Source organism: Paenibacillus polysaccharolyticus, from assembly GCF_023714295.1.
Classification (GTDB): domain Bacteria; phylum Bacillota; class Bacilli; order Paenibacillales; family Paenibacillaceae; genus Paenibacillus; species Paenibacillus polysaccharolyticus_A.
Window position 1 is genome coordinate 1,672,472 of the sequence record NZ_JAMAUN010000001.1, and the last position, 230,686, is coordinate 1,903,157.

200 protein-coding genes, 2 pseudogenes and 1 riboswitch (1 of these 203 only partly in view) are annotated in these 230,686 nt (G+C 44.6%); of the genes and pseudogenes, 131 read left to right on the forward strand and 71 right to left on the reverse strand.

Annotated elements, in window-relative coordinates; genetic code table 11:
- Together M3629_RS07700 and M3629_RS07705 are read left to right on the forward strand one after the other, a co-directional pair.
- Nucleotides 1-428: the end of an NCS2 family permease gene (locus M3629_RS07700; protein WP_251503785.1), read on the forward strand. It extends 871 nt beyond the left edge of the window; only the last 428 of its 1,299 coding nucleotides appear in the window; the start codon falls outside the window, past its left edge; its stop codon occupies nt 426-428.
- A 375-nt stretch (nt 429-803) separates the two neighbouring features.
- Complete coding sequence (locus tag M3629_RS07705; protein ID WP_251503788.1) at nt 804-1,787, forward strand: alpha/beta fold hydrolase; 984 nt, start codon at nt 804-806, stop codon at nt 1,785-1,787.
- Nucleotides 1,788-1,892: 105 nt separating this feature from the next.
- Here the strand turns inward: M3629_RS07705 and M3629_RS07710 are convergent, their stop codons facing one another.
- Complete coding sequence (locus M3629_RS07710) at nt 1,893-2,264, reverse strand: winged helix-turn-helix transcriptional regulator (protein ID WP_251503791.1); 372 nt, start codon at nt 2,262-2,264, stop codon at nt 1,893-1,895.
- 158 nt (nt 2,265-2,422) lie between these two features.
- On the opposite strand from M3629_RS07710, the gene M3629_RS07715 reads away from it, so the two are divergent.
- The 9 genes from M3629_RS07715 (at nt 2,423) to M3629_RS07755 (ending at nt 16,127) form a co-directional block, all read left to right on the forward strand.
- A complete protein-coding gene (locus M3629_RS07715; protein ID WP_251503793.1) occupies nt 2,423-3,382 on the forward strand; it encodes an NAD(P)H-dependent flavin oxidoreductase in 960 nt (319 codons plus the stop codon).
- Nucleotides 3,383-3,713: 331 nt separating this feature from the next.
- Nucleotides 3,714-6,092, forward strand: coding sequence for a glycoside hydrolase family 95 protein (locus M3629_RS07720; RefSeq protein ID WP_251503795.1), 2,379 nt, complete (start codon nt 3,714-3,716; stop codon nt 6,090-6,092).
- A 217-nt stretch (nt 6,093-6,309) separates the two neighbouring features.
- Nucleotides 6,310-7,335 (forward strand): LacI family DNA-binding transcriptional regulator, encoded by a 1,026-nt coding sequence (locus M3629_RS07725; RefSeq protein ID WP_154888906.1) that lies wholly within the window; start codon nt 6,310-6,312, stop codon nt 7,333-7,335.
- A 133-nt stretch (nt 7,336-7,468) separates the two neighbouring features.
- Complete coding sequence (locus M3629_RS07730) at nt 7,469-8,458, forward strand: ABC transporter permease (protein ID WP_423246125.1); 990 nt, start codon at nt 7,469-7,471, stop codon at nt 8,456-8,458.
- A 14-nt stretch (nt 8,459-8,472) separates the two neighbouring features.
- Complete coding sequence (locus tag M3629_RS07735; RefSeq protein WP_154888904.1) at nt 8,473-9,360, forward strand: carbohydrate ABC transporter permease; 888 nt, start codon at nt 8,473-8,475, stop codon at nt 9,358-9,360.
- Nucleotides 9,361-9,411: 51 nt separating this feature from the next.
- Complete coding sequence (locus tag M3629_RS07740) at nt 9,412-11,055, forward strand: extracellular solute-binding protein (protein ID WP_251503797.1); 1,644 nt, start codon at nt 9,412-9,414, stop codon at nt 11,053-11,055.
- A gap of 15 nt (nt 11,056-11,070) precedes the next feature.
- Nucleotides 11,071-12,429 carry a glycoside hydrolase family 30 protein gene (locus tag M3629_RS07745; protein WP_251503799.1) on the forward strand — a complete coding sequence of 453 codons (1,359 nt, stop codon included), beginning with the start codon at nt 11,071-11,073 and terminating at the stop codon, nt 12,427-12,429.
- A gap of 303 nt (nt 12,430-12,732) precedes the next feature.
- Nucleotides 12,733-14,361 (forward strand): response regulator, encoded by a 1,629-nt coding sequence (locus M3629_RS07750; protein WP_251503801.1) that lies wholly within the window; start codon nt 12,733-12,735, stop codon nt 14,359-14,361.
- Nucleotides 14,362-14,372: 11 nt separating this feature from the next.
- On the forward strand, nt 14,373-16,127 hold the full coding sequence (locus tag M3629_RS07755; protein WP_251503803.1) for a cache domain-containing sensor histidine kinase: 1,755 nt from the start codon (nt 14,373-14,375) through the stop codon (nt 16,125-16,127).
- 46 nt (nt 16,128-16,173) lie between these two features.
- Here the strand turns inward: M3629_RS07755 and M3629_RS07760 are convergent, their stop codons facing one another.
- From M3629_RS07760 to M3629_RS07770, 3 genes are all read right to left on the reverse strand, one after another.
- A complete protein-coding gene (locus tag M3629_RS07760; RefSeq protein ID WP_090916140.1) occupies nt 16,174-17,064 on the reverse strand; it encodes a carbohydrate ABC transporter permease in 891 nt (296 codons plus the stop codon).
- 15 nt (nt 17,065-17,079) lie between these two features.
- A complete protein-coding gene (locus tag M3629_RS07765; RefSeq protein WP_251503805.1) occupies nt 17,080-17,970 on the reverse strand; it encodes an ABC transporter permease in 891 nt (296 codons plus the stop codon).
- Between the two features lie 77 nt (nt 17,971-18,047).
- Nucleotides 18,048-19,643, reverse strand: coding sequence for a hypothetical protein (locus M3629_RS07770; RefSeq protein ID WP_251503808.1), 1,596 nt, complete (start codon nt 19,641-19,643; stop codon nt 18,048-18,050).
- A gap of 417 nt (nt 19,644-20,060) precedes the next feature.
- Between M3629_RS07770 and M3629_RS07775 the strand changes: the two genes are divergently transcribed.
- Nucleotides 20,061-21,071 carry an alpha/beta fold hydrolase gene (locus tag M3629_RS07775; protein ID WP_318283465.1) on the forward strand — a complete coding sequence of 337 codons (1,011 nt, stop codon included), beginning with the start codon at nt 20,061-20,063 and terminating at the stop codon, nt 21,069-21,071.
- A 119-nt stretch (nt 21,072-21,190) separates the two neighbouring features.
- Nucleotides 21,191-21,811: an NAD(P)-dependent oxidoreductase gene (locus M3629_RS07780; protein ID WP_251503815.1), complete on the forward strand. Its 621-nt coding sequence runs from the start codon at nt 21,191-21,193 to the stop codon at nt 21,809-21,811.
- A 121-nt stretch (nt 21,812-21,932) separates the two neighbouring features.
- Here M3629_RS07780 and M3629_RS07785 read toward each other — a convergent pair whose 3' ends face one another.
- Entirely contained in the window at nt 21,933-22,355 is a 423-nt protein-coding gene (locus M3629_RS07785) for a VOC family protein (protein ID WP_251503820.1), read from the reverse strand.
- Between the two features lie 191 nt (nt 22,356-22,546).
- On the opposite strand from M3629_RS07785, the gene M3629_RS07790 reads away from it, so the two are divergent.
- The 3 genes from M3629_RS07790 to M3629_RS07800 all read left to right on the forward strand — a co-directional run bounded on the left by M3629_RS07790 (nt 22,547) and on the right by M3629_RS07800 (nt 27,292).
- Nucleotides 22,547-24,361 carry a family 43 glycosylhydrolase gene (locus tag M3629_RS07790; RefSeq protein ID WP_251503823.1) on the forward strand — a complete coding sequence of 605 codons (1,815 nt, stop codon included), beginning with the start codon at nt 22,547-22,549 and terminating at the stop codon, nt 24,359-24,361.
- 365 nt (nt 24,362-24,726) lie between these two features.
- A complete protein-coding gene (locus M3629_RS07795; protein ID WP_251503826.1) occupies nt 24,727-26,079 on the forward strand; it encodes a glucoamylase family protein in 1,353 nt (450 codons plus the stop codon).
- 193 nt (nt 26,080-26,272) lie between these two features.
- Nucleotides 26,273-27,292 (forward strand): phosphotransferase enzyme family protein, encoded by a 1,020-nt coding sequence (locus M3629_RS07800; protein ID WP_251503829.1) that lies wholly within the window; start codon nt 26,273-26,275, stop codon nt 27,290-27,292.
- An 87-nt stretch (nt 27,293-27,379) separates the two neighbouring features.
- Here the strand turns inward: M3629_RS07800 and M3629_RS07805 are convergent, their stop codons facing one another.
- Both M3629_RS07805 and M3629_RS07810 read right to left on the reverse strand, forming a co-directional pair.
- Nucleotides 27,380-28,078 carry a transglutaminase-like domain-containing protein gene (locus M3629_RS07805; RefSeq protein ID WP_251503832.1) on the reverse strand — a complete coding sequence of 233 codons (699 nt, stop codon included), beginning with the start codon at nt 28,076-28,078 and terminating at the stop codon, nt 27,380-27,382.
- Between the two features lie 29 nt (nt 28,079-28,107).
- A complete protein-coding gene (locus M3629_RS07810) occupies nt 28,108-28,869 on the reverse strand; it encodes an AraC family transcriptional regulator (protein ID WP_251503835.1) in 762 nt (253 codons plus the stop codon).
- Between the two features lie 396 nt (nt 28,870-29,265).
- Between M3629_RS07810 and M3629_RS07815 the strand changes: the two genes are divergently transcribed.
- Nucleotides 29,266-30,021, forward strand: a complete 756-nt coding sequence (locus tag M3629_RS07815; RefSeq protein ID WP_251503838.1) for an SDR family oxidoreductase — start codon at nt 29,266-29,268, stop codon at nt 30,019-30,021.
- Between the two features lie 115 nt (nt 30,022-30,136).
- Here the strand turns inward: M3629_RS07815 and ureC are convergent, their stop codons facing one another.
- From ureC to M3629_RS07830, 3 genes are all read right to left on the reverse strand, one after another.
- On the reverse strand, nt 30,137-31,849 hold the full coding sequence (gene ureC, locus M3629_RS07820; protein ID WP_251504636.1) for an urease subunit alpha: 1,713 nt from the start codon (nt 31,847-31,849) through the stop codon (nt 30,137-30,139).
- On the reverse strand, nt 31,849-32,472 hold the full coding sequence (gene ureA / locus M3629_RS07825; protein WP_251503842.1) for an urease subunit gamma: 624 nt from the start codon (nt 32,470-32,472) through the stop codon (nt 31,849-31,851). The genes ureC and ureA overlap by 1 nt, the downstream gene beginning before the upstream one ends.
- Before the next feature lie 289 nt (nt 32,473-32,761).
- Complete coding sequence (locus M3629_RS07830) at nt 32,762-33,778, reverse strand: patatin-like phospholipase family protein (protein WP_251503845.1); 1,017 nt, start codon at nt 33,776-33,778, stop codon at nt 32,762-32,764.
- Between the two features lie 506 nt (nt 33,779-34,284).
- Here M3629_RS07830 and M3629_RS07835 point away from each other — a divergent pair.
- Nucleotides 34,285-35,265, forward strand: a complete 981-nt coding sequence (locus tag M3629_RS07835) for an ROK family protein (RefSeq protein ID WP_251503848.1) — start codon at nt 34,285-34,287, stop codon at nt 35,263-35,265.
- 73 nt (nt 35,266-35,338) lie between these two features.
- Here M3629_RS07835 and M3629_RS07840 read toward each other — a convergent pair whose 3' ends face one another.
- On the reverse strand, nt 35,339-36,583 hold the full coding sequence (locus M3629_RS07840; protein ID WP_251503850.1) for an AraC family transcriptional regulator: 1,245 nt from the start codon (nt 36,581-36,583) through the stop codon (nt 35,339-35,341).
- A gap of 268 nt (nt 36,584-36,851) precedes the next feature.
- On the opposite strand from M3629_RS07840, the gene M3629_RS07845 reads away from it, so the two are divergent.
- A complete protein-coding gene (locus M3629_RS07845; protein ID WP_251503853.1) occupies nt 36,852-38,204 on the forward strand; it encodes an MFS transporter in 1,353 nt (450 codons plus the stop codon).
- Between the two features lie 81 nt (nt 38,205-38,285).
- Nucleotides 38,286-40,073, forward strand: coding sequence for a beta-glucuronidase (gene uidA, locus M3629_RS07850; protein WP_251503856.1), 1,788 nt, complete (start codon nt 38,286-38,288; stop codon nt 40,071-40,073).
- Between the two features lie 194 nt (nt 40,074-40,267).
- Here the strand turns inward: uidA and M3629_RS07855 are convergent, their stop codons facing one another.
- From M3629_RS07855 to M3629_RS07865, 3 genes are all read right to left on the reverse strand, one after another.
- Nucleotides 40,268-41,035, reverse strand: a complete 768-nt coding sequence (locus tag M3629_RS07855) for an AAA family ATPase (protein WP_251503859.1) — start codon at nt 41,033-41,035, stop codon at nt 40,268-40,270.
- A gap of 2 nt (nt 41,036-41,037) precedes the next feature.
- The gene (locus M3629_RS07860; protein ID WP_251503862.1) at nt 41,038-41,571 is read right to left on the reverse strand and encodes a DinB family protein; all 534 of its coding nucleotides are present in this window, start codon (nt 41,569-41,571) and stop codon (nt 41,038-41,040) included.
- Nucleotides 41,572-41,810: 239 nt separating this feature from the next.
- The gene (locus M3629_RS07865) at nt 41,811-42,569 is read right to left on the reverse strand and encodes an AraC family transcriptional regulator (RefSeq protein WP_251503865.1); all 759 of its coding nucleotides are present in this window, start codon (nt 42,567-42,569) and stop codon (nt 41,811-41,813) included.
- A 138-nt stretch (nt 42,570-42,707) separates the two neighbouring features.
- On the opposite strand from M3629_RS07865, the gene M3629_RS07870 reads away from it, so the two are divergent.
- Nucleotides 42,708-44,129 (forward strand): family 43 glycosylhydrolase, encoded by a 1,422-nt coding sequence (locus M3629_RS07870; protein WP_251503867.1) that lies wholly within the window; start codon nt 42,708-42,710, stop codon nt 44,127-44,129.
- Between the two features lie 126 nt (nt 44,130-44,255).
- On the opposite strand, the gene M3629_RS07875 is transcribed toward M3629_RS07870, so the two are convergent.
- Nucleotides 44,256-45,170: an AraC family transcriptional regulator gene (locus M3629_RS07875; protein ID WP_090916191.1), complete on the reverse strand. Its 915-nt coding sequence runs from the start codon at nt 45,168-45,170 to the stop codon at nt 44,256-44,258.
- A 208-nt stretch (nt 45,171-45,378) separates the two neighbouring features.
- Between M3629_RS07875 and M3629_RS07880 the strand changes: the two genes are divergently transcribed.
- The 4 genes from M3629_RS07880 (at nt 45,379) to M3629_RS07895 (ending at nt 51,462) form a co-directional block, all read left to right on the forward strand.
- The gene (locus tag M3629_RS07880) at nt 45,379-46,257 is read left to right on the forward strand and encodes a fumarylacetoacetate hydrolase family protein (protein WP_251503870.1); all 879 of its coding nucleotides are present in this window, start codon (nt 45,379-45,381) and stop codon (nt 46,255-46,257) included.
- Nucleotides 46,258-46,305: 48 nt separating this feature from the next.
- Nucleotides 46,306-47,772, forward strand: a complete 1,467-nt coding sequence (gene gucD, locus M3629_RS07885) for an alpha-ketoglutaric semialdehyde dehydrogenase GucD (protein ID WP_251503873.1) — start codon at nt 46,306-46,308, stop codon at nt 47,770-47,772.
- Between the two features lie 18 nt (nt 47,773-47,790).
- Nucleotides 47,791-49,788 (forward strand): YjhG/YagF family D-xylonate dehydratase, encoded by a 1,998-nt coding sequence (locus M3629_RS07890; RefSeq protein ID WP_285888290.1) that lies wholly within the window; start codon nt 47,791-47,793, stop codon nt 49,786-49,788.
- An 81-nt stretch (nt 49,789-49,869) separates the two neighbouring features.
- Nucleotides 49,870-51,462, forward strand: coding sequence for a glycoside hydrolase family 43 protein (locus M3629_RS07895; RefSeq protein ID WP_251503875.1), 1,593 nt, complete (start codon nt 49,870-49,872; stop codon nt 51,460-51,462).
- Between the two features lie 85 nt (nt 51,463-51,547).
- Here M3629_RS07895 and M3629_RS07900 read toward each other — a convergent pair whose 3' ends face one another.
- Complete coding sequence (locus M3629_RS07900; RefSeq protein WP_251503877.1) at nt 51,548-53,116, reverse strand: FAD-dependent monooxygenase; 1,569 nt, start codon at nt 53,114-53,116, stop codon at nt 51,548-51,550.
- Between the two features lie 121 nt (nt 53,117-53,237).
- On the opposite strand from M3629_RS07900, the gene M3629_RS07905 reads away from it, so the two are divergent.
- Together M3629_RS07905 and M3629_RS07910 are read left to right on the forward strand one after the other, a co-directional pair.
- Nucleotides 53,238-53,897: a TetR/AcrR family transcriptional regulator gene (locus M3629_RS07905; protein ID WP_251503880.1), complete on the forward strand. Its 660-nt coding sequence runs from the start codon at nt 53,238-53,240 to the stop codon at nt 53,895-53,897.
- Nucleotides 53,898-53,943: 46 nt separating this feature from the next.
- Nucleotides 53,944-54,297 carry an SH3 domain-containing protein gene (locus M3629_RS07910; protein WP_251503883.1) on the forward strand — a complete coding sequence of 118 codons (354 nt, stop codon included), beginning with the start codon at nt 53,944-53,946 and terminating at the stop codon, nt 54,295-54,297.
- A 36-nt stretch (nt 54,298-54,333) separates the two neighbouring features.
- Here M3629_RS07910 and M3629_RS07915 read toward each other — a convergent pair whose 3' ends face one another.
- Nucleotides 54,334-54,897 (reverse strand): GNAT family N-acetyltransferase, encoded by a 564-nt coding sequence (locus tag M3629_RS07915; protein ID WP_251503887.1) that lies wholly within the window; start codon nt 54,895-54,897, stop codon nt 54,334-54,336.
- A 42-nt stretch (nt 54,898-54,939) separates the two neighbouring features.
- A complete protein-coding gene (locus tag M3629_RS07920) occupies nt 54,940-55,830 on the reverse strand; it encodes a LysR family transcriptional regulator (RefSeq protein WP_251503890.1) in 891 nt (296 codons plus the stop codon).
- A gap of 123 nt (nt 55,831-55,953) precedes the next feature.
- Here M3629_RS07920 and M3629_RS07925 point away from each other — a divergent pair, with 123 nt between their 5' ends.
- Nucleotides 55,954-57,132: an MFS transporter gene (locus M3629_RS07925; RefSeq protein ID WP_251503893.1), complete on the forward strand. Its 1,179-nt coding sequence runs from the start codon at nt 55,954-55,956 to the stop codon at nt 57,130-57,132.
- A 131-nt stretch (nt 57,133-57,263) separates the two neighbouring features.
- Here M3629_RS07925 and M3629_RS07930 read toward each other — a convergent pair whose 3' ends face one another.
- From M3629_RS07930 to lpdA, 3 genes are read right to left on the reverse strand one after another with little or no spacing between them, the layout of a single operon-like run.
- The gene (locus M3629_RS07930; protein ID WP_251503895.1) at nt 57,264-58,412 is read right to left on the reverse strand and encodes an ABC transporter permease; all 1,149 of its coding nucleotides are present in this window, start codon (nt 58,410-58,412) and stop codon (nt 57,264-57,266) included.
- A complete protein-coding gene (locus tag M3629_RS07935; protein ID WP_251503897.1) occupies nt 58,393-58,815 on the reverse strand; it encodes a hypothetical protein in 423 nt (140 codons plus the stop codon). The genes M3629_RS07930 and M3629_RS07935 overlap by 20 nt, the downstream gene beginning before the upstream one ends.
- Nucleotides 58,805-60,217: a dihydrolipoyl dehydrogenase gene (lpdA, locus tag M3629_RS07940; RefSeq protein ID WP_251503900.1), complete on the reverse strand. Its 1,413-nt coding sequence runs from the start codon at nt 60,215-60,217 to the stop codon at nt 58,805-58,807. Before lpdA ends, M3629_RS07935 begins: the two co-directional genes overlap by 11 nt.
- 200 nt (nt 60,218-60,417) lie before the next feature.
- Between lpdA and M3629_RS07945 the strand changes: the two genes are divergently transcribed.
- From M3629_RS07945 to M3629_RS07960, 4 genes are all read left to right on the forward strand, one after another.
- Nucleotides 60,418-60,999 (forward strand): TetR/AcrR family transcriptional regulator, encoded by a 582-nt coding sequence (locus M3629_RS07945; RefSeq protein ID WP_251503903.1) that lies wholly within the window; start codon nt 60,418-60,420, stop codon nt 60,997-60,999.
- 44 nt (nt 61,000-61,043) lie between these two features.
- Entirely contained in the window at nt 61,044-61,463 is a 420-nt protein-coding gene (locus M3629_RS07950) for a GNAT family N-acetyltransferase (RefSeq protein ID WP_251503906.1), read from the forward strand.
- 66 nt (nt 61,464-61,529) lie between these two features.
- Nucleotides 61,530-61,904, forward strand: a complete 375-nt coding sequence (locus M3629_RS07955) for a DUF4180 domain-containing protein (protein WP_251503908.1) — start codon at nt 61,530-61,532, stop codon at nt 61,902-61,904.
- A 753-nt stretch (nt 61,905-62,657) separates the two neighbouring features.
- A complete protein-coding gene (locus tag M3629_RS07960; protein ID WP_353056736.1) occupies nt 62,658-62,894 on the forward strand; it encodes an erythromycin esterase family protein in 237 nt (78 codons plus the stop codon).
- Nucleotides 62,895-63,092: 198 nt separating this feature from the next.
- Here the strand turns inward: M3629_RS07960 and M3629_RS07965 are convergent.
- Nucleotides 63,093-63,986 (reverse strand): annotated as a pseudogene (locus M3629_RS07965) (alpha/beta hydrolase); the annotation flags it as partial.
- Between the two features lie 90 nt (nt 63,987-64,076).
- Between M3629_RS07965 and M3629_RS07970 the strand changes: the two are divergent.
- From M3629_RS07970 to M3629_RS07980, 3 genes are all read left to right on the forward strand, one after another.
- Nucleotides 64,077-64,991: a LysR family transcriptional regulator gene (locus M3629_RS07970; protein WP_251503914.1), complete on the forward strand. Its 915-nt coding sequence runs from the start codon at nt 64,077-64,079 to the stop codon at nt 64,989-64,991.
- A 170-nt stretch (nt 64,992-65,161) separates the two neighbouring features.
- Nucleotides 65,162-65,698 (forward strand): GNAT family N-acetyltransferase, encoded by a 537-nt coding sequence (locus M3629_RS07975; protein ID WP_251503917.1) that lies wholly within the window; start codon nt 65,162-65,164, stop codon nt 65,696-65,698.
- A 176-nt stretch (nt 65,699-65,874) separates the two neighbouring features.
- Nucleotides 65,875-66,510 (forward strand): hypothetical protein, encoded by a 636-nt coding sequence (locus M3629_RS07980; protein WP_251503920.1) that lies wholly within the window; start codon nt 65,875-65,877, stop codon nt 66,508-66,510.
- A gap of 126 nt (nt 66,511-66,636) precedes the next feature.
- On the opposite strand, the gene M3629_RS07985 is transcribed toward M3629_RS07980, so the two are convergent.
- The 4 genes from M3629_RS07985 to M3629_RS08000 form a co-directional block, all read right to left on the reverse strand.
- Nucleotides 66,637-67,149, reverse strand: a complete 513-nt coding sequence (locus M3629_RS07985) for a DUF3231 family protein (protein ID WP_251503923.1) — start codon at nt 67,147-67,149, stop codon at nt 66,637-66,639.
- A gap of 270 nt (nt 67,150-67,419) precedes the next feature.
- Nucleotides 67,420-68,928, reverse strand: a complete 1,509-nt coding sequence (locus M3629_RS07990; RefSeq protein WP_251503926.1) for an amidase — start codon at nt 68,926-68,928, stop codon at nt 67,420-67,422.
- Nucleotides 68,929-69,142: 214 nt separating this feature from the next.
- Complete coding sequence (locus M3629_RS07995; protein WP_090916606.1) at nt 69,143-70,123, reverse strand: DMT family transporter; 981 nt, start codon at nt 70,121-70,123, stop codon at nt 69,143-69,145.
- Between the two features lie 146 nt (nt 70,124-70,269).
- Nucleotides 70,270-70,420: riboswitch (FMN riboswitch) on the reverse strand.
- Nucleotides 70,421-70,503: 83 nt separating this feature from the next.
- Entirely contained in the window at nt 70,504-71,007 is a 504-nt protein-coding gene (locus M3629_RS08000) for a DinB family protein (RefSeq protein ID WP_251503929.1), read from the reverse strand.
- 162 nt (nt 71,008-71,169) lie between these two features.
- On the opposite strand from M3629_RS08000, the gene M3629_RS08005 reads away from it, so the two are divergent.
- From M3629_RS08005 to M3629_RS08045, 9 genes are all read left to right on the forward strand, one after another.
- The gene (locus M3629_RS08005) at nt 71,170-71,742 is read left to right on the forward strand and encodes a CGNR zinc finger domain-containing protein (protein WP_251503932.1); all 573 of its coding nucleotides are present in this window, start codon (nt 71,170-71,172) and stop codon (nt 71,740-71,742) included.
- A 204-nt stretch (nt 71,743-71,946) separates the two neighbouring features.
- Nucleotides 71,947-73,320: an amidohydrolase family protein gene (locus tag M3629_RS08010; protein WP_251503935.1), complete on the forward strand. Its 1,374-nt coding sequence runs from the start codon at nt 71,947-71,949 to the stop codon at nt 73,318-73,320.
- A 321-nt stretch (nt 73,321-73,641) separates the two neighbouring features.
- Complete coding sequence (gene licT, locus M3629_RS08015; protein WP_251503938.1) at nt 73,642-74,481, forward strand: BglG family transcription antiterminator LicT; 840 nt, start codon at nt 73,642-73,644, stop codon at nt 74,479-74,481.
- A 146-nt stretch (nt 74,482-74,627) separates the two neighbouring features.
- Nucleotides 74,628-76,493, forward strand: coding sequence for a beta-glucoside-specific PTS transporter subunit IIABC (locus M3629_RS08020; protein WP_251503941.1), 1,866 nt, complete (start codon nt 74,628-74,630; stop codon nt 76,491-76,493).
- A gap of 24 nt (nt 76,494-76,517) precedes the next feature.
- A complete protein-coding gene (locus M3629_RS08025) occupies nt 76,518-77,972 on the forward strand; it encodes a glycoside hydrolase family 1 protein (protein WP_251503944.1) in 1,455 nt (484 codons plus the stop codon).
- Between the two features lie 524 nt (nt 77,973-78,496).
- Nucleotides 78,497-79,906 (forward strand): amino acid permease, encoded by a 1,410-nt coding sequence (locus tag M3629_RS08030; protein ID WP_435368185.1) that lies wholly within the window; start codon nt 78,497-78,499, stop codon nt 79,904-79,906.
- Nucleotides 79,907-80,181: 275 nt separating this feature from the next.
- The gene (locus M3629_RS08035) at nt 80,182-81,270 is read left to right on the forward strand and encodes a hypothetical protein (RefSeq protein WP_251503947.1); all 1,089 of its coding nucleotides are present in this window, start codon (nt 80,182-80,184) and stop codon (nt 81,268-81,270) included.
- A 116-nt stretch (nt 81,271-81,386) separates the two neighbouring features.
- On the forward strand, nt 81,387-82,322 hold the full coding sequence (locus tag M3629_RS08040) for a tyrosine-type recombinase/integrase (RefSeq protein ID WP_435368186.1): 936 nt from the start codon (nt 81,387-81,389) through the stop codon (nt 82,320-82,322).
- Nucleotides 82,323-82,404: 82 nt separating this feature from the next.
- Nucleotides 82,405-83,622 carry a chromate transporter gene (locus M3629_RS08045; protein ID WP_251503949.1) on the forward strand — a complete coding sequence of 406 codons (1,218 nt, stop codon included), beginning with the start codon at nt 82,405-82,407 and terminating at the stop codon, nt 83,620-83,622.
- A 119-nt stretch (nt 83,623-83,741) separates the two neighbouring features.
- Here M3629_RS08045 and M3629_RS08050 read toward each other — a convergent pair whose 3' ends face one another.
- Nucleotides 83,742-84,671 (reverse strand): L-lactate dehydrogenase, encoded by a 930-nt coding sequence (locus tag M3629_RS08050; protein WP_123065664.1) that lies wholly within the window; start codon nt 84,669-84,671, stop codon nt 83,742-83,744.
- 348 nt (nt 84,672-85,019) lie between these two features.
- On the opposite strand from M3629_RS08050, the gene M3629_RS08055 reads away from it, so the two are divergent.
- The 20 genes from M3629_RS08055 to M3629_RS08150 all read left to right on the forward strand — a co-directional run bounded on the left by M3629_RS08055 (nt 85,020) and on the right by M3629_RS08150 (nt 104,455).
- Nucleotides 85,020-86,297, forward strand: a complete 1,278-nt coding sequence (locus M3629_RS08055) for a WD40/YVTN/BNR-like repeat-containing protein (RefSeq protein WP_251503952.1) — start codon at nt 85,020-85,022, stop codon at nt 86,295-86,297.
- 216 nt (nt 86,298-86,513) lie between these two features.
- Nucleotides 86,514-86,723, forward strand: a complete 210-nt coding sequence (locus M3629_RS08060) for a hypothetical protein (protein WP_090916580.1) — start codon at nt 86,514-86,516, stop codon at nt 86,721-86,723.
- Between the two features lie 292 nt (nt 86,724-87,015).
- Complete coding sequence (locus M3629_RS08065; RefSeq protein ID WP_251503955.1) at nt 87,016-87,360, forward strand: hypothetical protein; 345 nt, start codon at nt 87,016-87,018, stop codon at nt 87,358-87,360.
- Nucleotides 87,361-87,665: 305 nt separating this feature from the next.
- On the forward strand, nt 87,666-88,238 hold the full coding sequence (locus M3629_RS08070; RefSeq protein WP_251503958.1) for a histidine phosphatase family protein: 573 nt from the start codon (nt 87,666-87,668) through the stop codon (nt 88,236-88,238).
- A gap of 17 nt (nt 88,239-88,255) precedes the next feature.
- On the forward strand, nt 88,256-89,035 hold the full coding sequence (locus M3629_RS08075; protein WP_251503961.1) for a phosphotransferase: 780 nt from the start codon (nt 88,256-88,258) through the stop codon (nt 89,033-89,035).
- A gap of 32 nt (nt 89,036-89,067) precedes the next feature.
- Complete coding sequence (locus tag M3629_RS08080; RefSeq protein ID WP_251503963.1) at nt 89,068-89,847, forward strand: HAD family hydrolase; 780 nt, start codon at nt 89,068-89,070, stop codon at nt 89,845-89,847.
- 31 nt (nt 89,848-89,878) lie between these two features.
- A complete protein-coding gene (locus tag M3629_RS08085; RefSeq protein ID WP_251503966.1) occupies nt 89,879-90,295 on the forward strand; it encodes a GNAT family N-acetyltransferase in 417 nt (138 codons plus the stop codon).
- Between the two features lie 127 nt (nt 90,296-90,422).
- Nucleotides 90,423-91,532, forward strand: coding sequence for a CHAP domain-containing protein (locus tag M3629_RS08090; protein WP_251503968.1), 1,110 nt, complete (start codon nt 90,423-90,425; stop codon nt 91,530-91,532).
- Nucleotides 91,533-91,595: 63 nt separating this feature from the next.
- On the forward strand, nt 91,596-92,162 hold the full coding sequence (locus tag M3629_RS08095; RefSeq protein ID WP_251503970.1) for a GNAT family N-acetyltransferase: 567 nt from the start codon (nt 91,596-91,598) through the stop codon (nt 92,160-92,162).
- A 33-nt stretch (nt 92,163-92,195) separates the two neighbouring features.
- Nucleotides 92,196-92,681 (forward strand): AAA family ATPase, encoded by a 486-nt coding sequence (locus M3629_RS08100; protein ID WP_251503972.1) that lies wholly within the window; start codon nt 92,196-92,198, stop codon nt 92,679-92,681.
- Between the two features lie 193 nt (nt 92,682-92,874).
- Nucleotides 92,875-93,486: a C39 family peptidase gene (locus M3629_RS08105; protein WP_251503975.1), complete on the forward strand. Its 612-nt coding sequence runs from the start codon at nt 92,875-92,877 to the stop codon at nt 93,484-93,486.
- A gap of 182 nt (nt 93,487-93,668) precedes the next feature.
- Entirely contained in the window at nt 93,669-94,067 is a 399-nt protein-coding gene (locus M3629_RS08110; protein WP_251503978.1) for a DUF2500 domain-containing protein, read from the forward strand.
- Between the two features lie 208 nt (nt 94,068-94,275).
- Complete coding sequence (locus M3629_RS08115; RefSeq protein ID WP_251503980.1) at nt 94,276-95,025, forward strand: SDR family NAD(P)-dependent oxidoreductase; 750 nt, start codon at nt 94,276-94,278, stop codon at nt 95,023-95,025.
- A gap of 145 nt (nt 95,026-95,170) precedes the next feature.
- The gene (locus tag M3629_RS08120) at nt 95,171-96,931 is read left to right on the forward strand and encodes a hypothetical protein (RefSeq protein WP_251503983.1); all 1,761 of its coding nucleotides are present in this window, start codon (nt 95,171-95,173) and stop codon (nt 96,929-96,931) included.
- 178 nt (nt 96,932-97,109) lie between these two features.
- Nucleotides 97,110-97,532, forward strand: coding sequence for a cell wall hydrolase (locus M3629_RS08125; RefSeq protein WP_251503986.1), 423 nt, complete (start codon nt 97,110-97,112; stop codon nt 97,530-97,532).
- Between the two features lie 174 nt (nt 97,533-97,706).
- Nucleotides 97,707-98,123 carry a spore coat protein GerQ gene (gene gerQ / locus M3629_RS08130; RefSeq protein ID WP_429350506.1) on the forward strand — a complete coding sequence of 139 codons (417 nt, stop codon included), beginning with the start codon at nt 97,707-97,709 and terminating at the stop codon, nt 98,121-98,123.
- Nucleotides 98,124-98,329: 206 nt separating this feature from the next.
- Nucleotides 98,330-99,898 (forward strand): sigma-70 family RNA polymerase sigma factor, encoded by a 1,569-nt coding sequence (locus tag M3629_RS08135; RefSeq protein WP_251503989.1) that lies wholly within the window; start codon nt 98,330-98,332, stop codon nt 99,896-99,898.
- A 490-nt stretch (nt 99,899-100,388) separates the two neighbouring features.
- Nucleotides 100,389-101,681 carry a hemolysin family protein gene (locus M3629_RS08140; protein WP_090916546.1) on the forward strand — a complete coding sequence of 431 codons (1,293 nt, stop codon included), beginning with the start codon at nt 100,389-100,391 and terminating at the stop codon, nt 101,679-101,681.
- Between the two features lie 545 nt (nt 101,682-102,226).
- Nucleotides 102,227-103,690 (forward strand): Msr family ABC-F type ribosomal protection protein, encoded by a 1,464-nt coding sequence (locus tag M3629_RS08145; protein ID WP_251503992.1) that lies wholly within the window; start codon nt 102,227-102,229, stop codon nt 103,688-103,690.
- A 237-nt stretch (nt 103,691-103,927) separates the two neighbouring features.
- Entirely contained in the window at nt 103,928-104,455 is a 528-nt protein-coding gene (locus M3629_RS08150) for a hypothetical protein (RefSeq protein WP_251503994.1), read from the forward strand.
- Between the two features lies 1 nt (nt 104,456).
- On the opposite strand, the gene M3629_RS08155 is transcribed toward M3629_RS08150, so the two are convergent.
- From M3629_RS08155 to M3629_RS08170, 4 genes are all read right to left on the reverse strand, one after another.
- Nucleotides 104,457-105,398, reverse strand: a complete 942-nt coding sequence (locus M3629_RS08155; RefSeq protein WP_251503997.1) for a hypothetical protein — start codon at nt 105,396-105,398, stop codon at nt 104,457-104,459.
- Nucleotides 105,376-105,966 carry an RNA polymerase sigma factor gene (locus M3629_RS08160; protein WP_251504000.1) on the reverse strand — a complete coding sequence of 197 codons (591 nt, stop codon included), beginning with the start codon at nt 105,964-105,966 and terminating at the stop codon, nt 105,376-105,378. The genes M3629_RS08155 and M3629_RS08160 overlap by 23 nt, the downstream gene beginning before the upstream one ends.
- A 253-nt stretch (nt 105,967-106,219) precedes the next feature.
- The gene (locus M3629_RS08165; RefSeq protein WP_251504003.1) at nt 106,220-107,452 is read right to left on the reverse strand and encodes an aminopeptidase; all 1,233 of its coding nucleotides are present in this window, start codon (nt 107,450-107,452) and stop codon (nt 106,220-106,222) included.
- 87 nt (nt 107,453-107,539) lie between these two features.
- Entirely contained in the window at nt 107,540-108,772 is a 1,233-nt protein-coding gene (locus M3629_RS08170) for an aminopeptidase (protein ID WP_221789463.1), read from the reverse strand.
- Between the two features lie 265 nt (nt 108,773-109,037).
- Between M3629_RS08170 and M3629_RS08175 the strand changes: the two genes are divergently transcribed.
- From M3629_RS08175 to M3629_RS08275, 21 genes are all read left to right on the forward strand, one after another.
- Entirely contained in the window at nt 109,038-109,304 is a 267-nt protein-coding gene (locus tag M3629_RS08175; protein WP_244159485.1) for a hypothetical protein, read from the forward strand.
- A 184-nt stretch (nt 109,305-109,488) separates the two neighbouring features.
- Nucleotides 109,489-110,298, forward strand: a complete 810-nt coding sequence (locus M3629_RS08180; RefSeq protein ID WP_154983466.1) for an MBL fold metallo-hydrolase — start codon at nt 109,489-109,491, stop codon at nt 110,296-110,298.
- Between the two features lie 205 nt (nt 110,299-110,503).
- The gene (locus M3629_RS08185) at nt 110,504-111,514 is read left to right on the forward strand and encodes an aldose 1-epimerase (protein ID WP_251504006.1); all 1,011 of its coding nucleotides are present in this window, start codon (nt 110,504-110,506) and stop codon (nt 111,512-111,514) included.
- A 157-nt stretch (nt 111,515-111,671) separates the two neighbouring features.
- Nucleotides 111,672-113,060: a class II fumarate hydratase gene (fumC, locus tag M3629_RS08190; protein WP_251504008.1), complete on the forward strand. Its 1,389-nt coding sequence runs from the start codon at nt 111,672-111,674 to the stop codon at nt 113,058-113,060.
- A gap of 197 nt (nt 113,061-113,257) precedes the next feature.
- A complete protein-coding gene (locus tag M3629_RS08195) occupies nt 113,258-116,026 on the forward strand; it encodes a CHASE3 domain-containing protein (RefSeq protein WP_251504011.1) in 2,769 nt (922 codons plus the stop codon).
- Between the two features lie 276 nt (nt 116,027-116,302).
- Nucleotides 116,303-117,919: a PucR family transcriptional regulator gene (locus tag M3629_RS08200; RefSeq protein WP_251504014.1), complete on the forward strand. Its 1,617-nt coding sequence runs from the start codon at nt 116,303-116,305 to the stop codon at nt 117,917-117,919.
- A gap of 310 nt (nt 117,920-118,229) precedes the next feature.
- Nucleotides 118,230-118,739, forward strand: a complete 510-nt coding sequence (gene uraD, locus M3629_RS08205; protein ID WP_251504017.1) for a 2-oxo-4-hydroxy-4-carboxy-5-ureidoimidazoline decarboxylase — start codon at nt 118,230-118,232, stop codon at nt 118,737-118,739.
- Nucleotides 118,740-118,781: 42 nt separating this feature from the next.
- The gene (gene uraH, locus M3629_RS08210) at nt 118,782-119,159 is read left to right on the forward strand and encodes a hydroxyisourate hydrolase (protein ID WP_251504020.1); all 378 of its coding nucleotides are present in this window, start codon (nt 118,782-118,784) and stop codon (nt 119,157-119,159) included.
- Between the two features lie 32 nt (nt 119,160-119,191).
- Nucleotides 119,192-120,517 carry a 5'-deoxyadenosine deaminase gene (locus M3629_RS08215; protein ID WP_251504022.1) on the forward strand — a complete coding sequence of 442 codons (1,326 nt, stop codon included), beginning with the start codon at nt 119,192-119,194 and terminating at the stop codon, nt 120,515-120,517.
- Nucleotides 120,518-120,558: 41 nt separating this feature from the next.
- Complete coding sequence (locus M3629_RS08220; protein WP_251504025.1) at nt 120,559-121,689, forward strand: XdhC family protein; 1,131 nt, start codon at nt 120,559-120,561, stop codon at nt 121,687-121,689.
- The gene (locus M3629_RS08225) at nt 121,631-122,281 is read left to right on the forward strand and encodes a nucleotidyltransferase family protein (RefSeq protein WP_251504027.1); all 651 of its coding nucleotides are present in this window, start codon (nt 121,631-121,633) and stop codon (nt 122,279-122,281) included. The genes M3629_RS08220 and M3629_RS08225 overlap by 59 nt, the downstream gene beginning before the upstream one ends.
- 77 nt (nt 122,282-122,358) lie before the next feature.
- The gene (locus tag M3629_RS08230) at nt 122,359-123,309 is read left to right on the forward strand and encodes an FAD binding domain-containing protein (protein WP_251504030.1); all 951 of its coding nucleotides are present in this window, start codon (nt 122,359-122,361) and stop codon (nt 123,307-123,309) included.
- A gap of 65 nt (nt 123,310-123,374) precedes the next feature.
- On the forward strand, nt 123,375-125,690 hold the full coding sequence (gene pucD / locus M3629_RS08235; protein ID WP_251504032.1) for a xanthine dehydrogenase subunit D: 2,316 nt from the start codon (nt 123,375-123,377) through the stop codon (nt 125,688-125,690).
- Nucleotides 125,687-126,259: a (2Fe-2S)-binding protein gene (locus M3629_RS08240; protein WP_251504035.1), complete on the forward strand. Its 573-nt coding sequence runs from the start codon at nt 125,687-125,689 to the stop codon at nt 126,257-126,259. The genes pucD and M3629_RS08240 overlap by 4 nt, the downstream gene beginning before the upstream one ends.
- 132 nt (nt 126,260-126,391) lie before the next feature.
- The gene (locus M3629_RS08245) at nt 126,392-126,787 is read left to right on the forward strand and encodes a hypothetical protein (RefSeq protein WP_251504039.1); all 396 of its coding nucleotides are present in this window, start codon (nt 126,392-126,394) and stop codon (nt 126,785-126,787) included.
- 285 nt (nt 126,788-127,072) lie between these two features.
- Nucleotides 127,073-129,415: a glycosyl hydrolase gene (locus M3629_RS08250; RefSeq protein WP_251504060.1), complete on the forward strand. Its 2,343-nt coding sequence runs from the start codon at nt 127,073-127,075 to the stop codon at nt 129,413-129,415.
- A gap of 756 nt (nt 129,416-130,171) precedes the next feature.
- The gene (gene glpX / locus M3629_RS08255) at nt 130,172-131,257 is read left to right on the forward strand and encodes a class II fructose-bisphosphatase (RefSeq protein WP_251504063.1); all 1,086 of its coding nucleotides are present in this window, start codon (nt 130,172-130,174) and stop codon (nt 131,255-131,257) included.
- 250 nt (nt 131,258-131,507) lie between these two features.
- Nucleotides 131,508-132,575 (forward strand): LacI family DNA-binding transcriptional regulator, encoded by a 1,068-nt coding sequence (locus M3629_RS08260; protein ID WP_251504067.1) that lies wholly within the window; start codon nt 131,508-131,510, stop codon nt 132,573-132,575.
- A 74-nt stretch (nt 132,576-132,649) separates the two neighbouring features.
- Entirely contained in the window at nt 132,650-133,822 is a 1,173-nt protein-coding gene (locus M3629_RS08265) for a Gfo/Idh/MocA family protein (RefSeq protein WP_251504070.1), read from the forward strand.
- A gap of 86 nt (nt 133,823-133,908) precedes the next feature.
- On the forward strand, nt 133,909-134,637 hold the full coding sequence (locus M3629_RS08270) for a ThuA domain-containing protein (protein ID WP_154983454.1): 729 nt from the start codon (nt 133,909-133,911) through the stop codon (nt 134,635-134,637).
- A gap of 120 nt (nt 134,638-134,757) precedes the next feature.
- On the forward strand, nt 134,758-135,864 hold the full coding sequence (locus M3629_RS08275; protein ID WP_154983453.1) for a Gfo/Idh/MocA family protein: 1,107 nt from the start codon (nt 134,758-134,760) through the stop codon (nt 135,862-135,864).
- Nucleotides 135,865-136,021: 157 nt separating this feature from the next.
- Here the strand turns inward: M3629_RS08275 and M3629_RS08280 are convergent, their stop codons facing one another.
- From M3629_RS08280 to M3629_RS08295, 4 genes are all read right to left on the reverse strand, one after another.
- Nucleotides 136,022-136,840, reverse strand: a complete 819-nt coding sequence (locus tag M3629_RS08280; RefSeq protein ID WP_251504072.1) for an SPL family radical SAM protein — start codon at nt 136,838-136,840, stop codon at nt 136,022-136,024.
- Nucleotides 136,837-137,421 carry a bifunctional transcriptional activator/DNA repair enzyme AdaA gene (locus M3629_RS08285; protein WP_251504653.1) on the reverse strand — a complete coding sequence of 195 codons (585 nt, stop codon included), beginning with the start codon at nt 137,419-137,421 and terminating at the stop codon, nt 136,837-136,839. The genes M3629_RS08280 and M3629_RS08285 overlap by 4 nt, the downstream gene beginning before the upstream one ends.
- A gap of 144 nt (nt 137,422-137,565) precedes the next feature.
- Complete coding sequence (locus tag M3629_RS08290) at nt 137,566-137,925, reverse strand: DUF3221 domain-containing protein (RefSeq protein WP_251504076.1); 360 nt, start codon at nt 137,923-137,925, stop codon at nt 137,566-137,568.
- A gap of 55 nt (nt 137,926-137,980) precedes the next feature.
- Nucleotides 137,981-138,169, reverse strand: coding sequence for a DUF5316 family protein (locus tag M3629_RS08295; protein ID WP_251504079.1), 189 nt, complete (start codon nt 138,167-138,169; stop codon nt 137,981-137,983).
- Between the two features lie 289 nt (nt 138,170-138,458).
- Here M3629_RS08295 and M3629_RS08300 point away from each other — a divergent pair, with 289 nt between their 5' ends.
- From M3629_RS08300 to M3629_RS08310, 3 genes are read left to right on the forward strand one after another with little or no spacing between them, the layout of a single operon-like run.
- Nucleotides 138,459-139,439: a Gfo/Idh/MocA family protein gene (locus tag M3629_RS08300; protein ID WP_251504082.1), complete on the forward strand. Its 981-nt coding sequence runs from the start codon at nt 138,459-138,461 to the stop codon at nt 139,437-139,439.
- A 33-nt stretch (nt 139,440-139,472) separates the two neighbouring features.
- The gene (locus tag M3629_RS08305; protein ID WP_353056726.1) at nt 139,473-140,279 is read left to right on the forward strand and encodes an SAM-dependent methyltransferase; all 807 of its coding nucleotides are present in this window, start codon (nt 139,473-139,475) and stop codon (nt 140,277-140,279) included.
- 26 nt (nt 140,280-140,305) lie between these two features.
- Nucleotides 140,306-141,199: an NAD-dependent epimerase/dehydratase family protein gene (locus M3629_RS08310; RefSeq protein ID WP_251504085.1), complete on the forward strand. Its 894-nt coding sequence runs from the start codon at nt 140,306-140,308 to the stop codon at nt 141,197-141,199.
- A 249-nt stretch (nt 141,200-141,448) separates the two neighbouring features.
- Here the strand turns inward: M3629_RS08310 and M3629_RS08315 are convergent, their stop codons facing one another.
- Nucleotides 141,449-142,462 (reverse strand): LacI family DNA-binding transcriptional regulator, encoded by a 1,014-nt coding sequence (locus M3629_RS08315; RefSeq protein WP_251504089.1) that lies wholly within the window; start codon nt 142,460-142,462, stop codon nt 141,449-141,451.
- Between the two features lie 464 nt (nt 142,463-142,926).
- Here M3629_RS08315 and M3629_RS08320 point away from each other — a divergent pair, with 464 nt between their 5' ends.
- The 4 genes from M3629_RS08320 to M3629_RS08335 all read left to right on the forward strand — a co-directional run bounded on the left by M3629_RS08320 (nt 142,927) and on the right by M3629_RS08335 (nt 147,483).
- The gene (locus M3629_RS08320; protein ID WP_251504091.1) at nt 142,927-144,717 is read left to right on the forward strand and encodes an L-fucose isomerase; all 1,791 of its coding nucleotides are present in this window, start codon (nt 142,927-142,929) and stop codon (nt 144,715-144,717) included.
- 25 nt (nt 144,718-144,742) lie between these two features.
- Complete coding sequence (locus M3629_RS08325) at nt 144,743-146,263, forward strand: rhamnulokinase (RefSeq protein ID WP_251504093.1); 1,521 nt, start codon at nt 144,743-144,745, stop codon at nt 146,261-146,263.
- Between the two features lie 15 nt (nt 146,264-146,278).
- Nucleotides 146,279-146,941 (forward strand): class II aldolase/adducin family protein, encoded by a 663-nt coding sequence (locus M3629_RS08330; RefSeq protein ID WP_090924843.1) that lies wholly within the window; start codon nt 146,279-146,281, stop codon nt 146,939-146,941.
- 185 nt (nt 146,942-147,126) lie between these two features.
- The gene (locus M3629_RS08335; protein ID WP_090924844.1) at nt 147,127-147,483 is read left to right on the forward strand and encodes a hypothetical protein; all 357 of its coding nucleotides are present in this window, start codon (nt 147,127-147,129) and stop codon (nt 147,481-147,483) included.
- Between the two features lie 161 nt (nt 147,484-147,644).
- On the opposite strand, the gene M3629_RS08340 is transcribed toward M3629_RS08335, so the two are convergent.
- Nucleotides 147,645-148,271, reverse strand: a complete 627-nt coding sequence (locus M3629_RS08340; protein ID WP_154890361.1) for an FMN-dependent NADH-azoreductase — start codon at nt 148,269-148,271, stop codon at nt 147,645-147,647.
- A 348-nt stretch (nt 148,272-148,619) separates the two neighbouring features.
- On the opposite strand from M3629_RS08340, the gene M3629_RS08345 reads away from it, so the two are divergent.
- The 6 genes from M3629_RS08345 (at nt 148,620) to M3629_RS08370 (ending at nt 155,837) form a co-directional block, all read left to right on the forward strand.
- Nucleotides 148,620-149,558, forward strand: coding sequence for a sugar-binding transcriptional regulator (locus tag M3629_RS08345; RefSeq protein ID WP_090924853.1), 939 nt, complete (start codon nt 148,620-148,622; stop codon nt 149,556-149,558).
- 313 nt (nt 149,559-149,871) lie between these two features.
- Complete coding sequence (deoC, locus tag M3629_RS08350; RefSeq protein WP_154958012.1) at nt 149,872-150,519, forward strand: deoxyribose-phosphate aldolase; 648 nt, start codon at nt 149,872-149,874, stop codon at nt 150,517-150,519.
- 209 nt (nt 150,520-150,728) lie between these two features.
- Nucleotides 150,729-151,919, forward strand: a complete 1,191-nt coding sequence (locus tag M3629_RS08355; protein WP_090924846.1) for a NupC/NupG family nucleoside CNT transporter — start codon at nt 150,729-150,731, stop codon at nt 151,917-151,919.
- 36 nt (nt 151,920-151,955) lie between these two features.
- Complete coding sequence (deoB, locus tag M3629_RS08360; RefSeq protein WP_154890359.1) at nt 151,956-153,134, forward strand: phosphopentomutase; 1,179 nt, start codon at nt 151,956-151,958, stop codon at nt 153,132-153,134.
- Nucleotides 153,135-153,416: 282 nt separating this feature from the next.
- The gene (gene deoD / locus M3629_RS08365; protein ID WP_056691414.1) at nt 153,417-154,124 is read left to right on the forward strand and encodes a purine-nucleoside phosphorylase; all 708 of its coding nucleotides are present in this window, start codon (nt 153,417-153,419) and stop codon (nt 154,122-154,124) included.
- Between the two features lie 411 nt (nt 154,125-154,535).
- The gene (locus M3629_RS08370) at nt 154,536-155,837 is read left to right on the forward strand and encodes a pyrimidine-nucleoside phosphorylase (RefSeq protein ID WP_251504096.1); all 1,302 of its coding nucleotides are present in this window, start codon (nt 154,536-154,538) and stop codon (nt 155,835-155,837) included.
- A 781-nt stretch (nt 155,838-156,618) separates the two neighbouring features.
- Here the strand turns inward: M3629_RS08370 and M3629_RS08375 are convergent.
- The gene (locus M3629_RS08375; RefSeq protein WP_251504099.1) at nt 156,619-157,623 is read right to left on the reverse strand and encodes a TIGR03943 family putative permease subunit; all 1,005 of its coding nucleotides are present in this window, start codon (nt 157,621-157,623) and stop codon (nt 156,619-156,621) included.
- Nucleotides 157,624-157,769: 146 nt separating this feature from the next.
- Nucleotides 157,770-158,855 (reverse strand): permease, encoded by a 1,086-nt coding sequence (locus M3629_RS08380; RefSeq protein ID WP_251504102.1) that lies wholly within the window; start codon nt 158,853-158,855, stop codon nt 157,770-157,772.
- Nucleotides 158,856-159,148: 293 nt separating this feature from the next.
- Here M3629_RS08380 and M3629_RS08385 point away from each other — a divergent pair, with 293 nt between their 5' ends.
- From M3629_RS08385 to M3629_RS08415, 7 genes are all read left to right on the forward strand, one after another.
- Nucleotides 159,149-160,360: a GTP-binding protein gene (locus M3629_RS08385; RefSeq protein ID WP_251504105.1), complete on the forward strand. Its 1,212-nt coding sequence runs from the start codon at nt 159,149-159,151 to the stop codon at nt 160,358-160,360.
- A gap of 82 nt (nt 160,361-160,442) precedes the next feature.
- Complete coding sequence (gene rpmG, locus M3629_RS08390) at nt 160,443-160,592, forward strand: 50S ribosomal protein L33 (RefSeq protein ID WP_036613813.1); 150 nt, start codon at nt 160,443-160,445, stop codon at nt 160,590-160,592.
- A 56-nt stretch (nt 160,593-160,648) separates the two neighbouring features.
- The gene (locus M3629_RS08395; RefSeq protein ID WP_154959282.1) at nt 160,649-161,356 is read left to right on the forward strand and encodes a metal ABC transporter ATP-binding protein; all 708 of its coding nucleotides are present in this window, start codon (nt 160,649-160,651) and stop codon (nt 161,354-161,356) included.
- A complete protein-coding gene (locus tag M3629_RS08400) occupies nt 161,302-162,177 on the forward strand; it encodes a metal ABC transporter permease (RefSeq protein ID WP_251504108.1) in 876 nt (291 codons plus the stop codon). Before M3629_RS08395 ends, M3629_RS08400 begins: the two co-directional genes overlap by 55 nt.
- A gap of 23 nt (nt 162,178-162,200) precedes the next feature.
- Nucleotides 162,201-163,271, forward strand: coding sequence for a metal ABC transporter substrate-binding protein (locus tag M3629_RS08405; RefSeq protein WP_251504111.1), 1,071 nt, complete (start codon nt 162,201-162,203; stop codon nt 163,269-163,271).
- Between the two features lie 153 nt (nt 163,272-163,424).
- Entirely contained in the window at nt 163,425-163,919 is a 495-nt protein-coding gene (locus M3629_RS08410; RefSeq protein ID WP_353056727.1) for a hypothetical protein, read from the forward strand.
- Between the two features lie 41 nt (nt 163,920-163,960).
- Complete coding sequence (locus M3629_RS08415) at nt 163,961-164,668, forward strand: M50 family metallopeptidase (protein WP_090916441.1); 708 nt, start codon at nt 163,961-163,963, stop codon at nt 164,666-164,668.
- A gap of 151 nt (nt 164,669-164,819) precedes the next feature.
- Here M3629_RS08415 and M3629_RS08420 read toward each other — a convergent pair whose 3' ends face one another.
- From M3629_RS08420 to M3629_RS08440, 5 genes are all read right to left on the reverse strand, one after another.
- Nucleotides 164,820-165,191 (reverse strand): DUF4363 family protein, encoded by a 372-nt coding sequence (locus tag M3629_RS08420; protein WP_251504114.1) that lies wholly within the window; start codon nt 165,189-165,191, stop codon nt 164,820-164,822.
- Nucleotides 165,192-165,260: 69 nt separating this feature from the next.
- Complete coding sequence (locus M3629_RS08425) at nt 165,261-165,989, reverse strand: DUF421 domain-containing protein (RefSeq protein WP_251504117.1); 729 nt, start codon at nt 165,987-165,989, stop codon at nt 165,261-165,263.
- Between the two features lie 171 nt (nt 165,990-166,160).
- Nucleotides 166,161-167,036 carry an SDR family oxidoreductase gene (locus M3629_RS08430; RefSeq protein ID WP_090916437.1) on the reverse strand — a complete coding sequence of 292 codons (876 nt, stop codon included), beginning with the start codon at nt 167,034-167,036 and terminating at the stop codon, nt 166,161-166,163.
- On the reverse strand, nt 167,033-168,100 hold the full coding sequence (gene uxuA, locus M3629_RS08435; protein ID WP_154891829.1) for a mannonate dehydratase: 1,068 nt from the start codon (nt 168,098-168,100) through the stop codon (nt 167,033-167,035). The genes M3629_RS08430 and uxuA overlap by 4 nt, the downstream gene beginning before the upstream one ends.
- Before the next feature lie 69 nt (nt 168,101-168,169).
- The gene (locus tag M3629_RS08440; protein WP_435368202.1) at nt 168,170-168,856 is read right to left on the reverse strand and encodes a GntR family transcriptional regulator; all 687 of its coding nucleotides are present in this window, start codon (nt 168,854-168,856) and stop codon (nt 168,170-168,172) included.
- Nucleotides 168,857-169,125: 269 nt separating this feature from the next.
- On the opposite strand from M3629_RS08440, the gene M3629_RS08445 reads away from it, so the two are divergent.
- Both M3629_RS08445 and M3629_RS08450 read left to right on the forward strand, forming a co-directional pair.
- Nucleotides 169,126-169,428, forward strand: coding sequence for an ArsR/SmtB family transcription factor (locus M3629_RS08445; protein ID WP_251504120.1), 303 nt, complete (start codon nt 169,126-169,128; stop codon nt 169,426-169,428).
- Nucleotides 169,429-169,575: 147 nt separating this feature from the next.
- Nucleotides 169,576-170,976: an aldehyde dehydrogenase gene (locus M3629_RS08450; RefSeq protein WP_251504123.1), complete on the forward strand. Its 1,401-nt coding sequence runs from the start codon at nt 169,576-169,578 to the stop codon at nt 170,974-170,976.
- A 45-nt stretch (nt 170,977-171,021) separates the two neighbouring features.
- Here M3629_RS08450 and M3629_RS08455 read toward each other — a convergent pair whose 3' ends face one another.
- Nucleotides 171,022-171,933, reverse strand: a complete 912-nt coding sequence (locus tag M3629_RS08455; protein WP_251504126.1) for a helix-turn-helix domain-containing protein — start codon at nt 171,931-171,933, stop codon at nt 171,022-171,024.
- Between the two features lie 222 nt (nt 171,934-172,155).
- Between M3629_RS08455 and M3629_RS08460 the strand changes: the two genes are divergently transcribed.
- From M3629_RS08460 to M3629_RS08500, 9 genes are all read left to right on the forward strand, one after another.
- Nucleotides 172,156-174,336 (forward strand): glycoside hydrolase family 52 protein, encoded by a 2,181-nt coding sequence (locus M3629_RS08460; protein WP_251504129.1) that lies wholly within the window; start codon nt 172,156-172,158, stop codon nt 174,334-174,336.
- Entirely contained in the window at nt 174,333-176,486 is a 2,154-nt protein-coding gene (locus M3629_RS08465) for an alpha-glucuronidase family glycosyl hydrolase (RefSeq protein WP_251504132.1), read from the forward strand. The genes M3629_RS08460 and M3629_RS08465 overlap by 4 nt, the downstream gene beginning before the upstream one ends.
- Before the next feature lie 85 nt (nt 176,487-176,571).
- The gene (locus M3629_RS08470) at nt 176,572-177,645 is read left to right on the forward strand and encodes an NAD(P)-dependent alcohol dehydrogenase (protein ID WP_251504134.1); all 1,074 of its coding nucleotides are present in this window, start codon (nt 176,572-176,574) and stop codon (nt 177,643-177,645) included.
- 219 nt (nt 177,646-177,864) lie between these two features.
- Nucleotides 177,865-178,131, forward strand: a complete 267-nt coding sequence (locus M3629_RS08475; protein WP_251504137.1) for an HPr family phosphocarrier protein — start codon at nt 177,865-177,867, stop codon at nt 178,129-178,131.
- A 144-nt stretch (nt 178,132-178,275) separates the two neighbouring features.
- The gene (locus M3629_RS08480; RefSeq protein ID WP_090916418.1) at nt 178,276-178,527 is read left to right on the forward strand and encodes a type B 50S ribosomal protein L31; all 252 of its coding nucleotides are present in this window, start codon (nt 178,276-178,278) and stop codon (nt 178,525-178,527) included.
- A 194-nt stretch (nt 178,528-178,721) separates the two neighbouring features.
- Nucleotides 178,722-179,030: a Dabb family protein gene (locus tag M3629_RS08485; protein WP_251504140.1), complete on the forward strand. Its 309-nt coding sequence runs from the start codon at nt 178,722-178,724 to the stop codon at nt 179,028-179,030.
- Nucleotides 179,031-179,179: 149 nt separating this feature from the next.
- Complete coding sequence (locus tag M3629_RS08490; RefSeq protein WP_251504143.1) at nt 179,180-179,941, forward strand: SDR family NAD(P)-dependent oxidoreductase; 762 nt, start codon at nt 179,180-179,182, stop codon at nt 179,939-179,941.
- A 232-nt stretch (nt 179,942-180,173) separates the two neighbouring features.
- Nucleotides 180,174-181,901, forward strand: a complete 1,728-nt coding sequence (poxB, locus tag M3629_RS08495) for a ubiquinone-dependent pyruvate dehydrogenase (protein ID WP_251504146.1) — start codon at nt 180,174-180,176, stop codon at nt 181,899-181,901.
- A gap of 169 nt (nt 181,902-182,070) precedes the next feature.
- Nucleotides 182,071-182,826 (forward strand): SDR family NAD(P)-dependent oxidoreductase, encoded by a 756-nt coding sequence (locus M3629_RS08500; protein WP_251504149.1) that lies wholly within the window; start codon nt 182,071-182,073, stop codon nt 182,824-182,826.
- A 184-nt stretch (nt 182,827-183,010) separates the two neighbouring features.
- Here the strand turns inward: M3629_RS08500 and M3629_RS08505 are convergent, their stop codons facing one another.
- Together M3629_RS08505 and M3629_RS08510 are read right to left on the reverse strand one after the other, a co-directional pair.
- Nucleotides 183,011-183,382 (reverse strand): ribosomal protein L7/L12, encoded by a 372-nt coding sequence (locus M3629_RS08505; protein ID WP_251504152.1) that lies wholly within the window; start codon nt 183,380-183,382, stop codon nt 183,011-183,013.
- Nucleotides 183,379-184,596 carry a cytochrome P450 family protein gene (locus M3629_RS08510; protein WP_251504155.1) on the reverse strand — a complete coding sequence of 406 codons (1,218 nt, stop codon included), beginning with the start codon at nt 184,594-184,596 and terminating at the stop codon, nt 183,379-183,381. The genes M3629_RS08505 and M3629_RS08510 overlap by 4 nt, the downstream gene beginning before the upstream one ends.
- Nucleotides 184,597-184,786: 190 nt before the next feature.
- Here M3629_RS08510 and M3629_RS08515 point away from each other — a divergent pair, with 190 nt between their 5' ends.
- The 10 genes from M3629_RS08515 (at nt 184,787) to M3629_RS08560 (ending at nt 200,431) form a co-directional block, all read left to right on the forward strand.
- Nucleotides 184,787-185,764: an aldo/keto reductase gene (locus M3629_RS08515; RefSeq protein WP_251504158.1), complete on the forward strand. Its 978-nt coding sequence runs from the start codon at nt 184,787-184,789 to the stop codon at nt 185,762-185,764.
- Between the two features lie 493 nt (nt 185,765-186,257).
- On the forward strand, nt 186,258-187,358 hold the full coding sequence (locus M3629_RS08520; RefSeq protein ID WP_208606751.1) for an ATP-binding protein: 1,101 nt from the start codon (nt 186,258-186,260) through the stop codon (nt 187,356-187,358).
- Entirely contained in the window at nt 187,346-189,787 is a 2,442-nt protein-coding gene (locus M3629_RS08525) for a DUF5682 family protein (protein WP_251504161.1), read from the forward strand. The genes M3629_RS08520 and M3629_RS08525 overlap by 13 nt, the downstream gene beginning before the upstream one ends.
- Before the next feature lie 26 nt (nt 189,788-189,813).
- Nucleotides 189,814-190,974: a VWA domain-containing protein gene (locus tag M3629_RS08530; RefSeq protein ID WP_251504665.1), complete on the forward strand. Its 1,161-nt coding sequence runs from the start codon at nt 189,814-189,816 to the stop codon at nt 190,972-190,974.
- A gap of 25 nt (nt 190,975-190,999) precedes the next feature.
- Nucleotides 191,000-194,560, forward strand: a complete 3,561-nt coding sequence (locus tag M3629_RS08535) for a DUF4132 domain-containing protein (protein ID WP_251504164.1) — start codon at nt 191,000-191,002, stop codon at nt 194,558-194,560.
- Nucleotide 194,561: 1 nt separating this feature from the next.
- On the forward strand, nt 194,562-196,469 hold the full coding sequence (locus M3629_RS08540; protein ID WP_251504167.1) for a hypothetical protein: 1,908 nt from the start codon (nt 194,562-194,564) through the stop codon (nt 196,467-196,469).
- Nucleotides 196,456-196,734 carry a hypothetical protein gene (locus M3629_RS08545; RefSeq protein ID WP_251504170.1) on the forward strand — a complete coding sequence of 93 codons (279 nt, stop codon included), beginning with the start codon at nt 196,456-196,458 and terminating at the stop codon, nt 196,732-196,734. Before M3629_RS08540 ends, M3629_RS08545 begins: the two co-directional genes overlap by 14 nt.
- Before the next feature lie 164 nt (nt 196,735-196,898).
- On the forward strand, nt 196,899-197,153 hold the full coding sequence (locus M3629_RS08550; RefSeq protein ID WP_251504173.1) for a hypothetical protein: 255 nt from the start codon (nt 196,899-196,901) through the stop codon (nt 197,151-197,153).
- A 97-nt stretch (nt 197,154-197,250) separates the two neighbouring features.
- The gene (locus M3629_RS08555) at nt 197,251-199,761 is read left to right on the forward strand and encodes a WG repeat-containing protein (RefSeq protein ID WP_251504176.1); all 2,511 of its coding nucleotides are present in this window, start codon (nt 197,251-197,253) and stop codon (nt 199,759-199,761) included.
- A 265-nt stretch (nt 199,762-200,026) separates the two neighbouring features.
- Nucleotides 200,027-200,431: an RDD family protein gene (locus tag M3629_RS08560; RefSeq protein ID WP_251504179.1), complete on the forward strand. Its 405-nt coding sequence runs from the start codon at nt 200,027-200,029 to the stop codon at nt 200,429-200,431.
- 399 nt (nt 200,432-200,830) lie between these two features.
- Here M3629_RS08560 and M3629_RS08565 read toward each other — a convergent pair whose 3' ends face one another.
- Both M3629_RS08565 and M3629_RS08570 read right to left on the reverse strand, forming a co-directional pair.
- Nucleotides 200,831-201,430 (reverse strand): sugar O-acetyltransferase, encoded by a 600-nt coding sequence (locus M3629_RS08565; RefSeq protein ID WP_285888320.1) that lies wholly within the window; start codon nt 201,428-201,430, stop codon nt 200,831-200,833.
- A complete protein-coding gene (locus M3629_RS08570) occupies nt 201,417-202,403 on the reverse strand; it encodes an ROK family transcriptional regulator (protein ID WP_251504182.1) in 987 nt (328 codons plus the stop codon). Before M3629_RS08570 ends, M3629_RS08565 begins: the two co-directional genes overlap by 14 nt.
- Before the next feature lie 119 nt (nt 202,404-202,522).
- On the opposite strand from M3629_RS08570, the gene M3629_RS08575 reads away from it, so the two are divergent.
- On the forward strand, nt 202,523-203,146 hold the full coding sequence (locus M3629_RS08575; protein ID WP_251504185.1) for a DUF1349 domain-containing protein: 624 nt from the start codon (nt 202,523-202,525) through the stop codon (nt 203,144-203,146).
- Nucleotides 203,147-203,406: 260 nt separating this feature from the next.
- Here M3629_RS08575 and M3629_RS08580 read toward each other — a convergent pair whose 3' ends face one another.
- On the reverse strand, nt 203,407-204,294 hold the full coding sequence (locus M3629_RS08580) for a LysR family transcriptional regulator (protein WP_251504187.1): 888 nt from the start codon (nt 204,292-204,294) through the stop codon (nt 203,407-203,409).
- A 116-nt stretch (nt 204,295-204,410) separates the two neighbouring features.
- Here M3629_RS08580 and M3629_RS08585 point away from each other — a divergent pair, with 116 nt between their 5' ends.
- Nucleotides 204,411-205,799 carry an MFS transporter gene (locus M3629_RS08585; protein ID WP_251504190.1) on the forward strand — a complete coding sequence of 463 codons (1,389 nt, stop codon included), beginning with the start codon at nt 204,411-204,413 and terminating at the stop codon, nt 205,797-205,799.
- 569 nt (nt 205,800-206,368) lie between these two features.
- Here M3629_RS08585 and M3629_RS08590 read toward each other — a convergent pair.
- The 8 genes from M3629_RS08590 to M3629_RS08620 form a co-directional block, all read right to left on the reverse strand.
- Complete coding sequence (locus tag M3629_RS08590; protein WP_353056728.1) at nt 206,369-206,665, reverse strand: hypothetical protein; 297 nt, start codon at nt 206,663-206,665, stop codon at nt 206,369-206,371.
- Between the two features lie 104 nt (nt 206,666-206,769).
- Nucleotides 206,770-207,573: a carbohydrate ABC transporter permease gene (locus M3629_RS08595; protein WP_251504672.1), complete on the reverse strand. Its 804-nt coding sequence runs from the start codon at nt 207,571-207,573 to the stop codon at nt 206,770-206,772.
- A 46-nt stretch (nt 207,574-207,619) separates the two neighbouring features.
- Nucleotides 207,620-208,516, reverse strand: coding sequence for a carbohydrate ABC transporter permease (locus tag M3629_RS08600; RefSeq protein WP_090916375.1), 897 nt, complete (start codon nt 208,514-208,516; stop codon nt 207,620-207,622).
- A gap of 84 nt (nt 208,517-208,600) precedes the next feature.
- Nucleotides 208,601-209,938 (reverse strand): ABC transporter substrate-binding protein, encoded by a 1,338-nt coding sequence (locus M3629_RS08605; protein ID WP_251504193.1) that lies wholly within the window; start codon nt 209,936-209,938, stop codon nt 208,601-208,603.
- Between the two features lie 387 nt (nt 209,939-210,325).
- Nucleotides 210,326-210,490, reverse strand: a complete 165-nt coding sequence (locus tag M3629_RS28390) for a uroporphyrinogen-III synthase (protein WP_353056729.1) — start codon at nt 210,488-210,490, stop codon at nt 210,326-210,328.
- 42 nt (nt 210,491-210,532) lie between these two features.
- Nucleotides 210,533-210,898, reverse strand: a complete 366-nt coding sequence (locus M3629_RS08610; RefSeq protein WP_251504675.1) for a nitrite reductase (NAD(P)H) small subunit — start codon at nt 210,896-210,898, stop codon at nt 210,533-210,535.
- A gap of 20 nt (nt 210,899-210,918) precedes the next feature.
- On the reverse strand, nt 210,919-213,360 hold the full coding sequence (nirB, locus tag M3629_RS08615) for a nitrite reductase large subunit NirB (RefSeq protein WP_251504196.1): 2,442 nt from the start codon (nt 213,358-213,360) through the stop codon (nt 210,919-210,921).
- A 273-nt stretch (nt 213,361-213,633) separates the two neighbouring features.
- Entirely contained in the window at nt 213,634-215,610 is a 1,977-nt protein-coding gene (locus M3629_RS08620; RefSeq protein WP_251504199.1) for a sigma-70 family RNA polymerase sigma factor, read from the reverse strand.
- A 484-nt stretch (nt 215,611-216,094) separates the two neighbouring features.
- Here M3629_RS08620 and M3629_RS08625 point away from each other — a divergent pair, with 484 nt between their 5' ends.
- Nucleotides 216,095-216,724, forward strand: coding sequence for a hypothetical protein (locus M3629_RS08625; RefSeq protein ID WP_251504201.1), 630 nt, complete (start codon nt 216,095-216,097; stop codon nt 216,722-216,724).
- A gap of 425 nt (nt 216,725-217,149) precedes the next feature.
- On the opposite strand, the gene M3629_RS08630 is transcribed toward M3629_RS08625, so the two are convergent.
- The 8 genes and pseudogenes from M3629_RS08630 to M3629_RS08665 all read right to left on the reverse strand — a co-directional run bounded on the left by M3629_RS08630 (nt 217,150) and on the right by M3629_RS08665 (nt 223,252).
- Nucleotides 217,150-217,977, reverse strand: coding sequence for a class I SAM-dependent methyltransferase (locus M3629_RS08630; RefSeq protein WP_251504204.1), 828 nt, complete (start codon nt 217,975-217,977; stop codon nt 217,150-217,152).
- Nucleotides 217,978-218,274: 297 nt separating this feature from the next.
- Nucleotides 218,275-218,409 carry a paeninodin family lasso peptide gene (locus tag M3629_RS08635; protein WP_145414279.1) on the reverse strand — a complete coding sequence of 45 codons (135 nt, stop codon included), beginning with the start codon at nt 218,407-218,409 and terminating at the stop codon, nt 218,275-218,277.
- A gap of 389 nt (nt 218,410-218,798) precedes the next feature.
- Nucleotides 218,799-219,455: a YkyA family protein gene (locus M3629_RS08640; protein WP_251504207.1), complete on the reverse strand. Its 657-nt coding sequence runs from the start codon at nt 219,453-219,455 to the stop codon at nt 218,799-218,801.
- 39 nt (nt 219,456-219,494) lie between these two features.
- On the reverse strand, nt 219,495-220,388 hold the full coding sequence (locus tag M3629_RS08645) for a polysaccharide deacetylase family protein (RefSeq protein ID WP_251504210.1): 894 nt from the start codon (nt 220,386-220,388) through the stop codon (nt 219,495-219,497).
- A 306-nt stretch (nt 220,389-220,694) separates the two neighbouring features.
- Nucleotides 220,695-220,928 (reverse strand): annotated as a pseudogene (locus tag M3629_RS08650) (stalk domain-containing protein); the annotation flags it as partial.
- A 12-nt stretch (nt 220,929-220,940) separates the two neighbouring features.
- Nucleotides 220,941-221,810, reverse strand: a complete 870-nt coding sequence (locus M3629_RS08655) for a DUF3298 and DUF4163 domain-containing protein (protein ID WP_251504213.1) — start codon at nt 221,808-221,810, stop codon at nt 220,941-220,943.
- Between the two features lie 45 nt (nt 221,811-221,855).
- A complete protein-coding gene (locus tag M3629_RS08660) occupies nt 221,856-222,740 on the reverse strand; it encodes a DUF3298 domain-containing protein (RefSeq protein WP_251504232.1) in 885 nt (294 codons plus the stop codon).
- The gene (locus M3629_RS08665) at nt 222,740-223,252 is read right to left on the reverse strand and encodes an RNA polymerase sigma factor (RefSeq protein ID WP_251504235.1); all 513 of its coding nucleotides are present in this window, start codon (nt 223,250-223,252) and stop codon (nt 222,740-222,742) included. The genes M3629_RS08660 and M3629_RS08665 overlap by 1 nt, the downstream gene beginning before the upstream one ends.
- Before the next feature lie 1,139 nt (nt 223,253-224,391).
- Here M3629_RS08665 and M3629_RS08670 point away from each other — a divergent pair.
- Entirely contained in the window at nt 224,392-224,832 is a 441-nt protein-coding gene (locus tag M3629_RS08670; protein ID WP_251504239.1) for a GNAT family N-acetyltransferase, read from the forward strand.
- Nucleotides 224,829-225,488 (forward strand): YczE/YyaS/YitT family protein, encoded by a 660-nt coding sequence (locus M3629_RS08675; protein ID WP_251504241.1) that lies wholly within the window; start codon nt 224,829-224,831, stop codon nt 225,486-225,488. The genes M3629_RS08670 and M3629_RS08675 overlap by 4 nt, the downstream gene beginning before the upstream one ends.
- A 392-nt stretch (nt 225,489-225,880) precedes the next feature.
- Here M3629_RS08675 and ilvD read toward each other — a convergent pair whose 3' ends face one another.
- The 5 genes from ilvD to M3629_RS08700 all read right to left on the reverse strand — a co-directional run bounded on the left by ilvD (nt 225,881) and on the right by M3629_RS08700 (nt 230,577).
- A complete protein-coding gene (ilvD, locus tag M3629_RS08680; protein WP_251504243.1) occupies nt 225,881-227,572 on the reverse strand; it encodes a dihydroxy-acid dehydratase in 1,692 nt (563 codons plus the stop codon).
- A 15-nt stretch (nt 227,573-227,587) separates the two neighbouring features.
- Entirely contained in the window at nt 227,588-228,253 is a 666-nt protein-coding gene (locus M3629_RS08685; protein WP_251504245.1) for a GntR family transcriptional regulator, read from the reverse strand.
- A 284-nt stretch (nt 228,254-228,537) separates the two neighbouring features.
- Entirely contained in the window at nt 228,538-229,182 is a 645-nt protein-coding gene (locus M3629_RS08690) for a DsbA family oxidoreductase (RefSeq protein WP_251504247.1), read from the reverse strand.
- A gap of 51 nt (nt 229,183-229,233) precedes the next feature.
- On the reverse strand, nt 229,234-229,878 hold the full coding sequence (locus tag M3629_RS08695; RefSeq protein WP_251504250.1) for an NAD(P)-dependent oxidoreductase: 645 nt from the start codon (nt 229,876-229,878) through the stop codon (nt 229,234-229,236).
- 39 nt (nt 229,879-229,917) lie between these two features.
- Entirely contained in the window at nt 229,918-230,577 is a 660-nt protein-coding gene (locus M3629_RS08700) for an SDR family NAD(P)-dependent oxidoreductase (RefSeq protein ID WP_251504253.1), read from the reverse strand.
- Nucleotides 230,578-230,686 lie beyond the last annotated feature (109 nt).

Below are 230,686 nucleotides of genomic sequence, written 5' to 3' on the forward strand. Positions count from 1 at the left end.
GTGCTATGCTTGGAACAAGCCCAACCTCGGCTTATATTGAGTCCAGTACGGGTGTAGCCGCAGGAGGGAGAACGGGACTGACTGCGGTGACGGTAAGTATCTTGCTCGCCGTAACTTTATTCTTTAGTCCAATTGTAAGTGTCATCTCGAGCATCCCGGCAATTACATCCCCGGCACTCATTATTGTTGGTTTCTTTATGATCAGTGTGATTAGTAAAATGAACTGGATTGATCTGGAAGAGGCCTTCCCGGCGTTCCTGATCATTATTCTGATGCCGCTGACGCACAGTATTGCAACAGGTATCGGAATTGGTTTCATTTTCTATCCTGTGCTCAAGCTACTTCGTGGCAAAGGTAAAGATGTTCATCCTATTTTTTATATTTTTGCGATTCTATTCTTCATTCAACTTGTATTCCTCGACCACTAAGAAACGGTCTTGAACATGGCAAAGAGAGCTGCGTTTATATAAGCAGTTCTTTTTTTATATACTTGAATTGCTTCACACAAGCACTCCGATGACAGACTAACCTGGAGAGTAGCGGTTATCCCCAGATTTTCTTGATTCCCTTTTCGAAAGGGAAAAATCCGGTGATAAAGGCGAGCGCTCCGCTTTTCCAGGTTTTTTCTGTCCTCTTCGTTTATGTGTAAATAATCATTCATTTTATATCGTTTTATTGGTAACTTATATATGCCAGTTCATATTCCGTTCATATTGGCGTCACGCTGGCAACATCTTGTCTCACTATACTGTAAATAAGTCACCAAGACAGTTACACAGACTAAGGGACAGGAGAAGATGAGAATGGAAGAAATCGTAGAAATAAAGCAGACAGAGAAGAAACGTGGCAAGAAACGCAAGTTGTTCTTAAAAATATTCGGGGGAATCTTCGCAGCGCTTGTATTATTCATGGGCATCGTCTTTGTGATCCATGTGATTAGCAATGGAATGGAAAAGAAAAAGATAGAATCGTATGGGCAGTATGTGCAAGTGGATGGTAAAAACATGAATGTTTCCATTCAAGGTCACGGAGAACAGACCATCGTGCTGCTTCCGGGACAAGGAACCCCATCTCCGGTGTTGGATTTCAAACTATTAATTGACCAATTAACGCCAGATTATAAAGTGGTAGCGATTGAACCTTTCGGTTATGGATTAAGTGATCGCACAGACAAAGAACGTACCACTGAGAATATCGTTAGCGAAATACATGAAGCTGTTGAGCAGCTTGGTCTTGAGCGTTATATCCTCATGGGGCACTCTATTACGGGACTGTACAGCGCATCTTATGTAAAAGATTATCCGGGTGAAGTGATCGCATTTATCGGTATAGACAGCAGTGTTCCTAATCAGCCTGGCATGGATGTTAAACTACCTCTGAAATCGATGCAGTTCCTTCAAACCTCAGGGCTGATGCGATTCCTCAAAAATGTGAGTGCAGATCCTTACAAATCCATGGACTATGATGAGCACACTATAGAGCAGATGAACCTGATCTCGAACCAGGTGTCGAGCAATTCGACCTTAATGAATGAGTTGAAGAATCTAGGTTCTAACTTCAAAAATGCAGAGAATCTGACCTATCCTCGACATTTGCCGATGTTGCTCTTCGTTCAATCCAATAACACGGCGAATCCAAATTGGATACCGCTGCATGAGGAGCAGATCAAACAATCCGATCAGGGCAAAATGATCCCGATGGAAGGCTCGCACTATTTGCATCATACAAAGTACAAAGAGATTGCAGCAGAATTCAAAGCTTATATGAAGAGTGTTCAATTAAAATAAAGTAAAGTTGTAAAGGGGAAAAACATCTCCCCATAGGAGTCGCTATATTAGCGGCTTTTTTTGTTTTATCGGTAGAAGCTTCTACTAGATTAATTAATATCATTCTCAAGCTTCCTTTATCTGAGTAATCTCCCCGTGCTTCAATCCGAATTTTTCCATCATATCTAAAATCGGTAGGAGATCGCGTCCTTTGTCTGACAGAGAGTATTCTACTCGCGGTGGAACTTCAGGAAATACGTGTCTGGATATGAGTCTGTTTTCCTCTAATTCCCTCAATTGTTTAGTCAATGAACCTTGCGGTATGTCATTCAGAAATGACTTGATTTCATGAAATCGTCGCGCTTGATTCTTCAAAAACCATATAATGAGAAATTTCCAACGCCCTGATAACACGTGTTGAGTGTAAGCCATGCCAAAAATGATAGGATACTTTTCCCTAAACTCTTCGTGAAATCCGTCTTTGCATATCCGAGTCATATACCTCCTCCTCTCAATGATTATCCAATAGTATTAAAAAAGTGACTATGTTCATTATTTTTGCCTACTTCTAACTTATAGAGGTCTCAGTTAGTATAGAAGACATTGAGAAAATCTTCAATCTAGGCTTGAAATATACGTATAAAGGAGTTCGTCAGATGAATAAGATTACCGAATTACTGAATATAGAATATCCCATCATTTCTGCAGCTATGAATTGGGTAACTTCAGCAGAGTTTGTAGCTGCTGTTTGTAATGCAGGGGGGATGGGGGTACTCGGACCAAATGCTGGACAAAAACTACATCCTACAAATTTGAAAGAATATGCTGATAACCTGCGAAACGAGATCCGTAAAGTAAAGCAGTTAACGAATAAAAACTTCGCTGTGAATTATATATTCCCTCTAGATGACAGTGGCACTCTACCATTTGGCTCATTGCTTTTTGATATCATAGTTGAAGAAGAAGTCAAATATGTCGTAGCCATTGGGAACCAAATGGTCGCAAGCGAAATGATAAAATTAAAAGAGCAAGGCATAACCGTTATCTATAGGCCGCTTAACCCTACGGTTCATAACATTCTGGAAGCGGAGAAACATGGAGCTGATGCAGTTATCGTTACTGGTAGTGAGGCTGGGGGACATTTTAGTCAGTATAATCTTAGTCTATTTACGCTGTTACCCCAAATAACTGCAGTTGTTAATTTGCCTGTGATTGCGGCTGGTGGAATTATCGATGGACGTGGTGCTAAAGCAGCCTTTGCGATGGGGGCACAAGGCGTTTACATGGGAACTAGATTCATAGCAACCGTAGAAAATCCTGCGAGTCCTGCCGCCAAGCAAGCCATTATTGATGTCAAAAGTGAAGAAATACTCGAACTGGATGGGGTTTATGAGCGAACAATCCCGACTCCAGGAGGAAAAAAAGCTTATCAACTCATTAATGAAGGGAAGTCACTAGATGCCGTTCCGTACCACAAAAATGGATACAAAGAAACGCTCTTACTAGGGAATTTAGATCAAGGAACAATTAGCGTTTCTCCATCAGCAGGAGGGATTCAGGAAATATTGACATGTCAGGAAGTTATAGATGAGATTATAAACCATATAAGTTATTAATTAGCAAGATTATGCTTTCCAAAAATGGATTCATCACCACGATGATAACTAAAATCTATACGCAGCAAAAAGTGGTACCAGAGCAGGTGCCGCTTTTTGCTTATCACCAATTTTATATACAAGTACTTCACAATAGATACCGTGTTGAGATCATCGAAAATCTCCTCGTAGCAAATGGAATTTTAAGGTTTATTTGTAACTGGTTTAAGCTTTTCCACATCATTTTTATTAAATATATATCTTCCCTTTGCATTGAAAGTTATAATGATTCCTGAGCAAGTAAAAATAGAGTTTGTCCAAAAATCAAGTGCATTCGGAGGTAACGATCAGCATGAATATTCAGTTTGGCACTCCAGCCACCTATTGGGTTGAAGCACTGCCTATAGGTAACGGCAAGTTGGGCGGAATGGTCTTTGGCGGTATCGAAAAAGAACGCATTGCATTGAACGAAGACACGTTGTGGTCAGGTTATGCGCAGGATTGGAATAACCCGGAGGCTCGTGAAGTATTGCCTCAAATCAGGGATTTAATTGCCCGTAAACAGTACGTAGAAGCGGATCAACTTAGCAAAAAAATGATGGGGCCTTTTACACAATCGTACCTGCCATTTGGTGATCTGGAACTTGTGATGGAACACGGACAATTATGTGAACGAAAAACTTATCAGCGCAAGCTGGATTTATCTACAGGTGTTGTAAGCGTTTCCTATGAAATTGGTGGAGTACGATATGACAGGGAGGTATTTGCTTCCCATCCCGATCAGGGTATCGTCATTCGTTTAACCGCAAGCAAAGAAGGAAGACTTAACTTTCATACTAGGCTGAGCAGTCCGCTGAGACACGAAACTTCTGCTGCGAATGCTCAATATGAACTGTCCGGAACTGCTCCGGAGTATGTGTCACCGAACTATCACGATGTTGAAGTGCCTGTCCGTTACGGAGATGTAGCAACTAGTCGTGCGATGACTTTCCATGGCAGACTTGCGGTATCTCAAACTGGAGGTACACTGCATTCAAGCGGTGGCGGACTGCAAATCGTGGGTGCAACGGAAGCGGTCATTTACTTTGCAGGGGCTACAAGTTATGTATCGTCTAGTCAAAAAGGGGACAGCGTAACCTCCCCGAAAGAGAAGACTGCGGACGTTATTAAGCAGATTATGACTCGTGATTATACAGAATTGCGTCAACGTCATGTACAGGATCATCAAGCGCTGTTTAATCGTGTGCAATTACACTTAGGTGAAAGTGTTGCTCCGCAGGACATGCCTACAGATGAGCGCATCGAGAAATACGGTAGCAGTGATCCAGGGTTAGTCGAGTTGTTGTTCAACTATGGCCGTTATTTGATGATCGCCAGCTCCAGACCAGGAACGTTGCCAGCGAACTTGCAAGGAATTTGGAATCAGGAAACACGTGCGCCTTGGAGTAGCAATTATACACTGAATATTAATGCAGAGATGAACTATTGGCCTGCGGAGACGTGTAACATGGCTGAACTGCATGAACCATTACTTGATTTTATTGGAAAACTGGCGGAAAACGGACGGAAAACAGCTGAAGTAAATTATGGTGCTCGAGGCTGGGTAGCCCATCACAATGCGGATATCTGGGGACAAACAGCCCCTGTAGGAGATTATGGTGCCGGTGACCCGTCATGGGCTTTGTGGATGATGGGCGGCGTATGGCTGACGCAGCATCTGTGGGAACATTATGCGTTCTCAGAGGATAAAGAGTTTTTGCAGGAGACCGGTTATCCACTGATGAAGGATGCCGCCTTGTTCTGTCTCGACTGGCTCATTGAGAATAAAGAAGGACATTTGATCACATCACCATCAACGTCACCAGAGATGAAATTTATCATTAACGGAGAACATACAGCTGTCAGTGAGGCAACTACAATGGACATTTCCCTCATTGCCGAGCTGTTCGAAAACTGTATTCAAGCAGCTGAAGTGTTGCAAACAGATGCGGAATTCGTGGAACTCCTGCGAGCGAAGAGAGAACAACTGCTGCCTTTGCAGATCGACGCAAAAGGGCGCCTTCAGGAATGGAGCGAGGATTTCACAGAAGAAGATCCGCAGCACCGCCACGTATCCCACTTGGTTGGTGTGTTCCCGGGAAGACTGATTACAAAGAAAAAATCTCCTGAACTGATGCAGGCTGCACGCACTTCACTTGAAATTCGTGGTGACGGTGGTACAGGCTGGAGTCTTGGCTGGAAAATCGGTTTATGGGCTCGCTTTGGAGAAGGGAATCGCGCTGAACAGCTTATCTCCAATTTGTTAACACTCGTTAAAGCCTACGAGCCAAGCAAACATGAGCAGGGCGGCGTGTACGCGAACTTGTTTGATGCTCATCCGCCATTTCAGATCGATGGAAACTTTGCGGCAACCGCAGGTATTGCCGAGATGCTGCTGCAATCTCATCAAGGGTATCTGGATTTCCTGCCAGCATTGCCTGAACGCTGGTCTACAGGTTCGGTTAAAGGTTTGAGAGCAAGAGGCGGGTTTGAGGTTAGCCTAAGTTGGGAGAACGGTAAGCTGCTTGAAGCAGAAATCCTCTCGCATACAGGCAACACATGTTATTTGCAGGTTGAGCCTGGCTTGAAAGTATATCAAGGGGATACGGTTGTACAAACCGTTCAGGAGAAAGACGATCAAGTTAGTCTGCCAACGCAAAAAGGACAAATATATACCGTTTCATTTAAATAAAATGAACTTGAATCCTAATGTCGTTCGAGTGAATAACTTATATTCAATAAATCAATTCACCCTCGGAGCAGTATAAGATCAAGAGATGAAGCCGCTGATCAATGAAGATCAGCGGTTTTCTTTTATACAAACTTGAAAAGTTAAGTGTTGTATTGAAAACGGTTTTATGCTATTTTGAATGTATAAAAACGTTTTAATAGCAAAGGAACCTGAATGTATGGGAAAAATCACAATTAAAGATGTTGCACGGGAAGCCGGTGTCTCGATCTCTACGGTTTCAAATGCCTTAAATGGTGTGGATGTACTGAATCCGGAAACGAAGTCCCATGTGCTCAAAGTGGCGGAACGTTTAAACTACATTCCCAATCTGAATGGGAAACTGTTGAAGTCAGGTCAGACAAAGATGCTTGGTTTCTTCACGACAAGTGTGTCGGGTCCGTATTTTTACAAGTTAGTCGAGGCCATGTCGCGTGAGTGTGACCGTCTCGGTTACGGACTCAATGTGTTTGTAACCAAAGATAAACATGTGATTATGAGCAATATTCTCGGTAGACGGGTAGATGGGGTAATTATCTACGAAGAGCTTCGAATTGATGAACAGGATATTTTGTCGATGGAAAAAGACAAGATTAAAGCTGTTTTCCTGGATCGTGTGTATGAGAGCGAACGAATGGGAAGTGTCATCTTTGACTCTTACGTAGCCAGTTATGAAGCAACCAAATATCTGATCGGGCTTGGTCATCAGAAAATTGCCTATATCTCCGGTGTAGATGAGATGTTTGACAGTGTACAGCGCCGGGAGGGATATCTGGCGGCCCTTCGAGAATATGAACTTCCAGTCGATGAGGATTACATTATTCAAGGGTACTTTGAAGAAGAGGCCACTTACAGTGCCATCAAATCCTTCATTCATAAGCATCCAGGCAAGTTGCCTGATGCCTTTCTCGCCGGCAATGACCTGAGTGCGATCGGATGCATACAGGCATTAAAATCTCATGGTTATGAGGTTCCGAGTGACATCAGTGTAGTCGGATTCGATGATATCGATATCGCTCCGTATTATTCTCCACCCTTAACAACCGTTCGGAACCAAATTGCAAGACAAGGCATTCTAGCTGTCACGCAATTGGTCAATATGATCAAGGGACAGGAACAAGGAATAGCGCAAAAGTTATCTGGGGAACTTATTGTACGCGGTTCAAGTCATGTGAAAATGAACAACCGGAGGGATGGCCGTAAATAACGGGTGAGAGGCCCATCGGGTCCATTTTTCATTTTATATTACAGAGAAGGGAGTTTTTTTGGATAAAATAAAAACGTTTTTATAAATCGGAATACATGCATCTATCGACACATACAGAGGGGAGCAACGAAGGATGAGTCACTTGACGACTACAGCAGACAGGCAGCAGCAACCTCTTAAACCCGGTGGCAAAAAACATTTCAAGCAACGGTTCAATACGTTCTGGGTCGATTTCGCCAGACAATGGGAGATCCAGTCCATGGTTCTACCTGGCATTCTATTCATGATTGTTTTCTGTTACATACCGATCTACGGATTAACGATTGCGTTCAAAAATTACACCGTCATTGATACACTGTCCAGTGCCCCATGGGTGGGGCTGGATAACTTCAGAATCATCATGTCAGACAAATACTTCTGGGATGCTGTTGTGAATACGCTGGGCATCAGCTTTTTGAAGCTAGGGATCGGGTTTGTCATTCCGATTATTCTGGCCATTATGATTTACGAGCTGAACAGCGGACGATTCAAGAAATTCGTGCAAACGGTTTCATATCTACCTCACTTTCTCTCATGGATCGTGCTGGGCGGTATGCTTATCACCTGGTTCTCCACAACCGGCTTGTTCAATGAACTACTGCTCGGTCTTGGCATCATATCACAGCCGCAAAACATATTGCTGGACGCGGGCAAGTACTGGTGGATCGCCACGTTATCCGATATCTGGAAGGAGGCTGGCTGGGGCACCATTTTGTATCTCGCCATCATGTCCAAGATCGATCCTACGTACTATGAGGCCGCCAAAATCGACGGAGCCAGCCGGATGCGTCAGATATGGAATATCACCTTGCCTAATATGAAATCCATTATCAGCCTGAATCTGATTTTGACGGTCAGCGGATTGCTGGGTTCGAATCTGGACCAAACGCTGGTGCTTATGAACTCACAGAACCGTGAGAAGGCAGAAGTCATTAATTCCTATGTCTATCGTATGGGGATGTCGCAAGGCGATTTCTCGTATGCTACCGCCGTAGGTTTGGGTGTTTCCATCATTTCTGTAATTCTGCTCGTCACTGCAAACAAAATAACTAGCAAGCTAAACGACAACCAGTCTGTGCTGTAGAAGGAGGTTCCCTCATGAACGGAAAAGCGGCAAAAGAAGATCTGGACAGCCGGATTTTTGATACGCTCAATATCATTTTTTTAATAATCTGTACCATCGTCATTATTATTCCGCTATGGAATGTTATCATCTCGTCCTTTAGTTCAGGCAAAGCACTGGCAGAAGGCGGATTCATCTTCTGGTCACCTGAGTTCTCGCTAGAAAATTACCGAGCGGTGTTTAATGATTCAAACATCTGGCAGGCGTTCTTCATCTCTGTGTCCAAAACCATGATCGGTGTCGTAACACACGTATTCTTCTGTGCCATGGTCGGATATGGACTGAGCAAGAAGTACCTGAGAGGACGCAAATTGTATGTTGCCATGGGTGTAATTACCATGTTTTTCTCCGGCGGCATGATTCCAACCTTTTTGCTCATCAAGGCACTAGGTCTCCTGAACAGCTTCTGGGTGTATATTATTCCGGCTTTGTTCAGTTTCTTCGATGTCGTCATCCTGATGAATTTCTTCCGTAATGTACCGGATTCACTCGAAGAATCGGCGAAGATGGATGGGGCCGGAGACTGGCATATCTTTCTCAAAATCTTTATCCCGCTATCCATGCCGGCAATGGCAACGATTGCCCTGTTTAACGGGGTAGGGCAGTGGAACGATTTTATGACGACCAAACTGTATATCACAGACCAATCGCTGTACCCATTACAGATGATGTTATATGAAATTATTGTGCAATCCCAGACACAGTCCATGCAGAACGTGGGCGGGTCTGTCGTGATTGAAACAACAACCAAAGGGGTGCAGCTTGCCACCATCGTCATTACCACATTGCCAATTGTGCTGATCTATCCTTTGTTGCAACGATATTTCATTTCAGGCATGATGCTTGGGGCAGTTAAGGAGTAAAACGATAGATTCACATCAACGATTTATATTCGACTACGAGGGGGAAAACACATGTTTACTATTCACCGGGTACTGGGCAAAAGAGGGGTTAAAGGATGTGCAGCTTTACTGACAGCTGTATTAATGATTACGGGATGCAGCGGTGGTTCCGATGGATCGAGTGAAGCAAACTGGGTATCCATCGAAAATCGCTATACGGTTGATCCGGAGAAACCAGCATGGCAGCTCGATAAAAAGGAAGAAGTGACCGATCTGACCTGGTACGTTAATGCCGACTGGTGGAATACCGATTTTGGCAAAGATATCGTCACCAAAAAGATTAAGGAAGACTTGAACATTAACATTAAATTTATTACAGGCGATGATACCAAATTAAATACCTTTTTTGCCGGCGGAGATATGCCTGACCTGCTGACGGTGTTTGATTCCAATTCGCAAGTCGTGAGCAAAGCATCAACCTGGGCCATACCTCTGAATGATTTGGCTGAGAAATACGATCCGTATTTTAACAAGGTTGCGGCTGCGGACACGATGAAGTGGTTCCAGCAAACAGATGGAAAGACTTATGGTTATCCGAATTATTCCAACACACAAGCGGATTATGATAGCGGTAACATTCCAGCCAAGACCGCCTTTATCATCCGCAAGGATGTATATGAAGCGTTAGGCAGTCCAGTCATGGGAACACCGGAGCAATTCCAGAGTGTGATGAAACAGATCAAGGAAAAGTTCCCGTCGCTCATTCCGTTTGGCTTTAACGCCATCGGTGGAGGCACCGGTTCGCTTGGCGATGCGTTACAGGATTTTATCGGCGTACCCCTGGAGACGGAAAACGGAGAGTTCTATGACCGCAATCTGGACGAAGATTATCTGACTTGGCTGAAAACCTTAAACGCTGTATACAGAGACGGCAATATTAGTGATGACAGTTTTGCGGATGACGGTACAGCCTTTGAAGAAAAGGTGAAATCCGGCAAATATGCGGCGATGCTGCTCGACGGTACACCTCAACAGGGCGGAAACCTTCAGATCTACATGAGTGACAACGAAGGCAAAGAGTACATCGCCATTGATGGGCCGCAAAGTACCAAGGGCAATGTACCAACACTGAATCAGTCCGGTATTACAGGCTGGATGATTAATTTCGTCTCCAAGGATGCCAAAGACCCGGCTAAAGCGATGCAAATTTTCACGTATTTGCTGAGTGAAGAAGGCCAAATTCTGATGAACTATGGAATTGAAGGAGAGACGTTTAAGAAAAAAGATGACGGTACAGTTGAATTACTTCCGGCCGTGAAGGACATGCAATTGCATAATGCGGACCAATTCAAGAAGGAATATCGCCTGGGTGAATTTATGTTTTTCGGTCATGACCGTCATAAGGCGCTGAGTGCCGATGCCTTCCCGGAGGCGATTAAACAAATGCAAGCATGGGGTAAAGGCAAGTTGACCCCTCATTTTATTCTGGAAAATATCAATCCAAACCTGGGAACACCGGAAGCTCGCGCATTGTCCGCCATTAACACCAAATGGAACTCAACACTGGTAAGCATGTTGCGTTCAAAGGATGATGCCTCGTTTGACAATGCCCTCGCGGCATATCAATCGTTCTTGGAGGAAAATCGCTGGCCTGACATTGTGAAGATCCGTAGCGAGAAGATGAAGCAGAATAAAGAGAAATTAGGCATGCAATAATGAGGAGGCTTTGCGATGACAACATTTAAAATGTTCAAAACTACGGGGGAAAATGACCTGTTTCGTCTTGTTCCTCCCGAGGAATACAATCCGATCAAGTCCATGGACGCTGATTCGATGGCCGTAACCGTTCAACTGGATGATCGCCAAACGTATCAGGAGACGGACGGGTTTGGAGCGTCGTTTACAGATGCTGCGGCATATCTGATGAATCAAAAGATAACGGACGAACAACGGACGGAAGTGATGACACGGCTGTTCCATCCGACAGAAGGGATCGGATTGTCGGTGATCCGCAACCCGATGGGCGCTTCGGATTATGCCCGCACGGTATACAGTTATAACGATCTGCCTGACCATCAGACAGACCCGGAATTAGCCGGATTTAGCATTTTGCATGATGAAGAGGACATTATTCCGTTAACCCGGCAGGCGCTTTCACTGAATCCCGAGCTGAAACTGTTCTCTTCGCCGTGGAGCGCACCCGGCTGGATGAAAACAAGCGGCTCCATGATTACAGGCCAGCTCAAGCCTGAGTGGTATTCGGCATATGCGGAGTACTTTGTAAAATATATTCAGTCCTATGCAGCTCATGGTCTGCCGATCTATGCAATCACCCCGCAAAATGAGGCTTTATATGAGCCGGGACATTATCCGGGCATGCTGATGCCCGCTGAGGCGCAAGCCGAGTTCATTGTCGATCATCTCAAGCCAGCTTTTGTACGCAACAACCTTGACACCAAAATTCTGTGTTATGATCACAATTGGGATCGTCCGGATTATCCGCTGACCGTTCTGGAGCAGGCAGGAGAAGCTGTGGATGGAGTGGCATGGCATTGGTACGGGGGAGATGCGTCAGCCCAATCCAAAGTACACGAAGCTTTTGCGGGAAAAGAAGTTCATTTCACCGAAGGCTCTGGCGGGGAATGGATTCCGCCATTTGAACAGGCGTTCTCCAATGTGATCCGAACGGGCATTCAGATTTTGCGAAACTATAGCAAGTCACTCGTGCTATGGAATATGGCACTGGATGAACACAATGGCCCTACGGTGCCGGGTTTTGGACAGAGCACGTGCCGTGGAATTGTGCAGATTAATCAGCAGACGGGAGAACTTGTCTACACGCTGGATTATTACGCGCTGGCTCATTTCAGTGCTTTGATTCGCCCTAAAGCGGTTCAAATCCAATCGGTATCCAGCGACGATTCCATATACACGGTAGCTTTTCGCAATACTGACGGAAGCACAGCATTGGTACTGTTTAACGATGGGCAAGAAGGCAAACAGGTTAAGATTGAAATGCAAGATCAAGAAAGCCTTGTTGTATACATGGAATCCAAAAGTGCTATATCCATATTAATATCGAACGATTAAAGGGCAGTAGCCCGGCTATGACCTAATGGTTGTAGAAATGAGAACACCTGCCTCAGCAAGTATTCATGTATTCTCGACATTCCTAGAGAGCAATAATGCGAACCATGCAGACCGCCAACTTTGGCGGTCTTTTATCTGTTTTCTAATCTGTTGTGTATTTTTTATCGTTTTTCTGATCATTTTTCTAACCGTTTAAGGGGATTTCATGCATACAGTCCGAATAAAGTACAAGATAGAATGCACCTGCCCCTCAATCTTTTGGGTGATGGCTCGTGTATAAATAACCAACTTTGGAGGACTTCCATGTATAAACTGATGATTGTGGAGGACGAATTGCTAATGCGCGTGGGCATTCGTTCCATGCTGAACTGGGAAGAATACGGTTTTTGTATAACAGGTGAGGCTAGTAATGGAAAAGAAGCACTGGAGCTTGCGCTTGAAAAGGTACCTGACTTGATCATTACAGACATCCGAATGCCCGTAATGGACGGATTAGCGTTAATCAAAGCATTATCCCCATCGTTAAAAAGCTGTAAATTCGTCATTCTGAGCAATTTCGATGAATTAGATTACGTGAAAAATGCTTTAAAGTTCGGTGCCACCGATTACTTAATTAAAAGCGAAATTAACGAGCAATCGCTTATCGAGCTTTTGACAAATATACGGGAGAAGCTGCAAAGTGAACGCCATCCATTTAACGCCTTACCCTATGTATCCTCCGATTATTCCAAGAGTATCCGATATTTGAAGGATAGCTTTTTCCAAGATATTGTGAGCGGATTCATCCATGAAAAAGAGATGTTTTCCAAAGCGGAGGAACTCCATTTTCGTATCCAGTCAGACCAGTTAGTGGTCATCAAATTCATCGTTAATCATTATGAGAAGGTCAAACGCAAGTATATTGAAAAAGGGGAAAAGCTGCTCCGTTTCTCGATACTCAACATTATGGAAGAGGTTATTCCATCTCGGTGGGCAAAGGAGATTTTTGTGGAAAGCTCGTCCGAATACTGGGTAGTGGTTAATGTTCGATCTGACCGGGATGCACATGCTGACCTGAACAAGCTGATTCGTAAAGTACTCACTTCCCTTAAGGATTTTATGAACCTGTCACTTACAGCGGGAGTAAGTTCGATTAGTTTCGGCTTTGTGTCGCTGCGGAAGGCTTGTCAGGAGGCAGAATTTGCGCTTAAGGAACGTTTTTTTACGGGTGAAAGCCAGATCCTGTATGTTGAGGATATACGTGAAACCCCCAGTAGGGAAGACGTTGAACATCTGCTGAGTCCTCAGCAGGAGCAACAATTCATGAAAATTTGTATGAGCAAAAATAAGGAGAAAGCCCGGCAATTTCTTGAAGAAATCTACATTGACCTGAAGACCGTAAGGGCAGGCGAGAACAGTATCCGCAAGCAATACCTTACGTTGCTCGAAACAATGCACGCCCATTTGCTGAACAGCACATCACGAAGCAAGCTTTCCATGACGGAGAAATCCCCCTATGAGATTGTCCTGAACGGGGAGCATTGGGAGGATATCCATGAGAATGTGCTGACGTATATCACCGAGACATTTAGCACCAGCTCCCAGGTCACGCACGAGCTCAAATACACAGACCTCGCAATAGACATCATCAACCGTTATTATGCAGAGGATCTTTCATTGCAAAGTGTAGCTAGCCAGATTAACGTGAATCCGTCCTATTTAAGCCGTTTGTTCAAGCAGGAGAAGAAGGAAAATTTCATCTCGTATCTGACCCGGGTTCGGATTGATCATGCGAAGGCTTTTCTCCTCAGCAAAGAGCTGAAAATATATGAAATTGCCGATAAAGTCGGGTATCACAACTACACGTATTTCAGTAAGATTTTCAAAAAGAACACAGGGCTTACGCCAGAGGAATATCGGGAACAGCAGCATGTGCATGCCATTCGGAAATAGAGGTGTGATCGATGAAATATAAGCGGCCTTTTCAGATTAAATACAAGATTATGGTGATCTGTATGATCGTCATCATCTTTCCTGTCGTTGTGATGACTATTAATTCGTACTACTCTTCCGAAAGGTTATTATCACAGAATTACAATACATTACTCAGCGACTTGACCAAACAGACGAACATTCGCATCGACGAGTTTTTGAAAGAAATCGAAAAGATCACGTTGCTCGCCAGTAATGGACTCAGCGACAGTTTATCTGCTACCCATGAAGGCAGCTTTCCGATCCAGGATTTTCTGCGTGTAAGTAATGAAGAAAACGAAATCTCGGCATATAACATATTAATGAATTACATCATGATGAAGGATCGTGTATTTTCCATTTATCTCTACAATATGAACGGAGGAGAAGATCTGTTTGTAAGTCCACATCAACCGATTGACAAGGCCTTCAATGTGAGAAATGAGCTGTGGTTCAAGAAGTTTATGCATGAGGACGAGCGTACGATCACGTTAACAACCCGGGTTGACAAGCAACTGGAAAATAAAGTACTCGCCGTGTCCCATGCACGAAAAATTCATGATGTCACGAATGGCAAATTGCTTGGCGTGATGGTGGTTAGCATCGATATTAAATTTATCGAAATCGTCAATCGTAACTTGCAGGAAGGACTCCGATCCAGATTCATGATCATCGATGAAGACGAAAAAATCGTTTACAACGTCAACGACCAGTTAATTGGCACCTTGTTTCGGGATAACGTTCGTCCATCCGAAGCAACCAACGTCGTGGTAAAGAGTCCGCTTAGTCAGCAGAAATGGACTACATATGTCTATATGCCGCTGGAAGAGCTAACTGCCGATGGTAGAATACTAGGTAAAAACCTCGTAACGCTAGCGATCGTCATGTCACTTTTCGCTGCGGTGATCTCCATTTTCCTGTCTCACGTCATTACACGTCCCATCAAAAAACTGTTAAACAATATACGTCTTGTCGAAAAGGGGCAATTTGAGCAGGTGCAGGATATTCGCTCTCGTGATGAGATTGGCCATTTATCCACCAGATTCAACCGAATGTCCCATGAATTGAAACGAATGGTGGAACGCATGCAGCAGGAAGAGATCGAGAAAGCCGCTGCCGAGATGCGGGCACTGCATGATCAGATTAACCCGCACTTTCTGTATAATACATTAGGCTCCGTGAAATGGATCGCTTCCATGCAACAGGCCGACAAAATTGTAGATATGACCGATGCACTGATCTCTATGCTCCGATATGCCACCAAGTCTGATGGAAGCCTCGTGATGATTCGTGAAGAATTAACTCACATTGCACATTACGTGACTATCCAAAATGTTCGATATTATGGCAGTATTCAGATGAAATATGAGATCGATGAGAACCTGCTACAATATGCAATGCCTAAAATGATCCTGCAGCCCATCGTCGAGAACGCGTTCTTTCACGGTCTGGCCGAGATCGAAGAGGATGGCGTAATTACGATTCGAATAGGATCTCAGGAGGAAGACATCTGCATTGAAGTTTGTGATAATGGAGCCGGCATGGATCAGAGCATGGTACGAAGCTTGATGGAGGAAAAGCATGAAACAGGAAATGGAGGCCGGGGGATAGGCCTCTATAATGTACAACGGCGTATTCAACTTCACTTCGGTGAGCCGTATGGGATACAGGTAAAAAGTGAGGTCGGCAAAGGAACAACGTTTGCAATTCTGCTTCCAGCGATCTCCTGTTTACCAGATAACAAGTGAATGTGGATTAGACAGTCGGATGTGAAGTGGCCCTTGATGTCACACTTTAACCTTTAACACTGCCGAGTACCAGTCCTTTGGTAAAATACTTTTGCAAGAACGGATAGATCAGGAGAATCGGTATCGCACCGAGGAACATCTGCGCGGCTCTCCCTGTCCGGGCATTCATCATAGATAACAGTTGCGTGTAATCCGATCCGGATTTCAGCATCATCTGCTCAAAGCTTTGAAGCAGCGTCTGCAAATAGCTCTGTAACGGATAGTTGGCTGGATTATTCATATAGATAATGCCGTCAAACCAGGAGTTCCAGTGACCCACAATGCTGAACAATCCAACCGTCGCGAGCGCAGGTTTGAGAAGCGGCAGCATAATGCGGATCAACACTTGCAGAGGGCCTGCGCCGTCAATGATAGCCGATTCTTCGATCTCTTCAGGAAGTCCACGAATAAAGTTCATCAGAATAATCATGCTGAACACGGGGAGCGCTCCTGGCAGAATCAGAGACCAGATGGAATCAATCAGTCCCATTTTCACCACAACCAGATACGTCGGGATTAAACCGCCGCTAAACAGCATCGTTACGATAAAAAATCCCATGTAGACGTTGCGCCCCATCACCTTCTGTTTGGTTTTGGATAGAGGGTAGGCTGTTAGCACAATTAACACCAGATTCACAAGCGTGCCCAGAACCGTTCGCTGGATGGCAACCCATAGCGAGGAATAAAACGCGCCACCAGAAAGGGCAAACTCATAAGCTTTGGTTGTGAACTCGACAGGCCAGAAGGTAACACTACCAGCCGATACCGCTGAACTGCTACTGAAGGACACAGCGAGTAAATTCACAAATGGCAACACACAGAGTAGCGAGATGGTCAGCAGGATGGTGTAATTTATAATAAGAAACACGCGTCTGCTTATACTTTTATCATAGATCATGCGAATATGCCCTCCTTAGAAGATACGGTAACCCGCCACGCGGTAAGCTAGAATGTAAGAGACAGCGACTAGAATGCAGGAGATCACGGATTTGAATAATCCAACGGCGGTCGCAATGGAATATTGGGCCTGCTGTATCCCCAGACGATAGACATAAGTATCGATAATATCACCGGTCTGATAAACGACAGGAGAGTAGAGATTGTAAATCTGGTCGAAACCGGCATTCAACACGTTTCCAAGGGAAAGCACAGACATCAGAACAATCGTTGGCATGAGTAGGGGCAGGGTGATATAGAGTGTTTGCTTCCAACGCTTGGCTCCATCGATCACTGCGGCTTCATATAGTCCGGGGTCAATGCTGGTTAAAGCCGCCAGATAAACGACCGTTCCAAAACCGAAACCCTTCCATATGTCACTCACGATCATTGTCCATGGGAAGATGGAAGGAGTACCGAGAAAAGAGATCGGCTTGACGCCGAACAAACTCAGAAACGTATTCACGGTGCCATTCGCACTTAGAACATCCAGCATGATACCCGCCATAATGACCCAAGACAAGAAATTCGGTATATATACGAGGGTCTGAAAGGTGCGTTTGATCCCGTTGTGCAGGACTTCGTTCAGCAATAGTGCAAAAACAACCGGCACCACAATGCCGCCAAGCATTTTAAATATGGACATGTAGAGGGTGTTCCAGATCGTTCTCACAAAGTTAGGCTGATTGAATACATGCGTGAAATTATCCCATCCGACCCACGGCGAGTTAAAGCCGAGACCGGGGTTATATTTTTGAAACGCAATAATGAGTCCATAGAACGGGATGTAGCTAAAAATAAACACCAGCACAACGCTGGGGATCAACATGAGGTGGTAAGGACTTTGCTGCTTCCATTTTTTCAGCATGGCTTTTCCTCCGTTCAGTTATCAAAAAGAGGGGATGAGAACGGGCTCACCCCCTCCGGCTTCACACCGCAAATGCTTTATTTCCCGTAGGCTTCGTTGACTGCTTCAATGGCATTATCTCCACCAGCTGCTCGCCAGTTCTGTACGACCACGTCAAAATAATCGATGCTTTCACTGCCCATAATGATTTTGGTAAATCCTTCGGTCAGAATGTCATCCAGCGTTGTGCCGTAACTGGAGAGAGCTTCGGGCGTAACACCCCATAGCGCGGTTTTGATATAGTTGTTGCTATCAAGCACTTTTTTGGCCAGACCATATGCATTTTTCGGAGCACCCTGTTGCAAATAATCGCCAGTTGCTCCCGGTGTCGCATTTTTAATAAACTCCACGCTATTATTGTATTTCTGCCACATCCCTGAAGTCGTAAGTCCGCTCGTATCCTTCGTTTCAAGAGCTTTGGACACAGCCTCAAACTGCTCATAGTCCGAATTCGGATTAAGTACACGGAACGCACCAACCACGTGGGCAATATCATTGTCGAGCAGGGCAGACAGTGTCTCCGGTGTTTCCTTGCCGTTACCTTCATCTACGATGTAGGCATAATCATTCAAGATTTCAATCACCGCTTGCGGATTGGCGGCATCTTTTTTCATAACAATGTAGTTGTTGTTGGCAAAAAAGATCGACTGTTTTGCTTCCTTACCGTCCACAGTTGGAATGAGATACGGATAAAAGATCGAATCTTTGCCCAGATTGGCAATCGTATCTACGCCCGGATTATACCCCCACCACTGATAGTAAGGCTGGATGCCTACTTTACCAGCAACGATATCGGCATTCATCGCATTGAAGTCTTTAATTGCAAATTCGGGATCAATAATGCCTAATTTATACCACTCCGCCCACTCGGCAAGCGCGTTTTTCATCTCAGGTTGAATGGAGCCATAGGTGAGTTTTCCCGAATTATCTTCAATCCACATGTCGGGATGTGCGTTCCAAGCAATCGCTAGCAGGTTGAGGTAGTCCAGGGATTGATCCACAGCGATGCCGTATCCGCCGTGTTTTTCCATAAAATTAAGCGCCATATTTTTGATATCTTCAACGGATTTCGGATCTTGCAGTTTAAGTTCCTCTTTCCAGTCGTTCCGGATCCAGATAAAGTCGGGCTGTTCAATTAACCCCCAGTGCATCTGCGGTATACCGTAAAGCTTGCCGTCTTTTTTTCCTGATTCGTAGCTGTCTGCATCCGCTTTCATATAACCTTTCAGACGTTCCGAGGCATGCTGTTCAAAGGCTTCTGTCAAATCCATGACCATATCGGCTTCAACCAATTGGCGTAACTGAGAAGGATTCACCCGGAAAACGTCAGGTAGTTCGTTGGAAGAGATGGCGAGATTGAGTTTTGTTTCATATTCATCACTGACCCAGTCCGTCTTGACGTTAATGTTTAACTTCTCTTTATACCGGCGAGTCCAGACATTATTGGTGATATCATCGCCCTTTGGATACTTCGCTGAACTATACTCCGATGTGACCGTATGAATGGTGACTGCACCTGTGCCGTCATCGTCCGCATCGGTCTGTGTTTTACCTTTTCCCGTGTCACTACAAGCTGTGATCAGCAGAGCAGACATACTCACTGACATGATTAGAAGCTTCATCTTTTGGTTCATTCACGTTCCCCCTCAAGTTCAAGTCATATTTAGGAAAGTTGTACTTGAAGATATTGTAATGGAGAATAAGAGGAGGGGATATAAACGTTATTGACCAGAATCTGTATGATTTTTTACTTAAGAGGAAGATTGAGAGAGCGAATGGGATGAAAAGTGTGTACGAATCTTGCACTTATTTGAACTGTGTTGCACTTTTTTGACCTGATTCACCTGTTTGCGATGTGGCTGATATTAATTCGCTGGCCCCCAAATGGATTAGTAGAAGGAAGAATGAAGAAGGTTTGAAAGAAAGTTTATAGCGTTCGTTCATGTTCCGTTCATATTGCATTCATTCTAGGGACATCGAAGTTGAGTACACTTGACTTGGAGTAAAACAAGACCCACCCGAGAAGGAAACATGACATAAAGGAGCTGAAGGTGTTGATTGAACCAAGTCATTCAGATTCAAAAAAAACAAAAGCAAGCCAGGATTCCAAAGTCAAGCGAGTGCTTAAACTTTTACTAAAAGTCATAGCCTCTATACTTATCGTCATCCTGCTTTTCATCGCGACCGTGTTCACGGTGAACCAAGTCAGCAGTCATTCTGAACAAAAGCGACTGGAGCACTACGGGCAACAGGTATCTGTCGATGGAAAACGAATGAACGTATTCATGCAGGGGGAAGGGAAAGAAACGATAGTCATTTTACCCGGATTCGGGACAGCTTCGCCTGCACTTGATTTTAAACCACTCATCTCCGAACTGAGTCCTCATTATAAGGTCGTAGTTGTTGAACCTTTTGGTTACGGACTAAGTGAGCAGACTGACAAGGAACGTAGTTCGGCTAATATCACGCATGAGATCCATAGTGCCTTGCAAAGCCTCGGTATCAAACGTTATACGCTCATGGCGCATTCCATCTCAGGTCTCTATAGCCTGGACTATGTGAACCGATATGCAGATGAGGTACAAGCATTCATTGGGCTAGATCACAGTGTCCCGTCTCTTAGCGAGCAAAAAGTTGAAGCTTCCGACATCGAGCCAATAAAATGGTTCCGTAACCTTGGTTTTGCCCGTGTGCAGTTAAAACTGACTGATGACCCGTATGAAGGGCTCTCCTATGATGACGATACCAGAGAGCAATTAAACATTTTAATCCGTAAAAATATGTACAACAACACACAATTAAACGAGGCCGTAAGCATGTATTCTAATTTCCAAGCAGCGAAACAGCTTACCTGGCCAAGTGATTTACCAGTTCTTTTCTTTGTACAAAAGAACCACCCGGTCGTGAAAGAGTGGGTTGCAGAACATGAGAAACAGATGACGAACGCTAAACAGGGAGAAATGGTTTTATTGGAGGCCGGACATTACTTATATCGCTCCCATCCCAAGGAAATCGCAGAGAAGATCAGGGAGTTCAGCAAGAAGATCACTCCTACAGATTGAGGCAACGGCGTTATATGGCGTACTTAAAGTACCCGTGTAACGCTTTTTTTGTTATTCTATTGTTTTACGGGTAACATGCCGGGATATCACATCATGAACATAAAACAGGAGGTTTCTAAATGCATATTTTAGTACTAGGAGCTACTGGACGTGTCGGGAGCCATATCGTTACACATGCGCTTCAGGACGGTCATCAGGTAACTGCATTGGTCCGTACTCCAGAGAAAATAAACATGCAACACGATCGCTTGACCATTATCGAAGGTAACGTATTTGAACTCCATGATCTTGTCCATGCCATGCTCGGCGTTGATGCGGTAATCAGCGCGTTGAACACGGATGGAACAACCACACTGTCCAAAAGCATGCCGTTACTCATCAATGCCATGGGGCAGGAGGGCATAAAGCGTATCATTACTGTAGGAACAGCCGGTATTCTTCAAAGCAGAACCGAGCCGGAGAAACTTCGATATCAGTCGAGTGAATCCAGACGTAAGTCAACTAGGGCTGCCGAGGAACATGAAGAAGTGTACACGTTGCTTAAAGGCTCCACCTTGGAGTGGACCATTGTATGCCCTACGTATTTGCCAGATGGGGAGGTTCGCGGCAACTACCGGGTAGAGCGTGACGTTTTACCTGAAGGAGGCACAGAAATTACCGTTGGCGATACGGCTGAATTCACTTATCGTCAACTTAGCGACCGCCGCTTTATAAATGCACGCGTAGGGATATGTTACTGATAACCTTGCATGAAGGCAGCCTGACTTTAATTATTCGAAGTCAGGTTTTTTCCAGTCTCTATAGCATACTGACATGCTAGAACAGTACACTCTATCCAAGTTCTGCAGACTATTTGTTCTACTACTTCATACGTCTGGAGATAGGGTGATCCTCATTCATTTGCAGCAAATCCCACAGGTTCCCATAAAGGTCTTTAAATACAGCAACGATGCCATAGTCTTGTTCCTTTGGTTCTCTCACAAATTCAATGCCTTTGGAAACCATGTCCTTATAATCTCTCCAGAAGTCATCGGTATTCAGGAACAGGAAAACACGCCCACCAGCCTGGTTACCGATAAAAGGCTGTTGCTCCGGTTTGGAAGCTCTCGCGAGTAAAATGGTTGTGCCTATAGATCCCGGAGGGGCAATCACCACCCATCTTTTGTCCTGCTCAGGTTGATAGGTGTCTTCAAGCAAGGTGAAGTTCAATTTTTGAGTATAAAATTCGATCGCTTCATCATAATCGTTAACGACCAAAGCGATATGTATAATCGACTGAATCATAAGGGGGCCTCCATTTCATCTTTTGGTCAACGATACAGTTATACCATTGGAATTGGAGAGACTACAACGGTAAATAAGGAAAAGCAGGAAGTTTCCCTACTCCTAAACCCTGATTTGAAGTATGATATATACTATGTTAAGCGCTTTCTTTTAGATCAAATTCAATATACATACTTAGGAGGCTACTAAACTTGTTGAATACAAACACCAATTACGCAGGATATCTTTTTGTGCATTTTATCGGTGAACAGCCCGATGGAGAGCAGGTTTATTTTTCATATAGCGAGGATGGTCTTCATTGGAAGGACTTAAACGGGGGTAAGCCCGTATTGCGCTCCAATCTGGGGGAACAGGGTGTACGCGACCCGTTTCTCATTCGCTCCGCTAAGGAGAATAAGTTTTATCTGATTGCAACCGATCTGCGAATCGCAAACGGCAAAGGCTGGGGTGTTGCTGTAAACGAAGGCAGTCGTGATATTGTCGTATGGGAGTCCAGTAATCTCGTGGATTGGTCTTCTCCTTGGACAATTACACTTGGCATCCCGGGTGCAGGTTGTGTGTGGGCACCTGAAGCCGTTTATGATGAAGCAACTGATGAGTTTCTTGTATTCTGGGCCTCAGCCACACAAGATGCAGATGAATCTGAACGTAAACAGAAGATTTACAGCGCACGCACCAAAGACTTCCGTACATTCACTCCATCGGTAAAGTATATCGAGCGTGAAAACCACATCATTGATACGACCATTCTGGCTTCTTCGGGTTCTTACTACCGATACTCCAAAGATGAAACAACCAAAAATATTCGTGTTGAAAAGGGGAACTCTTTGGACAAGGATGCCTTCACTACGATCCATGCGCCTGTGTTGGAAGCTCTGATGGGTGTAGAAGGGCCACAGATATTTAAATTCAATGACCGGGATGAGTGGTGCCTGATTGTGGATCGGTTTGCAGAGGGAAAAGGTTATCTACCGCTGTTGACGACCGATCTCGATAGCGGTGACTTCCGAATAGCTTCAGACGACGAGTTTGATATGGGAAAAACCAAAAAGCGACATGGTGGCATTCTGCCAATCACCGCGGAAGAAGGTAATTGTCTGCTGGCCGCTTATGGAGACGGTCACCAGGTACTGGCTGGTCAATACGCTGACCCTGATGTGGCGAAGTTTGGCGACCGCTATTATATGTATCCTACTACGGATGGCTTCGACGGGTGGTCAGGTACGCAGTTTAAGGTGTTTTCCTCCAGCGATCTGCAATATTGGCAGGATGAAGGGATTATTCTTGATCTGGCAACGGATGATGTGCCTTGGGCCATCGGGAATGCATGGGCACCAGCGATTGCCAGTAGCAACAACAAATATTACTATTACTTCTGCGGCAAAATGCCTAACCAGGAAAGTGCTATTGGTGTCGCTGTTGCCGATTCCCCAACAGGTCCATTCCGAGCGGAGCCTCAGCCTTTGATTACTATGGATCAATTAAGACGTCTTGGGATTACGATGGGGCAAGCTATTGATCCTTCAATCTATGCGGAGCAGGATGGCAAGATGTATCTGTTGTTTGGCAACGGTGATGCTGCAATTGTGGAGCTTGGTGACGATATGATCACTGTGCGTGAAGAAACGATGCGTAACATTGCAGGATTGCATGATTTCAGAGAGGCAGTAACCGTGTTAAAGAGGGATGGGCTTTACCACTTCACATGGTCTTGTGATGATACGGGAAGTGAGGATTATCACGTCAATTACGGTACGTCGGAAAGCCTCTACGGCCCGGTCACCTATCACTACCCTGTCTTAAGCAAAAATGTAGAAAAAGACATGCTTGGAACAGGACATCACTGTATTTTCCATGATTCTGAAACGCATCAGTATTACATGGCTTACCATCGTTTTGTCACTCCGTTATCGCGGTTCTCCGAGGGGAAAGGGTACCACCGGGAAGTATGTATTGACCCGATTCAGTTTGAAGCAGATGGTCGTATGAAGCCTATTGTTTTGTGAAATGATGGGATGGTTGAACAGTATTGAAGCGAACAATCACGATACAAAACCGAAGCAATTCGAATAGAGTATCGTAATGGAGATTCATCATTTGTACGTCTCATGGAAGCCGCTAAACCATAGCGGCTTTTTTAGATTTTGCTTATATACGTACATGGGCCGAATCATCGCTGTTACACAAGAAAGAGTGACTGCTTGCAGAAGAATTCCTGTTATCGATGAAACGTTTCGAGTTAAAAGTCAAAAGATAAACCTAAATAAAACTTTTAAAGTAAGGGTTTTCATTTTGTTATTTACCAAATATGTACATTCGTGATATCATAAATGCGAAACGTTTCGAATTCATTTTTGAAGGGAGAAAAGAGATGAACATTGTAAAAAGGTTAGGACTTATTTTAACTTTTTGTCTGTTTGCCAGCACAGCTTTCGCTCCTGTCATATCTGCACATGATTCAGGCAAGCCGCCAGGCTTCAAACCAGAATTGAAAGCGGTTGCCAAAAAAACGTACAAATACTTCAAAGATTTTACCGATCCCATAACCGGGTTGACGTATGATGAAGTACGAATGAAGGAAACAGGGAAGGAAGAAGCCAAGCGTACCTCGCCAACAAACATCGCAATGTACATGATGAGTACCGTTTCTGCGGAACAAATGGGCCTGCTTTCGAAGAAAGAAGCCGTATCCCGCTTGAAAACAACGTTAAACACACTGGAGAAGATGGATAAGTGGAATGGTCTCTTTTATAACTGGTACAACACGGACGATGGTTCCGTCAAAAAAGATTGGGGGCAATTTATATCACAAGTAGATAATGGCTGGTTATCCGCAGGATTAATCGTCGTTGGACAAGCGTATAACGAGTTAAATGCACAAACCAGCACTCTTGTTAAACAGATGAACTATACCACGTTATACGATCCGGAAGTCGGCCAATTCCGTGGTGGCTATGATGTCGCAAAAGGCGCACTGACAGAGCATCATTATGGGTCCTTTTATACGGAACCTCGTGTAGCGAGTTATATTGCCATTGGTAAAGGAGACGTACCGAAAGAGCATTGGTGGAAGATGTATCGAACCATGCCTCTTGAATGGGATTGGCAGTCTCAGATTCCTCAGGGTCAAACGGTGAATTATGATGGCGTCGATGTCTTCGAAGGAAGTTATGAGTATAAAGGTAAAAAGTTTGTTCCTAGCTGGGGAGGCAGTATGTTTGAAGGACTGATGCCAGGAATGGTAATCAAGGAAAAAGACTTGGGTATTCAGGCACTAGGTCTAAACAATAAACGTCATGTCGATCTTCAGATCGAATATGCCAAAGAAAAAGGGTATGCAGCATGGGGATTCTCCCCATCAGCAACACCTACCGGATATAGTGAGTTTGCAGCGACACCGCTTGGCATCTCAGGTTATAAAGACGGAGCAACGGTAACTCCGCATGCAACATTCCTTGCCTTGGACTATGCGCCTGAAGAGGCACGTAAAAACATCAAAACACTGAAAAAGTTAAACATGATTGGCGAATATGGCTTATACGACTCCATCAATCTGGAGACCAAAGAAATCGCCAAAGCTTATCTGGCATTGGACCAAGGCATGATTATGGTATCTATTGCGAACTATCTGGAGGATGGAGTTATCCGTGATTATTTCCACAGCGATCCTATTGGTCAGAAACCTGAAGAACTGTTGAAAAAAGAAGTATTCTCCATTCAGTAGACCCGATTCAGAAGGAACGAGGTATCACTTGATGACGCCTCGTTCCTTTTTTGTTGATTAGACTTATGGCTTTTTTTGTGTATAACATAGTTTAAATTGTTTATTACATATTTTTAAGCTTTTGCGATCGTTACAATAACGTATAAGAGAAGTAGGTGATTTTTACTACATGAAAATTGCAGGAGGATAACCAATGAAAGATTTTTTAAAATTTGATACGAATGAAGAACGGCAAGCGTTGTTAATCAGAGCAAGGAAGGTTGCTTTATCAGCAATCCAACAGTATGACTTAGAATGGGATAAAATCGAGTTTATTCAACTATCTGAATCGATCACGTATAAAATTGAAACCAGTACAGCTAACCATTATTTGCTTCGCATTCATTCGGACCGATTGAGCAGAGAGGAAATTCGTTCGGAGCTCCTACTGTTACAAGCACTGAAAAAATCGAAAGAACTAAATGTATCCGAAGGGATACCAAGTTGTGATGGTATTTATGTTTTGGAGATTGAAACAGAAATGGGATATAGACGGCCTTATGTAACAATGATGCGGTGGATCGAGGGTGAAAAAACAACAGGGGAATTTACGGATAGTCATGCGTATAATATGGGAGTAATGATAAGCAGGCTCCATGCAGCAGCAAAGGATTTCAATCCACCTTCTGATTTTGTAAGGTCTGCTTGGGGAGTAGAAAGCTTTAAACGTGAACTGGCTAAGTTGGAACGTTACCATCAACGTTTTTTATCCGAAAAGGCATGGAAGCTGTATCAAGATGCAGCGGAGAAGGTTGTATCCCAACTTACCACTATGCGTCCAACTGAACATAACTACGGACTAATTCATGCTGATTTACATACCGGTAATATGGTTTTTAACGATAATCAACCTTCACCGATTGATTTTGAAAGATGTGGGTACGGATATTTTCTCTACGATATGGCAGGCACCATGCTGGAGCTTTGGCCTAAACATCGATGGCAGCTTATCCAAGGTTATGAGAGTATTAAGAAGCTGGAAGCCGACTATACTCGAGATCTGGAATGTTTTTTCATCATGTTCATGATCGAGAACTTCTGCCATCACGCCTCCGATCCAAGAGAAACCGCCAGTTTAATCGATGAACAAAAATATGCCCAAGCATATATAAGAGAATATTTGGACGGTAATCCATTTTTATTCGAAGTGGTCGAGCCTGTAAAAATGGATTAATACTAGCTTTCAGACGGAACGAAACGGAGAACCTACCCCGAATCTTTCCGTCTTTTTCTTGGTGTTTTGCTTCAAAAGAATAAACGATCACCCCCGCCTAATACGTCTCACATTCCTATTCATTAGACGACGAACCACATGGCTGAATATCATTCTCTTGATTGGATTTAACTTTTGGGGATGGAGAGAAAAGAATTGATCCGGATTGTCGAACGTACCGAAATCCTGGACGATGCCTTCTTTCTGCACATAGGTGTCATTTTCATTCCAAAAAATAGCGGGGTTCTGAAAATCATCCGTAGCCACGCCATACCCGCAAAATGAACCTGTACATTGCTCGAACTTTTGTTGAAGCTTGGTCAGATAAGAGAGATCCAGGATAAATCCCTCAATATTTAACCACCTATCGTTATATAACACTTCAATCCAGCTGTGGATAATCTCTTTCGGAGAAAGGTGATAATACCATCCTTTCATGGCTCCCTTTTGCAATTGTTTATGAATCGTAAAACCGTGAATACGGCAAGGGATACCTAGCGCTCTGAGTAGTGCCATGAATAAAATGCCTTTCGTATTACACTGTCCATAACCGTCGTGGAGCACTTCTGAAGCCTGAATATTATCGCTACGATTATAACCAAATTCAATCTCGTCACGAACGTAGTTATATACGTGAAGGATTTGCTCCTTTACAGGGAGTGAAGCCCAGTTACGGCTGCGAATGAGGCTCTGAATGGTCGAATGATTGTAATCTAACAATTGCGTTTGCTCGAGATTGTTGTTCATGATGAGCACCTCCTGCAAACATTGTATCGTCAGTGCAGGGAGGAAACTTGCAAAAACACGCTATCCTTACGAATATCTTTGGCGGTCATTCCGAGCAATCGCTTGCTGGTATTGGCAAAATGGGAGGGCGTATCAAAACCAGCCGCCATGGCTGCGTCCGTGATACTGGTTCCTTGGAAAATCAGATAACATGCCTTCTGTAGCTTATGTAACAACATATAACCGCTAAGCGATATGCCTGTATTTTCTTTAAACAGATGTGACAGCCTGCTGTTCGATAGATCGAACTGTTCAGCGTACATACGAATAGAGTGCTCCGAATCCGTGCAATCCTTCATACGTCGGATCAGTTCCTTGATTCGTGAATCCGTAATCGCAGGTGGAGTGTAATCCAGTTGAAAAAGAGTCATGAGTTCTTGTAAAAATAAACCGTATCGCTCTGCATCATGAATTTGCGGTAACGATGCTTTTATGAATTCGGCGACTTCTTTACAATTCACTGGAGGAAGATTGGCGTATGCCTGTTTGCCCATATATTGTTTAAAGGCGGCAGCTACGCTTGAAGTGCTGTCTATTAAAAGCAAGACTAGAGACTGCCCCGATCCCTGCAAACGATGAGATACATTGGAGTTAAGCATGATTCCAGCTGTACGTAAAACTTCTCCCTGAACTTCAATCTCAAAATCACTTTCTAACGCAATCGTGACTTGAATAAACGTATGTTGATGTACCTCAGCATCGATGGCATTGGAATGCACAAGAATGTGATGCTGCGCGCCGTATAAATTCATCAAACGGATATCACCTCATTGATAAAATAAATTAACGATCACTGTATATTACAATAAAACTGAAGCAAGATTGAAGAGGGTAATGCAACAGGACATACGTAACGATTATTTTATAATAGACTAAAATGGGTTACACATGTGATTAACTTGTTATGGACGATTTATCTTGGATTACTTGGAACAGCATCGCTTGGTTATTTGCTAAAAGGGAAATACAAAAAAACACTTGGCAAAATTGATTTGTTGTATCTGTTATCATTTGGATTGGATTGTTAGGGTATGTAAAACAAATGGGCTGTTCAGATATTCGTTTGGCTAGAAGTGTTTCATAAGTCACCTCTATTCACTATAATTGATGAAAAGATACACATCTTTTATGTAAGTGGAGGTAGAAGGATGACTCAAAATCAGAGAAAAATCGCGATTATCACCGGTGCCAGCGATCCAAGAGATATGGGAAGTGCTTTTTGCCGCAAATTAGCTTCCAGAGGAATTGATATTTTCTTCACACAATATAAGGCTGATCCGGAATGGACACTTGCGTTTCACAAAGAGATTGAAAACATGGGGGTTCGCTGTGCCTCCATCGAGATCGATCTAACCGAGCGTAACGCAGCACAACGAGTATATGAAAGTGCAGTCCAGCAACTGGGACAACCCTCAATACTGATTAACAATGCGGCTTATGGTGTCAACACCGATTACAAGTCCTTTGACGCCGAACTCTTGGATAACCACTATGCTGTTAATATGCGAACGACATTTTTACTGTGTACGATATTTGCTCGTGAATTCGAAAAGTCCAATCTAACCTCAGGCAGAATTATCAATATGACGTCGGGACAGGATATATCGCCGATGCCAGGTGAGTTAGCGTATGTTGCAACCAAGGGGGCGATCTCTGCCTTTACCACGTCCTTATCCCGTGAACTTGCACCATTGAAGATTACAGTAAATGCCGTAAATCCGGGGCCAACTGATACAACGTGGATGGATGATTCCATTCGTGATTATCTGATGCCAAAGTTCCCGCTGGGACGAATTGGAGCACCTGAGGATGCAGCGAACATTATTGATTTTCTCGTGAGTGAAGCAGGAGCTTGGATTACGGGACAAGTTATTCATTCGGAAGGTGGATTCATTCGAGAATAATCGAACGTTGCTGGAAAGAAAATGATTAGAATCATAAAAAGCCCGGCTAGGTTAGCTGGGCTTTTTTCTAGATTTAAACGGAGCCATTCAATGAAGGCAACAACGATTTCACATATTAACTCAAGAAGTATCTCTGAGCCATGGGTAATTCGTCAACCGGAAGACAACGTAGCGTTTCACCATTCACGGATACGGTATAATTTTTCGGATTAACCATAATCGTTGGCGTTTCTCCATTTAAAATCATATCTTTTTTGCTAGCTGCACGACAGCCCGTCACTGGCTTTAAAGATTTACTGAGCCCCAGAGGGGAAAGGGTACCAGCATCAATAGAGGCCTGGGACACAAAGGTTGCACAAATGGCAGAACGTGCTTTGCCATAGCTCCCAAACATCGGTCTGTACATATAGGGCTGTGGTGTCGAGATCGTGGAGTTCGGATCTCCCATTACACTATGCATAATCATGCCGCCCTTAATAACAAGTTCGGGTTTAACTCCGAAAAAAGCGGGTTTCCATAACACAAGATCCGCCATTTTACCGACTTCAATCGATCCTACATATGTTGAAATGCCATGAGTAATTGCAGGGTTAATCGTATATTTGGCAATATATCGTTTCACACGATTGTTATCCGCCTGGGTATCTCCGGTAAGCGAACCGCGTTGTTTTTTCATTTTATCCGCCGTTTGCCAGGTTCGGATTGCCACCTCACCTACACGGCCCATCGCCTGTGAATCTGAACTAGTCATACTGATTGCACCGATATCATGTAATATATCTTCCGCACCAATTGTTGTCTCCCGAATCCGCGAAGCGGCAAAGGCGACATCCTCCGGAATTTTGGGATCAAGATGATGGCAGATCATTAGCATATCCAGATGCTCATCGACGGTATTTCGGGTATAAGGCATGGTTGGACTGGTGGAAGAAGGCAGGACATTCGGCATGGAAGCAACACGTAACAAGTCCGGCGCGTGACCACCGCCCGCACCTTCGGTATGGTAGGTATGAATGGCGCGACCATTGAACGAACGCAAACTGTCCTCCACATATCCAGCTTCATTCAGCGTATCGGTATGGATATTGACCTGAATATCATACTGTTCTGCCACGCTTAAACATTTGTCGATAACATATGGTGTGCTTCCCCAGTCTTCGTGAATTTTCAGTCCGCCAACACCAGCAAGTACTTGTTCCATCAACGCTTCAGGTCTGGAACTGTTGCCTCGGCCAAGCATCACAAAATTCATTGGCAATGAATCGAGCGCTTGTAACATGCGTTCAATATGCCACACCCCTGAGGTACAGTTAGTAGCGAGTGTGCCCGTGGCCGGGCCGGAGCCTCCACCAACCATCGTGGTAATCCCACTTTGCAACGCAATTTCAATTTGCTGCGGAGAGATGAAATGCACATGGCTGTCTACACCGCCAGCGGTTACAATCAAATTTTCACCAGAGATCACTTCTGTACCTACCCCAATAACCATGTCAGGATCGACACCATCCATCACAAATGGATTTCCCGCTTTTCCAATGCCTCGGATCAATCCGTCCTTAATACCAATATCGGCTTTGACAATTCCCCATGTATCTACAATAACAACGTTGGTAATGACCGTATCCAGAACGCCTTCGCTACGCGTTGCCAGAGGATGCTGCCCCATGCCATCCCTGACCGTTTTACCTCCGCCAAAAACACACTCATCTCCATACACGGTAAAGTCTTTTTCGATCTCAATTTTTAACGAGGTGTCCGCGAGCCGAATACGATCTCCGGTCGTGGGGCCATACATGCTTGCATATGTCGCACGATCAATGGTGTTCATCATTCAACCCTCCCATTGGTTAACCCGGCGAATCCATGGATTTCCTTCGTTCCACCGATTTCAACCAGCGTAATGTCATAAACGTCTCCCGGTTCGAAGCGGACGGAAAGACCTGAAGCGATATCTAGCCGATATCCTTTAGTACCTTCGCGGTCAAATGATAGAGCGGGGTTCGTTTCAAAAAAATGAAAGTGTGATCCGACCTGAATGGGGCGACTGCCTGTATTGGTCACAGAACGGTTAATTCGTTTGCGGTTAGGCAACAGGGCAATAGGATCATCCGCAAATTCATATTCACCGGGGATAATCGCACCATCGATCCGAGTAACAGGCTCATGTACAGTCACCAGCTTCGTTCCATCCGGGAACGTGGCTTCAATCTGAACTTCACTCAGCAACTCGGCTACGCCATCCATTACCTGGTTTGCTGATAAAAGGTGACGAGCTTCTTCCATCAGTTGTTTTACGGTTTTCCCATCCCGTGCACCCTCTACGACAAAACCTGAGATATAGGCAGCGGCTTCCGGATAATTCAACTGAACGCCACGTTTCAGCCGCTTTTCAGCCATATCCGCAGCGAGGTACATCAGTAATTTTTCACGTTCCTGTACAGTTAAATGCATAGTCAGCAACTCCTTCGCTGAGTTAAAATGAGAAGAAATAACAGGCTTGGTTCCATGTAATCTTTTTCCAATCATTGCTTATGTTTGAAAATGTAACATGGTTGTGGAGGGGAGTCAAACAAGAATGTCAAACAACATAACATCAGAAGATTGATTTGTGCAAGATCACAAAAGGTTTTAAAAAGAGTGGAGAATTAAGAATTCAGATTTAACAACAAAGAATATAGACCCACACTCATAAGGAGGTTGGGCCTAAAGGAGGGGTTCCGGAAAGCTTAAGTGAATGATTCTAACCGGGGCGGTTACTCATCTCAATTTCAGGATTATCAAAACTTTTGAAATAAGTTTCTGTAGAAACAAATCCTGAGTCAATTAATACATTTTTCTCCATTTCAGTAATATTGAAATTTACTGCTGAAGTTTTATTTGTGTTTAATACATAGACAGTTCGGTCTGAATCAAGATCTTGCAAGCTAACATTCTGTTGAAAGTCTAAAATGGAACCGATTAAATTCTTTGTGAATTCATACACATTGTTTACTTCTCTTCTCTTGGGTTTCAATCCCATTAAGATATCTCGCTGGGTCAAGTTTTCGATTCTGAATCCCAGCGTCTCGGTATTCGTAATAAATGGATCGGATACACTTTCTAATTGATACTCCGAATATGATTCAGTGTTGATCCCATTCTCAACATTGTTTAGGTAGCTCTTTCTATCAAATAATTTAATTGGATAGTTAAGTAACACGCCCCCATCCACATAAATATCTTCCTTGAATTCAACCGCTTCAAAAAATAAAGGGATAGACATTGAAATACGAACAGCATCTGCTATTCTCATATCACTGTACTTCTCATGAGAGAAAATAGTAGAGAAGTGTGTATTTATATTTGTCCCGATAATGTAAAGATCTTTGAATGACTTTTCCGCTTTTTGTTTCTGGAGGTCACCAAACGTACTGTCTGGGCTTCCTGTTTTGTAATTAACTTTTTCTTCTAGCCAATTCAACATAGCTTTTCCCTTATGCCAACCATATTTATTAAACAGTCTGCTGGAATCTCGTATGATTCCCCAATCGTCATCAGCAAACTTTTTCAAATCAAGCTCCTTGAGTTCTTTCATTATCTCTGTACTTGAATAATTGAGACTAATAAGTAGAGCCACTATGGCTCCAGCAGATGTTCCACCTACTCTTGAAATGTTAGCAAAGACATTTCTCTTATGTAAAACCTCTACTACCCCTACATAAGCACAACCTAGTACTCCTCCACCCTCAAAGACCAGATTCTTAAAATGATATGTCACAAAAAACAACCCCCATTTTAGCGTGTCTTACTTTTACATTTTTCCCAATCCAAATACTTTCATTCAAAACAAGCTAATTATGGATGGCACAAACAGAAGGTCTAGCACGGTTGCAAACGGCAGCGGGGATTTTCGAGGGACGCGCTGCTGCGTTCATTGTCATTTTTGTGACCATACTTATTACTGATGGCGTACAAGGCGAGAACGTCCGAAAATGAGGGGAACGTAAAAGTCGATACAACTCAAACTATATCGCAGAGCTACATTTCTATTTTTTGCTGGTATGTTATTGTTATTACCGGTTGAGTGCGTATATCCTAAATTACTATACAGACTTCGTGTATGGGGCTACCATTGTATTCTCTGTCTACTGAAAAAACATCATCATCACGGACCGTTGGTGCGGCGAAGGGAATAATAAATTATATGACTTTATATTTAGCGTTTCCTTTAATTTCGTGGTTTAATAGTGATGTGTAAAAACCATTAAAAGTCAGGATGTTAATATGAACCAATATATAATTGGAATAGATCTGGGCGGAACCAATATTAAATCCGCTATATTTAATACAGCATTTCAGAAAGTTCACGAACGAAGTGATGCCACGGAAGCCGATAAAGGCCCGATTCATGTGTTAAATAGAATGGCAAACATTACGAAAGAAATGATGTTGGCTGAAGGAATCCATCCAGATGAGGTAAATTGCATGGGTATAGGTGTGCCAGGCTTATTAGACCCACAAACGGGCTTATCTATATTTTCGCCTAATTTCCCCGGATGGGATAATATCCATGTAGTGAATCACATGAACAACCATTTCGATTTCCCCATTTTTATCGACAATGATGTACGCGTTAATCTATATGGTGAATGGCTGTTTGGTGCTGGTGTCGGTTGTCGCAACTTAGTATTAATCACCTTAGGAACCGGTCTGGGCTCTGGAATCGTTAATGACGGAAAGGTGATCTACGGAGCAACCTCAAGCGCAGGAGAAATTGGACACATGAATATGTATCGGGAAGGCCGTGCTTGTCGTTGCGGTAGTTCAGGCTGCCTGGGCAGATATGTATCTGCCATTGGGATGGTTCGAACATTGACGGAAAGGCTGGAGGCAGGCCAATCCAGTATGATTACGGAGTGGGTAGAGGGAGACTCGTCCAGAATTACAGCCCATATGATCTCGAATGCGTATGATCTTGGCGATGCACTTGCTGTTGAAGTCATGCACGAAACAGGAGAGATATTAGGTTTCGGCCTTTCCAATGTCATAAATATGTTGAATCCAGAAATGATTATCGTTGGAGGCGGCATGTCCGCAGCTGGTGATCGTCTCCTTAATTCCGTACGTAATACCGTTAGAAATCACTCATTAAAGCTCTCTTCAGGAGCTTGTACCATCGTGCAAGCTAAATTGGGTGGACAAGCGGGTGTAATCGGTGCAGCAGCATACGCAAATCACAGGTTATTTTCAAACACCGGAATGTAACTTGGAAGTTACTAAATACACCTTTAAAGGCCGCTTTTACAGCGGTTTTTTTGTTGTTTCTGATCCAATTAATTTAACCGTTTGTTCTTTGATCTTTAAATTGTTTGGGTGTACATCCCGTATACGTTTTGAACACTTTCGCAAAGTAACTCTGATCGTAAAAGTTCAAAAGAGTAGAAATCTCCGCTAACGTATAGTGAGAATGCGTCAACAGATTTTGCGCCTCTTCAATTTTCGTTTTCAAAATAAACTGCGAAATGGAGATACCCACTTCTTTTTTGAACAGATTGGACAAATAATTCGGATTCAACGAAGTGATTTCAGCCAGTTGTGAGATCGTAATCCGTTCATTTAAATGGTTAAAGATATAGTTTTGACATATGTTAATCGGTTTCGAGTATTTGTGTTTTTTACTACGCTTCACACGTTCCGCAAAATCAAGCAGAGCAACCTCCATTAAATCCTCAACCGCTTGGCTGTCGGTTAAGTCCTCAATTTTAAGGATATAAAAATCACTAAGATTATAAGCAATCTCTTGAAAAACACCACCTTCTACCGCTGATCTTGTCGCAAGCGTGATCAGGGAGATCGCCAGATTCTTTTGACTACGCAAATAACTCGTCTTGGACAACACACTCTTTTTGCCTTGTTTGTGAATCGTATGAAAGGATTCCAGCACCTTATCGGTTCTGCCCAAACGAATGAAATCAAATACTTTTTTCTCTTTATCGATTTCCGTGTGAATGAGATTATTTTGACGGTCGTCTATGATTTGCTTATACGGTTGCTCGATTTCCAGCGTTTTTCTCCAATGGTCATCCTCGTTTTTCAACAAGATTTCGTCCAGCGTTAGCTTTTCCTGATAGAGCATGAAATACATCGCCATACTAAGATTAATTAATTTAAACGTACTCATCACAGGCACTCCGTCGTAATATTTCTTCATTTCATGATGATCCGCTTTGGCTAACAAATCACTTAGAGTCACACGAATAATTTCCTCTGTCATTTTAAAATTAATGATCGGGCCTACAATGATGATTCCTTTCCACTGATGATCCGCATGAATACGTATGGCGAAAAATTTCTCCAAATACATTGTTTCACGAAGGACAGGGAGTTGCTCGATTGGCATGCTGGAAAACAGGTCTGTCATGATCTTGTAGTCAGAGGGGAATAAGGGGTTACACCGGAAATCCACAGGGGTGACCTGATAGACTAGCGTGTATTCATTATCAAAATAGTAGACGGGTACATTGTATAAATGATGTGTCATATTACATATATATTCAAGGTTTTCATCACAAAAGTTAGGCATCACCAAGCCTCCGTTTCAATCTAAGAACTGAAAAACACATGTGAATATTCCTATTTACATGTGAAACTTACCATATGAAACCCCACAAGACCGATTATAATTTGTCATGAAATCGATTTCAAGCATGGATTTAAGGGGGCTCAGCAACTCAGCCAATATAATAAACGACCTACACCCTGAATTGAGAGCGTTATCAAATGATCAGATTCATCTTGTAATAAAATTCGACAATAGGTATTCCAAATTTTGAATAAAGAGGTGGATTTTTATGCGTCCTTTCGGATATAAGGATAAATTCGGCTATTTGTTTGGCGATTTTGGAAACGATTTCTTTTTTGCATTAGTTGGCTCATTTTTGATGGTCTATTACACGGATGTATTTCATATTAATCCGGCAGCGGTCGGAGGATTATTCTTGTTAGCTCGTTTGTGGGATGCCATAGCCGATGTCTCGTGGGGACGTTTTGTTGATACGCGTAAAGCAAGCAAACACGGTAAATTCAAACCATGGATTTATCGCATGTCATTTCCGCTTGTGATCTCCGGGGTACTCATGTTTGTTTACATTCCCGGAATGTCCGATGGATTTTATCTCGCTTACGCTTATGTTACTTATATTCTGTGGGGAACGCTTTACAGCACCGTTAACATTCCTTACGGTTCCATGGCTTCAGTCATTACTGCTGACCCTGTAGAACGAACCGTGTTGTCTACATGGAGATCGCTGGGGGCAACATTGGCACAATTATTTGTAGGCGTGGTGGGCCCGTTGCTGTTGTTTGTTAATAACGAAGCGAATGCAAGCCGTTTTTTACTGGGAGCTGTTATTTTTGGAATATTGTCCATTGCTTCTTATATGGCGTGTTATAAATTATCGATCGAACGTGTTATCCCGGATATGAACGAGAAGCCAAATACCAATTTGAGAAAAACATTATATGGACTTTTGAAAAATAAACCACTTATCGTCTTCCTGATCGGATCGCTCATTTTCTTAATAAATTTAATGTTGCTGGGCACCGTTAATACGTATTTGTTCAAGGACTATTTCGGTAACGCGCAATTACTTAGTGTGTTCAGTCTGGTGCAAGCTGCGCCTATATTTATCGGAATGCCGTTAATCAAACCGCTCGTAGCAAAGTTCGGTAAAAAAGAAGTTGCCGCTGCAGGCTTTTTACTTTCAACAATCGTTTACTTGCTACTCTATTTGATTCCAAATCTTTCCGCTGTTCAATATATGGCGATTCTGTTCATTGGGTTGTTAGGATACGCTCTGTTCAATCTGATCAGCTGGGCGTTTATCACAGATTTGGTTGACTATCATGAACATGTTACAGGACTGCGAGAGGATGCGACGATATACTCTATCTATTCCTTTTCGCGTAAAGTCGGGCAGGCCGTTGCAGGTGGTATTGGCGGGGTAGCTATGGCGGCTGTTGGGTATAATGCTACACTGCATGTGCAAACACCCCGTACACTTGAAGGCATTTATTTCTTGGCAACACTTGTTCCAGCTATAGGTCTGTTTCTCGTATTTATCTGCATTGCTTTCCTGTATCCATTAAACAAAAAACGTACAGCACAACTTGTAAGCGATATCAAGGCTAAGCGAACGAACTGATACCCGTAACCCGTTTCATAACATTACCTGACAGGAGGTAGAGGAAGAGCCTATTTTATAAAGAATGAAGGAGATGTTCATATGTTATACCCTATTTTGACCGAGACACGTAATCTAATCGATCTGAATGGAATCTGGAATTTCAAATTGGATGCCGGAGAGGGATTTCAGGAAAATTGGCAAAAGGCAAAACTCCAAGATCCGATGCGCATGGCTGTCCCAGCTTCATATAACGACATCGGAGTAAGCGCCAAAATTCGGGACCATGTAGGCTGGGTCTGGTATGAGCGGGAGATCAATTTGCCGAGTGTAATGAGTGAAGAGAGAATTGTACTACGCTTTGGCTCCGTTACTCATATGGCCAAAGTGTATGTGAACGGGGAATTTGTTACCCAGAACAAAGGCGGCTTTTTACCTTTTGAAGCTGAAATAAACCGTTACCTGCACACAGGGAAGAACCGTCTGACCGTCGCTGTAAATAATATTGTGGATGAAACAACACTACCCGTTGGCTCCATTGTTGAGAAACAACATTCAGATGGGCAAACAACGGTGCACAATCTGCCGAATTTTGATTTTTTCAACTATGCCGGGCTGCATCGCCCTGTAAAAATATATACAACACCAACGACCTATGTTAAGGACGTCACGATCGTAACCCAATTGGACGGACAGGTTCATTATTCCATTGATGTGGTTGGCTCTGCGTCGGTTAAAGCTGAAATTATCGATGAATCCGGCTCTTTGGTTGCGGCATCCGAAGGCGAATCAGGCACAATTATCCTATCTGATGTTAGACTCTGGGAGCCACTGAATGCCTACTTATACACGTTGCGCGTAGAACTGCAAACCGAAGGGGAAACCATAGATGTATATGAACAGCCATTCGGGGTGAGAAGTGTAGAAGTGAAAGAAGGCAAGTTCCTGATTAATGATAAACCCTTTTACTTCAAAGGGTATGGCAAACATGAGGATACGACTATTCATGGCAGGGGATTTAATGAGGCCGCCAATGTGCTTGATTTTAATCTCATGAAATGGTCGGGAGCCAACTCCTTCCGAACTGCACACTATCCATATTCGGAAGAAGTGATGCGACTGGCTGATCGGGAAGGATTTGTTGTGATTGATGAGGTGGCCGCAGTTGGCATGCATCTGAACATGCTGGTTGTGCATCGCGGGGGCGTGCTGAAGAACACATGGGATGAACTTGATACGTTCGAACATCATCAGGATGTCATTCGGGAACTCATTGAGCGGGACAAAAATCACCCCTGTGTGGTCATGTGGAATATCGCTAACGAGCCTGCCTCTGAAGAAAAGGGAGCCTATGAATATTTTAAACCGTTGATTGATCTAACGAGACAATTAGATCCACAGAAACGTCCGGTGACTATTGTTACTCAAATGGAATCGTCGCCTGAAAAAGATCAGATTGCTGAGCTGTTGGATATACTCACTTTCAACCGATATTATGGCTGGTATGTGGATGGTGGGGATTTGCATGCTGCCAAGGAAAAGCTTCGCGCCGAATTCAATGGCTGGCTAAAGCGATGCCCGAACAAACCTTTCATGATGACCGAATACGGGGCAGACACGGTTGCCGGATTGCATGATGTTGAACCTGTGATGTTTACGGAGGAATACCAAGTGGAATTTTACAAAGCCAACCACGAGGTATTCGATGAATTTGAGCACTTTGTCGGTGAACAAGTATGGAACTTTGCTGATTTTGCGACCAGTCAGGGAATTATCCGAGTGCAAGGCAATAAAAAAGGCATTTTCACACGGGATCGCAAACCGAAAGCTATCGCACATGAACTGAAAAGACGCTGGACGAGTATACCTGATTTTCATTATAAGGGCTAAGAACGAAGCAGGAATATGTACGTGAAGCAATCTTAGTGATCAAGAAGTAATTGTAGCGATCAAGTCATTCTAGTGATCAATAGGTAAGCCAGCTAATCAATATGGTTAGCTGGCTCTTTTTTATTTAGTAGCAGTGATAACACAGGTTGTTGGAGCAGGTCAGGAGGCGGCATCAGAATCGGTAGTTGGTGTCCTTAATCCTCTGTATCCGCTCCTTCAAACAACTGCTGAATCATCTTATCTTTGTTATTCAAAAATTCCTTCATGATCAAGAAATGATCGGTTTCCTCCAAGATCTGTACCTCGATGCCTTCCGGTGTCAGGTTATAGATCTGCGCATCAGGATACGCCATCAGAATAGGAGAGTGGGTAGCAATAATGAATTGTGAATTTTGCCGTACCAACTCATGAATTCGGGCAAGCATGGCCATCTGGCGAATCGGCGATAATGCCGCCTCAGGCTCGTCCAGAATATAAAGACCATGACCGCCAAATCGATGAACAAACGTGGAAAAAAACGACTCTCCATGGGATTGCTCATGCAACGATTTCCCTCCATATGAATCCTTGATGGGAGCACCATAGGAAGGCTCACGATCCAACTCATCAATGGTTGTAGCCAGATTATAATAACTCTCGGCCCTGAAAAAGAAACCGTCCTTGGGACGCCGTGTGCCTTTGACTAATTGAACATACTCATACAAGTCCGAATGCGTGGCTCGGGTAGAAAACGTAAAGTTCATCGTGCCACCTTCGGGATTGAATCCCCATGACACGGCAATCGACTCCATTAACGTAGACTTGCCCATCCCGTTCTCACCAACAATGTACGTAACTTTGGGATGAAAATCCATCGTATGCAGGTTACGAATAACGGGCAAGTCAAACGGATACTCATCATAAGTAGCAATTTGATTCCGTTTAAGCTGTATTTGCTTCAAATAGGCTGAAGATCCTTTCAATTTCACTTCACCTCATATATCTGTACATCATAACGATCGCGAAGGACTGACAAATGATGTAGCTCGTGTCCAGTAATCACATAAGCAATGGAACGAGTAGATGCCGTGTTATCATTGACCTGCCCCATACGCATCCAAGCTTCCGGACTCAGGCGGCGGAGCAGTACAATGGTGGAATACCGTACCGCTGCATATTCTTCAGCCAGATCAACCACGCTATATGCTTCAAAAGGGTGACCTTCCATAAGGGTGTCCTGATCATACCCTGGAAGAGAGGTCTTGTCTCCTCTAGCGATGCGTAACAAACGACCGCTCATAATTCGCTCATTATCGATAAGGTGACCAAAAACCTCTTTAACGCTCCATTTTCCTTGATCATAGCGGTAGTTGGCTTGTTCGTCTGATAATGCGCGAATTGCGCTCTCCACATGTTCCGCCTGCTTTTGTAATAACTCAATGACATTTCCTTCAGGAACAAGGTGGATGTATCCTTCGTAGAAAGCAGCGTATTCTTCTTGACTCGGTCTTTCGTTCATATTAACTCTCCTTTAGTGGGCATCATTTTTTGTTTATTTTACCATTAATCCAAGGTAGAACCGAAGAAAATTACCAACAACTGATCTCATATGAGGATTGATCAATAATCGGTCAGGATAAGTCATTGTATGCATGTGTTAAAAACCTTATCTTAAATCATAAGATAACGCTACCAATTCACAAAGAAACGTGGAGAAACAAACAAGTCTGTTTCAGAAGTGCAGATGCTCATTAAGACTCACTGATGTTTGAATCGCTTAGGCGATACACCTGTTATTTGTTTGAATTGCCGACAAAAATGTTCGACATTACGGTACCCGCATCTGTCCGCAATCTCTGCAACCGTATAGGGATGGTGTCTAAGGTACTCTTTAGCCAAGCGAATTCGGCTATGGATGACATCATCTATGCAGGATAAACCGAATGATTTCTTATAAATGAGTTGCAGGTATCCCGGGCTGATATTCATGGTTTTGGCCATTGTAGCCACAGTCCATGGATGACTTGGATGGTTGTGAATAGCTGTCCGAAGTTTCATCAGAGGATAATGCTGCGGGCCAATATTTTTTTGCACATAAGATTCAAGCAGTTTGTTAAACAATGTGCGAAGCAAATAATCGATGGATGATTCCTTGTAGCCTTTCTGGAGAGAATGCTCTGCGACAAGTAATTGAAACAGCTTATGACAATATTCAGGATCATCCAATGCAAAAGGCTCGCCCAGAGGGAGAGAGGTTTCGGTTACATAGAGCTCGTCACTTGCAAAACGTATCCAATCGTTCACATATTGGTCTGAGCAAGCGCGATAGTATATTTTCGAATAGGGCGGATACAGAACAGCACAATAGGGCGGGAATTCTTGCAGTTGACCTTTAACCCAGAACAGTGCCGGAGTCTGCGTAATGACCAACAGCCAGCAATCATGGCCTTCAGGTATATCAAACACAAATGGACTGTGATGCTCAGCATCATATTCAACGTAATAAATCGTATTCATCGTATTTCACCTTTACCATGCGTATTGTAAATCTCGTCTACGTGTACATCGAAACGCCATTGAAACATGAACATGCTCGGTGTCTCCTAATTATACGAAAGTTATCTTGACAAATCTAAACAAGGGGTGCATTTTCCAATGAAAAAACAAGGTTTAAACCCTTATCTCCCATCATGGGAGTACGTGCCTGACGGCGAGCCTTATGTGTTTAACGACAGAGTATACGTCTACGGGTCACATGATCGGTTTCACGGACATGCGTTTTGTCTGAACGATTATGTATGCTGGTCTGCTCCTGTAGATGACCTTGGTAACTGGCGCAATGAGGGAGTTATTTATCAAAAAACAGATGATCCGCTGAATCCGGATGGTCATATGTGTCTTTATGCCCCCGATGTAACAATCGGACCGGATGGTCGCTATTATCTATATTATGTACTTGATAAAGTACCCGTTGTTTCTGTAGCGGTATGTGATTCGCCTGCGGGTAAATATGAATTCTATGGATATGTAAAATATACAGACGGCACCAGGCTCGGCGAACGAGAAGGGGATGAGCCGCAATTCGATCCTGGCGTAATGACCGAAGGAGAAATTACTTATCTGTATACCGGTTTCTGTGCACCGGGCGACCGCTCCAGACATGGTGCAATGGCAACAGTGCTTGGCCCAGACATGCTCACTATTGTAGAGGAACCCGTATTTGTGGCACCAAGTCAACCGTATAGCGCTGGCAGCGGATATGAAGGACATGAATTTTTTGAAGCTCCTTCAATTCGCAAAAGAGGAGACCTCTACTATCTGGTGTATTCCTCGGCCGTAATGCATGAACTCTGTTATGCAACCAGTACGTCTCCAACTCAAGGCTTTGAATATCAAGGTGTAATTGTGAGCAACTGTGATCTTCACATCGATACATACAAGCCGGCTGGAAAGCCCATGTATTATGGAGGGAACAATCATGGAAGTATCGTAGAGATCGGCGCAGAATGGTACATTTTTTACCACAGACATACGAATGGAGATGCATTTAACCGGCAGGGATGTATTGAAAAGCTTACGTTTGAAAAGGATGGCTTCATCCCTCAAGTTGAAATGACCTCTTGTGGTTCGAATGGGGAACCTTTGGAAGGTAGAGGCGAGTACCCCGCCTATCTTGCGTGCAACCTTTTTACCCAGGAAGATCAATTGTATACGGGTGGATTTGGTGCTGGTGCTTGGCTCGACAGTCGCTTCCCGAAAATTACCCAAGATGGCCGAGATGGTGACGAAGAAACCGGATATATTGCCAATATGACGGAATCTGCGACAGCTGGTTTTAAATACTTCGATTGTAAAGACATTCAACAAGTCACGATTAAGGTGCGTGGATACTGTAATGGTAGCTTTGAGGTAAAAACCGCTTGGGACGGACCCGTTCTGGGAACCATCCCGGTACACTTCACCAACGTATGGAAGCCGTATTCAGCCGCGATTCACATTCCGGACGGTAAACAGGCCTTGTATTTTACATACCAGGGGATGGGCAGCGCGAGCCTGGCTTCATTTGAACTGAATTAACTTCATTTGTCTTCAAAAGTTCCAAGCAGCCAGTGGTGAGGGCACTCATCCTTGAGCTGCTTCTTTCTTTTTCACATGGAATCGCGTTTTATTTTTAAACAGTACGTTTTTCTCCATCTTTGCGCATTATTTGTCTTGCGTAAGACTCATCACATCCTGCTGGGCATGCACGCGAAATTCACTTGGCGCAATGCCTGTCCACCGTTTGAACTGGCGGCTAAAATGTGCATTCGTTTTGTATCCGAGCATCATGGCAATATGATCAATATTCAGATCCGTTTGTTTTAATAGCCGCTGTGCTTCGTTCAGTAACGTTTCGGATAAATACTTGCGCGGCGCCTGACCGTACACTTCTCGGAAAATTCGATTGACCTGTGACGTGCTCAAGTTGAGCGATTTTGCAATATCCTGAATCCAGGTTCTATCCGTTTCTTGAATCTCACTATGTAGATGGATATATCTTACCGAGTCCTCGATATACTCAGCGATCTGGTGGGCAATCGCCTCTTTTCTGGATACAGTAACGGATGCGTTCTGCGATAACTGTCCGACTAGCGAGCCAAGAAGCTCAAATACAGCGGCATGCACCTTCATTTGTTTCGAGGAGGATAAAGATTCAGACAAATGCTCTGTGGACAGATCATACAACGTAGAGAGGATCGGGGACATCGCCATGGCCAGATTCGATGTTGCTGGATAGTAGGTATCTTTGCTGCGGTTGAGTTCCCGGCAAAAAGAAGTATCGTGCACACTGAAATGAACTGAAAAATAGGTAAATCCTTCTGGCCCTGCCCCTGTACAAGCGTGGGTGATTCCCGGACGAATGAACAAAAGATCTCCTTTGGACTGCTGATGCAGTTTTCCATTGATCACCATGCTCATCTGACCCTCCATCATCCAGTGAATTTCATACATCGAATGTTCATGGGATGGATATGTCCAGTTCGAATCTGCCTTTCTGGCATGCAACCCCATTAATTGGAACGACAAACGAACATCAGGCAAACGGCCTAAATACATCGCTTCTGAATGCTTCGCCACTGCAAGTCCCCCTCGTCCTGTACAATTTTTATTCTGTCATCGGAGTGTCAGTGTAAATCAACTCGTTGTAAAACTTATAAACTTATCTTAACAGAAATACGATGCGTGAAAAGGGTAAATAGTCGGAGTGATTAGAACATCGTCATGAGACATGGTGAATGCTAATCTAGAATTATCAACCCAACAGGGGCACAGGAGGCACGTTTATATGCGAATTATTCGATTTCTGGATGGAGAACAGAAGTGGCTGGCAGCCGTGACGGATGATGAACAAGCCTATCGTTTGCCACAGACCGATTTCATGACCTTAATCTACCAAGCGAGAGAACAGGGCATTTCAACAGTCCAACTTATTGAAAGCGCTTTTAAACCTGTAAACAAACTGACCGATGATTGGACAACCCTGCATATTGTTAACCCCATTGAAGCACCCGAAGTATGGGCAGCAGGTGTAACGTATCAGCGAAGCAGGGAAGCTCGTAATTATGAAGCAACGGATGGCAAGCTGGATGCGACTACCTTTTACGATAAAGTTTATGATGCAGAACGTCCGGAAATTTTTTTCAAATCCACAGCTGCTCGTACCATTGGGCCTAATCAAGCGGTCACGCTACGCAGTGATTCCACATGGCAGATTCCAGAGCCCGAGCTTGGGCTTGTGCTTGCCGCTGATGGCAGCATTGTAGGATACATCGCAGGCAATGACATGAGCTGCCGGGATATCGAAGGGGAGAACCCGCTGTATCTGCCGCAGGCCAAAATATGGCGCAATTCTTGCTCAATCGGGCCAGCGATCCGGCTAGCGGAAACGGTGCAGAACCCCTATGACCTGAGCATTATTTGCGAGATCTATCGCAATGGAGAAGTCATTGTAAAAAGTGATGCTAGCACGAGTGAATTAAACCGTAAGCTGGATGAACTGGTTTCGTTTTTGGCAAGAGACAACGACTTGTTCGACGGTACAGTACTTCTGACCGGTACTAATATTGTACCGCCAAATGATTTTACACTTGAGCCAGGAGACCGTATCGAGATTTCAATCAGCAGCATCGGAACGCTAATTAATCCCGTTATTTCGAACTCGTGACAATTCTAAATACTAAATTCTAATGACTGATTAGAGAGGATGAAAACAATGAGCACTTTTCAGTTAGAGCAGACCTATAGCAATTTTATTAATGGAGAATGGGTGAAAGCTGCCAGTGGAAAAACAGACGCTAGCATCAACCCGGCGAATCGAAATGAAGTGGTGGGGCATGTACCTGCCTCTGGCGTGGAAGACCTGAATCAAGCGGTGGCAGCAGCAAAAGCAGCGGCAAAGTCTTGGCGGAAGTTAACTGGCGCTGAACGAGGTAATTTTCTTTTTCAAGCTGCAAACGTACTGGAACGCAGAGCGAATGAAGTCGCAGAAGCGATGACGAGAGAAATGGGGAAAACGTTCCCTGAAGCCAAAGGAGAAACAATGCGCGGCGTCGCGATCTTGAGATATTACGCAGGTGAAGGCATGCGTAAAACGGGTGATGTCATTCCGTCCACGGACAGCGAAGCTTTGATGTTTACAACGCGTGTACCGCTTGGTGTTGTTGGTGTAATTGCACCGTGGAACTTCCCGGTAGCTATCCCGATCTGGAAAGCTGCACCTGCGTTGATCTACGGCAATACGGTTGTTTTGAAACCTGCACAGGAGACAGCGGTTACGGCAGCCAAAGTGTTGGAATGTTTTGAAGAAGCAGGCCTTCCGGCTGGCGTTCTCAACCTGGTGTGTGGTAAAGGCTCGGTAATCGGTTCTGCAATGGCTGAACATCCAGATGTGAACGGGATTACGTTTACAGGCTCCAATGAAGTGGGTAAACGGGTCGGTGCTGCTGTACTTTCTCGGGGAGCCAAATATCAGCTTGAAATGGGTGGCAAAAACCCGGTCATCATTGCAGCTGATGCAGACCTGGATTTGGCTGTGGAAGGAACGATTAGCGGTGGCCTGAAATCAACGGGTCAGAAATGTACGGCGACCAGCCGCGTAATCATTGAACGAACAGTCTATGATGCTTTCAAGGAAAAGCTTCTGGCAAAAGTTGAGGAAATTCGTATGGGCGATGGTATGTCTGGCGAGAGCTGGATGGGTCCATGCGCAAGTGAAGGACAGCTTAATACAGTCCTGAGTTACATTCAAAAAGGACAGGATGAGGGTGCAATACTATTAGCCGGTGGGAACAGACCGGACAGTCCTGAGCTTGCAGAAGGATTCTATGTACAGCCGACAGTATTTGAAGGTGTCGAATCCCATATGTCGATCGCTAGAGAAGAAATATTCGGCCCAGTGCTGGCCTTAATGCCTGTAGATTCCATTGAAGAAGCTATAGAGCTAGCCAATGATAGCGACTATGGATTAAGTGCTTCAATCTATACACAAAACGTTGGATCGATGCTTTCGTTTATTCGTGATATGGACGCTGGACTTGTAAGAATTAATGCGGAAACAGCGGGTGTCGAGCTACAGGCTCCATTTGGCGGGATGAAGATGTCCAGTTCCCATTCCAGAGAGCAAGGTCAGGCCGCTATTGAATTTTTCACCGCAATCAAAACCGTCTTCGTGAAATCTTAAACCGCGGGGAGGGATATCATGTACGAACAGATTCGATCCATTATGGGTGAAAATTCGCCTGATCTGAGTAACAATCAATCTGACCTCTTCACGATTCAAGCCCATGCTCCCGGGGTGGAAGGGCGTCTGCCACTAACCGATGATTTACTGCGAAACGCGCCAAGTGGCGACTTGTTCGGTATGTCTCAGAATGTGGGTATGGGTTGGAAGCCTGGAGAGTTAAATGGAAAACAGTATCTGATCTTAAGTACGCAAGGTGGTATACGCAATGAGGACGGCAGTCCCACGGCACTCGGTTATCATACGGGCCACTGGGAAGTTGGACTACTGATGAAAGCGGCGGCAGATGAATTGTCCAGCCGCGGCGGAATTCCGTTTGCCGGTTATGTCAGCGACCCCTGCGACGGCAGATCGCAAGGAACAACCGGTATGTTCGACTCACTGCCATACCGAAATGATGCTGCGATGGTGTTTCGCCGATTGATTCGATCATTGCCCACACGCAAAGGTGTGTTAGGCGTGGCGACATGTGACAAAGGACTGCCCGCGATGATGCTTGCTCTGGCGGGTATGCCGCAGCTGCCAGGTGTTATTGTTCCTGGCGGTGTAACTCTTCCGCCTACGGATGGAGAAGACGCCGGGAAAATTCAGACGATCGGTGCAAGGTACTCAAGCGGAGAGCTTTCACTGGAGATGGCATCAGAGTTAGGTTGCCGGGCTTGTGCTACCCCGGGCGGAGGTTGTCAGTTTTTAGGAACAGCAGCCACAGCTCAGGTTGTAGCTGAGGCAATGGGAATGACTGTGCCTCATGCTGCTCTAGCCCCTTCAGGGCAACCGATCTGGCTTGAGATGGCTCGGCAATCCTCACGTGCACTGATCCAGATGGAGACTCAAGGGTTGAGAATGGCGGACATTATCACCGATGCATCGATTCGTAATGCCATGGTCGTGCATGCAGCCTTCGGCGGATCCACCAATCTGCTTCTTCACATTCCTGCCATTGCACATGCGGCCAGTTTAACCCTGCCCAATGTACAAGACTGGATTCAGGTCAATAAACATGTTCCGAGACTCGTGAGTGCATTGCCAAATGGCCCGATCTTTTACCCAACCATTCGGGTTTTTCAGGCAGGTGGTGTACCGGAAGCTATGCTTCACCTTAGACGTCTTGGTTTGTTGGATGAAAGTGTGAAGACGGTAACAGGAACATCTCTTAGCCACGTCATGGATTGGTGGGAGTCGTCTGAGCGTCGTCATGTTATGCGAAAACAATTGCAAGATGTCGATGGCATCGATCCGGACAGTGTCATTATGAGTGCGGAACACTCCCAGCGGCTGGGCATTTCCTCTACTGTGACATTTCCAACGGGCAATATTGCTCCTGAAGGCTCTGTTATCAAATCTACGTCCATTGACCCGGATGTACTCGATGAACAAGGAGTATATCGTCACAGGGGGTTGGCCAAGGTATTTACCACTGAACGTGAAGCCATCCGTGCAATTAAAACAGGTGGAATAGTCGCGGGTGATATTATAGTCCTGCTTGGACGTGGGCCATCTGGAACAGGGATGGAGGAAACGTATCAACTTACTTCTGCACTTAAACATCTTTCCTTTGGAAAACATGTTTCGCTCATTACCGATGCCCGCTTCTCCGGTGTATCTACCGGTGCATGCATTGGTCATGTTGGACCGGAAGCGCTTGCCGGCGGTCCCATCGGAAAGTTGCGAAACGGTGATTTAATTGACATTGTCGTAGATCGGAACACGCTGGATGGAAGTGTTAATTTTGTCGGAGCGGAAGGGATCGAAGTTTCTCCCGAAGAAGGAGCATTGATCCTGGCACAGCGGCCTTTTCATCCGGATATGCGACCAGACCAAGCACTGCCTGACGATACACGCTTGTGGGCAGCGCTGCAATCGGTCAGTGGAGGCACCTGGAGAGGAAATATATACGATGTAGACCGCATCATAACTGCACTTGAGGCTGGCAAAAAGGCTCTCGGTTGGAACTGAGACCCTGCAATAAACGCATTCTTTTACGATGTGCTAGCCATCAATGTTTCATAGCTATTACTTTTACCGGAGGTTGCTTTCATGAATACAACCACAACCATGATTACCAATCCGATCCTCACCGGCTTTCATCCCGATCCTTCCATATGCCGGGCAGGAGAAGATTATTATATTGCCACATCCACCTTCGAGTGGTTCCCAGGTGTCCGCATTCATCACTCCAAGGATTTAGTTCACTGGCGTGCGTTACCTTCACCATTGACGCGAAAATCCCAGTTAAACATGGAGGGGAATATCAACTCTGGAGGCGTATGGGCACCTTGTCTCAGCTATGATCACGGTATGTTTTATCTGATATATACGGATGTGAAGAGCAGAATAGGTGCTTTTAAAGATACTCACAACTACCTCGTGACCGCAACAAATATCGAAGGGCCATGGTCCGAACCAATCTATCTGAACAGCAGTGGCTTTGATCCTTCTCTGTTTCATGATGAAGATGGACGTAAGTGGCTGGTAAACATGATTTGGGATCACCGTAAGGGCAAAAACCGCTTTGCAGGTATTGTACTTCAGGAGTATTCGGTTCAGGAGCAGAAGCTGGTCGGAAGTGCCATCAACATTTTTAAAGGAACAGAACTGGGACTGACAGAGGCACCACATCTGTATAAACACAATGGTTATTATTATTTAGTAACCGCTGAAGGCGGAACAGGTTATGAGCATGCTGTGACGGTTGCCCGTTCACGTACATTACAAGGCCCGTATGAAGTTGATCCGAACAATCCGATCCTTACATCACACGGAAGAACGGATTTACCACTGCAAAAGGCAGGTCACGGATGTCTCGTCGAGACGCACACGGGCGAATGGTACATGGCACATCTGGTAGGCAGACCTGTTCAGGAGAAACACTGTATCCTTGGACGTGAAACGGCTCTGCAGCGCTGTATGTGGAGCGAGGATGGGTGGTTAAGACTTGCAAGCGGAGATCGATATCCAGAACTTCAAGTATCCGCACCGAATATCCAATCTCACCCGTTTGAACCAACTGCGGAGATGGACCACTTTGATCAAGCAGAGCTTTGTAACGACTGGAATACTCTTCGCATCCCGCCGGACGCCACTTGGCTGACACTGAAGGAACGTCCTGGCTATTTACGTTTGTATGGGATGGAATCGATGAGTTCAACCCATAGACAAAGCATGCTTGCTCGCAGACTCGAGGCTTTCGAGTGTGAAGCTGAAACGTGTCTGGAATTCACGCCTGATCATCCACAGCAGATGGCTGGACTGATCCTCTATTACGATACGCAGGATTACCTTTACCTTAGGGTTACGCATCAAGAAGAGAAGGGACTGTGCATTGGCATCCTTCAGTCTAAATATGGGGTGTATGATGAGCTTTTGGAGGAAGATATTCCGCTACAGACAGATAATCCAATTCGTTTAAAAGTAGTCGTCCATCATGATCGTGCCTGCTTTTACTATGCGTTAGGAGATCGTGAAGCGTCATGGAAACAGATCGGTGAGTGGACGGATATTACCCATCTATGCGATGAATCCCCGGAATACATCCGGTTCACAGGAACCTATATTGGTCTTTGTGTGCAAGATCTGGGTGGAACCCGCAAACATGCTGATTTTGATTATTTTCGTTATTCTACATCATAAAAAATGATGAAGATGGCTCCTGTTTTCACGGGGGCCATCTTTTAGGTTTAGAGACATAATTTTATAAAAGGTAGCCTGACTTTAACTAGTTCGCGTGATACATAGAGTTCAGGTATTGTAGAATCTGTGCGCTGTCCTCAATGGAAGTGCGTAATGCGATGTAGCCATCAGGACGAATCAATAAAAGTGTCTCGCTTGTAACATCGTACATTTTATAGGCATTACCTGCTGTGTCAATAATGCATTCTTCCCCTTCGACATGTGATGGTACAATGCAGTGCGTATGGAGTTCATCAAAAGTGAAGTCCATTAGAGAAAGGTGGTCTGTACGGTATACAAAAGCGAAAAGAGTCCAGTGTGGGCCGCGCAACAGGTCAAAGACATCTCCTGTGAACTCAGCACTTTGCAGACCCTTGGCATTAGGAGCACGATCTCCAGGCATTGAACGGGTAACATTGGCTTGATGAGAGGGGAGGGTAAGAGAACTTGAACGATAAGAAATAAGAAGTCCGCTCGTTAGATCATCGGATACGGTACTTAAGGATTGGGATAATGCTCCACGTTCAGTCACTGTCCCTAAAATCGCTCCCATTTTTTTTGTGCTATCCTCAAGCACCGCTTGAGCTACGGGACGACGTTCCTCATCATAGGTGTCAAGCAGGGTGGTGTTTGCTCCACGTATGACGGATTCCAGTTTCCATCCTAGGTTGTAGGCGTCCTGCATCCCGGTATTCATGCCTTGCCCTCCGGCTGGCGAGTGAACATGCGCAGCGTCTCCGGCAAGAAAATCCCGACCGTTGCGGTAAGATTCAACCATTCGCACATTGATCCGGTAGATAGATATCCAGGATGCATCCGTAAGCCGAACATGCCCAGCACCTGCTCGTCGGTTAAACATATCCTGATACACTGCTAACGACGGATTTTCCGGTTCCTTAATCTCTGAAGAAATGGTAGCTTGGAGTTGCCAAATGTCGGATTTCGGTAATGGCGTTACTCCAATCATCCCTTCCGGAGAAGTCCAGATATGGATATGATCACGATCTAGTCCTTCCAAACGCACATCGCCAAGATACCAGCGTTCATGATCGTGTGTATTCCCAACCAATGGATGATGGATAAATTTGCGAGCACTACTTTTCCCACCATCAGCGCCAACCACATAACGGGCATGAATTTGCTCTTTTCCTTCTGGAGTATTCACCGTTACCAGTACACCCTCCAAGTCTTGAACAAGTCCTACGGCTTCCATATCCAACTCCACTTTACCGCCAAACATCTCATATCGGTCACGTAATGCCTTTTCCACATCAAATTGAGCAATCCAGACCGGATCTGGATAGGGTGATCCCAGTTCAGCGCTGGCCGCAACGGTAATAGAGGGCTTAACTATACTTCTGCCATCCTCGTTGTAATAGCGCAAAGGTAAATCCACGACACCTGTGTTCATAATGTAACGAACGGCTTCCAAATCATCAACGACTTCAAGCGAACGGGGCTGAATTCCTTTGGCACGGGACGCTACGTTATACGAAGTGCTTCGTTCAATAATCCGATGGTCTACGTTTCGACGGGCAAGGTCGCAGGCAAGTGTCAGCCCTGTTGGCCCAGCCCCGACAATAAGAACATCAACAAAAGACTGTGGCATGTTCATAAATAAATTCCTCCTTGATCATGGATTGGGATAGGTCACATAAACTAAACTACACCGTGCAGTGTAGTTTGTAAAGAGGAACTCATTTTTGATAGTATAGTTAAAGGGGGGAAGCTTAAGGATGAATACTACGGAAAACAAAAAAGTCCGCAAAGGCTCTTCTGACAAAAGAGCGAAAATTATTGCGGCAGCAAGAGAATTGTTTCTCTCAGATGGATTTGATCGTTCCAGCGTCGATGCGGTCGCAGCTAAAGCAGGAGTTTCGAAAAGAACAGTTTATGATTATTACGGTGACAAACAAAACTTGTTGCTTGCTGTTGTGGAAGAAACGAGTTGGGCGGTTTTGGACATGATCAAACAAGGAATAACAGACTATCTCTCGGAATTCGAGGATTTGGAGCAGGCTCTTATATCCTTCTGTGAACAATTCGTAGCTTCTGCGAACGGTTCTTCTGATTACAGTGCTTTGATCCGTCTGGTGACGATGGAAGAAGCCAACCTACCCATCTCTTTTTTAGAAAAGTTAGACAACGCAACGGAAGAAGGGATGATCAAGAAGTTTGGCGAGTTTGCAGAAAGGGGATTGCTTCATGTGTCCGATCCCGAACTGGCTACTAAACATTTCGCGGCGTTAACGTTTTTAATGGTATTTAACCAACGCAAAAAAATCGAAATTTTTCAAGATGAACAAACCAAACGAATCATCACAGAAGGGGTACGTGTTTTCCTTCGCGCCTATGGACAACGTAGCATTTATTACAAAAACGAAGAATTGTCCTGATCGTTGGTTTCACTTTTTAAAGAATTACATTCTGGAGGGAATACATATGAAACAATACAAAGTGATTCATCCCCATCATTCCAATTATCCAGACCCTATTGTGCTGGCTAAGGGAGATATCGTTCATTATGGAGAAGAAGATACTGAATTTCCGAACTGGATTTTTTGTGAAGCAATGCATTCCAAAAAGCGTGGCTGGGTACCCAAGCAAATACTGAGCACACCGAATGAAAAACAACAATCCGAAGTACAGGAAGACTACTCTGCGCTCGAATTAAACGTGATACCTGGTACTATTGTGCAGAAAGAGAGTGAGTTAAACGAATGGAGCTTTGTGCACACGACTGAAGGGGAGAAGGGCTGGGTGCCCAACAAAGTCATCACTCCATTAGAACAATGACCCGTTGGGCTGGAACAACCCATTTCTTCGCACAGATTACTGACGCTTGTTCAACCACTCCGATTGTAGAAGCGAATATTGATACTCATCGATCCAATGACCCTTGGACATGTAATTTTCGAGTAAATGTCCTTCGCGTCTCATGCCTAAACGTTCCAGAACGCGAATAGACTTTGTGTTTCTCACATCGGAAAAAGCGATCAATTTATGTTTATTCAGTGTACCGAAAACATAGTCAAGCAGTGTACAAAGTGCTTCGTGCATATATCCTTTCCCATGATGCTCAGGCGCAAGAGTAAATCCAAGCTCGACAATTCTGGGTTCGGCTCCAATCGTATGAATCGCACAATCTCCGATAATCTGATCAGACGCAGTCAAAGCAACCGCATATTGAAACCACTTACCCGGCTGATCAGGGGAAGATTCTAATTGACGGCCGACAAATGATTCTGCATCTTCAATCGTATAATTTTCCCACGATTGAAAGCGAGCAATATCGGGATTAGAGCGGTACTGATAGAAGGACTGAACGTCTTGCATGCCGAACTTTCGAATCACTAAACGCTCCGAAACGGCAAATACGTCTTTCGATTTCTCCATTTTATAAAACCTCATTTATTCTCTTCGAATTTTTGCTTTTCACTAGTTCGTTTTCGATTTAAAAAATTCAATCAACCACTCCGCTAGTTGGTGTTGCGCTTTGCTAATGAATCGATCCGCATAGTAGGTCAACTCCATGTGTCGAACAGGTGCAGGCCCAACAATGGGAATCGTTACGATATCTTCCCAGCCGGAATGCTGCTTTAACAGTTCTCTTGGCTGGATCGTTGCACCAATACCTGCAGCTACCAGTTGCAATAGGGATGAAGCAGAACCTGCTTCCATAACCGTCGTTAACTCCAAGCCTTGCTCCCGGAAAACCTCATCCACCAAATCTCTGCCAATATACCCTTTGGGATACATGACCAGCGCGAGCCGGGTCAATTCTTCCAGGGTTATTTCATGTTTTTTTGCAAGATCACTGGATGCATGAACAAACAGTTCATAAGGCTCACTTCCCAGTGGAATCTGTACAAGGCGCTTGTCCTTGGGACCACGAAGACCAATGCCAAGATCTACTTTATGGGTTAGTACTTCGTCTCGAACGAAAATGGTTGAAAAAGCCTGTAGCTTCGTATGAGGGTACCGAGTCTTGAATTCAACAAACAGCGGAACAAGTTGAAAATCAAGATCAGAGGGTAACACAGCAAGCCGGACCGTTCCACGCTTCTCCGATACAAGTTCTTGAATCGCACTTTTTGCATCCATTTCAGCCTGAATCATTTTTATTCCGTATTGATGGAGCAGCCTTCCAGCCTCGGTTGCCACAACTTTTTTGCCAATCCGATCGAAAAGGGGCATACCGACTTCAGCCTCAAGCAGACGGATCTGCTGACTCAACGTAGGCTGTGAAATTCCGAGAATCTCTGCGGCCTTTGTGAAGTGAAGATGCTCAAAGACGGCCATAAAATAAGCTATATTTCGAGTGTCCATTTTTTTCTCCTTGATTAATAATAGTATTTTACTATCATAATAATACGAATTATTGGATTGATCAATGGATGGGGCGGACGTATACTCAAAGTGACTTCAAGAAGAATCAGGAGGAAGAGAACCATGAAAAAGAAATTATATATATTCGCACTATTTATTGCGGCATTGAACCTGCGCCCCATCATTACTTCCGTAGCATCCATGATGAGCATGATTCAAACCGAGCTAGGTATAAGCGCGTTAACAGCAAGCCTTCTGACTACACTGCCTGTCCTGTGTATGGGATTATTTGCTCCCGTCGCCTCAACGTTAAGTCAGCGGCTCGGTTTGGAGAGAACTATTTTTATCTCGCTTCTTCTCATCACACTCGCCACTGCACTACGCAGTGTAGATCAATCTGTTACCGTACTACTTGCTACCGCTTTAGTCGGAGGGATTGGCATTAGCTTCGCGGGACCGCTACTATCAAGTTTTATTAAAAAGTATTTCCCAGCAAGCCCAGGCATAGTGAGTATTTACTCCGTCTCGATGACGATTGGAGCAGCACTGGCATCTGCGTTAACCATTCCGATTTATAACCAAAATCAACACAATATTTCACTAGCCTTGTCCTGCTGGGTCGCTTTTGGCTTCATTGCTGTGATCTTCTGGACCTTACTCATTCGAAAAAATAAACCCTCCAGCAGCAGATCACAGCGCGTTAAACTGCCCCTGGGTAATAAAAAAGCGGTTCAATTCACCTTGTTTTTTGGCCTCATGGCCAGTATGTTCTATAGTTTGACAGCTTGGATTTCGCCAATCGCTCTTAGCTTTGGATACAGTGCACCAAACGCGGCGTTGCTTCTGACCGTGTTCACATTAATTCAAGTTCCTGTCGCATTACTGATTCCGAATCTTGTAAACCGCTCAGGCAAGATCAAACTATGGCTTGTCTTGTGTAGTGTCTCAGAACTCATCGGTTTAGTGTTACTTTTGTTGCCTGTTCCCATGCTACCAGCCGTTATTTTTCTAGGTATCGGGGCTGGTGGATTGTTTCCACTAGCGCTGATGCTACCCATTATGGCAACAAATACGGCCGAGGAAGCAGGGTCGTGGTCAGCAATGTCACAGATGGGAGGTTATATCATGGGTGCCTTCGGTCCACTTGTTATTGGATGGATTTTTGATCTCAGCGGACGGTTTAACGTATCCATTATCGCCATGCTGGTCATTGTAATGCTAATGATTAGTGTACAGTTATCCATTAACATGGAGAGAAAAGCTGTTGAAGCTCCTAAGGGTAATGAAGCGCAAAAAAGCTGATAAGCAAAGTGACCAAAATCAGGTTTTGATCATTGAATTAGAGCGCTTAAGCTGTTACAGTTCCTACACAAATTCATAGTACAAATCGCCGCAGCCTATTCGTTTGAACAGGCTTGCGGCGATTAATCATTCTAAGCAGCTTCTACTTCAAGGTTCGACATTGACCTACGCGACTCTCGCCGCAGGACGAATCCGAGGCCTAATGAAGCTATACCTATGATCAAAATACATGCTCCCAGCTCCACGCTGTAAAAACCCAATTCACCGTTCCGAAAAGCCATACCCCGGATCAACCGATTAAGCCAGTTCATAGGCAGTGCCCAGGCCGTAATTTGAAAAAAGGCGGGAAACGCAAGCGGTGTTAATTGAATTCCTGTTACCAAGAAAGAAGGGTACAAGATAAGGCTCATTCGTGAGCCAACTTTGGATATGTTTTGAACGGAATATCCGAGCAACATCGCTAGTAAACATAACGCCATTGAATATAGTAGTAAAGGCACGATGAATACATACGGTGCCACTTCGAAACGCATCTGTCCCACCTGTTTTAACATCGCGTAACTGAGCAGGGATGAGCAGGTGCTTAAAATGGCATAAGGTAAAACGCGAATCCAAAGCTGGAAGGGAGAGCTTCCCGCAAACAAAAGCTTGCCTTCTTGCCGGAGACGTGGGGCTATCGCACCAGCGGCTCCAGTTGTAAGCATTAAAATCATAATATTTACAAATCCAATTACCATCGTGCCTATATAACTGGAGGTTGGATTATATAACATGCGCTGCACAAGAGATAGCGGGGATACCAAATCTTTGGCCGATTCTACATTCATGGTTTGAGTAAGACGAGTTACAGCAGTGGTCGTATTTTCGGTTGTCACAATCTCCTGAATCGCAGAACGAATACCACTTAGGCTGGAGGGCATCGTATTATCCATCCAGATCCCGATGCTTGAGGACAGTCCTGCATCTTGCCTTTGCTGTAATCCATGCGGGATCACAATGACGGCCACAGCCTGTTCATTAGCCAGCAGTATATCTGGAGAGAGTCGATTTGGAAAGACGTTTGTAACTTCCATTAATGGTGAGGCATTGATTAATTCAATAAGCTGTCTCGAATAGGAAGAATGATCCTCATCCACAACAGCAACAGGCGTTTCGCTCAATTGATTCCGGGAAAACATCAGTCCGAAGAATAGAGCAGCCACTAGAGGGGCAACAAAAATAAGAATGATCCATTTACTCCCGCGTAGGTGATTCCATTCATCAGTCAGTGATTTGATCAAGTTGTACCTCCGCAGTCATGCCCGGAAGCAGTTCCTTGCTTGTTGGAACCGATATACGGATCAGATACATGCTCAGATCGGCTTGCCCTCTCTCCCGCGTCATGCGCAAATTAGCAAATTGAGGTGAGGGAGCCACAGAAGTTACCACCCCTTCTTTTATAAGAGGCTGCTGCAAATAAGGAAAGTGAACGTTTATTTTCTGATCTGCATGAAACTGCTCAATCTGCGATTCGGGAATATATAAGTCAACGTAAAACGCTGCTGTATCTTGCGATGTATTCAATATTCCCTGTTTGTTATTCTCAGCCTGACTTACAGCATCTGTACCTTTTGCGATGAGCAAACCGCCTGCCAAAATAATGATTAACATGATAATGCTGTACAAGCCCCATTTAGATATCATGATGTTTTCTCCCAGTTTTCATTTTGTCTATTTTCCCACAAGCTTGTTCTGCGGCTTCCATAACGATTTCTCCCAGCGTCGGATGAGGATGAATAGTCATGGCCAAATCTTCCACCGTTGCTCCCATTTCAATAGCAAGAGACAACTCGGAGATCAGCGTAGAAGCATCAGCCCCGACAATCTGTGCACCTAATACAAGCCCCGTCGTAGCGTGAGCTACAATTTTAACAAAACCTTCGGTTTCCTTCAGAGCGAGTGCACGGCCGTTGATTGAAAAAACAGATTTCCCAACAACAATAGGAATGGATTTCAGTTCACATTCCGTCTCGCTAAGACCAACGCTAGTGATCTCCGGATGTGAAAACACAACTAGTGGAATCGCCTTGTAGTCGATGATCGAGGGTTTACCTGCAGTTGCCTCCGCTGCAATTTTTGCTTCATAGGAAGCTTTATGAGCTAGAGCAGGGCCTTGAACGATATCTCCAATAGCATAAATATGCGGGATGGATGTTCTGCACTGCGCGTCAATCTCGATTAAGCCTTGTGGAGAAGGGGAGAGAGCTATATTTTCAAGACCTAAATTGCCATCTGTGTTCGGTTTCCTGCCCACTGTAATTAACGCATATTCTGCTTGAACAATGTCGCATTCATTCAGACGTGTATAGTGGAGATCGATGTGACTCGTATACTGGTCTGCTCCCGTAACCTTAGCCCCGGTTAAGATGGTTATGCCGTCCTTTTTCAGTTGACGAATAACAGGTTCAACAAGCTCGGCTTCGAATCCGGGCAAAATCTGTTCACCCCCCTCAAGCATCGTAACTTTGGTTCTAAATCTGGCAAACATCTGACCGAGTTCCACGCCAATATAACCGCCTCCAACCACAACTAGGCTTTCGGGAATTTCCGGCAACGATAGCGCTTCGCTTGATGAGAGGATTCGTCCGCCAAAGGGAAGAGCACTTATTTCAATCGGACGGGAGCCGGTTGCCAAGATGAGGTGCTTAAAGACTATATGGCGCTCACCCTCTTCAGCATGATGAATCGCGGCGGTATGTGCATCTATCAAGTTTGCTTCACCTGCCAGAACAGTAACGCCCGCCGTTTTGAGCAAAAACCGAACTCCTCCAGACTGCTTATCCACCACGGCTTGCTTGAATGCCTGAGCCTCCTGAAAGGAAACGCCTTGATCGACAGCGCTCCATTGCCTGCGTAAAGTAAAACGCTCTGCTTCACCAATTAGTGCTTTGGAAGGGATACAGCCTACATGCGTACATACGCCGCCGATCTGCTGACGCTCCACGACCGCTGTTTTCATCCCGAGTTGTGAGGATCGTAGTGCGGCCACATAACCTCCTGGCCCTGATCCAATGACCAGTGTGTCTACAGCTTCTAATGCATTCATAGTGGGTACCTCCTAAATAAAATATGATAATCATAATATATTATAGTCATCATATTTTAAAGGAGTCAATACTCCATTTATGATCACCTTTCCTCTGCTGAAAGTACTGATCTATGAATTGACATTAAACAATATGATAAATATAATATTTTAAAAACGATCGATATATAGAGACCTAGGCAAAAAGGAGAGGAAGCACGATGCCTTATCCGAAAGGGCACAAACTCAAAGTTCGCAACCATATTATTACTAGTGCGGCTAAAGCATTCCGAACCCACGGCGTTCGAAATATAAGTCTTCCACATATTATGAAAGGCGCCGGACTGACACACGGGGGATTTTACTCTCATTTTGAAAACAAAGATCAGCTTGTGAAGGAGACCTGTCATTTTGCTATTAGTGACACTATGGAGATGCTGCAAAAAGTTGCTGATAAAAACAAACATGAAGATCAGTCTGCAATTGAGGCTGTCATTGATTTTTATTTAGGCTCCTTGCATCGAGATCAAACGGAAGTCGGTTGTATCCTACCTGCACTGTCAGGTGAAATTTCTCAGCTATCGGAGGAAATACGGCAGGCTTATACACGAGAGTTACAGCGTTTTACCGCTTTTATTACAGATATGGCTGGAATCGATACTTCTGCCGGTTATGCGCTAGTGAGCAGTATGGTAGGAACCGTTGCTTTGGCACGTGCAGTCAGTGATTCAAAGTTCAGTGATGATTTGTTACAAGCGGGCCGTACACAGGCCAAACAAACGGTGAACGCTGGCTCCAAGTAACACCCAAATGAATTGATGAGTCAGATGAATGGGGGATGGATCGAATGATCATTAGAGAAGCGAAAACTTCAGATTATGCACAATTGAGAGAAATTTATTTGCATTCCCGGCGGGAGAACTTCCACTGGGCTAATGCCGATGAGATGACTCTCGAAGATTTTGACCGGGATACATCGGAAGAAGAGATTCTTGTGGCCGAAGCAGGGGATCAAATCCTTGGATTTGCTTCACTATATGTACCTGACCGTTTTGTTCATAATTTGTTTGTGCACCCCAAGGCGGCCGGGAAAGGCGCAGGTAAACTGTTACTCCAGCAATCGATAGCCAGATTGGGGACACCTGTCACGTTAAAGTGTGTTTCAGACAATCATAAGGCGCTGTCGTTCTATAAAAAGCAGGGCTGGAAGACCGTTATTGAAGAGGGTGAACCAGGAGCGAAATACTGGGTGCTTGTATATGAATAGACTCTAAAGTATATTTAGATGATTTTTGATACTTAGTTACAAATATGAGATGAGGGATCAGAAGACATGAACATTCAACAAATAAACAAAAACGGAGTATCCATAGCTTACGTCACGAATAACGAAACACTAATCTCGGATGTGCAATCAGCCTTGGACTTAATGGCAACTGTTAGATATGAAGTAACGGACTGTAACCTGATCATCGTTAATAAATCGGAAGTTAGTGAAGCGTTCTTTGATCTGAAAACACGTCTGGCTGGTGAAGTACTGCAAAAATTCATCAATTATCAGACCAAAATTGCGATTATTGGCGATTACTCAGGCTATACCAGCAAAAGTCTGAAAGACTTTATCTACGAGAGTAATAATGGTAATGATATATTCTTTGTGTCAGACGAACATCAGGCTGTTGAGAAATTAAGCGGCTTTAAATCATAAAGTAAACAGATTGAAACTGTATCTAGTATAGAAAATCATGAGTGCTCCATAAATTAAAAATAATCTTATTTTGTGAGACATGTCTTATTTTCATTTGCCCAAAATGTTGTTTAGATCCACCTTGGGCAGGTGAGAACTGGGGATGTCTTTTTTCTTCTCATAGACGACACTTAGTTCATCCAATATACAAAGTGTTGTAAACATGTTATTATCTCACCAAGTTCAAGTAAAAGGTGGTGCAGAGCCATAATGGATCAACATCTCAAACGGGCGATTGGGATACAGCTAATGCGTATTCACAGGTACATCAGACGACGCCGGAACAATTGATGGAAAATTCTATTTTTGGTGTGTGGCAGGTTAAACAAAACTTGCCTTTGTTTGAAACATTGCAGAGCAGAGCAAGACCGATCATCCATTGATTTTAACTGGATTTGACGCACAAAGCCCAAAGGAGTCTTTTATCACGTTCATCAAAGATTGGTTCGCCCAAGTCGATCCAAGTAAAGCGAGCGGTTTTGCTCAAACGGAACACTGGTATTTGAAAATGAATACGATTACCGACATGGATGAATTCAACAAGCAGAAAAAGAAGATCAAAGAAAAATATCTAGCTCTTCAAAAATCGTAAGAGAAAATCAAGATGAATTACATCAAGCACAACCAAAACAATCCGACCTGGTACCCTTGATTGAACGTGTATTGCAAAACCGTTTGGATATGCTGGATAACTATCATACACACATCATAAACATGTTTGCTGGAATTGACCCTGAGAAGCAGTTACAAATGGCGAGTTATAAACGTGATCGCGTTATGGCCGATAACCTGACTTGGCTTGCCAAAACGGTATATCCCAATGAAAAAATGATCGTATGGGGACATAACTATCACATCCGTAAACATAATTCTACGATGATCACAGAGCATAACGGTTATGATTTTGACGAGATCTTGTTGATCCGCGACATTCATCCTTCAACAAAGTAGAATTAGCACAAAATCTAATTTTAGCAAAAAATCTAAGGATACCTAACGAACTAAACGAGCCGAGCAAGTGGAGGAAAGTGCTCAGGACTTTTAAAAAAGCCGCTATTGAGCGGCTTTTTTAATTTTGATTTAGATTAGACTTTTTTACAATGTCATTTTTCAAAATATCTTTTTCCTAAAAGTTATCGATATTTCTGCTTATTTTTGGATAATGTCTACAATCTGTTTAAGCGCCTTTTTCGCTTCAGGTATAGGAAAGACGGGGAAGACATGATTCATTTTTGGATACTCAAAATAGTTTATTTCAACTGACTGTCGTGCAGCTTTTTCTCTGAATTTTCGAGCATCCGGAAGAAAAAATTCATGTGTACCTACAAACAGGGATATCTTACCCAGGTTTTTAATTTCTCCATAAATTGGACTCACTAAATAATGTGAACGAGTTGTTTCACCAGCGTACCTCTTTCCAGCTTCAACCAGCATGTCCCAGTTCAACATGGGCTCTTTATCAATCATGGCAAGGACCTGCGGGTTATTTAGGGTGATATCAAGCCACGGAGAGAGTAGAATGATGTCTTTAGGCTGTGGTAATTCTTGCTCTAATAAATATTGTGAAAAGGCCAGAGCAAGACCACCTCCGGCAGAATCGCCCATGATGACCATATTTTCAGGTTTTGCTATTTTTAATAGATGCTGATACACCATAAGGACACTTTCTATTGTAGCCGTATATTGATTGTCCGGAGCTTTCGGATAGATTGGCACAAAGACCGTGCAATTCAATTGCTCGGTTAAGTTGTGCAAGAAATGCCAGTGCCAAGTTAGCGGTTGCTCAACATATCCTCCGCCAGGCAAATACAATACAATTCGTTCGTCGGAACGAGAAGTGGATTTTAGGATATACGTATCCAAAGGCAGGTTACCGTATTTGGCGATATTGTACTTCTGTTTGAGTTTAGCAGGGACCTGATAGGATTCGCTATTGATTTGACTGCGTTTCTCCATAAATTCATTTACGTCCAGTTTTTTTTTCGTGATTCTCAGCAATACTTCTACAAGAAAACTCCGTATACTCCGCATCATATCGCCCTCCTGTAATGAGAATACTTGATTTTAAATATAAAAGATATTTAAATATAATTTAGTATCATAAATATATATTTAAGGATAAGAGGAATGAACATGAATATTTCACAGTTGCAATATTTGATTTCCGCTGCACAATGGGGTTCATTTACGAAAGCTGCAAATGTGCATCATCTTACCGTACCAACCATTAGTCAGTCGATCAAACAATTGGAAGATGAGCTGAATACTGTTATTTTCCATCGAACAAAAAAGGGTGTCTTTCCAACAGCAGAAGGGGAGTTGATTCTCCAGCATGCGGCAGCCATTCTCAAAAATATTGAACAGATGCAAGGTGCATTGCTTACTCTAAAAGAAGAATCCTTAGAGAGTATTACCATCTCCAGCATTCCGGGCTTTGTTCCTCAAGTGGTGCAGACGATGCTGGAACTGATGAAAACCTATCCGACACTTAGAGTTCAGATGATCGAGGGGGATACTCAGAAAGTAATGAAGGACGTTCAAGAGGGTCATGCCAATATGGGTTTGCTATCGTACCCCAAAAGCCAACGGAACACTTTATTTGATTGGGTCCCAATTGTTGAAGGTGACGCAGTATTGATCATGAACACCCGTTCACCTTTACGTTTTTTTAAAACGATATCGCCTGAAGACTTACATAATGAAGTATTTGTCCTATATAAAGACGAACAGATCGAAACAATCGCACACACATTAATGTCCGCGAATCATACCAACCGTATCGCTTTGATCACCAATAATATGGATGCATTATGTCAAATGATTGTTTATGGGAATGCCATCACGATCGCTCCCGATTTTATATTAAATGCGTTATCTTCGATCTATCTGGAACAATTAGTTGCGGTTCCTTTGCAACATTTCAGCGCAGAGAAAGCCGTTCTAGGAAGGATCACACGAACAGATGAACCCATCTCTACAATGGTGGAAGAATTTACAACCAAGCTGACCAATCTCGTGCAAAACACAAAAGGCTCTTCATTGGATTAATCTAGCGTGAGTCATTTATTATTGTTTATGTAAGAAACAAGTTAAATTATACTCTGCCTATTAGCGACTGATTCTTCACAATATACTAATGATATGGATACGTCAGGATAGCATAGGTGTCCGGCCAACTAAGGGCTCTGAAAAGAGAATAATAGATTACGGAGGTTACGATGAACGTGACAATTCAACAAATAACAGACACAACTAAAGAACAATTTGAAAACTTATTTAATTATTATCTCTATGAGCTTTCTGCTTACTCGCAGGAGGATATTGGAACAAAAGGTACATTCGAAATGGAAGATATCTCGCCATATTATAAGGATGAACGATTGTACCCATACTTCATCACATGTAATGAAAAAATAGTTGGATTTATCCTGGTTACTTCTCCTCCTTATGTTGCAAATGAAGTGGATTATTCGGTGCAAGAGCTATTTGTATTGCCCAAATATAGAGGCTCGAACATAGCCAAAGATGCTGTCATGCAAATCTTCAAACTGTACCCTGGTCGGTACGAGGTGGGGATGTTCAAATCGAATTTGAAAGCCGTTAAGTTCTGGACCAAGTTGATATCAACACTTGATGTTTCGGTCTCCGTAGAAGATGGTTTCATTGAAATTCAAGGAAATGTAGTGCAGACGACTGGTATGAAATTTACGGTATCCTGCGAGTCTATTGACAACATTGAAAAGCGATCCCTGTAAACATCGGGATCGTGTTTAATGCTATCTAATCAATTAAATTTCAATTAGTATAATGATTACAAGATTAAGGAGCCGGTGGTTACTTTGAAGGCAGAACTCTTCACCTGCTTCCCGTTACGTGGATTGAAGGTTGGCCAATCATTGGTGAGGATACAGACGGTGACGGTGTCGGAGAGATGGTATGGGGAGGAAAAAAACCAATTCAAGGTTATCCCAAAACGGTCTTAACCGTGAAGGACGATTTCAATAGCCCGGTGCTACCGTCTCATTGGGGGTGGAATCACCAACCCAAAGCGGATACGTGGTCTTTAACAGAGAGACCAGGATATTTGCGTTTGCATGCTTGTGTGCCTTCGGAGAAGAATGATTTCTTTAAAATCTCGAACATTCTTTCCCAACGGGCGTATCGTGTTCCTCATAACGTAGTGACTGCCAAGTATGATCTATGCGGGATGGTGAATGACCAGGAATCGGGTCTATGCCATTTTGGACAAACCTATTGTACGATTGGTATTCATCAGCAGGAAGGAACTCGGGTACTGAAGTTCGATCATTCAGGTGAAATCGAATGGGGACCATCTATTGTTACCACTAATGTGTGGTTGAGATCGATTTGGAACTTGCATGGTGAAAACAAGTATGAATACAGTATGGATGGAGAGAATTTTATCTCCTTTGGTGAAGTTTATCCATTGGGTTGGGGATCCTACCGGGGAGACCGGGTAGGGGTGTACAATCTGAACCATGAAAGAGAACAAGGGTATGTGGATGTAGAATACTTCAATTACGATTCGGGTGATAAGCCGTCTTAATTATTTTATGAATACGAAAGAGGCAGAGAAGAGGAGTATGTTATTCTTCATCTCTGCCTCTTTGACGTTGTGTGTGTTCAATTCGTTGTTAAATGTTATTATTGAATTCATTTAATACGTTAGGATTTATTCGCCATCCGGTCTTTTCACTTGTAGCGGTGGGGGAATAAGCCATCCTTTTTCTTTGCTCAAACGAAGAATTCTTACACCCAGTGCTGTTTTGGTAACATGGTATTTCGCAAACAGTGCACCAATGTCCTCGCGGATGGATTGGCCAATAGTCTGACTCGCGGCGACTAATCCAAGAGCAGTATCAGTTGCAACTTTGGCACCTATCTCTGGATCAGTAAACCTTGCGCCAGAAGGAATGTCCTCTAATGCCACAACGGGTCTCTCTGGAAGAGTCGGAGCGGGCGTGATACCGTTCTCGGTTAGTAAGGCGTCACATTCTTTAATTTCCAGTCTGGCCTGATCCAGCAAGTCTTCTAAAATTTTCTTCAAATCTTTGTCTCCTGCGTGATTCATATAAGCCTGATAACAAGAGACAGCTCCTTTGGCTACCATTGAGCACTCCCATACACTATAGATTTCTCCATAATGCATGGGCTCGTTTTTAGGATTTCCACTTAAAATTCCCATCGCTGATCCCTCACATTAAGTTATTTTTTTCACTACAGTAGGGTTTACATGGCGAGCAAATTTTATCCGGTTGAGAAGTAGTTCGAGGTTTTTATTTACATCATTATTATTATGTTAACTAAAATTCATTGTCAGAAAGATGATACCATGGACTGAAATAAAGAATCATTCAAATCGAATCAGGTTCACTGCTCTGATGCGATTTCTGTTCCACTGAAAAAAGGCCAAACAGTTATGTTCTGCTGGCTTCTTTCCACTTTTATAAATATTTTAAGCTTTTATCGAGGTTGGGAACATAGGATTTTCTTCCATGCCAACCCACAATTCTGTTGATTCGAGCTGACCTGCCAGATGTAATAACCAATCTTCACGACCTTTGGTGGCCATAACCTGGACGCCCATTGGTAAACCTTCTTCAGTCACATGCAGAGGAAGACTAATGGCTGGCTGACCTGTCAGATTCGCAAGTTGTGTGAACGGGGTATACGTTAGGCTCGGCTTGAACATCTCATAGATCAGCTCTTGTTGCGCCGTTTTGTCCAGATCGCTGACGGACATCAGATGTTGAATCTGCTCCGCATGTGGCGTCAGTTCCCCAATCCGGGGTGCAGAAAAAGCATTCACAGGTGTGATGTAAAAGTCATAACGTTCAAACAACGTAGACATCTGCGCTGCCGCCACGTCCCATTCGGCCAAACTGTGCACAAATTCAGCAGCAGATACTTTTTTGCCCGCTTCAGTCAGTACCCAGGACTCAATCTCCATATCATCTGCAGTGAGAGAACGACCCATACTATGTTCCATGGATGAAATCATGGCGGCCATCTCGCCGCTGTTCATCATGTAATAGTTTTCCATTAGGCGTACGCCATTGACTGGACTTAACTTTTCTTCAACATGATGCCCTTGAGAATCTAAGTAATGGACTAGCTTCATCACCGCCTCTTTGGCATCTTCACTGACAGGTGTGCCGACAGGTGAATCCATCGTATAAGCGATTCGCCATTTGCGTTGATGCGGATAGTTCATATCAGCCAGGTAACTTCCTGGGAATAATGGTGCATGGAATGCGGCTTCCGGTTGGATAATCTGGAGCGTATCCAGCAGTGCAGCACTGTCTCTGACGGAGCGAGATACTGCAAAATCTATCGAGGCTCCTTGCCATTGTCTTCCCACACCTGGACCAACGGGAGTGCGTCCGCGGGTTGGTTTCAGCCCAAACAAACCGCTGAAGGAAGCGGGAATTCGAATGGAACCACCGCCATCACTTGCGCCGGCAAGCGGCACGATGCCTGATGCTACAGCGGCAGCGGCACCGCCGCTTGAGCCGCCTGGGGAATGATTCACATTCCACGGATTGCGCGTTGGCCCGTGTAGACGTGGCTCGGTTATATTTTTCAACCCGAATTCCGGTGTATTCGTATGTCCAATCACAATAAAACCTGCTTCGAGCAAACGAGTTACGAAATTGGAGTTGCGAAGAGCACGATGTTCGCTGAACAGACGTGAGCCAGAGGTAAGAAATTCACCTTCCAAAGATTGAGAAATATCTTTGAGGAGCAACGGCACACCTGCAAATGGCTGTTCTCCAGGCTTAACCATGCTGGCTTCCTGCCGAGCACGTGTTTCATATGTACGAATGACGGCATTGAGATGTGGGTTGACTTCTTCCAGACGTGCATAGGCAGCTTCAAGCAGTTCAACCGGGGATACTTCCCGGGAGCGAATCAGTTCGGCGAGCCCTATAGCGTCATAGGAGGTATATGAGAATGAAGACATTAATAATCGTTCCTCTCTGAAAATAGTTCCTGTTTAATATCATGTTCCATCTTTCAAGCTCCATAAGCCATCGTACCACCTAGGCAGACAAAAGACAAAAGATAAAAGACAAAACATCAAGCCATCATATTATAAGAAATACGGTAGAAGAAAAGCACTGTTCACCTCATTAAGGTGAAACAGTGCTTATATTATTTGAACCAGATGAAATGTATTACTCCGTGCGAAGTTTGGGTGCGGCCTCGGCGATCGGTGTAGAGCGTTCCTGCTGTTTGGAGATCAGGAATAGTGCGATCCAGATCAGGATAAAGCCAAGCAATTGCTCCCAGGTTATCAGCGTACGGAATGCAATCCAGTTCACGAGTACACCAGCCATCGGGAAGCTGAGTTCCGCCAGGGTTGCTACAGAAGCTTTGGTTGAAGACAATCCTTTATAGTATAGAAGCAGACTGAGCAAGCCAGGCAATAGTGCCTGCCCAAGAATATTCAGGATAACGGCAGCCTGTGCCCCTGTTCCAGCCGGAAGTGTCCAAGGTGCACCTTCATTCCAGGTCATGAAGATCAGGAGTGGAAGCGCAACGACGAAGCGAAGGGAGGTGACCGTCTCATAACGAGCTTGACCAAGCATTAACCGGCCCATAACGGTAGATCCACCCCACAAAGCTGCGGCACCAAGAGACAGCAGGCTACCTGCATGAATCCAGTTATTCCAGTTGCCGAGCGGAAGTGAGAAGCCAAACGTAAGCAGATATGTTCCTGCCAGCGCAATGATGAACAGTCCGCCGAAGTGACGCGGCAATGTTTCTTTTAATAACAATTTCGCAAGTACAATCGCGAAGAGTGGCTGCATTTTTTGCAATAACAATACCGTGTTGGGATCATTATGGGTAAGCGCCAAAGTGAATAATACCGTTGCCAGGGCTGAGCCGCCCCAAGAGATGAAGATAACAGCGATCCAGTGACGTGCACGCAGTTTCTTCAGATCATCCCGGAACTTCCATAATACCGGTATCGCGACAAGGCTGACAATGATGTGTTCGATTAGAACAATCTGTGTAGAAGTCATTGTTTTTAGCAAAAGGATGCGGAATAACGGGTCTACACCCCAGAGCGCTGCACCCAGCACAACCAGCCAAAATCCGGTGTTGCTTCGTTCCTTGCGATAAATCGTTGATGCTGTTGATGTGTTTTCCATATTCAGGACTCCTTCGTCAGAACACGGAATCTTCAGTTGGCAAAATCGACAAAATCCCCCGTCCTTGGCGTACGCCAAATAAACGGGGGACCATTCAAAGACAAGGCGTCAGGGAAAAAGACTTCCCAAATACGGCTTGCCGTTGTGTTGATCTTCTCTCATCCGGACTGTACCGTCGGCCTTGGAATCGCACCAAGTCAGTCGCTGCCAGGTCGGAACCTTAAACAGCGAGTCGCGGGCTGGTTCTATAAGAACATCACCGCCGGTTGGGAATTGCACCCTACCCCGAAGATCCTATTCAATTAATTAGTGTATTGAACAAGTTGTAACCTTATGAAGTTCATCTTATTCCTGTAAACGCTATCAGTTCAAGTGTTTTTTTAGAAAACAATACTCCAGCATCCCTGTTGCCTCCGCAACTGCACAATCTGACCTGCATGATAGGCATCGTGCAGAACCCAGCGGGCAAGCGTCTGAGCCCAGTTGTCTTCGGAATCCATATAAGCTTCTTCAAGTTTCGCTTCCTCTAATGTAGCAAGGGTATCGCGCAACTGCTCAGCCAGTTTCGTGGTTTGTTCCATAAGTTTGTTCCAGCCAGCTTCGTTCAAAGGATCACCCGAAATACCAAACGTAGCTACGTTGGAATCTGCAGCGGGTACAGACGGTTCTTTTCCCTGAAGACGTTCCAAAATCCGTTGATTGTAATAAAACATATGATTGGCCAGCTGCCATATGCTCAGTCCGCCTGAAGGAGGAATCCATGCAGCCTGTTCGGCGTTCAACCCCTCCAGAGCCTTGGACAATGGAACGATCCAGTTACATTGATCCCAGGTATCTTCATTCTGAATAACCAATACATCTAATGCTGTGGTGACTGTTTTCATTTTTAAATTTCATTCCTCTCTTGTCAGACTCATCTCGTTTTTGTTTCATCATGCTGGTAACTAGCTAATATGGGTTGAAATGGTTACAATTAATATAACACAATTTCAAAGAGCGTAACCATCTTTTTATAATTTAGATAGTTACATTAATCGGAGGCTCTCATGGATAGATTATGGACTGATTTTGTAAACAGCGATTATCATGATTGGCGTGGTGGGGAGCGATCAGAAGACAGACTGGGGAACGTAAGCTGGCAACAAGATTTTTTGAATCGTTGGCAATTAGAAGCGCCAGTACCGGCGTCGAATGAAGAGGAATCCGCAATGAGAAGTTTTAGAGATGATTTGCAGGCACTGGCTATTCGTTTGTCTAACGGAAACCTCTTTAGTGAGAAGGAACAGGCCTGGTTGAATGATTTTATGATGGCTGGTGAAGTCATTAGACGAATAATTACACAAGATCAACGACTGGGTGTTGAGCTTGTTCCCATTCATAGACATTGGGCTCAGGTGATGGCAGAGGTCGCGGCTGATTTTGCCGTAACACTCGTAGAAGGCGAAGGGAAGAGAATTCGATCCTGTGACAATCCGGACTGCCGCTGGATCTTCTATGATGATACCCGGAGCAGAACACAGAAATATTGCGATGATAAGATGTGCGGTAATTTAATGAAGGTGAGACGTTTTCGAGCGAAACGTAAAATGCACTCTAATGAGGAAAAGAATGAAGTTTAACAATCAAGTTACCAGTTTAGTTCAAACCTTTACAATCCGTGAATCTCCATACAGGTCTCAGTTTACTCTTCCAGAATTTGATAAATATTAAGGTGTGATATATAATGTATATATACTAGCGAAAATATAGTCATAAAGTATATGTAAGAACAAGCAATGCGGATCAGATCATTTTACAAACCATTATGATTGGAGAGATGTCTTATGAGGACAGGTTATCTTTTGAAGAACGGTTGTGTATTATCGATGGATGCTCGTATTGGTCAGTATAACCGGGCAGACGTCCTTATTCAGGATTCTGTGATTACAGCCATTCAACCAAATATTGAGGTGTCCGATGCAGATATTGAAGTCATCGACGCTTCAGACATGATTATTATGCCTGGACTGGTGGATACACACCGGCATATGTGGGAATCGCTTGTCAAAACAGCCGGAACAAACTGGTCGCTCCCCGTATATCTGCAAAATTTGTACTATGGGGCTATGGGAAGCAAGCTTCGTCCACAGGATAGCTATATTGCCAATCTTTTTGGATCGCTGGAAGCGCTTAACGCAGGCGTCACTACGGTACTGGATTGGAGTATGCCATACTCGGCTGAGCACACAGATGAGCTGATTCGAGGATTACAGGATGCAGGAATTCGTGCAGTTTTTGCCCATGGTGTGCCTGGGGAAACGATGTATTGGAATCGTGAAAGTAAACTGTCGTATCCAGAGAATGTGAGAGGTGTTAAGGAGCGATATTTCTCTTCGAACAATCAACTACTCACCTATGGACTGGCTATTCGAGGACCAGAGTTTAGCCATTGGGATACAACGGTGCAGGATATTCAGCTTGCGGAAGAACTGGACGCCATTTGTTCGATGCATGTCGGTTTCGGTAGCTGGGGATCAGTGGATCGTTCGATCAGCCGGATGTATGAGGCAGGGCTGCTGAGTCCTCGAATCAATGTTGTTCATGGCAATACGATGGGCATGGATGAATTCAAAATGCTCGCGGACAGCGGAGCCTCTTTATCGGTCACACCTGAAGTCGAGATGATGATGGGACATGGTTACCCGGCTACAGGATACTTTCTGGAGCATGGAGGTACACCAACGCTTGGCGTGGATGTTGTGACTTCGACGGGCGGAGATATGTTTTCACAGATGAAATTTGCGTTGCAAGCTGAGCGTTCAAGAACGAATGAGCACCTTTTGCAACAGGGTGAGATGCCGGGTGAACTTAGTTTACAGGCAAGTCAGGTTCTTCGATTTGCAACCTCCGCGGGTGCAAGGGCTTTAGGACTGGAGCATAAAACAGGTTCGCTGACACCGGGAAAAGAAGCAGATGTGATTATGATTCGCACGACGGACCTGAACTTGTTCCCTGTGCACGATCCCATTGGTGCTGTTGTGCAATTCGCGAATCCGTCTAATGTGGATACGGTTTTTGTTGCCGGGAAACCTGTGAAGCGAGAGGGCAGGCTGTTGCATGTCGATCTGGATGGAATTCGGCGTAAAGCCATGCAGAGTACGGAATATCTGTTGACGCAATATCGGATGTCCGATAAGGATCGGGTTGTTTTTTCATAATAGAGCTGAGATAAAATAAAACCAAGGGCCGTAAACTCAAATTACGGCTCTTTCTCATCTTATCTTTCTTTTCGAATCAATTATCCATACATTGTTTTCACATGAAATTAGGGTTGAAGTAAGGTATGTTGACAAATAGAACGCTTTCTACTAAGATAGCGGTATAAGTTAATAATGAATATAATCAGGATTGTTACTGATCAGCAGGCAAGACCGATTGATAATGCAAACATGCAGAACTGTATTTTTCATGTGTGCATAATTAATGGTCTTTTTTTGTTGCTAAATTCTGTTAACGTTTCATTTTAAAAGGAGATTCCGATGAAGATCACACGAATTATTAACAATAATGTCGTCTGTGCAGTCAATGAACGGCGCCAGGAGATGATGCTTTTAGGCAGTGGCATTGGTTTTCAGAAGAAAAAGGGAGACGATGTGGACACAGTTAAGATTGAAAAAGAATTTTTTCTGAAATCCAAAAATGTAACCGGCAAATTATATGCCCTGCTGGCACAAATCCCGATGGAATATATTCGTGTGTCCGACAGCATTATTCAGTACGCCAAACAGTCCTTAAACAAGGAACTGAATGAAAATATATATCTAACGTTAACGGACCATATTAATTTTGCCGTGGCACGTTACAAGCAGGGTATGAATTTCAATAATGCGTTGTTGTCTGAGATTAAAGCGTTTTACTCCAATGAATTTCGCGTGGCTATGAAAGCCAGGAATATGATTAATGAGGAATTCAACATTACACTGCCTGAAGATGAGGCTGGGTTCATTGCGCTTCATATTGTCAATGCAGAATTGGGATCTGAAATGGAAGAAACCATGAAGATTACACAGTTGATTCATAAAGTCTTGAATATAATTCGATATCAGTTTAATATTCATTTTAATGAAAGCTCGCTTCATTATTCCAGACTTGTCACTCATTTGAAATTTTTCGCCTACCGCTTGTTTAATCATACGGTTGTGAAAAGTGGTGACAGTGATTTTCTCCATATCATTAAGGAAAAGTATGCGAATGAATATCAATGCAGTCTCCGAATTGCACAGCTGATTCGGGTCGATTATGGAAAAGAATTAACAGAAGACGAATTGGTATATTTAACGGTTCATATCAAAAGGGTCATTGATGAAGAGAAGGAATAATTCATTGGCCACTATAATGAGTATACTAGGATTGTTACTGGTGAGGCAGGCAAGACCTAGAGTTCCATCGTGTATAGAGCTTATCTATATTCGATAGAATTCTAGGTCTTTTTTTATACCTAAAAACGTTTGAGGGGGAGCAGTACATGAAACATGAAAGCACAGCCGCCGAGATTTTAAAACTGGTTGGTGGAGAAAAAAACGTAGATAGTGTAACACACTGTGCTACAAGGTTGCGATTTAATCTGAAAGACGAGAAGGTCGCGAATGATGAAGCTTTAAAAAATGTCCAAGGGGTTGTAGGTGTTGCCAGCAGTGGTGGGCAGTATCAGGTCATTATCGGTAACGAGGTAAACAATGTGTATAAAGCTTTGACGCAGCTGGGAAACTTTGCAACCAATAATGCTGCCCCTACTGTGAAAAAAGGAAAACTGACTACGCTTCTGGACACGATCTCCGGAATCTTTACACCGATCCTGCCAGCCATGATTGGTTGTGCGATGATCAAAGCCGTTCTTCTTATTTTGAAAACATTTGATCTCGTCGATCTGGATGGACAGTTCAATACGATTATGACGTTTATCGGTGATGCGGCGTATTACTTCTTGCCGATGCTGCTTGCCTGGAGTGCGGCTGTTAAGCTTAAAGCTAACGTGGGCTTTGCATTAACGATTGCTGGTGTTCTGTTGCATCCTTCCTTAGGGGCGTTGATGTCTGCAGGTGAGCCTGTTTCGTTTTTTGGACTGCCTGTCACGCCAGCGACGTACACTTCGTCGGTTATTCCGATTATTTTAGCGGTTTGGATCTTGTCATATGTTGAACGCTTTGCGGAGAAGTATTCTCCATCGGTTATTAAATCTATTCTTAAACCGTTGATCGTAATCCTTATCATGGCTCCATTAACGCTGATTGTACTGGGTCCAATCGGTGCTATCGCGGGTAACTACCTTGCGTCAGGCGTTTCTTTTGTGAATACACATGCAGGATGGTTAGTATCTGGTATTATCGGCGGGGCATTCCCGTTCTTGATTATGACAGGTATGCATTATAGTTTGGGGCCTGTAGTGCTCACTGCGTATGCACAGACGAAGACGGATAGCATTGTTGGTCCAGGTATGCTTGTACACAATATTTCTCAAGGTGCTGCTGCGCTTGCAGTTGCTATGAAAACTAAAAATAAAGCATTTAAACAAGTTGCTTATTCTACAAGCATCACTGCCTTGCTCGGAATTACCGAGCCTGCCTTGTTTGGTGTAAATTTACGGTTGAAAAAACCACTGATTGCTGTAATTGTTGGCGGCATGGTAGCTGGTGTTTATGTCGGATTGTTCGGTGTAGCTCGTTCCGCTCTAGGTATTGCAGGTATAGCTACGCTACCCGCATTTATCACGGATCATCCATGGAACTTGGTTCATGCGGCAATTGGTTGTGTGATTGCATTTGTAGTTACTTTCATCATGACTCTGATCTTGGGATTTGAAGATGTACCCGAGGATGGAAAGATTCAAGAAACACAAGAAAAAACGTCTACAAACGATCGTGTAGCTGTTGCCGGTGTTTCTGAACATATTCTCGTTGCACCATTGACTGGTAAAGTTCTGGAGTTATCCACGATTAAGGACGAAGCTTTTGCAACGGGAGCTATGGGAAAAGGAGTCGCTATTGAACCTGCGGTTGGCAAACTGGCATCACCAGCAGATGGTGTGGTATCTGCGATTTTCCCTACGTCCCATGCCATCGGTATTAGTTCAAATGATGGTGCGGAGCTTCTCATTCACATCGGAATGAACACGGTGAAGTTGAAAGGTGAGCATTTTAAGGTTCACGTCCAAGAAGGTGATACAGTAAAAGCTGGAGATTTGCTCATTGAGTTTGATACGGATGCCATTGCGGCGAAAGGCTTTGACCTGACTACCCCAATTATCGTTACGAATTCACATGATTTTGTAGATGTGATCAACACGGACAAGCCATCGATTACGATTGGTGAAAAATTGATCAAAATTATTTAAAGGTAATTTAAGGAGGAATGGTTCATGAATAACAAAAATGGTTTCCCCGAATCTTTCATGTGGGGTGGTGCAACAGCGGCGAATCAATACGAAGGTGCCTGGAACCTTGATGGTAAAAAGGCAAGTACAGCTGATATGATGACAGGCGGAACCCATACGGTTCCCCGTCGCATCACGATAACAACTGAGGAGGAGGTTCATTATCCTTCTCATGAAGCGGTAGATTTTTACCATCATTACAAGGAAGATATTCGTCTGTTTGCAGAGATGGGTTTCCGTTGTTATAGAATGTCCATCGCATGGTCCAGAATTTTCCCGAACGGAGACGATGCAGCGCCGAATGAAGCAGGGCTTCAATTTTATGACAATGTGTTCAATGAATTGAAAAAGTATAATATCGAACCGATCGTTACGATCTCGCATTATGAAGCACCGTTTGCTCTAACTGAGAAATTTAATGCTTGGGCTTCCAGAGAAATGATCGATTGTTATGTAAAGTATTGTGCCGCCATCTTTAATCGTTACAAAGACGTGGTGAAGTATTGGATTACTTTTAACGAAATTAATAGCCTGATTGTTCCGGCAGGTGCATACCTGGCAGGAGCTCTGCTGGTTGATAAAAAAGGCGGCGTATTTAACAATACATCCGTAGATAGCACGCAGATGAGATTTCAAGCGCTGCACCATCAATTCGTGGCGAGTGCGAAAGCGGTCAAGCTTGCACATGAGATCAATCCAGACTTCAAACTCGGTTGTATGATCAATTACAGCCATGGTTACGGAAGTACATGTAAACCGGAAGATATGTTACAAGCACTAAGGATGGATCAAATTAACAATATGATGAGCAGCGATGTACAAGTTAGAGGAGAATATCCCGACTTTGCGAAGAGATACTTTGAAGAGAAGAATATTGACATTCAAATGGCTGAAGACGATCAAGAAGTTCTTAAACAAGGTTGTGTAGATTTCTATAGCTTTAGCTACTACAAATCTCATGTGGTAGGTACGCGACCAGAAGGGGATGAAACCCAAGGTAACGTTTTTGGTGGGTACAAAAATCCGTATCTAGAAGCGACGGACTGGGGCTGGCAGATTGATCCCGTTGGACTCCGGTACGTGCTGAACCATGTCTATGATCGCTATCGCATTCCAATGATGATTGTAGAGAATGGCCTGGGTGCAGTGGATGTCGTTGAAGAGGATGGCACCATTAACGATACGTACCGGATTGAGTTTTTGCGCGCCCACATTGAACAGATGAGAGAAGCTGTCCGTGACGGCGTTAACCTGATCGGTTACACATCCTGGGGTTGCATCGATATTGTGAGTGCTTCCACGGGTGAAATGGCCAAGCGCTATGGTTTCATTTATGTAGATAAGGATAACGAGGGCAAAGGCACACTGAAAAGAAGTAAAAAGAACAGTTTCTACTGGTATAAAAAAGTGATTGAATCCAACGGGGAAGATCTGGGTTAGGAAAAAAAGTATCGTAGTGAAATAGCCTTTGGATATGTTCATTGGTCACTGGCCTGGATATGGTCTATATGAAAATGTGTTGAAAGAAGCCGCTAATTGCTAGCGGCTTTTTTATTACGAACAGTAGGGACACAATCCGAATCAGGATAAGAAATGACAGCGAAAAAAGACGAAAAAGCAGTTCAATTGCAAAAATTCATGTAACAACGATAAAAGTTAGATTTTGGTCAATAAAAAGTATTCAAAAAACTGCGCATAATATAAATTATACGCAGTTTTTATTTAAATCCATTTTCATATTGGAGCATAGGCAACAGAACGTGATATTTTTCGTGCATAAAGGTCAAAATAAGCCATCTTCAAAAATAAATTTAATCATTCAACGCGATAACGTGTAGAATTCGATAGGTTTTTATAGGTGATGGATAAGATAGAACAAATGAGTTTTTCGTAGAACAGATGAGATGAGCTTCGTCGTTATTATCTAGCAACACATTCAGGTTTACCATGAAAGGAACATGCGTATGAGCAGAAATGAAAAAATGAGTGTGTTATTCCGCAAAAAACCGATTGCCAGCCAAACGAATGAAAGCGGTGCGTTAAAGAGAGCTCTTAGTGCCTTCGACTTAACAACGCTTGGCGTAGGAGCGATCATTGGTACAGGCATATTTGTACTGACAGGTGTCGCAGCTGCCAAGTATGCCGGACCTGGTCTGGTATTATCTTTTTTACTGGCGGGTACTATCTGTGCATTTGCTGCCCTTTGTTACTCTGAATTTGCTTCCACCATCCCGGCGTCCGGAAGCGCCTATACGTACAGCTACACAGCATTTGGGGAAGTGATTGCGTGGATTCTGGGTTGGGATCTCATTCTGGAGTATGGCTTTGCAAGTGCGGCGGTAGCCAGCGGTTGGTCAGGATATTTCCAGACCTTATTATCCGGGTTCGGACTAGAGCTGCCTCATGCGTTAACGAGTGCGTTTAATCCGGAGAAAGGTACGTATTTTGACATTACAGCGGCTCTGATTACGTTAATGATTACTTTCCTGTTGACTCGAGGAGTAAAAGAAGCGGCGAGAGCGAATGGAATCATGGTAGGCATTAAAATTATCGTGGTGCTAATCTTCATCGGTGTGGGTGTGTTTTATGTTCAACCAGCGAACTGGCATCCTTTCTTGCCGTTTGGCTTCTCCGGTGTAACGGCGGGTGCGGCTACAGTATTTTTTGCGTATATCGGATTTGATGCTGTATCAACCGCAGCTGAAGAAGTGAAACGCCCGCAGCGGGATTTGCCGATAGGTATTATTGCATCCCTTGCCGTATGTACCGTCCTATATATTGTAGTATCTCTGATTCTCACGGGCATTGTGCCATTCAACATGTTAAATGTTAGTGATCCGGTTGCGTTTGCTTTTGAATTCGTTCAATTAAACGGGTTGTCATGGATTGTATCCCTTGGAGCCATTACGGGAATTACAACGGTCTTGCTCGTCATGATGTATGGTCAGACCCGTCTGCTCTATTCCATGTCACGTGATGGTCTATTATCTCCCGTTTTCTCCAAGGTAAGTGGTAAAAGTCAGACACCGGCAGTGGGTAGCTGGCTCGCAGGTATCATTGTTGCACTGTTCTCCGGCTTCATCTCTCTTGGCCATCTGGCAGAACTTACGAACATCGGTACGTTGTTTGCTTTTGCTGTAGTGAGTATCGGGATTATCGTATTGCGTAAAAATAACCCTGATCTCAAACGGGGTTTCCGTGTTCCGCTCGTGCCATTGATTCCGATTCTGAGTGCTCTCGGCTGTTTCTATTTGATGACTCGCCTTGCAGCTTTGACATGGATTACGTTTTTTGGCTGGCTGATTGTCGGATTAATCATTTATTTTGCCTATGGTCGTCATCATAGTCATCTGAATCCACTTCGGCGGAAGTGAATTGAAAAATAAGCTTTGAATCTTTCCCTGCTCCCCAATCGCCAAGCGAAGGAGCAGGGATTTTTTTGTGCAACAATATAGGAGTCGTTGGTTAAAAAGAGATGTTTAAAACTAACGATTAAAAGAAGTTTGCTGCGTTAAATTTGTCACTCACCTGGGTAAAGGATAAAGGAAACCTGCTGAGTGTATCAGCAGGTCGGGGTTGCGGATGAATCAAATATGAAATATATTTGGGGGTGTGATCTGCAACCAGAACCGAAGAGAGGGGTTAACGTATGAAAGAACCATTACATAACAATTTTAATGAACACTCGTCGCATTTTGGGTTTGCACTTGCGGATTCAACCGTTCTCGCTGAGGCGAAGCTGATCATATCACAAGAGGATGAAACAGATAATCTGCAGTTGGACATCGATCCACAACGACATCTGGAGGATGGTCGCAAAGTTTCCGTGATCGCCCAGCTATTGCAGACACCTGTGCACCGTGAGGATGCTAATGTTCTGTATGGAGCCGAAATATCCTACGTACAATACGCGGTTCGTCTAACCGAGAACAGCAAGATTTCAATAGCTTCGATTCAAGGTATAAGTTATCCGATTGAACTTGATCTCGCACCTTATAAAGAGGGTGAATATGAGGTTCGCGTTGCTTTACACCGCAAAACACCCCGAATCGCAGAAGGTCCGTTAGAACCGGAACAGCTAGCGATGGTGAAATACGCACAAGTGAATACCGTACATATCACACTGTTCCCGGCAGAAGCCTCTATACTCGATTCACCTTCTGCAACATGGACTCGGAATCATCATGTGTTCGACTCCTATGGCCGAAGAGGATTCATCCTGGCGGATCTGGGTCGTCTCGCGAAGCGAGTAGAGGAATTGCTTGGGCCAGGTAATCATAATTTAATTGAACATTTCACGGAAGGCCGACTGGATGTATTGCTTGAAGAGGGACTGATGCTGGTTGTTTGGGGCATGACTCCGTGGTGTTACTCCCTGTATTCCCCGCCAAGCGAGCAAGGTGATTATGCATTACCATGGGACAAGCTTGGGGATGAACCTGAGCGCCAAGCGATCTATCCGATCGATACAAACGTGCAGCGGTTAAGTATCATTCCAGCGAATGAGTTGGTGTTCTGGGCTGATTGTGTACGAAAAGATTGGCCTGTCATTGATATTACAGGTGAAGGAGAGACCCTTCATCTGGATTTGTATGTTCAAGTGGCGGAATCGGTTAATGAGCTTCATGAAAATCCGATCCCATCCTTTGTACTTACACGCCGTGAGGGCAAACCGGAGACGATTTCGCTGATGGCTGATGTTGTGATCGTCGAAGAGGTTGATTTTCCACTAAGTTAGGCGTCTGTGTTCTGCAAATAGTAAACCGATTTTGAAATAGAAATACATTGCATTCATGTCAGTCAGTATAGCAGGTCAATCAGTACATTTGAAGTCAGTGGAGGTGACAAGAGCAGGTGATCAATGAAGAGGTTCAGGAGCAATATGGGGATGAGTTGCAGGCCTTTCATATCTGGATGAAAGATGCCGGGTACACCGGATATACGGTCAAATCTTACACGGGGGACGTAACGGAATTCCTTACTTCTATCCAAGGAAAATCGCTGGAGCAAGTGAAGAAGTTGCATGTGCTTGCTTTTCTGTCCCGTGCACGGGAGCGTGGCGTGAGTGATGCTACCCGGAACCGTAAACACGCGGCAGTCAACTGCTTCTACAAGTCACTCATTGAACTCGAAGTGCTGGCAAGCAATCCGGCTTCTGGCATCAAAAAGTCCAAAACCGAGAAAAATCGTGCTCCAGTCTTCCTGGACGAAGGAGGTTTGACACGCTTTTTGGCATCCGTCGAAGGTAAATATCGCAACCGTAACTTGGCGTTGTTCCTGCTAATGGGCTATATGGGACTGCGGGTGGGCGAAGTTCATGCCCTCAATTGTAAAGACTACAACCCCGAGCGACGCACACTCGACGTGTTCGGAAAAGGACGGAAATGGCGATCCATCCCGGTTCCTGAGACGGTTGCAGAAGTGTTGTCCCAGGCTCTTGAAGAGCGGCTGAATCCGTGGCGGGGCGACAAGGAAGAAGCCCTGTTTGTATCACAAAAGGGAAAGCGCCTTTCCATTCGTAGCATTCAACTCATCTCAACCGAAACCTTCGAACGTTTTCAGCAGGAAGCTCCTGTTCATCAGCGTCAAAGTTATTCCAGTCATAAGCTGCGTCACTCGTTCGCGACCATGATGTTGCGGCGCGGAGCTGATCTGCGCACGGTACAGGAACTGCTCGGACATGCCTCCATTCAAACGACAACGGTATACACTCATGTTACCAGCCGGGAAAAAGAAGAGGCCATGGCTTTGCTGGATGTCAAACTTCCGGTTAACGAAGTGATGAATTAGTACAAAACGAACGATATAAGTTGGAGAGAATCCAAAAAAATCTGGACAACAACACATGACATGCTAGGAGAGATGGGCGAGCATGAAGACGGGAAATCCTGCTTCGGATGATCAAGATCAGGCTGTTACACCAAACCGATGGCGGGCGCTGTGGGAAGTGCTTATCGTTGCTGCCAAGCTGGGACTGACATCCTTTGGAGGTCCGACAGCGCATTTAGGCTATTTTCATAACGAGTATATACGCAAACGAAAATGGATGGACGAGCAGAGTTATGCTGATCTAGTGGCGTTGTGTCAATTTCTCCCTGGACCAGCGAGTAGTCAGGTGGGGATTGGGATCGGTGTCATGCGTGCAGGTCTGCTTGGTGGATTGATGGCTTGGATTGGATTCACTCTTCCGTCCGTGCTCATATTAGTGGCGTTTGCGCTTATTTTAAAAGGTTACGATGTGGGCCATGCGGGTTGGATTAGCGGTTTGAAAATCGTAGCAGTGGTAACTGTTGCTCATGCCATTCTTGGCATGGCTCAGAAGCTTACCCCGGACAAAGTGAGGATTACCATTGCTGTGTTAGTGGCCACAGCGGCTTTACTATGGACAGTTCCATATAGTCAGGTCATATTAATCCTGTTCTCAGGTTTCATTGGCTGGTGGATGTACCGCAATGTTCCGGTCACTCCAGTTATCAAAATGAATGTGCCCATCCGCCGTAGCTTGGCTGTGCTGTGTTTAATCACTTTTGCAGGTCTGCTTATCCTGTTGCCGATCCTGCGGCAGGCCATAAATATGGAGTGGATCGTTCTTTTCGATTCGATGTACCGAGCAGGTTCCATGGTATTTGGCGGGGGACATGTCGTATTGCCATTGCTTGAGCAAGAACTCGTACCTCACGGTGTAGTGAGCAAAGATGACTTTCTAGCTGGATATGGGGCAACACAAGCGGTCCCTGGCCCCTTATTTACATTTGCCGCGTATCTTGGGGCAGTTTCGATGGGCGGAGCAGGAGCGTTTATTGCTACAATCGCTATATTTTTACCTGCATTTTTGCTCATTATCGGTGCGTTGCCCTTCTGGAATGTGCTTCGCGGTAATTCGCATATGCAAGGAGCGTTAGCTGGAATCAATGCAGGAGTAGTAGGTCTTCTGTTAGCCGCACTCTACCAGCCGCTATGGACAACAGCTGTATTGTCGCCTGCTGATTTTGCGGTGGTATGTATTTTGTTTGTACTGCTGAACTTCTGGAAATGCCCACCATGGATGATCGTTTTATTAGGTCTCGTTGGAGGTATAATTTTAAATTAAGGTTTAGTTTCCATCATTATTATTATGTAAACTTTCCTAAAATACTATATAGCAACAGACCATCCGACACTCTACGAAGAGTTGTTAGATGGTCTTTTTTTAATGTATAAAGATATATGTTATTCCAGTCCGGCGATCTGTTCTTTTAATTTGTTTGCAGATGCCTGAAAGGCCAATTTCTCGGTTTCATTCAACGGAAGAGGCAGAATTTCACGCACGCCATGGCGATCTACGACACAAGGAACACCCAGATATACGTCGGAAACGCCGTTATAATCTTCAAGCAGTGTGGAAACGTTCAGCACGGAGCCTTCGTTACCCAGAATGGCAGCTACAATACGATCGAGCGCTAAGGCGATGGCATAGGAAGTGGCTCCTTTGGCATTAATGATCTCGTAAGCTGCATTTTTGGTGCTGTTGAAAATCTCTTGTTGGGTTTCTTCGTCCAGCTCAAGGTCAGTTCCCGCAACGTTTGCCAGACTCCAGACAGGCACCTCGGAATCCCCATGTTCACCGATGATGTGAGCGTGAATGCTGCGGGGGTCGATGCCTTTATTTTTGCCGATCAGATAACGGAATCGTGCGCTGTCCAGCAATGTACCTGAGCCAATGACCCGGGAAGCCGGCCAGCCGCTTTGTTTCCAGGAAGTATAGGATAAGATATCGACAGGGTTTGTAGCAATCAACAAAATACCGTGCGAGTTGACTTCGGTAATTCGATCAATGATGTCTTTGAAAATGCTTGCATTTTTCTTCAGCAGATCAATTCGAGTCTCGCCCGGCTTTTGTGAAGCACCCGCAGTAATGATGATGATATCGGCATCTTTGCAGTCGGAATAGTCACCTGCCCACACTTTAACGCCCCCGGTAAATGGTAAACCGTGGTTCATATCCAGCATTTCGCCGGTTGCCTTGTCATGATTCACATCCACAAATACCAACTCGGACGAACGCTGTCTAAGCATAAGCGTGTATCCCGTTGTTGTTCCTACCGCACCCATGCCGATAATAACGACACGACTGGGCTTCAATGCTGAACTTGTTGTCATAATCTTATCCTCTCCTTTTTGGGTATACTACCATCCATATTAAGGGATATGTGGAGATAAAGCGAGTTTTGTCTATAACTTTTTTCACAACATATCTCATTTTCCAAGGGGAATCCGCTAAAAAGATGGATAAATAGACTTCACACGACTATAAAAATGAGTTACGCCTTTTTAATTAAGGACAATGATCGGCAAAAATATTCAACATTCGGCAGGTTCCCCAGCGGTGTGAGCCTTTAGGTCGAAGTTTGTGGTAGAATAGGAGCAGTGGATTCTGATGAATCGTAAATATAACTTCGTCACAGAGACATGCGCGTCTGTCTGATGAATGAGAGAGGTGGAACCCACTTGCGTTTGCAATGGAAAAAAATCGCGCAGACAGCACTGCTGTCTATAGGTATCATGATGTTACTGGCTGCATGTACCAAAACGGAGCCGCCGCCAGTAGCGGAACCTCCGGAACAGGATGACGGCGGTAACGTTGGTCAGACTCTTACTGTTGTACCCCCGACAACGAATAACACCGAAGCAGCGGAGATGGCCAAATATCAAATTCAGACTCGTTTGACCGATTTTCAACTTATTAATGATAACGGCGGCTTGGCCTGGGGAGTTACGCGTAATGCGCTCCGGCTCTATTACACTCAGGATCAGGGAGCAACGTGGACCAACATTTCTCCCTCAGAAAATGTGCAATTCCCGGCTAATCCGAAATATGGAGAAAGTATTTATTTTGTAGATCGTATGCATGGCTGGATTGTTCGAGAGGGGATGGGGGGCACAGATACGATTGTGCTACGTACCAATAATGGAGGCGTGAGCTGGAGCTTGTCTTCCTTGTCGAAGACGGATAAGGTCACAGCAATATCTTTTGTCTCACCTGAGAAAGGCTGGGTTCTGACAACGCTAGACACCGGAATTGGTAAACAGGACAAGAACCTGTATCGTACTCAGGATGGAGGTACAACCTGGGAGCGAATGAGTTCCAGTGATGACAAGGGTAAATCCAAAACGGGTGAAATTTCAAGACGTGGCTACACCACGGGTATGACATTTTCAGACTCCAAGCATGGGTTCGTGAGTGCGATAGAGTTTGGTACACCGAAGTTGTATGTGACATCAGATGGTGGCGAGCAGTGGCGAACGTCTTCATCTTTTTTCGATCGGGATAAGTTCAAGGCTTGTGGCAACTTCACGATTAGCGCACCTCAATTTTTTGGACGTGAAGCGAAGTCAGCTTGGATGTCTATGTCCTGTGCCAGTGGAGAGAGCATGACATTCAGCGGTTTCTTCACAGCGGATGGTGGCGTAAGTTGGAAGCCCTATTCATTCAACCTGGATAAGCAAACAGGGATTAACCGCAATCTGACACCTATATTTCTAAGCCCATCGGAAGGTTGGGCGATGCAAAAGGGCATTATGTATTACACGAAAGATACGGGCAAAACGTGGACAGCCTATCCGGCGAGCAGTGTTTTAGAAAAGATTTTCAAAGACTATCCTGAGATTGTGAAAATGCAGATGGTATCGCCGAAGCTCGGCTGGATCTTGGTGGAGAATACCGATGCCAAACGATCGTTGCTACTGCAAACCGTAGATGGCGGAGAACATTGGAAAGTACTTTAATGTGCCGCTGCTCCGTTTAACGAATGAGATCGAGCATTAATCTGAATTAAATCTAGGGGGACGTAAGTAGCATATGAGCGGAAAATGTAAGGGGGGATCTCGAATGAGGTTTTCCCTTTATTTTTATTTTATTTTTTTGATACATTGTGAAATTAATCACAAATAAATCATGAAGATGATGTTATATTTAACTCAAGAAGAAAAGGAGTGATGAAGATGAGAACCAACGGTCAAACTCAATTCACGCAGGCGGATGAATTAACAAGATACATGCTTCACTTATGCTACACATGTGACGACGCTAATCGTTGTACTACGGAAGAAGCAGTGAAAGCTTGCATGGCTGCACATGCAGAGACAGATCAGCCGGAACAAGCAGAAGGCGTAGATGTAACCCGCGGATTCATGGACATGATGTACGCATAGTGAAAGAAAATGCAGATAAAAATAGCGCTGTATCAACGATTTACCCCCGAAAGGGGGTATTCTTTTTTTTTAAAAATCACATATCCTGCAACACATTGTATATAAAGAAAATATTATTTTCTTTATCCCGGTTACGGACTTCGAGTTATAGAGTAATTCCCTGAAGACATTTTGTAGAGGTGTGGATTTTGCTATTAATTTCAAATTATTATATAAAAATAGAATATATTGATTTATTTATTTATCTATTCCTATATAATGGATATATATTCCATAATAAGGAGTGATAATTTTGAAAAAGAAATTATTATTAGGTTTGTTATCGCTAACTGCTTGTTTCTCCTTAGGGTCAACTTCTTTTGCTAACAGTAGTTCAGCAGTTAATGAAAATCCGGCTATGAATGTGGTTAACCAAGCTGTACCGGCCAAAGACAACTATTACACTGAGATTACTATTAAAGTTGGTGAGTCGATTAATCTCACAGGTTCTGGATTTTTTATTTCCAGTGCTCCACCATACGACGCTATTTATCTAAATAGACAAGGATTAGTCATAGGCTTGAAGCCAGGTAGTGTTGCAGTTGTGGCAGATCTTCCTGGTGGAGATACCATTATGTATTACATCACCGTAAAATAGATAGACTGAAATAGCCTGAAGACTGCTCTGGGGAGCAGTTCTTCAGGCTATTTTTTATGAAAAAATGAAATATAGCGAATAATGAAATGAGCGACAAATTACAGAAATACCTTACTGATGATAATACATCCGTTGTGAATATACAAATTGAAGTTGAGATTGAAATACATATACGAGGATTCTATGTTGTGCGAATTAATAAGTGCACGCTACCAATCATTGACGAATACTAGATGTATATGATAGCTTCATTTTACATGGAAGATGCAGGAATGTATGAACGGTTCTAGAAAAGAGGAGTACATATGGCTACATTAGGAATGATCCGGCACGGCGTAACCGACTGGAATGATCAATATCGGGCACAAGGGCACACGGATATCCCGCTCAATGCAGAGGGGAGAAGACAGGCAAATTTGCTTGCTAATCGAATTCGATCGGAACAATGGCAGTATATCTATTCAAGTGATTTATCGAGAGCATTGGAAACGGCATCTATACTTAGCAAAGCTATTTCGATTGAAATACGTGTAGACGAAAGGTTGCGCGAGATGGACTGTGGCCAGATTGAAGGTACGACGGAGCAGGAACGTGTAGATCGGTGGGGTTATGGATGGTCCAAGCTGGATTTGGGGATTGAATCCCATGAATCGATTGTAAAAAGGGGAAGGCAGTGCCTTGCCGACTTAGCTAACCGGCATTCAGGTGAGAACATATTAGTTGTAAGCCACGGGGCATTTCTCAGCCTAACCATGAAAAGACTTCTTTCACATATTGATATCAGAGAAAATCTATTAAACACAGCAGTAACTCACTTGCATAGCGGAACTCCTCGGTGGGATTGCTCGCTCTATAACTGTACTAAACATCTCACTTAGGTGGAGGAGGGAATCCCATGCAACTCGCAGATATTCCATCGAAGATATTGGGGCAGATTGGAACCGTACAGCGAGTTACGTTTCCACAACAAGGTCACACGTCTACCGTTGCCGTTATAGAGACAGCAGATCAGAGATATGTTATCAAGAAAACAGAGCATGAACTCTACAACGAATGGTTATCTGACGAATATATCGCAATGCAGCTTCTTCAAGGAAAGGGATTACCTATTCCGAAAACGTATTCATTTTATGAAGAGCATCAATCAAGATGGCTGTTGATGGATTATATAGAAGGAATATCGTTGAGACAATTTCTTGCCAGCCATCCAGCTAAAGAGGATAAGGAAAAGGCAATTACCAGCTTCGGACTTTCCTTGAGAAAGCTGCATGAATGCGCTTGTCCAATGGAATGGCAACATGCAGAGTCTACTTGGCTCGATGCGATGTTATCCAAGGCGGAGTACAATCTAGCTCATTACTCAATAGACGGGAACGAACATTTGCTCACACATCTGAAAAAGAACCGCCCAAGCACAGTGCAACCTACCTTAATTCACGGTGATTTTACCATCGATAATGTGCTCGTCTGTGATCGTGAGGTCGTAGGAATGGTCGATTGGGCGGGCGCAACCTATGGTGATCCCCGGTATGACGTGGCTTTGGCCATTCGGCCAAAAACGAATGCCTTCGAGGATGAGCGGGATAAAGATATTTTTTACGATGCGTATGGCAAGCGGAGATTGACGGAGGAAGAGTATCAGTATTTCGAAGATGGAATATATAACTTTTTCTAAAAAGTGCACAAAAGTGAGACAGGGGCTGTGCCATGGAATTCCCGGTAATTATTGTAGATTTGGACGGAACACTTTTGATGGCTAACAAAGAAGTTTCCGAGCGAAACGTAAAGGCGATCTTGAACTGTGCCCATCGTGGAATGAAATTCATATTTGCAACGGCGCGTCCGCCGAGGGCAGTGAAAGCTTTTTTGCCGGAAAAATTGCTGGAGCTTGGTTCATTTGTGTATTATAACGGCGCGTATACAAATTGCAGACATACTGGAAAACAAAATCACATTGGAATCACACCTGCGTTAACTGCTGAGGTTCTAGACTATTGTCTGGCATGTAATCCGAATCTGGACATTAGTTTAGAAGTGAGAGATGTATGGATGAGTTTGAAGCCTTATGATGCAGAGACCATCATGAAAGTAAAAGGGCAACCTATGGTCAGGTCTTTGATGGAGCTTAAACAGCAAGAAGCATCCAAGATCCTTTTCACAGGCAATCTGGACCGGGTGGCTTTTCAAGAATGCTTTGAAGGAAAATTAAACATATTGATCACGGATCAAGGTGAATTAACACAAGTCTCGGCGTTGAATGCATCCAAGGAACATGCCGTCTCTGTGATCTGTGATGCCATGGGTGTTGCAATGCAAGATGTGATGGTGTTTGGGGATGATGTAAACGATATCGGTCTGTTTGATCAATGTGGTTGGCCTGTGGCGATGGGGAATGCCTCTCAGGATTTAAAATGCAAAGCGAAAGAGATAACAGAAACGAATGAAAATGACGGGGTGGCTGTTATTTTGGAGAGACTTTGTCAGTAATGTCGTGAACGGATTGTGGAGGTACAGATTCATGAAATATAGCGTAAGAACAGCTGTCGCCAGGGACATCGCAGGACTCTGTTCTGTTCGTAATAACGAGGAATTATTCATGTCCTACATGAAACAGCAGGAAAATAAAGAAGTCATTGTAGCCATTGCTGAAACCGAGGATGAGGATAGCGTCATCATGGGGTTTGGAGTTCTTAAATTACAAGGAAAGCTGGTTCCTAAATTAAGTGATCTGTACGTTAAGGAAATATATCGCGGTCAGGGTGCCGGCTCAGCATTGATTCGGTATAGAGAAGAACGTGCGAAAGAATTGGGTTATAGCGAAATGTTTGTGAGCGTTGATCCTGCCTGGCAATCCCAGAATGATCAAGCTGATCTTAAAGCATGGTTATCATGCCATCTCGGATCCGTACACGAAGCAGGCTGTTTACTACAATGAAGATGGTTCAAGTTACGAGAAAACGTACATACGGATGGATTTGAAAAAGCAGCTACTGTAGAGTTGGTTTGCTTGGCTCTGCGAAGTTGTTACTTTGCTTTTGCGAGTAGCCGGATGACGCACAAGAATGTTGAAGGGTTGCGATGAGATGAACACAGGTGGTACTATAGGAACCCGAAATAATAGAATAGACGAAGTGTCACGTGTTATTCGCACAATGTCTCACGAAGGGTTCCCGGGTCAAGAAGAGGTGTGGATCCAACTTGTTGGTGTGTCCAGTTTCGCTTCCTTGCTTGCGACTCGAAGAGGAGTAAACCAGGAACTGGCCGCGATCACAGGTTTGCTTCACGGATGTTACCTTTACAGAACCGGGATCAATGTTTTCCCGGGTCCTAATAGCGCAGATACTGCAAGGCAGCTACTCCGGGGTTTACAGCTATTCAGTGAGGAAGAGTTGTATATCATACTGAATTCGATTTTTGTTCAAGAGGCATGCCAGCAGGTTCAGGGGGCGTACGAAGATATTTTAAAAGATGCGATCCATCTACATATGAACTTCTCTCCTGTAAGACAGAGTTTAATGAAGACGAAGATGGAGAAGGTCAGATTACATCATGTATTGCATGAGCTTGGAATGACGGTTGAGGTAGATGAAATGGATTCCTCAGGCTCAACGGTAGAAAAAAAGGATTACTGTGAACCAAGACGCTCAGCCCTTGCTGATGCTGCAGAAAAGTTGGCCAAACAAAAGATTATCGGAGTTCCAGAGAATGAACACTTTTGGCAGATTTGCCAGTATTGGCCGGACCCCGATATTCACACGATACTTAAGGATAATTGGTGCGCGGCTTTTGTGTATCATTGCTGTATGCAGGTTGACATTAAACTTCCTATTCGTTATCCCAACCAGACGTATCGTTTAGCTGGAGTGGGAGCGTGGCTGGACTGGTCCAGGTTACCTGAAAATGAATTTTTCTATCTTGATCAGGAAGATGGTTTCAAGCCAGAGCGAGGTGACTTGGTCGTATATGAAAAACTGCTGTCCGATGACTCGCATGATCATATTGGTATCGTTTTGTCTTGTGAGGGAGATTATTTACTCGTCGCAGAAGGAAACGTGGATAATCACAACTACTCGGGCATCGTGAACAGATCCAGAGGTGACTGTATTCTTGGATACATTCGGATCAGTAATGACTACCAATTTCATTTCGAAGGGGAATATAGACCGATTTAAGATTTGAAGCTGGCTGGTGGCGGATTAAGGAGGCTTTAGAATAAACGTTTGGGAGGGTTCAACATGTTTAAGCACACCTTAGATGGTATGGATACAACGTATCTATCGCTGTTTACATCCCATGACGCAGCAGCGTTATTTCAGTTGATTGATCGTAACCGGGAACATCTCGGAGCCTGGCTCAGAATTCCTGACATGACTTTGACTGAAGAGGATTCAGCCGGTTTTATTGAACGAAATCGTCTGCGTTACGCACGAGAGGAAGGATACTGGTTAGGGATCTGGTTCCAAGGTGAACTGGCGGGTTCGATTGGATATTGTGATATTGACCTTGGTAACAGGAAGGCTGAGATTGGTTATTGGTGTGGTCAGGAATATGAGGGGAATGGACTCATCACAAAGGCAGTAAACGTACTGATTGAGCACGCATTTGAGCAACTTGGATTAAATAAGGTGGAGATTGGTGTAGCAACTGAAAATCGGAGAAGTCGTGCCATACCGGAAAAGCTTGGTTTCCGACGTGAAGGCGAGCTGCGAGATTACGAGTTTTTGAATGGGAGATTTCTACATCGGGTGATGTACGGCCTAAAGGCCTCAGAATGGAAGTCTAGCGATTCACAGCGAGATTAGAGCTTATAAGACGACAACAGGAGGAATATTCTAATGAGTAAACTACCTTTATTTGTAATCACAGGCGCGAGCGGTACGGGCAAAACAACGGTGTCATCCCATGTGCGCAAGCTTTTGCCTGAATTCGATGTCTTTGATATGGATATCATTGACAACGTAGATTGGCAGATCGCCAAAGAGAATTGGCTGCGCGTTGCTTATAGCATCTCGTTAAGCGGAAGAGGTACCGTTCTATGTGGCACGATGGTACCCGAAAATATTGCATCTTCCAACTACATTGAACGATTTGATCGTATTCTTTACATTAACCTACATTGTGATGATGCCACACGTGAGGTGCGGTTGCAAGCACGGGGCTGGGACGAGAATGCGATTAAAGATCATCGTAATTTTGCGAACTGGCTGTTGCAGAACGCGGATAAAACCTTTGACCCGACGATGCCAACGGTGGATACAACCGATTTGTCTTCTGAGGAAGCGGCAAAACAGATTGAAGAGTGGGTCAGAGCGAACTGGTAGAAAAGTTGGATGTATCGATGACGAAAATGTTTAGAACGTAACATATATGGCATGGATGTTTTGAGGTTTGCACGCTTTCTTTTCAAGTCATAAATGAAGGAACTTCCAGACAGGCTCAGTGGTTATATAACCACTATGAAAACATCTTTACGTACAGCTTACTGTCCAGTGATTGGGAGGAGGAAGGTTCGAAATGATATTCAACACCATCATATGGTTGGCAATCATCTGTTTAATTTATCGCTATTACAGCCTTCCAAAGAAAGATCATATGTACAGCGTCAAAGTACCCTCTACATACTTCATTTCGTCCCCCAACAGGACGGAGGTACAGAAGAACGTCGAATGTGCTGCATTTTCCAGTGCATATGTGCTAAGGCATTTTGGTATCGAATCCGGAGGAGATGAGCTTTATCGGAGGTATCCGCGCAAATTACTGGATGGCACCTTTTATCCAAAAGCGATAATTGTTTTTTTCAAAAAACTCGGGTACCCTGCAACGTATTTGCGTGGTAATGTCACTACGTTAAAGAAGCAGATCAGCCGCGGCGTGCCTGTCATTCTGTTCATCAGGGTTCATTCGGACCGGCGATTTTTGCACTTTGTGCCTGTTGTCGGGTATGATGAAAGTCATTTTTATCTGGCGGAGTCACTGGATTTCAAGCGAAATTGTGATGAAACGCAGTACAATCGACAGATAAGCGTAAATGAACTGGAATCGTTATGGAACACATGGCTGCCATTCAGCCGCAACTCCTATATCGTGATTGAGCCCAAACCTGATTCTTTAAATAAATCTGCGTAATAAATTGTGCTATAGCACGGTTGAAGCATGGCTGAGTATGTTCAAAATATAATCGGTGCTCCACCTGAGATACACGATGTAAATATTTCATCAGGTTAACAAGTTCTGTGTTCGTCCGCATATACATTACAGAAGACGGGTCAAGACTCCGGCTGTCCTAAGTATGAACGGAGGGGAGAGACATGGGCATTGAATCATCCTGGATGTTTGATTTGTTTGGAACCGTCTTTCCGGTGGCATTTGTCCTGATTCTGGGTATCGTGCTGTTATCAATGGGCAAAGAAGTATGGAGATGGGGGCGAAACAATGCAGAGCCTCTGCTGACTGTACACTCTCGCATCACTAGCAGACGGGTAAAGATGAGCCAGCCGCCTTCCGAATCCGGCACCACAAATGCCCCACGAACGTTGTATTACGTCACTTTTGAAGTAGAGAGCGGTGACCGCTTGGAATTCAAAGTGAATGGCGAAGAGTATGGGATGTGTGCCGAAGGGGATGAAGGACGGCTATCCTTCAAGGGAACCCGGTATATTGGATTTGAACGCACGAATCGTCTGTACACTGAACGTTTACGAGGTTAAAAGAGGTTTAAAATGGAGTAGCTTGCGCCCGAATGGCGTAAGCTTTTTTTGACGGATTCGGGGACAAGCGTTTCTTAATGGGACGAACGTGTTTGTATATAAGTATAGAGTTAGAGGAAAATCGATAAGTAATGAACGAGGAAACAAGTACCGTATATCAAACCAAACTAGACAAAACAGAGATTCTTATCAGAGGAGGAATATGGTTATGTCATTTACAGATCAGGTTGTTGTTGTCACGGGAGCCGCCCAGGGAATTGGGCGAAGTGTTGCAGAAGCTTATGCGGTTGCCGGGGCAAAAGTCGTGCTTGCCGATGTTCAGGAAGCCGAGGGAGCGGCGGCGGCAGCTTCGATACGCAATGAGGGCGGCGAAGCGATCTTTGTACAGTGTGATGTACGGAAGGAGCAAGATATCCAGCAACTGTTCGAGACCACGGTGAAAGAGTTCAAGCAGGTTGATGTACTGGTGAATAATGCTGGAGTGTCCAGGTGGAAATCGCCCTACGATCTGACAGTGGACGAATGGGACGATGTGCTCAGTACGAATGTGAGAAGCTGTTTTCTGGCAAGTCGGGAGGCGGCCCGGCATATGAAAAAAAATGAACATGGCGGCGCCATCGTAAATATGGCTTCAACTCGTGCACGAATGTCTGAGCCGAATAGCGAGGCATATGCCGCATCAAAAGGTGCAATTACAGCGCTGACACATGCGATGGCAGTCTCACTTGGTAAGGACCAAATTCGGGTCAATTGTATCAGTCCCGGCTGGATTGAGACTGGAGACGTGTCCAAACTTAAAGCAGAAGACCATGAGCAACATCCATCCGGAAGGGTTGGCGTGCCATCGGATATTTCAAGAGCCTGTCTGTATTTGTCCGACCCTGCTAATACCTTTGTCACAGGGACTAATCTAGTAGTTGACGGTGGTATGACTCGAAAAATGATATATGAGGACTAGAACCGGGACATCGACCTGAAACTGTTCTTCAGAGCTCCTCGAAGCTGGAATAAGCCCAAGTTAAGCACTTGGGCTTATTTGTTTTTGATAAGTCGGTTGCTATAATGAATGTGATTTTACAACAGAACAGGAATGGAGGGAGTGTATGTTCGGGAAAACGTCCCGGAAAGTATTATGGCTGTTATTACTGATCGGAGGAATGATAATGATCGGGATCAAGTCACCTGCTACAGCTGAAGATGTGGATATACGGGCTGCCTGGGTATGGCAGGCACAGTCTGTTAAGAGTGCAGGAGATGAGCTGCTGGAAAATGCGGCTAAACATAAGATTAATCGGCTGTATGTAAACGTAGACACGACCATATCCAAAGAGGTGTATCGAGCATTTATTGCCAAAGCGGATCGTGAAGGTATTGCCATTGAGGCACTGGGTGGCGACCCTTCCTGGGGTGTTCAAGGCCGCGAGGGTCCGATGCTTCGATTAACTTCATGGGTGCAGGATTACAATCAGGCTGTGGAAGCAAGTGAACGTTTTGATGCAATCCATCTGGATGTTAAACCATACGTGTTGCCTGCATGGAAGGAAGACGCCAAACCATTGGTGCAATCCTGGATCAGTAATATGAAAATGGTTTTAAATCAGGCCAAACAGGATGGCGGAATAGCCGTGCATGTAGATCTGCCTTTCTGGCTCGATTCATACACGGTCAAGGGTGATCGTACAGCAGATGATGCAGATAACGAAGCATTGTCACACTGGTTTATTCAAAATGTAGAACATGTGACCCTGCTTGCTTACCGGGATAATGCACAAGGAAGTAACGGAATTATTCGTTTAATTGAACAGGAGATGCAGTGGGCAGACGCGAGCGGGACAAGTGTTACCGTGGGAGTAAACACCAAGCCGATGCCAGGTGAAGAGTTTACCAGTTTTGCGGGCAAAGGCTCAGCGCAGCTGGAGAATGCGCTCCAAGAGGTCGCAACTGCATTTCGGGAACATAAGTCCTATGCCGGTTCAGCTGTCCATGATTTGACGTATTGGGGGGAACTGGAGCCAGAAGAACAACCATGGCCAGAAAAGCCAGTAAACCCGTCTCCGAGCTCTCCTGAAATTCGCGGCACCTATATCTGGGAGGCTTCACAAGTGACGGATGATGGCGGCGACTACATTCTGGCTTTTGCCAAGCAGCAAAAGATTAACTGGTTATACGTCCGGCTTGATCTGGATCAGCCCTACTCCAGTTATCGCAGTTTTGTAAAAAGAGCGAAAGCTCAGGGGATCGAAGTTCATGCGATGGGTGGACATCCGATCTGGGGCAAAAAGGAGAATCGTCCTCGGATCAAACGACTGATCGATTATGTGAAAAACTACAATGCCGAAGTGGAACCGGACGAGCGGTTCGAGGGCATCCATCTGGATATCGAGCCGTATACGCTGCCCGAATGGGAGGCTAACCGGAATACACTGCTGAGTGAGTGGGCATCGAATATCGCCTATTTCCAAGAAGAAACGAAGAAGGACAGTAACCTTGAAACCAGTGCGGATCTTGCGGTGTGGCTGGATGCCTATCCGCTCCCAGGTAAAGATATCTCTGTTGCCGAGTTCATGATTGATACGCTGGATCATGTATCCTTGATGGCATTCCGTAACACTGCAGAAGGCTCTAACGGGATCGCTGCAGTCGTAAGTCAGGAAATGGAGATTGCAGATCGTCTGGGTAAACGACTGCTCATTTCCGTCGAAATGAAAGAAAATTTTGAAGGTACACATATTTCATTTCACGAAAAAGGAGCCGAGGAGATGGAGAGTCAGCTCATCAAACTGCCAGACCTGCTCTCTAAATACAAGGCTTACAAAGGCAATTTGGTCCATGCATATGATTACTGGATTGAAGCCAAACCTTAACAGGGTTCAAGAGCATAGCAAAATTAATTTGTGTTAGTTAGAAAAGGCTTTGGGACTTCACTTTGCGTGAGGTTCCGGGCTTTTTTTATGGAAAAAATCTGGAATAGTGTCACCGAATAGGCTCCTGCACAATACGATGTACGGTGATGAACAGCTGCTACAAGGGAGGGAACAGACGATGGCAGTAATTAAGACCAACTCGGAAGACGTCAAGCTCCTGGCTAGACTAATGCGAGCAGAAGCCGAGGGTGACGGGGAACAAGGCATGTTGCTGGTAGGCAATGTTGGCGTGAATCGTGTGCTGGCGGACTGTCTCGATTTTGGCAACATCCGTGATATGAACCGCATGGTCTTTCAGAATCCGGGGGGCTTTGAGTCGACGCAGAAGGGATACTTCTATCAGCGGGCAAGACAATCCGAGATTCGGCTCGCACAACGGGTCATTAACGGGGAGCGTTTCTGGCCGGCAAGTAACTCGTTATGGTTTTTCCGGCCGGTTGGAGATTGCCCAGCGACGTGGTATAACCAACCCAACACGGGACGTTTCAAGGCGCATTGTTTCTTTAGTCCAACAGGAGAAGACTGTCCGGACGTCTATTAATCCATTACCAATTTTCATATTCAGGGAGGAATTAACGTGATTAACACACCTTATCAACCAACTCAAACTATGGGGCAGCAAGCCAATTCCGTATTGGGCGCACAAGCAAATTCGGTGCTAGGAGCACAAGCGAATTCTCAAGTTCAGGGAACATCTTACAAAGTCGGTAATGGCATGCCGTCGATGGCACCAACACCTGGTATGGTATCACCTGGGATGGTATCTCCAAGCTCGACCAGTGTACCGCCTCTGGTATCCAGTGGAAGCCCAATGACACCGTCAGGAACTGTCGTTTCCACTACAGCTCCACAGTTTGAGCAATCATACATCGAAAATATTTTACGTTTAAACCTGGGTAAATTCGGTACATTCTACATGACATACGAAGGAAACAAAGAGTGGAATGCTCGTATTTTCCAAGGGATTATCGAAGCAGCTGGACGTGACCACATCATCATCAGTGATCCTAAAACAGGCAGAAGAATCATGTTGCTGATGGTTAACTTCGACTATGCAACGTTTGATGAGCCATTGCTGTATCAATATCCGGGCGTTGTTGGCAACTATCCACAAGCGCCAAGCAGACGTTAATTCTCCGTTAATACCAACACATAAGTCTATCCATGCTGTCCTGAATGCAGTTCACATCTGCAGACAGGACGGCTTTTGCATTTGTAGTCGAAAATAAAGTAACCTAATCAAGAGTTCAAGGCACTTACATATGAGAACACAAAAGTGAAGCAATAGATATACAAGTTCAGACAGTAATGAACGACAGATGAAGGGAGTCCGCGGTATTGAAATCATGGATTGAAGGAGCAATACAGGGAGAAACGGAAGCTTATGAGCAACTGGTGACGCATTTTCGAGGAATGGCACTTGCCGTGGCCTATCAGCAGTTACAGGATGCATATGGCGCGGAGGATGTTGTTCAGGAGGCGTTTACCGAAGCATTTGCCAATCTGTTCAAATTGGAGAAGCCGGAAGCTTTTCCGGGATGGTTCAAAATCATTGTTGAAAGGCAATGTTATCGCTGGCTCAGACGCAAGCGGCATTCGGTGGTTCCTATGCAAGAAGTAGAGACTGTATTCCTTGAAGAAGATCAGACCCGTAATCCAGAAGCTCAAGCGATCCAGAAGGAGTTGCAGGAAACGCTACGTCGTTCAATTGCCCAGTTGCCATCATCGATGCAAGTTGTGGTGGAGCTGTTTTATTTTCAAGGCTACACGCTCAAAGAAATATCGGACTTTCTTGATGTGAATGTATCTGCATTAAAGAAAAGGCTGTTTGATGCCCGAACAAAACTCAAGCGTTCACTGCCTATACGAAATCTGGCATCCGTGTTCAATGAACTTCATGAAGGAGGAAAAGGCATGTTGCATATTATGAATGGGGATCATGCGGCCAATCGCTTACGCGAAAGCGGTATACAAGGAGACATTCTCGTTTGGAGGGAATTGTACACGTATGGTCCTGTAACTACAGCTATGGCGGACAGGAGCGCACGTCAGCATCGTGCTGTTGTGTTGGAAGAGGAACTGGGCATACCGCAGAAGGTGTATTTGCAGATTGAGTCATTAGATGAGAAGCTTCGCTCGTTACAGCAGTATAAAGAGATAGTGTTATGGTTCGAGTATGACCTTTATGATCAAACGATGTTATCCTATTTGCTACATTATTTTAGCGGACAAGATCTACAGAACATACGTCTGAATCTCCTTTGCATCGATTCGTACCCCGAGGTAGAGCATTTCAGAGGACTGGGACAGCTTACTCCCAAGCAGATCGGAAGTTTGTCAGGCAACTGGCATGTCATTGAAAAACAGGAACTTCAGGCTGGAAAACAGTTCTGGGAAGCGTACAGTTCATCTGACATTTGGTTGCATCAAGAATACTTAAAGTCCGGAATGAATGAACTCCCATTTGCAAAAGCAGCATTCGAGGCGCATCTGTCCAGGTTGCCTTCCGTAACCAATGGCTTGGGTTGTATTGAAGAGATAACATTGGAAACCATCAGAGCGGGTATTCATCGTCCGCATGACCTGTTTCGTAAGGTAGGAGATAAGTTGCATTTGCTCGGCATGGGTGATCTGGAATACTGGGCACATCTGAAGCGGATGTCGGAAGGGCCGGCTGCACTTATCCGCATGACAGGAGCGGCAAGTTTTCCGAAGTATAACCAGTATGATCAAGCATTTCGTGATGCTGTGATGTCGTTGACGGAACTGGGCGTTCAGGCGTTGAATGGTGAAATGGATTGGAGTATCTTGAGTGAGAAGGAATATTGGGTCGGTGGCCTACATGTTGAGAGTCATCATTTGACGTGGCGCTGGAACCCGGCTGAAAAGATGCTGTGCGAGAAGTAAGAATCGTTCGAGTCTCAATTAAAAACAAGGAAGCATGATAAAGCTGTCCCGAGTGTAGAATAATTCTACTTGGGGCGGCTTTCTTATTTCTAACACGCTTGCTTTCCCGGCAACGGAATATGTTTCTCCTGCAGTACAGGCATTTCTTACCGTAGTCAAAGAGGTATTTCGGGAAAAGAAAAGTTGACTGCCTGAATTTATAAAATGTGAATAAAACAGCGAAATCACTACTTTTGTAAACGAATTATGTCGATTTGGCCTTTTAGGTGTCATAGGACACGGATTGACTGTGTAGTGTAGAATTATATAATAAAAGAAGTATATCCATGTTATTATGGCGTAAACAGCAGGAGGTGGAAGCATTGGGAAGTTGAAATTGCATATGAACGGCAGAATGGCTAATATCCTACATTTTCGAAGGAGGTGGACCTATTTGCCGAACGATAACGGCGAATAGGAAGAACATTTGAGTGACCCCTTACCGAGTATTATGAGCTTGTTTTTAATTGGTTTACTGGTATTAATGAATGGTTTCTTTGTCTCGGCAGAATTTGCAATGGTCAAGGTGCGGAGTAGCCGAATTGAGGCTTTAGTAGAAGCGGGTAATCGAAATGCGAAATATGCGTCAAACATTATTCGTAATATGGACGCGTATTTGTCAGCTTGTCAGCTAGGCATTACGTTAGCTTCACTAGGACTCGGATGGCTGGGAGAGCCCGTCATTGCACGACTGCTGGAGCCTGTATTTACGGCATTTGGACTGGGTCCGGTATATGTGCATGGCATCTCGATTGTCATTGCGTTTGTCATTATTACGATTTTGCATATTGTCCTGGGTGAACTGGCTCCCAAAACGATGGCAATCCGCAAGTCAGAGGCCATTACACTGTGGTCTGCGGCACTGCTGACCTTTTTTTACAAATTGATGTATCCGTTTATCTGGGTGCTGAACGGCATGGCTAATGCCTTGCTCAGATTGTTTCGGATGGCACCTGCTTCAGAACTGGATGAAGCGCATAGTGAAGATGAAATACGTATTCTCATGAAAGAAAGCAATAAGAGCGGTTTAATTGATAACACTGAATTAGCACTTGTTGATAATATATTTGATTTTACGGATACAACCGCCCGTGAAATCATGATTCCGCGGACGGAAATGATCTGTCTCAACGCCAATCAGTCCATGCTGGAAAATATGGAGATTGCGAGCGAAAGCATGCGTACCCGGTATCCGGTATATAACGGAGACAAGGACCATATTATCGGCTTTATTCACATTAAGGATCTGATGCGTTCACAGTTAACAGACACCATATCCGTGATTCGTCCGATTCTGGCTGTGCCCGATACGACGTTAATTAGTGATCTGCTCAAGCGTATGCAGCGTAGCAAAACACAAATTGCTGTTCTGATCGATGAATACGGGGGAACCTCCGGCATGGTCACGCTTGAAGATATCATGGAAGAGATTGTTGGTGAGATTCAGGATGAATTCGATCAGGAGCGTCCGACCATTGAACAAGTGAATGAGATGGAATACTCGATTGACGGATTAATGCTGATTGAAGAAGTTAGTGAACGATTCGGTATCGAGATGGATCGAACGGATTACGATACGATTGGCGGCTGGTTATATTCCAGAGTGGATGCGATTCCTCCTGAAATTGGCCAATCCGTTGAATATGATGGATATTTGTTTATTATTGAGGAGACGGAACACAAAAGAATCTCGCGTGTACATGTGATGAAGCTTGAAATGCTCGTTGAAGATGCAGGGGCATAGCTTCTCAGTGAGCATGAAATTCATGATTTTGAGTATACCAACGTTTCTTTAAAGTTCTTGAAAAGTTCCTTTCATGTAAGCCGCTATTATGTAGCGGCTTTTTTGATTGCTCCCAACAAGTTTCTGTACCTGGTTGACGCTGGAAGAACCTCATGGTATTATTCAATTCAATAAAAGAAGAGGAGGCTCGTTCCTATGATTCATTCCATACGGCTTCGATAAGCAGGTCAAAAAAAGCGGATTTTACCACAATCGTGGGCTTTTTTGATTTGCTTATTTTACGTATGGAGAGACATAGGTTTCGAATGGGGTAGTTTATTTGTGCTATGCTGATTCGAAGTGTCTTCTATACGTGAGTAATGCAGATTTGAGTCCACAAGTGGACTCAAATCTGCATTTTTTATTATCCCCCCAAATGGGTAGCTAAAAAGGAGAGGAGGCTTATGAACCATATGCATTGGTATTTCTTTATATAAAATCCCTTTCTTAAATCGCAGGTCATCCTGCGAGCGTGAAAACTGCGATTTTTGAAGGAGGAACCTATAATGAGTATGTTAATTAAAGCAAAAGAGATTGTTGTGGAATATGCGGGCCGTGAGGTATTCAATATTGAACATTTGGAACTTTATGAATATGACCGGATCGGCTTGGTTGGCGCCAATGGGGCGGGCAAGAGCACATTGTTAAAAGTGTTACTGGGTGAGATTCCCGAATCTTATGGGAGAGTTGTGAGGAACGGCAGTTTTTCTTATATCCCGCAGATGGAGCAGGGCGGGGCTCAGAGCGATGTGGATTATGCATTAGCGGGTAAGCTTGGAATAGACCGCTTAGATGCTGAGCAGATGAGTGGCGGACAGGAAACAAGGCTGAAAATTGCTCAGGCTTTGTCCAGTTCAGTGCACGGCATTTTTGCAGATGAACCCACGAGCTATCTCGCTTCGGAAGGAATCCATTTCTTGATCCATCAGCTCTCTTTTTATACGGGAGCGTTGCTGGTTATCAGTCATGATCGGGAATTTCTTGATCAAGTGGTTGATAAAATTTGGGAACTGAAGGATGGGAAGATTACGGAGTATTGGGGTGGATATTCCGATTATTTGGCTCAGAAGAATGAAAATCAGAAAAAGCAGGAAATCCAGTATCAGCAATATGTGAATGAACGAGAACGACTGGAAAAAGCGATAACTGAAAAAAGAAATCAGGCTCGGAAAGTCGATCAGAAAGAGAAAGGGACTGCAAGGAAAAATAGCTCTGATCACGGTGGCAGACTTGCTCATCAGAAATCTACGGGGAGTAAACAAAAGAAACTTCATCAAGCCGCCAAAAATATGGAACAGCGCATTGAAGCGTTAGGGGATGTCCAAGCACCGGAGGCGAATCGTACGATTCACTTTCGTCAGAGTCATGCGTTAGAACTTCACAATCCATTTCCGATTATAGGAAATGAGATGAACAAAGTATTTGGTGAGACTGTCATTTTGGAGAACGCGTCTTTTCAATTCCCTCTTGGGGGTAAGATTGCGCTGACAGGTGCGAACGGTGCAGGAAAAACAACGTTGCTTAACATGATCTTGAACCGTGAACAGGGCATCATCATATCGCCTAAGGCAGAGATCGGTTATATTGCACAACAAGCATACACACATAACCACAATCAGGCCGTCATCGAATTCATACAGGAGAACTGTGACTATCAACTGCCGGAGATTCGAGCTGTATTAGCATCTCTAGGGTTTTCTCCGCATGATGTGCGCAAGCAGTTGGCGGTATTAAGTGGCGGCGAGATGATGAAGTTGCAGCTGGCGAAGTTGTTGCTTGGCCGATACAATGTTTTGCTTATGGATGAGCCGAGTAATTTTCTTGATCTTCCTGCAATGGAGGCGCTAGAGCATTTAATGAAAAGTTATGCAGGCACAATTATTTTCATCTCACATGATGCACGTTTGGTCGAGAACGTCGCCGATCAGGTATATGCTATAGAGAATAAACAAATCGTTCGAATCAGGTAATTAGACGATGATGATGTTACTTGCATAAAGTAGATTTAGATTCCGCCGAACAAAGCCTATTCTTCATCATACGAGATGGATTAATTTAGGTTTCATCGTTTTTGTTAATTAGGAAAATGATGAAAGGACGCTGCCGATTAAACCATCGGGCGTCCTTATTTTTTTGAAACCAGTTATCCATTCCGTCCGTTTAATAGATTACACCAAAAATTAAAACAAGGCTGGGGAGGAATGAAGATGCATAATATCCTAAGACGAAGCAGACAAATATGCCGTACGCCAATCTTGAAAGTAGGTCTGATTCTGGGTTTGACTGCGCCAGTTATTCTTGTTCTGCCTACAGAATCGTCCGCAGTTGCAAGTCCGATCATCAACGTGACGTCGGGAGCGCGCACTGCTCCGCCGCCACTCAAACCTCAGGAGTATTTCCTCCAATCAAGGGCTGCTAAACCCGCACATATCTATCAGGCGACTTGTACATTAACACGCGGAGACGGACTTCTTGCCATCGTAAAAACAGCGACTAGAACATTCAAAGACATGAAAACCTTGTCTGTGAATTATCGATTGGAGCGCTGGACAGGCACAGCTTGGGTAACGTTCGCAGGTAGCTCCTCAACACAGACCCAAACGAATCTTCTTCGATCCAATTCGGATTGGGAGATCACATCCGGTTATTATTATCGTGTCACTAGTGTTCATACTGCTCATGATGGGATGACATCGGATCAGTCTACACATACATCACCTAGTGTATTGTTTTAATTTATTTTGATTTGGCAGGAGAATTTTGCTCCAGAAAATCGTTGGCGATTGCAATCATCTCCTCTTCAGTCACGGTTCCAAACAGACTCATACTTAGAGAACCTGTCATCCACTGAATAGAATTGAAGGGTGGTCCCACATACATGAGTGCTTCACTATCATCTGCAAGCTTCACAACAGTGCTTTTCTGCAGTGATGTTTTCTCAAGAGACTGCCCTGGCTTAACGTATTCATAATCGAACTGGATAAGCTCGTCTGTATCACTTTTACCCTGGATGGAGTATTTCACCCTCATCATATCGGACTCGTAATAGTTGTCAGGATTGACGGGATTCTCTGTATCCAGTACGAGTTCATATTTTATCTTGTCAAAACGGGCAGGAATGGCTTTGGATATAATAAATTCACCGATAAATCCATCACGAGCGATCTTTTCCGTAACCGCAACGGGGCGGAAAACATGTTTGTCGAGTTCAAAGGCAGGAATGTCTTCCGCTTCATCATGGATAATTGTGCTCGATTCAAGGTCAGGTGGTGGCGGTGTTTTGGCGGTAGAAGGATCAGGACTCAAGTTTACAGATTTTTCTTCAACCATAATTGATTTCATGCCATTCCCCCAATTTTTGATCGATTGAACAATAGGAGATACGGCTTGTGTTCCTGAGGGTAGACTGAAAAGAACCGCTCCAATGGTCACGGACGCCGCCACGATGCCTGAAAGTTTAAATGTGCGCAGTTTACGTTTGCGTGCGCCAATTCTTTCAATCTCCTTCTGTACCTTTTGCCAAGATTGATGCATGGATTCCGTACGAGAGGCAGAAGGGGCGGAGGCAGCTTGTTGGAAAGCTTCATTAAACGCCTGCTCAAACGCTGCATTAAAATATTCATCTTCCAGACCTGAATCGAATGGCTGTTCAAGCTTATTTTGCTTGCCTTTGCTCAATGCTTCCACCCCATTCCTTATGTAATTTCTTCTTGATACTGCCACGTGCCCTGAATAAACGCTGTTTAACAATATCTTCGGTCGTGTTCAACAACTCAGCGATTTCCCGATAAGAAAAGCCTTCTTTCCACCGTAGCTCAACAAGTACGCGATATTCGGGTTTTAATTGAGAGAGGTAACATTCGATGGACTCCTGCATCATCTGCGTCTCAACCATGCTTTCGACCGAAACAGCAGTCTGGTTCATGGTCTCTATATCTATAAAAACACTGTCCGTGTCCAGTTGGTTACGGTTATTTTTATTTTTTCTCAAATAATTAATTGCGGTATTCCGAGTGACGACTTTGAGCCAGGCTTTAAGTTTAACCTCGTCTTCGAAGAGGGGTTTATTTTTAATGATTTTAATAAAAGCTTCCTGAATAATATCTTCTGCCGCTGCACGTTCCTTGATGATATATACGATTAGTCCATACACCATATTATAGTACTCATAATAGACTTCTTCCTGAAGTACAGGTCCTAATTGATGAAAATCGGATGCAAGTAAAAGCTGGAGCCGATTGGCCATGGTGTTCTCCTTTCTGGTCAACAGTCCACAAACATTGGTATCATTACATTTTACAACAGATTATGGAAACGTTACAATGTCCGATAGACCTGATTACAGCCTTGAAAAGAGGGAGTTCCGACCCTGTTTGACGTTTGCTGAAAAAGAAAAAACAGACGATTATGCAAACCATGGAATTCATGGTGCAAAATCGCCTGTACAATTTAAAGTAATGTTAGTTAAAGCTATGCATTCACGGTTACATACAAGTTTTTTAAAATGCCCAATTTCCTTTTAGGAAAATCGGTTCTCGGTCACCACTTATTGTAATGCCATAGATGTCAGTCTCCGAAGAGCCCATCATGAAATCCACGTGGGTAATGCTGGCGTTCATGCCCCGTTCTTTAAGTTCTTCCGGAGACATCGTTTTGCCTCCTTGAATATTGGAAGCGTACGAACTGCCAATTGCCAGATGGCAAGATGCGTTCTCATCATACAGCGTTGTATAATACAGAATGCCGCTTTCCGAGATTGGAGAGTGGAACGGTACAAGCGCAACTTCGCCAAGATAATGAGAACCTTCATCCATGGAGATGAGGCGTTCCAACGTTTCCTGACCTTCCTCTGCATGAAAGTCCACAATCCGTCCCTTCTCAAATGTGAGGGTAAACCGATCGATAATGCTACCGCCGTAACTTAGCGGTTTGGTACTCGCCACTGTGCCGTTCACACCGTATTTCGCTGGAGCGGTGTACACTTCTTCCGTTGGAATATTGGCTACAAAAGGTGTACCTTGTGCGTTTACGCTACCAGCCTGCGCCCAAATATGTCCTTCAGGGAGCTCAATCGTGAGATCTGTGCCTGGGGAGGTGTAATGCAGTGCGTGGTACTTCTTGTTATTGAGCGCCACGGCTCGTGACTCCAGACTTTCGATATGTTGTTCCCACGCAGCGATTGGATCTTCAACATCCGCGCGTACAGCGGCAAAGATCGCATCCCAGAGCTGATTCATCTGTTCTGCTTGTGGGAGATCAGGGAACACCTTGGCCGCCCAATCCGGTGAAGGGCAAGCAATGCCCGTCCAGCTCATTTTATCAGCTTGCAGATATTGACGATACTTAGCCATCGCCTGACCAAAGGAGCGCTGGTTCGCCGAGATTCTAGCCGGATCAATGCCTTTCATCAGATCAGGGCTGGAAGATAAAATCGTCAGAAAAACGGCATTATTCTCTGCGAGTTCCTCCATCTCTGCCGCATGCCACTTGGGAAGTTGATCGAAGGACTCCTCAGGAGCCATTTCAAAGCGAAGACGGTTGACCGTTTCATCGGAGTATTTCACGATAACTTGTTTGGCCCCGGCTTCATATCCTTTGCGTACCAGTAGTTGCACGAGCGGTGCTGCGTCAATCATGGCATTGATGACAAAAATCTGCCCCGGTTGCACGTTTGCCCCAACTTTGACAGCGAGTGCAGCGTATCGATCCAGCTTTTGTTCAAAACTCAACATCGAATGTCCCTCCATAATCTTTAAATATGAGTACAATTCAGACACAGGAAAAGAGAGGAGAAATCTCCTCTCTATGCATGGAGCATATTAGAATGCCCAGTTTCCATTCACGAAGATCGGTTCTTCCGCACCTTCCGAAGTGACACCATTGATGTTCATCTCACCGGAACCAATCATGAAATCAACGTGAGTCAGACTGGAGTTCATGCCATGTTCGATCAACTCTTCCTTAGACATCGTTTTGCCGCCTTCCAGACAGAAAGCATACGCATTTCCGATCGCCAAGTGATTGGATGCATTCTCATCAAACAAGGTATTGTAGAACAGAATGTTCGTATCCGAAATTGGAGATTGATGTGGAACAAGGGCAACTTCGCCTAGATAATGTGCACCTTCATCCATTTCGACGAGGTTCTTCAGTGCATCAAGCCCTTGCTCAGCAGTGTAATCAACAATGCGTCCATTCTCAAATGTGAGGGAGAAGCCGTCAATCAAATTGCCACCGTAACTAAGCGGTTTTGTGCTGCGAACAGTACCGTTCACACCCGTTTTCAGTGGTGCAGTAAATACTTCTTCTGTAGGCATATTGGCAATAAATACATGTCCTTGCTCGTTTACACTACCTCCTGATACCCAGATATGTCCTTCGGGAAGTTCAATGGTTAAATCCGTACCTGGCGCGGTGTAGTGGAGTTTTTTATATTTTTTGCTGTTCAGCAGATCTGCGCGGGAGTCCAGGTTTTGCAGGTGCGTTTTCCATTCAGCGACAGCATCTTTTTCACCAATCCGTACCGTTTTGAAAATAACATCCCACAGGCGGTCCACTTGCTGCGCTTCAGGCAGATCCGGGAATACTTTAGCAGCCCATTCAGGAGAAGGGACAGCTACGATGGACCAGCTGAATTTATCAGCCATTTGATAGGCACGATATTTCTCCAGCGCTTTGCCGCGCACTTTCTGGCTGGTTACGATGCGCTCCTGTGCCACTCCGTTCAGCAGATCCGGATTTTCCGCGATGACATGCAAGATTGCCGCGCCTTCTTCAACAAGTTCTGTCATTTCAGCTGCGAACCATTTTGGTTCGATCGAGAATGCCTCATCCGGCGCCAGATCATAGTGAAGTCGAGTAACCGTTTCGTCACTCCAGTTGACTTTGACCAGTTTTGCACCCGTGTTGTACGCAGCTTTAACGATCAATCGTACAAAATGAGCTGCCGTGATTGGCGCATTTACAACTAATGTTTGTCCAGGGTGGACATTGACACCTACTTTGACAGCCAGTTCAGCATATTGTTGCAGATTCGATTCAAAATTGTTCATGCTATTTTTTCCTCCAATGTGATATGAATATCGTAGCTGGCGGTCTATTATAGTCCTCTTTGAAGTTAATGAGGATTCAGCATAGGGCCTTCATTGAATAATGTATACGTTGCTACGATATATATTGTACAATTAACCAATAATAATTACCAAACAGCTTTGCCAGAAAGTTGGAGAAAAGCACCAAAAGAGAGTTTTTTGGACGCTTGAATCGAAGATTTATTGAAGTGAGGCTTTAAACGAGAGATTAAAGGAGAGTATAAAAGTGAGTATTGAAATTATTCGCGCAGAAATGCGTCGTGAGGATGAAAAAAGTTTCGTAGGTAGCACGGTGTTCAAGACAGATGGTGGTAAATCCGTATATGAAATTACGTTTATGAGCAAGAACGGCAAGGACTGGGACTACAGCTTGCACTTCACGGAACAGTCGGGTGATGAGGAAGAGTTGCTGAAAATGGACGAGTTGCTCGAAAATGATGATGATTTGTACAATCAATTGCTGGATGCAGCCTTGGATGCTTACCCGGCTTAATGTAAAGTAAATATTCTTGTTCTATTGTCCGAGTTACCTGACTATACTAGACGGTGTGTGCCCTGGGAAGGGTGTCCGCCGTCTATTTTTATTTCCGAGATTCCGAATAGATATTCCAGAAAAGGGAAGTCTACGAGATGAACTAAACCAGAGAGACAATTCGCCTGATGGGAGGTAACCGTGAATGGCATTTGACAATCTGATTACATCAGGAATGACCAGCGTAGAGGAAGTTGCTCCTGATATTTTGAGCTTGCGTACCCTTTTTGTGAATGTCGTGTTCATTGGAAAACCGGGAAGCAGGAGCTGGGTCCTCGTGGACACAGGAATGTCAAAATTCACGAATCACATTGTTGATGTGGCAACCGAGCGTTTTCAAGGCCCGCCGTCTGCCATTATTTTAACGCATGGTCATTTTGATCATGTGGGAACGGTAATTGAACTGGAGCAATTCTGGGGAGTGCCGGTGTACGCGCATCCACTTGAAATACCTTATCTCACAGGTTTGAAAAATTATCCTCCGGCGGACCCTTCTGTGGGTGGAGGCCTCATGGCGCAGTTGTCTTTTACGTATCCGAACGAAGCCATTAATCTGGATGATCGGATATTCAGTCTACCCCAAAATCATACGGTGCCCGGCACAAAGGGTTGGAACTGGATTCATACGCCAGGTCATACACCGGGACATATATCCTTGTTCCGCGAAGCAGATCGATTACTGATTGCGGGTGATGCGATTGTCTCGGTCAAACAGGAGTCGCTCTGGAGTGTTCTGCTTCAGGACAAACAGTTACACGGCCCTCCGGCGTATTTTACAACGGATTGGGAGGAAGCGCATGAATCGGTTCAGCGTATCAGGCAACTGGAGCCGAGAACGGTTGTGACAGGGCATGGACATGTGTTAAGCGGGGAGATGTTACATGAATCACTCCGGCATCTCGACATGCATTTTGAAGAAGATACGGTACCCAAGCAGGGTAAGTATGTAGAATGAGAAAACATAGACCGTTACTCGTGAGTGAGTTGAAGAGCGATGAAGACCAACAAAGAGTGATCAAGGCAGCTGATCGTGCAGCTGTCTTTTTGTTTTGCGCTTGCCTGTTTAATTTGTTCTCGATCTCAGATTGTTCTTTTAGGCGCAATCATGATATAGTCGAGCCGTATAATATAACCTTAGTATGCAGGAGGTACATATAACGATGACACAACAGAATACAGCGTTTGAAGAGCAATTTGGCGGCATTCCCGCGGTATGGCTACGCTTTGGTTCATTTGAAGCGGCGGTGATTCCAAGCGTTGGCGCGAACCTGGTAGCTTTTCGGGATACGGAAAAAGGATACAGCTACCTGCGCGAACCGGATCAGGATCAGATGGATGAATTCATGGCGGCTCCTGCCGTGTACGGTATTCCGATTCTGTCTCCTCCTAATCGATATGAAGACGGTCGTTTCCCTTGGAATGGAAAAGTCTATCAATTACCGATTAATGAACCCGCGACAGGCAACCATCTGCACGGATTTTTGCATGATGTGGCGTGGACGGTTGAGGGATTCGGTTCTAATGATCTGGAGAGTTATGTCACACTCAGCCAAAACATTGGAGAAGGCCATGCTTTTTACAAATATTTGCCGTTCACCTTCAGTGTAACGCTTCGTTACTCTCTGAGCAGTCATGGTCTGCAGCAGCAGTTAATTGTGAACAATACGGGCACAGAATATATGCCGAACCTGTTTGCTTTCCATACAGCAATTAAAGTTCCTTTTGCTCCGGACAGTCAGTCCTCGGATTATACAGCCAAAGTGACGATTGGCCAGCGCCGTGAATTAAACGAGCGTTCGCTACCGACAGGACAATTTCAACCGCTTACACCGGAGGAAAAGCAGCTTAAACAGGGCGGAGTTAGTCCGTTTTTTGCAGCGATGGATAACCACTATACCGCCGAGCCGCAAAATGGCCGCAATTACATGGAACTGACAGATCATCGCACAGGAGACAAACTGGTGTACGATGTAGGCACGTCCTATAAACATTGGATGATCTGGAACAACAATGCCTGCAATGAATTTTTCTGTCCGGAACCACAGATGAATCTGGTTAATGCTCCGAATGTGGAAGGGATTTCCGCAGAAGAGAGTGGTCTCGTTGGATTACAACCAGGTGAACTCTATGAACAAACCAGCCGTTTGTATCCGATTGCTGCTCAAAAATAAAACGGGATAGATTGAACTTGCTTCTGACCTATTCGTTTTGCGCTACGCTTACAATTTTGTCGAAAAGGTGAAAACCTGTTCGTAAATCATGTATAATATGACGAGATACACAAGCTTTGTAGAGACCCAGACCAACATTTTGGAGGAGGACAAGCAAGTGGAATACCGCATTGAGAGAGATACGTTAGGCGAAATGAAAGTACCAGCCGACAGGCTGTGGGGCGCTCAGACGCAGCGCAGTAAGGAAAATTTCCCTATTGGACGCGAGCATATGCCGATGGAATTGGTGCGAGCTCTCGCCATTTTGAAGAAAAGTGCTGCGGCCAGTAATCATAAATTAGGCAAATTATCAGCGGCGAAAGCAGATGCGATTGCTTATGCGGCTGATGAAATTATTGCAGGACGTATTGATGATCACTTCCCACTCGTGGTATGGCAGACGGGTAGCGGTACTCAATCCAACATGAACGTGAATGAAGTCATTGCTAACCTGGGTAACCAGCTGCTGGAGCAAAAAGGTAAAGAAGAGCGCCTGCATCCGAATGATGATGTTAATATGTCGCAAAGCTCCAATGACACCTTCCCAACAGCGCTGCATGTAGCGGGCGTTCTTGCGGTGGAGGATCAGTTATTGCCAGCGATTGCGGTGTTGAAAGCGACTTTTGCGGAAAAAGTGGAAGCGTTTAAGGATATCATCAAAATTGGACGTACTCACCTTCAGGATGCAACGCCGATTACGCTTGGGCAAGAGATTAGTGGCTGGGAAGCTATGCTGGGTAAGAGTGAACGTATGATCCGCGAAAGCGTAGAGTACATGAAGGAGCTTGCGATTGGGGGTACGGCTGTAGGAACCGGAATTAACGCGCATCCTGACTTCGGTGATCTTACAGCTAAGGAGATTGGTAAACATACAGGTAAAGATTTCGTATCTGCGCCAAACAAATTCCACGCTCTGACCAGCCATGATGAAGTGGTGTATGCTCACGGTGCAGTAAAAGCGCTTGCAGCGGATATGATGAAAATCGCCAATGACGTACGCTGGCTCGCAAGCGGTCCACGTAGCGGTCTCGGTGAGATTCGTATCCCTGAGAACGAGCCGGGCAGCTCGATTATGCCAGGTAAAGTGAATCCGACACAGAGCGAAGCGATCACGATGGTTGTGACACAAGTGATGGGTAACGATGCGGCGATTGGATTCGCGGCAAGCCAAGGTAATTTTGAACTGAACGTATTCAAACCTGTCATCATTTATAACTTCCTGCAGTCTGTACAGTTGCTCGCTGACTCCATCGTTGCATTTAATGACAAATGTGCTGTGGGTATTGAGCCGAACCTGGATCAGATCAAACACAATCTGGATAACTCGCTTATGCTGGTCACTGCACTCAATCCTCATATTGGATATGAGAATGCAGCTAAAATTGCTAAGCTTGCACATAAAGAAGGTTTGTCCCTGAAGGAAGCTGCGTTACAAACCGGGCTTCTTACAGAGGAACAATTCGATCAATATGTAGACCCGGCTAAAATGATTACACCAAAGGCTTAAACTGATTTTAAACTCCTATATTGTGTCAATTATAAACATCTATGAATAAAGTCCCGGAAAAGCGGCCTGCAAAGCAGGTCGTTTTTCTTATGGAATCACATATTTTGCTTGTCAGCTGATATCTATACATATAAAATACTAGTGCAACAGATTTCATGCAATGATTCAGCATTTATCTATATTTGGAGGGTTCCACGTTGTCTAAAACGAGAAGATTTACGATACGCTCCAAAATTGTATTGGGCTATCTTGTGGTTGTGCTCTTATTTGGTGTAGTGCTACTGATCCTTTCGGCCCAAATCGATGTGTTGCAGAAGGAAAATGATTTTATTAGTCATCATGATCTGGATGTACATAATTTGACCAACGCGATTGAGAAAAACGTACTCGATATGGAAACAGGACAGCGAGGGTTCATGCTTACTGGAAAGGAAAGTTATCTAGAGCCTTATGATCAAGGTCTTTCCGAGTGGAATACGAATTACGATCAGTTATACGCCTTGATCAGTGATAATCCCGCACAACAGCAAAGCTTGCAAAATATCAAATCCCATATCAACCGCTGGATTGAAATTGCCGGTGAACGTTCCGTTCAGCTCAAGAAAGAAGGGGATCAGGATAAGGTTCTCTCTTTTTTTCAGTCCGATCCGGGGAAAACGGAAATTGATCTACTTCGCTCCCAGCTGGCTACTTTCCGTAACACCGAAATTTTACTGACAGAAGCAAGGGTAACGGACTTGGCAAGCCGTAGCTCAACGTTGCTGACAATCATGTATAGCCTTTGGGGTCTGATCGCAGCACTATCCATCGCCGCGGCTTTCATTGTATCAGGCAACATCGTGAGTACACTTCAAGCGGTGAAGCAAACGATCAGCGATATTTCGAAAGGCGGCAACTTGAAGCAACGTATACGTGTACGAACTAGAGATGAAGTGGCTGATCTCGCACATGAAGCGAATCAACTACTGGATGAAGTACAAGAGCAAAACCGGGTGAAGGATCAACTTACAGGTGTTGCTACTCTTTTCCAAAACCCTACCACATTAGAAGGTTTATCACGTTTGTTCCTGAGTGAACTTGCAACGATGTTGGAGATTCCGTACAGCGTGTTGTATCACTGGAAGGACAATCGGTTGTTCCGGGTGGCATCCTATGCAGGAGATGGGGAGAAGGAACGCTCGCTCGGGAAAATATCACTTGCCCCTGGTGAAGGGTTAGTCGGTCAGAGTGCGATTGAGCAGCGGGTGTTACGAATGAATGATTTACCGCAGAATTACATTCGCATCTCGTCCGGTCTGGGTCATGCCTCAGCGAGTTCGCTTACCGTTGTACCCATCCTGTTTGAAGGAAAGACCGTTGCTGTAGTAGAACTCGCTTCCATGAAGCCATTAACCGAGAAGGCCATGGAGTTGATCAAGGAATTAACGGTCATTTTCGGCGTTTCGCTTCATTCTACAGTTACGCGAATGGAACTACAGCACCTTTACGATGAATCACAAGTACTGAACGAAGAGTTACAGGCACAATCCGAGAAGCTGCAGCTCCAAACCGAGGAGATGCAATCTCAGACTGAAGAATTGCAGATGCAAACGGAAGAGTTAACCATGTTAAATGAACGCTTGGAGAGTCAGAAAGGCACGGCGGAGAATGCGGCCCAAGAACTTGCAGCAACTGCTCATCAGCTGCGAATCAGTTCGGGATACAAATCCGAATTTCTGGCTAATATGTCGCATGAGCTGCGCACACCTCTGAACAGCATGTTGATTCTGTCCGAGATATTGGCGGAAAACAAACATCATCATTTGAGCGGTGAGGAGCAGAACTATGCAGCCGTTATTCACAGATCGGGCAAAGACTTACTTAACTTGATTAACGATATTCTCGATCTGTCGAAGGTTGAGGCTGGACAGATGGAAGTGGAATTTGATGATGTTTACCTCGACACGTTGCCTGAAGTGATGAATCAGTATTTCTTGAAAACGGCTGAACAGAAAAAAATAGATTTTCGTATTCAGCTACAAGGTCCTCTTCCGGCTACGATTGAAACCGATGAAATGCGGATGCACCAGATTCTTAGAAATCTGCTCTCGAATGCGTTTAAGTTCACCAGCACAGGGGAAGTGGCACTAACCATTTCTCAGGTGCGTCTTACTGACCCTGAACACGCAGGTCAAGAAACCGAAGTCATTGCTTTTTCCGTTAGTGATACGGGGATCGGTATTGCGGAGGATAAACTTCTCCAGATCTTTGAGGCATTCAAACAGGCTGATGGAGCAACGGCTCGTAAATATGGCGGTACGGGACTAGGGCTGTCTATCTCTCAATCGCTGGCTTCATTACTTGGCGGTTCAATTTCGGCAACGAGCCGATTGGGCCAAGGCAGTGTGTTTACGCTGTTTCTTCCGCTGTATAGAAAAGCTCAAGAGGTTCCGCAGGAGGAGCAAAGTTCAAGATTGTTTGTTTATGAGACAGTTGGTGCTACAGCAGAAGAACGTATCAACCCTTCATCACCTCATGTGGAGCCGGAACTGAAGAATATGGAGATTTTGCTAACGCCTTTGGAAGAATCGTTATTCAGGGATCGACAGATTCTTGTCGTGGATGATGACATTCGTAACGTATATGCGCTTGCAAATGCATTGGAGCAATACGGTATGCAAGTGACCTCTGCTCAGAATGGAACGGAATGTCTGGAGCTGTTAGAGCAGGGAGGTCTCAGACCGGATGTTATTCTTATGGATATCATGATGCCAGAACTGGATGGATATGAAACCACCCGTCGGATTCGAGAGAAACTCGGTCTGATCCAGATTCCCATCATTGCACTCACAGCAAAAGCGATGAAAGAAGACCGGGAAAAATGTATCGCTGCCGGAGCCACGGATTACCTCAGTAAACCGTTGAATATCAAAGATGTGTTATCCCGTATGAAATTATGGATGAGTCACGAAAAGATGGAAATTTGAACGAATCCGCATTGCTGGATTTAAAATGCTAAGCATAAAATATTTATTTAAAATGTTTCAAACCTATGCCCATGACAGCATGATGATGCTGAATTGAGGACATAGGTTTATTTTTTTCTCATGTAAGTTTCTTTATGGAAATTGATGTTATAATACTTAACGAACAATCAAAGGTTCTCTATTTTTTATTTCAAAATCGGTGGAATTACGAAGCCTAAAGGTCATTGTAAACGATTTGTTTACACATTTGTGTTAAATATATGGGAGGTCATGTCCATGCAGCTTACCGTTAAAGAAGCTTTGCAGGTATACCCGCTGTCTGAAGCCAAATTGATTGCGGGCCGGGAAGGGACTTCACGGATGATGAAGTCAGTCAACGTCATGGACGCTCCTGATATTGCAGATTGGATCAAATCTGGAGAAATGTTGTTTACGACCGCTTTTATGATCAAAGATAGTGAAACAGATACGCTTCGATTAATGCAACGGCTGAATGAACGTGGATGCGCGGGAATCGGCATCAAGCTTGGACGGTTCTGGGATTCGATTCCCCAAGGCATAGTAGAGGAAGCGAATCGACTTCGGCTACCGCTTTTGGAGCTTCCGTTCCAATTCACTTTCTCTGACCAGATGAATGCCTTGTTTAAAGCGGAACATGAACGTAGCCATCGGCTACTGCATGAAGTTGTTCAGAAGCAAAAGAAACTCATGCAGTTTGCCTTACAGCAACAACAACATCGCAATGTGTTTGCCGAAATGTCCACGATCCTCAATTATTCGATTGCCGTTATCGGCTCCCGCGGACATGTGCTCTATGCGAACGATGACGTGATGTCGGACAATGCAGTCACGCAAGGTTGGCCCTGGAAATCAGTCATGCACCGGGTAAAATGGAATCAGGGGAGCTGTCACCGAGTCCCGATTCAACAAAAAGACGAGGAACTGGGTTTCCTGCTGGTGTACACGGATTCTGCCTTGTCTCTACGAGCGGAGGAGGAGCTGTTTCAGCAAGCTGCGGATGTGCTCGCCTTTTACATGGATATGACCTACCGTGAGCATATCAATCCAACCGTTCAGGATGAAATGCGGACCTTGCTGACCCAATATATGGAGCAGAAATTGACCATACAGGAGCTCATGACTTTGAGCGAAAATAAAGGAGTACACCTTTTTCAAGAGACGTATCAGTGTGTGTTAACTACGCTCGAACCCAATGCCTTTGCCGAGGGGAAGCTACTCAAACAGATTCATCGTGAGTTGCAGTACAATCCCCTTATGCAATTCACAGCTTCTCAGCATTTTCAGATGAATGAAGGAATCCTATCCATCTACAGTTGTCCGACCGGACGTGATTATGGTGAGGAGTTGTCCGCCTTTCTCTTAAATCGATTTGGCGATGTGCTCACGGCTCAAGAAGCTAAAGGTGCGCCAGGGCCTCGTTTCTGGATAAGCAAAATGAAACATGAGCCAACTTCACTACGTGAAGCATACCAAGAGTGTCTGGATACACGTCAGTTAGCCCAAAGGCTCGGCATGAAGGATCGGGCACTGCAATTTGAGATGTTGGAATTTGCGTATGTCTTTCAGCATGTGCCGGAACAAATGATGGAGAATTATTGTCATAAAGTGCTCGAACCGTTACTTGCCAGAGACGGTGATCCCAATCAGGTGCTGATGAGCACGCTAGAGTCTTTTATTGAAAATGACGGATTAATTAATGAAGCCGCCAAACAGTTGTATGTGCATCGCAACACGGTAACTTATCGTATGGAGAAGATCGGCAGTCTGTTGCAAATGGATTTCAAAAAGACGAATGATCTGCTCAAATTAAAGCTGGTCTTTACCTTCCGTAAATTCGTGCGAGATAAAGCGCCTGTAAGACTTCGTACGTAATCACTACTACTCTTATAATTGATGTGCTCATTTGATTATGTGTTCATGTGTTTACAATGCTCGTGATATGAGTGAGACTTAGAGTGTTGACCATGAGTTATATTGAAATGGATTAAACCGCACTTCCTTCATTGGTGAGTGCAGTTTTTTGACATACATAGCAAGTGTAAGAGCGGTTTTCCATGCGCAGATAACAATTCATTTGTTTGATGTTATGTTATTTTACAAAATCACGTAAATAATGTTGCTACATTCTGAAGCAGTGAATAGAATGAGAAACAATAATTAAATAGAGACCGGAGGTTATCACATGGATGATCTTATACATCTCGTTAACGGCTGGTCTGATCAACAGTTTATGAAAGAATTTGGCTCGTTATTTGAAGAGTCTGCTTGGATTGCAGAGCGTGCTGCCGGACTTCGGCCTTTTTGTTCATGGGAAGAGATGATGCAGGTTATGACGAAACAAGTTCTTGACTCGGAGTATAAAGAGAAGCTGGAACTGCTCCGAAAGCATCCGGATTTGGGTGCTCGCATCAGCATGAGTACCAGCTCGGTTCAGGAGCAGGCTGGTGCTGGCCTGGATTCATTAACACCGGAACAATATAACGAGCTAAAGCAGTTGAATGAGAGGTATACAAAGCAATTTGGCTTTCCGTTCATTTTAGCGGTGAAGGGCCATACGAAGGGATCTATTTTTGATTCCATAAGACAACGGCTAGAGAAAAACGAGCAAGAAGAATTCGTAACGGCATTAAATGAGGTATTTAAAATTGCGACAATCCGTTTGCAACAATGGATGACCGAGCGTGCAAAGTGATCTGAAGAAAAAGGATAAACATAGATCGAAGGTGAATGCCTGATGCAGCCGAATGCTGGCCGGATTACTACACATGTACTGGATACATCTAAGGGTGCTCCTGCTGTAGGAGTGAGAATTGAACTCTATTTTATAAAATGGTCAGGAAACGAGTGGAATGCCCTGAAGATGGCAGAATCATTGACCAATTCGGATGGACGTTTGAATGAACCTCTGCTTCACGAAGGAAAGCTGGAAGTGGGCGAATATGAACTGCGTTTTGATGTGAAACGCTATTTTGCACAAGATGCTCAAACGGATATGACACATGTGTTGTGGACCGAAGTCCCTATTCGTTTTGCCGTAAGAGATACCGGGGGTCATTTTCATATCCCTTTGTTGATAGCACCGGGGGGATACAGCACGTACCGGGGAAGCTGAAGATAAGACAGGACGGGATAGGGGAGATGGGGATGGGAACGATTCTACTCAAAGGCGCGCAATTGGTCACGATGAATACAGAAGAGGAAGTATTTACGGGAGATCTTCTCATCGAAGATAACAAAATCAAAGACATGGCGGTGCATATCGATGAGAACCTGGCAGATCAAGTCATTGATGCACGAGGGAAAGTGTTACTGCCGGGGTTTATCCAGACCCACATTCATCTATGCCAGACGTTGTTTCGCGGACGTGCGGACGATATGGAGCTGATGGATTGGCTCCGCAAACGCATATGGCCGCTAGAAGCGGCACATGACGAGGAATCGGTATATTACTCGGCAATGCTTGGACTGGGCGAATTGATCTCTAGCGGCACAACAACCATTCTGGATATGGAGACCGTGCATCATACGGAATCGGCTTTTCAAGCGATGGCCCAGAGTGGAATCCGGGTCATCTCAGGTAAGGTGATGATGGATCATGGTGATGAGGTTCCTGAGCCTTTGCGTGAGAATACGGCGGATTCGCTGCAGCAGAGTGTTGATTTGTTAGAAAAATGGAACGGATTCGGTGGAGGCCGCATTCAATATGCGTTTTGTCCAAGGTTTGTTGTATCCTGCACAGAACAATTGCTTACGGAAGTATGTGACCTCTCGAATAAATATCACGTCAAAGTGCACACCCATGCTTCCGAGAATCGTGGAGAGATTGAACTGGTTGAACACGAGAGAGGTATGCGGAACATCGTCTATCTTGATCACATTGGCCTGGCTACTCCCAGATTGGTTCTTGCGCATTGTGTGTGGCTGAGTGAAGAAGAGAAGGAGATTATTCGTAAACGTGGTGTCAAAGTAACCCATTGTCCCGGATCTAATATGAAACTTTCCTCCGGAATTGCCGACATCCCCGACCTTTTGAACAGACAAATTGCAGTGGGGATCGGTGCAGACGGTGCGCCATGTAATAACAATCTGGATATGTTTCAGGAGATGCGTATGACAGCACTGATCCAGAAGGTGCCGCACGGGCCGACGGTGATGGATGCCAGAACCGTGTTACACATGGCAACGATGGGCGGGGCGGAAGTGTTGGGGCTATCCAGAGAGATTGGCAGTCTTGAAGTCGGCAAAAAGGCAGATATGATCCTGCTGGACCTTGATGATTTTCATACGTACCCGTCCTATGAGACCGACATTTACTCCCGTATCGTTTATTCGGCTACTCGTAGCTGTGTGGAAACGGTCATCATTGATGGCAGTATCGTGCTGAACAATCGTAAAATACAAACCATTGACCGCAGCATCGTATTACGAGAGTCAGATAAATGCATTGCACGGCTAATGAAACGGTTATAACAGAAACGTTGAAAGGCAAATAGTAAAGAGGGGGCGGCCCTATGGAGATGCATGATCTGTGTGCCATTGCCCTTCGTGAAACCCGGAGTGTACTTGCTACTGCGATTAAAGTGGAGGGGCATGCCTATCGCAAACAAGGGGTTTCTATGCTAATAACGGAGGACGGCAGGATGTACGGCAGTATCAGTCCGGGTTGTCTGGAGAGTGACCTGCAAGCCAGGGTGAGCCGCGTGCTGGAGACGCAACAACTTGAGCTGGCTTCCTACGATATGAGGCCTGAAGACGACTTGTCCTGGGGCGAAACAATTGGTTGCGGAGGCCTTGTAGTTGTTCTGCTTGAACCGATCTGTGGTGAGCTGTATGACATAATGAAACAGATGCAACGATGTTTGGATGCGGCAATAGCGGTTTCTCTTCTCCGGTCGTTCAATGACGATTACACTAACATTACGTATCGTTGCTCGAAGATCGAGTCAGTCAAATCAGCCGAGCCAGGACAAGAGCAATATTTAACTGCAAATGAACAACCTGATCGTTTCGAAAATGATTTATCGTTGTCCTGTCCTCCTGATCTGGAGGTTAGGAATAATCCTTGGAATCTTCCTCAACATTTTACTTCGCTATATACACCCAAACCACGTTTGATTATCATTGGCGCCGGAAATGATGTTGTACCGGTCGCCGCACTGTCTCAATCCGCTGGATTCCGTGTCGTTATCACAGATTGGAGAGCAGCCTTGTGTACGCCAGAACGATTTCCAGATGCGGAACTCGTGCACGGTTTTCCTCAGGAAGTTTTCCCGCAGCTGAACATCAATGAACATGACTATCTCATCCTAATGAGTCATCAATTCCCCCGTGAACGAGAATGGATAGCGTTATTAGACAACACCAACTATGCATATCTCGGCATTATGGGTTCACGTACCCGAACAGCTCGTTTGTTCGACGGAATGCCACCATTACATCACGTGCATAGTCCAGTTGGTTTGTCCATTGGTGCAGATGGGCCAGAGGAGATCGCGATCAGTATTGTTGCAGAGATGATTGCGGTCAGACGTAAGGGAACGGCTGTTAAATCTGCGTTAGTAACCGAAAAAAGGAGCGGTGCTTATGCAAACGACAGGGATCGTTCTGGCGGCTGGCAAGAGCAGCAGACTTGGGCGAGATAAACTATCGGTTATGATGCCGGATGGAAGAGCACTGGCGGCATGGACACTGGAGGCCGCTCTGAATTCCCGGTTGGATCACATCATCTGTGTGGTCAAACCAGAGGATAGTCTTGAATGGTTACCTTCCAAATGGCACAAGACATTCTCTTACACATATAATCCCGACAAAAGATTGCGTATGGTATTATGTAACGATTTTGCTGGTGGTATGGCAAACTCCATTCGTTGCGGTATATTGACGGCGATGGAATACAAGCCGAAGGGGGTCCTGATGCTGATGGCAGACCAGCCCCTTATAACGACAGAGAATATTAATCATGTCACCGCGATACTGGATTCTAATCCGCTGTCTGATTATGTTGCGGGTACGGACAATGAGGGGAGTAAACCCCCGGTTGCTTTTCGCTCACATATGTTCGGCCCGCTTCTGTCCCTACACGGAGATGAAGGGGCACGCAAAATGCTCCGAAACCCTAAATACCAAGGTGTACAGGTGTCTTTAGGGCGAGAGAGTTTCTGGGACGCTGATACGGAGTTGCAAGTGCAACAAATTCTGAAATATGCAGAAGAACGGATGTGGAGGGAAGCCTAAAATCAACGCGACTCTGTACGAACACAGCAAGACGATTGGAAAGGTAGAGGAAACGGAGAAATAAAGGAGGGAGAGCCATGGTACTGCCGGGATACGGCTCAGGTGCACAGCCCTCGGTGTGGCAGCCAGATACGTTACAAGAACTACAAAATATTAGGGAACAGATTGAAGGAACACGGTGTTACGTTGCTGGAGGCACGTTATTGCGAACACAATGGGAAGCTTCATCAAAGGTTTTACCAGAACATTTGGTTAGTTTGGCTTGCATTCCCGAGATCAGTGGAATCTCGATGCAAGGGGATGAGATTGTGATTGGAGCCATGACCCGATTGAGGGAATGTGCAACAGACCCTTTGCTAAGCCGGTTTTCTATTTTGCATCAGGCTATCTTGGCTATAGCGGCCCCTTCTGTTCGAAATCTGGCGACGATTGGCGGAAATATTGCTTCCGGGATAGGGGATTCGTTACCGGCGCTACTTGTGTATGATGCTGAGCTTCACTTCCTGACCTGTCGTGGTATGGAGACGCAGCGCGTGGCGTTATGGCTTGAAAATGGACGTGATAACAAGCTGAACGCAGATGATGTATTAATCTCCATTCATATTCCGTTCAGGAACGCTACAGTAAATCTATCGTTCTCTGATCCAGAGCAATACGTATACGAGACCGAGCAAGCCATACCTGAACGAAATCATCAAATCTCCTTCTATCGTAAATTAGGCCGAAGAGAGGCATTTACTGCCTCGCTTGTCACGGTAGCTTTTCACGGGGAGGTTAGTCCGGAGGACGGACGATGGACACAGGTTGCGATAGCTGCTGGTGGCGGCTCGGGTATAGCTGTGAGGTTAACCGAAACGGAGCACTGGCTTCGATCAGGAAAAGCAGATGCTTCTCAAGCCGCCGGGCTTGCAACCCAGGCTGTTGCTGAATTTGTATCCTATACGGATGCTTTTGCCACCGAAATCTACAGGAGACAGTCGGCCGGAAATATGCTTGGGGCCGGACTGTGGCAGGCTTTTCATCCATAGGCAACTAAGCCATCTGCAATTCAGAACTGGACTTAAAAAAGGAGCTACGAAAGGGGAGGAACACCATGTTGCTTAACCGGAAACAGAGTGGAAATCGCTGGCATCTGCGGCCGGATGGCCCTCCTAAGGTCACGGGACAATTGCAGTATCTTACGGATATGTCCTTGCCTAACATGGTCTATGGGAAAGTACTGCGAAGTGCTTATCCTTATGCACGGTTGCTGTCGGTTGATACATCGGAAGCGGAAGCCATGGAGGGTGTATATGCGGTGTTAACAGCCAAGGATGTGCCTGGACTCAACCGTTTTGGTATTGCGACTCCGGATCAGCCCGTCTTCTGTGAAGATGTTGTTCGTTATGTAGGCGATGCGATTGCCGCTGTTGCGGCCGACTCACCTGAACGAGCCTTGCTCGCCATAGAAGCTATTCGTGTAAAGTATGAGGAGATTGAGCCACTGGATAGCACGGCTGCCGCACTGGCTCCTGGGGCGTCTGAACTGCATCCACATGGTCCAGGCAATGTGCTGCATCGTACAGAGATCAAACGCGGAGATGCCCAGCAAGCTTTTGACTCTTGTGCTCATATTGTAACGGAGACTTATTATACGCCACGACAAATGCATGCATATATGGAGACAGAGGGAGGGCTGTTTGCACCTGACGAGATGGGTCGTCTTCATGTCTATGCGGCAACACAGCATGGGTATAAGGATCGTATGCAACTCGCACGTATTATTGGCTGCCCGGAAGAACACATTCGGGTGGTATCTTCACCTATTGGCGGTTCGTTTGGCGGAAAAGATGAATTGAACGTGCAACCTTATGGTGCACTGCTCGCGTTAAAATGCGGCCGACCTGTTAAAATGCATAACTCGCGTAAAGAATCCGTTCGGGCTGGTTTGAAGCGTCATCCGATGAAGATCGAGATGCAAACGGGGATAAGCCGTGAGGGGATTTTGCAGGCACATCGAGTTCGTATTACGGCAGATACCGGTGCATATGCAACGCTTGGAGCACCCGTATTAAACTTCTGTACCGAGCATTGTATGGGGCCGTATATGATTCCGCATGTGGATGTAGAAGGGGTATCTGTGTATACAAACAATGGATTATCGGGGGAGTTTCGCGGATTCGGAGGCAATCAGGCGATCTTTGCAATGGAAGGTCAGATGGATCGTTTGGCACAGCTCATAGATATGGACCCTTGGGAGTTTCGGCGGCGTAATCTGAGGCAGAAGCATGATCCCGGTCCCTTGAACCAGCGTATTCTGCCCACGGATGGACTATATCAAGTATGGGAGGCGCTGGACCGCTCGGAGCTATGGCAGAAGCATATTCATCCTCCGGTGGAAGCGTCACTTCCTCCATGGATCAAACGAGGCGTAGGGGCGGCTATCGCGATGCATGGCGCCGGGCTTGGTTATGGCATTCCAGATCCGGCAGGTGGACGCTTGTCGTTGAATGCGGAGGGCAAGATTGAAGTGGCCTTCAGCTACGAGGAATTCGGGCAAGGTCTTGTGGCCACGCTGGAGATCATGCTCTGTGATCTGTTCCAGTGCCACCCATCGGACCTGAGTATTGTTATTGGGGATACAGACCGCGTGCCCCATAGTGGATCCAGTACGGCATCTCGTTCCACCACGATGGCCTGGATGGCTTTGCAACGCTTGCAGCACCCGTTCCGTGCAAAGCTACTTAAAGTTGCATCACAGTTTTCTGGGATTTCGGCAGAGCAACTCATGACAGGACATGAGGGAATATGGATAAAATCACAGGATTTCTCTTCAACCTCTGCCCCCCGTTTAGTCGTTGCTTATACGGATCTTGTAAAGCAGGGTGAAGCGCAGGAATGGATTTTTGACACCACTTTTCATTACCCCACGACACCTGACAATGTGGTGGGCGGTCATTACCTTTACACGTATGCCGCAGTTGCTGCAGAGGTGGAGGTCAATATGCTTACGGGCGAAACCAAACTTCTGGATACAAGGCATATTGTAGCCGCAGGACCAGTAATTAATCCGATGGGTTATATAGGGCAAATTGAAGGTGGCAGTGTAATGGCTCTTGGATTTACGTTAACCGAGGATGCCGTCATGGAGCAGAGCCGCTACGTTACGGCGAATCTGGACACGTATTTAATTCCGACAATCAAGGATATTCACTCGAATTTAGAAGTAGAGGCAATTGAAGATTTACCTGAAGGAGATGCATTCGGACCCAGAGGCATTGGCGAGATTGGTTCCGTTGCACTTGCACCTGCGATTACTGCAGCTATTCATCAGGCAACAGGCGTATGGGTAACTCAGCTCCCCGTGCCGCGCGAGCAACTCAGTCAGGGGATAAATGTTCTTTTGCCAGAAGGAGTGAAGCCATCATGAAGAATCAGCCTCTTGAACAGACATGGAGTGCTAGAGTGAATGGGCAATTAAAAGAACTGTCCGTTTCTCCTGAAACACGACTTGTCGATATCCTTCGGAATCGCTTAGAGCTGACGGGAACGAAGGTTTCTTGTGAGGTCGGACGATGCGGTGCATGTATGATTCTCATGAATGGAGAGCCAGTTAATGCTTGTCTCGTGATGGCGTATCAAAGTGAGGGAAGCGACATTACAACCATTGAAGGACTTCATGGTGAGAAAAAGGGAGAGCTACATCCCATTCAACAAGCCTTCGTGGAAGAAGGCGGATTTCAGTGTGGATACTGCACTCCAGGGATGATTATTTCAACCAAGGCTTTGCTGGACGCATGTCCACATCCTTCTCTGGAGCAGATTGAAACCGGATTATGCGGTAATCTCTGTCGTTGTACAGGCTATGCCGGGATAATACGCGCGGTAAACAAGGCAAGTGAGCGTTGCGCAGTTAAAGGAACGGTTGGAACAGTGGTAAAAGAAAATGTAAACAGATCAGCGGTTAACTTTGTACAAACAGATGGTGCTGAAACCTGATGATCCGAAGCAGGAGCAAGATTTAATTTTTGTACAAAATTATGGTAATATTAAGAATAATAGAGAATTTCCTGCGAGTGGAGATCAAGCGCTGCCCGTGGAAAGTTCTTATTTTTTTGTGTGGAGGGAACTATGATGAAGAAAAAGCATTTGTTTCTGGGAACCGTGTTAAGTCTGCTTGTGATCATGTTGCTTGCAAATTACATTGAGAATAATGAGGCCGTCGTAAATACGAGCCAGGTTGTCGAAAGTTATGGGGGAGATCGCGGAATGTACAAAGCAACCGTAACGTTTGATATGTTTCCAGCGAAAAAAGCAAGCAACGTAAAAGTTATGGTTGTATACCCTAACGATACGATCGAATATCATGATGTGTCGTCACCTGATGGTCACTACCTTTTGGACATAACGAAAAACGTGGAAGAGTTCGCCTTGGACAAAAGTAAAGGCACATCACCCGAATTCCTGATTACTTGGATATCAGGGGATAAAAAAAGAATAAGCTATGTTTATTCAGGTGTCAGATGAATGAAAGATGAAAGATGAATGAAGAGCTTAGTTACATAAGCATGACTAGATTGTGAAAAACATAGTGTTTTTAAATGTAAATTTAAGCGTTTTCGGAATGTGGGTTTGTAAAGTTTTATTGGGATAGAATAATTATTTTTTCTTGATACATATAGTGATGACTGATCTATATAACCATATATTTACAATTTTATCCACTCATGATATGTTTACATATGAAAGCGCCATCATGATTGGGGTTATGCACATTTCGCTCTCACATTTCAGATGGAAAGGGAGATGGCAATGAAGGTCCGAATGGAGATGGAAACGAAGAATGGATGGAGGGAGAGGATTCAAAAAGCATTGGCAATCATGCTGGTCAGTACCTTGTTGTTGGGTATGCTGGCATTGCCTGCACCTGCGCAAGCGGATGCCCCGCTGCTTAAGATTGAAGGTGAAGATGCACAATTAACCTCGGATTTGCAAGTGGTAACTCAGATTTACGGACAGCCGAAGCCAGGTTACTCGGGAAGCGGATTTGTCTGGATGCAGGGATCGGGAACGATCACATTAGATGTAACCGTTCCCGAAACGGGGATGTACAGTATTTCCACCCGTTTTATGCAGGAGCTTAGTATGGATGGCAGACTTCAATACTTGGCAGTGAACGGGGTAACGAAAGGCTCTTACATGCTTCCATATACGACAACATGGTCGGATTATGATTTTGGTTTCCACAAATTAAACAAGGGAAGCAACACAATTCAACTGAAGGCTGGCTGGGGTTATGCATATTTTGATACGTTCACAGTGGATTATGCCGATCTTGATCCGCTAAACGTACAACCTGTGCTCACGGATTCACAGGCTACGCCGGAAACACAGCTTTTGATGAATTATCTAACGGAGGTATATGGACACAAGATCATATCGGGGCAACAGGAGATCTATGGAGGAGGGAATGACGGAAATTCTGAGCTGGAGTTTGAGTGGATTCATGATTTGACGGGTAAATATCCGGCCATTCGCGGTTTTGATTTTATGAACTACAACCCGCTTTATGGCTGGGAAGATGGTACAACGGATCGGTTGATCGACTGGGTGAACAACCGCGGAGGCATTGCAACCGCATCTTGGCATATCAATGTGCCGCGTAACTTTACTACGTATCAACTTGGCGATTTTGTCGATTGGAAAGAGGCGACCTACAAACCAACCGAAACGAACTTTGATACCGCAAAGGCTGTCATTCCTGGTACGAAGGAATATCAGTATGTCATGATGACCATTGAAGATCTGGCGGAGCAGCTCCAGATATTACAGGATAACGATGTGCCGGTTATTTTCCGTCCTTACCATGAAGCAGAAGGGAACGGAGGACTGAACGGAGAGGGAGCCTGGTTCTGGTGGGCTTCTGCCGGAGCGGATGTGTATAAGAAGCTGTGGGATATGATCTACACCGAGCTGACTGAAACGTATGACCTGCATAACCTGATCTGGACTTACAACAGCTACGTTTACAGTACTTCACCAGCTTGGTATCCGGGGGATGATCAAGTAGACCTTGTGGGCTTTGACAAATACAATACGATCTACAATCGTTACGATGGATTATCCGGTGTGCCTAATGAGGATGCTATTACGTCCACATTTTATCAGCTTGTGAACTTGACCAATGGCAAAAAAATGGTGGCAATGACAGAGAACGATACCGTTCCAAGCGTGAAAAATCTGACAGAGGAAAAAGCGGGCTGGCTTTATTTCCTTCCGTGGTACGGCGAGCATCTGATGAGCGAAGCATTTAACTATGCTTCCACGTTAAAAACGCTCTATCAAAGCGATTATGTCATTACTCTGGATGAGTTGCCGGATCTGAAGGCGAACCAGCCCAATCCAAGTGCGGTCATCTCACCCGGAAGTGCAACCTTTGACAAGGAAACAAGTCATGCAGAGGATATTACGATTTCGCTTACCTTGAATGGGCATCAGTTTACGGGCGTTTCTAAGGGAGGTGTGAATCTGGTTTCCGGCCAGCATTATACGGCATCTGAATCAACAGTGATGCTGAAGCAAGCCTATCTAACAACACTACCGCTTGGACAAACGAGCCTAACTTTTCACTTCAACAATGGTAAAGATGCTGTTCTTAAGTTGAATGTAATCGATAGTTCCATTGTTGTAGTACCACCAGACAGCAAGCTAACGATTCAGGCGTATAACGGCAATACGAGTGCTTCGACGAACGGTATCGCACCCAAGTTCAAGCTGATTAATTCCGGGAATACGGCTATTCCTCTCAGCGATGTAAAGGTGCGGTACTATTATACGATTGATGGTGAGCAAGCACAGACCTTCTGGTCCGATTGGGCAAGTGTAGGCAGTGCCAACGTTACCAGTACCTTCGTCAAGCTGGACACACCAGTAACTGGCGCGGATTATTATGTTGAACTGGGATTCACTAGTAATGCCGGAGTGCTGAATCCGGGTGAAAGTGCAGAGATACAGGCTCGGTTTTCTAAAAATAACTGGTCTAATTACAATCAGTCCGATGATTATTCATTCATGGCAACGGGGAATCAATATGCTAATCACAGCAAAGTAACCGGGTACGTAAGTGATCAGTTGGTATGGGGTGTGGAACCTTAATCGAAAACAAGCAAGACCGGGTCAGTTTCTTGTTGAACTGATCCGGTCTTGTTTTATTATGTGTAGGGAAGGAAGCGTATGGATAAAAATCCGAGACTTAAGGGAGTTATGTTTTATTTTAGAAAGTTATACTTTTGGTAGTATATGTAATTTGTAAGGGTGTAATGACGAAGTTCTTACCATAATAAATATTATGTAAACTTATATTTTTCGATATCCTTTATAGATTACATCTATGGTATTAGGGAATGCTAAAGTCCTGATTAATACTAAAATAGACTCTTTATAAACTGTATTCAGACACAGAAGATACACTCCGTTGCAGTGAACAAACTTCCATTTTAGTTGAAACTTTTATACATCAGATTGTTTCCCGAAAATCGTTTTCGATTCTACTGAAAATGAGCAGGTCAATCATCTGACCTATTGGCTCAAATGACAGTCAGAGCTAGGGTTACAACACTCCATAAGTGTAGAATAGCAACACTAATCTCCTAAGGATACAGGAGAGAAGAAAACGATAATTAAAATTGGGAAAAATATTAATGTTTTAATACAAAAAAAGGAAGTTATACGCGCTATAAGCCTACCCCTAAATCAAGTTAAATTAACTTGTCTAATAAATAGAAAAATAAGGGAAATACCAGAGAAAAGCTGATGCTACGCTATTTATAGATTGATTTGATATGGATTTGCGATAGATTTTCAGATGACCTTCACGTTATGCTGTGGGAAATCAGAAAGGAAGTGGCAACCATGGAACGCGAACTGGCGTTGGAAATTGTCCGAGTAACAGAATTGGCGGCTTTAGCTTCAGCTCCTTGGATGGGAAGAGGCGACAAGAATAGTGCAGACGAAGCGGCTACTTTAGCCATGCGTGCCATGTTCGATTCCGTGTCCATTCGAGGCACGGTCGTGATTGGGGAAGGGGAGATGGATGAAGCCCCAATGTTGTATATCGGTGAACAAGTCGGCAATGCGGAGGGACCGGAGGTTGATGTCGCTGTTGATCCTCTGGAAGGTACAGAGATTGTGGCTAAAGGGCTGAACAATGCATTATCCGTCATTGCGGTGGCGGGAAAAGGAAATCTGCTTCACGCTCCGGACATGTATATGGAGAAACTGGCGGTTGGTCCTGCGCTGGTAGGCAAAGTCTGCATTGAAGATCCGATTGAGGTGACCTTGGAAAAAGCGGCTGTTGCTCTAAATAAAAATATCTCCGATCTCACGGTCATGATCCTTGATCGAGTACGGCATGAGAGCACGATTAAAACGCTTCGCAAAGTTGGCGTGCGGATCAAATTCCTTAGTGACGGCGACGTTGCGGGAGCGATGGCTCCAGCTTTCCCGGAAGCGGGTATTGATCTGTATGTTGGATCAGGTGGTGCCCCTGAAGGCGTGCTGGCTGCAGCAGCCTTGTCCTGCCTCGGAGGCGAGATTCAAGGCCGTTTGATGCCAGCCAATGCAGATGAATTCCAGCGTTGCTTGCAGATGGGCATTGATAACCCATACAAAGTGTTGACGATGGAAGACATGATCGGTACAGAGGACGTTATTTTTGCCGCAACGGGAGTAACGCCTGGTGAAATTCTTGGCGGCGTGCGTTATCTTGCAGATGACCGGGCGGAGACAGATTCGATTGTCATGCGTGCCAAAACGAAAACCATTCGTTTTATTCGTTCCCTGCATTTCCTGCCGAACAAAGAGGTACTGCATAAGGTTCGTAAGCTTCAGGCTTCCTCCGAGCCATCAGATCGCATGATCCGGAAATTGACTAAAGAGATGGAACAGGCTGAATTCAGTCAGTCTGCCAAAGATGCAAGCGTAATTACAAATGGTTAATATGTTTACTTCATCTATATATTAACTTCATAGTACGTATATATTAAGTTCATAGAACAAATCTGTGCGCTACATTATTGACAAGTAAGAATGAGGAAAAAAGGTGAATCCTGAATTCCTCATTCTTTTTGTTGTTTTTGCATTGACAACGGTTACATGGCATGAGAAAATGTACGCGCGTACATAAATGGATGTTCTTGATGATTTTTTGATTTTTACGTGCACATTTCATCTGAAGGAGGTGACGGACATGGCTTCTCGCAGAGAAGTCGCTGAGCTAGCGGGGGTATCCGAAGCGACGGTGTCCAGAGTTTTAAACGGCGTTGGACCCATCAGGGAAGAGACTCGCCGCAGGGTACTTGAAGCATCCGAGCGGCTAGGCTATGTACCGAGTGCACTTGCTCGTAGCTTCGCCAGAAGTAAGAGCGGCAATTTGGGCGTTGTGTTGCCATACGTTCCGAAGGCGCATCTGTTTTCAGCCTATTTTTTCTCGGAAATGTTAAGTGGTATCGGAAGCAAAGCGAGAGACAACGGCCTTGATCTGCTCGTTATGTTTCAAACCGCAGGTGAGGTTATGAATTATACCGATTTGTTCCGCAGACAGAAAATTGATGCCTGTATCATTCTTGGTGCGAGACATGATCAGGATGAGCTGGCGGCCATGCAGCAACTGGATCGGGAAGGGCATCCGTTCTGCGTTATGAATCAGCATTTTGCGAATGAGTCATTCATGGAAGTGGATGCTGATCATGTAGAGGGAAGCAGGCTTGCTATACGTCATCTTACCGATCAGGGACATCGTAGAATCGCCTTTTTGAATGGACCCGACAGCTATTCGAACAGTCAGGATCGATTGGAGGGCGTGCGATTGGGGCTGCATGAGGCGGGCATGGAGCTGGATTCTAGTCTGTTATTTGAAGGCAACTACAGCAGGCGGAGTGGCATTGAGGCGTCAGCCTCTATAGCTGATCGTTTGCATGAGATTGATGCCGTGTTCGCAGCGAATGATCGGATGGCCATTGGTGTAATGCATGGCTTGCGGGAACGAGGAGTACGTACTCAGGATTTCCCGGCATTTGTTGGTTATGATGACTCGGATGCGGCCGAGATGGCTGTTCCCGCGCTGAGCAGCGTCAGGGTTCCCTTTTTCGAGATGGGGGAGCTTGCTGTGTCCAAACTGATGCAAGGTACGAATGGAATAGCTGATGCAAAAGATTCGAAAGGGTATCATTCTACAGTAGCTTTTGACTCGTTACGAACTCTTTTACCCACAGAATTGATTATTCGTGCTTCTTCCAACCGTCATGTTGAAAAGTAGAGCCAAGCAGATCCGTTAGTTACTTTCATTCTATACCCATGTTTTTTTTCATTCTATTAAGGGAGGAAATGATTATGTCAAAACGTCTTCGTGTAGGGATGGTTGGATACAAATTTATGGGGAAGGCCCATAGTAATGCCTATCGCAGTCTGCCCATGTTTTTCCCATCTGCGCCGCTACAGCCTGAAATGTCGGTCATATGCGGTCGCAATGAGCAGGGAGTTCAGGCGGCGGCAGATCAATTTGGTTGGGCTGAGAGCGTCACGGATTGGCGTGAACTGGTCAAACGGGATGACATCGACCTCATTGACATCAATGCTCCAAGTGATGCTCATAAGGAAATTGCGCTGGAGGCAGCACGTCAAGGCAAGCACTTGTTCTGCGAAAAGCCACTCGCGCTTTCGCTGGCTGACTCCCGCGAGATGCTCCAGGCTGCAGAAGATGCAGGTATAACCCATATGGTCGGGTTTAACTATCGTTTCTCCCCAGCCGTACAGCTTGCGAAGGATCTGATCGAAAGTGGACGGCTGGGCAAAATCTATCATTTCCGTGCGTTTTTCCTTCAGGACTGGATTCTGGACCCGAACTTCCCACTCGTTTGGCGTCTGCAAAAAGAAGTCGCAGGTTCCGGTTCACACGGTGATCTCGGTGCTCACTTAATTGACCTCGCTCGTTTCCTCGTTGGTGAATTCCAGGAGGTTATTGGCATGAGTGAAACGTTCATCAAAGAACGTCCGCTCGCTTCCGAGATGACGGGTCTTAGTGCCAAAGGCAGTTCAAGTGCAGATGCACCGAAAGGTGAAGTAACAGTGGATGACGCCACGTTGTTCTTGGCGAGATTCGCAGGTGGGGCGCTTGGCAGTTTCGAAGCGACTCGATTCGCTGCCGGACATCGTAGCACGAACTCTTTTGAGATTAACGGTAGCTTGGGCAGTGTGCGTTTTGACTTTGAACGTATGAACGAACTGGAAGTCTACTTCACGAAGGATGATGAAGATGTGCAGGGCTTCCGCCGCGTGCTGGCTACCGATCCTGCGCATAAATATGCCGAGGCTTGGTGGCCTGCGGGACATACGATTGGTTTTGAACACACATTCACACATGAAATGTTGGAACTTGTAACCGCTATTTCAGAAGGCCGTCAGCCGTCGCCAAACTTCCATGATGGAGTTGCCTGCCAAGCAGTACTTGAAGCCGTAGAACGTTCGGTAACGGAGCGTCGCTGGGTAACTCTTGAAGAGATGTAACGATGTGATAACGAGCTGTAGTCCGATTCCGATTTTCAGATCCAAGGAAGCATCAAAAAAAATGTATCGAAAGCGAGGATCTAGCGATGAAAAAAGCACTGATTGTATGGGGCGGCTGGGATGGACATGAGCCGGAGCAAGTAGCCGCGATTTTTGAGCGTATTTTGAAGGAAGAGCAGTTCGAAGTCGAAGTCTCTGACACTTTGGAGTCGTATGCGGACGCAGAGAAATTGCTCGGTCTGGATCTGATTGTGCCTCTATGGACGATGGGGCAGATTGAACAGGAGCTGGTGAATAACGTTTCAGCGGCTGTACAGAGTGGTGTGGGCCTGGCAGGTCTGCATGGCGGGATGTGTGACGCCTTCCGTAACAACGTAGACTGGCAGTTTATGACAGGCGGACAGTGGGTAGCTCATCCAGGTAACGACGGGGTCGAATATATGGTGAATATGAAGCGAGGCTCCAGCCCGCTTTTCGAACATATTGAAGATTTTCAGGTGAAAAGTGAGCAGTATTACTTGCACGTTGACCCGGCTGTGGAAGTGCTCGCAACCACCCGTTTCCCGATTGTATCCGGGCCTCACGCTGCCAATGGGCCTGTCGATATGCCAGTAGCATGGACGAAGCGCTGGGGTGCAGGACGGGTATTTTACAATTCACTAGGACACCATGCAGACATCGTAGATATGAAACCCGTAACCGAGATGATGCGCAGTGGTTTCCTCTGGACAGCCGCAGGTAAGGAACTGGCGAAGAGCCGCAAAACCGATGCGACGACAGAGGTATACACAGGCATGGCAGACAACCAGACCTAATCTTCTACAGTTACAGTTCATTATTTTAGTCAATCTGTACGTTTGTAATGTCGCTTTCACATGACATCCATAAGAGGATTTTAAACAACATATCAGATCCACGGCGAAGGGAGCAAGGGCATGAAAACAATGAAAGTAGGTATTATCGGCTGTGGTAAGATCAGCGGCATCTATATGGAGAACTGCCATCGTTTCGAGGTGCTTGAGCTGGTTGCGGTTGCCGACCTGGATCGGAATCGGGCAGAGGAACAGGCTGCTGCATACAACGTTCCTAACGTATACACGGTGGACGAAATGTTTGCGAGTCCCGAGATCGAGTTGATCATCAATCTGACGATTCCTGCCGTGCATGCCGAAGTATGCATACGTGCGCTGGAATCGGGCAAACACGTATATGTCGAAAAACCACTCGCGGTTACCCGTGAAGAAGGGCAGGCTGTACTTGAAACAGCCAAACGCAAAGGCCTTCTTGTAGGCTGTGCACCTGAAACCTTCTTCGGTTCAGGCATCCAGACAGCACTGCAGCTCGTTGAGGATGGTATCATCGGGAAGCCGGTAGCGGCAACAGCCTTTATGATGAGCCGGGGACATGAGTTCTGGCATCCTGATCCGGAATTCTATTATGCAAGCGGTGGAGGACCGATGTTTGATATGGGACCTTATTATCTAACCGCGCTTGTTCAATTGCTGGGGCCGATTAAGTCCATTGCGGGAATGACGGGTAAAGCGATGACAGAGCGAACGATTACGAGTGAGAAAAAGAGAGGCCAGATCATCCCCGTTGACATTCCAACCCATGTCACCGGTCTGCTCCAATTTGAGCAGGGAGCCATCGGTACGCTAATTACAAGCTTTGATGTATTTGGCGGAAGTGCATTGCCTCCGATTGAGATTTACGGAACGCATGGCACGTTGCAAGTCCCTGACCCGAACACTTTTGGCGGCCCAGTCCGTTATCGTTTGATGGGGGAACATGAATGGACAGAGGCTCCGCTTCTTCCAGGATACCAGCAAAATACGCGTGGCATCGGCGTGGCGGATATGGCGTATGCTGTTCAAAGTGGTCGCGCGCACCGAGCGAGCGGCGAGCTGGCTTACCACGTGCTTGAAGCCATGTGGGCGTTCCATGACTCTTCGGATGAGCAGACTTTTTACAAAATGCAGAGCACATGTCAACGTCCAGCGGCGTTGCCAGTGAACCTGCCACTATATACGTTGGATCAGTAAGAAGTGCATAACTTCTTTCACGTGTAAACAGAAATAAACGGCCTCTTTCCAAGAAAATGGGAAAGAGGCCGTTTTGTGTACGAAGAGTATTGTGTATCAAATGTACAATGCAAGATTACCGTTATTTTATCTGACATTTAGCAAAATGTATTTATAATCAAGGCTCAAATCCGGCCTGACTTATATAGATCTCCTGTTCTGAAAAATGCGACTGCATTCGCTCCACAACCGTTTGGTAAGCATCCGGCTGATACCAGTGCTGCATTCCGACCTCCTGATAGAGGGCCTCCATCCCAAGTCTCCGTGTGCGCTTGCCTTCGCTACCGTCACCCATAAAATAGTCATCAATACACACGCGCTGAACAAGCGGCCTCAGTGTAGACGCAAACTGTTCACTGCTTGGCAATACAGGTGCAATAGCTGCTTGAGTCGGGACGCCAGCATCCCGTAGTTGTTTAAGTGCATGTAGGCGACCTGCGATAGGTGGTGCAGAGGGAGTAAAATGCTTCCTAATATCGTCTTGATCGGTTTCGACGGTCATGCTCACTCGCACACGTTCACCGAGTTTCTGCAGGATATCAATATCACGAGTAACCAGCGGACTTCGGGTCTGCACCAAAACAAAATCCGGCGGTTCGATCAGCATCGTTTCCAGCAATGAACGTGTGATTTGTTCCTGAGCTTCGACGGGGTGATACGGGTCGGTGCTGGACGACATGAATATTGTTATTTTTCCTTTCTTACGGGCTCGCTGCAATTCTTTGGCGAGGATGCCGGAGGCTTCTTTTTTCACATCCACCCAGCTTCCCCAGTCTTCCTTACGAAATAAGTTGACAGGCATCTGTCTAACGTAGCAGTACGAACATCCGAAGGTGCAACCGGTATAAGGATTCAAGGTATGGGTGTAACCATTCAGGAAGCCCGTGCCTTTGTTTAATAATGTCTTGGGCACCTTGTAAGCCAATTGAGCCTTCATGAGCTGTCATGCCTTTCTCTGTAATGTGCAGGAGTACATCCGGTGTGCTTACGAAAAACGGAAATGAAATAAGCCGGATTAGATATCCCTACTTGGCGTGCGATTTCGTTAACGGTTAAATGTGTATGTTCAAGAAGAGCTTGAGCTTCGCTGATACGTTTCGCTTGGATATATTGAACCGGGGTTTGACCCGTAATGCGTTTGAACACCCGATGCAGATGGTAAGGACTTCCATGGCTAGCAGCAGCAAGTACATCCAGCGTCAATGGTTCCGTGTAGTGCTTCGCTATATACTCCGTAATTCCGTAAATCCACTCTTGATCTGGCACCCGTTCTCCTGTAGGTTTACAGCGTTTGCACGGTCTGAATTTGTGAGCTAGCGCTTGTTCGGCATTTTGAAAAATCAGGACATTGTCCGATTTGGGTGCTCTTGATCTGCACGAGGGACGACAGAAAATACCGGTTGTTTGTACCGCGTAGAAAAACGTACCATCGTACGTGTGATCATTCTGGATTATTGCTTCCCAGTATTCATGGGGAATCCACGAAGGCAGGGTATTATGTTGCTCTGTAGGTTTCATCAGATTCACCTCTGCTTTCATTATACCCTGCATGATCGGGAAATGACGAAGTTTCGGATTGAAATCGCAAGATATCAATATAATCGCAAATTATTAAACGAAATTCTTTTTTATTATTTTGAAGACAAAAGTATGGTGAGTTCCTTACTCATTGATCTTATCAATTTTTAGAGCTGTTCTAATAGGCGGGTTGGATTCATTTTGGTTAAGGTCAGCAGTGATTCTCACTTTTTGTCCTACTTCAATCGAATCATAATGTTCTTTATCGAGGTAATAATATGCTGCTTCTTGATTTTGTGCTAGTTCTATAAATTTCTCGGAATCTCCATTTGCCAAATCTTCCTTACTTATATTTTGGAGCACAAGAAATTTATACTTATTATTCTCAGCTTCTTTATATACTACAGTACCCTCGTAAATTGGATAATTTATTTGTTCTTCTTTGTTAGAGCAGCCTGTTAATACAATCATATTAATTAAAATAAATAAAAATGTTTTTATCATGAGGGACCTACTTTCAATGTGATATGAAGTTGTTGGCTTGCATTCCATTTATAATCTAACTTAACAAATAGATCAAACCAGCAACTGCAAACGTGGACCATCTAGCAACTTTCTTCTTTATATAACGGTCTTCCTTAGATTCTGTATGGAAATTACCTCTTTGCTGGTAACCAGTCGTCCATGCTCCAATGCAAAGTCCAGAAACAAAAATAAGTATAATCCCTAGATAAATAAAAAAATTCATATTAAATATCTCCTTCCCAAATACCCTAATTCTTATTAAAACGTTTAATATAGGGAAACGTTGCAAGCGAGGAAGCAAATTGTAAAAATACAGGGTATTCAATCTCTCAGCGCAATGAGCGATTAGCTCTTTCTTCATTCCTGCTGAAATATACGCTACAATATAAAGAACTGTTCATCTATATCAGTTGAACTAAAAATGGTTCCACTTATATAGCCTTGATCATTCTGATCTCCTGAACCAACAACAAATTACAAACATCAGTCATAGAAGAAAGAGGTAGATAAACATGGTTCGATTCGGTGTAGTAGGTACCAACTGGATTACGGAAAGGCTGCTGGAATCTGCAGTTCAAGTGCAAGGCTTTCAGCTAACGGCGGTATATTCGCGAACAGAAGATAAGGCTAACGCATTTGCAGATCGGTATGAAGCAGCCTATCGTTTTACGGATTTGGAAGAAATGGCAGCTAGTGATGCGCTGGATGCAGTGTATATTGCCACGCCAAATACACTCCATGCACAACAAGCGGAGATTTTTTTGAAAAATGGCAAGCATGTACTGTGTGAGAAACCCCTTGCGGCTAATGCGGCAGAAGTACACAGTATGATTGAGACAGCTCGCAAGCATGACGTGCTGCTGATGGAAGCAATGAAGTCAACTCTCGTTCCCGTATTTAAAAGTGTAGAGAAGCATCTGCCCAAAATCGGCCCTGTCCGCAAGTACATAGCAGGTTATTCGCAGTATTCTTCGCGTTATGACAAGTATAAGGAAGGTATCGTGTTAAATGCCTTCAAGCCTGAGCTCGCTAATGGGGCATTAATGGATCTGGGTGTATATTGTTTATATCCACTCATTACGTTATTCGGAGCACCAAACCAGGTTCAATCTCAAGCCATGATGCTGGAATCCGGCGTTGACGGGCAAGGCAGTGTGTTGCTGAATTATGATGGAATGGATGCGGTCGTAACGTACTCCAAAATCTCCAATTCACACGTACCTAGCGAAATTATGGGTGAGCGCGGAAGTATCATCATCGACAAGATTGGATCGCCGGAACATGCAGAAATTCGTTATAATGACGGTACGATTGAGGTACTGACGGTGGAACAGCGACATCCCGCGATGTATTATGAAGTGGAGGAGTTCGTGAATCTGGTGCAACAAGGGAAAATAGAATCCACTATGAATACGTACGAACGCTCCTATCAAACGATGAAGGTCATGGATCAGATCAGGCAACAGATTGGTCTTGTTTTCCCCAATGATTAAACGAGAGAGTTTATAAGAGAGGAAGCGAACGAGATGAGCCGAGAAGAGCAGAGGATCGTGAACGATCAGCAGAGCGGAGAAGAGTGGGAACATTCGGAAGACATCATCAGAGACAGGAAACGCAGCAAACAGATGCATCAGCATGAAGAGAGCGGTCTGGAACTGTCCCAGATTGTTTTTATAGGAAGAACGTTTGAGGAATACATGCTTATGTTTGATCTTACCGGGGAGGAGCTTGCAGGCCGGAACATCCTGGATTGCCCTGGAGGTGCATGTTCGTTCAGTAGTCAGGCTCGGAAACATGGTGCTCATGCTGTAGCGGCAGATATCGTTTACCAGTATGGCATGAATGAACTTGGAACGAAGGGGTTTCAGGACATTGAACATACGATGAAACAGATCCATGCTGTTCAAGGAAAGTATATTTGGGATCAATTCGGAACGATTGAAGGGTTGAGGCAAGAACGATTGCGCGCGATTATGGATTGTGTGGAAGATATGAGACAGCATCCTGAATGTTACGTAGCCACGGTATTGCCTGAGCTGCCTTTCAATGATGAACAGTTTGATTTGACCTTATCCGCACATTTCTTATTTACTTATGCAGATCGGTTAAATTTTGATTTTCATGTTCGAACGTTATTAGAGATGTTACGTGTCACAAGTCATGAAGTACGTATTTTTCCGACAGTAGATCTGACAGGCAAGCGTTACGAACATATGGATGAACTGAAGGTGTTTTTGGAAAAAAAGGGTTATCTTCTATCTGAAGTTAGAACGTCATATGAATTTCAGCGTAATGCTCATACGATGCTTCGGATAAGAAAGCCTTCACTTTAGACAGATTAAGATGGGAGGGAAACGAGATGAAAAAGGTTCTTATTCTTGGAGGTACACGTTTCTTCGGTAAACGACTTGTGGATCATCTGATCTGGGAAGGGAAGTCAGAGATCACGATTGCGACTCGTGGACAGACGGAGGTCGATTTTGGAGCGGAAGTGAAGCGAATTCGGATGGATCGGGAAAACCCTCAGTCTGTAGCAGAGGTTGTACAGTCGGATGAGTGGGATATCGTCTACGATAATATCTGTTACTCTCCGAATGAAGCCAAGGCTGCATGTGAAGCATTTGCCGGACGTACTAAAAGATATGTGTTAACCTCTACACTTTCGGTGTATGGGGAACCAAGAGAAGGATTTGTGGAAACGGACTTTGATCCATATACGTATCCACTGCAGTATGGTAACAAGGAGGACTTTGCATATGGTGAAGGCAAACGGCTTGCCGAAGCTGTCTTTTTCCAAACGGCGTCCTTCCCGGTAGCGGCCATGCGTATCCCTATTGTACTTGGTATGGATGATTATACGAGACGGCTTCATTTTCATATCAAACATGTACAACAAGGAAAACCGATAGGCATGCCGAATCCCGCTGCCGAGATTGGGTTTATTAATTCAACGGAAGCGGCAAGGTTCCTTGCCTGGCTTGGAAATGTGTCGTTAACCGGACCTGTGAATGCCGCGTCCAAGGGGGCGATTACACTCGCATCGATGATGCAGTTAATCGAAACGGTGACGGGCATGCAGGCTCAGATTCTGAAGCAAACCGTAGACGAAGATATGTCGCCTTTCGGAGTGCAGCAGTCATGGACGATGGACACAGCTAAAGCAGAGCAAGCAGGGTATACATTTGAAACGCTTATGGATTGGTTTCCGGGTCTTGTGCGTGAGATCGCTCTTGCGCTACAGTCTGAACGATAATCACGCCAAGAGATGCACTTATTCGTTATAAGAGAGCCAATAGAGAGATACGCTTGTATTCAACTAAAAGTTTAAATTGATCATATTAAAAAACAGGATGACCAGAGTGAACTGCACCTCCAATTGTTGATAATGTCTAACAATTGGGATGAAGTTCATCTCGGGGACGTCCTGTTTTTTTTGTCTTTTTTTCTCGAACTTGGTCATCGGAGTAGACTGTGTAAAATCTCTAGTTAGAATTGTATAACATCAATTAGTAAGCGGAACAGAAGCAGATGTACGTATTCGTAGTTCGGAAGGTAAGATCATCGTTTCAGCGGCAGATGACAGTTTTCCTTCAATCCGGTCAATCAGCATCTGCATTCCTTGGTATCCGAATTCATAAGCAGGTTGTGCAATGACGGTCAGAAAAGGTTCAAAGGCGGAAGCCAGATCAAGGTCATCGAAACAAACGACAGAGATATCCTCGGGTACTTTAAGCCCTCGTTTGCGGAGCAGACGGATCACTCCAATCGCCAGCATATTATTGGCTGCAAAAATAGCTGTAGGCTGCTGTGACCTGGAGAGCAAACGCTCCAACCCTTCATCATCACTAAAATCACGATAGCTTGTACGGAGTATAAGGGAAGGATCAGGTGTAATCCCTGCTTCCTGCAGTCCTTTGATATAACCATCCTCACGCAGTCTGGCAGTCGAAACTTCGGAAGACCCGTTGACCAGTGCAATGTGCTCGTGTCCAAGTTGAATAAGGTAACGTATGAGCTCTATTGCGCCTTCACGGCTGTCTCCGGCAATCACATCCGAAGTGATGCCGGGCACGATTCGATCCAGAAATACAAATGGAATGTTTCGAGCCTGCAACTGTTGCAGATGGGGGAGAGAGCGATCTCCTGCAGGTGCAAAGAGCACGCCATCTACCCGTGTCGACAGGATCGCCTCCACATACTCTTTTTCTTTTCGATAATCCTCGTCACTGTTACCAAATAAAACACGATAACCCCGAAGATGCGCAGCATCCTCGGCTCCACGGGCGAGCGTTGTATAGAAAGGATTGGTAATGTCCGTAATTAGCAAAGACAGCATATGAGTTCGCTGCAACACCAGACTTCGTGCATTGGAGTTAGGAATGTAGCCCAGTTCATCGATGACCTGCTGCACACGCTCACGTGTAGCCGTGCTGATGCGACCTGTGCGATTAATGACTTTGGAGACAGTCATCGCAGAGACATTTGCTTTTTTGGCAATATCATAGATTGTAATCAAATGGAATCGAACCTTTCCACAGCATAGTCCTTTCATTTTAATGGATAATGGTAATTGACAGCAACATAGGAGCGTGGTAAGTTAGGGTTACCGATAACCCTGAAAGACATTCTACGATCTTAACTCGTTTTTAAATTGCTGGATTAAGCACTATTTTAATCTGATTTAAGAAGTACAGTTAAGAAAAATCGTTCTATAGGTTATTTCTGAAAATGATCTTTATAAATTCATTTTTTGAGTCAACACAGCAACCGTTCTCGTTATTTTTCATGATAATTAATGAGAGTGGTTTATTTTTTTAGAGTTATGTAAACGCATTCAAAAAATCGATGCGTGTGGTTATCGGCAATGTCCACCAGGTAGTGTGATCTGATTTCTTTTTCTTTTGTCGCTCATCGTTCAGTCAGAATATTCTCAATTCCACATGCATTTAATGAAATGCACTAAAAGGAGGACGTTCTCGCATGACTCATCAGGATTATCGTTATCAACAGCCTTTTCCCAAGATTGGTATTCGTCCCACAATAGATGGCAGACGCAAGGGTGTGCGCGAGTCGTTGGAAGAGCAAACGATGCGTATGGCAACGTCTGTAGCTGAGCTGATCTCATCCGAGCTTCGTTATGCCGACGGTTCTCCAGTCGAATGCGTGGTCGCGGAGACCTGTATCGGCGGTGTAGCCGAAGCAGCGGCCGCAGCGACATTGTTCAGCCATTCGAATGTGGGTGTAACGATTACCGTAACGCCTTGCTGGTGTTATGGTACGGAAACGATGGATATGTCACCGTCTATACCGACGGCTATCTGGGGCTTTAACGGCACAGAGCGACCGGGAGCCGTATATTTGGCTGCCGTGCTATCTGCACATGCACAGAAGGGGATTCCTGCGTTCGGGATCTATGGTGAAGATGTGCAGGACGGCGGTGATACGACCATTCCAGATGATGTGCGTGACAAGTTACTCCGGTTCAGCCGTGCTGGACTTGCGGCGGCCACAATGAAGGGACAGGCGTATTTGTCTATTGGCTCGGTGTCGATGGGGATTGCAGGTTCCATCGTGAATGATTCTTTTTTCCAGGAATATCTGGGCATGCGAAACGAATATGTGGATATGAGCGAATTGACACGGCGTATAGAAGAAGAAATCTATGATCCAGAGGAATATAAGCTGGCTCTGGCGTGGGTAAAGGAGAACTGTAGTGAAGGTCCGGATAACAACCCGGAGCATCTTCAGTCTGATCGAAAACGTAAAGACGATGAGTGGGAGACCGTGGTTAAAATGACGCAAATCGTACGTGATCTGATGGCTGGTAATCCGAAGCTTGCTGCACTTGGATATGAAGAAGAGGCCATGGGCCATCATGCCATTGTTTCGGGGTTCCAAGGCCAGAGGCAATGGACGGATCATGCCCCTAATGGAGATTTCCTGGAATCTATACTGAACTCCACGTTCGATTGGAATGGTAAACGTGCACCCTATCTTGTGGCAACGGAGAATGACAGTTTAAACGGTGTGTCGATGTTGTTTGGGTCTCTACTCACACATACGGCTCAGATTTTCGCAGACGTACGGACGTATTGGAGTCCTGATTCAGTGAAACGGGTGACTGGACATCAACTGGAGGGGCACGCTGCAGCGGGCATTTTACATTTGATCAACTCCGGTTCTGCTGCCCTCGATGGAACAGGAGAGCAATCGAAAGATGGCAAGCCTGTTCTCAAACCTTTCTGGGATATCACGGATGAAGAAGTGCAGCATTGCTTGAAAGCAACCTCATGGAGACCCGCTTCCGTTGAATATTTCCGCGGAGGAGGATACTCGGCTGACTTTCTGACCAAGGGCGGTATGCCTGTGACCATGACCCGTTTGAATTTAGTTAAAGGATTGGGACCGGTGCTGCAGATTGCTCAAGGTTATACGGTGGATCTGCCAGAGAATGTTCATGACACGCTGGACCAGCGAACCGATCCAACATGGCCTTCGACCTGGTTTGCACCAATTCTCACGGGCTCAGGTGCATTCACTTCGGTGTATGAGGTGATGAATCAATGGGGAGCGAATCATGGTTCAATCTCGTATGGACACATTGGTGCTGATTTGATTACGTTGGCATCAATGCTGCGCATACCTGTTAATATGCACAATGTACCTGAGACAGATATTTTCCGTCCGCGGGCATGGGGATTGTTTGGCACAAGTGAGCCGGAGAGTGCCGATTATCGTGCTTGTAGCGTATTTGGACCGCTGTATCGTTGAGACGCTGAGTGAAGGAGGCTGTCACATGGGGAATCAGGCTGCACATGTACTTGCTGCTGATTTCGGTGCCGGTAGCGGCCGAGTTGTTCGGGGGTCGCTAGACGGGAACAGACTGATGCTGCATGAGGTTCATCGCTTTCCCAATGACCCGGTTCAGCTTCGGGATGAATTGCACTGGGATTTCCTGCGTTTATTTTACGAGTTGAAACAAGGGATACGCAAAGGCGCTGAAGGTATGCCGGGACGAATAAAATCCATTGCTGTGGATACCTGGGGCGTGGATTACGGACTGATTGATGGTGCGGGAAGATTGCGCTGCAATCCCCGTCATTATCGTGATGCACGTCATGCGAAATCGATGAACGATGTGCTTCAGATGGTCAATGAGCAAGAGCTATATGCGATGTCAGGTGTGCTACCTCAGCAGATTAATACGATATTTCAGTTATACGGTGAACTTCAGGACAGTGGGATCAATTCTAAAGATAGTACAATGAATCCCGATGCTGATACACGTCTATTATTCCTGCCGGACTTGTTTAACTATTATCTATCTGGCGAGCAAGCATGCGAGTATACGATAGCAAGCACCAGTGGTTTGTTGCATAGCGGGGAAGTGAAATGGAATGAACCATTAATGAGCCGCCTCGGCTTACCTGTTTCGTTATTTCCACGATTGGTTCACTCAGGGACTGTACTAGGCCATTTATCAGACGATCTGGTTAGAGAGCTACACACCGGTCCCATGAAAGTTGTTTCCGTGGGATCACATGATACGGCTTCAGCACTGGCGGCGATCCCTGCGACTGAATCGAACTATGCATTTATTAGCTGTGGAACTTGGTCCCTTATGGGGGTGGAACGTGATTCACCTGTGTTAAGTGTGCAGGCTCTGGAGCTTGGATTTACGAATGAAGGAACCGTGTATGGTAAGGTGAGAACGCTGAAAAATCGTTCAGGTCTGTGGTTGCTTCAGGAGTGTAAACGCCAGTGGGAACGGGAAAATCGATTCTACTCCCACGAAGAGTTAGTCCAGCTTGCTGTATCAGCAGGTGCACATCAATCGGTGGTATCGCCAGGAGATGATGTTTTTATGAGCCCAGGTGATATGCCTAAACGAATCAGGCAATATTGCGAACTCACTTTTCAAACGGTCCCCGAAACCGTAGGAGCCATCGTTAGATGTATATTGGAAAGTCTGGCACTGGAGTTCAGGCAGACGCTGGATGAGCTTGAACAGATTACAGGGGTACGACCTCCTGTGATTCATATGGTTGGTGGTGGTGTGCATAATCGCCTGCTATGCCAGTTTACGGCGAACGCTACGGGTGTTCCGGTAATTGCTGGACCCGTTGAGGCATCTTCTGCGGGCAATTGCCTGCTCCAATATGTGGCTCTTGGTGAAGTAGGTGGTTTGTCCGAGATCCGTGACATTGTATCGGCCTCCTTCGATACGGAGATGTATACACCTCAAGATTCAGAGTGCTGGCAGGAAGCATATGGAAAGTACCAGCAATTCAACCAACGGAAACAAAACCAGCAATAAAGGAGTGAGAGAAACATGTCTGAACAGCAGATCAGAGAAGAACTAACCAAATATGCCCGTAAGGCAGTAACTCAAGGACTTGTTGTCGGGCCGGGAGGTAACATTAGTGCACGCTCAGGCAATACGATGCTTTTATCTCCAAGCGGGTTCGCGCTAGAGGAACTGGAGCCGGATGAATGGATCGCCATTGATATGGAGACAGGAGAGACACAAGCAGGAGCCAGCCGTCCTTCGTCTGAAGTCCTCATGCATCTGTTCAGCTACCGTGCTAACCCGGATATTCAGGCTATTGTGCATACGCACCCGGCTTATACGATAGCCCTAAGTCTTGTTTTTGACCATCTTCCGCACCTGTTTCCGGATCAGTCCGCATTGGTTGGAGATATCGGATTTGTGCCTTACGTACTGCCAACGACCAAACTTCTCGCCGATGCCGTTGCTGCTAAGGTGACCGAACATTCTGCGCTTATTCTCGTCAATCACGGTCTGGTTACGACAGGTAAAAATCTGCGCGAAGCCTATTACCGTACACAAGTGGTAGAGGAAAGTGCCAAGGTGTATATGATTGCCAAGGCCGCAGGCGAACCTAAAATTTTGACTGACGCAGAATATAAAGAAATTCAATCCCTTGAGAGTGAAGCTTATCGAGTTCAGCTACTACAGCAACTTAAATCTTGATCTGGTTTGATATTAAAACAAGATAGTTTCTGCAGTCGTAAGGGAAGAACTTCAAAGATATGAGATTCGTCAAAATATGACATGAAGATAAGCAAATGATTCCCTTTTTCTCGACAACTATTGCATTACCTGAAATACCGAGTATAATACTGGGTAAATAGAACGAAAAGGGGATGCAATAAACGATGAAAACATATGCTGAATTGAACTCTCTTCTTGTTGACGATTATCTGGATCTCCTGAACATTGCAAAACAACTTGGTGATGAGGAATGGAAAGACGCTATTCTGCAAGCATTGAAGGAAGAAGTCGATGCGAACCATCACGTGGATTCTACCGAAGTACGGCAGGATCTCTGGAACCAGTTTGAAGACATCAACGAACAGATGCATGAATTGTTGCTACAATTAAAACAAGCCGAACATCCGGAAGAAAAAGAACAGATTATCGAGTTAATCTGGGGATTGAAAATAGACCGCCATGCGATTACTCGCAAGCTTGAAACGATGAGCCGTGCCAGTGCCGGGGCGCACAAGGGCTGAGCATTAATATAAGTTATACAACACTGTTATACAGTGCAGATTTACATGAAAAACCCGCATCAACCCTAGAATTATGTTCTAGGGCTGTGATGCGGGTTTTATTTATCATGGCCGGATGATCGTTGGTACTGGTTACGGCTGTTTGGCTCGTTCTATCTTACTTAGAACTGCTTGGCAAAACGCTGCGCTTCTTCAATCCCTTTCTGTTTGATCTCCTCGGCACGATCCTTGAACTGGTTATGACCTTCAACAAAGATGCCATCCAGCTTCGGTACACCTAGAAATGACATGATGATGCCCAAATAACGATGTCCCGACTCCATCTGAGCCGCTGGTCCTTCGGAGTAGACACCGCCACGGGCTTGAATGTGTAATGCTTTTTTATCCGTCAGAAGTCCTACCGGACCTTGCTCTGTATAACGAAACGTTTTGCCTGCTACACAGATAGAATCAATATATGCTTTAAGTACTGGCGGGAAGGAGAAGTTCCACAGCGGTGAAACGAATACATATTTGTCTGCATTCGCGAACTGGTCAGATAGTTCATTCAGCCGTTGTACCTTGGACTGTTCTTCAGAGCTCAGGTCGCCTCCAGTTTGCAGCTTGCCCCATCCACTGAATACGTCCGCATCGATATGTGGGATATTGGAACGGTACAGATCGAGATGAATGATTTCGTCTGAGGCATGACTTTCTTTGTACGCATCAATAAACGCTTTGCCGGCAGCCATACTGAATGAGGTTTGATGATCATGCGGATGGGCAGTAATATACAATAAAGTAGACATAACTTGGTATCCTCACTTTCCAATGTGGGTTGATTTATGGGTCCATATACTCAAGAAACAGCTCCAGTGACTGGAGTAGTATGGGGTGCGATGTTACTTTTTATTCGTGCGTTTGGGTAAAAGACCGGGTAAGTTGGTCACTGAGACAGCGGAGGTGGTATGTAATTTGACTTTTGGCAAAATATAGTGATGGAAACTTTAATATATGTATAATATATAAGGACAAGTATTGTAGCGAAATGAGCTTTATACGTACAAGTTCAGCCAGCTATATACCAGAAGTTGAGGCCAAACGTTATATTTTATTTTCCAACGATAATAAGATGAGTGAGATGAATGCACATGGGAATGGACTTGGAGAAACAGCGATTAAGCATTGAAGCGGCAAAATTGTATTATCAGTCCGATTACAGCCAGCAGGATATTGCCTCAAGACTGGGCGTATCACGTCCTACCGTATCGAGGCTTCTTCAATATGCCAAAGACCGAGGGTACGTGCGCATTGAAATCATGGACCCGCTGGAGGATATTGATATTATCGGTGGGGAACTGAAAGCCAAATACAACCTGGAGACGGCACTGGTATGTTTTGCACCCTTGAAGAGTGATGAGGAGATTCAGAAGCATATAAGCAAGAGAGCTGCGGACTATTTGCAGGACACCGTGCAGGATGCGGACATTATCGGTGTGACATGGGGAACAACAATGCATGCGGTCGCACGTCAACTCAGACCCAAGCAGGTGAAAGGCGTAGAAGTGGTGCAGCTTAAAGGGGGCGTAAGTCACTCCCATATAAACACCTATGCCGCGGATATTGTTCATCTGTTTGCCGAAGCGTTTCATACGGTTCCCAGGTATCTGCCGCTTCCGGTGATCTTCGATAATATTGAAGTGAAAAAAATGGTCGAGGCAGACCGTCACATTGGACGCATTGTTGAGCTGGGAAGACAGGCGAACATCGCCATATTTACGGTAGGAACCGTGAAAGAGGATGCACTTCTGTTCAAGCTGGGATATTTTAACGAACAAGAACAGGAGCTTCTGATGAAGTCTGGTGCAGGTGATATTTGTTCACGTTTTTTTGATGCGGAAGGGCACTTGATCAGTGAGGAGATTAACAGCAGAACGGTCGGGATTGATTTGGCTGAATTAAGAAACAAGGAGAAATCCATTCTCGTGGCTGGGGGCGGGCGCAAAATTGAAGCGATTCATGCGGCTCTGAAAGGCCAGTATGCCAACATTTTGGTTACGGATCAATACACAGCGCAGGCATTGCTTCGTTTATAGGAAAGCGAATAGATGGGTTACCCAACCCATATGGGTGCTATTCTTGTCACCAGCACAACTTCATATTAAGTTCAACAGTGACAACATCTGCCATGACATCCGGGCGGATGTTTTACTATGTAAGGCGGAAAATAAACACGGAACAAGTAATATTTCCTCATGACGTAACACAAAGTTCACTTTTCGATCCACAAATGATAAATGAACGAATGTTCAAGTTGATTTTTACATATGTTCATGATAGTGTAAGGATATAAGTTCACCAGTTCAGATAAGGGAGAGATTTCAATTGACTACACCACAATTAGCCAAAATGATCGACCACACGCTGCTTCGTGCAGACGCAACTCGTAACGAGCTTACCAAGCTGACGGAAGAAGCGAAGCAGTACCAATTTGCATCGGTATGTGTGAATCCGGGCTGGGTATCTTACGCTGCAGAGCAACTTCAAGGCACTGGCGTAGATATCTGTACAGTTATTGGTTTCCCTCTGGGGGCGTCAACTTCGGAAACAAAGGCATTTGAAACGAAAGATGCTATTGCTAAAGGGGCAACAGAAGTTGATATGGTCATCAATATTAGCGCACTGAAAGACGGCAAAGATGATGTTGTAGAGCAGGACATTCGTGCTGTTGTCGAAGCTGCGGCAGGTACATTGGTGAAAGTAATTATTGAAACTTGTCTGTTGACAGATGATGAAAAAGTACGTGCATGTCAAGCGGCTGTCAGAGCCGGAGCAGATTTTGTGAAAACATCAACTGGTTTCTCCACAGGCGGGGCAACTCCGGAAGATATCGCGCTGATGCGTCGTACCGTTGGTCCTGACGTAGGTGTTAAAGCATCCGGCGGCGTGCGCAGTCTGGAAGATATGCAGAAAATGATTGAAGCAGGGGCAACTCGAATCGGAGCAAGCTCAGGCGTGAAAATCATGCAAGGCGGCCAGTCCACTTCTTCTTATTAAAATGAGTTATTCTCCTGAACTCTGCCTGAGATACCTGACAGGGTTCAGGACCATTTTTCACTTGAACATGAAACGTAATATATCCTGTTGTTTGTAAGCGCTTTATAAAATTTCTGAAATCATATGTTATGAAATGACACAAAATAAGATTCAGTAACCCTTTGAGCAGTTTATACAACGGGATTAACGACCTTCAAAGGAGAGATCACATGAAATACCTTATTGCCATCCTTGGCTTACTCGTTGTTTTTGGACTGGCTTATATCGCCAGTAACGGCAAGAAACAGATTCGATATCGACCGCTTGCGGTAATGATTGTTTTACAGATTATATTGGCTTACGCTTTGCTGAATACGGAAGTGGGAACATGGCTGATTGGCGGATTTTCCACCGTATTTAAGAACTTGCTTGATTACGCAGCCGAAGGGATCACCTTTGTTTTCGGGGGTTTGATCAACATTGGAGCAGAAGGCGGGAGCGGTCCGTTTTTCCTGACTGTGCTAATGCCGATTGTGGTCATCTCTGCCTTAATTGGTATCCTGCAGTATATCCGAATCTTACCTTTTGTTATAAAATATATTGGTCTGGTATTAAGCAAAGTCAACGGAATGGGCAAACTGGAATCATATAACGCGGTTGCTTCTGCTATTTTGGGGCAATCTGAAGTGTTCATCTCGGTGAAAAAACAAATCGGGCTACTGCCGAAACATCGGCTGTACACCCTCTGTGCATCAGCAATGTCCACGGTATCGATGTCCATTGTCGGCGCCTATATGACAATGATTGAACCGAAATATGTAGTGACAGCGCTTGTGCTTAACCTTTTCGGCGGTTTTATCATTGCTTCCATCGTCAATCCGTATCGGGTTACGGCGGAAGAAGATATATTGGAAGTGCGGGAAGAAGAGAAACAATCGTTCTTCGAAATGCTGGGAGAATACATTCTGGACGGATTCAAAGTAGCAATTGTCGTAGCGGCGATGCTAATCGGTTTTGTCGCCCTGATTGCCTTGATTAACGGAATATTTAGCGCTGTAATCGGTATTTCGTTCCAGGAACTGCTTGGGTATGTGTTTGCACCTTTTGCCTTTGTTATGGGTGTCCCTTGGAAAGAAGCGATTCAGGCAGGCAGTATTATGGCTACCAAAATGGTGTCCAACGAATTTGTTGCGATGCTGAGTTTGAGCGAGCAAACGGCATTGTCTGCCAGAACAACAGGAATCGTATCCGTCTTCCTCGTATCCTTCGCCAACTTCTCCTCCATCGGTATTATTGCCGGTGCGGTGAAGGGACTTCATGAGAAACAGGGCAACGTGGTGGCCCGCTTCGGTCTGAAGCTGCTTTACGGTGCATCGCTGGTCAGCGTGCTGTCTGCGATCATCACTGGACTGTTTTTGTAATTCGGATTATTGGAAGCTGGAAGGAGTGCTTAACTTATGTCAACATTCAAAAGAGTACATCTGATCGTTATGGATTCTGTAGGAATCGGCGAAGCGCCGGATGCAGCAGAATTCGATGACTTTAACGTCGATACGTTGGGTCACATTGCACGTGAACGTGGTGGTCTGAACATGCCGAATATGGCAAGTCTCGGACTGTCCAACATTGAACCAATCCAAGGTATCCCTGTGGCGGATAAACCTAAAGCGTATTATACCAAAATGCAGGAAGCTTCACGTGGCAAAGACACGATGACAGGTCACTGGGAGATCATGGGGCTATATATTGATACACCTTTCCGTGTGTTCGAGAACGGCTTCCCGGATGAGTTAATTCAGCGCATTGAAGAGAAGACGGGCCGTAAGGTCATTGGTAACAAACCAGCCAGCGGCACGGAGATTTTGGATGAGCTGGGTGCGGAGCATGTGGAAACAGGCGCGCTGATCGTTTACACCTCAGCTGACTCTGTCCTGCAAATTGCAGCGCATGAAGACGTTGTACCTTTGAAAGAACTGTATGAGATCTGTGAGTTCTGTCGTGAAATCACGCTTGAAGACCCGTACATGCTTGGTCGCATTATTGCCCGTCCATTCGTTGGTGAAGCGGGGAATTGGAAACGTACGGCGAACCGTCATGACTACGCGCTCAAACCATTTGGACGCACGGTGATGAATGAATTGAAAGATGGCGGTCTGGATGTGATTGCTTTGGGTAAAATCTCTGACATTTATGACGGTGAAGGCGTAACGAAAGCTGTTCGTACTGTGTCCAATATGGATGGGATGGACAAGTTGTCTGAGACGCTGGACGAAGAGTTCACTGGACTCAGCTTCCTGAACCTGGTTGATTTTGATGCATTATACGGTCACCGCCGTGATCCGCAAGGTTATGCGCAAGCCCTTGAAGATTATGATGCACGGTTACCTGAGATTTTTGCGAAAATGACAAACGATGATCTGCTGTTGATTACAGCTGACCATGGTAACGATCCAACCTACCGCGGCACAGATCATACGCGTGAATATGTACCACTGCTGGCTTACTCCCCGCGTTTCAGCGAGGGTAAAAAGCTTGAACTGCGTAGCACGTTTGCCGATCTCGGTGCAACCGTGGCAGATAACTTTGGTGTGAAATTACCGGAGTATGGCAAAAGTTTCTTGAATGAGTTGAAGTAAACCACTTTTAGGTGCGGATCTGTTAATTGCATTTTGAATAGTATCTTGGGCAGAGTGGGCATCTCAAATAGGACGTGTTGATCCTGCACTTGCCTGCTCTGCCGAGATACGAAACACTGCGCCTTGATGCTGAAGTCGAAGTAAGGGTCTGGGACATCTGAGTGACATAAGCTGCTCTAACATGGTTTGACATTGACATAACTGATATCCACAAGACTCGACATCAAACATTCGAGGTTATCGGTCGTACTAAAGATTATCTATTATCGGAGGAGATTACACATGAGTACACATATCGGAGCAAAACCAGGAGATATCGCAGAAACGATCCTTTTGCCAGGAGATCCGCTACGCGCCAAATACATTGCTGACACGTATCTGGAAGACGTTGTTTGTTACAACGAAGTTCGTGGCATGCTCGGTTTCACAGGTACATATCAAGGTCACCGGATTTCGGTGCAAGGTTCAGGTATGGGGATTCCATCCTTTGCAATCTATGCGAACGAGCTTATTAGCGAATATGGCGTGAAAAACTTGATTCGTGTAGGTACTTGCGGAGGAATGCAGGAACATGTACGTGTACGTGATGTGATCCTTGCTCAAGCAGCTTGTACCGATTCCAGCATGAACAAACATGTTTTCGGTGGATACGACTTCTCACCAATTGCAACGTTCTCGTTGTTGAAAGAAGCCTATGACCGTGCCACTGCAAAAGGCATGAAAATCCACGTAGGTAACGTATTTAGCTCCGATTCCTTCTATCGCGATGACCGTTCCGTGACAGAGAAATTGATGAAACACGGCGTGCTTGGTGTGGAGATGGAAACAACAGCGCTTTACACGATTGCCGCGAAATTTGGCGTGAACGCTTTGACAATCCTGACCGTAAGTGATCACTTGCTGACAGGCGAAGAAACATCAGCTGAAGAGCGTCAAAAAACATTTAACGACATGATGGTTGTGGCGTTGGATACAGCAATTACACTGTAAACATATCGAAACTGGTGTTGGAGCATGGAGTGGAGGAACCGGAATCGATTCTGGAGAAGCGAAGCGCTCGCCTTTGTCTCCAAATTTTGACCATGGAAATGGTGATCAGAGAAATTTGGAGACAACAGCGCTCGTAAGAATGATCCAGGTCCGCAACGGTCCCGCTCAACGGTATACCATAAAAACAATCCCTAATGATTGTATCGAAACTGGTGTTGGAGCATGGAGTGGAGGAACCGGAATCGATTCTGGAGAAGCGAAGCGCTCGCCTTTGTTTTCACATTTTAACCTTAGTAAAGGTGATTCAAGAAAAATGTGAAGACAACAGCGATCGAAAGAACGATCCGGGTCCGGAACGGCTCCGCTCAACACGTGTTCTAGACAATCCATTTTACAAAAGGAGAGATCATCATGAGAATGGTAGACATTATTGCTAAAAAACGTGACGGAAAAGAACTGACCACAGAAGAGATCGATTTCGTCGTTCAAGGATATACGCAAGGAGAAATCCCGGATTATCAGGTCAGCGCATGGGCGATGGCAGTATTTTTCAAAGATATGACGGATAAGGAACGTGCCGATCTAACGATGTCGATGGTAAACTCCGGCGAAACGATCGATCTTTCGGCTATTGAAGGTGTTAAAGTTGACAAGCACTCCACTGGAGGCGTGGGAGACACGACGACACTGGTACTTGCGCCACTCGTTGCTGCACTGGATGTACCTGTTGCGAAGATGTCTGGTCGTGGTCTGGGACACACGGGCGGTACTACGGACAAGCTGGAATCCGTTGCTGGCTTCCATGTTGAGTTGGAAAAAGAAGAGTTTATTCGTCTCGTAAACGAACATAAAGTAGCGGTTATCGGTCAAAGTGGCAACCTGACACCTGCGGACAAAAAGCTGTATGCACTTCGTGACGTAACGGCAACGGTAAACTCGATCCCATTGATCGCCAGCTCCATCATGAGCAAAAAAATCGCAGCAGGTGCAGATGCGATCGTACTGGACGTAAAAACAGGCGCAGGTGCGTTTATGAAAACAACAGAAGATGCTAAAGAGTTGGCACACGCCATGGTTAGCATTGGTAACAATGTAGGACGTAAAACAATGGCGGTTATCTCCGATATGTCCCAGCCACTGGGCCTTGCCATCGGGAACGCTCTGGAAGTGAAAGAAGCGATTCTTACACTACAAGGTAAAGGTCCGAAAGATCTGGAAGAACTGTGCCTGGCACTGGGACGTCAGATGGTATATCTCGCAGGTAAAGCAGATTCACTGGAGCAGGCGGAAGAGAAACTCAAAGAAGTCATCCAGAACGGTAAAGCGCTGGAGAAGTTCAAACATTTCTTGGCCAACCAAGGCGGCGATGCTTCTGTGGTTGATCATCCAGAGCGCTTGCCACAAGCACAATATCTAATCGAAGTTCCAGCAGATCGTGACGGGTATGTAGCTGGAATCGTTGCAGATGAGATCGGAACGGCTGCGATGTTGCTTGGTGCAGGTCGTGCAACAAAAGAGTCCGAGATCGATCTGGCGGTTGGTTTGATGCTGAACAAAAAAGTTGGTGATTCAGTGAAAGCCGGTGAATCTCTGGTAACCATTCATTCGAATCGTGAAGATGTCGATGCCGTGATTGCGAAAATCAAGGAAAACATCACCATTGCAGATCATGCCGATGCACCTGTGTTGGTTCATGATATCGTAACGGAGTAAAAGGATAAATAAGGTAGACTAGCGGGATAGATAAGCAGGGTAACGATGCACTCATGACTTACCTGCTGATTGCAGTCCGCTAGACTGCCACAAAACTGCCGCAAGATCCCTTACTGGCACACAGTTGTAGATACACACTTGTAAACATACAGGTGAACATAATATATGAAAGACGACGGAGCAGATATTAATCTGCCCGTCTTTTTTTGTTCGGAGACGACGTGCACGTAAACTCGAATACACGGCTGAGCACATAATGCGACAAACCTCAGTCCAATGTTCTGGTTCTCTAATGAACCGTGAAGAGCTACTTAGACGCTCTTCGTTAGTTAAAAATATTAAGATCATCGTGATTATCATCACCAGCTCGGCTACTAACTTGTGTCCAATATGGAGAGTGTAAAATGATCCAATGAGATTCATTTTCTAACGATCACCAGGAACGCTATGTGGGCTATTTCCCGCGTTTAAATATTCTAACGATCTCAGGAAACCTTATTTTAGGATTTTGATGTGAAAAAGGACATTTTTCTTGTGTTTTCAGCAAAATAAGCTCTCTGGTGATCGTTAGAATTTCAAAAAGCCTATTTTCACCTAAATAAGCTCATCTGAGATCGTTAGAATCCTGGAGCGGTCAAAACATACCAAAGTTACAACTGCACCTCTACTACTTATGGTGTTTTCTAAGTTACTTACGGTGTTTCTAAGTTACTCATGTTGTCTCTACTACTCCTAGTCTTATCTCGCATATCAGATTGTTCCTCTTCAGACTCATGTTCTCTCACTTCTGCTCGCTCATAATCTTCTCATATGCCTTAACGGAATCGGCATTGGTATAAATATAAGGAGAAGCTGGCTGATTAATCGGTGTTACGGACGTTGCCTGAATTTCCATCGTATCTTTACCGTCGACTTGCGCGGAGCCAATGGTACCACGGATCTGTACCCAACTGTCCTTCTCAAACTTGTTGGCATCTGGAATATGAATCATTACGCCGAAAGGAGCTGCATCTGCCGGGCAACACATCACGAGAAAACGTCCTAATGCAAAATGAGATGTATGCTCCATGTTATCGTCCCGGTAAACAAATCCGGTCAGCATAATCTCTTTGCCTGTGAATTGGCGCTGGAACATATCGATGGTGCCGAGGGTTTCCGAGAATATCTCTGGATACACCTGGATGACAGGTTGTACGTATAACTTTTCTGCCAGCTCCGCGAATTCGCGGCTGTATTCATCCGGTGGTACAAACTGCACACTGGCATGGAATTCGGATAACTTGTCATTTTGCTGCTTTATACCTTGCGTGACCGTATAATCCTGCACGTTCAACTTAGCAGACGCGTCTGGCAGTGGGTCTTTACGCCTTATTTCAGGTGGAGTATACGTCAGAGATATTCCTTTCTGACTTGCCATCGAACTGCCTAAAGCTTGATCCGGTAGTAGAAAACCGAGCAATAGCGGCAAAGCAATCAAACCGTAAACCATGGAGCTACGAATCAGGCCGGAAGGTGGAGCATGTTCACAATCGCAATCGAATTCATTTCGACCCCAAAAAGCATGCCATGCCATAATAACAGCAATAAACAGGAGAGGAACTGCACAACCGAGAAGTAGCGTTTGCATCGTGGGAGCCAGATAATAATGTAGGGAATTGCTCGATTTGAGGTGCATAATATACACAGCCAGACTGCCAATCCAGCCTGCTCGAATGAGCGTATGCCACTGAATGACGATCCTTTTCGTAAAAAAGTTCTTGTTCATCGCATGATTAGCGTGAGCCATGACTTGCACTCCTTTCTTGTATGAATCTCATCTATGGATCATTTCAAATGAGGAGATACCACCCGGTAAACTTATTAACAACATTAATGATTAATGTTGTTAATAACATAACAAGTACTCTTCAGCTAGAAGCAGTTTCATCTCAATCATCCAAAGAAGTTCACGAGCCAAGACCCGGCAAAAACCAGAAGGATAATCGCCAGACTTAAGCCAATGACAAAACGGGTGCGGAAGGTGGAGAGTAACATAAGCGTGCTTTTGAAATCCAGCATCGGGCCGAGCACAAGGAAGGAAATCAGCGGACCCAAAGCAAACGTATGTGAGAAGGCTGACGCAACAAAAGCATCCGATGTAGAACATAAGGACAGAACATATGCAAAGCCCATCATAAATACATACGAGGCAACCGGGCCATTTCCCAGCGCAACAAGATCACTGCGACTCACAAATGTCTGAATACATGCTGTAATCAATGCTCCAATCACCAAATATTTGCTCATATCGACGAACTCTTCACCGGCATGGATGAAAAAGCTGCGCCAGTCCTTCTTATGGGAGTGATGATGGTCATGGGTGCCTCCGTGCGAGTGAGCGTGGACATCTGAATGTGTATGTGTTGGTTTATGAGAATGAGCTGAGGAAGCCATTTTGAACCCAGGATGTGTCTTTACTTCCGTCATGACCGTTTTGGGCATGCGCAGAGGATTACGTTTCACAAAAACATACACAAGCCCACCAACGGCAGCAGCCACCGCAAAAGCCAGTCCCATTCGAGCGATGGTGATCTCTGGATGACTAGGAAATGCCATGAGAGTTGCTGTAAACACAATCGGATTGACGACAGGACCGCTTAAAATAAACGTCACCGCGATATATGCAGGCATGCCTTTATGCATAAGCCGCCGTACAACCGGAATCATTCCGCATTCGCAGATGGGAAAAACGATACCGAGCAGGCCCGCCACAAGCACCCCGCCAACCGGATGTTTGGGGGTCATTCTTCGCACCATCTCTTCCGATACGAACCATTGCATCAGAGAGGACAGGAACACGCCCATGAGCAGAAAGGGGGCCGCTTCCAGAAAAATACTCACAAATACTGTTTTTATATTTTGCAACGCTTCGCTATTCCAGATTTTATTCAGATCCGGGGCGAACGCAATAACAACCGGAACCAGAAAGGCACAAGGAACAAGAAAGGTGAGAAGTTTCAAACTAGCTGCGATTCTCATGAAAAACCTCCGTTACTAGAACTTTGCTAGAATATATGCTTGTACTCGCTGTAACATACATCGATGCAGTCAGTTAATCAGTTATTTTACGATTAAAAGTTCGCTTGAATTTACTTAGTTGACAAGATAAGAGCAGATAAGGTATATTTCTCCATGTATTTAATAGTAATTATTACGATTAAATACATCATCTATATCAAGTACACCATTCATCAACCCTGTTTTCCATCTCAACATCCCAACAGCTTTGATGGATCTCTTTAATTCACCCATAAGAAGTGGAGGAAGCAATAATGTCAGTATCAGAAAAACAACAACATATTCAAAATCGAGTGCCAGTTACGGTTCTTAGCGGTTATCTTGGAGCGGGTAAGACGACATTGCTAAACCACGTGTTACATAATCGGGAGGGCATGCGTGTCGCCGTCATCGTAAACGATCTGAGTGAAGTCAATATTGATGCAGGGTTGATTCGGGACGGAGGCGGTTTATCGAGGATTGATGAGAAGCTGGTGGAGATGTCGAACGGGTGCATCTGCTGCACACTTCGTGAGGATTTGTTAAAAGAGGTGGAGCGGCTTGCGCTGGATGGGTCGTTCGACTACATATTGATTGAATCGACGGGCATTGGCGAACCCGTTCCTGTGGCTCAGACATTTACGTACATTGACGAGGAACTTGGCATTGATCTGACTCGATTCACTCGTCTAGACACGATGGTAACGGTGGTGGATGCCGCTCAGTTTTGGCGTGACTTTTATTCGAAAGAGACGCTTAAGGATCGCGGACAGGAAGCCGGAGAAGATGACGTGCGGGGCATTGTGCATTTGCTGACCGACCAGGTTGAATTTTGCGACGTTCTTGTGCTGAACAAATGTGATCTGGTATCCGAAGAAGAGCTATCGAAGCTGGAAAAAGCACTGCATGCGATGCAGCCAGAGGCCAAGTTGGTTCGCACGACGCATGGGCAGATTGATCCGAGAGAAATTTTGAATACCGGTCGGTTTGATTTTGAAAAAGCAAGCCAGTCCGCGGGCTGGATCCGCGAATTGATGAAAGAGGAGCATACGCCTGAGACCGAGGAATACGGTATTCATTCGTTTGTATATCACCGCAAACGCCCATTCCATCCCGAGCGCCTGCTGCGCTGGATTGCCAAATGGCCAGACAGTATCGTTCGTTCCAAAGGGTTAATGTGGATGGCTACTCGCAACCATATGGCCATTTCATTTAGCCATGCGGGTACGTCCAAACAGCTTGCACCGGCAGGAATATGGGTAGGGGCGATGAGTGAGGAAGAGCGACATCTTCATTTTGGCGACAAGCTTCCAGCTATTCCGGATTGGGATGAAGAGTGGGGTGACCGGGTAACCAAGCTGGTGTTTATCGGAATTGATATGGATCGTGCAGTTATTGAACGAACATTGGACGAGACGTTGCTTACAGATGAAGAGATGCAGATGAACTGGCGCGTGTTGAAAGATCCTTTTCCACAGTGGAGCTAAGAGAAGAAGTTGACAAAAGGAAAGGCATAGGCTACTATCATTAAATAGTAATAATTACGAATAAATAAAGGGAGGCAACACCATGAGAGTCATTGTAACCTTAGCATGCACGGAGTGCGGAGATCGCAACTATACAACAACGAAGAACAAGCGCAACCATCCAGAACGTCTGGAGATGAAAAAGTATTCACCTCGTTTGAAGAAGATGACGATTCACCGGGAAACCCGCTAAAAAATTTTGGTTTTTATAAATCGTAATATTTACGAAAAAAAGAAAGAGGTTAACCCATGATTTTATCTTCCATGCGTGATGTCGTATTTGGATATGGTAAAGAGCCCGTCATTGATCATCTGTCGTTGGATATTCATGTGGGTGAATTTGTCGGCATCACGGGGCCGAATGGCTCTGCGAAGACAACCATGCTGAAGCTGTTGCTGGGGCTCTTAAAGCCCTGGAGTGGTTCGGTACATATGAATACACAGCAGCTTCGAGGCAAAAAGCTGGAGATCGGTTACGTACCTCAGCAAGTAGCCTCGTTTAATAGTGGTTTTCCCAGTACAGTCATCGAACTCGTGCGATCCGGTTGTTATCACAAGTTAGGTCTTTTTCGGCGATTCACTTCGGACAAAGAAGCGATTGTTGAACGAAGCCTGCGTGAAGTCGGCATGTGGGAATACCGCAACGCACGTGTAGGAGAGCTTTCGGGCGGACAGAAGCAGCGAATCTGTATCGCACGAGCCCTGGCTGGACAGCCGCAAGTGCTTGTGCTGGATGAGCCCACCACCGGGATGGATCGGCGCAGTAGAGAAGGGTTCTATGAATTGATGCGTCACTATGCAGATGTTCATGGTCTCACCATCATTATGGTCACACACGGTCTCGAAGAAGTGGGTAACCGGCTGGATCGAACGATCACCTTGGAGAGACAAGAAAGTGAGGAATGGCAGTGTTTGAGTACGAATTCATGCAACGTGCTTTCTGGGCTGGAGGACTAATCGGAATCATTGCACCTATTTTGGGTGTATATCTGATGCTTAGAAGGCAGGTACTTATGGCTGATACACTTTCTCACGTTTCACTGGCAGGGGTTGCCCTAGGTTCGGTTATGAACCTGAATCCGGTTCTAAGCGGCTTCGCTGTTGCAATCATTGGTGCTCTGCTGGTCGAACAGCTACGGCGAAGCTATCGGACGTACAGTGAGGTGCCGGTTGCAATCATTATGACATCTGGTCTAGCTTTGGCTGTTGTATTAATGAGTCTAAAAATGAATCTTTCCAAAACCTTCAGTTCTTATCTGTTTGGTTCCATCGTCGCGGTGAGTAATATCCAGCTGTGGATGATGGCTGCGGTATGTTTGATTGGATTGACCTTTTTTTTCGTTTTGCGAAGACCGTTGTACAATTTGACATTTGATGAAGAGACTGCCTCCATTGGAGGCGTACAGGTGAAAGGTTTATCATTTGCCTTTGCGATACTAACCGGAATGACCGTGGCCTCTGCGATGCCGATTGTCGGTGTGCTGCTCGTATCTGCACTTATTGTATTGCCGGCAGCATTAGCTTTGAGGGTTGCACGCAGTTTTGCCGCAGCCATTGTTATTTCTATCGTTACAGGATTGATGGGCATTTTTAGCGGGCTCACCGCTTCGTATCAATGGAATACACCTCCGGGAGGAACCATTGCACTCATCCTGTTACTTTTCCTGTTGACTGGAATATCAGCCCAAAAGCTGATTTCACTATACAATCGTAAACGTCATCGCGCCGTTAAGCAGCAGACAGCAACATTATATATTCATTCAAAAAGCAACACATAAAGATGAAATGGGGAATTCAGACTATGAAATTGGGCAAAACTTCAGCGCTGGGAATTATCTTCAGTTTGGCACTTGTTGCAACAGGTTGCGGCCAAAAAACAACAACCTCCAATCCGGATCAAGCTGTTGCAGCTAGTACTACAGCGGCCTCGGAGCAAAAATTAAATGTAGAGGTCAGCTTTTATCCGATGTATGATTTTACGAAAAATGTAGCGGGCGATCTGGCTGATGTACATACGCTTATTCCGCCAGCCATGGAGCCGCATGATTGGGAACCAACGCCTCAGGACATCGCGAGCATTGAAAAAGCAGATGTTCTCGTCTACAACGGGGCAGGCATGGAGTCCTGGATGGATCAGGTCAAAGACAGCCTAAGCAATAGCAAACTTGTACAGGTGGAAGCCAGTCAAGGGATTAGCATTCGTGAAGGAGGAGAAGAAGAACATGATCACGAACATGCGGACAAAGCAACAACCACTGAAGAACATGATCACGCAGATGACGCCTCTGCGAAGGAAGGTCACGAGCATGACGCCGCAACAGGTGAAGAGCATGACCACGACCATGGCGGGCTTGATCCTCACGTGTGGCTGTCACCAGCGCTCGCTATAAAGGAAGTACGAAACATTGAAGCTGGACTTGCCAAAGCCGCACCTCAACATACAGATCAGTTCAAGCAAAACGCCGATGAATATATCGCCAAGCTGGAAGCACTGGATCGGGACTTCAGAGCGGCTGTGAAGGGCAGCAAACGGAAGGACTTTATTACACAGCACGCGGCTTTTGCATATCTGGCAGCTGAATATGGATTGCAGCAGGTTCCCATTGCCGGGTTGTCTCCTGAACAGGGACCATCCGCAGCACAGATGGCATCTGTCATTGATTTTGCCAAGGAACACAAAGTAAAAACGATCTTTTTCGAAACACTCGTTTCACCTAAAGTATCGGAAACCATTGCTCAGGAGATTGGAGCCAAAACAGCCGTGTTAAATCCTATTGAAGGTCTAACCGAGGATGAGGTCAAGGCAGGCAAAGACTACATCAGTGTGATGAGAGAGAATCTGGAAGCGCTGAAGCTGGCATTGAACGAATAGGAACTTCATTTGATGCTTTACACCGAAAAAGGTACAATATAACAACATGCTGAGGAATGAACGTGACCTATTCCTTTGCCTTTTGCGAAGCAGAGAGCACAGTGATGTGCTCTCTTTCGTTTGAGACGATTGGATATGCAGACCAGGAGGAACATGATGAACGTACATGAAGAATTTGAGGAACAGGAAGTGCTGCTCAGTGAACAGCCTGTCCATCTGTGGAGAAGACGAAAACAGGAACTGCTGCACTGGACCGAACGGGACAAACGAACCGTGTTACCCAAACGGACGGTGATGTGGAACGGGGTAGAGGTCGACGCCGAGCTGGTTCGAACATTAAGCCTGCTCCAGGAAGCAGGGGTGCAGACCGAGTTTTCATGTGCCGGGGTTAGTCCGCTGGATGAACCTGTCGATCATTCACTATATGCGTATGTGACGCTTATCCACAGCAAAGCCGCCGAACAGTTCGTGGACGATGCCATTTTGCGGATGCGAAATCGACTTTTGGTGACTTTTGAGAAAGGGCGTGGTCGATATGATCTATCTTCTTTTTTCATTGGGCACAATCGCAGCTTTTGCTGGTGGATGGAGCAATGCGCGCTTGACTTCAAAAGACGAAACGAAGCAGGGAAGCCTGACGTACTATAATGGATAGGCTCGCTAGTTGAAGGCAAGGAGGTTTGAACAGAGTGAACAAGTGGCTCAAAACGATCCTTTTTCTAATGGCCTCTGTATTTCTGACCCGATTCATCCCGTTCTCATCCTTGTTCCGTAATCTCGATACGATGATTCATGAATTCGCTCATGCGCTGATGACACTGGTTTTGTCCGGTAAAGTGTTACGCATAGAATTATACGCGGATCATAGCGGTGTCACGTATTCATCTATGCTGACATCGGGGAGAGCGATATTTGTTTCGCTGGCAGGATACATTGGTGCATCGCTTTTTGCATGGCTTCTGTTTTACTTGTACCGCAAAGGGCGGCACATGTGGGGCTTGGGAGTTATGACGGCTGTGGCACTTGTGTCGCTGGTGTTATATGTCAGAGGCGAATTCGGAATGTTGTGGTTGACCGGATTTATCGCGTTGAATGTAGTTATTATGATTTTTGGAGTGAAAATCGCGAAGTACTACTATCTGCTACTGGCCTTTATTACGCTCGAAGAGTCCGTCGTTAGTGCGATGTATATCGGTTGGGCATCCTGGACCCGTCCATCTCAGGCCGGAGATGCAGCCAATCTGGCGCAACAGACGTTTATGCCAGCTCTGTTCTGGGGTACGCTGTTTGCATTGTTTGCGCTATGGTGTGCAAAGGGAGCTCTTGCACTTTTCTTCCGAAAAGAAGGAACGGCAAGTCCCTCGAAGTCGAAATCCCGTGGATTAAACAGAGCATAGAACGTAATGTAGATAGGGCGACGGTCTGAAGGATGAAACAAAGAACACTTCCTTTTTCTGAAAAGGAGGTGTTTTTATATTGTTTTTTTGTTTTGTATCCCTCAGCATAATTTGCGAGTTAGTAGCAGCTCCCTTTGGATCGTGCGTAGTGTTAGTCCCCGAGGTTATCCCATAAGGCATAAAAATAATAAATTTCCTCCATAATCGCTTGATCATCCTGCGCCGCAATACCGCCCTGGATTCGTGCGAGTGCACCCAGAATATCATAAATGCTCTCACGCTCCACGCTGAATTGAATGCGGTTGACGATCCGATGCCAAGCTTGCATGGCATACTCGACCTGATCTTTGGCTTGAGTCCACTGCTTGTCCAGAACCTGCTTCTCCAGCTTCTGGATGGATTCCAGTAAGCGATCTTGCGTGCCAAAAGGTTTTTTGAGCCAAGGGCCGCTAATCATGATCACGATGAACAGCAAAAGCATGATAATGGGGATCGTATAGAGCAGCCATTTATGCTTTTTCATTTCCGAACCTCCCGGGACAAGTTTGGTCAGATTGTTTTTATGAGTTCAGATATACTAGATTCATTCAGATCAGTTACGTTTTTTTTCCTCATCCGTGCTGGTCATGTCTGATAACCGATCCTTATACAAATCGATATATAACTTGTCATTCGGTAAAATGGCAGCAAATGCAATGTCCTGAATCGTCAGGTTTTGTTTTTTCAATTGTTCGGTTAACCAGCTACTGTCCTTATTCCGTTCCGCCAGTTTTTCTTTCATTAATACACCGTCGATAATAAGCTCGGTCATGAGTTTCTGGGATGGTGGGTGCATGTGCATATCCTTTGCGGTTACGGGCTGATTCTCCGGTTTCAAAGCAATGGATAAGGTGCCATCCGGCTCTAAAATGCCATAATCGACCGTGGTCAGGTCAAATACATCCTTTTGCCGTAGCATCATGGTGAGTTCGTCGAACTTCACGCGCATTTGATTCAGATTTTGTTCCAGAATTTTTCCATTCTGAATGACCAGGGTGGGATCGGAGTCCATAATTTGGGAGAAGGCTCGGCTTTTCAGCGTAATGTATTGAAAAATGATGGTGATCAAGGTGAAGATGGTTAACGCTACAAAATGAATCCACGCTTTGGACGACAAATCCGTGGCAAACGTACCGGCAATGGAGCCAATCGTAATGCCGTTAATATAATCAAAATAGGTCAGGTTGCCCATTTGTTGTTTTCCCAGAACCCTCGTATAGACAATTAAGGTGAGAAAAGCGATAATCGCTCGCACAGCAACGACCGTAGTTTCCTCCATCATATATGCATCACCACCCTTTACACCCTCAATCCTTGCCCACAACGATGCAATTTATTCCTTATCACTCGAGGATCAAATCAACGTCAAAAAAACCGAAGCCCGTGAGCATATCACGAGGTTCGGTAGGAGTGTGAATCTGTTTCAGACAATCGATGTATCCAAAAATGAGGGCTACACCCCGGAATAAGCCATGAATCCGCCGTCTACAGGCACAACAATACCCGTTACAAAGCCGGACTGATGCTCATCTGCCAGCCACATTAACGTACCGAGCAGATCCTCCGGTTTACCAAAACGGCGCATTGGGGTATGCGCAATAATTTTGCTGGAACGCTCCGTAGGTGAGCCGTCTGGCTGCAAGAGCAAGTTGCGGTTCTGCTCGGTCAGGAAGAAGCCCGGTGCAATCGCATTGACTCGAATCCCCGACTCTGCCAGATGAACAGCGAGCCATTGTGTAAAATTGTTAATAGCCGCCTTGGCAGCACTATACGCAGGCACTTTGGTCATGGGAGATGGGGCGCTCATCGACGATATATTGATAACCGTAGCGGGTACATCGCGCTCAATCATATGTTTGGCAAAAATTTGAGTAGGGATGAGGGAACCTACAAAGTTCAGATCCATGACCTGCCGAAACCCCTCCACACTTACATCAAAAAAGGTGGTCACATCAGGATTACCCAAATCCTCCGGTTTGAAAATTTCATTTGTTGTATTGGCACTGGCGTTATTACCGCCAGCACCATTAATCAATATGTCACATGGGCCGAGTTGCTCACGAACAATATCTGCCGCCGCCTGTACACTTTCGGCTTGGGTGACATCACATGCAACGGCAATGGCACGGCCACCTGCTTTTTCAATTGCGGATGCAACGTCTTGACCTTTGGATACCGTCCGGTTCAGGATGGCCACCTTGGCGCCGTGTCTTGCGAGTTCTTCAGCCATGGAGCGGCATAATACGCCTGCCCCTCCGGTAATCACGGCTGTTTTACCTTGAAGGCGAGAAGTACGCTCCAGATTCAGGTTCGAATGGTGTTCGCTCATGCGTTTGCCCTCCTTTGTAGTGAATCCCAGACACCCCAGAGATACATAATTCCGAGTGCACGATCATATAGTCCATAGCCTGGTCTACATTCTTCTCCCCACAGATGTCGACCGTGGTCCGGTCTGGCGTATCCTTCAAAACCAATATCGTGATAGGCTTCTACAACACCCGCGATATCTACGCTTCCGTCCTGACTGCGGTGAGAGGTTTCGATAAAGTCACCATTTTCATAGACCTTCACATTCCGGATGTGAGCAAACGGAATCCGATCACTGAACTCATGAATCATACCGATGATATCATTGTCTGGATTGGCACCGAGAGATCCGCTACACAGCGTTACACTATTTGCCGGACTATCATATAGATTCAGGTATCTGCGAACATTGTCCTGATTGATTATAATTTTAGGCAGACCAAAGATCGGCCATGGCGGGTCATCGGGATGAATCGCCATTCGAATGCCAAGCCGCTCGGCGGTAGGAATGATCTCTTGCAGGAAGTAACGTGCGTTCTCCCACATATCGTCTTCGGTCACATCTTTATAGGCTTCAAACAAACCTGTGAGATACTGCAGTCGTTCCGGTTCCCAGCCCGGCATCGTGAGGGTGGAGTTTTCATTGATTTTGCGAACCAGTTCCAGTGGTTCAATGTTTTCAATTTTGCTAGCTTCATAGAAGAGGGCTGTTGATCCGTCCTCCATTTCTTTGTGCAGATCCGTACGCAACCAATCGAAGATCGGCATAAAATTATAACAGATCACTTTGACACCCACTTGGGCAAGTTTCTCCATCGTTTTAATGTAGTTGCTAATATATTTATCCCGTGAAGGCAGTCCAAGCTTGATATCTTCATGAATATTAACACTTTCTACGACATCCAGATGTAGTCCGGCTTGGTCCGCAGCTGTCTTGACAGCAAGTATTTTGTCCATCGGCCATTCTTCGCCTGCTGGAACATCATGTAGTGCCCATACAATGCCTTCGACGCCCGGAATTTGCCGGATCTGATCCAGCGATACCGTATCATTGCCTTCGCCAAACCAGCGAAAAACCATCTTCATCTCATTCACCTCATCCTCATTAGTGGAAGAAAAAACATGTATTACGATGTGCAAGCAGAAATTCTTTACTTATTGGAAATAGGAAGGATATGTACTCCGCAGAACAGCCAGATCCGTGACTGTCAGATACAGATGTTCCTGCATCAGACGTTCTGCTTTCTCTGCATCATGCTGCTGAATCGCCTGAACCATGGATCGGTGCTGCTCGATTAAGTGATCCCAATGATGATCGGAAGACAGACGGAGCATCCGGCTTCGATTCAAATGCACATTCATCTGCTGAATCACCGTCCAGGTGTTGCTTTTGTTACAGCCAGCAAAAAGAGTGCTATGGAACTCCTCATCCAGTTGAAACATGCGTTCATCATCCGGTTCGCTCAGGCATTGCTGCTGCTCTGAAAGATTTTGTTCAAGGGCCAACATCTGCTCTTCTGGAAATTGTGCACAAGCTAGACGGATGACAGCTCGCTCCAGCTGCTCGCGCATAAATCGGGCTTCTTCGACGAGATCCAGTTGAATCAGAGAGACATACGTTCCACGCTGGGGATACACTTCCAGCAGACCTTCCTGAGCGAGTCGGACAAAACTTTCTCGCACAGGCGTCCGGCTAACCTGAAAGTCCAGGGCGATTTCTTTCTCCGAAATGGCCGTACCCGGAGGCAACTGCAGACTCAAAATCTGTTGTTTCAGCGTGTCATAGACCAAATCTCGCGTCGAGTAGGATTGCTTGTTCAACGCCGAAAGGTGGCCTGACAAGGGCGATAAACCGGCTTTGGATGATAATCTGGGGGTATGTTCCACAACTTCAACTCCTTCATTGCCATACTACCATACAAGTATGGTAGAGTGGAAGCGTTTTATTTATAAAAGATTGTTGTTCTAAGCTGTTTTTCTTGAAATTTGAGATATAAGGAAGTACAATTCAATTAATAGGTTTAAATGTTTAAACGAATGAAAATAAAAACTATAAAGTTCGTAGAATGATAGTTAATAGATAGAATGAGAATGATAATCGAGGTGTAAATATGGGTCAGAAGGCCATAACCATTTTCCAAACATGTATCCCGCTGTTTCAAGTTCTGAGTGACAACCATCGCCAATCGATTTTGCTCACGCTGAGCGAAAAAGGCCATATGACAGTGAATGAGATTACGGAACACTCCAGCCTGTCCCGTCCAGCGATATCCCACCATTTGAAGTTGCTGCTGGAGAAAGGGCTCATTTCCGTGGAACAGAAGGGAACACAGCGTTATTATTCAGCTTCGCTGCATGCGTCCGTCGATCTGCTTAAACAGCTTGTAGCTGCGCTTGAAGAGGAATGCCTATAAATGAGTAGCTGATTCAGCGCTCGATTAATCTACAGTTAGATTGCACAACAACAAGAAAAGGCTTAACATGCTACGGCATGTAACCTATAGGTTCGTCAGTTTAAACCTTTCATCAATAATCATTTGTAACGAAGGAGAGTGAGCATTATGACTACGTTTCAAGAATTAACACACGAAGATGTACACGTCATTCTGGAGAAACAACGTACATTTTTCCGTTCCGGTGCCACGAGACCAGCGGAAGTTCGAATAGAGCGTTTAAGACGTTTAAAACAGGCCATTCAGAAACATGAATCCGGATTGACCGAGGCACTGTATCAAGACTTGGGGAAAAGCGAATTTGAATCCTACACGACAGAGATTGGATTTATGCTCGACAGCATCACACACACGATGCGTAAAATCAAAAAGTGGGTGAAGCCTGTTAAGGTTAGGACACAAGTGGCTCTCCTTGGCTCCAAAAGTTTTATCCTTCCTGAACCGTATGGTGCGGTGCTCATTATTGGGCCGTTCAATTATCCTTTTCAACTCCTTATTGAACCACTGGTTGGTGCGATTGCCGCAGGTAATACGGCGGTGCTCAAAGCGTCAGAGAACACGCCGGCTGTATCAGCTGTTATTAAGGAATTGATTGCTGAAGTATTTGAGCCGGAATATGTGCAAGTGGTCGAAGGAGCCAAAGACACAACAACAGCGCTTATCCATGCGTCGTTCGACTATATCTTTTTTACAGGCAGTGTACCCGTTGGTAAAATCGTGATGGAGGCCGCATCAAAAAACCTTGTTCCGGTTACGCTTGAGCTTGGAGGGAAAAGTCCTGTCATCGTGGATGAGCAGGCGGATATTCAAGTTGCGGCGGAACGTATTATTTGGGGCAAACTGCTGAACACAGGGCAAACCTGTATCGCCCCGGATTATTTGCTTGTACATGAGCGTGTAAAACAGCCTTTAATTGATGCGATGAAAGCTGCGATTGTAACCTTCTTTGGAACGGATATTCAGCATAACAAGGACTATGGGCGCATCGTGAACAAGTCACACTTTAAACGTTTGACCGCATTAATTGAACGAGACCGGGACCAGGTCATCTATGGAGGCTCTTCCGATGAAGAGGATCGCTTTATTGAGCCGACCCTAATTGATGCGGAATCGTGGAATGCAGCTACGATGGAGGATGAGATCTTTGGGCCGATTTTGCCGATGATCAGTTATAGTCATCTAGATGATGCAATCGGCGAAATTATGAAACGTCCTAAGCCGTTAGCTCTGTACCTGTTCACATCCGATTCAGCTGTTCAGGATAAAGTCTTGAACGAGGTTTCTTTTGGCGGAGGATGCATTAACGATACGATTACACATGTGGCCAATCCACGGCTACCGTTTGGAGGAGTAGGTCATTCTGGTATTGGCTCCTACCATGGACGGTACAGCTTCGAGACCTTTTCACATATGAAAAGTGTTTTGAAAAAGAGTACCAAACTTAATCCGCATATGCTGTACCCGCCTTACAATAACAAACTGAATCTGATCAAACGTTTGCTGAAATAACGATATGTAACGTAAACATCAAATAAAACAGCCTGCTGCTGGACATTACTCCAGAGCAGGCTGTTCCTGTCTATATTGTGAAGGGGACTTCCCCGACCACCGTTTGAATTGACGGCTAAAATGGGCGATATCCTTATATCCAAGCATCACTGCGATATTTTGTACAGAGAGCTGTGGATTACCTAGTAAAACTTTGGCCTCGTGCAGCACCATTTGGGATAGAACGGTACGGGGGGACTGCCCGAATATTTGTTTGAACACACGATTGCAATGCGAAGTACTGATGCCGAGTTCTGCGGCGATATCATCGATCCCATAGTGGCTGTCGGATTCATCGCCTTGTTTGAATTGCTGGCTCATTAGTCCTTGGAGCCGAGTACGAATCTGATGCGCCAGTTCAATCCGTTCGTACCCACCCGCAAACGTCTGGACTGCTTCCTGAGACACCGTCTCCCAGAGGTGACCAAACAGCTCAAATACCGCGGATTGCAGTTGCATGCGCTGTACCATAGCACTGGGGGATTGATCGTGGGCAGAGGACATGAGCTTGTGCAGCACAGGTTCAATCTGCTGGGTAACCGGGCTATCTGCTCCGAATAATACTTGCTTGATTCGTGCCAGAAGAGAGAGAAACAGCTGATCATCAATATCAAAATGCATACAGAAGTAGGTGAAGCCTTGTCCGCTACGGCTCTGGCTGGAATGAATGCTTCCCGGAGGGATCAGCAGGAGCTCGCCAGCGTTTTGTACATACAAAGTACCATTTATGGTCATATACTGCACACCCTCTGTTACATAATTGAGCTCATATTGAGGATGCTCGTGCGCCGGATAGTCCCAATCGGGTCCGACACTGCGCAGATGAATGGCGAACAAGTTAACGGTGGTTTGCACATCTGGGTAAAACACTTCATGCACACTTTCTCCCAGATCGGGAGGTAAATACGTGGAAGACATTTGAATTCCTCCTTATGTTGGGTCATGTTACGCTATGTTATGTACATATTTAAAACGAATTTATTAAAATTTTAAAAGTGTAACCGCTTTATATTTTATCATATTTCAGCTTGATTTGGGTAAATATCCGATTGATTTGTTCATGGTCTGGACGGACACTGCGTGATAGGATGGGGCTAATGAAAACGCATGCATATCTTATTCCGAGAGAGGTTATGAAGAATGAGTACATCCAATTCTATTTTTTACAATGCTCATCACGCACCAATCGGTGCATTTGCCAGTTTCACGCTAGGTTACAAAGGGGCTAAAGGTGGGCTGGGGCTTGAACTTGGGAAGCCGGCTGACCAGAACGTATACATTGGATTACAAGCTTGTGATGGAGAGCATTATCAGGCATTGCCTTTTTATGAAGCGAGTGAAGATGAGAGCAGCCGTTATGATGTGGAGAAGCTGGACAGTGGAAGTCAGTTTGACGGTGCGGGGGCAAAGCCGTTGATCTCTGCGTTTCGGGATGAAGACATTACTCGGGAGTTCACTTCGGGGACAGATACATGGAATGCAGGAGATCTTGAATTCCGTATTTATTCGCCTGTACGTCCCGTTCCACATCCGAAGAGTGCAGATCGTGAAGCGCTGATGGATGCACTCGTACCCGCAGTGTTGGTCGAGATGACCATTGACAACAGCCAAGGCGAGAAAACCCGTAAAGGGTACTTCGGTTATCAAGGTAGTGATCCGTATTCTGCGATGCGTTTAATTGGTGGACCAGAGGGAGGACCATTGACAGGGGTTGGACAAGGGCGTCTGACAGCTATTGTGTCGAAAAATGAAGGTCTGTGGCCTGCACGCGGATTTACCCTGGAGAAAATTTTAGAGGAAAAACATCGTGACAATCTGGCATTTGGCTTAGGATCTACCTCCGTATTACTGATGGAAGTTCCGGCAGGCCAGAAACGCACGTTCCAATTCGCGGTATGTTTCTATCGGGGAGGAATTGTAACTACCGGTATGGACACCACATATTGGTACACACGTTACTTTGCTGACATTCTGCAAGCGGGTGAGTATGCACTCGATCGTTTTGATGCATTGACTGCATCCTGTGCCGAAGTAGATCGGCGACTTGGAACGGAAGCGCTTAGCGAAGATCAGTCCTATATGCTTGCTCATTCCATCCACAGCTACTATGCGAGCACTCAACTGCTCGATGCAGATGGCGAGCCGCTCTGGATTGTGAATGAAGGCGAATATCGGATGATGAATACGCTGGATCTGACCGCAGATCAGCTGTACTTCGAGCTTGCTCTTAATCCATGGACTGTTCGTAATGAGCTGGAGTGGTTTGTGAAGCGTTATAGTTATACGGATCAGGTTCGCTTCCCTGGAGAAGAGACACTTCATCCGGGCGGCATTACGTTTACACATGATATTGGAATCGCCAATGTATTTTCCCGTCCGGGTCATTCGGCGTATGAACTCGTTGGCATCGATGATTGTTTCTCACAGATGAGCCATGAAGAGCTTGTCAATTGGCTTTGCTGCGCAACGGTATATATTGAGCAGACGCAAGATCGGGAGTTTGTGACTGAGATGTTGCCGGTTATTCAGGAATGCTTCCAAAGTATGCTTAACCGTGACCATCCAGAAGAAGATCAACGTAATGGCTTAATGGGACTGGATAGCAGCCGTACACAAGGCGGGGCAGAGATTACCACGTACGACAGTTTGGACGTATCCCTTGGACAATCGCGGAACAATATCTATCTTGCGGGTAAATGCTGGGCTGCCTATGTTGCACTCGAAAAATTGTTTGCAGGCGAGAAGCTCGCAGAGCTGTCTCATCAGGCAGGAAAACAAGCAGATCGCTGCGCGGCAAGCGTCGCTGCTCAATTGACTGATGGAGGTTACATCCCGGCGGTTATTGCGGAAAATAACGATTCGCGTATCATTCCGGCGATTGAAGGTCTGGTATTCCCATATTTTACAGGTTGTGAAGCGGCACTCGATGTTAACGGCCGGTTCGGACCCTATATCAAGGCACTACACACGCATCTAAAAACGGTGCTAGTTCCAGGAATATGCCTGTTTGAAGATGGTGGCTGGAAGCTATCTTCGACAAGCAACAACTCCTGGTTGAGCAAAATCTATTTGTCCCAATTTATCACACGTGAGATTCTGGGTGTGGAGTGGGATGAGACTGGGAAAGCAGCGGATGCAACTCATGTGAAATGGTTGCTTCATCCGAAGGAATCCTACTGGTGCTGGAGTGACCAGATCTTATCCGGTGTTGCTGTCGGCAGCAAATATTATCCACGTGGCGTAACTTCTATACTGTGGTTGCTTGAAGGCAAAAATAATCGTCTTGCACAGATCTATGCAAGCAAGGAGGCTGTACAATGAGTCAAACTACCGTACAATCTGGACTGTCCGGCCCGCAATATGAAGCATGGCTAGGTTATCATGTTGCACTACCAGAAGCGAAAGGGGCTACGAGAACGAGAACGATAGCTCCTCTCTGGAGCCAGCTGATTGATGTACAGGAACAGCATCTCGTCATCGACACCGCTCTTACCGAGCTCAAGCAAGGGCTTAGTAAGTTATACGGGGAACAGCCTGTCATTCGCCATTCTCAGACCCAAAGCACGGATTCAGACGAACAACGTAAACCTTCAATCCGAGTGGGCACCTGGGCAGGGAACAATCAGGTGACAAGAGCCTTTACGGAGGCGGAACGTGCTACTGTACAGGGTGAGGGTTTTATCATTCGTGAAGAAGAGTCTCTACAGGAACTGGTTATTGGTTCAGAGACGCCGCAAGGCGTTTTATACGCTGTTTTTCATTTGTTGCGTGAACTGACATTAAAGCAAGGTAAGTCAGAAGGGGCCGGTTCGGCTTTTGACGGGGAGAAGCCTTTATTTATTACAGAGCAACCCGTGAATCAACTGCGCATGATTAATCAGTGGGATAATGTGGACGGCAGTATTGAGCGGGGATATGCCGGGCGTTCTATTTTTTACGAAAGCGGTGAGTTCACGCAGGATTTAGGGCGGATTCGAGACTACGCCCGATTGCTGGCTTCAACCGGAATCAATGCGATATCGATTAATAACGTGAATGTGCATAAGCAAGAGAGTCTGTTTCTGACAGAGCGATATCTTGGTAATGTTGCGAAGGTAGCGGCTGAATTCAGAGCGTATGGTATTCGCTTGTTTCTTTGTGCCAATTACGCCAGTCCGATCGAAGTTGGTGGCTTACAGACAGCTGATCCACTGGATCAACAAGTGCGTGAGTGGTGGAACATTCAAACGGCGAAGGTGTACGCTGCCATTCCGGATTTTGGTGGATATGTGATCAAAGCGGATTCTGAAAATCGTCCGGGCCCGTTCACATACAATCGTGACCATGCCGACGGTGCAAATATGCTTGCCGAGGCACTTCTTCCGTATGGCGGACTTGTCATCTGGCGCTGCTTCGTATACGACTGCAAGCAGGACTGGCGGGATCGTACTACAGACCGGGCACGCGCAGCCTATGATCACTTTAAGCCGCTAGACGGACGGTTTGCAGACAATGTCATTTTGCAAATTAAAAATGGACCTATGGATTTTCAGGTTAGAGAAGCAGTATCCCCTTTATTCGGGGCGATGGAGAATACGAACCAGGTGATCGAGTTCCAGATTACGCAAGAATATACAGGGCAACAGCGTCATCTGGCTTATCTTGTGCCACAGTGGAAGGAAATTCTGGATTTTGACACGTATGCCAAAGGCAAAGGCTCGGAGATCAAACGCATTGCAGACGGTTCGCTCTATCAGCGCCAGTACAGTGGATTTGCTGCTGTATCCAACATCGGTGCGGATGCAAGTTGGACGGGACATCCGCTGGCTCAAGCGAATCTGTACGGATATGGCAGACTGGGTTGGAATCCTGAGCTCTCAGCAGAAGCCATCGCAGATGAGTGGGTCAGATTAACGTTTGGACATGATGAGCAAGTGGTGGAGCGGATTACGGGCATGTTGCTGTCTTCACTCGACATCTATGAAAACTACACTGCACCTCTAGGTGTAGGCTGGATGGTAAATCCAGATCATCATTACGGGCCTAATGTGGATGGTTACGAGTATTCCAAATGGGGAACGTATCACTTTGCCGACTGTCATGGAATTGGGGTTGATCGGACGGTGAAGAGTGGTACAGGTTATACTTCCCAATATCATGCGGAAAATGCAGCAAGATATGAATCACTGGAGACTTGTCCCGATGAGTTAATTCTCTTTTTCCATCACGTCCCGTACACGCATGTGTTACATTCCGGTAAAACGGTTATCCAGCACATCTACGATACTCATTTCGAAGGTGCTGCGCAGGCTGAAGCTTTACTCGAAACATGGAGAGAGCTGGAAGGTAAAGTGGATCCAGTCATCTTTAACAAGGTAGCTACGCTGCAGGAGGAACAGGCAGATCACGCGAAGGAATGGCGCGATATGATTAACACGTATTTTTATCGCAAGAGCGGTATTCAGGATGAGCAAGCTCGAAAAATCTACTAATAATCATGCATGAAATAAAAATGTACGAAAGTACGCAATGTTTTCTTTGAAACGAGAGACAGCACTGACATGCATAAGGAGGAGAATGCGTATGAGTGAACACGAACTGCCCGTAACGATGAAGGCTGCAGTCATGACAAAGCCTGGACATATTATTATTGAAGATCAACCTGTTCCCAGACCTTCATCCAATGAAGTGCTCATTAAGGTTATGGCCGTAGGCGTTTGTGGATCTGATGTACACTATTTTGAGCATGGTCGCATTGGCAGATTTGTTGTGGAGAAACCGGTTATTCTTGGCCATGAATGTGCGGGGATTATCGTTGCGGTTGGTGCAGACGTTGCCCGAGTGAAGGTGGGGGAGCGAGTTGCCATTGAACCTGGAGTGACTTGCGGACGCTGTACAGCTTGTAAGGAAGGACGTTACAATCTGTGTCCTGAAGTTCAATTCCTGGCAACCCCTCCGGTCGATGGAGCATTTGTGCAGTACATGGTCATACGAGAGGATATGGTATTTCCAATCCCGGATCACCTGACCTTTGAGGAAGCAGCCATGAATGAACCGTTTTCCGTTGGTATTCATGCGGCTCGCAGGAGTAAACTGGCTCCAGGAACGACACTGGCTATTATGGGCATGGGCCCCGTCGGACTGATGGCTGTTGCGGCAGCGAAATCCTTCGGAGTAGAGACCATCATTGTCACGGATCTAGAGGAAGTCCGGCTTGAGGCCGCACGCCGGATGGGAGCAACGCACACCATCAATGTGCGTCATGAGGATGCGCTTGCTGTGATTCGGGAAATTACCGAGGGCATCGGAGTGGATACAGCCTGGGAGACGGCAGGTAATCCCAAAGCACTGCAGTCGGCGCTATATTCTCTTCGCAGAGGTGGTAAGCTGGCCATTGTTGGATTGCCTGCCCAGGATGAGATTGCAATTAATGTACCGTTTATTGCCGACAATGAAGTCGATATCTATGGCATATTCCGTTATGCCAATACGTATCCTGCGGGGGTAGCCTTTTTAAGTTCGGGACAGCATGATGTGATGTCTTTGATCACCGATCGATACCCCCTTGAAGAGACACAACAGGCAATGGAGAGGGCGCTGCATAACAAAAGCGGTAGTCTTAAAGTGATGGTTTACCCGAACGGTATGTAATAAGAAAGAATGTGGGTTCTGTACACATATGTGTACAGGACCTTTTTTAATTGTAACGGGAGTAGTCGTAATTTTTTGTTTTTTCCGCATGAAAGGCATGGACAACCTGCCAGCACATGGTATAATTCATGTTGATTTTAATATATAAATGAAAACACACGATTACAGGTACTCATATAATTACAGGTACTCATATTTTGGCGAAAGGAATTGAAAGTTGTGAGAACACATGAATTTATGATTCACGCGGATTTTCATCGGGATGAGTTACTGTCGGTATCCTCTCAAGCGTCACGTTTTGCTTCGGACATATCATTGTCTTATACGGAGGCTGATCATGAACATCGTGTAGATGTAAAGAGCCTGCTAGGCATGGCATTACTTCCGCTTCGAAACGGCAGTATGGTTCGATTACAGACGAGAGGAAGGGATGAACTCGAGGCGCTCGAGTACATATTGCATATACTGGAAAAAGGCCCGGCGTAATGATGGATTTAGATAACCACTCGCATGGATTATAATTTTTTTGTCTTTTCGTCAATTCTTACTGGTACTTCGTGCAAAAAAAGAGTATAATAAAATTTAGTTTGATTCTAGGAAGTACCCATATTAAAGGAGTGTAAATAGATTATGCCAAAAGTTGACATCCATCCTAAAACACAGCTCGTTATTTTCTACGATGCAAGTGCTGACTTCAAATTCCTGGCTTCTTCCACGAAGTTCTCGAATGAAACAATGGAATGGGAAGACGGTAACACTTACCCTGTTATCCGTGTAGATACTAGCTCTGCATCCCACCCGTTCTTCACTGGTAAACAAAGAAACGTGGATATCGGTGGACGTGTTGATAAGTTCAACCGCAAATACAACCTCAAAAACTAGTTCTCTTATAGATGAGGCGAAACCCCTAGGATTTTATTCTGGGGGTTTTTGTTTTTTAGATTTGTTTTTTTAGGTATGTTCTTAGTTTCTTATATGAAAGCTCATTGGTTCTATTCAACCAAATATTGCGCTTTCAGCGCATTCAGTTGTAAACTAGAGTACAGAGTCTGAACATAGTGGAGGAGGAAACAGAGATGAGCAGAATTACACATATGGTGACATTTACACTTTATGCAGGTAAAGATACAGCGGAGTCCGAAGTTTTTTTGAACGAAAGTAAGGAAGCGCTTGCGGAAATTCCAGGTGTTGAACATTTCCAGGTCCTACGCCAAGTGAGTGCAAAAAATGAGTTTGATTACGGTTTTTCCATGGAGTTTGCAGATCAGGCTGCTTATGACGCTTATAATGATCATCCCGTACACCGTCAGTATGTTGCTGAGCGCTGGGAGAAGGAAGTCAGCCGTTTTCAGGAAATTGATTTTATGAAACACAATGGTGAATAGAGATTCAAAAGTAACGTTGGAAACGGGCTACGGATCAAGAAAAATGTAAAAGGAAGTCCGGTATCCGACAACGTAGGGTTAGGACTAATCGAAATACCATTTCGAAATCGTTTTAGAATTAGAATTGTAAAAGGAGGTCATTCAAAGTCGTGAAATTGGATTTAACGGGGAAAACGGCATTAGTTACGGGTGCAACGGGGCAATTGGGAAGAGTGATTGCTCGTACACTCGCAGCTTGCGGCGCGAATCTGGCACTGCATTACATAAATAACCAAATGAAGGCCAAAGAACTGCAGGAAGAGATTGAAGCACTTGGTCGTCAGACCGTTATCGTACAAGGTGACATAACTAAACAGGCTACAGCATTTCGGATACGCGATGAGATCCAAACATCGCTGGGCAATGTAGATATTGTCGTTGCAAATGCAGTCATTCAATACGAATGGACTTCCGTTCTGGAGCAAGCACCCGAGGATTACTTGAGCCAGTTCGAATCATGTGTCATGCAGAGTGTATATCTTGCCAAAGCTTTCATTCCGCAAATGCAGGAAATGAGGTCCGGTCGCTTCATTGGGATTAACACTGAATGTGCGATGCAAAATTTTGCCCATCAATCGGCCTATACCGCAGGAAAACGCGGAATGGACGGTGTATATCGTGTGTTAGCGAAGGAAGTTGGCGAATATCAGATTACGGTTAACCAAGTAGCTCCGGGGTGGACAATTAGTGAACGCGATCGAACAAACGAACCAGGACATGATGAGGCGTATACTCGATCTGTACCATTGAGACGCAGGGGAGAAGACCAGGAGATTGCAAACGTCGTTGCTTTCCTGGCATCTGATTTGTCCTCTTTTATCACTGGAGCGTATATCCCTGTAAGTGGTGGAAATGTTATGCCAGCTATTTGATTAATTATGCTCTCAGGAGTAGATATCGTGTGAAAAACTCAAAAAATCCGTTTGCCTTCAAGCGTAAACGGATTTTTTGAGTTTTCTCCAGATGCTAACGCAAATTGTGTTTATATACTTGGAGAGACATATGCTTTTGATTCGTTTTTCAAAATATTGGGGTATAAGAATAGGTATATTCAAGGGATGGAAACCTAATCAAGATAACGTTATAAAGGAGTGACTACGCATTATGAAAAAAACGATAGCAGACGTCCTTGTCGAAGCCTTATTAAATGCGGGAATTCACCGGATATACGGCATTGTTGGAGACTCGTTGAATGCGGTCCTCGACTCCATCCGCAAGTCGGGCAAAATTGAATGGATTCATGTAAGACATGAAGAAGTAGCGGCTTTTGCAGCGGGTGCAGATGCCCAAGTAAGTGGGAGCATTGCCGTATGTGCGGGTAGCAGCGGCCCGGGGAATATGCATCTTATTAACGGACTTTATGATTGCCATCGAAACCGTGTACCAGTTCTGGCCATTGCTGCTCACATTCCAAGTGACGAGATTGGCAGTGAATATTTTCAAGCGACTCATCCAGAGTATTTGTTCCAGGAATGCAGTCATTATTGTGAAGTAATCACGACAGCCAAGCAGATGCCTCGTTCGCTCACAATGGCGATGCAGACAGCAGTAGCACGTTCCGGTGTGTCTGTCATTGTGCTTCCGGGCGATGTTGCTGGACTTGAAGCGGCTGATCTGCCTGTTCCTGAGCATGTATACCATGCACCCCATCCGGTTGTACATCCTTCTGAACCCGAACTCGCCAAACTGGCGGAGTACTTGAATCAGGACAAAAAAATTACACTTCTATGCGGGGCAGGATGTGCGGGGGCTCGTGAACCACTGCTAGAGCTTTGTGATCGATTGAAATCCCCTATGGTTATTGCACTTCGAGGGAAAGAGTACTTAGAATACGACAATCCTTATTCAGTAGGGCTGACAGGCTTAATCGGATATTCTTCGGGATACCATGCCATGATGAACTGTGACGTGCTCCTTATGCTTGGAACGGATTTTCCGTATCGTCAGTTTTTCCCGGAAGATGCTACGGTGATACAAGTGGATATTCAAACCTCGCATTTGGGGCGGCGAACCAAACTGGATTATGGCGTGTGTGGCGACATCAAGGCAACGATTGAAGCGTTGCTTCCCTACCTCACGGCTGAACATAGTGACAAACATCTGCGCAAAAGCGTGAAGCACTATACGAAAGTAAGGGAGGATTTGGACGAGCTGGCGGTGGGCAAACCAGGCAAAAAGCCTATCCATCCGCAATATTTGACCAAAGTAATCAGTGATGCCGCCGCGGAAAATGCAATCTTCACTTGTGATGTGGGGACACCAACGGTATGGGCTGCACGTTATATTCAGATGAGCCGTAACCGCAGATTGCTGGGTTCATTCAATCACGGAACGATGGCTAATGCACTGCCTCAGGCCATTGGGGCTCAGGTTGCTGATCCGGAAAGGCAGGTCATCTCTTTGTCCGGAGACGGCGGATTAGCAATGCTTATGGGGGATCTACTCACGCTGAAGCAGCATAACCTCCCGGTCAAAGTAGTTGTGTTCAATAATGGCGCACTCAGCTTTGTAGAGCTCGAGATGAAAGCTGCTGGTTTCCTCGAATCGGGGACAGAGCTTGTGAATCCAAACTTTGCGATGGTGGCACAAGCAATGGGGATTGAAGGTATACGCGTGGAAGATCCTGCCGAGCTTGAGGGAGCCATAGAGCGCGCGTTGCAACACAATGGACCGGTATTAATCGACGCTGTTGTAAATCGTCAGGAGCTGTCCCTTCCACCGAAAATTAATATAAAACAAGCGGAAGGATTCACGTTATGGATGATGAAAGCCGTTCTGAATGGCCGTGGCGATGAATTAATTGAGCTTGCGAAAACGAACTTGCTTCGGTAAGCAAAATCATATGGGTTGATATAATTTAGTTTGTTTTTAAATCGGTTGTTGATAAAATAGGTAAAGTCAGGAAGGAGTCATTTCCTTGCTGACCTACATAGCTCATCCATATCGAGCCGAGGAATGAATAGGTACAATCACAAATGACACATAATTGGAGGAGATCATCATGAGTCACGCAGGAAAAGTAGCCATCATTACGGGAGCAGGAAGTGGATTAGGACAAGCCGCAGCTCTAAAACTAGCCGAGCAGGGTGCTTCTATCGTTGTCGTGGATTTGGTTGAAAAAACAGGTCTTGAAACGGTGAAGCAGGTTGAACAGCTGGGAAGCAAAGCGATTTTTGTTCAAGCCGATGTGAGTAAAGCCGCTGAGGTAGAGAATTATGTGAAAAAGACGATCGAGGAGTTCGGCCGAATTGATATGTTCTTTAACAATGCGGGCATTGCCGGCCCAGGGATCAAATTAATCGAACATACCATTGAGCAATTTGACCAGATCATTGATATTAATTTAAGAAGTGTATTTTACGGATTAAAATACGTTATTACCGAAATGCTCAAAACAGGTGGAGGTTCCATTGTGAATACAGCTTCCACCGCTGGGATTGTGGGGGTTCCGGCAGTTGCTCCGTATGCGGCGACTAAACACGGTGTTGTTGGTTTGACGCGTACAGCAGCAATTGAATATGGTAAGGAAAACATTCGTGTGAACGCAATTGCTCCAGGGACGATTGAGACACCGATGGTTGTTCAATTTGGTAAAGACAATCCGGAGGTTTTCCAAGCTACAGTAGATAGCATTCCATCCGGACGTCTTGGTAAGCCGGAAGAAATCGCTAATCTGGTTTCTTTCTTACTCGGAAACGAAGCACCGTACATCAACGGAGCTGTATATCCAATCGATGGTGCGGTAACTGCTCAGTAAGAACTCAGGAGCACTGTTGTTTCTCATCTTTATGAATTCGTAAGTTTATAAAAAAGAGTACGAAAAGAGGAACTGTATGCGTTAATCCGCTCAGTTCCTCTTTCATTTTGAAGACGATACAATTCAGCGCTTTTAGTTCACGATATTTAGTATAATCTTACCCTCATATATAAGATCGCTTAGGTCAAATGTGTCCCTTTCGATCTAATGCCTCAACATATTCTTTCGCTTCTTTCAAAGAAAGGCTGCGGGCTTCACGAAGTTTTTTAATGGCTTGAATTTTGTTTCCAGCCCGTACCATAGCAAGCAATCCATGATCCAACTCCGTATCCGATCCGTTCTGAGGAAAGGCATTTGGGCCCGTAGATGAAGAGAAGGATGAAGCATTTTGGACAGAAAAAGCGTTTGTAGCAGAACGGTTCCCTTCCACCGACGAACCGCTTTGAAGTCTCTCTACCTCTGATTTGAGTTCATGCACCTGACGCTGCAGATTGCTGAGTTTGGACCACAAAATTGGAATAATCAACAGGAACACCACAAACAAGAAACTACTCATTTCAGAAGCACCGGAATTTCCTTCACGCCGCGAACGATCATGCCCGGTCTCCATTCCAGTGTATCGACACCTACTTGTAACTTCATGTTAGGAAAGCGATTGATCAGGGTGCTTACGGCAATTTCACCCTCTAGTCTGGCCAGCGGTGCACCCAGACAGAGATGAATACCTTTGCCAAAAGCGAGGTGCGCACTTTTCTCACGTGTGATATCGAACACATCCGGGTCTTTGAATTGCTCTTCATCACGATTGGCTGAATCCAACGCCACAATTACAAGTTCACCTTTGGCAATCTGCTGTCCACGCAACTCTATATCCTCTGAAGCCCAGCGTGAGGTGCTGAACTCAACCGGCCCGTTATATCTTAGCATCTCTTCGATGGCTTGATGGATAAGTTCAGGCTCCCGAATTAACAAATCTCGTTGTTCCGGATGCTCAAGTAAAGCCAAAATACCGTTTCCAATAAGATTTACTGTGGTTTCATGTCCAGCAATGATAAGCAGCGAGACCACACCGAGCAATTCTTTTTCGGTCAACTGTTCCCCGGATTCTTCAGCAATAACAAGCTGGCTGATCAGATCTTGACCAGGCTCTTTACGTACTTTGGCGAACCAAGCGGTCAAATATTCGGTGAACTCTCGTTCATGTTGTTGGAACAGTTCTGCATTCTGGCCGGTGGAAGCCTCAATAACAGTGTTGGACCACATGCGGAATTTATCCCGATCCTCTGCCGGCACGCCTAGAATTTCACTGATGACAATAATAGGTAGCGGAAAAGCAAAGTCATCTATAAGATTCATTGTTTCTTGGGAAGGTAGCTCGTCGAGCAGAACATCCGCAATGCTCTGAATATGGCTTCTCATATCTGCGACAAGTTTTGGCGTGAAAGCCTTCTGTACCAAACCTCGCAAACGACGATGATCAGGTGGATCGGAGAACAACATGTTACTAGAGAAAATACTCTGTCCGTCCGCCCCATAGCGCTTAACGATGTCTTTGCTGAAACGGGAATCTTTCAAAATCTGAACAGCGTCCTCATAGCGCGTAATCATCCAGCCAAATTCACCACTGGGAAACATCACTTTGAAGACGGGATCTTCGTTTCTTAATTTCTCGTATACCGGATAAGGATTCTGAGTAAATGATGCGGTGAAAAAATCAGGGCTAGAGGTCTCATTGTTCTCCTTCGTCTCGTTGAATTCATTCGGATTCAAGATGTTTAATCTCCTCTCCTGTGGCTGTATGATAAGTCACCTTCTATTTATTCCATACGCAAAGGTTCGAAACCTTGTTTCGTGATGAAAAAAATGCAAGTAATGCAGGAATATCGTGTTGGACTCAAGAAGACAAGAGAGTGAGTCAAGAGTCCGTTTGCAAGTATAAAAAAACGAGGGGAGTACGGAAATGTCATATAGACAGTTACCTTTACATGATCATCAGATTCCAGCGAGTCCTATTGTTCTGGGGTGTATGCGCTTTGGAGGAGATTGGGATGGAGCACCCATTACTGAAGATTTGGTGGTTGAAGGCCACCAAGCGGTAGAAGCTGCACTGGAGATTGGCATTAATCATTTTGACCTGGCGGACATCTATACACGTGGGAAAGCGGAGCATGTATTTGGGCGGATCTTATCTGAAAGGAACGGACTTCGGGAACAGATCATTATTCAATCTAAATGCGGAATTCGGCTGGTAGGGGATGATGAGGGGCCACAGCGTTATGATACATCAGGGGCACATATTATAAAGAGTGTTGATGGGATTTTATCCCGGCTCGGCACGGAGTATCTGGATATTTTGCTGCTGCATCGTCCCGACCCACTTGCCCACCCGCAGGAGATCGGAGAAGCGCTGGCTAAACTTCATCAGGCTGGAAAAGTAAGAAACGTTGGCGTGTCTAATATGGGCTCTGAACAGATCCGTTTGCTTCAGATGCACAGTCGTATGCCATTCATCGTGAATCAACTGGAGATGAGCCTTGATAAAATCGGTTTTGTAGAGGCTGGCGTAACCGTGAACCGTGCGCAGGCGAAAGAAAATGTTTTCCCATACGGTACGATGGAGTACTGCCAGGCAGAGCGCATTCAGTTGCAAGCTTGGGGTCCTCTCGCACAGGGAAGATTTACAGGCAGGGCGATTGAAGGACAACGACCCGAGATTGAAGCAACGGCAGAACTGGTGGCTCGTATTGCTAAAGAGCGTGGTGTCACGAGTGAAGCCATTGTACTAGCTTGGTTAATGAAACATCCAGCCGGAATTCAGCCGGTGATTGGTTCGATTCGTCCAGAGCGGATTCTCGCTTGTCGTGATGCGGCTCAGGTTGAACTCACACGGTATGAATGGTACGAGCTGTACTCGTCTTCGTGCGGACGGAGAATGTAGTGTCTACAGAACAGGATATATGTTTTCATATAGTCGCTAATCTAGCGGCTTTTTGTTTATGGCTGCAGCCAGTTGAGTGCGTGAAGTGAGCGAAAATATGCCGCCAATTATGCGGGTGGATGAAACACAGGAAGTACAGTTCTGTGTTTTGTATTCTTTTCTTTTTATGCAGTGATTAGAAGAGATGTTGGATTGTTTATAAGATTGTAGTGCCCTATCTCTGAAGTCCGGCCGTTAGTGTTGATAGGTAGAACTATATGCCTAAGCGATATTCCAAAGGATAGAATGAGAAATTGCTCTATTCTAGAGGTAGACCGGGAGAGAGGATTCACATTTGTGCGGTGATGTAAGTCCTTGGACTTAGTCAAAAGTGCAGGTAAGAAGGACGTTTCAACCATTTTTGCCCGTTTTCAGACTTAATAACTTACGGCTGTGATAAAATGATGTGAATAGGAACATACGATCTGTTTATTTGAGAGGAGACATCTTGATGATAGAGATGCTTAAACCGCCTGCGGAGACATTATACGAGGCTGAGTTAAGGGCGTTACAACAGGAGGATCAGGGTCATCGTCCGCCCAACTGGTTATTATCTCCAGCTAATGTGCGGGATTTTATTATTGGTCGAGATAAGCCAGCGATGCTGGATGGAGAGAAGATCACCATTACACGTAAATTTTACGGGAATGATGTGTTGATTGAACGTGCAGTTGTTACCCTTGCAGGAAATCGCGGGTTGATGCTTGTCGGTGAGCCCGGTACAGCAAAAACAATGCTCAGTGAGTTGCTTACGGCAGCGATCTCGGGGACCAGTCTGAATACCATACAAGGTACGGCTGGAACAACGGAGGATATGATCAAGTATTCCTGGAATTATGCGATGCTTTTGGACAAAGGGCCTTCTGAAGCAGCTCTCGTGCCTTCCCCGTTATATAACGGCATGAAAAAAGGAATTTTAACGCGCTTTGAGGAAATTACACGTTGTCCGGCTGAAGCACAGGACAGTTTAATTAGTATTTTGAGCGATAAAGTCATGAGCATTCCAGAACTTGACGGGGGTGTGCTTTTTGCCAAACCGGGATTCAACGTCATTGCTACGGCGAACATTCGGGATAAAGGTGTAAATGAGATGAGCGGCGCACTCAAGCGACGTTTTAATTTTGAAACGATCAGACCGATCCAGAATGTGAAGATGGAAGCCAAAATCATTGAATCTCAGGCGAGAAACCTGTTATTACATAGTGGAATTGATACCGAAATTCAAACCGACGTGGTGGAGTTGCTGGCAACTACATTTATGGAGCTGCGAACAGGCATGTCACGTGAAGGGTACAAGCTCGATACACCTCAAGCGTCCATGAGTACTGCAGAAGCCGTGTCGGTATATGTGCAGAGCGCAATGACATCGTACTATTATGAGGGGAAATCTATTGCGCTGGATCGGTTGGTACAAAACATGCTGGGAACCATTGCAAAGGAAAGCGACAAGGACCTAGGCATTCTCAAAAACTATTTTTCCAAAATTGTCAAAGCTCGCTCTGCCGAAGAGGAGATTTGGAAAAATTATTATGAGGAAAGAAAATGGATCGGTTAGACCAAGTAGAGCCCGCCGACGTTGTTGGTTTATCGGATGTTACGGATTTCAATCAGCTTCAATCCTTATTCAATACGAGTGTATATAACTTAAATAATCGAACGGTTTATTTTCCAATACGGCATCATAGTCCAGCTTGTTCCCATCATCTGTTGCATGTCATCGGAGATTACAAACCCGATATCATTTTGATTGAAGGGCCAGAAAGCGGTAATCCCCTGATACCTGTACTAACGGATGAAGCGACCTTGCCTCCGGTCAGTCTCTATTATACCTATGAAGATGAATATGGAAGAGAAGCCTGTTATTATCCGATGCTCCGGTATTCACCCGAATATGTTGCGTTGAAGCAAGCCCACCGGCTTGGCATTCCGGCACAATTTATAGATTTGGATTATCGGCATGTATCCAGAAACACGGAGAGTCCTTCGCAAACAAAACAGAAAGAAATCTCCGTTCAGGACGAAACACTGCTTGCCAGTTCAGAATTTATTAACCGTTTATGTGAGAAAACAAACTGCCGCAGTTTTGATGAACTATGGGAAAAGGTGTTTGAGATCGGTGGGCTACAGAAACCCACCTCTGCCTTTGTGCAGGATGTTTTCACGTATTGTACATTATCCCGAATGTGCTACACCCCGGAGCGGCTGATGACTAGTGGTGACCTGGTGAGAGAAGCCCATATGGCAAAACGAATCAAGGAAGCTGAAGAGCAGTATCAGCGTGTGCTTGTAATTACGGGAGGTTTTCATACTTTTGGGTTAGTGAATTCTACTGTTGAGGAAAAGGAAACCAAGGGCAATTCGACTCGGCACGATACATCTGATTCAGGAAATGTTCAAGAACAGGTGTATCCGATGGTGTATACATTTGCCGAAGCTGATCGATTGAATGGCTATGCCAGCGGTATGCCTTATGTGTATTTTTACGATCAAATCTGGGATGAACTGCTCCATACTTCACGTTCTCCTTACCGTGTAACTACACTGAACGTGTTATCCAGATTGATGCGCAAGCTGCGAGAACGGGAAGAACATGTTTCCACGAGTGATGCCATTGAGGCATATAGTATGATTCAAGGTCTAGCGGAGCTTCGAGGCAAGCAGGAAGGCGGAGTGTACGAGCTGATGGACGCGGCCCTTTCTTCATTTGTCAAAGGAGAGCTTACACTTGCCACCGACAAGCCGCTTCAGGAACTGCAACTTCTGTTGACCGGAGACGCCATCGGGAGCGTTGCACCTAATGCTTTTCATATTCCAATCGTTGAGGATTTTAAAGCGCGTTGCACGGAATTCAAACTTCAGATTCGAACAACGGGTCAACACAAAAAGGTACTTGATCTGTATGCCAAGCCGGAACATCGTTTGATTAGCCAGTTGTTTCAATGCATCTCTTATCTTGTTCCCGAGTTCGCGAAGCGACAGGAGGGACCGGATTGGATCGCGCAGCGTGATATGAATCTGGTTCGTGAAACGTGGGAATACATGTATTCCTCACGAATTGAAGCGCGGCTTATTGAAAATTCTTTATATGGCGGAACACTTGCCACAGCAGCAATTCGAAAGATGGAAGAGCAGATGCGGGATATTCCTGACCATCACAGCGGTGAGCTTGCTCAAAAAATGCTCCAGGCCCTATTAATGGGACTTCAGGAGACAGCGATGCAACTGTATACCCAGGTTCGAGCAGCTCTGCGGACAGATGGACATTTTCTGTCACTATGCAACAGCTTAACGATTCTGAATCGGATTCATCAGCATCGCCGGCTGTTAGGACTATCGGATGACCCTCATCTTCCTGAGTTAGTATCTGAAGCTTACCGTAACGCGGTGGACAAGCTGCAACAGCTTTCGCGAACAAATGCGGACGAACATGAAGGTATTATTCAGGGAATAAAGCTACTTGCAATGCTGGCCGAGTCTGCCGAAGAGCAATTCCAGGATACGGCATTTCGAAACCATTTGCACGAGCTCTTGTCGGATTCGAAGCTTCCAGCTCAGCTCGAAGGGGTCTGTATCGCTATTGCTTCGGGACTTGGTGATCGATCTAGAGAAGAGATCGTGGAGCGTGCCCGCGGGTATATCCGCGGAACGCCGGAACAGACGCGTCAAACGGCTTTATTTTTACAAGGTGTGTTTACCGTGGCTCGAGATGCATTTCTATATGAGGACCAGCTGTTACAAGAGCTAAATGGGTTAATTGAGCAGTTATCCTATGATGATTTTATTGCTATGATTCCAGAACTACGTCTGGCTTTCACTTATTTTACGCCAATGGAAACAAATCTGATTGCCGAACGTGTGGCCAATCTGCACCAAGTGAGGTCGGATGAAATGTTGATGCCTGTGCTGGACGAGCAACTGCTTATTCGTTACAGAACGCAGGACGAAGCGCTTCGAAAGGAGTTTGCTGCATGGAAGTTAATCTGAATGATGCCCGTCGCGGCCAGGACGAAATGTTGCCAGAGTTGTCTTCCTCGGAAGAACGAAGTGCTGTTGAAACTTTGAACCGTTGGCGCCTGATTTTGGGAGAATCTGCAGAGGAAGGTCTTTGTGAATCGGATCAATATAAAACGGGTGAATTTCAGTATGTTGAATTGGACGAGATTCTGGGGTACCTCTATAACCGTGAATACGGTGAAGAACAAGGTTACCGAAAAGAGGGTGGACGTGGTTCATCCGAGCTTACCGTACCTAATTGGTTACACAAGGTCAGAGATCTTTTTCCCAAATCAACGGTTGAAATTTTGGAGAAGCAGGCACTTGATCGTTATGGACTGACGGAGCTCTTAACCGATAAAAAACTGCTGGAGTCCCTTGAGCCTAATATGAACCTGCTCAAAAACATCATGCAGTTCAAAGGGCGAATGAAAGGTGATGTACTGCGGAGTGCAAAAGATATTGTACGCACAGTGGTTGAGGATCTGCGCAGGAAGCTGGAGTCTCATACTCGGGCCAGTATTATGGGGAAACGCAGTCGGTACGCATCCAGTTCGGTGCGATCCCTGCGCAACCTGAACTTTAAACGAACGATTACTCGTAATCTTAAAAATTATGATAAACACAAACGAAGGTTTGTGATCGATCGACTTTATTTTGACGGGAATTTAGAGCAACACAATAAGTGGAACATCATTATCGGTGTAGATGAAAGCGGTAGTATGATGGATTCGGTGATTTACAGTTCGGTCATGGCGAGTATTTTTTATCGATTGAATGCGCTACGCACAAAGCTGTTCATCTTTGATACCAAAGTTGTGGACCTGAGCGACCGACTTGAGGACCCCGTAGATGTATTGATGAATGTGCAACTCGGTGGAGGAACCCATATCGCCAAAGCGCTACGTTATGGGGAGACGCTGATTGATAATCCTGGAAAAACGATCTACATTTTGGTAAGTGATCTGGAGGAAGGTTACCCGATTAATCAAATGTATCAAGCCTGTAAGGATATTATCGATGCGGGATGCAAGTTGCTTGTGCTTACCGCTCTCGATTTCAACGGAGATTCGGTGTACAACAAACATGCTGCACAGACTTTAGCCAATATGGGGGCACATGTAGCAGCGATTACACCTAACGAACTTGCCGAATGGATCGGCGAAATGATCACTTAAACATACTTTTAGGAGGAATAAAATCATGCTGACCGCAGACCGTGGAGTAGAGAGTTTGGTTGAAAAGTTCGCTTCCATTTGTTCAGATGACTACTCGCTCAAAACAGATCGTAGCTCCGAAATTATCGATTACGTCATGGGTGCAACCGAAAAGTTCCCGGAGATGATGGGTAAAACGAGTCATTATGTCTATCGAACGGTAGAAGCTCTGTCCAAGCTTGGCAAAAAAGATGATGGAGATATCTTTTTTCGTGCCGGAGCGATTGCCATGCATTTGGAATCGAATTATTTCCGTAGAAGTCCTTGGGGGGTTAACGCATTCACAGCTTGTCTGGGTGATGATTCGGAGGCTTACGGATTAAATGGGAAAAGCAAGAGTTCGGATCGGATGGGGACCTTGTTATCTCGTTTGAAGAAAATGAAGAAATATGCGGGTGAAGAAGAAATTCTCTCTGAGCTTAAGAGGCGCGTGAAGCGAGCACAATGGCTATTCGATTCCAAAAAAGCAGATAGTCAGGGTAATTTCAGAGATGTGATTGATGCCATGATGCTTGTTCATTTGTGTGTGCAACCGGATGTGGAATTTGCGAATAAACAAGAGATCGAGGATATGAGTTCCGTCCTGCCCGAGTTGTTCCAGCATGTTATGGCGAAGGATGCGACAAATCTTCATCAAGAGCTGTACCGCTTGATTGAACCTTTGGTTGCAGGCAACGTTCAAGGCAAACAAAACGGTTCGTCACAGTTGCTGGAAGAGGAATTCCTGAAACAGAAACGTAGCGAATTGATTGCCAAGCATTATCCTGAAATCACTTACTCCGCGAAACATCATGTTTCACATGCGGAATTCCATCAGACGATGGTTTTATTGAGCAGTGCAGTCTTGTATTTGACGAATATCAATGGAGGAAAGCAACGCTTTCTGGATAACGTTAGTGACGTTGGCAAGGTACTACTCGAAGTCATTCATCACCTGCATGAACTGTATCCGATGGAGGTTCGTAAGTATTTACTTAGCATGAACCCTCGTTCAAGAAGTGAAGATGATCTGCTGTCCGGGCTGATCCCTCTGAACGAACCCTATCAATTGATTGAAATGATGCAACTCGAATTGAATTCGTACCGCGTGTCTTGGATTATAATCAAAGCGGCAATTGCCAATCAACCTGAGCAAGCCAAACGAGCATATGGGATTGTCAGAGCACCATTCCTGAAGTTGTGTCTTCATAAAATGATGTTGGATCAAGCTATCAATGGAATTCAATCGGAAAGCACAATTGAAGATGCTGTATTCCAAGTGTTGCGTCAACCGCTCGAAGGTGGGAGACAAGGTCTTGCCATTGCGAGATATTTAAGTGGTGAGTACACGCTTGAAGAGTATTGGGAAGACAAGGACAGCCGTGGATTGTTTAATCATGTCAACCGGGACCGGAAGCGGATTAACAATCTCATTAGTATCAGCTTCCTGCCAATGGATTCGGAGCCAATGCACCGCTTTGCGATTTTGCTAACTCATCCGGAATGGACGCTGGACATTGTCTCGGACATGTATCATTCTTATGCTTTTAGTGGTGAACAGATTTTAAATACGTATGGTGACGACCCTCAGGTGAAACGAGAACAACTGCTGACTAGTCTGATTTCGCTGAATGGTATGACAGATTATACGTATCAATCGATGCCGCAGGATGAGTATCGCCGTATTTTACAGCAAAACCTGGAGTACGCGTTGAAGCAGTATAAAAAACTGCCAACGGATACACGTCTTTTAACGCTTGAGGTTGCATTTGAGCAGCGAGATACCCTGCCTAAGCAACAATTGGTAGCAGCTATTCAGGTAGGTTTACAGGATGCTTCTAAACGGGCGAGCAGTATTGCTTTGGCTGAGTTCAATCGGGTTCCGGATCAAGAACTGTATATGATGATTTACGGTGCGGAGAAAAAGGCTTCGATTAAAGAAATGGCGCTAACAGCGATCCGTAGTCTGGATAATAGTAAGGAATTATACACTGAACTCTTGCAAAATGAGAAAGCCACCGAATGGAAAAACCTGATTCAAATTCTGCTTGATACGGCTGACCTAAGCCCTGAATATTCACATGCAGCGTTAGCTGACCTGGCCGATGCGAAAAAGATGTCTCGGATCAGCTGGTTACCTCTAAAGGAACTGCCTGCCTTGATTCGATCCACAGATGGTTTGCCATTAGATGATCGGATCAAACAATATGTATTACTGCAATCGATTGATCATGGGTCTGGCCCGAATGAGCGGTTAAATGAATTGCGAGAATATGTAAGCGAAGCTTCACTTATTCGTTTTTCAAAGGAACTGTTACAGCTATGGATTCAGGATGGTGCACCTGCGAAAGAAAAGTGGATCATGTATGTTTCCGCACTGTTCGGTGATCTTCAGATTGTTCATATATTGACCCCACAGATTAAGGAATGGACAGAGAATAGCCGCGGGGCTATAGCAGCCGAGGCAGTGAAAGTACTCGCATTTCTAAAAGAACCTGCCGCACTGATGGCAATTGACAAGGTTAAACGCAGTGTCAAGAACCGTCAGGTAAAAGGCGCAGCCGAAGAGGCTTTGCAGCTTGCAGCAGAAAATATGGGATTGACTGCAGAGCAACTTGAAGATCGTCTAGTCACTTCCCTTGGTTTTGATGAAAAAGGCACGTTACAACTTAGTTACGGTGAACGGTCCTTCCAGGTCAAAGTTAATGCCGATCTACAGGTTGTGGTCGTAAACGAAGAAACAGGTAAAGCCGTTAAAAGTTTGCCTGCTCCGGCACAAAAGGATGATCCTGAGCTCGCGGCAGAATCCAAGGCACGTTTTACCCAGTTGAAGAAGGATCTGAAAACGATGGTTACGATCCAGACTGCACGCTTGGAAGAGTCTTTATCCAAACAGCGTTTATGGACAGCTGAGGAATGGACTTCCCTATTCGTAGACAATGTCATCATGCAGAAATTTGCCGTTGGATTAATCTGGGGCATTTATGAGCAGGGTGAGTTAATCCGTACATTCCGTTATATGGAGGACGGTACATTTAATACGGTGGACGAGGACGAAACGGATCTGCCATCAGGAGCTCAGGTGGGTCTTGTACATCCGCTTGAACTAGACCAGGATACGCTAGAAGGCTGGACTACTCAGCTTGAGGATTATGAGGTCAAGCAGCCGTTCGAACAATTGAAACGTCAAATCCATTTAATTGAGGATGAAGATCGGGCCAAGACTGAATATGATGGTCTTCCAGAAGAGGAATTTTCACCAACAGCTCTCCCGAAAGCATTGGAGAAATACGGATGGATTAAAGGTCCTGCGCAAGATGGCGGCTGGTTCAACGAGTTTTACAAAGAGTACGGAGAGATTGTTGCTGAACTTCGGTTCAGCGGTACAAGTATTACGTATTATGAAGGGATGGACGACGTGACGCTGGAATCGTTACATTTCTTCAAACCGAATGGCAAGAGACAGCACTATTATTATGCAGATAACAAATCCATTCCTTTGGGCCAAATTTCAGGCCGAGTATTCAGTGAGACTCTCTATGATATTTTGAGAGCAACGGGGCGTTGATTTGGTGGTTATGGACGATTTCAGTGAATTCAAGCAGAAATTCAGACACTTTACAAAATTGTGCACAGAGGATTATCTCATTCGTTATGCAAACAAGGGGCTATATAAAAGGGCGCTTAAAGAGCTAGATCAAGGTGTACAAGTACAGTACACCTGGAATACAGCTTCAGTGAGCTGTCAGCTAAGTGATGGTATCGGGTGTACCCTCTATGCTACGCTGGATGAATGGCAGTGCTCCTGTCCCTCGGAGAATATCTGCAAGCATGTATTGATTGCGATTCTGTATGACCAGCGTCAACAGACAACTGAAAACAGTGCTATGGGCGAGGATATTGTGGAAGTTGCGCAAGTTGCCAAGCCTTCAGCAGACATTCCTACATCTTCTCCGTCAGCCTTGGATCTAAAACCATCTTCTGCTGATTTTGCAGTTCCTGACACTATTAAAGAATACGAGCTTCAGACGCAGGATAAGTTTCATCAGGTTAACGAGTCAGAAAGGCTGGATTACGGTTTGCATTCTCATGCGCCGGAGGGACATGTCCGTTTTCGCTGGATGCTCGAAGCCGATCTTACTCCTATCCTGAAATCATATACTTCGACGATGGTTGAAGAGGTCGTTTTTCGTTTACGTTATCCCGAAGACATTCAAATCATGGAAGACACACTGCTCACTGTACTTTTAAAAAGTCAGAATATAGAGGTTTCCTTCACAGAAGAACCTCAGCTGACCAAAGCTTTATGTAAGTTAAAGCAGACCGCGGGAAAATTGGCCAAGCTTGAAGCTTTGCTGAGATACCGTATGTATCATGGGGTGGATGATACGGATGCTTTGAGTGTCCGCGCATATGAGCCCAAGTTCTCGCTTCAAACCATTCAGGAGTGCCGGGGCATGTTGGCAGGCATGCTTAGGACAGGGCTTGCCAGACTACCTCAGTCATATAATGCGCAGCTGGAGACGCTGGCCATTGCTGCACATAGTGGTAACCTTCCAGAGATTGAACGTAGTTTACGCGGCATTCAGGGAGAACTCCAGCTTTTTTTCAAGCGTCATGTACGTTTCTCCATGCAGACGATGCTGGATCGTATAAGTAAGCTGTATCTCGCGCTAGAAGTGCTTGAACAAGGCGAAATTCCTGTTAGGCAACAAAGTCAGCTGGTTGGCAGTTTCCGAAGTAAGTACTTTACCGTACCTTCACTGCATCTCTATGGGCTAGGAGCAGACTCTTGGGAGACACGGTCAGGATTTCGCGGCATTACGTATTATTTCTATTGCTTTGATGATGGGCAGATCTATACGTACAGTGATGTACGTGCGGTGTACTATGAGGATCAACAATTCTCGTTTGCCGAGCGTTATGCAGCGTTTACCCCTTGGTTGCCAAGTTTGACATTTAGTCAATTTACGGGAGAAGAAGTTCAGTTTCAGTCGGTTAAAGTGAATGAAGAACGACGAATTTCTTCAGGTGATGGAGCGAAACTGACTATTTTACCACGAACCGGAGTGACAGAGGTTGATTTTGGAGAGTACCTGATAGACATATCTGCTGCACTTCAACGGGAGCCCGATTCTATTGATTTATTCGCTGAACCAAAAGAACGGTTGGCATTAATTGAGGTTTCCCGTATTACAGAGCATAGCTTTAACAAACAAACGCAGGATCTGATCCTTATGGTCGAGAATACTGAGGGGGCTCGCTTGCCTCTCATACTTCCATACTCATCGGATTGGCAATCTATGATTAACAGACTCGAATCAGGATTTGGTTCTCAAAAACTTGAACATTTTTATGCATTTGTTCGAATAGAAACGAAACGTATTAGTCCAATCAGTTTTCTAAAGGGCCAGACGTTGCTAAGCTTGAAGCTGGATTCCAGTAGTGGAAGGATGGGACGTTTTGGAAGAAGATAGTGGATTGATACAGCAGTTATCCGATTGGTCTGAAGAACTACTTCTTCGGGGGTTATCTCAATTTTCGATTCGAGATACGCAACTGCTTGAGCAACTGGATGCCAACGCGCAGCGATTGCAGATGCACTTCCTGCATGAATTGATCAGTGGTGTTCTAGAGGCAGGGCGCAAAGTGGCACTAGGCGAAGCACAAGATGAACGGCTCTTGGATCAATTTTGTCGTCTGAGTCAATATGTTCAGCTTAGTGTACAATCACAAACTTGATCTCTCTAGTTAACTTGTTTAACGTTATGGCTGATTTAGAGAACGATGAACAGTGTTAAGTCTGTACTAAGGTATGGTATGAAGTAATTCTTGGGCTGGTTGTAGTCCTAATTCGATAGAAATAATCTAAAAAAATTGCAGGTGGCGGAGCCCCTGCGATTTTTTTGTTGTCAGACACAGAAGTGGAAGCAACTCTTTCACCAATCGGTATTACGTTAACAGGCGAGGCCTTAGGCATGATTCGTATGGAGGACTTGAAAATCGAATTGCAGCTGAAGGACGGCACAAAAATGTCTACTTTAACCGGTTTTATTCAATTGCACAATGATCTGGTCAAATGGATATCTTCTAAAACCATTCGCGTAGAAGATGTAAGCAATCTTGTAATCAATGGACAGAAGGTGAATTTAGAAGAGTAATAGGATGAAGTAGAGGTGTCACAATACATTTTCATGTCATATCCCGAGTTATGTTGCATACCATTAGGCGAATGCGGTCATAAGGGAGGAAGCGGAGATGTCGATGAGTGAACCGCTATTACTGCAAATTGTAAATCAACATATTCCGGCGGGGGCAACGGTCATTACGATAGATAAGCCAATTCAACATCCGGCAGTGTATGCGGCTGATCTTACAGGTGATGGAATGCCTGAGATTGCTACAGTGTATCAGTTGAATAGTGAATTGTATCTGCTTATATTAAAATTCGTTCAAGGGCATTGGATTAAAATGGCTTTGACAAAAGGACTAGGTTATGGCGTTACGTTGCTGACAGCAGCGCCTGTAACTTCAACGGCAAGAAATAATCTAATCGTAGGCTGGCAGATTGGAGCCATTTGGTCAAAACTCGCTGTATATGAGTGGACCGAATCCGGTCTTACGGACATTGCCCCAGACGATTTGTATTACAGCTACGCTGAGATTGTGGATATACCTGGCGTGCACGGGCGAGATGGAAAGGTAGAAATAGCGCTTTGGGTTCATGACACTGGTGAAGCTTATCGAGTGGAGATTATTCGGTGGCAGCAGAATCAGTGGGTTCCAGCAACAGATGTATACCGAGCCTATTTTCCTAAAGTCGTGAAATATTATGAGCAGTTAACGAAGCAGTATCCCGATTATGTATTCTATTGGTATTATCTTGCGGATGCTCAATTTCATGCTGGCTCCTATCCCGCGGCACTCACTTCGGTTCAGAAAGCGCTGCGTTTTCCGGAAGCGTATCCTTCAAGAGAGAACTTGCTTGAACTTGAGAATAAAATAAAGCAGGCGATGACGGCAACGGCAGGCACACATGCCAGAGTGACAACGTGGTTATATCCCGTCTCTGTTCGAACAACAAGCGGGACGCGCTGGGGTTATATGGATGCACAGGGACATATCCGTCTAGAGCCGGTGCTAGAAGACGCTCAGGCGTTTCAGCCTAACGGATTGGCAGTCGTCGTTAAGAACGGTCGTGCTGGTGTCATCAATCTTCTAGGGCACTATGTAGTTCAGCCTGTGTATGATTCCATTAATTCTTTTTCCGAAGAGCGGGCCATGGCCATTGATTCTCAAGGGTTTAAAATGATCAATGAGCAAGGTACCGTGCTCACCAAACGAGCTTATCCGTTTATCGCAGATATGCATGAAGGCCGAGCGATGTTTTATAATGAAAATCCGAATCAGACGAATGGATCATCTAGCTTGTATGGATACCTGGATGCTTCAGGAAATGAGGTAATCCGAGCGCAATTCGCTTCAGCAAATGATTTTCAGCAGGGTAAAGCCGTTGTACAGATTAAGGATCAGGAATACGCCCTTATTGATCGGAACGGAAATCGATTAGCGACTTACCCATATGCCTATGTAGGGCCGTTAGGGGATGGTTTGCTTGCTTTTCAAAAAGAATCCTCTGGAAAATATGGGTACATCGATGAACGGGGTAACATTCGTATTCAGCCTAAGTTTACTTCTGCATTTGCTTTTAACGATGGGCAGGCTATTGTTAATACGGCAGAGGATTACAAATCGAACTATGGTGTCATTAATATGCAGGGATCATTTGTGATTCAACCGGCTTATAACGATATTCGGGAGCTTGGGGAGAACAGGTACGCACTCGGGAAAGCCATTGATGCAGAACAACCTTACATCGGCTCGTTGTATGTAATCGCTGAGCTGAATGGAAGAATACTAACGGAGTTTATCTATCGTAATGTGGAAAATTACAAACACGGTCTTGCATCCGCATCAGACGGAAATCAGACGTATCTTCTGGATTTGAGCGGCAGACCGGCTCCTGGATATCCTCGTGTAATAGGTGCAGGATCGATGGAAGTTGTGGCGCCGGATCTGATTAAAGTGTTTGTGGATCAACGTTTATCCTATGTGAACCGGGCTGGACGAATAATTTGGCAACAGAATGCGATCGTACCGCTACATCCGCCTTATCAGGTGCGTGAAGAGAAGTATAAACCCAACCGGGATTATCTCGTTTATTATCCGCAGGTTGACGGATTAGCCAATCAGACAGAGCGGGATAAGCTTAATGCTAAGCTGAAAGAACTTTCCCAAGTAAAACCGGTTCCTGCTGATCAGCAACTGGACTATACCTATACAGGTGATTTTGATATAACTTTCTATCAAAAGCAATTACTCCAACTCGAATTGACGGGTTATAACTATCCAGCAGGAGCCGCACATGGGATGCCAACGATGGTGTATGCCATTATTAATCTATCCGACGGTCAGCTCTATGAATTGAAGGATCTGTTTAAGCCGGACAGTGATTATGTGAAGGAATTAAGCCAAATTGTAGGGGACCAGATCAAAAATGATACGCAGTATTCGTATGTTTTTCCAGATACGTACAACGGAATAAGTGCGGACCAGCCTTTTTTTGTGACAGCAGATGCACTACATCTGTATTTCAACCCTTATGATATTGCGCCATATGCAGCGGGATTCCCGACCTTTACGATTCCGTTTAGTCAGATCATGAGCATCATTAATACAGAAGGATCATTCTGGAGAGCATTTCATTGATGATTATAAGAGCAGGGTAAATATACTTCCAGGCCATATGTGTAATATGGCTTTTTCTTTATTTTGGAAGTGATAGAAGAGAGGGATTACGCGAAAAAGTGAAGTCTAAACATATTAAACGCATCTATATAATAGTTAATAATTTCACAAAGTGGGAAGAAAGATATTTGGAAGATAAAAGTGAATAATATGAACCAAATGGTATATATTTCTTGTATAATATAAATAACCATGCATCAAGGTATGACAAAATAGTTTGGAGGAAATGATTTTGTACAAATCAGGTTTTTGGATTAGGCTTGCAGCAAGTTTCTTGGATGGACTTATTATTGGAATACCAACAGTAATCATCGCAGGTGTGCTCACTGGTAATTATGATTCTGATGAACCAATTGCGCAGATATTAAGTTCGTTGTATGCGATTTTTTTACCTGTTTATTGGTATGGCCGAACGGTTGGTAAACGAATTTGTGGGATTCGAATTCAAATATATGACACACAAGAATCGCCTAAAATTACTACAATGTTAATGCGAGTTTTAGTTGCTGGACTTGTGTACGTATTGACGCTAGGTATTGGAATTATTGTGAGCGCGTTTATGGTTGGTATGCGAGAGGATCGTCGTGCAATACATGATTTTATAGCAGGAACAGAAGTTGTGTGGGATTAAGTTAAAAATGAGCAGAACCGCAATGGGATATAAATTCAATAGCGGTTCTTTTTTTTCTTAAGTACTGTTTCACAAAACTCGTATTTTGTACATATGTATAACTGGCTTTTTTCTACTCCCTTATTTCTTCCCATGAAGGCGCGTGCTAATTTCCTTGCTTCTCTTACCTGCTATCTTCAGTCAGGCGTAAAAAAATTCTCGCTGAATTTTTTCGATAATCCAAAAAGAATTCTTGCATCCCCCCCTAGAATTTCATCAGCTAAACCCAGGGGCTTTTCCAATGTCTATTCTGAGGGGTGCACTTCAAAGAATCTCAACGGTTTTTCTCATGATTAATTCTCGGAACTAATGCTAACCTGTTTATTGATTTACTGGATTAAATTAAATATATTACCCAAACTAAGCCTCGCTTTTGTGATATTTTCTTTTGTCTTCTTCCGTAAATTCTCTAAGCACTCTACAAGGGTTACCTACTGCAATCACACCGGAAGGAATGTCCTTATTAACAATGCTACCCGCACCAATAACGACATCATCTCCAATAGTTACTCCCGGTAATACCGTAACCCCAGCACCGAACCATACGTTATTTCCAACTGTAATTGGATAAGCGAATTCAAGCCCCGCATTTCTTTGTTCAGAATCAAGTGGGTGTCCCGCTGTTGAAAAGCAACAGTTTGGTGCAATAAATACATTTTTCCCGAAGGTTACTTTAGCTCCATCAAGGATAGTGCAATTATAGTTAGAGAAAAAACCTTCCCCTATCTCAATGTTATAACCGAAATCACAATAAAAAGGAGCAGTAACGACAAAATTCTCTGGTGTCTTTTCTAAAATTTCAGCCAAAACTTCTCGTTTCTTTTTCGTGTCTGATGGTTTTAATTGATTAAAGTCATGACATAAATCTTGGCATTTCTCTTTTTCTTTGAGTAGTTCCTGATTGTAATTAGCATCGTACAACCACCCTTTTTGTGCTTTCTCTTTTTCAGTGATGCTCATATTCTTCACTAACCTCCAACGCCCGATGAAACATGCCCCGGACATAGTATTTTTCCATATCCTCTACATACACAAATGTTGGCAAATATTCTTCAGGAATACTATTAGAGCACGTTGTCTTTAATAGCTCAACTTCTCGTAAATTCAATAAATCACCACACAAAATCATTTTGTGTGGATTTAACGCTACAATAATAGATACAATTGATTTAGCCGTAAATTCCAAGTGAGAATCAGAAGAGAATTTGGTTTTTAATTCTTCTCTTGAAATCCCAAAGGGAAGGAAGCCGACAAGTCCAGCAATTTGATTAGCTCCGCGAATAATATGCCCTTTAACAATTGTGCTTGTCCCAGGCAAAAGATGTTCTGAGAATAAACCAAGGGTAACAATCTCGTTTTCAACACATTCTGCTTTAAAATAGCCGTATGCCTTCAGATGCATATCGTTATCTATTGCTACTGGAAGTGAAAGTTCCTTAACAAAACTGCTGCCTTCAAGTTCCGGGATATCGCAGTATTTAATGATGTTATGTTCCGCAATGCTCGGTGTACCGATACTAATTGAACAAATACGCGGATATTTAATTCTAATATCGGCAATGACTTTTAAAAGCATGGATTCGTCTAAAAAATTATGAGTTTCAACGCAACGCTCCAACACATGCTCATATATTGTCATAACATTCCATGTAAGCACCCGTTTTTTCTTAACAATAGAAAATTCAAGGCATAAATAAAGTTCATACTGTTCGTTTAGTGAGTAAATAGATGTTGAACGGCCAACTTTACTTGTCAAGGTTTTTTCAGAAATAACTTCCCCTTCAGACTCCATTTCATTTAGAAGTGTATTGCAGGTAGCGAAACTCAAGCCAGTCATATTTGACATTTGCTGTTTCGAGGCTGTTATATTCTTACGAAGTTCTTGGCGAATCTTTTTCTTGTTATGCTTTCGAACTTCTGAATTATCGCGCATAATCAACGCCCCCTTCCTATAATTATAGATGTTATAATAATACTTGTAATAATTACGTTAAATCAAGTATCATATGACCAAGGACGCTCAAAATAACTGTAGGAAGAAGGAAACGTTCTATGACACAGCACATTTCATGGCAAAAGGGCAGTTGGACCACTGAACCTAAATCTTCGAGTGAAACAGAAAGCCATTTAGTTGTCGAAGCAGTGAAAGGTAGTGACTATTGGCAAAAAACAATGTATGGATTCCAGCATGACAATGGACATGCACTTTTGATACCCTGGGATACTGGACAAGCGATGGAAGTGACTTTCATGTTTCAAGGCTTCTCAGAACTCTACGATCATGCAGGTATTATGCTATGGCATTCTCCAAATCAGTGGATCAAAGCCGGAATTGAAATTACCGATGGGGTTCCGCACATCGGAGCAGTTGTTACCGATGAGTTTTCTGATTGGTCTTTATTCCCTTTGCCAGCTAATTGGAGTGAAAAAAAAGTGACTATTCGTGCTTCAGTGTACAAAGATGCCGTTATCATCAGGGCTCGTGCCCAAGATAGCCATTGGCATACTATTCGTGTTGCACGTTTTCCTTATTCGGAAGGTAATCATGCAGGGCCTTTCCTGTGCGCCCCTACTAGTGATGCATTTAAGGTTACCTTTACAAATTGGGTTACCAATGATCCTGATGAAGATATTCATACCGATCCTCCAATAACAGAAAATTATAATAGAAATTAATTATCATAAAGTAAAAGAAATCACAACTAAATAAGCAGCCCCTGGTACATTACCAGAGGCTGCTTATTTAGTTGTAATCACTTTTTTCCAAAGACCCGATTGAATCACAGTTGCAAATTAGATTTTTTCTGAAGAAAATCCGTCAAAAAAGGGGCTTAATTAAGCCCCTTTTTTGACGGATAATTTATGAGGTCGATTCAAAACATGATTTTGCCCAAACATCTGAATCTCTCATTACCATTATATTAGTTGTCGGATAATTAAATTGTCTGTTTGGATATCGTCCCGAAATATTCTACAACTACCTCACGGAATTCTAGAGCAGCCCGCGAAATGTACCGATTCCTGTGCCATAACAAAGCGATCTCCCTTACCAACTCATGATTCTCTACTTTGAGATATTTGATATGTTCCCAAGAATGCCTTGCAGTACTTGGTATAAAGGCTATGCCAATCCCCGCTTCCACTAGAGAACTTAGCCTTGCAGGTTCATCGCCTTCGTACACATATGTAGGTATAAATCCAGCCGATTGGCATATCGAATCCACCAGGTCGCGAGTACCGTATCCTCTTTTTACACCAACAAAACATTCATCCCTTAGCTCAGTCAAAGATATGCTGCTTCGGTCAGCAAGCCAATGCTCTTTGGGAACAGCTACAAGAATCGGGTCGATGAACATGATTTGAGTTTCAATGTCTTCCCCTCGTATAGCTGGTGAGGACAAGCAAAAATCAACCTCTCCTCTATGAAGAAGCAGAACCATTTCCTGCGTGGTGAGCATTTGCACATGAAATAAGATATCGGGTCTCTTGTTCCGAAACTCTCGAAGGATCTGAGGCAATGTACTTGCGGTGGTCACCGCCAATTCGAGTATGCCATGTTCTGGGCTGGATAGATCACGAATCTCCTGCCTCCCCTGTTCCAATTCAAACAACGCTCTTTCTGCACGATAATAGAATCTCTTTCCAAACTCATTCAGTCGTAGTTTCCTTCCTATTCGATCGAATAACGGGACTCCCAAATCTTCTTCCAAACGCCCAATCGTTTTGCTTAGTGATGATTGAGTGACATGCAGACTTCGTGCTGCTTCCGTCATATGCTCCACACGAGCTACTTCGAGAAAATATTTCAGTTGAAGAAGTTCCATACTACACCCTCCACTCATTCCTTTGAGTCAATGAAATCATAACATAAAATGCATTGGAATAAATAAATGATTTCAAGTACGATGATGACACAAACATACAGATCGGGGGGATTGAAGTGAGTTTTCGCAATAAGTGGTTGATGATCTCCGTTGGACTAGGAATTCTATTGAACCCCTTAAATTCTTCAATGGTTTCAGTTGCAATTCCAAGGCTGCAAAATGAGTTCCAACTTGATTTTACCGTGGTATCTTGGATTATTTTTTCTTTCTATATTGCGAGCGCTATCGCACAACCTATCATGGGAAAAGCAAGCGATTTATTCGGTCGGAGGAGGATATTTCTTACGGGAATTGTTGTATCCCTCATTGCATCATTATTAGCTCCACTATCCCCAAACTTTGGGTGGCTCATCGTGTTCCGCATTGTGCAATCCATCGGAACAAGCATGATGGTTGCGGTTGGAATGGCCATTGTGCGAATTCATATTAAGGAGAAACAAGCGACTGCACTGTCATATTTGAGCATATTCCTATCCGGAGCGGCAGCGATCGGTCCCTTTATTGGCGGAGTCATCATTCACTGGTGGGGCTGGCCTGCTATCTTTTTGGTTAATATTCCGTTCGTAGTGACAAGTTTTTTATTAGCTTGGAGGCATATTCCTAAGGATATTCCGTCTACGACATCCGTTGCTCGCAACATGTCCTTTCGTAAATGGTCTGATCTGATTGATGCGCCAGGAGTTCTCCTATTCACCGTGGGTCTGGTTGCTCTGCTCGTTGGATTATTGTCCACAAAAACGTCTGGTCAAATTACATTAAGCAACGTTATTGTGGGGCTGATTGGCTTCGTTGCACTGGGAGCTTTCGTGCGACATGAGTTAAAAGCGAAGGCACCCTTTATTCCTTTACGCACATTCGTTAAATATCCTGCAATGACTTGGGTCAATGTCGAATTTTTAATCGTTAACTTGCTTTTTTATTCTCTCTTTTTCGGGCTTCCGTCCTACTTGCAAATTGTTCGTCATGTCAGCGAGTTCCATACAGGGATGCTCATGCTAAGCTTAGGCTTGTGCTCACTCGTTACTTCACCAATGGCAGGACGATGGATCGATAAATCAGGTCCCGGGCCAGCATTGCTGATGTCCGGAATACTTATGACATTTGGGTCCGTGTGGATTGTAACACTTGATCAGACTTCACCAGTTATCAGTGTGTGTCTGGCTTTAGCTGCATTCGGTGTTAGCAACGGGTTGAACAGTGTCGCTATGCAAGCGGCCTTATTCAAAAGTTCACCAAAAGAAATGATAGGTGTAGCATCTGGAATATTTAATACCTCAAGATACCTGGGAACCATTCTCTCTTCTATACTGATTAGCACTGTAATGGGAGATAACTTCAGCTTCGAAGGATTTCGAGTGGTTGGGATGATCCTTACATTAATTGCTTTGTCTTTGGTATTTATAAATTGGCGGCGCAAGGAGCCAGGGCAGTCTCATGGGTTCTAGTTATCTAATAGATGTAAATTAATCCTCACCGAACTGTGGGACTATTCTTCTTTATCAAAGCTCCTCCGTACGTGATCTTTGTTTTGTGATCAATCTTAAGACGTACATCTAATCGTTAATCGGACTATGTTCTTGTCCATTCCGGCAATCGGTACAAGTTCTTGTCATTGGACATTTATCAACGTGTGACTGAACCTCGCCCTCTTCTTTCCATAGTTCTTTGAGCTCTTTTATGTATATAAAGTATTTAATATTAGCGATAGCCTAAGTATTCCGTGAACAACATTTTTATAAATTACGTTATCTTATTCCTCTTTAAGCAAAGTTAATCCCACTCTTCGACTTATTTATTAAGCTATCTTGCCCTTATGATACGGTTCGGCTTATTATCTTTAGAGCGAAATCGAAGGCACACTGTACCCAATTAGGGTGCCTTCGATGTTCTTCCTGTCCCTCTTTGGGAAGTTGGATAAACGAACTCTAATCTATCAATCAGCCTTGTTGGGACACTCGTTCATTGTAAAGAACGTGCAAGTGCTGCAACAGAGCCGCGGAAATCTGGTCAGCCTTCAGCCGTCCACAAAAGCGCTGTTACGAATGTATGCGATTTGGAACGTACAGCGATCTCCTATAATGTTCTTGTATGTTCTTGCGTGAAACACAAATAGCGTCTCTTCTTCGTCCTCTGACACCGGGAAGGAATTATAACCGGGAGCATATATCATATATTGATATACTTTCATCTGTCGAGAGAACCGCTGTTTGCGACTTGCGCCATGAGGTGGAATCAAAGGCGAAGCTTTCCCATTCGGTACGAAGCTGCCCTCTTTCCATCCAACTACCTTCGAGCGGATTGTCATTTTCATTCTCTAGCACGTAAATCCGATGGTCGAACAAGCCTTCGTTCGTTTCTGTCGTGTGATGCTCGTTGTTGGTTTTCCTCTTATCACCTGTTTCATCATAATATATATTACCCTTTAACAGCGCCAGCAGTCATACCGTCTATGAAATATTTCTGAAAAGCAATGAATAGTATGAAAATAGGGATGATGGAGAAGAAGGAGCCCACGATCAATAGGTCATAGTTATTGCCATAAGGAGTTAACAACGTTTTCAAACCGATTGGAAGTGTATATTTACTCTGATCTCCGAGCACCATGAATGGCCACAATAGATTATTCCAGCTATTCATCCCATTCAAAATGGCCATTGCTGCAAAGGATGGCTTCATAATCGGCATAATTAGTCTGAAATAAATCGCATACTCGTTTGCGCCATCAACCCGCCCAGATTGAATAATCTCTTTGGGTATGCTTCGTAGATATTGCCTGAAAAAAAATATGGTCGCGGCATTGGCTATACCAGGCAGAATGATTGCCGAATAGCTATTCACCATTCCCAAATCATTAATTAGGCTGTACAAAGGAACCAGCAGTATTTCGAAAGGAACCATCATAATGAGCAAAACACATATAAAGAGGAAGTTCTTACCTTTAAAATGATATGCTGCAAAACCATATCCAACAAATGCGCTTACAAAAAGTGTTAAAACCACTTGAACAATTGTTAGAATCATACTATTCCAAAACCACACAAAATAATCATGTTCTCCAGTAAACAGAAAGATAAAATTATCAAAACTCATGATTTCAAAATCCAAACTTAGGTTAAGACCATATCTAACTAATGATTCACCTGGTTTAAAGGAAGATAGGGCCACTGCGTAGAATGGGATCATAATTATAACGAATAGTATAATAAAGAAACAAATCATTACTATTCTAGAGATGAAATCACTCCTTGTCTGACTTCTGCCCACTTTAATCCTCCTCCTTTTTGAACATTCCACTAAATTTTAACTGTGTTAAATTGATAACCATAGCAATGACTAACAGAATGATACCAACCGCAGCTGCGTAACCCAGCTTATTCTGCTCAATCCCTTGTCTATACAGATATCCAACAATGGTTAAGCCAATATTTTGGGGTGATTTGTTACCGTTGAACATCATCAGACTCTCGGTAAACATGGCTAAACCTGCATAAACACTAATTGTGGTAACATATACCGTGGTCGGCTTCAATAATGGCATTGTGATCATTCTAAACTTCTGCCAAGCAGATGCTCCGTCAATTGAAGCAGCCTCATAATATTCATTGTCAATGCTTTTCAAACCGGATAGATAGTAAAGTATATTCACGCCCGTCCATCTCCAACATGCGAGGATTAACAGTGCTGCCATACTCCATGCTCCGTCTTTCAAAAATTTAATAGGCTCTACACCAAATAGACCCAGGAAACTGTTCATTAATGAACCTTCCATTTCACCGAATGTAAGACGGAAAATGGTCCCCGCAACTGCGACAGATGTCAAGGCAGGGAGAAAGAACGAAGATTTAAAAAACTCTCTTCCCACCATTAACTTACTGTTGATCATAACGGCGAATAACATGGGAAAGGGAATTAACAGCACTAAGGTTCCTAACATGTACACAACGCTATTTTTAATAGATATCAAAAATACTTTATCTGTAAGCAATTTCGAATAATTTGCTTCACCAATCCACTTAGGATCCTGCCCCAACATCCGATCTTGAAAACTCATTACGAATGAATTTACAAGCGGATATAACCAGAAGATCAAAAATATGAGTATAAATGGCAATACAAAAACATAAGGTGCAACTTTTTGAGAGTATACAAATTTCTTTATCATATTCTCAATCTCCCTTAACTATGGTTAAACCTGCCGACCACTATACCTGCCAACAGGTTTAATCGAATCATTTACTTATTATATTTATTTCAATTCTTGTTCAATTGCTGCTTGTGCTTCATCCAACGCTTCCTTCACGTCTTGGCCATCTTCAAAGATCGCATTCAAAGTAACCGTATTGAATATATTGCCGATGGTTGGTGAAGCTTTAACGGACTTTATCGCTCTAATTTCGTCCTTGATTTCATTCAAAGTATCAAATGCATTTGTCTTAAAATATTGGACGTATTCATTTTCAGGGTTTTTCGTAACTGCATCATCTTTCCATACTTCCATGTTGATTGGGTCAAATCCAAGTGTATTCCAAATTTCAGTAGTAGCTTCTTTCGAAAGCTTAGCAAAGGCTACAAATTCTTTTGCCAACTGAACGTCTTTACCATTTTTAGTAACAACTGTGCCAGTACCGCCTAAGCCAACGGAACGAGGGTTACCTTCTTCGAATACAGGTAATGGAGCTATTGCATACTTACCTTTAAGGTCTTTCATTTCGTTTACAAAGCGGGACATGTACCACTCAGGCATTAATGCACTTGCGTAGTTGCCTTTGTTATATTCGCCTTTTGCTTCTTCTGTGTCGGGTTGTCCGCCAGGGATCGTATGAATAACATTGTTCTTCTGCAGATCGACTAACATTTCAAGCGCTTTAATCATTTCAGGCGAATTCACTTTTGGATTACCATTTTCATCTGTAAAATCAGCATTTTGCTGAGCTAGTAGCAGCGATGCTTGGAACGAAGCTGACGTATCAGCAGTACCTAAGTACTTGCCAGTCTTTTCGTACACCTGGATGCCTGCTTGTTTGTAATCTTCCCATGTTTTGATGGTCTTGTAGTCAACCCCTGCTTGTTCGAGAATTTCAGTGTTGTAGAAAGCAAGCGTAGCACCTACGTGATAATCAAAGCCATAAACCTGATCGGCTTTGGAGTAAATCTCGACACGTGAAGGAACAACAGTGTCTTTGTATGGTGTAAATACATCATTCAAAGATTCCAAGGGAACGTTGTCACCTTCCAAGAATTTAGGGAATTTACCAAGCTCAATATCTGCGATATCAGGAGCACCTTTTCCGCTTGTAACTGCCAGTAAGAGCTTGTTATGCATATCGTCGTAAGGCATAACCGTTACATTCAACTTAATCTGTTTGTCTGGGTTCTGCTCGTTCCATAACCCCAGCATTTTATCCAAATGCTTGCCGTGCAAATCTACGAATGTCCAAAATGATAATTCTGTTGCATTCTCACCGGCATTAGCGCCTAATTGCTTTGTTTCCGTTTTTGAACCAGAAGGATTACCACATGCAGTAAAAACAAGTGACATAATAAGGAGTGTAACGATGGAGATTAAAGCACTGCGTTTTTTCATTTGTTCGTCATCCTCTCTCTTTTGTTATGCATTTGAAAAGTCGGCTGACTAGTTAGTTCTGTTAATTCAAACTGTAAGCGCTTAACGTGCCGTATTATAATATATAGGAACTAGGCTTTATATGACCAATTGATTATAAAATCATAAAGTTTATGGGGAGATGCTACTCTTTTGAAAAAGCAGGCCCTTTAGAAACAAATTCAAGAAAATGTTATCCAAAAGTCATCAGCAATTACCTAATCCGAAATGAAACAATGTTCTTGTCCCTCTGACAAATCATGACTGACCAAGAACTTGTTGGTACTGATAAAATAAAAAAAAGCCGCTAAAAATAGCGACTTAAATGTGATCATGTTCTTGTCCCTCGACATGATATGAGTGATCTTTTTACAGACCACCCATTCGTTCTATCTCTGGCACGATAATCCGGCTTATTCCTTTATCTCGAAGCGCTTCAGCCGTGACTTTGCCGATAGCGGCAGCCAGTACATCCTGTTCAAAGACGGATTTCACCTCTTCTTCACGTCCATGTTCTCTTGCATAATCAAACAAATATCCGACTTGAACATGACAATTTTTTTGTTCTGAAGGTCTTTACTCATGGAAAGTCTCTCCCACATTCTTCAGTAATCCAACTCGTACCTCTTCTACGTGAACCTGAACCGGATAAGTCCGAACCTGTCCCGTATCAGGATCAAGCACCTGACCATCCGTCAACGAAATCTTCCAGTCACAGATTGGGTCGAACAGGACATCCCCGGATATAATTCCTTCTGCAATCGTGCCTCCGCGCGGACCAGGGCTTTTATTCTCAAGGGCATAGATATGTCCGTCCGTTGTCTTAAATATCGCAATCTCTTCATTACCTAAGCGCACTACTCGTCCCAGTCTCTCTGTGAAATCATCTACATTGCCAATAAGATAATACGTGTATTCATCTTTATTCAATATTGGTTCCATCATGCAGCCCCTTCCTGTTTCTAGTCCTGTTTCGTAGAGATACTAATCTCTTCAAACATCCTTTCCCTTAAATTCGAATTATTCAGGATTTCACTCCAAGGTTCCTTCACCTGCGCCAGAGCGACCTCCATCCGCTCAGCCAAAACCCGGCGGTTATTCAGATCATTGACTACAGCTTCCGTGACGGATTCCAATCCCATCCTTTCAATCCATTCCGAGGTCCGCTCCAGATATTTGCCTGTCTCCCGGTAATGTTGCATGAACGCGGCGACAATCTCCAGAAGTTCTTCATCTGTTCGCACCTTACACAGCAGTTCAGCAAGTCGGGCTTTAATTCCGCCATTACCGCCAACGTAAATTTCCCAAGCTCCCTCATTACCGACGATCCCAATATCCTTGGTTGTTGACTCCGCGCAGTTACGCGGACAGCCGTTAACGGCAAGCTTGAACTTGGCCGGCATATCTAACCGCTCGAACTTCTTCTCAAGCATTATTCCCATTCCCATCGAATCTTTCGTACCAAAACGGCAGAACTGTGATCCCACGCATGTCTTGACCGTGCGAAGCGCCTTCGCATACGCATAACCGGACGGCATGCCAAGGTCCTTCCAGATCTTTGGTAGGTCCTCTTTTTTGACCCCAAGCAGGTCCAGCCGCTGACCACCGGTTACTTTAACCAGCTTGACGTTGTATTTCACCGCAATATCAGCAATAAGTCTGAGATCGTCCGGAGTGGTTACCCCGCCGTACATTCGCGGCACAACGCCAAATGTTCCATCCTTTTGAATGTTCGCATGCATCCTTTCATTCACAAAACGTGAATCCTTCTCGTCCACATGCTCAGTTGGCCAGATCATACCCAGATAGTAGTTCAGCGCAGGACGACATTTAGAGCAGCCCTCCGGGTTATCCCATTCCAGCGCATATCTTACTTCTTTAGATGTGATCAGCCCTTTTTCTTTAATCGCCGTCACGACTTCATCTCTGCTCAGTGTGGTACAGGAACAGATTGTTTCCTGTTTCGCCGCCGCTGAATCATACTTGTCCCCGAGCACATATTGAAGAATCTGCTCTACAACCGGTCTGCAACCTCCACAAGAACGCGATGCACTTGTGGCCACCTTGATCTCTTCTACCGTGGTTAATCCTTTTTCGTTAATGGCATCCACAATGTGTTTTTTCGTCACACCATTACAACCACATACGATTTCCTCATCCGCCAGCTCTGCGGCCGTATTCCCGGTTTCGACCGAGGCTTGTCCCATAATCGCATTATGAATGGCTTCTGTCATTACAGTGCCTGTTCGAATCCACTGCTGCAGTCTGGAAGATTCCTTTCCGTCACCAATCAGAACACCGCCGACGATCCGTCCGCCGCGCAGGAGCACTTTTTTGTAAATACGTAACCACTCATCATGCATCCGCACTATAGACAGTCCTTCTGCATCCATAAACTCACCAGCGGAGAACACGTCTACACCAGATATTTTTAGTTGAGTAGATACCACAGATCCTTCATATGGCTTCGTATCCACTCCGCACAGATGCTTCGCAAGGACAGCTCCCTGTTCAAAGAGTGGAGCTACCAGCCCATATGTAATGCCCCGATGCTCGTTACACTCCCCTACTGCATAAACATCCGGTGCTGAAGTACGCATATAATCATCCACAAGAATCCCGCTATTAACCACAATGCCGCTTTTCTTGGCTAATGCAGTGTTTGGTCGAATCCCCACCGCCATGACTACGAATTCTACATCCAGTGTCGCGCCGTCGGTAAAACGAATCCCGCTGACCCGATCATCTCCGAGAAACTCCTCAGTCTGTTTGCCGGTAGCAAATTTCAATCCTTGGCTTTCCAGCTCTGCCTGAAGCATCAGTGAGGCGGTATGATCAAGCTGACGTTCCATAATCTCCTCAAACAGATGGACCACTGTCACATCCATCCCCAGTTTGAGTAGCCCCTTGGCAGCCTCCAATCCAAGCAGGCCCCCACCAATAACAGCAGCCTTCTTGTACTGATCTGCTGCATGCAGCATGTTTTGGCAATCTGCGATATCTCTGAAACCTACAATACCCTCTTTATCTGCTCCTGGTACCGGAAGCATAAACGGATTGGAACCGGTTGCAACAATGAGCTTGTCATATGGAACCTCCATACCATTGTCTGCCTTCACAATTTTTTGTTCAGTATCAATATGTGTTACAGTCGTTCCGGTATATAGGTCTATTCCATTCTCTAAATACCAGTTCCTGTCATTCAAAATAATGTCTTCTACTGCTTTACTCTTCTCTAACACATACGATAACTGAATGCGATTGTAGTTGGGATAAGGTTCACTCCCAAATACGGTAATCCTGTAGGTGCTGGGCGCCAGTTTTAAGATCTGTTCCACCGTGTTAATCCCAGCCATCCCGTTACCAATCAAGACTAAATGCCGACGTTCTTGTACTTTTACCATGCAGATACCTCCTACCTAATATTCCTATCTATGACAAAGAAAACTTGTAACCTACTAAACAACAAAAATACAATTGAACCATTTTTGGCAGTATTTATAGTATTTATATCAAAGTAGGGTTAGGTAGGGCAACTCTTATTTTGATTTTTAACAAAATAATCACCTGCCCGTTAGTCTATGATCTTGTCCCTCGACAATATTATTTTTATTATTGGAGGTTGGTGTCCATTCTGGAATGGACACCAACCTCCTTCCAATGCTGCTCTACGTTTATCAGTAAAAAGTATTTTCGTATAACTTCCCCGTATGCGCATCAAGTACTTCAGGCGTCCGCTCGTGCTCGCTACCAATCATTCGATATACTAGTTCGTACGGGGCCTCTTCCGTCCTAGCATTGTGCATCCGTTCCCATTGCAGACGCAGCTTGGTCTGTGCCGTCCATCGGTGGATGGCTGTCTGGGAATCAAATGAAGGTACGGTCTCTAGTTTCTTTAACTGTTCTGGCCTTATGGAGGGGGACATCAAACTTTTGACCCTCCCATTGGAGCGGTCAACAGCTAGTTGATAGCATTCATCCCTGACAGATACGTCTTGAACATATACGCCAAAGCGAATGATTTCCAAACGATCTTCGTCATCGGTCTCTTCAGTTAGAAGCTTGAGATACGGCAACATTTCGGCTGCTAATCCTCGGACATAGTCCATAGCTACTTCTATACATGCCTCTCGATCCCAGGTTAATGGAGCTAGTTGATCTGGCTTACCATGCGAAACAAAGTCAATCAGTTGTCCGGTTTGGCTGTCTACTCGCGCCTTGACGGCTCCCTCCATCTGATCAGCCCAATAGGCCTTCCAAGACCGGTCATTCTTGGCTGGACGTTCTTCATTCTGTTGCTTCCACACCATCAACTTGGTGTTCGAGTCAATATTGTCGTCCTGTACTATCTGAAATTGGTCGTTGTCTACGCCAATCCACTCTTCTAGGCTTCGTGCGAGCGGGAACTCACCTGGCCACTCGTCCAGAGTTCTTGGGTCAGAGGGGACAACTTTTGCCCTATAGGTTGTTAGAACTTCCTCTTGTGATGATGCAGTATAGATTAGTCCTCTACTTCGGGGGGCGTAAACAAGATGGACCTGATCGTCACCATCCGTGTACACGGCTTTGTCCAATTTGCAATATTCCACATGTAACAAAAAATTGGCTTTCATACACGCCATCTGTTCTTCTTCTGATGTGATCATGGTTGGGATGGCCGGCCCTGGAACAGTTCCGTAGTACTTAAATCCGACCACGCGACCGCTGGGGTGAACCATAATCAGGCATCCCGTCTCAGGAAGTGGCAGCCCCATCGCCTTCTGCTGTCGTGTGTACCCAAACATCCCTTCCATCCACTCCATCTCACAATACGGAAAGTCACGCAGTGCGCCGGGATAATGATCTTCCAGGAATTGCTCTGCCTGCTGTTTGAGCTTCTCCTCAGATAGCCGTGTCTCGTTGTCCAATGAGGCCCAGGAAATGGAATAGTCTATCAAGTTGCCGTCTTTGGAGAGCGTAGCAGAAACGGCATCATCACTCCCCGTTTTAACCCATAAGAATCCGGCTTCGCCCTTCCCTGTTCCCCTCATGGTATTCTCTTGATAGTCATTAACGATTAAATTATAATCCGGTGAAACGGCAAACTGGTGCTCTGCTTGTTGTCTTAACTTCAGGCGTAATGTATCCAGGTCTCGTTCGAGAAAATCTTGAGCCATTTCGTTGCGCAAATGTTCCAGCCCCTTCCGTAATTGTGTTTTTACAGTACCTAAAGGCATATCCAGGAGATGGGCGATTTGCTGCTGGGTCAGGTCCTTCTTATATTTTAAAAACAGAAGCTGACGCAGCTTCGGATTCAGACTGGCCAATGCACGCTCCAGATCCAGGGCTTGATCGATATCATTAATGACCAATGGCTCTTGTGCCAGCGGGTCTTCGCTCAGGTGAACACGCTTGGATTTCTCCAGATGATTGAGCGCCCGGTTCACCACAATTCTGGTAAGCCAGCTCTCAAACGCTTCGGCTTGCTGCAGCGTGTGCAGTGACTCATAAGCCTTAACCAGGGCATCCTGAACGATATCCTCCGCATCTTTGGACTCCCGTACATAATGGCGAGCCACTCGGTGCAGCTTATCCGTTCGATCCTTTATAAGAGAAACGAAGGCATCGTGATCTCCGTTTAGTGCGGCGCTGATTTGTTGCTGGGCATCTATCAATGTCGTCCACCTCCTGTTATATAGACAGCTAACTCACGGATTTGGATTTTATTAATGTAAAATTATTCTTTTACTTGGCTTAATTTATTTCCTTTGCTATCAGTACATTTAGATATACACCTAATCGGTAATTGAACTATGTTCTTGTTCTTCGACAATACCGTGTGCAGCCACTATTTTGTTAAGTTCACTTCGTCCCTACACTTTCATTGTTATTCTATTGAGCTTGATTTTTTGTTATATTAATTAGTGATGGAGAGAACATATCATTTTTAAAATAACGCCTTCTTTGCCAATCATAGTACAATTCTGCTTTTTAGTGTTATATGTAGAATATCCTATATTTTACTTTCAAGCATATAAAATTTAGTCAGTCGTATGCTCAAGTGGTGAGAATTACGTTAGGTATCTCGTCTTTATGTCTAAGACCCAAGCTACATATATAAAGCTGTATATTCAATAAAGATTGATTATGAGGTGAACAATGAACAGAACATTAGATCAATTGCGCTACATAGAAAAATATGAAAGTTGGGAAGGGGCATTGGAGGTTAAAGCTTCGGTAGATTTATTTAATACGGAGATATATTCGCTTAATACGTATATCGATACTAAATATGCACTAACCACGGAAGATCTAAATACAATTCATTTTGTTAAAAAGTATTTTCACGAGATATATACGATCTTCTTAGAAAGTTTGTTGGAATGGCAATCCTACGGGATTTCTTATGAGATATATGATGAACAAAATCTCTCGTTTGAATCGATTTATCCTAAAGAGATAGAGGACCTCCATTCATATGTAGGTCTTCCTATACTTCAGATTCTGCATGACCATGCTAAAGATGGGCATTCATACTATTCCCTTAATTTTAACAAAAACTGCAGAATTTCTATTGAACATGGCTTTACAGCCCTATTCCATAAAAAAGAACTCATCGATCTCTCCCCTTCTGATATTGATTCTGCAATTAGCGGACTTCAATATATTGAACCCGATTGTTCACAATGGGAAAAAGGTTTTTGGAGGTTAAAACCAAAACTTGAGAACAGTCACTACAATGAGCCTGGAGTGATTAGAAACAGGTGGATCAGCGGCCTTTTTGATTAACGAGCAATACTAATCGTAGAATCATTTGTGTTGTTGAAGCTTTTTCATGCCCTGGCAGATAGGTTACTTTATTCTTGGTATCAAAAATGCTTTCTCAATTTTTTCATGGCCTAGCTGAGAATAATATTCCATAGCAATCGGTGCAGAGAGTAACAATAAAGCTACTTCTTCTCATAAATGTTTTCGCAAACATTCAACAAGCTCTTTTCAGGCAATTGGTACAAGTTCTTATCCCAATCTAAGGACATGAACTTGTACCGATAAAATAAAAAAGCCGCTAAATTAGCGACTTTAATGGATATATATTCCTGTCCCTCGACAACCGGCCCTTTTTACAACTTTCGTTTACTGCGGCTTTTAAACCAATTCTTCCCCCGCAAAACCATGGTTTGCTTCGTTACGAATATTCGAGTTCTCTACCGTAACTAGTTCGGAAAATAACTTTTACGAAGAACCACTACGATATCTGTCTGAGGCACAAATAAATTATAATTCGTTACATGCACTTGTCTCGTTTCGGTTACGGATTCAATCTTTAATTCAGGAGGAAGACAGCGCTCGATGTGAGTAATTAATGTTTCTTTGGTAAATCTCCAAATTACACCATCAATCGAAGAGTTCGCCATATAACCACCGTCCGTTACAGAACCTGAAAGAGACTTGAGTATAACCGGATCCGTAATAATGATTGATCCACCATCACGTAACAATCTGCTGCTCTCAATGAAGGCTTTTTTATGATGACGAATGTGATGAAAGCTTCGTGCAAATAAAATCATATCACAGCAATGTTCAGGTAAAGAAGTCGGCTTATCAATGAAGGCATGGATATAGGAATCAAACCTCCCCCACTTCTTTCCAAGTTTCAGCGCATTTAAATTCGGATCCATATTGAGAAAACGAATATCCTTCTGCTTGCGAAGATACTTGTTCAGTAAACCTGTACCACAGCCCACCTGAAGAACATCGCCCCTTAAAGGGGGTAAAACTTTGTAGACATTATGAGGAATAGGGAAGTTCTGAACGTACATGGCTAATTCGTAGAGAATCGGATAACGCTCTTGTAATCGAACTAATTTACTGGTGTAGAAAGGTTTCCGCTTTTTGCGACGTTTAAAGTCCCATTTGTTCAAATAGTAGATAGGGCTTAATAACAAGAACAGAATAATAAAGACTCCTTGGACGCCATAAATTCCAATTGTACTAAACAGACCATTGGAATTATGAGGCATCATTTGTTTAGAAGTATTCAAAATGATCACTCCCCTCTCACAGCGCTATAAATGATGTGGAATCTGTCTAAAATAACAAATGAATCCGATATATAGTTTAATTCGTCAAAAAATACATATATACTTTCCGTAACCAATGCTTTCTACCAAATGACTTACGAAGCGGAGGGAATCTGATCGATGTATCACCATGATTTTGTTGAAGTTGCTTATGTATATGAAATTGAAACATATTCTTGTCCCTCATCTTAGCATCGAAAAAGCCGCCCACAGGCGACCTTTTGAGCAAGAATACGATTTTTAATTTGAAGTAGGATCTCAGGACGGATCATACAGGTCTGCATCATGTTCTTCGATCCAATCAATTTGCCTGGATCCATAGCCAGCCATCGTTTGCTGCACATCCAGCACCTCTAATTCCGGTGTCAGCCAAGGCGTTTTTTTCTTTTCCATCGGTCATTCCCTCCTTTCTACAAAACTGGAACCAAGATGCGAACACCTGTACATTACTTGCGCGATACAAACTTTTGGGATACAATATGTATCTTTGTGAAAATTATAAGACACAATACGTATCGAAGTAAACAACTATTTCATCCTTTTCTATGTTCATCCTTTTCTATGGGTGAAGTATTTCCCTGTAGCGCTAACTGCCCAAGTTAAAGCTCGCTCACCTTTAGATCGCTTTTTATTTAGACATATATCTAATCGGCAATCGGACTATGTCCATGTCAATTCCGGCAATGAGAACAAGTACTAGTCCTTGGCTGGGAACATGTTCTTGTCCCCATTCTACCCATCGGTACATGATCTAGCATGGGCGTTACCGATCTTAATTTCACTCATCTTTCTTGGCTTAGCTTCATAATCTGTTCTTGAGTACTGTTAAATGTCTGGGTCAGTAAGTTGAACTTTTCTTGAATTTCACTCAATTTGTCATATAGAGCATTTCTCTTTTTAATAGCAAGTTTGATTTCTTTAAGATCTGTTTTAGTACGCCCTCTCATTGCTCCGTACACTTGCTCTTCAGCATCCAAACCCAATCCATAAGCTTCAATAAACATCTGAAGTGTTTGGTTTCTTGACTCATATTGTTCGAGAGATTTTTCCGCAAGAGAAAGTGTTTTTTCTTTTTCAAACGAAAGTTTCAGCAGTGATTGTTGAAGTGATTTCGTTTGTTCATCTGCCTGCTGCCTAGCTTTTTCTATTTGTTCAAGAATAGTTCTTCGCGCCTGTATATGAGTTTTCACTTGCTCCAGCAACTCTGTTACGTTACTGTTTTTCTCCCTCCCTTGACTCAGAATAACATTGTATAATTTCATATCTTCTTGTTCATGATTTGAAAGGGACTCCAGACCTTTGTCGATCGCCTGACTATTTTGAGCTAGATGATTAATCTGATTGACCGCTGGCTCCTGAGGCTCTCCACATCCGTTAAGTAGGAGAAGTAATATGGTAATAAGAACAGCATATATCCGTTTTTTACTTGTGATTTTCACCGGTTTTCCCTCTTTTACTGTTATTTTATCTAAGTTAAATTACAAGCGAGGATCGTGACTGAAATTAACAACCATATGCTCATTCGGATTGTAAACCTCAAACTCATAGCCTTTTGCTCTCAGTAGCTTAAGAATTTGTGGCAGAGCTTCTACAGTCTGTTTCCGTTCATGCATCAGAATAACTTCTATATCTCGGTGTGCGCCTCTTTCTATCCGGGATATAATTTTATTGGGCTGACCGGGAAGGTTCCAGTCAAGTGAGTCCGTTGTCCAGTCCCACAATTTAAACCCTGCTGCCGCGATATCTCCTCTAAATGCCTCACCGATCTGTGGGCTGCTTCCATAAGGCGCACGTATCAGATGTGGTGTATATCCAATCAAAGCCTCGACCTTATTTTGTACTTCTTTAAATTCATTCAAAAAGTTGTCTGAGCTGCCGCTCTTATATAACTTTTTATAACTATGTGTCATACTATGCAACCCGGGATAACTGCCTTCTTTCACCAAACGTATCACCGCTTCCGGGTAGTGATCCAGATTCTCTCCAACCATAAAAAAAGTAGCTTTAGCATCATACTGGTTCATAATGTCAAGCAATTGCTCCGTGTATTTGCTAGGGCCATCATCAAAGGTAATATACGCTACTTTGCTGATTTGACCCAAGAATCTCGTCGGTTGCTCTTTTGAGTCTGGCGAACCCTGTATGAACCCTAATTGAACAGGCTCTTTAATAACAGAAATGGGTGGCGGTTCAACCATCGTCTTTATCCAATGTGTCTTACCGCTGAATACATGCGTAGTCCCCATGACAAGGAGAATCAAACCCATAAGTACTAAACTTAACTTTCCATAACGAATCTTCCTTCTTCCTTTGCGACTTCCACCGCGAATTGCAATTCCGTTCACTTGTGTTGATTCATGATGTGATTTCAAAACCTGTCCACGTCCTATCATCTCGTAATTATGCTAACTATTAATCTATGAACTCGTTCTTACATAAAATTCATAGAAAAATTCGCCGGTAACCTTCAATTGTAATTGCCTTACGGAAACAAGACGGGCAAGTTGTTTGAAAAGTTTGATTTTTCAATTAGAAATTTCAACCACTGTGATCTTATCTGTGATTGGGCGGGTCACTAGCCCCCAACAAGAAAAAAAAGACCGCTGGCGCAAATGTTTGCGGGCGGTCTTTGTTGTGATCGAATATGAGGGCGGACAGAAAAGGAGGAAAGTGCGTTTTTAATTTTCTGTGTTGGAGATCGTGATCTGACCCTGCTTGTTGTCTTGGATGACCTTCAAATTCAGAATATTGGACAGGAATTCCAGCGGAACGTAGACGTATCCATTTCTCATTTCCTTTACCGCCCCGAGCTTGTGGGAAGCATTTTTTCCAAGAAAATAGCTGTCCTTGTTCAAGCTGATGGAGCTCCTGAGGGCTCCTTTGGTAATGTCGGTGGTTTTGCTTTTGCCATTCCAAGTAACGTCTTAATTCAGCTGGCGCAGCACGTTGGCTAAAAGAATCATTAGCTTACCGTCTTTGCCGATGTAATGCTTGCTGGAAGGAATGATCGCTTGGACAGCTCCGTGTACTTTAATTTGGTCCGGTAGCTTCACGGCAAATTCAGGCGTGCCGGTTGATCCAGGAGCGATGCTGTATTTTTGGAATACGATATGTGCATGGCCGTCCTTCACGTAAAAGCTTTGCTCGGGGTGTATGTTCTGAAACCCGTCCTTCCCTTTAAAATAATGCTCTTGCTCTGCAGCAATTGCTGATTTAATATACGCATCCAGAATGGAGAGATACTTATTACCGAACAGATTTTCAAGCGTTACGCGCTTCGCCTGTGCTTCATTTGTGAAGTTGTACGTGTCGACACGTGTATCGGGATTGTTCATGCCGGTCCCCTCCGTGGTGATTTTAAGGGAGACCATGCCGTTGTCCGATCCGTCTGATGTCAGCTCATATTGGATCAACAACTGGTAGGGATGCATGGCGTAGCCATTCTTTTTGGCCAAGGTGGAAGCTTCAGCGGCGGCCTTTTCCCATTTTGCAAGATCCTTGGAGGCATGGGTCTCAATGATATCGTTCAGCTGATCCTGATATTTGGAGTCTGCGAGTCCTTGGAATACGGGAATGGTGATATCCGTCTTCAGCCATTTCTCAGATGAGTGGAGTTTCTTGCTTGTAACCATCTTCGTGGCAAGCACGGGAGCCGTAATCTGTCCGTTACCGGAATCGGATTGGACCTGTGCATGTGCGGAAGAATGCCCGGAAGCGGACACCATCAGAATGCCTGCTAAGCCGGCTGCGGCCAAGGTTTTAGTCCATTTTGTTGTATGTTGTATCGTTTTCATTGTAATTACCTCCTGGTGATTAAAAAAGATTTAGTCGTATAGTAGTTATTGAACATACTCGTTGCTGACGAGCAAGTATTGGATCGCCTCCGTCGGAATCGTAAACTCGACAACGCCCATGGAGCCAGGCGCTACGTCATATTCATTGAAGCTGATGACCAGCTTGCCGTCCTGATTAATGTAGAAATTCTGATCCTTCGCGATGCTGCGGAACAGTTCCTCCTTCGGCATATCCGTCTTGCTTCCCGGCTGGTCAACCCAGTAAATCTTGCTTGAGTCGTTTTTCATCTGCTGACGCATTTGCTCTTTAATATTGTCGCTGATCACTTGGATATAGCGGTCGTCGCTGAAGAGGCTCGGCAGGGTGAGGACGATATGGTTGACTTTATCGATGGTATCGTATTTGCGGGATTCAGCGGAGGATCCAGCTGATTCGACGACATAACGAGAGAGGGTTAGCAGCTGGTCCGTATCGTTGACGACTTCATAGCCGCTTTCCAGCCCGAGATGCCCTCCCCCGCTTTTTTCCAGCTGGGCCACATCATTCTTGAAGCTCTCGTACAGCTTCTTGTTCTCCTCCAAATATTTGGTATTCAGGGACTGTTCCAATTCAGGATTGCCGGTACCGGCTATGCCGGGCGTTTTAAGATGCACATCGGTGTTTTCGTTTTCTTCGGCATATTCCCGGATGGTGATCACCTTGACAATCTGCCCGAGCACCGGCACTTCAGACAGCGCCTTGGCGAAGGCCGGGCTGGCGTTTACACCGACAGACAGTAGGATGCAGGCAGCTGCAGCACTTACGAGCCAGGGCATGGCCTTTATTTTTGTTCGCCGGGAAGCAATCGTTCTATTCACCATCTCATTTAATTCTTCAGGAATAGGAATGGACTCATACTCCTGTTTCATCCTATTTAGCTTATCATCCATTATCGTCTCTCCTCTTTTTGTTCTTCCTCGCTCATGTTTACCCGAAGCTTCTGCAGTCCTTGATAGAGCCTTGTTTTCACGGTATTGAGATTCTCGTTGAGCACTTCGGCAATTTCTTCGATCTTCATATCTTCAAAAAAGCGAAGGATAATCAAAATACGGTATTTTTCCGGCAACTCATCCAGTGATCTTGCCAGATCCAGATCGGCATAATGATCTTGGCTGCTTGGAAGCACAACCTCCAGTTTTTCTTCGTCCATGATTTGGACTTTTTTCTGTTTTCGTATGAAATCCAGGGACGTTGTCACGATGATCCGAAAAAACCAGCTTTTTAATGAACCCGTATTCTTCAGGTTTTCGATGGACATGAACGCTTTATGGATGGCATCCTGTACGATGTCGAGGGCATCCTCTTTGTTGCGGACATAGCTGTAAGCCAGTCGATATGCACTTTCTTGGTTATCGGTGATACATTGAATTAGAAGCTTTTCCAGCTTCCGGCCGACTCTCATCTAATCAGACACTCCTTTGGGCCCGCGCGGGTAACCATCAATTGCAATTGCCTTACGGAAGCAAGACGGGCGAGTTGTTCAAAAAGTTTGATTTGCAAAAAAAAAAATTCAACTGCTGGATTTTGTCTGTAATTTAGGCGAGCCAATCAAGCCGCGCAACAAATAAAAGACACCAGCTTCACCGGGGTCATGAGCTAATGTTTATTCACTTTTATATATTCGGATAAGTATTGCGGAATTATGTCCACCGAAGCCAAACGAACTTTTTTAGCGAAAAAATACTAACTGATTAAGTCATGTTCTTCTCTTTTTTGTGGGAAATTCCATAATGCAAACCAATCATAAGAATCCCTTCCTTTAGGAGCTTCACTATGTCGATGAGATGCACCTCACCATGATTTTTCCTCAAATGGGTGAATTGAATGTGAATGTATAAAGGAATTTTTCTGTAAACTGCCCGATACAGACGATATAGAAAAAAGCAGCTGATTCTCTTAATCAGCTACTCTATATCATTGAACTAACGTTCCCTGTGAGTCAGGCAGATTAACTTCATCTATATCCTCAAAACCGACAAAGTAATAATGCTGTTCGTCTAATTCTATTAAGCCTCCATCTGTCGAGTCAGAAGAAGAAATTAAACTTCCGCCATGGTATAGCTTACAAGAGACATTATATTATTTCAAACTGAATCCATTTACTTCATACCCGACCTTTATTTGTCCTTCGGTGTATTCACACTTCTTCAATTAATAGCGCCCTTATCAACCATTTTTGTTTGAATTTCAATATTTGCTCCTTACATCATGCAAAATAAAGACGAAGCCATAGAATGATTTATGGCCTCATAATAGCATTCTAAAGATTGAATGAGAAATCCGATGTTGTTTTCTCTACTTTATAAGTAATTTCAGAAGGGATGGAAGACGAAGGGCCACCAGAGATTGATACGTTAGGAGCTACATTGAGAGATTTTCATGCCGTTCCTTTAAACACACAATAAAACCATCTTCTTTTGAATCGTAATCCTTCAGTTTTTTTGTTGTATTTACAACAAAAATTATATCGTTTATAATCATCCAAAAGAATGTTTAATTTGTTTATCATTACAAAATGAATTTTTGAAAGGATTATAAGAAATGAAATCAAAAAAAATAGACTCCATTGAGGGGCTCAACATCGCTTTTCAAATAAGAGAAGAAGTGTTTGTGAAAGAACAAAATGTACCAATTGAAGATGAGTTTGACGATTATGATCAATTAGATGGACAGTGTGAGCACATCCTGGTCTATTTTAATGAACTACCCGCCGGAACAGGCAGAATTATTATTCAAGATGGCGTAGGTAAACTCGATCGTATATGTATCTTAAAATCTTATCGCCAATTTGGTCTCGGTAAATTAATCGTTACATCACTGGAAGAGATTGCAGAAGATAAAGGAATATCCAAAGTTAAATTACACGGACAGACACATGCAGAGGGATTTTATCACAAGCTAGGATACCAGACGACCTCCGATGTATTTATGGAAGATGGAATACCGCATTATCTAATGGTGAAAGATTTATTATCGAAATGATGCCGTTATCACGTGTAAATCAATATTTAATTTATGCAATAGGTATCTTAATTTTAACTCTTGGCATTACATTGACCATACAATCAAAGCTTGGAAGCTCTCCATTCGATGCTCTTCTGGTCGGATTGTCCCTAAACGTAGGTTTAACTGTTGGCAGCTGGGAGATTATCATTGCCCTAGTTATGATATTTTTTAATTCGTTGCTACAAAAACAGAAACCTGAATATTTGGGTTTAGTAACTGCACTTATAACAGGCATTTGTATTGATTTCTGGCTGTTATTGTTACGGACTTGGGTGGCACCTGATCTAATGTATTTGAAATTTTTGTGTTTCGGCTCTGGTTTGGTTGTTGCAGGAATAGGAACGGCCATGTATCTACAGACCAATTTTGCACCGATTCCGATCGATCGATTAACACTCTCACTACAAAAAATAACTCGAACGAATATATTTTTTGCGAGAACTCTGATTAATGTTGTAATCCTGTTCATGGCATTCATTTTTAATGGACCCATAGGTATAGGAACTGCACTGGCTGTCTGCTTCAGTGGGGCCATTTTAAATGTTTTTATGCCATGTATTGGAGAGATGATAGAAAAATGGAGTTCAACAGAATCAGGAAGTAATGAGGTCGATGGAAACCATTCCGTTTAGAATACCCGAGGGCAAGAACTTGTACTGACAAAATAAAAAAGCCGCTAAAATAGCGACTTCAATTGGAACATGTTCTTTCCCACGACACTGTACTTTGCATTGCTTAATTGTTACCTATCTTTTTATTTGTGATTTTGCATTCCAATTATCAGGAGGTTTTCTACCTCCTGAAAACCAATTACAACCATTGTTTATCCAGACTTCTCTCCACATTCGATATGATTCCTCATTGTTGTAAATTCCATCATCATCAAATCCGTACTGAAATCCGCAACAAGGACATATTTCGTCAGAGGGTACACCTCTATGATCATATGGTGCTTCATACAGCCCTTGATAATTGCACACTAAACAATTTTTTTCATCCATATCCAGCCTCAATGATTATTGGTCTATTCCATCAAATCGGTTACTGCCCCTTTGGAAGCAGAAGAAACTAATTTGGCATATTTGGCGAGTACACCGGATTTTACTTTCAGCGGAGGTTGTACCCAAGCTTGTGCTCGAGCGACTAGTTCTTCTTCTGATACTTCAACCTTCATTTCCTGAATATCACTGTTAATGGTGATAATATCCCCATTTTGGAGTAAAGCGATCGGTCCGCCTACTTGTGCTTCAGGTGATACATGGCCAACTACAAATCCGTGTGAGCCACCCGAGAATCGACCATCCGTGATGAGAGCCACTTTCCCGCCGAGTCCTTTGCCTACGATAAGTGCTGTAACGGAAAGCATCTCAGGCATACCTGGTCCACCCTTCGGCCCACAGTAACGTATGACCACAACGTCGCCTTCTTTAATTTCATCATTCGTAATCGCTATTGTTGCTTCATCTTCGCTATCGTACACCTTGGTAGGGCCGGAGAACTGCTGGATCTTCATGCCTGACATTTTGGCAACAGCACCTTCGGGAGCGAGGTTTCCTCGAAGTACAACCAATGGTCCATCAGGTTTCAGCGGATTATCGAGTGGTCGTATAATCTCTTGATCATTCGGAAGTGGATCAGCTTCCGCTAAATTCTCCGCCAATGTTTTACCTGTTACGGTGAGGCAATCCCCATGTAGTAATCCCTCAGCAAGCAATAGCTTCATTACCCCTGAGACGCCACCGATATCGTTTAAATCTTGCATCACATATTGACCACTTGGCTTCAGATCTGCCAAATGAGGAACACGCAAGCGAATACGTTCAAAATCATCCAGAGTCAAATCGACTTCTACTGAATGCGCAATAGCTAGCAAATGCAGAAATGCGTTAGTTGATCCTCCCAGAGCCATAACAACAGTAATTGCATTCTCAAATGCTTTTTTCGTCATGATGTCTCTTGGGTAGATTTCCTGTTCAAGCAGTGAGATGACCTGTTTACCGGCTGCTTCGCATTCCTTTGCTTTATCCGCTGAAATCGCTGATGTCGAAGAAGAACCCGGTAAACACATACCCATGGCTTCTGCAGCTGCGGCCATCGTATTAGCGGTATACATACCCCCGCAAGCCCCTGGGCCTGGGCAAACACTACATTCGACCTTATGTAGCTGTTCATCTGTTATTTTGCCATCTTGATATTGACCAACGGCTTCAAAAGCCGAAACGATATCTACTTTTTTGCCGTCGAGATTACCTGGTTGAATGGTTCCACCGTATACATAAACGGAAGGAATGTTCATGCGTCCAATAGCCATCAGACATGCAGGCGTATTCTTGTCACAACCACCGATCGCAACAACGCCGTCAAAACGCTCGGCTCCGGTCACAATTTCAATCGAATCCGCAATAGCTTCCCTACTAGGCAGTGAGAACAACATCCCGCCATGACCCATCGAGATTCCATCCGAAACGGTAATTGTATTAAAAATCAGTGGAGCACCACCGTTATCGCGTGCACCCTGCTTAGCTTGTAACGCTAAATCATTGATGTGCATATTACATGGTGTTACCTCACTCCACGTACTCGCTATTCCGATCATTGGCTTTTTAAAATCCTCATCTTGAAAACCAACTGCACGCAGCATCGCTCTGTTCGGTACCCGGTTAGCGCCTTCACTGATTACCTTACTTCGAATACGAAGATCTTTTTTATTCTCCATGTTTCTTCCCTCATTTCAAAGTATTTCGTTCAGTTCCTGCATCGGCCGAATGAAATTTTGTTTCATTAGTTTATGGGCTTCTTCACTATTTTTGCCTTCAAAAGCTTGAATAATCAAATCATGCTCTTCGACTGAAGTAAGTGTAGCTGTCATAGGTTGTTTTAAAAACACATATTTAAATCGCCTAATGTGAATCTGAAGAGAGGCATTAAATGTGGCTACATAAGGATTATCTGAGAGCTCCACAATATAATTATGAAATTGCTCATCCACCTCCATAGCCTGATACACTTGTCCATTTTTAATGGAATTTGCAAATTCCAAATTAATAGATCTTAGTTTCTCGATCTGTTCTGGAACAATAATTTTGGCAGTGATTTCAGCAGCCAAGGCCTGGAGAGCAGCCATGGTTGAATACATCTTGAAAATATCGTTTTTCTCAATATTCGTTACTTTTGTTTCTTTTCCTGGATGCATCGATACGAGGCCTTGTACTTCGAGTAACTGAAATGCCTCCCGAATCGGAGTCCGGCTGACTCCAAGTGATTCAGCCATTTCCGCATCAATAAGCTTTTCACCTGGTTGCAGTGTTCCATCAATAATCCATCGCTGAATCTGAGAAAACGCTCTTTCTTTTGCGGACATACGGACCGGTAGGGCAAAATCTTTAGGAATTGGCATGGTTTTCATCCTCATCACAATTATTCTTATATGCAATATATCGCATACACGATTAAGATGCAATTAATATTTCATTTTTTACTCGCTTATTTAAGTTTATTCTGATATCTACCTGTTGTTTTTGCCCGTTCGAATGCATGAAAAAAGCAACCAATCATAGATCAGTTGCCTCCTTGATTTTATTGAGTACGGTTAGATTTATATTCATCATTGAACCTGTTAGTTAGGTTAAACCAAAATGTTGTGTTAAAATGTTCACTAAAACTTGCTTATAATCGTTAAAATCATACGAAGGGTTCCTGAGATGCTTGGTTAAGAGCTTTTAAGAATACCTCTGTTGGTTGTGCGCCGGATATTGCATATTTTCTATCAATGACAAAGAAAGGCGCTCCTGTTATACCTAATTGTTTTGCTGTGGCTTCATCTGAACGCACTTCGCTAGCATATTTGGAGGAATCATGGAGAACTGCGATTGACTCGTCCCTATTCATTCCAACTGATTCTGCAATACTGGCTAAAGTATCATGATCACTAATTAACTTGGCGTCCCTGTAATAAGAATAGAACAGCTTCTCAGCTAATTCCTGATCTTTACCCACAGATTTGGCATACTGGGTTAAACGATGCGCATCAAACGTATTGGTGGGCTTTATTTGGTCGATATTATACACGAGACCCATCATTGCTACTTGTTGTTCAAGTTCAGCATGTGCCTTTTTCGCTTGTTCGAGACTCATACCATGTTTCTCCGAAAGTATTTGATGCATACTTTTGCCTGAGTACATGGATGCTTGCGGATTAAGTTCAAAGCTTTTATATTCAATAAGCACTTCATTCGGAGGAGCGAATTGCTCCAGTGCAGATTCTAATCGTCGTTTACCAATATAACAAAATGGACAAACATAATCCGACCATATCTCGATTTTCATTTTGAATCCTCCCTCACTAACCACCTTAATCGGTGAATACTACATTTAAATTTATTTGTTATAAATAATAGGCATTTTCCTAATCAATGCGTTGTCACGAGCGGCAGAGTACATGAATTTAGCAACATTTTCTCTGGAAACACCTAATTTAGCTGGTTTATCACCGAATGAATAATCATAAGATTGCCCTTTGTATTTGACATTGGGATTAATAATTCGAACGACTGTCCAATTCAGTTTGGATTCCTTAATCATTCCTTCAAGTTTCTTCATTTCTGCATAACCGTTTGGTAGGAAAACTTTCGCTAAGACACCTGGAAGTATCGTGGAAATGTTTTTCTTATCGTCATCGGATTGCAAAGCCGGCGTCGCAAGTGTAATGATCCATTTTTTGTTAAGTTTATTCATAGCCTTAATGATCCGTTCGTGCCCGTCAGCAATCGGCGTGCCTTTAAGCTTTAGTGACATATCGGATGCTGGCCCCAATGTGCTGATTACGACATCTGATTCGGCAACGGCCTTCTCGATGGTTGAAGTATTCGAAAGTTCCCCTTGTACAAGGCTCAAATTTGGATGTTTGAGGCTGATTTTTTGGGGGTTTCTAACATATGCCGTAACGAAATCCCCGTGATCCAAAGCTAGTTGTGTTACAAGCTGTCCAATTGCACCACTTGCACCGAAAATGGTGATATTCATATTTTTCTCTTGTATCTCCTTTAAAATAAATTATTCAACTTACACTTTATCTTCAGTTATAAACTCTTCTACTCTATCTCTTTTGGTGTACATGTCGTACCAAATATCAGCGATTTTATCCTGAACGCCTGAATTCGGCTGCATCCAGATTCCGATCGAAAGATGACCTGCATATACTCCTTTGTCCGCTAATTCGCTGTTCAAATTAAAGATATAATTACGAAGTCCTGAGATTGCAATTCCTACATTACCCATCATCGGTACTGGGTGGACTGAAGCACCTCCAGTTGTAAATAACAGAGCACCTCTTTGCTTATCCAGCATATTCGGAAGTACTTGTTTAATGCTCGATAAAGCACCTAAAACATTATATTGAAATTGGTATAACGCATTTTCTTCAGTTACATCTAATGTTGGCGCTACGGAGTCAAAGCTCGGCGTTGGACTGTACTCAAGAACATCAATGAATCCGTATTTCTCTTTAACAGCAGCAAATGCCTTCTCAATTTGTTCTTTATTCAATATGTCCGCTTGAAATGAAGCAGCTTCGATTCCCAATTGTTCTAATTCAATAACCAGTTGGTTCAACTTGTCTTCATTTCGCGCAATAAGAGCTACGCGGAAGCCATTTTGTCCGAATTTCTTCGCAATGGACATTCCTAAACCTGCTCCTGCTCCAACAATCGCTATCGTTTTCATTTCATATCTTCCCTTCGAATAGAGTTAATGATCAGTAAGATAAATAATGGTCAACGTGTTGTATATTTATCTTTTGTTTATTATGATCAATGAAAGATCAGCATTCAAT

Excerpts from the sequence above, each read along its gene's own strand:
- M3629_RS07705 (WP_251503788.1), top strand. The coding sequence starts at position 804 with ATGGAAGAAATCGTAGAAATAAAGCAGACAGAGAAGAAACGTGGCAAG.
- M3629_RS07710 (WP_251503791.1), bottom strand. The coding sequence starts at position 2,264 with ATGACTCGGATATGCAAAGACGGATTTCACGAAGAGTTTAGGGAAAAG.
- M3629_RS07715 (WP_251503793.1), top strand. The coding sequence starts at position 2,423 with ATGAATAAGATTACCGAATTACTGAATATAGAATATCCCATCATTTCT.
- M3629_RS07720 (WP_251503795.1), top strand. The coding sequence starts at position 3,714 with ATGAATATTCAGTTTGGCACTCCAGCCACCTATTGGGTTGAAGCACTG.
- M3629_RS07725 (WP_154888906.1), top strand. The coding sequence starts at position 6,310 with ATGGGAAAAATCACAATTAAAGATGTTGCACGGGAAGCCGGTGTCTCG.
- M3629_RS07730 (WP_423246125.1), top strand. The coding sequence starts at position 7,469 with ATGAGTCACTTGACGACTACAGCAGACAGGCAGCAGCAACCTCTTAAA.
- M3629_RS07735 (WP_154888904.1), top strand. The coding sequence starts at position 8,473 with ATGAACGGAAAAGCGGCAAAAGAAGATCTGGACAGCCGGATTTTTGAT.
- M3629_RS07740 (WP_251503797.1), top strand. The coding sequence starts at position 9,412 with ATGTTTACTATTCACCGGGTACTGGGCAAAAGAGGGGTTAAAGGATGT.
- M3629_RS07745 (WP_251503799.1), top strand. The coding sequence starts at position 11,071 with ATGACAACATTTAAAATGTTCAAAACTACGGGGGAAAATGACCTGTTT.
- M3629_RS07750 (WP_251503801.1), top strand. The coding sequence starts at position 12,733 with ATGTATAAACTGATGATTGTGGAGGACGAATTGCTAATGCGCGTGGGC.
- M3629_RS07755 (WP_251503803.1), top strand. The coding sequence starts at position 14,373 with ATGAAATATAAGCGGCCTTTTCAGATTAAATACAAGATTATGGTGATC.
- M3629_RS07760 (WP_090916140.1), bottom strand. The coding sequence starts at position 17,064 with ATGATCTATGATAAAAGTATAAGCAGACGCGTGTTTCTTATTATAAAT.
- M3629_RS07765 (WP_251503805.1), bottom strand. The coding sequence starts at position 17,970 with ATGCTGAAAAAATGGAAGCAGCAAAGTCCTTACCACCTCATGTTGATC.
- M3629_RS07770 (WP_251503808.1), bottom strand. The coding sequence starts at position 19,643 with ATGAACCAAAAGATGAAGCTTCTAATCATGTCAGTGAGTATGTCTGCT.
- M3629_RS07780 (WP_251503815.1), top strand. The coding sequence starts at position 21,191 with ATGCATATTTTAGTACTAGGAGCTACTGGACGTGTCGGGAGCCATATC.
- M3629_RS07785 (WP_251503820.1), bottom strand. The coding sequence starts at position 22,355 with ATGATTCAGTCGATTATACATATCGCTTTGGTCGTTAACGATTATGAT.
- M3629_RS07795 (WP_251503826.1), top strand. The coding sequence starts at position 24,727 with ATGAACATTGTAAAAAGGTTAGGACTTATTTTAACTTTTTGTCTGTTT.
- M3629_RS07800 (WP_251503829.1), top strand. The coding sequence starts at position 26,273 with ATGAAAGATTTTTTAAAATTTGATACGAATGAAGAACGGCAAGCGTTG.
- M3629_RS07805 (WP_251503832.1), bottom strand. The coding sequence starts at position 28,078 with ATGAACAACAATCTCGAGCAAACGCAATTGTTAGATTACAATCATTCG.
- M3629_RS07810 (WP_251503835.1), bottom strand. The coding sequence starts at position 28,869 with ATGAATTTATACGGCGCGCAGCATCACATTCTTGTGCATTCCAATGCC.
- M3629_RS07815 (WP_251503838.1), top strand. The coding sequence starts at position 29,266 with ATGACTCAAAATCAGAGAAAAATCGCGATTATCACCGGTGCCAGCGAT.
- ureC (WP_251504636.1), bottom strand. The coding sequence starts at position 31,849 with ATGAACACCATTGATCGTGCGACATATGCAAGCATGTATGGCCCCACG.
- ureA (WP_251503842.1), bottom strand. The coding sequence starts at position 32,472 with ATGCATTTAACTGTACAGGAACGTGAAAAATTACTGATGTACCTCGCT.
- M3629_RS07835 (WP_251503848.1), top strand. The coding sequence starts at position 34,285 with ATGAACCAATATATAATTGGAATAGATCTGGGCGGAACCAATATTAAA.
- M3629_RS07840 (WP_251503850.1), bottom strand. The coding sequence starts at position 36,583 with ATGCCTAACTTTTGTGATGAAAACCTTGAATATATATGTAATATGACA.
- M3629_RS07845 (WP_251503853.1), top strand. The coding sequence starts at position 36,852 with ATGCGTCCTTTCGGATATAAGGATAAATTCGGCTATTTGTTTGGCGAT.
- uidA (WP_251503856.1), top strand. The coding sequence starts at position 38,286 with ATGTTATACCCTATTTTGACCGAGACACGTAATCTAATCGATCTGAAT.
- M3629_RS07860 (WP_251503862.1), bottom strand. The coding sequence starts at position 41,571 with ATGAACGAAAGACCGAGTCAAGAAGAATACGCTGCTTTCTACGAAGGA.
- M3629_RS07865 (WP_251503865.1), bottom strand. The coding sequence starts at position 42,569 with ATGAATACGATTTATTACGTTGAATATGATGCTGAGCATCACAGTCCA.
- M3629_RS07870 (WP_251503867.1), top strand. The coding sequence starts at position 42,708 with ATGAAAAAACAAGGTTTAAACCCTTATCTCCCATCATGGGAGTACGTG.
- M3629_RS07880 (WP_251503870.1), top strand. The coding sequence starts at position 45,379 with ATGCGAATTATTCGATTTCTGGATGGAGAACAGAAGTGGCTGGCAGCC.
- gucD (WP_251503873.1), top strand. The coding sequence starts at position 46,306 with ATGAGCACTTTTCAGTTAGAGCAGACCTATAGCAATTTTATTAATGGA.
- M3629_RS07890 (WP_285888290.1), top strand. The coding sequence starts at position 47,791 with ATGTACGAACAGATTCGATCCATTATGGGTGAAAATTCGCCTGATCTG.
- M3629_RS07895 (WP_251503875.1), top strand. The coding sequence starts at position 49,870 with ATGAATACAACCACAACCATGATTACCAATCCGATCCTCACCGGCTTT.
- M3629_RS07900 (WP_251503877.1), bottom strand. The coding sequence starts at position 53,116 with ATGAACATGCCACAGTCTTTTGTTGATGTTCTTATTGTCGGGGCTGGG.
- M3629_RS07905 (WP_251503880.1), top strand. The coding sequence starts at position 53,238 with ATGAATACTACGGAAAACAAAAAAGTCCGCAAAGGCTCTTCTGACAAA.
- M3629_RS07910 (WP_251503883.1), top strand. The coding sequence starts at position 53,944 with ATGAAACAATACAAAGTGATTCATCCCCATCATTCCAATTATCCAGAC.
- M3629_RS07915 (WP_251503887.1), bottom strand. The coding sequence starts at position 54,897 with ATGGAGAAATCGAAAGACGTATTTGCCGTTTCGGAGCGTTTAGTGATT.
- M3629_RS07920 (WP_251503890.1), bottom strand. The coding sequence starts at position 55,830 with ATGGACACTCGAAATATAGCTTATTTTATGGCCGTCTTTGAGCATCTT.
- M3629_RS07925 (WP_251503893.1), top strand. The coding sequence starts at position 55,954 with ATGAAAAAGAAATTATATATATTCGCACTATTTATTGCGGCATTGAAC.
- M3629_RS07935 (WP_251503897.1), bottom strand. The coding sequence starts at position 58,815 with ATGATATCTAAATGGGGCTTGTACAGCATTATCATGTTAATCATTATT.
- lpdA (WP_251503900.1), bottom strand. The coding sequence starts at position 60,217 with ATGAATGCATTAGAAGCTGTAGACACACTGGTCATTGGATCAGGGCCA.
- M3629_RS07945 (WP_251503903.1), top strand. The coding sequence starts at position 60,418 with ATGCCTTATCCGAAAGGGCACAAACTCAAAGTTCGCAACCATATTATT.
- M3629_RS07950 (WP_251503906.1), top strand. The coding sequence starts at position 61,044 with ATGATCATTAGAGAAGCGAAAACTTCAGATTATGCACAATTGAGAGAA.
- M3629_RS07955 (WP_251503908.1), top strand. The coding sequence starts at position 61,530 with ATGAACATTCAACAAATAAACAAAAACGGAGTATCCATAGCTTACGTC.
- M3629_RS07960 (WP_353056736.1), top strand. The coding sequence starts at position 62,658 with ATGTTTGCTGGAATTGACCCTGAGAAGCAGTTACAAATGGCGAGTTAT.
- M3629_RS07970 (WP_251503914.1), top strand. The coding sequence starts at position 64,077 with ATGAATATTTCACAGTTGCAATATTTGATTTCCGCTGCACAATGGGGT.
- M3629_RS07975 (WP_251503917.1), top strand. The coding sequence starts at position 65,162 with ATGAACGTGACAATTCAACAAATAACAGACACAACTAAAGAACAATTT.
- M3629_RS07980 (WP_251503920.1), top strand. The coding sequence starts at position 65,875 with ATGGTATGGGGAGGAAAAAAACCAATTCAAGGTTATCCCAAAACGGTC.
- M3629_RS07985 (WP_251503923.1), bottom strand. The coding sequence starts at position 67,149 with ATGGGAATTTTAAGTGGAAATCCTAAAAACGAGCCCATGCATTATGGA.
- M3629_RS07990 (WP_251503926.1), bottom strand. The coding sequence starts at position 68,928 with ATGTCTTCATTCTCATATACCTCCTATGACGCTATAGGGCTCGCCGAA.
- M3629_RS07995 (WP_090916606.1), bottom strand. The coding sequence starts at position 70,123 with ATGGAAAACACATCAACAGCATCAACGATTTATCGCAAGGAACGAAGC.
- M3629_RS08000 (WP_251503929.1), bottom strand. The coding sequence starts at position 71,007 with ATGAAAACAGTCACCACAGCATTAGATGTATTGGTTATTCAGAATGAA.
- M3629_RS08005 (WP_251503932.1), top strand. The coding sequence starts at position 71,170 with ATGGATAGATTATGGACTGATTTTGTAAACAGCGATTATCATGATTGG.
- M3629_RS08010 (WP_251503935.1), top strand. The coding sequence starts at position 71,947 with ATGAGGACAGGTTATCTTTTGAAGAACGGTTGTGTATTATCGATGGAT.
- licT (WP_251503938.1), top strand. The coding sequence starts at position 73,642 with ATGAAGATCACACGAATTATTAACAATAATGTCGTCTGTGCAGTCAAT.
- M3629_RS08020 (WP_251503941.1), top strand. The coding sequence starts at position 74,628 with ATGAAACATGAAAGCACAGCCGCCGAGATTTTAAAACTGGTTGGTGGA.
- M3629_RS08025 (WP_251503944.1), top strand. The coding sequence starts at position 76,518 with ATGAATAACAAAAATGGTTTCCCCGAATCTTTCATGTGGGGTGGTGCA.
- M3629_RS08030 (WP_435368185.1), top strand. The coding sequence starts at position 78,497 with ATGAGCAGAAATGAAAAAATGAGTGTGTTATTCCGCAAAAAACCGATT.
- M3629_RS08035 (WP_251503947.1), top strand. The coding sequence starts at position 80,182 with ATGAAAGAACCATTACATAACAATTTTAATGAACACTCGTCGCATTTT.
- M3629_RS08045 (WP_251503949.1), top strand. The coding sequence starts at position 82,405 with ATGAAGACGGGAAATCCTGCTTCGGATGATCAAGATCAGGCTGTTACA.
- M3629_RS08050 (WP_123065664.1), bottom strand. The coding sequence starts at position 84,671 with ATGACAACAAGTTCAGCATTGAAGCCCAGTCGTGTCGTTATTATCGGC.
- M3629_RS08060 (WP_090916580.1), top strand. The coding sequence starts at position 86,514 with ATGAGAACCAACGGTCAAACTCAATTCACGCAGGCGGATGAATTAACA.
- M3629_RS08070 (WP_251503958.1), top strand. The coding sequence starts at position 87,666 with ATGGCTACATTAGGAATGATCCGGCACGGCGTAACCGACTGGAATGAT.
- M3629_RS08075 (WP_251503961.1), top strand. The coding sequence starts at position 88,256 with ATGCAACTCGCAGATATTCCATCGAAGATATTGGGGCAGATTGGAACC.
- M3629_RS08080 (WP_251503963.1), top strand. The coding sequence starts at position 89,068 with ATGGAATTCCCGGTAATTATTGTAGATTTGGACGGAACACTTTTGATG.
- M3629_RS08085 (WP_251503966.1), top strand. The coding sequence starts at position 89,879 with ATGAAATATAGCGTAAGAACAGCTGTCGCCAGGGACATCGCAGGACTC.
- M3629_RS08090 (WP_251503968.1), top strand. The coding sequence starts at position 90,423 with ATGTTGAAGGGTTGCGATGAGATGAACACAGGTGGTACTATAGGAACC.
- M3629_RS08095 (WP_251503970.1), top strand. The coding sequence starts at position 91,596 with ATGTTTAAGCACACCTTAGATGGTATGGATACAACGTATCTATCGCTG.
- M3629_RS08100 (WP_251503972.1), top strand. The coding sequence starts at position 92,196 with ATGAGTAAACTACCTTTATTTGTAATCACAGGCGCGAGCGGTACGGGC.
- M3629_RS08105 (WP_251503975.1), top strand. The coding sequence starts at position 92,875 with ATGATATTCAACACCATCATATGGTTGGCAATCATCTGTTTAATTTAT.
- M3629_RS08110 (WP_251503978.1), top strand. The coding sequence starts at position 93,669 with ATGGGCATTGAATCATCCTGGATGTTTGATTTGTTTGGAACCGTCTTT.
- M3629_RS08115 (WP_251503980.1), top strand. The coding sequence starts at position 94,276 with ATGTCATTTACAGATCAGGTTGTTGTTGTCACGGGAGCCGCCCAGGGA.
- M3629_RS08120 (WP_251503983.1), top strand. The coding sequence starts at position 95,171 with ATGTTCGGGAAAACGTCCCGGAAAGTATTATGGCTGTTATTACTGATC.
- M3629_RS08125 (WP_251503986.1), top strand. The coding sequence starts at position 97,110 with ATGGCAGTAATTAAGACCAACTCGGAAGACGTCAAGCTCCTGGCTAGA.
- gerQ (WP_429350506.1), top strand. The coding sequence starts at position 97,707 with ATGCCGTCGATGGCACCAACACCTGGTATGGTATCACCTGGGATGGTA.
- M3629_RS08140 (WP_090916546.1), top strand. The coding sequence starts at position 100,389 with ATGAGCTTGTTTTTAATTGGTTTACTGGTATTAATGAATGGTTTCTTT.
- M3629_RS08145 (WP_251503992.1), top strand. The coding sequence starts at position 102,227 with ATGAGTATGTTAATTAAAGCAAAAGAGATTGTTGTGGAATATGCGGGC.
- M3629_RS08150 (WP_251503994.1), top strand. The coding sequence starts at position 103,928 with ATGCATAATATCCTAAGACGAAGCAGACAAATATGCCGTACGCCAATC.
- M3629_RS08160 (WP_251504000.1), bottom strand. The coding sequence starts at position 105,966 with ATGGCCAATCGGCTCCAGCTTTTACTTGCATCCGATTTTCATCAATTA.
- M3629_RS08165 (WP_251504003.1), bottom strand. The coding sequence starts at position 107,452 with ATGTTGAGTTTTGAACAAAAGCTGGATCGATACGCTGCACTCGCTGTC.
- M3629_RS08170 (WP_221789463.1), bottom strand. The coding sequence starts at position 108,772 with ATGAACAATTTTGAATCGAATCTGCAACAATATGCTGAACTGGCTGTC.
- M3629_RS08180 (WP_154983466.1), top strand. The coding sequence starts at position 109,489 with ATGGCATTTGACAATCTGATTACATCAGGAATGACCAGCGTAGAGGAA.
- M3629_RS08185 (WP_251504006.1), top strand. The coding sequence starts at position 110,504 with ATGACACAACAGAATACAGCGTTTGAAGAGCAATTTGGCGGCATTCCC.
- M3629_RS08200 (WP_251504014.1), top strand. The coding sequence starts at position 116,303 with ATGCAGCTTACCGTTAAAGAAGCTTTGCAGGTATACCCGCTGTCTGAA.
- uraD (WP_251504017.1), top strand. The coding sequence starts at position 118,230 with ATGGATGATCTTATACATCTCGTTAACGGCTGGTCTGATCAACAGTTT.
- uraH (WP_251504020.1), top strand. The coding sequence starts at position 118,782 with ATGCAGCCGAATGCTGGCCGGATTACTACACATGTACTGGATACATCT.
- M3629_RS08215 (WP_251504022.1), top strand. The coding sequence starts at position 119,192 with ATGGGAACGATTCTACTCAAAGGCGCGCAATTGGTCACGATGAATACA.
- M3629_RS08220 (WP_251504025.1), top strand. The coding sequence starts at position 120,559 with ATGGAGATGCATGATCTGTGTGCCATTGCCCTTCGTGAAACCCGGAGT.
- M3629_RS08225 (WP_251504027.1), top strand. The coding sequence starts at position 121,631 with ATGCAAACGACAGGGATCGTTCTGGCGGCTGGCAAGAGCAGCAGACTT.
- M3629_RS08230 (WP_251504030.1), top strand. The coding sequence starts at position 122,359 with ATGGTACTGCCGGGATACGGCTCAGGTGCACAGCCCTCGGTGTGGCAG.
- pucD (WP_251504032.1), top strand. The coding sequence starts at position 123,375 with ATGTTGCTTAACCGGAAACAGAGTGGAAATCGCTGGCATCTGCGGCCG.
- M3629_RS08240 (WP_251504035.1), top strand. The coding sequence starts at position 125,687 with ATGAAGAATCAGCCTCTTGAACAGACATGGAGTGCTAGAGTGAATGGG.
- M3629_RS08245 (WP_251504039.1), top strand. The coding sequence starts at position 126,392 with ATGATGAAGAAAAAGCATTTGTTTCTGGGAACCGTGTTAAGTCTGCTT.
- M3629_RS08250 (WP_251504060.1), top strand. The coding sequence starts at position 127,073 with ATGAAGGTCCGAATGGAGATGGAAACGAAGAATGGATGGAGGGAGAGG.
- glpX (WP_251504063.1), top strand. The coding sequence starts at position 130,172 with ATGGAACGCGAACTGGCGTTGGAAATTGTCCGAGTAACAGAATTGGCG.
- M3629_RS08260 (WP_251504067.1), top strand. The coding sequence starts at position 131,508 with ATGGCTTCTCGCAGAGAAGTCGCTGAGCTAGCGGGGGTATCCGAAGCG.
- M3629_RS08265 (WP_251504070.1), top strand. The coding sequence starts at position 132,650 with ATGTCAAAACGTCTTCGTGTAGGGATGGTTGGATACAAATTTATGGGG.
- M3629_RS08270 (WP_154983454.1), top strand. The coding sequence starts at position 133,909 with ATGAAAAAAGCACTGATTGTATGGGGCGGCTGGGATGGACATGAGCCG.
- M3629_RS08275 (WP_154983453.1), top strand. The coding sequence starts at position 134,758 with ATGAAAACAATGAAAGTAGGTATTATCGGCTGTGGTAAGATCAGCGGC.
- M3629_RS08280 (WP_251504072.1), bottom strand. The coding sequence starts at position 136,840 with ATGAAGGCTCAATTGGCTTACAAGGTGCCCAAGACATTATTAAACAAA.
- M3629_RS08285 (WP_251504653.1), bottom strand. The coding sequence starts at position 137,421 with ATGAAACCTACAGAGCAACATAATACCCTGCCTTCGTGGATTCCCCAT.
- M3629_RS08290 (WP_251504076.1), bottom strand. The coding sequence starts at position 137,925 with ATGATAAAAACATTTTTATTTATTTTAATTAATATGATTGTATTAACA.
- M3629_RS08295 (WP_251504079.1), bottom strand. The coding sequence starts at position 138,169 with ATGAATTTTTTTATTTATCTAGGGATTATACTTATTTTTGTTTCTGGA.
- M3629_RS08300 (WP_251504082.1), top strand. The coding sequence starts at position 138,459 with ATGGTTCGATTCGGTGTAGTAGGTACCAACTGGATTACGGAAAGGCTG.
- M3629_RS08305 (WP_353056726.1), top strand. The coding sequence starts at position 139,473 with ATGAGCCGAGAAGAGCAGAGGATCGTGAACGATCAGCAGAGCGGAGAA.
- M3629_RS08310 (WP_251504085.1), top strand. The coding sequence starts at position 140,306 with ATGAAAAAGGTTCTTATTCTTGGAGGTACACGTTTCTTCGGTAAACGA.
- M3629_RS08320 (WP_251504091.1), top strand. The coding sequence starts at position 142,927 with ATGACTCATCAGGATTATCGTTATCAACAGCCTTTTCCCAAGATTGGT.
- M3629_RS08325 (WP_251504093.1), top strand. The coding sequence starts at position 144,743 with ATGGGGAATCAGGCTGCACATGTACTTGCTGCTGATTTCGGTGCCGGT.
- M3629_RS08330 (WP_090924843.1), top strand. The coding sequence starts at position 146,279 with ATGTCTGAACAGCAGATCAGAGAAGAACTAACCAAATATGCCCGTAAG.
- M3629_RS08335 (WP_090924844.1), top strand. The coding sequence starts at position 147,127 with ATGAAAACATATGCTGAATTGAACTCTCTTCTTGTTGACGATTATCTG.
- M3629_RS08340 (WP_154890361.1), bottom strand. The coding sequence starts at position 148,271 with ATGTCTACTTTATTGTATATTACTGCCCATCCGCATGATCATCAAACC.
- M3629_RS08345 (WP_090924853.1), top strand. The coding sequence starts at position 148,620 with ATGGACTTGGAGAAACAGCGATTAAGCATTGAAGCGGCAAAATTGTAT.
- deoC (WP_154958012.1), top strand. The coding sequence starts at position 149,872 with ATGATCGACCACACGCTGCTTCGTGCAGACGCAACTCGTAACGAGCTT.
- M3629_RS08355 (WP_090924846.1), top strand. The coding sequence starts at position 150,729 with ATGAAATACCTTATTGCCATCCTTGGCTTACTCGTTGTTTTTGGACTG.
- deoB (WP_154890359.1), top strand. The coding sequence starts at position 151,956 with ATGTCAACATTCAAAAGAGTACATCTGATCGTTATGGATTCTGTAGGA.
- deoD (WP_056691414.1), top strand. The coding sequence starts at position 153,417 with ATGAGTACACATATCGGAGCAAAACCAGGAGATATCGCAGAAACGATC.
- M3629_RS08370 (WP_251504096.1), top strand. The coding sequence starts at position 154,536 with ATGAGAATGGTAGACATTATTGCTAAAAAACGTGACGGAAAAGAACTG.
- M3629_RS08375 (WP_251504099.1), bottom strand. The coding sequence starts at position 157,623 with ATGGCTCACGCTAATCATGCGATGAACAAGAACTTTTTTACGAAAAGG.
- M3629_RS08380 (WP_251504102.1), bottom strand. The coding sequence starts at position 158,855 with ATGAGAATCGCAGCTAGTTTGAAACTTCTCACCTTTCTTGTTCCTTGT.
- M3629_RS08385 (WP_251504105.1), top strand. The coding sequence starts at position 159,149 with ATGTCAGTATCAGAAAAACAACAACATATTCAAAATCGAGTGCCAGTT.
- rpmG (WP_036613813.1), top strand. The coding sequence starts at position 160,443 with ATGAGAGTCATTGTAACCTTAGCATGCACGGAGTGCGGAGATCGCAAC.
- M3629_RS08395 (WP_154959282.1), top strand. The coding sequence starts at position 160,649 with ATGATTTTATCTTCCATGCGTGATGTCGTATTTGGATATGGTAAAGAG.
- M3629_RS08400 (WP_251504108.1), top strand. The coding sequence starts at position 161,302 with ATGGCAGTGTTTGAGTACGAATTCATGCAACGTGCTTTCTGGGCTGGA.
- M3629_RS08405 (WP_251504111.1), top strand. The coding sequence starts at position 162,201 with ATGAAATTGGGCAAAACTTCAGCGCTGGGAATTATCTTCAGTTTGGCA.
- M3629_RS08410 (WP_353056727.1), top strand. The coding sequence starts at position 163,425 with ATGATGAACGTACATGAAGAATTTGAGGAACAGGAAGTGCTGCTCAGT.
- M3629_RS08420 (WP_251504114.1), bottom strand. The coding sequence starts at position 165,191 with ATGAAAAAGCATAAATGGCTGCTCTATACGATCCCCATTATCATGCTT.
- M3629_RS08425 (WP_251504117.1), bottom strand. The coding sequence starts at position 165,989 with ATGATGGAGGAAACTACGGTCGTTGCTGTGCGAGCGATTATCGCTTTT.
- M3629_RS08430 (WP_090916437.1), bottom strand. The coding sequence starts at position 167,036 with ATGAGCGAACACCATTCGAACCTGAATCTGGAGCGTACTTCTCGCCTT.
- uxuA (WP_154891829.1), bottom strand. The coding sequence starts at position 168,100 with ATGAAGATGGTTTTTCGCTGGTTTGGCGAAGGCAATGATACGGTATCG.
- M3629_RS08445 (WP_251504120.1), top strand. The coding sequence starts at position 169,126 with ATGGGTCAGAAGGCCATAACCATTTTCCAAACATGTATCCCGCTGTTT.
- M3629_RS08450 (WP_251504123.1), top strand. The coding sequence starts at position 169,576 with ATGACTACGTTTCAAGAATTAACACACGAAGATGTACACGTCATTCTG.
- M3629_RS08455 (WP_251504126.1), bottom strand. The coding sequence starts at position 171,933 with ATGTCTTCCACGTATTTACCTCCCGATCTGGGAGAAAGTGTGCATGAA.
- M3629_RS08460 (WP_251504129.1), top strand. The coding sequence starts at position 172,156 with ATGAGTACATCCAATTCTATTTTTTACAATGCTCATCACGCACCAATC.
- M3629_RS08465 (WP_251504132.1), top strand. The coding sequence starts at position 174,333 with ATGAGTCAAACTACCGTACAATCTGGACTGTCCGGCCCGCAATATGAA.
- M3629_RS08470 (WP_251504134.1), top strand. The coding sequence starts at position 176,572 with ATGCGTATGAGTGAACACGAACTGCCCGTAACGATGAAGGCTGCAGTC.
- M3629_RS08480 (WP_090916418.1), top strand. The coding sequence starts at position 178,276 with ATGCCAAAAGTTGACATCCATCCTAAAACACAGCTCGTTATTTTCTAC.
- M3629_RS08485 (WP_251504140.1), top strand. The coding sequence starts at position 178,722 with ATGAGCAGAATTACACATATGGTGACATTTACACTTTATGCAGGTAAA.
- poxB (WP_251504146.1), top strand. The coding sequence starts at position 180,174 with ATGAAAAAAACGATAGCAGACGTCCTTGTCGAAGCCTTATTAAATGCG.
- M3629_RS08500 (WP_251504149.1), top strand. The coding sequence starts at position 182,071 with ATGAGTCACGCAGGAAAAGTAGCCATCATTACGGGAGCAGGAAGTGGA.
- M3629_RS08505 (WP_251504152.1), bottom strand. The coding sequence starts at position 183,382 with ATGAGTAGTTTCTTGTTTGTGGTGTTCCTGTTGATTATTCCAATTTTG.
- M3629_RS08515 (WP_251504158.1), top strand. The coding sequence starts at position 184,787 with ATGTCATATAGACAGTTACCTTTACATGATCATCAGATTCCAGCGAGT.
- M3629_RS08525 (WP_251504161.1), top strand. The coding sequence starts at position 187,346 with ATGGATCGGTTAGACCAAGTAGAGCCCGCCGACGTTGTTGGTTTATCG.
- M3629_RS08530 (WP_251504665.1), top strand. The coding sequence starts at position 189,814 with ATGTTGCCAGAGTTGTCTTCCTCGGAAGAACGAAGTGCTGTTGAAACT.
- M3629_RS08535 (WP_251504164.1), top strand. The coding sequence starts at position 191,000 with ATGCTGACCGCAGACCGTGGAGTAGAGAGTTTGGTTGAAAAGTTCGCT.
- M3629_RS08555 (WP_251504176.1), top strand. The coding sequence starts at position 197,251 with ATGTCGATGAGTGAACCGCTATTACTGCAAATTGTAAATCAACATATT.
- M3629_RS08560 (WP_251504179.1), top strand. The coding sequence starts at position 200,027 with ATGATTTTGTACAAATCAGGTTTTTGGATTAGGCTTGCAGCAAGTTTC.
- M3629_RS08565 (WP_285888320.1), bottom strand. The coding sequence starts at position 201,430 with ATGAGCATCACTGAAAAAGAGAAAGCACAAAAAGGGTGGTTGTACGAT.
- M3629_RS08570 (WP_251504182.1), bottom strand. The coding sequence starts at position 202,403 with ATGCGCGATAATTCAGAAGTTCGAAAGCATAACAAGAAAAAGATTCGC.
- M3629_RS08575 (WP_251504185.1), top strand. The coding sequence starts at position 202,523 with ATGACACAGCACATTTCATGGCAAAAGGGCAGTTGGACCACTGAACCT.
- M3629_RS08580 (WP_251504187.1), bottom strand. The coding sequence starts at position 204,294 with ATGGAACTTCTTCAACTGAAATATTTTCTCGAAGTAGCTCGTGTGGAG.
- M3629_RS08590 (WP_353056728.1), bottom strand. The coding sequence starts at position 206,665 with ATGAAAATGACAATCCGCTCGAAGGTAGTTGGATGGAAAGAGGGCAGC.
- M3629_RS08595 (WP_251504672.1), bottom strand. The coding sequence starts at position 207,573 with ATGATTTGTTTCTTTATTATACTATTCGTTATAATTATGATCCCATTC.
- M3629_RS08600 (WP_090916375.1), bottom strand. The coding sequence starts at position 208,516 with ATGATAAAGAAATTTGTATACTCTCAAAAAGTTGCACCTTATGTTTTT.
- M3629_RS08605 (WP_251504193.1), bottom strand. The coding sequence starts at position 209,938 with ATGAAAAAACGCAGTGCTTTAATCTCCATCGTTACACTCCTTATTATG.
- M3629_RS08610 (WP_251504675.1), bottom strand. The coding sequence starts at position 210,898 with ATGGAACCAATATTGAATAAAGATGAATACACGTATTATCTTATTGGC.
- nirB (WP_251504196.1), bottom strand. The coding sequence starts at position 213,360 with ATGGTAAAAGTACAAGAACGTCGGCATTTAGTCTTGATTGGTAACGGG.
- M3629_RS08625 (WP_251504201.1), top strand. The coding sequence starts at position 216,095 with ATGAACAGAACATTAGATCAATTGCGCTACATAGAAAAATATGAAAGT.
- M3629_RS08635 (WP_145414279.1), bottom strand. The coding sequence starts at position 218,409 with ATGGAAAAGAAAAAAACGCCTTGGCTGACACCGGAATTAGAGGTGCTG.
- M3629_RS08655 (WP_251504213.1), bottom strand. The coding sequence starts at position 221,810 with ATGAAAACGATACAACATACAACAAAATGGACTAAAACCTTGGCCGCA.
- M3629_RS08660 (WP_251504232.1), bottom strand. The coding sequence starts at position 222,740 with ATGGATGATAAGCTAAATAGGATGAAACAGGAGTATGAGTCCATTCCT.
- M3629_RS08665 (WP_251504235.1), bottom strand. The coding sequence starts at position 223,252 with ATGAGAGTCGGCCGGAAGCTGGAAAAGCTTCTAATTCAATGTATCACC.
- M3629_RS08670 (WP_251504239.1), top strand. The coding sequence starts at position 224,392 with ATGAAATCAAAAAAAATAGACTCCATTGAGGGGCTCAACATCGCTTTT.
- M3629_RS08675 (WP_251504241.1), top strand. The coding sequence starts at position 224,829 with ATGATGCCGTTATCACGTGTAAATCAATATTTAATTTATGCAATAGGT.
- ilvD (WP_251504243.1), bottom strand. The coding sequence starts at position 227,572 with ATGGAGAATAAAAAAGATCTTCGTATTCGAAGTAAGGTAATCAGTGAA.
- M3629_RS08685 (WP_251504245.1), bottom strand. The coding sequence starts at position 228,253 with ATGCCAATTCCTAAAGATTTTGCCCTACCGGTCCGTATGTCCGCAAAA.
- M3629_RS08690 (WP_251504247.1), bottom strand. The coding sequence starts at position 229,182 with ATGAAAATCGAGATATGGTCGGATTATGTTTGTCCATTTTGTTATATT.
- M3629_RS08695 (WP_251504250.1), bottom strand. The coding sequence starts at position 229,878 with ATGAATATCACCATTTTCGGTGCAAGTGGTGCAATTGGACAGCTTGTA.
- M3629_RS08700 (WP_251504253.1), bottom strand. The coding sequence starts at position 230,577 with ATGAAAACGATAGCGATTGTTGGAGCAGGAGCAGGTTTAGGAATGTCC.